Origin of the sequence: Streptomyces sp. NPDC047525, assembly GCF_040643025.1 — a bacterium.
Taxonomy (GTDB): Bacteria; Actinomycetota; Actinomycetes; order Streptomycetales; family Streptomycetaceae; genus Streptomyces; species Streptomyces durmitorensis.
The window spans coordinates 285,954-510,614 of record NZ_JBEYTL010000008.1 but is presented as its reverse complement, the minus strand read 5'-3'; the positions used below and the strand labels follow the sequence as shown (position 1 = coordinate 510,614).

At 70.4% G+C, this 224,661-nt stretch carries 209 protein-coding genes, 2 tRNA genes, 2 pseudogenes and 1 riboswitch (1 of these 214 cut by a window edge); of the genes and pseudogenes, 128 read left to right on the top strand and 85 right to left on the bottom strand.

What is annotated here, in order from left to right:
• Positions 1-354: pseudogene (locus ABZ833_RS25840) on the bottom strand (hypothetical protein); the annotation flags it as partial.
• A gap of 110 nt (positions 355-464) precedes the next feature.
• Here ABZ833_RS25840 and ABZ833_RS25835 point away from each other — a divergent pair.
• The gene (locus tag ABZ833_RS25835; RefSeq protein ID WP_361050610.1) at positions 465-1,514 is read left to right on the top strand and encodes an acetylxylan esterase; all 1,050 of its coding nucleotides are present in this window, start codon (positions 465-467) and stop codon (positions 1,512-1,514) included.
• Positions 1,515-1,518: 4 nt separating this feature from the next.
• On the opposite strand, the gene ABZ833_RS25830 is transcribed toward ABZ833_RS25835, so the two are convergent.
• Positions 1,519-2,631: a LacI family DNA-binding transcriptional regulator gene (locus ABZ833_RS25830; protein WP_361050607.1), complete on the bottom strand. Its 1,113-nt coding sequence runs from the start codon at positions 2,629-2,631 to the stop codon at positions 1,519-1,521.
• A gap of 134 nt (positions 2,632-2,765) precedes the next feature.
• On the opposite strand from ABZ833_RS25830, the gene ABZ833_RS25825 reads away from it, so the two are divergent.
• Positions 2,766-3,542, top strand: a complete 777-nt coding sequence (locus tag ABZ833_RS25825; RefSeq protein ID WP_361050604.1) for an SMI1/KNR4 family protein — start codon at positions 2,766-2,768, stop codon at positions 3,540-3,542.
• Positions 3,543-3,584: 42 nt separating this feature from the next.
• Here ABZ833_RS25825 and ABZ833_RS25820 read toward each other — a convergent pair whose 3' ends face one another.
• The 6 genes from ABZ833_RS25820 to ABZ833_RS25795 form a co-directional block, all read right to left on the bottom strand.
• Positions 3,585-4,265, bottom strand: a complete 681-nt coding sequence (locus tag ABZ833_RS25820; RefSeq protein ID WP_361050601.1) for a phosphotransferase — start codon at positions 4,263-4,265, stop codon at positions 3,585-3,587.
• Positions 4,266-4,320: 55 nt separating this feature from the next.
• A complete protein-coding gene (locus tag ABZ833_RS25815) occupies positions 4,321-5,448 on the bottom strand; it encodes a hypothetical protein (protein WP_361050598.1) in 1,128 nt (375 codons plus the stop codon).
• A 283-nt stretch (positions 5,449-5,731) separates the two neighbouring features.
• Positions 5,732-6,532, bottom strand: a complete 801-nt coding sequence (locus ABZ833_RS25810; protein ID WP_361050595.1) for a succinate dehydrogenase/fumarate reductase iron-sulfur subunit — start codon at positions 6,530-6,532, stop codon at positions 5,732-5,734.
• Positions 6,529-8,466 carry a fumarate reductase/succinate dehydrogenase flavoprotein subunit gene (locus tag ABZ833_RS25805; protein ID WP_361050591.1) on the bottom strand — a complete coding sequence of 646 codons (1,938 nt, stop codon included), beginning with the start codon at positions 8,464-8,466 and terminating at the stop codon, positions 6,529-6,531. Before ABZ833_RS25805 ends, ABZ833_RS25810 begins: the two co-directional genes overlap by 4 nt.
• Complete coding sequence (locus ABZ833_RS25800; protein WP_249587961.1) at positions 8,466-9,299, bottom strand: hypothetical protein; 834 nt, start codon at positions 9,297-9,299, stop codon at positions 8,466-8,468. Before ABZ833_RS25800 ends, ABZ833_RS25805 begins: the two co-directional genes overlap by 1 nt.
• Before the next feature lie 84 nt (positions 9,300-9,383).
• A complete protein-coding gene (locus tag ABZ833_RS25795; protein ID WP_361050588.1) occupies positions 9,384-9,698 on the bottom strand; it encodes a hypothetical protein in 315 nt (104 codons plus the stop codon).
• Between the two features lie 367 nt (positions 9,699-10,065).
• Between ABZ833_RS25795 and ABZ833_RS25790 the strand changes: the two genes are divergently transcribed.
• The 14 genes from ABZ833_RS25790 to ABZ833_RS25725 all read left to right on the top strand — a co-directional run bounded on the left by ABZ833_RS25790 (position 10,066) and on the right by ABZ833_RS25725 (position 28,414).
• On the top strand, positions 10,066-12,435 hold the full coding sequence (locus ABZ833_RS25790) for an ABC transporter family substrate-binding protein (RefSeq protein WP_361050585.1): 2,370 nt from the start codon (positions 10,066-10,068) through the stop codon (positions 12,433-12,435).
• A gap of 311 nt (positions 12,436-12,746) precedes the next feature.
• On the top strand, positions 12,747-14,621 hold the full coding sequence (gene typA, locus ABZ833_RS25785; RefSeq protein ID WP_361050582.1) for a translational GTPase TypA: 1,875 nt from the start codon (positions 12,747-12,749) through the stop codon (positions 14,619-14,621).
• A 658-nt stretch (positions 14,622-15,279) separates the two neighbouring features.
• Positions 15,280-16,905, top strand: coding sequence for an ABC transporter substrate-binding protein (locus tag ABZ833_RS25780; protein WP_249587957.1), 1,626 nt, complete (start codon positions 15,280-15,282; stop codon positions 16,903-16,905).
• An 81-nt stretch (positions 16,906-16,986) separates the two neighbouring features.
• Positions 16,987-17,916, top strand: a complete 930-nt coding sequence (locus ABZ833_RS25775) for an ABC transporter permease (protein WP_249587956.1) — start codon at positions 16,987-16,989, stop codon at positions 17,914-17,916.
• The gene (locus tag ABZ833_RS25770; RefSeq protein ID WP_361050577.1) at positions 17,909-18,871 is read left to right on the top strand and encodes an ABC transporter permease; all 963 of its coding nucleotides are present in this window, start codon (positions 17,909-17,911) and stop codon (positions 18,869-18,871) included. Before ABZ833_RS25775 ends, ABZ833_RS25770 begins: the two co-directional genes overlap by 8 nt.
• Positions 18,872-18,882: 11 nt before the next feature.
• The gene (locus ABZ833_RS25765) at positions 18,883-19,944 is read left to right on the top strand and encodes an ABC transporter ATP-binding protein (protein WP_249587954.1); all 1,062 of its coding nucleotides are present in this window, start codon (positions 18,883-18,885) and stop codon (positions 19,942-19,944) included.
• A complete protein-coding gene (locus ABZ833_RS25760) occupies positions 19,937-21,085 on the top strand; it encodes a dipeptide ABC transporter ATP-binding protein (protein WP_249587953.1) in 1,149 nt (382 codons plus the stop codon). The genes ABZ833_RS25765 and ABZ833_RS25760 overlap by 8 nt, the downstream gene beginning before the upstream one ends.
• 140 nt (positions 21,086-21,225) lie before the next feature.
• The gene (locus tag ABZ833_RS25755; protein ID WP_361050573.1) at positions 21,226-21,783 is read left to right on the top strand and encodes a SigE family RNA polymerase sigma factor; all 558 of its coding nucleotides are present in this window, start codon (positions 21,226-21,228) and stop codon (positions 21,781-21,783) included.
• Complete coding sequence (locus ABZ833_RS25750) at positions 21,776-22,480, top strand: hypothetical protein (RefSeq protein ID WP_361050570.1); 705 nt, start codon at positions 21,776-21,778, stop codon at positions 22,478-22,480. Before ABZ833_RS25755 ends, ABZ833_RS25750 begins: the two co-directional genes overlap by 8 nt.
• 162 nt (positions 22,481-22,642) lie before the next feature.
• Positions 22,643-24,274 (top strand): ABC transporter substrate-binding protein, encoded by a 1,632-nt coding sequence (locus tag ABZ833_RS25745; RefSeq protein ID WP_361050567.1) that lies wholly within the window; start codon positions 22,643-22,645, stop codon positions 24,272-24,274.
• 70 nt (positions 24,275-24,344) lie between these two features.
• Positions 24,345-25,268 (top strand): ABC transporter permease, encoded by a 924-nt coding sequence (locus ABZ833_RS25740; RefSeq protein WP_361050564.1) that lies wholly within the window; start codon positions 24,345-24,347, stop codon positions 25,266-25,268.
• Entirely contained in the window at positions 25,261-26,238 is a 978-nt protein-coding gene (locus tag ABZ833_RS25735) for an ABC transporter permease (protein WP_361050561.1), read from the top strand. The genes ABZ833_RS25740 and ABZ833_RS25735 overlap by 8 nt, the downstream gene beginning before the upstream one ends.
• A gap of 6 nt (positions 26,239-26,244) precedes the next feature.
• Positions 26,245-27,288: an ABC transporter ATP-binding protein gene (locus tag ABZ833_RS25730; RefSeq protein WP_361050558.1), complete on the top strand. Its 1,044-nt coding sequence runs from the start codon at positions 26,245-26,247 to the stop codon at positions 27,286-27,288.
• Between the two features lie 52 nt (positions 27,289-27,340).
• Complete coding sequence (locus ABZ833_RS25725) at positions 27,341-28,414, top strand: dipeptide ABC transporter ATP-binding protein (protein ID WP_361050849.1); 1,074 nt, start codon at positions 27,341-27,343, stop codon at positions 28,412-28,414.
• Positions 28,415-28,569: 155 nt separating this feature from the next.
• On the opposite strand, the gene ABZ833_RS25720 is transcribed toward ABZ833_RS25725, so the two are convergent.
• A complete protein-coding gene (locus ABZ833_RS25720; protein WP_361050555.1) occupies positions 28,570-30,753 on the bottom strand; it encodes a prolyl oligopeptidase family serine peptidase in 2,184 nt (727 codons plus the stop codon).
• Positions 30,754-30,902: 149 nt separating this feature from the next.
• Between ABZ833_RS25720 and ABZ833_RS25715 the strand changes: the two genes are divergently transcribed.
• The 8 genes from ABZ833_RS25715 to ABZ833_RS25680 all read left to right on the top strand — a co-directional run bounded on the left by ABZ833_RS25715 (position 30,903) and on the right by ABZ833_RS25680 (position 38,492).
• Positions 30,903-31,097, top strand: a complete 195-nt coding sequence (locus tag ABZ833_RS25715; protein WP_160507048.1) for a hypothetical protein — start codon at positions 30,903-30,905, stop codon at positions 31,095-31,097.
• A gap of 52 nt (positions 31,098-31,149) precedes the next feature.
• Entirely contained in the window at positions 31,150-32,070 is a 921-nt protein-coding gene (gene mshB, locus ABZ833_RS25710) for an N-acetyl-1-D-myo-inositol-2-amino-2-deoxy-alpha-D-glucopyranoside deacetylase (protein ID WP_361050552.1), read from the top strand.
• Positions 32,071-32,165: 95 nt separating this feature from the next.
• Positions 32,166-32,534: a DUF6113 family protein gene (locus ABZ833_RS25705; RefSeq protein ID WP_361050846.1), complete on the top strand. Its 369-nt coding sequence runs from the start codon at positions 32,166-32,168 to the stop codon at positions 32,532-32,534.
• 142 nt (positions 32,535-32,676) lie between these two features.
• A complete protein-coding gene (locus ABZ833_RS25700) occupies positions 32,677-34,851 on the top strand; it encodes a hypothetical protein (protein ID WP_361050549.1) in 2,175 nt (724 codons plus the stop codon).
• 131 nt (positions 34,852-34,982) lie between these two features.
• Positions 34,983-35,924, top strand: a complete 942-nt coding sequence (locus ABZ833_RS25695; protein ID WP_361050546.1) for an ABC transporter ATP-binding protein — start codon at positions 34,983-34,985, stop codon at positions 35,922-35,924.
• Positions 35,918-36,652, top strand: a complete 735-nt coding sequence (locus tag ABZ833_RS25690) for an ABC transporter permease (RefSeq protein WP_361050543.1) — start codon at positions 35,918-35,920, stop codon at positions 36,650-36,652. The genes ABZ833_RS25695 and ABZ833_RS25690 overlap by 7 nt, the downstream gene beginning before the upstream one ends.
• Positions 36,653-36,684: 32 nt before the next feature.
• Positions 36,685-37,845, top strand: coding sequence for a sensor histidine kinase (locus ABZ833_RS25685; RefSeq protein WP_361050843.1), 1,161 nt, complete (start codon positions 36,685-36,687; stop codon positions 37,843-37,845).
• Between the two features lie 17 nt (positions 37,846-37,862).
• On the top strand, positions 37,863-38,492 hold the full coding sequence (locus ABZ833_RS25680) for a response regulator transcription factor (RefSeq protein WP_361050540.1): 630 nt from the start codon (positions 37,863-37,865) through the stop codon (positions 38,490-38,492).
• An 18-nt stretch (positions 38,493-38,510) separates the two neighbouring features.
• Here ABZ833_RS25680 and ABZ833_RS25675 read toward each other — a convergent pair whose 3' ends face one another.
• Positions 38,511-39,353, bottom strand: coding sequence for a transglutaminase-like domain-containing protein (locus tag ABZ833_RS25675; protein ID WP_361050537.1), 843 nt, complete (start codon positions 39,351-39,353; stop codon positions 38,511-38,513).
• A gap of 69 nt (positions 39,354-39,422) precedes the next feature.
• Complete coding sequence (locus ABZ833_RS25670; protein WP_249587939.1) at positions 39,423-39,899, bottom strand: DUF2000 domain-containing protein; 477 nt, start codon at positions 39,897-39,899, stop codon at positions 39,423-39,425.
• Positions 39,900-39,948: 49 nt separating this feature from the next.
• On the opposite strand from ABZ833_RS25670, the gene ABZ833_RS25665 reads away from it, so the two are divergent.
• A complete protein-coding gene (locus ABZ833_RS25665; protein ID WP_361050534.1) occupies positions 39,949-40,776 on the top strand; it encodes an AraC family transcriptional regulator in 828 nt (275 codons plus the stop codon).
• Between the two features lie 28 nt (positions 40,777-40,804).
• Here the strand turns inward: ABZ833_RS25665 and ABZ833_RS25660 are convergent, their stop codons facing one another.
• Entirely contained in the window at positions 40,805-41,641 is an 837-nt protein-coding gene (locus ABZ833_RS25660; RefSeq protein ID WP_361050531.1) for a transglutaminase-like domain-containing protein, read from the bottom strand.
• 40 nt (positions 41,642-41,681) lie between these two features.
• Positions 41,682-42,701 carry a GNAT family N-acetyltransferase gene (locus ABZ833_RS25655; protein WP_361050528.1) on the bottom strand — a complete coding sequence of 340 codons (1,020 nt, stop codon included), beginning with the start codon at positions 42,699-42,701 and terminating at the stop codon, positions 41,682-41,684.
• Positions 42,702-42,844: 143 nt separating this feature from the next.
• Here ABZ833_RS25655 and fdxA point away from each other — a divergent pair, with 143 nt between their 5' ends.
• Positions 42,845-43,165 (top strand): ferredoxin, encoded by a 321-nt coding sequence (gene fdxA, locus ABZ833_RS25650; protein ID WP_030573070.1) that lies wholly within the window; start codon positions 42,845-42,847, stop codon positions 43,163-43,165.
• Between the two features lie 93 nt (positions 43,166-43,258).
• Positions 43,259-44,362, top strand: a complete 1,104-nt coding sequence (locus ABZ833_RS25645; protein WP_361050525.1) for a bifunctional succinyldiaminopimelate transaminase/glutamate-prephenate aminotransferase — start codon at positions 43,259-43,261, stop codon at positions 44,360-44,362.
• Positions 44,363-44,472: 110 nt separating this feature from the next.
• On the opposite strand, the gene ABZ833_RS25640 is transcribed toward ABZ833_RS25645, so the two are convergent.
• Together ABZ833_RS25640 and ABZ833_RS25635 are read right to left on the bottom strand one after the other, a co-directional pair.
• Positions 44,473-44,943 carry an ATP-binding protein gene (locus ABZ833_RS25640; protein ID WP_361050522.1) on the bottom strand — a complete coding sequence of 157 codons (471 nt, stop codon included), beginning with the start codon at positions 44,941-44,943 and terminating at the stop codon, positions 44,473-44,475.
• A gap of 304 nt (positions 44,944-45,247) precedes the next feature.
• Positions 45,248-46,180: a heavy metal transporter gene (locus ABZ833_RS25635; RefSeq protein WP_361050519.1), complete on the bottom strand. Its 933-nt coding sequence runs from the start codon at positions 46,178-46,180 to the stop codon at positions 45,248-45,250.
• Positions 46,181-46,242: 62 nt separating this feature from the next.
• On the opposite strand from ABZ833_RS25635, the gene dapE reads away from it, so the two are divergent.
• The gene (dapE, locus tag ABZ833_RS25630) at positions 46,243-47,334 is read left to right on the top strand and encodes a succinyl-diaminopimelate desuccinylase (RefSeq protein WP_249587930.1); all 1,092 of its coding nucleotides are present in this window, start codon (positions 46,243-46,245) and stop codon (positions 47,332-47,334) included.
• An 88-nt stretch (positions 47,335-47,422) separates the two neighbouring features.
• Positions 47,423-48,178: a TIGR00730 family Rossman fold protein gene (locus ABZ833_RS25625; protein ID WP_361050516.1), complete on the top strand. Its 756-nt coding sequence runs from the start codon at positions 47,423-47,425 to the stop codon at positions 48,176-48,178.
• A gap of 60 nt (positions 48,179-48,238) precedes the next feature.
• Here the strand turns inward: ABZ833_RS25625 and folP are convergent, their stop codons facing one another.
• Positions 48,239-49,099, bottom strand: a complete 861-nt coding sequence (gene folP / locus ABZ833_RS25620) for a dihydropteroate synthase (protein WP_249587928.1) — start codon at positions 49,097-49,099, stop codon at positions 48,239-48,241.
• A gap of 124 nt (positions 49,100-49,223) precedes the next feature.
• Between folP and ABZ833_RS25615 the strand changes: the two genes are divergently transcribed.
• On the top strand, positions 49,224-49,631 hold the full coding sequence (locus ABZ833_RS25615) for a DivIVA domain-containing protein (RefSeq protein WP_361050513.1): 408 nt from the start codon (positions 49,224-49,226) through the stop codon (positions 49,629-49,631).
• Complete coding sequence (locus ABZ833_RS25610) at positions 49,628-50,218, top strand: DNA-3-methyladenine glycosylase I (protein WP_361050510.1); 591 nt, start codon at positions 49,628-49,630, stop codon at positions 50,216-50,218. The genes ABZ833_RS25615 and ABZ833_RS25610 overlap by 4 nt, the downstream gene beginning before the upstream one ends.
• Positions 50,219-50,248: 30 nt before the next feature.
• Here the strand turns inward: ABZ833_RS25610 and ABZ833_RS25605 are convergent, their stop codons facing one another.
• Positions 50,249-51,049, bottom strand: coding sequence for an enoyl-CoA hydratase-related protein (locus ABZ833_RS25605; RefSeq protein ID WP_361050507.1), 801 nt, complete (start codon positions 51,047-51,049; stop codon positions 50,249-50,251).
• A gap of 320 nt (positions 51,050-51,369) precedes the next feature.
• Between ABZ833_RS25605 and ABZ833_RS25600 the strand changes: the two genes are divergently transcribed.
• Positions 51,370-51,537 carry a DUF3117 domain-containing protein gene (locus tag ABZ833_RS25600; protein ID WP_003966491.1) on the top strand — a complete coding sequence of 56 codons (168 nt, stop codon included), beginning with the start codon at positions 51,370-51,372 and terminating at the stop codon, positions 51,535-51,537.
• Positions 51,538-51,641: 104 nt separating this feature from the next.
• Here ABZ833_RS25600 and ABZ833_RS25595 read toward each other — a convergent pair whose 3' ends face one another.
• Positions 51,642-52,340 carry an O-methyltransferase gene (locus tag ABZ833_RS25595; protein ID WP_283779160.1) on the bottom strand — a complete coding sequence of 233 codons (699 nt, stop codon included), beginning with the start codon at positions 52,338-52,340 and terminating at the stop codon, positions 51,642-51,644.
• A gap of 153 nt (positions 52,341-52,493) precedes the next feature.
• On the opposite strand from ABZ833_RS25595, the gene sigE reads away from it, so the two are divergent.
• The 5 genes from sigE to ABZ833_RS25570 all read left to right on the top strand — a co-directional run bounded on the left by sigE (position 52,494) and on the right by ABZ833_RS25570 (position 58,037).
• Positions 52,494-53,261, top strand: a complete 768-nt coding sequence (gene sigE, locus ABZ833_RS25590) for an RNA polymerase sigma factor SigE (RefSeq protein WP_249587925.1) — start codon at positions 52,494-52,496, stop codon at positions 53,259-53,261.
• Entirely contained in the window at positions 53,258-54,325 is a 1,068-nt protein-coding gene (locus ABZ833_RS25585) for a zf-HC2 domain-containing protein (protein ID WP_361050504.1), read from the top strand. The genes sigE and ABZ833_RS25585 overlap by 4 nt, the downstream gene beginning before the upstream one ends.
• A 126-nt stretch (positions 54,326-54,451) precedes the next feature.
• Positions 54,452-56,614: a trypsin-like peptidase domain-containing protein gene (locus ABZ833_RS25580; RefSeq protein WP_361050501.1), complete on the top strand. Its 2,163-nt coding sequence runs from the start codon at positions 54,452-54,454 to the stop codon at positions 56,612-56,614.
• A gap of 82 nt (positions 56,615-56,696) precedes the next feature.
• Positions 56,697-57,179: a sec-independent translocase gene (locus ABZ833_RS25575; protein ID WP_361050498.1), complete on the top strand. Its 483-nt coding sequence runs from the start codon at positions 56,697-56,699 to the stop codon at positions 57,177-57,179.
• A gap of 186 nt (positions 57,180-57,365) precedes the next feature.
• Positions 57,366-58,037: a hypothetical protein gene (locus ABZ833_RS25570; RefSeq protein ID WP_361050495.1), complete on the top strand. Its 672-nt coding sequence runs from the start codon at positions 57,366-57,368 to the stop codon at positions 58,035-58,037.
• A 78-nt stretch (positions 58,038-58,115) separates the two neighbouring features.
• On the opposite strand, the gene ABZ833_RS25565 is transcribed toward ABZ833_RS25570, so the two are convergent.
• Genes ABZ833_RS25565 through ABZ833_RS25555 form a run of 3 tightly spaced genes read right to left on the bottom strand, consistent with a single transcriptional unit; the run spans position 58,116 to position 61,133 of the window.
• Positions 58,116-59,249: an Mrp/NBP35 family ATP-binding protein gene (locus tag ABZ833_RS25565; protein ID WP_361050492.1), complete on the bottom strand. Its 1,134-nt coding sequence runs from the start codon at positions 59,247-59,249 to the stop codon at positions 58,116-58,118.
• Between the two features lie 44 nt (positions 59,250-59,293).
• Positions 59,294-59,869: a DUF1003 domain-containing protein gene (locus tag ABZ833_RS25560; RefSeq protein ID WP_361050489.1), complete on the bottom strand. Its 576-nt coding sequence runs from the start codon at positions 59,867-59,869 to the stop codon at positions 59,294-59,296.
• Entirely contained in the window at positions 59,856-61,133 is a 1,278-nt protein-coding gene (locus ABZ833_RS25555; RefSeq protein WP_361050486.1) for a CBS domain-containing protein, read from the bottom strand. The genes ABZ833_RS25560 and ABZ833_RS25555 overlap by 14 nt, the downstream gene beginning before the upstream one ends.
• Positions 61,134-61,336: 203 nt before the next feature.
• Here ABZ833_RS25555 and ABZ833_RS25550 point away from each other — a divergent pair, with 203 nt between their 5' ends.
• Positions 61,337-62,101, top strand: a complete 765-nt coding sequence (locus ABZ833_RS25550) for a hypothetical protein (protein WP_361050840.1) — start codon at positions 61,337-61,339, stop codon at positions 62,099-62,101.
• Between the two features lie 17 nt (positions 62,102-62,118).
• Here ABZ833_RS25550 and ABZ833_RS25545 read toward each other — a convergent pair whose 3' ends face one another.
• Entirely contained in the window at positions 62,119-62,631 is a 513-nt protein-coding gene (locus ABZ833_RS25545) for a hypothetical protein (protein WP_361050483.1), read from the bottom strand.
• 24 nt (positions 62,632-62,655) lie between these two features.
• Positions 62,656-63,777, bottom strand: a complete 1,122-nt coding sequence (locus ABZ833_RS25540; protein WP_361050480.1) for a magnesium and cobalt transport protein CorA — start codon at positions 63,775-63,777, stop codon at positions 62,656-62,658.
• 470 nt (positions 63,778-64,247) lie between these two features.
• Here ABZ833_RS25540 and ABZ833_RS25535 point away from each other — a divergent pair, with 470 nt between their 5' ends.
• The gene (locus tag ABZ833_RS25535; protein WP_361050477.1) at positions 64,248-64,832 is read left to right on the top strand and encodes a suppressor of fused domain protein; all 585 of its coding nucleotides are present in this window, start codon (positions 64,248-64,250) and stop codon (positions 64,830-64,832) included.
• 34 nt (positions 64,833-64,866) lie between these two features.
• Here the strand turns inward: ABZ833_RS25535 and ABZ833_RS25530 are convergent, their stop codons facing one another.
• Positions 64,867-66,159, bottom strand: a complete 1,293-nt coding sequence (locus tag ABZ833_RS25530) for an MFS transporter (protein WP_361050474.1) — start codon at positions 66,157-66,159, stop codon at positions 64,867-64,869.
• Positions 66,160-66,319: 160 nt separating this feature from the next.
• Here ABZ833_RS25530 and ABZ833_RS25525 point away from each other — a divergent pair, with 160 nt between their 5' ends.
• The 3 genes from ABZ833_RS25525 (at position 66,320) to ABZ833_RS25515 (ending at position 68,675) form a co-directional block, all read left to right on the top strand.
• Positions 66,320-66,961 (top strand): DUF6758 family protein, encoded by a 642-nt coding sequence (locus ABZ833_RS25525; RefSeq protein WP_249587912.1) that lies wholly within the window; start codon positions 66,320-66,322, stop codon positions 66,959-66,961.
• Positions 66,962-67,112: 151 nt separating this feature from the next.
• A complete protein-coding gene (locus ABZ833_RS25520; protein ID WP_361050471.1) occupies positions 67,113-67,979 on the top strand; it encodes a PHP domain-containing protein in 867 nt (288 codons plus the stop codon).
• A gap of 90 nt (positions 67,980-68,069) precedes the next feature.
• A complete protein-coding gene (locus ABZ833_RS25515; RefSeq protein WP_361050468.1) occupies positions 68,070-68,675 on the top strand; it encodes a MarC family protein in 606 nt (201 codons plus the stop codon).
• A 113-nt stretch (positions 68,676-68,788) separates the two neighbouring features.
• On the opposite strand, the gene ABZ833_RS25510 is transcribed toward ABZ833_RS25515, so the two are convergent.
• Complete coding sequence (locus ABZ833_RS25510; RefSeq protein ID WP_167829028.1) at positions 68,789-68,941, bottom strand: hypothetical protein; 153 nt, start codon at positions 68,939-68,941, stop codon at positions 68,789-68,791.
• A gap of 211 nt (positions 68,942-69,152) precedes the next feature.
• Between ABZ833_RS25510 and ABZ833_RS25505 the strand changes: the two genes are divergently transcribed.
• Positions 69,153-70,064, top strand: a complete 912-nt coding sequence (locus ABZ833_RS25505; RefSeq protein ID WP_361050465.1) for an NYN domain-containing protein — start codon at positions 69,153-69,155, stop codon at positions 70,062-70,064.
• A gap of 24 nt (positions 70,065-70,088) precedes the next feature.
• On the opposite strand, the gene ABZ833_RS25500 is transcribed toward ABZ833_RS25505, so the two are convergent.
• Both ABZ833_RS25500 and ABZ833_RS25495 read right to left on the bottom strand, forming a co-directional pair.
• Positions 70,089-70,955, bottom strand: coding sequence for an alpha/beta hydrolase (locus tag ABZ833_RS25500; RefSeq protein WP_361050462.1), 867 nt, complete (start codon positions 70,953-70,955; stop codon positions 70,089-70,091).
• 832 nt (positions 70,956-71,787) lie between these two features.
• On the bottom strand, positions 71,788-74,001 hold the full coding sequence (locus ABZ833_RS25495) for a DEAD/DEAH box helicase (RefSeq protein WP_361050459.1): 2,214 nt from the start codon (positions 73,999-74,001) through the stop codon (positions 71,788-71,790).
• Between the two features lie 463 nt (positions 74,002-74,464).
• Here ABZ833_RS25495 and ABZ833_RS25490 point away from each other — a divergent pair, with 463 nt between their 5' ends.
• Entirely contained in the window at positions 74,465-75,202 is a 738-nt protein-coding gene (locus tag ABZ833_RS25490; protein WP_361050456.1) for a ferritin-like fold-containing protein, read from the top strand.
• Between the two features lie 240 nt (positions 75,203-75,442).
• Here the strand turns inward: ABZ833_RS25490 and ABZ833_RS25485 are convergent, their stop codons facing one another.
• The 4 genes from ABZ833_RS25485 to ABZ833_RS25470 form a co-directional block, all read right to left on the bottom strand.
• Positions 75,443-75,715 (bottom strand): hypothetical protein, encoded by a 273-nt coding sequence (locus tag ABZ833_RS25485; protein WP_361050453.1) that lies wholly within the window; start codon positions 75,713-75,715, stop codon positions 75,443-75,445.
• 179 nt (positions 75,716-75,894) lie between these two features.
• Positions 75,895-76,122, bottom strand: coding sequence for a DUF3107 domain-containing protein (locus ABZ833_RS25480; protein ID WP_249587904.1), 228 nt, complete (start codon positions 76,120-76,122; stop codon positions 75,895-75,897).
• Between the two features lie 151 nt (positions 76,123-76,273).
• Positions 76,274-76,915, bottom strand: coding sequence for a TetR/AcrR family transcriptional regulator (locus ABZ833_RS25475; RefSeq protein ID WP_249587903.1), 642 nt, complete (start codon positions 76,913-76,915; stop codon positions 76,274-76,276).
• A gap of 144 nt (positions 76,916-77,059) precedes the next feature.
• Positions 77,060-77,275 carry a hypothetical protein gene (locus ABZ833_RS25470; RefSeq protein WP_361050449.1) on the bottom strand — a complete coding sequence of 72 codons (216 nt, stop codon included), beginning with the start codon at positions 77,273-77,275 and terminating at the stop codon, positions 77,060-77,062.
• A gap of 206 nt (positions 77,276-77,481) precedes the next feature.
• Between ABZ833_RS25470 and ABZ833_RS25465 the strand changes: the two genes are divergently transcribed.
• From ABZ833_RS25465 to moeZ, 12 genes are all read left to right on the top strand, one after another.
• Positions 77,482-78,471 carry an alpha/beta hydrolase gene (locus ABZ833_RS25465; protein WP_361050446.1) on the top strand — a complete coding sequence of 330 codons (990 nt, stop codon included), beginning with the start codon at positions 77,482-77,484 and terminating at the stop codon, positions 78,469-78,471.
• 8 nt (positions 78,472-78,479) lie between these two features.
• A complete protein-coding gene (locus ABZ833_RS25460; RefSeq protein WP_361050443.1) occupies positions 78,480-79,868 on the top strand; it encodes a DUF3152 domain-containing protein in 1,389 nt (462 codons plus the stop codon).
• A 91-nt stretch (positions 79,869-79,959) separates the two neighbouring features.
• Entirely contained in the window at positions 79,960-80,052 is a 93-nt protein-coding gene (locus ABZ833_RS25455) for an Ms4533A family Cys-rich leader peptide (protein WP_361050440.1), read from the top strand.
• A gap of 152 nt (positions 80,053-80,204) precedes the next feature.
• On the top strand, positions 80,205-81,932 hold the full coding sequence (locus ABZ833_RS25450; RefSeq protein WP_361050437.1) for an ABC transporter substrate-binding protein: 1,728 nt from the start codon (positions 80,205-80,207) through the stop codon (positions 81,930-81,932).
• Positions 81,933-81,952: 20 nt separating this feature from the next.
• Entirely contained in the window at positions 81,953-82,945 is a 993-nt protein-coding gene (locus ABZ833_RS25445) for an ABC transporter permease (protein ID WP_361050434.1), read from the top strand.
• A 17-nt stretch (positions 82,946-82,962) separates the two neighbouring features.
• Positions 82,963-83,952 carry an ABC transporter permease gene (locus ABZ833_RS25440; RefSeq protein ID WP_361050837.1) on the top strand — a complete coding sequence of 330 codons (990 nt, stop codon included), beginning with the start codon at positions 82,963-82,965 and terminating at the stop codon, positions 83,950-83,952.
• Positions 83,949-85,601 (top strand): ABC transporter ATP-binding protein, encoded by a 1,653-nt coding sequence (locus ABZ833_RS25435; protein WP_361050431.1) that lies wholly within the window; start codon positions 83,949-83,951, stop codon positions 85,599-85,601. The genes ABZ833_RS25440 and ABZ833_RS25435 overlap by 4 nt, the downstream gene beginning before the upstream one ends.
• A gap of 201 nt (positions 85,602-85,802) precedes the next feature.
• The gene (locus tag ABZ833_RS25430; protein WP_361050428.1) at positions 85,803-87,545 is read left to right on the top strand and encodes a DUF3492 domain-containing protein; all 1,743 of its coding nucleotides are present in this window, start codon (positions 85,803-85,805) and stop codon (positions 87,543-87,545) included.
• A complete protein-coding gene (locus ABZ833_RS25425) occupies positions 87,542-88,780 on the top strand; it encodes a hypothetical protein (RefSeq protein ID WP_361050425.1) in 1,239 nt (412 codons plus the stop codon). The genes ABZ833_RS25430 and ABZ833_RS25425 overlap by 4 nt, the downstream gene beginning before the upstream one ends.
• Positions 88,781-88,931: 151 nt before the next feature.
• Complete coding sequence (locus tag ABZ833_RS25420; RefSeq protein ID WP_249587894.1) at positions 88,932-89,885, top strand: NAD-dependent epimerase/dehydratase family protein; 954 nt, start codon at positions 88,932-88,934, stop codon at positions 89,883-89,885.
• Positions 89,873-90,622 (top strand): spherulation-specific family 4 protein, encoded by a 750-nt coding sequence (locus tag ABZ833_RS25415; protein ID WP_361050422.1) that lies wholly within the window; start codon positions 89,873-89,875, stop codon positions 90,620-90,622. Before ABZ833_RS25420 ends, ABZ833_RS25415 begins: the two co-directional genes overlap by 13 nt.
• Positions 90,623-90,685: 63 nt before the next feature.
• The gene (gene moeZ / locus ABZ833_RS25410; protein WP_361050420.1) at positions 90,686-91,864 is read left to right on the top strand and encodes an adenylyltransferase/sulfurtransferase MoeZ; all 1,179 of its coding nucleotides are present in this window, start codon (positions 90,686-90,688) and stop codon (positions 91,862-91,864) included.
• Between the two features lie 82 nt (positions 91,865-91,946).
• Here moeZ and ABZ833_RS25405 read toward each other — a convergent pair whose 3' ends face one another.
• The 3 genes from ABZ833_RS25405 to ABZ833_RS25395 all read right to left on the bottom strand — a co-directional run bounded on the left by ABZ833_RS25405 (position 91,947) and on the right by ABZ833_RS25395 (position 98,084).
• Positions 91,947-93,512, bottom strand: a complete 1,566-nt coding sequence (locus ABZ833_RS25405) for an alpha/beta hydrolase (protein WP_361050417.1) — start codon at positions 93,510-93,512, stop codon at positions 91,947-91,949.
• Positions 93,513-93,600: 88 nt separating this feature from the next.
• Positions 93,601-95,163, bottom strand: a complete 1,563-nt coding sequence (locus ABZ833_RS25400) for an alpha/beta hydrolase (RefSeq protein WP_361050414.1) — start codon at positions 95,161-95,163, stop codon at positions 93,601-93,603.
• Positions 95,164-95,249: 86 nt separating this feature from the next.
• A complete protein-coding gene (locus ABZ833_RS25395; protein ID WP_361050411.1) occupies positions 95,250-98,084 on the bottom strand; it encodes a lysylphosphatidylglycerol synthase transmembrane domain-containing protein in 2,835 nt (944 codons plus the stop codon).
• 161 nt (positions 98,085-98,245) lie between these two features.
• Here ABZ833_RS25395 and ABZ833_RS25390 point away from each other — a divergent pair, with 161 nt between their 5' ends.
• The 6 genes from ABZ833_RS25390 to nudC all read left to right on the top strand — a co-directional run bounded on the left by ABZ833_RS25390 (position 98,246) and on the right by nudC (position 109,550).
• Entirely contained in the window at positions 98,246-98,770 is a 525-nt protein-coding gene (locus ABZ833_RS25390; protein ID WP_361050408.1) for an MGMT family protein, read from the top strand.
• A gap of 218 nt (positions 98,771-98,988) precedes the next feature.
• Positions 98,989-102,570, top strand: a complete 3,582-nt coding sequence (locus ABZ833_RS25385) for a UvrD-helicase domain-containing protein (RefSeq protein ID WP_361050834.1) — start codon at positions 98,989-98,991, stop codon at positions 102,568-102,570.
• A gap of 147 nt (positions 102,571-102,717) precedes the next feature.
• Entirely contained in the window at positions 102,718-103,413 is a 696-nt protein-coding gene (locus tag ABZ833_RS25380; RefSeq protein WP_361050405.1) for a hypothetical protein, read from the top strand.
• A 105-nt stretch (positions 103,414-103,518) separates the two neighbouring features.
• On the top strand, positions 103,519-107,121 hold the full coding sequence (locus tag ABZ833_RS25375) for an ATP-dependent DNA helicase (protein ID WP_361050402.1): 3,603 nt from the start codon (positions 103,519-103,521) through the stop codon (positions 107,119-107,121).
• A gap of 10 nt (positions 107,122-107,131) precedes the next feature.
• Positions 107,132-108,553 carry a dipeptidase gene (locus ABZ833_RS25370; RefSeq protein ID WP_361050399.1) on the top strand — a complete coding sequence of 474 codons (1,422 nt, stop codon included), beginning with the start codon at positions 107,132-107,134 and terminating at the stop codon, positions 108,551-108,553.
• Positions 108,554-108,602: 49 nt separating this feature from the next.
• Positions 108,603-109,550 carry an NAD(+) diphosphatase gene (gene nudC / locus ABZ833_RS25365; RefSeq protein WP_249587884.1) on the top strand — a complete coding sequence of 316 codons (948 nt, stop codon included), beginning with the start codon at positions 108,603-108,605 and terminating at the stop codon, positions 109,548-109,550.
• A gap of 20 nt (positions 109,551-109,570) precedes the next feature.
• On the opposite strand, the gene ABZ833_RS25360 is transcribed toward nudC, so the two are convergent.
• Positions 109,571-109,813, bottom strand: coding sequence for a mycoredoxin (locus tag ABZ833_RS25360; RefSeq protein ID WP_249587883.1), 243 nt, complete (start codon positions 109,811-109,813; stop codon positions 109,571-109,573).
• 151 nt (positions 109,814-109,964) lie between these two features.
• On the opposite strand from ABZ833_RS25360, the gene ABZ833_RS25355 reads away from it, so the two are divergent.
• From ABZ833_RS25355 to ABZ833_RS25335, 5 genes are all read left to right on the top strand, one after another.
• Positions 109,965-112,172 (top strand): ATP-dependent DNA helicase UvrD2, encoded by a 2,208-nt coding sequence (locus ABZ833_RS25355; protein ID WP_361050395.1) that lies wholly within the window; start codon positions 109,965-109,967, stop codon positions 112,170-112,172.
• A gap of 163 nt (positions 112,173-112,335) precedes the next feature.
• Complete coding sequence (locus ABZ833_RS25350) at positions 112,336-112,710, top strand: hypothetical protein (RefSeq protein WP_249587881.1); 375 nt, start codon at positions 112,336-112,338, stop codon at positions 112,708-112,710.
• Between the two features lie 167 nt (positions 112,711-112,877).
• Positions 112,878-113,246, top strand: coding sequence for a WhiB family transcriptional regulator (locus ABZ833_RS25345; protein WP_160507109.1), 369 nt, complete (start codon positions 112,878-112,880; stop codon positions 113,244-113,246).
• A complete protein-coding gene (locus ABZ833_RS25340) occupies positions 113,243-113,566 on the top strand; it encodes a hypothetical protein (RefSeq protein ID WP_361050391.1) in 324 nt (107 codons plus the stop codon). The genes ABZ833_RS25345 and ABZ833_RS25340 overlap by 4 nt, the downstream gene beginning before the upstream one ends.
• A gap of 117 nt (positions 113,567-113,683) precedes the next feature.
• The gene (locus ABZ833_RS25335; RefSeq protein WP_361050388.1) at positions 113,684-113,875 is read left to right on the top strand and encodes a hypothetical protein; all 192 of its coding nucleotides are present in this window, start codon (positions 113,684-113,686) and stop codon (positions 113,873-113,875) included.
• 15 nt (positions 113,876-113,890) lie between these two features.
• On the opposite strand, the gene ABZ833_RS25330 is transcribed toward ABZ833_RS25335, so the two are convergent.
• Together ABZ833_RS25330 and ABZ833_RS25325 are read right to left on the bottom strand one after the other, a co-directional pair.
• The gene (locus ABZ833_RS25330; protein ID WP_361050385.1) at positions 113,891-115,273 is read right to left on the bottom strand and encodes an AarF/ABC1/UbiB kinase family protein; all 1,383 of its coding nucleotides are present in this window, start codon (positions 115,271-115,273) and stop codon (positions 113,891-113,893) included.
• A 41-nt stretch (positions 115,274-115,314) separates the two neighbouring features.
• Positions 115,315-116,463 (bottom strand): ThiF family adenylyltransferase, encoded by a 1,149-nt coding sequence (locus ABZ833_RS25325; RefSeq protein WP_361050382.1) that lies wholly within the window; start codon positions 116,461-116,463, stop codon positions 115,315-115,317.
• A gap of 206 nt (positions 116,464-116,669) precedes the next feature.
• Here ABZ833_RS25325 and ABZ833_RS25320 point away from each other — a divergent pair, with 206 nt between their 5' ends.
• The 4 genes from ABZ833_RS25320 (at position 116,670) to ABZ833_RS25305 (ending at position 120,527) form a co-directional block, all read left to right on the top strand.
• The gene (locus ABZ833_RS25320; RefSeq protein ID WP_249587876.1) at positions 116,670-117,266 is read left to right on the top strand and encodes a M48 family metallopeptidase; all 597 of its coding nucleotides are present in this window, start codon (positions 116,670-116,672) and stop codon (positions 117,264-117,266) included.
• 117 nt (positions 117,267-117,383) lie between these two features.
• Positions 117,384-119,063: a TerD family protein gene (locus ABZ833_RS25315; RefSeq protein WP_361050379.1), complete on the top strand. Its 1,680-nt coding sequence runs from the start codon at positions 117,384-117,386 to the stop codon at positions 119,061-119,063.
• Positions 119,064-119,074: 11 nt separating this feature from the next.
• Positions 119,075-119,755 (top strand): AIM24 family protein, encoded by a 681-nt coding sequence (locus ABZ833_RS25310; RefSeq protein ID WP_249587874.1) that lies wholly within the window; start codon positions 119,075-119,077, stop codon positions 119,753-119,755.
• Positions 119,756-119,771: 16 nt separating this feature from the next.
• Positions 119,772-120,527: an AIM24 family protein gene (locus tag ABZ833_RS25305; RefSeq protein WP_361050376.1), complete on the top strand. Its 756-nt coding sequence runs from the start codon at positions 119,772-119,774 to the stop codon at positions 120,525-120,527.
• A gap of 110 nt (positions 120,528-120,637) precedes the next feature.
• Here the strand turns inward: ABZ833_RS25305 and ABZ833_RS25300 are convergent, their stop codons facing one another.
• Both ABZ833_RS25300 and ABZ833_RS25295 read right to left on the bottom strand, forming a co-directional pair.
• Positions 120,638-121,168: an NUDIX hydrolase gene (locus tag ABZ833_RS25300; protein WP_361050373.1), complete on the bottom strand. Its 531-nt coding sequence runs from the start codon at positions 121,166-121,168 to the stop codon at positions 120,638-120,640.
• Positions 121,165-122,649, bottom strand: a complete 1,485-nt coding sequence (locus ABZ833_RS25295; RefSeq protein WP_361050370.1) for a zinc-dependent metalloprotease — start codon at positions 122,647-122,649, stop codon at positions 121,165-121,167. Before ABZ833_RS25295 ends, ABZ833_RS25300 begins: the two co-directional genes overlap by 4 nt.
• 191 nt (positions 122,650-122,840) lie before the next feature.
• On the opposite strand from ABZ833_RS25295, the gene ABZ833_RS25290 reads away from it, so the two are divergent.
• From ABZ833_RS25290 to ABZ833_RS25275, 4 genes are all read left to right on the top strand, one after another.
• Entirely contained in the window at positions 122,841-123,953 is a 1,113-nt protein-coding gene (locus tag ABZ833_RS25290) for an NAD-dependent epimerase/dehydratase family protein (RefSeq protein ID WP_361050367.1), read from the top strand.
• 117 nt (positions 123,954-124,070) lie between these two features.
• On the top strand, positions 124,071-124,535 hold the full coding sequence (locus ABZ833_RS25285) for a molybdenum cofactor biosynthesis protein MoaE (protein ID WP_249587869.1): 465 nt from the start codon (positions 124,071-124,073) through the stop codon (positions 124,533-124,535).
• 139 nt (positions 124,536-124,674) lie between these two features.
• Entirely contained in the window at positions 124,675-124,845 is a 171-nt protein-coding gene (locus ABZ833_RS25280) for a hypothetical protein (RefSeq protein WP_361050364.1), read from the top strand.
• Positions 124,846-124,913: 68 nt separating this feature from the next.
• Positions 124,914-125,999 (top strand): PDZ domain-containing protein, encoded by a 1,086-nt coding sequence (locus ABZ833_RS25275; protein ID WP_361050361.1) that lies wholly within the window; start codon positions 124,914-124,916, stop codon positions 125,997-125,999.
• Positions 126,000-126,109: 110 nt separating this feature from the next.
• Here the strand turns inward: ABZ833_RS25275 and ABZ833_RS25270 are convergent, their stop codons facing one another.
• Positions 126,110-126,652 (bottom strand): PPA1309 family protein, encoded by a 543-nt coding sequence (locus ABZ833_RS25270; RefSeq protein ID WP_361050358.1) that lies wholly within the window; start codon positions 126,650-126,652, stop codon positions 126,110-126,112.
• 146 nt (positions 126,653-126,798) lie between these two features.
• On the opposite strand from ABZ833_RS25270, the gene ABZ833_RS25265 reads away from it, so the two are divergent.
• From ABZ833_RS25265 to ABZ833_RS25250, 4 genes are all read left to right on the top strand, one after another.
• Positions 126,799-129,720, top strand: coding sequence for a UPF0182 family protein (locus ABZ833_RS25265; protein ID WP_361050831.1), 2,922 nt, complete (start codon positions 126,799-126,801; stop codon positions 129,718-129,720).
• Positions 129,721-129,770: 50 nt separating this feature from the next.
• Positions 129,771-129,844 (top strand) — tRNA-Met (locus tag ABZ833_RS25260).
• A gap of 220 nt (positions 129,845-130,064) precedes the next feature.
• The gene (locus ABZ833_RS25255) at positions 130,065-131,897 is read left to right on the top strand and encodes a tetratricopeptide repeat protein (protein WP_361050355.1); all 1,833 of its coding nucleotides are present in this window, start codon (positions 130,065-130,067) and stop codon (positions 131,895-131,897) included.
• Positions 131,898-131,980: 83 nt separating this feature from the next.
• Positions 131,981-132,054 (top strand) — tRNA-Met (locus ABZ833_RS25250).
• A 73-nt stretch (positions 132,055-132,127) separates the two neighbouring features.
• Here the strand turns inward: ABZ833_RS25250 and ABZ833_RS25245 are convergent.
• The 4 genes from ABZ833_RS25245 to ABZ833_RS25230 all read right to left on the bottom strand — a co-directional run bounded on the left by ABZ833_RS25245 (position 132,128) and on the right by ABZ833_RS25230 (position 135,515).
• Positions 132,128-133,267 (bottom strand): ABC transporter substrate-binding protein, encoded by a 1,140-nt coding sequence (locus ABZ833_RS25245; RefSeq protein WP_361050828.1) that lies wholly within the window; start codon positions 133,265-133,267, stop codon positions 132,128-132,130.
• A 26-nt stretch (positions 133,268-133,293) separates the two neighbouring features.
• Positions 133,294-134,169, bottom strand: coding sequence for an ABC transporter permease (locus tag ABZ833_RS25240; protein WP_361050352.1), 876 nt, complete (start codon positions 134,167-134,169; stop codon positions 133,294-133,296).
• On the bottom strand, positions 134,166-134,951 hold the full coding sequence (locus tag ABZ833_RS25235; protein WP_361050350.1) for an ABC transporter ATP-binding protein: 786 nt from the start codon (positions 134,949-134,951) through the stop codon (positions 134,166-134,168). Before ABZ833_RS25235 ends, ABZ833_RS25240 begins: the two co-directional genes overlap by 4 nt.
• 147 nt (positions 134,952-135,098) lie before the next feature.
• On the bottom strand, positions 135,099-135,515 hold the full coding sequence (locus tag ABZ833_RS25230; RefSeq protein WP_361050347.1) for a Fur family transcriptional regulator: 417 nt from the start codon (positions 135,513-135,515) through the stop codon (positions 135,099-135,101).
• 153 nt (positions 135,516-135,668) lie between these two features.
• Here ABZ833_RS25230 and ABZ833_RS25225 point away from each other — a divergent pair, with 153 nt between their 5' ends.
• Entirely contained in the window at positions 135,669-137,138 is a 1,470-nt protein-coding gene (locus ABZ833_RS25225; protein WP_361050824.1) for a catalase, read from the top strand.
• 88 nt (positions 137,139-137,226) lie between these two features.
• Here the strand turns inward: ABZ833_RS25225 and ABZ833_RS25220 are convergent, their stop codons facing one another.
• Together ABZ833_RS25220 and hisN are read right to left on the bottom strand one after the other, a co-directional pair.
• Positions 137,227-137,628, bottom strand: a complete 402-nt coding sequence (locus tag ABZ833_RS25220) for a CBS domain-containing protein (RefSeq protein WP_361050344.1) — start codon at positions 137,626-137,628, stop codon at positions 137,227-137,229.
• A 146-nt stretch (positions 137,629-137,774) separates the two neighbouring features.
• The gene (gene hisN / locus ABZ833_RS25215; protein WP_361050341.1) at positions 137,775-138,575 is read right to left on the bottom strand and encodes a histidinol-phosphatase; all 801 of its coding nucleotides are present in this window, start codon (positions 138,573-138,575) and stop codon (positions 137,775-137,777) included.
• 162 nt (positions 138,576-138,737) lie between these two features.
• On the opposite strand from hisN, the gene ABZ833_RS25210 reads away from it, so the two are divergent.
• On the top strand, positions 138,738-139,343 hold the full coding sequence (locus ABZ833_RS25210; protein WP_361050338.1) for a TetR/AcrR family transcriptional regulator: 606 nt from the start codon (positions 138,738-138,740) through the stop codon (positions 139,341-139,343).
• Between the two features lie 44 nt (positions 139,344-139,387).
• On the opposite strand, the gene ABZ833_RS25205 is transcribed toward ABZ833_RS25210, so the two are convergent.
• The 4 genes from ABZ833_RS25205 to ABZ833_RS25190 all read right to left on the bottom strand — a co-directional run bounded on the left by ABZ833_RS25205 (position 139,388) and on the right by ABZ833_RS25190 (position 142,931).
• The gene (locus tag ABZ833_RS25205) at positions 139,388-139,711 is read right to left on the bottom strand and encodes a multidrug efflux SMR transporter (RefSeq protein ID WP_344525002.1); all 324 of its coding nucleotides are present in this window, start codon (positions 139,709-139,711) and stop codon (positions 139,388-139,390) included.
• Positions 139,712-139,820: 109 nt separating this feature from the next.
• Positions 139,821-140,834 (bottom strand): ribosome small subunit-dependent GTPase A, encoded by a 1,014-nt coding sequence (rsgA, locus tag ABZ833_RS25200; RefSeq protein ID WP_361050335.1) that lies wholly within the window; start codon positions 140,832-140,834, stop codon positions 139,821-139,823.
• Between the two features lie 16 nt (positions 140,835-140,850).
• The gene (aroA, locus tag ABZ833_RS25195; RefSeq protein ID WP_361050332.1) at positions 140,851-142,167 is read right to left on the bottom strand and encodes a 3-phosphoshikimate 1-carboxyvinyltransferase; all 1,317 of its coding nucleotides are present in this window, start codon (positions 142,165-142,167) and stop codon (positions 140,851-140,853) included.
• A gap of 41 nt (positions 142,168-142,208) precedes the next feature.
• On the bottom strand, positions 142,209-142,931 hold the full coding sequence (locus tag ABZ833_RS25190; protein WP_361050821.1) for a M50 family metallopeptidase: 723 nt from the start codon (positions 142,929-142,931) through the stop codon (positions 142,209-142,211).
• Between the two features lie 61 nt (positions 142,932-142,992).
• Here ABZ833_RS25190 and ABZ833_RS25185 point away from each other — a divergent pair, with 61 nt between their 5' ends.
• The 10 genes from ABZ833_RS25185 (at position 142,993) to ABZ833_RS25140 (ending at position 153,099) form a co-directional block, all read left to right on the top strand.
• Positions 142,993-143,808 carry an SOS response-associated peptidase gene (locus ABZ833_RS25185; protein ID WP_249587854.1) on the top strand — a complete coding sequence of 272 codons (816 nt, stop codon included), beginning with the start codon at positions 142,993-142,995 and terminating at the stop codon, positions 143,806-143,808.
• Position 143,809: 1 nt separating this feature from the next.
• Positions 143,810-144,463, top strand: coding sequence for an alpha/beta family hydrolase (locus ABZ833_RS25180; protein ID WP_361050328.1), 654 nt, complete (start codon positions 143,810-143,812; stop codon positions 144,461-144,463).
• Between the two features lie 221 nt (positions 144,464-144,684).
• Positions 144,685-145,365 (top strand): sigma-70 family RNA polymerase sigma factor, encoded by a 681-nt coding sequence (locus ABZ833_RS25175; protein WP_361050325.1) that lies wholly within the window; start codon positions 144,685-144,687, stop codon positions 145,363-145,365.
• Positions 145,362-145,706 (top strand): mycothiol system anti-sigma-R factor, encoded by a 345-nt coding sequence (rsrA, locus tag ABZ833_RS25170; protein WP_249587851.1) that lies wholly within the window; start codon positions 145,362-145,364, stop codon positions 145,704-145,706. Before ABZ833_RS25175 ends, rsrA begins: the two co-directional genes overlap by 4 nt.
• 183 nt (positions 145,707-145,889) lie before the next feature.
• A complete protein-coding gene (locus tag ABZ833_RS25165; RefSeq protein WP_361050320.1) occupies positions 145,890-147,242 on the top strand; it encodes an HD-GYP domain-containing protein in 1,353 nt (450 codons plus the stop codon).
• Positions 147,243-147,265: 23 nt separating this feature from the next.
• Positions 147,266-148,531, top strand: a complete 1,266-nt coding sequence (locus ABZ833_RS25160) for an HD domain-containing protein (protein ID WP_361050818.1) — start codon at positions 147,266-147,268, stop codon at positions 148,529-148,531.
• 102 nt (positions 148,532-148,633) lie between these two features.
• Positions 148,634-149,614, top strand: a complete 981-nt coding sequence (locus tag ABZ833_RS25155; protein ID WP_160510510.1) for a hypothetical protein — start codon at positions 148,634-148,636, stop codon at positions 149,612-149,614.
• Positions 149,615-149,678: 64 nt separating this feature from the next.
• Complete coding sequence (gene def / locus ABZ833_RS25150; RefSeq protein ID WP_361050316.1) at positions 149,679-150,329, top strand: peptide deformylase; 651 nt, start codon at positions 149,679-149,681, stop codon at positions 150,327-150,329.
• Positions 150,330-150,625: 296 nt separating this feature from the next.
• Positions 150,626-151,747: an epi-isozizaene synthase gene (gene cyc1, locus ABZ833_RS25145; RefSeq protein WP_361050313.1), complete on the top strand. Its 1,122-nt coding sequence runs from the start codon at positions 150,626-150,628 to the stop codon at positions 151,745-151,747.
• Positions 151,744-153,099: a cytochrome P450 gene (locus ABZ833_RS25140; RefSeq protein WP_361050310.1), complete on the top strand. Its 1,356-nt coding sequence runs from the start codon at positions 151,744-151,746 to the stop codon at positions 153,097-153,099. The genes cyc1 and ABZ833_RS25140 overlap by 4 nt, the downstream gene beginning before the upstream one ends.
• On the opposite strand, the gene ABZ833_RS25135 is transcribed toward ABZ833_RS25140, so the two are convergent.
• From ABZ833_RS25135 to ABZ833_RS25100, 8 genes are all read right to left on the bottom strand, one after another.
• Entirely contained in the window at positions 153,053-154,069 is a 1,017-nt protein-coding gene (locus tag ABZ833_RS25135; RefSeq protein ID WP_361050307.1) for a helix-turn-helix domain-containing protein, read from the bottom strand. The two genes, ABZ833_RS25140 and ABZ833_RS25135, sit on opposite strands and share 47 nt — an antisense overlap.
• Positions 154,070-154,312: 243 nt before the next feature.
• Complete coding sequence (locus ABZ833_RS25130; protein WP_361050304.1) at positions 154,313-155,335, bottom strand: ribonucleotide-diphosphate reductase subunit beta; 1,023 nt, start codon at positions 155,333-155,335, stop codon at positions 154,313-154,315.
• A complete protein-coding gene (locus ABZ833_RS25125) occupies positions 155,335-157,761 on the bottom strand; it encodes a ribonucleoside-diphosphate reductase subunit alpha (RefSeq protein WP_361050301.1) in 2,427 nt (808 codons plus the stop codon). Before ABZ833_RS25125 ends, ABZ833_RS25130 begins: the two co-directional genes overlap by 1 nt.
• Positions 157,762-157,917: 156 nt before the next feature.
• Positions 157,918-157,995: riboswitch (cobalamin riboswitch) on the bottom strand.
• 153 nt (positions 157,996-158,148) lie between these two features.
• Positions 158,149-159,798, bottom strand: coding sequence for a monocarboxylate uptake permease MctP (mctP, locus tag ABZ833_RS25120; protein WP_361050298.1), 1,650 nt, complete (start codon positions 159,796-159,798; stop codon positions 158,149-158,151).
• Entirely contained in the window at positions 159,795-160,064 is a 270-nt protein-coding gene (locus ABZ833_RS25115; RefSeq protein WP_361050295.1) for a DUF3311 domain-containing protein, read from the bottom strand. The genes mctP and ABZ833_RS25115 overlap by 4 nt, the downstream gene beginning before the upstream one ends.
• Before the next feature lie 110 nt (positions 160,065-160,174).
• The gene (locus ABZ833_RS25110) at positions 160,175-160,372 is read right to left on the bottom strand and encodes a YbdD/YjiX family protein (RefSeq protein WP_160507150.1); all 198 of its coding nucleotides are present in this window, start codon (positions 160,370-160,372) and stop codon (positions 160,175-160,177) included.
• Positions 160,369-162,522, bottom strand: coding sequence for a carbon starvation CstA family protein (locus ABZ833_RS25105; protein ID WP_361050291.1), 2,154 nt, complete (start codon positions 162,520-162,522; stop codon positions 160,369-160,371). The genes ABZ833_RS25110 and ABZ833_RS25105 overlap by 4 nt, the downstream gene beginning before the upstream one ends.
• 101 nt (positions 162,523-162,623) lie before the next feature.
• Positions 162,624-163,421 (bottom strand): GntR family transcriptional regulator, encoded by a 798-nt coding sequence (locus ABZ833_RS25100; RefSeq protein ID WP_361050288.1) that lies wholly within the window; start codon positions 163,419-163,421, stop codon positions 162,624-162,626.
• Positions 163,422-163,707: 286 nt separating this feature from the next.
• Between ABZ833_RS25100 and ABZ833_RS25095 the strand changes: the two genes are divergently transcribed.
• From ABZ833_RS25095 to ABZ833_RS25080, 4 genes are all read left to right on the top strand, one after another.
• Positions 163,708-164,988, top strand: a complete 1,281-nt coding sequence (locus ABZ833_RS25095) for an extracellular solute-binding protein (protein WP_361050285.1) — start codon at positions 163,708-163,710, stop codon at positions 164,986-164,988.
• A gap of 107 nt (positions 164,989-165,095) precedes the next feature.
• On the top strand, positions 165,096-166,076 hold the full coding sequence (locus ABZ833_RS25090) for a sugar ABC transporter permease (RefSeq protein WP_361050282.1): 981 nt from the start codon (positions 165,096-165,098) through the stop codon (positions 166,074-166,076).
• Between the two features lie 29 nt (positions 166,077-166,105).
• Positions 166,106-166,912 carry a carbohydrate ABC transporter permease gene (locus tag ABZ833_RS25085; RefSeq protein ID WP_361050815.1) on the top strand — a complete coding sequence of 269 codons (807 nt, stop codon included), beginning with the start codon at positions 166,106-166,108 and terminating at the stop codon, positions 166,910-166,912.
• Between the two features lie 8 nt (positions 166,913-166,920).
• Positions 166,921-168,414, top strand: a complete 1,494-nt coding sequence (locus ABZ833_RS25080; RefSeq protein WP_361050279.1) for a glycoside hydrolase family 3 protein — start codon at positions 166,921-166,923, stop codon at positions 168,412-168,414.
• A 136-nt stretch (positions 168,415-168,550) separates the two neighbouring features.
• Here the strand turns inward: ABZ833_RS25080 and nagB are convergent, their stop codons facing one another.
• A complete protein-coding gene (nagB, locus tag ABZ833_RS25075) occupies positions 168,551-169,336 on the bottom strand; it encodes a glucosamine-6-phosphate deaminase (protein WP_249592844.1) in 786 nt (261 codons plus the stop codon).
• 244 nt (positions 169,337-169,580) lie between these two features.
• Here nagB and ABZ833_RS25070 point away from each other — a divergent pair, with 244 nt between their 5' ends.
• Positions 169,581-170,651, top strand: coding sequence for an SIS domain-containing protein (locus ABZ833_RS25070; RefSeq protein ID WP_361050275.1), 1,071 nt, complete (start codon positions 169,581-169,583; stop codon positions 170,649-170,651).
• Between the two features lie 9 nt (positions 170,652-170,660).
• Here ABZ833_RS25070 and ABZ833_RS25065 read toward each other — a convergent pair whose 3' ends face one another.
• Positions 170,661-171,407 (bottom strand): SDR family oxidoreductase, encoded by a 747-nt coding sequence (locus ABZ833_RS25065; RefSeq protein ID WP_361050272.1) that lies wholly within the window; start codon positions 171,405-171,407, stop codon positions 170,661-170,663.
• A gap of 93 nt (positions 171,408-171,500) precedes the next feature.
• On the opposite strand from ABZ833_RS25065, the gene ABZ833_RS25060 reads away from it, so the two are divergent.
• Positions 171,501-172,097: a TetR/AcrR family transcriptional regulator gene (locus tag ABZ833_RS25060; RefSeq protein WP_361050269.1), complete on the top strand. Its 597-nt coding sequence runs from the start codon at positions 171,501-171,503 to the stop codon at positions 172,095-172,097.
• 346 nt (positions 172,098-172,443) lie between these two features.
• Complete coding sequence (locus ABZ833_RS25055) at positions 172,444-173,910, top strand: PAS domain-containing sensor histidine kinase (RefSeq protein WP_249592843.1); 1,467 nt, start codon at positions 172,444-172,446, stop codon at positions 173,908-173,910.
• A 191-nt stretch (positions 173,911-174,101) separates the two neighbouring features.
• Here ABZ833_RS25055 and ABZ833_RS25050 read toward each other — a convergent pair whose 3' ends face one another.
• Together ABZ833_RS25050 and ABZ833_RS25045 are read right to left on the bottom strand one after the other, a co-directional pair.
• Positions 174,102-174,359 (bottom strand): WhiB family transcriptional regulator, encoded by a 258-nt coding sequence (locus ABZ833_RS25050; RefSeq protein ID WP_016639615.1) that lies wholly within the window; start codon positions 174,357-174,359, stop codon positions 174,102-174,104.
• Positions 174,360-174,677: 318 nt separating this feature from the next.
• Positions 174,678-175,646, bottom strand: coding sequence for a diacylglycerol kinase family protein (locus tag ABZ833_RS25045; protein WP_249587831.1), 969 nt, complete (start codon positions 175,644-175,646; stop codon positions 174,678-174,680).
• Between the two features lie 92 nt (positions 175,647-175,738).
• Here ABZ833_RS25045 and ABZ833_RS25040 point away from each other — a divergent pair, with 92 nt between their 5' ends.
• Complete coding sequence (locus ABZ833_RS25040; RefSeq protein WP_361050265.1) at positions 175,739-176,191, top strand: hypothetical protein; 453 nt, start codon at positions 175,739-175,741, stop codon at positions 176,189-176,191.
• Between the two features lie 57 nt (positions 176,192-176,248).
• Here ABZ833_RS25040 and ABZ833_RS25035 read toward each other — a convergent pair whose 3' ends face one another.
• From ABZ833_RS25035 to ABZ833_RS25025, 3 genes are all read right to left on the bottom strand, one after another.
• Complete coding sequence (locus tag ABZ833_RS25035; protein WP_249587829.1) at positions 176,249-177,313, bottom strand: RNA polymerase sigma factor SigF; 1,065 nt, start codon at positions 177,311-177,313, stop codon at positions 176,249-176,251.
• Complete coding sequence (locus ABZ833_RS25030) at positions 177,310-177,723, bottom strand: anti-sigma regulatory factor (protein WP_030780840.1); 414 nt, start codon at positions 177,721-177,723, stop codon at positions 177,310-177,312. The genes ABZ833_RS25035 and ABZ833_RS25030 overlap by 4 nt, the downstream gene beginning before the upstream one ends.
• Positions 177,724-177,970: 247 nt before the next feature.
• The gene (locus tag ABZ833_RS25025) at positions 177,971-178,231 is read right to left on the bottom strand and encodes a UBP-type zinc finger domain-containing protein (RefSeq protein ID WP_160507162.1); all 261 of its coding nucleotides are present in this window, start codon (positions 178,229-178,231) and stop codon (positions 177,971-177,973) included.
• A gap of 46 nt (positions 178,232-178,277) precedes the next feature.
• Here ABZ833_RS25025 and ABZ833_RS25020 point away from each other — a divergent pair, with 46 nt between their 5' ends.
• Positions 178,278-179,876, top strand: coding sequence for a Na+/H+ antiporter (locus ABZ833_RS25020; protein ID WP_361050260.1), 1,599 nt, complete (start codon positions 178,278-178,280; stop codon positions 179,874-179,876).
• Here ABZ833_RS25020 and ABZ833_RS25015 read toward each other — a convergent pair.
• From ABZ833_RS25015 to ABZ833_RS25005, 3 genes are all read right to left on the bottom strand, one after another.
• Positions 179,855-180,793, bottom strand: coding sequence for a pyridoxal-phosphate dependent enzyme (locus ABZ833_RS25015; RefSeq protein WP_361050257.1), 939 nt, complete (start codon positions 180,791-180,793; stop codon positions 179,855-179,857). The genes ABZ833_RS25020 and ABZ833_RS25015 overlap by 22 nt on opposite strands.
• A 46-nt stretch (positions 180,794-180,839) precedes the next feature.
• Entirely contained in the window at positions 180,840-181,430 is a 591-nt protein-coding gene (locus ABZ833_RS25010) for an N-acetylmuramoyl-L-alanine amidase (protein ID WP_361050254.1), read from the bottom strand.
• Between the two features lie 138 nt (positions 181,431-181,568).
• Positions 181,569-181,817, bottom strand: a complete 249-nt coding sequence (locus ABZ833_RS25005) for a hypothetical protein (RefSeq protein ID WP_249587824.1) — start codon at positions 181,815-181,817, stop codon at positions 181,569-181,571.
• A gap of 244 nt (positions 181,818-182,061) precedes the next feature.
• On the opposite strand from ABZ833_RS25005, the gene ABZ833_RS25000 reads away from it, so the two are divergent.
• The 11 genes and pseudogenes from ABZ833_RS25000 to ABZ833_RS24950 all read left to right on the top strand — a co-directional run bounded on the left by ABZ833_RS25000 (position 182,062) and on the right by ABZ833_RS24950 (position 190,898).
• Positions 182,062-183,468: a family 2B encapsulin nanocompartment shell protein gene (locus ABZ833_RS25000; RefSeq protein WP_361050250.1), complete on the top strand. Its 1,407-nt coding sequence runs from the start codon at positions 182,062-182,064 to the stop codon at positions 183,466-183,468.
• Between the two features lie 96 nt (positions 183,469-183,564).
• Positions 183,565-184,683, top strand: coding sequence for a family 2 encapsulin nanocompartment cargo protein polyprenyl transferase (locus ABZ833_RS24995; protein WP_361050247.1), 1,119 nt, complete (start codon positions 183,565-183,567; stop codon positions 184,681-184,683).
• A 278-nt stretch (positions 184,684-184,961) separates the two neighbouring features.
• On the top strand, positions 184,962-185,591 hold the full coding sequence (locus ABZ833_RS24990) for a GNAT family N-acetyltransferase (RefSeq protein ID WP_361050244.1): 630 nt from the start codon (positions 184,962-184,964) through the stop codon (positions 185,589-185,591).
• Between the two features lie 44 nt (positions 185,592-185,635).
• Positions 185,636-186,427, top strand: a complete 792-nt coding sequence (locus tag ABZ833_RS24985; RefSeq protein ID WP_361050241.1) for a GAF and ANTAR domain-containing protein — start codon at positions 185,636-185,638, stop codon at positions 186,425-186,427.
• A 114-nt stretch (positions 186,428-186,541) separates the two neighbouring features.
• Complete coding sequence (locus ABZ833_RS24980) at positions 186,542-187,138, top strand: dihydrofolate reductase family protein (protein ID WP_361050238.1); 597 nt, start codon at positions 186,542-186,544, stop codon at positions 187,136-187,138.
• Between the two features lie 66 nt (positions 187,139-187,204).
• The gene (locus ABZ833_RS24975) at positions 187,205-187,483 is read left to right on the top strand and encodes a hypothetical protein (protein WP_361050235.1); all 279 of its coding nucleotides are present in this window, start codon (positions 187,205-187,207) and stop codon (positions 187,481-187,483) included.
• Between the two features lie 127 nt (positions 187,484-187,610).
• Entirely contained in the window at positions 187,611-188,663 is a 1,053-nt protein-coding gene (locus ABZ833_RS24970) for a DUF1648 domain-containing protein (protein WP_361050232.1), read from the top strand.
• A 4-nt stretch (positions 188,664-188,667) separates the two neighbouring features.
• The gene (locus ABZ833_RS24965) at positions 188,668-189,027 is read left to right on the top strand and encodes a GntR family transcriptional regulator (protein ID WP_361050229.1); all 360 of its coding nucleotides are present in this window, start codon (positions 188,668-188,670) and stop codon (positions 189,025-189,027) included.
• 5 nt (positions 189,028-189,032) lie between these two features.
• Entirely contained in the window at positions 189,033-189,641 is a 609-nt protein-coding gene (locus tag ABZ833_RS24960; RefSeq protein WP_361050811.1) for an amino acid transporter, read from the top strand.
• Between the two features lie 132 nt (positions 189,642-189,773).
• A pseudogene (locus ABZ833_RS24955) lies at positions 189,774-190,229 on the top strand (GNAT family N-acetyltransferase); the annotation flags it as partial.
• Positions 190,230-190,340: 111 nt separating this feature from the next.
• A complete protein-coding gene (locus ABZ833_RS24950) occupies positions 190,341-190,898 on the top strand; it encodes an HAD-IA family hydrolase (RefSeq protein WP_361050808.1) in 558 nt (185 codons plus the stop codon).
• Between the two features lie 45 nt (positions 190,899-190,943).
• On the opposite strand, the gene ABZ833_RS24945 is transcribed toward ABZ833_RS24950, so the two are convergent.
• A complete protein-coding gene (locus ABZ833_RS24945) occupies positions 190,944-191,411 on the bottom strand; it encodes a pyridoxamine 5'-phosphate oxidase family protein (RefSeq protein ID WP_361050226.1) in 468 nt (155 codons plus the stop codon).
• A 130-nt stretch (positions 191,412-191,541) separates the two neighbouring features.
• Here ABZ833_RS24945 and ABZ833_RS24940 point away from each other — a divergent pair, with 130 nt between their 5' ends.
• On the top strand, positions 191,542-192,459 hold the full coding sequence (locus ABZ833_RS24940; RefSeq protein ID WP_361050223.1) for a sigma-70 family RNA polymerase sigma factor: 918 nt from the start codon (positions 191,542-191,544) through the stop codon (positions 192,457-192,459).
• 61 nt (positions 192,460-192,520) lie between these two features.
• On the opposite strand, the gene ABZ833_RS24935 is transcribed toward ABZ833_RS24940, so the two are convergent.
• The gene (locus tag ABZ833_RS24935; RefSeq protein ID WP_361050220.1) at positions 192,521-194,548 is read right to left on the bottom strand and encodes a translation factor GTPase family protein; all 2,028 of its coding nucleotides are present in this window, start codon (positions 194,546-194,548) and stop codon (positions 192,521-192,523) included.
• 174 nt (positions 194,549-194,722) lie between these two features.
• Here ABZ833_RS24935 and ABZ833_RS24930 point away from each other — a divergent pair, with 174 nt between their 5' ends.
• Both ABZ833_RS24930 and ABZ833_RS24925 read left to right on the top strand, forming a co-directional pair.
• Positions 194,723-195,388, top strand: coding sequence for a LysE family translocator (locus ABZ833_RS24930; RefSeq protein ID WP_361050217.1), 666 nt, complete (start codon positions 194,723-194,725; stop codon positions 195,386-195,388).
• Between the two features lie 71 nt (positions 195,389-195,459).
• A complete protein-coding gene (locus ABZ833_RS24925; protein WP_361050214.1) occupies positions 195,460-195,753 on the top strand; it encodes a hypothetical protein in 294 nt (97 codons plus the stop codon).
• 115 nt (positions 195,754-195,868) lie between these two features.
• Here ABZ833_RS24925 and sodN read toward each other — a convergent pair whose 3' ends face one another.
• A complete protein-coding gene (gene sodN / locus ABZ833_RS24920) occupies positions 195,869-196,264 on the bottom strand; it encodes a superoxide dismutase, Ni (protein ID WP_160507177.1) in 396 nt (131 codons plus the stop codon).
• Between the two features lie 144 nt (positions 196,265-196,408).
• On the opposite strand from sodN, the gene sodX reads away from it, so the two are divergent.
• The gene (gene sodX / locus ABZ833_RS24915) at positions 196,409-196,849 is read left to right on the top strand and encodes a nickel-type superoxide dismutase maturation protease (RefSeq protein WP_361050209.1); all 441 of its coding nucleotides are present in this window, start codon (positions 196,409-196,411) and stop codon (positions 196,847-196,849) included.
• On the opposite strand, the gene ABZ833_RS24910 is transcribed toward sodX, so the two are convergent.
• Positions 196,753-197,382, bottom strand: a complete 630-nt coding sequence (locus ABZ833_RS24910) for a CGNR zinc finger domain-containing protein (RefSeq protein ID WP_361050206.1) — start codon at positions 197,380-197,382, stop codon at positions 196,753-196,755. The two genes, sodX and ABZ833_RS24910, sit on opposite strands and share 97 nt — an antisense overlap.
• A gap of 104 nt (positions 197,383-197,486) precedes the next feature.
• On the opposite strand from ABZ833_RS24910, the gene ABZ833_RS24905 reads away from it, so the two are divergent.
• A complete protein-coding gene (locus tag ABZ833_RS24905; RefSeq protein ID WP_361050203.1) occupies positions 197,487-198,248 on the top strand; it encodes a class I SAM-dependent methyltransferase in 762 nt (253 codons plus the stop codon).
• Between the two features lie 107 nt (positions 198,249-198,355).
• On the opposite strand, the gene ABZ833_RS24900 is transcribed toward ABZ833_RS24905, so the two are convergent.
• Genes ABZ833_RS24900 through ABZ833_RS24890 form a run of 3 tightly spaced genes read right to left on the bottom strand, consistent with a single transcriptional unit; the run spans position 198,356 to position 201,056 of the window.
• Positions 198,356-199,120, bottom strand: a complete 765-nt coding sequence (locus tag ABZ833_RS24900; protein ID WP_361050200.1) for an amino acid ABC transporter ATP-binding protein — start codon at positions 199,118-199,120, stop codon at positions 198,356-198,358.
• Entirely contained in the window at positions 199,120-200,058 is a 939-nt protein-coding gene (locus ABZ833_RS24895) for an amino acid ABC transporter permease (protein ID WP_249587809.1), read from the bottom strand. Before ABZ833_RS24895 ends, ABZ833_RS24900 begins: the two co-directional genes overlap by 1 nt.
• Positions 200,059-200,093: 35 nt before the next feature.
• Positions 200,094-201,056 carry an ABC transporter substrate-binding protein gene (locus tag ABZ833_RS24890; protein WP_361050197.1) on the bottom strand — a complete coding sequence of 321 codons (963 nt, stop codon included), beginning with the start codon at positions 201,054-201,056 and terminating at the stop codon, positions 200,094-200,096.
• 540 nt (positions 201,057-201,596) lie between these two features.
• Between ABZ833_RS24890 and ABZ833_RS24885 the strand changes: the two genes are divergently transcribed.
• The 4 genes from ABZ833_RS24885 to ABZ833_RS24870 all read left to right on the top strand — a co-directional run bounded on the left by ABZ833_RS24885 (position 201,597) and on the right by ABZ833_RS24870 (position 204,874).
• The gene (locus ABZ833_RS24885) at positions 201,597-202,811 is read left to right on the top strand and encodes an NADP-dependent malic enzyme (RefSeq protein WP_361050194.1); all 1,215 of its coding nucleotides are present in this window, start codon (positions 201,597-201,599) and stop codon (positions 202,809-202,811) included.
• A gap of 211 nt (positions 202,812-203,022) precedes the next feature.
• On the top strand, positions 203,023-203,985 hold the full coding sequence (locus tag ABZ833_RS24880) for a zinc-binding dehydrogenase (RefSeq protein ID WP_249587806.1): 963 nt from the start codon (positions 203,023-203,025) through the stop codon (positions 203,983-203,985).
• A 116-nt stretch (positions 203,986-204,101) separates the two neighbouring features.
• Complete coding sequence (locus ABZ833_RS24875; RefSeq protein ID WP_190081985.1) at positions 204,102-204,311, top strand: helix-turn-helix domain-containing protein; 210 nt, start codon at positions 204,102-204,104, stop codon at positions 204,309-204,311.
• Positions 204,311-204,874, top strand: coding sequence for a Clp protease N-terminal domain-containing protein (locus ABZ833_RS24870; RefSeq protein WP_361050191.1), 564 nt, complete (start codon positions 204,311-204,313; stop codon positions 204,872-204,874). The genes ABZ833_RS24875 and ABZ833_RS24870 overlap by 1 nt, the downstream gene beginning before the upstream one ends.
• A 42-nt stretch (positions 204,875-204,916) precedes the next feature.
• Here ABZ833_RS24870 and ABZ833_RS24865 read toward each other — a convergent pair whose 3' ends face one another.
• Together ABZ833_RS24865 and ABZ833_RS24860 are read right to left on the bottom strand one after the other, a co-directional pair.
• Positions 204,917-205,999, bottom strand: coding sequence for a helix-turn-helix transcriptional regulator (locus tag ABZ833_RS24865; protein WP_361050188.1), 1,083 nt, complete (start codon positions 205,997-205,999; stop codon positions 204,917-204,919).
• A 1-nt stretch (position 206,000) separates the two neighbouring features.
• Entirely contained in the window at positions 206,001-206,939 is a 939-nt protein-coding gene (locus tag ABZ833_RS24860; RefSeq protein WP_361050185.1) for a DUF4097 family beta strand repeat-containing protein, read from the bottom strand.
• Positions 206,940-207,110: 171 nt separating this feature from the next.
• Between ABZ833_RS24860 and ABZ833_RS24855 the strand changes: the two genes are divergently transcribed.
• Positions 207,111-207,950 carry a hypothetical protein gene (locus ABZ833_RS24855; RefSeq protein WP_361050182.1) on the top strand — a complete coding sequence of 280 codons (840 nt, stop codon included), beginning with the start codon at positions 207,111-207,113 and terminating at the stop codon, positions 207,948-207,950.
• A 40-nt stretch (positions 207,951-207,990) separates the two neighbouring features.
• On the opposite strand, the gene ABZ833_RS24850 is transcribed toward ABZ833_RS24855, so the two are convergent.
• Positions 207,991-208,626 (bottom strand): helix-turn-helix domain-containing protein, encoded by a 636-nt coding sequence (locus ABZ833_RS24850; RefSeq protein WP_361050179.1) that lies wholly within the window; start codon positions 208,624-208,626, stop codon positions 207,991-207,993.
• A 129-nt stretch (positions 208,627-208,755) separates the two neighbouring features.
• On the opposite strand from ABZ833_RS24850, the gene ABZ833_RS24845 reads away from it, so the two are divergent.
• Positions 208,756-209,658: a TIGR03620 family F420-dependent LLM class oxidoreductase gene (locus ABZ833_RS24845; RefSeq protein WP_361050176.1), complete on the top strand. Its 903-nt coding sequence runs from the start codon at positions 208,756-208,758 to the stop codon at positions 209,656-209,658.
• A 6-nt stretch (positions 209,659-209,664) separates the two neighbouring features.
• On the opposite strand, the gene ABZ833_RS24840 is transcribed toward ABZ833_RS24845, so the two are convergent.
• Positions 209,665-209,847, bottom strand: coding sequence for a DUF6104 family protein (locus tag ABZ833_RS24840; protein WP_361050173.1), 183 nt, complete (start codon positions 209,845-209,847; stop codon positions 209,665-209,667).
• A gap of 206 nt (positions 209,848-210,053) precedes the next feature.
• On the opposite strand from ABZ833_RS24840, the gene ABZ833_RS24835 reads away from it, so the two are divergent.
• Genes ABZ833_RS24835 through ABZ833_RS24825 form a run of 3 tightly spaced genes read left to right on the top strand, consistent with a single transcriptional unit; the run spans position 210,054 to position 212,128 of the window.
• Complete coding sequence (locus tag ABZ833_RS24835; RefSeq protein WP_361050170.1) at positions 210,054-210,485, top strand: hypothetical protein; 432 nt, start codon at positions 210,054-210,056, stop codon at positions 210,483-210,485.
• Positions 210,482-211,234 carry a hypothetical protein gene (locus tag ABZ833_RS24830; protein WP_361050167.1) on the top strand — a complete coding sequence of 251 codons (753 nt, stop codon included), beginning with the start codon at positions 210,482-210,484 and terminating at the stop codon, positions 211,232-211,234. Before ABZ833_RS24835 ends, ABZ833_RS24830 begins: the two co-directional genes overlap by 4 nt.
• Before the next feature lie 15 nt (positions 211,235-211,249).
• Positions 211,250-212,128, top strand: a complete 879-nt coding sequence (locus ABZ833_RS24825; RefSeq protein WP_361050164.1) for a transporter substrate-binding domain-containing protein — start codon at positions 211,250-211,252, stop codon at positions 212,126-212,128.
• A gap of 81 nt (positions 212,129-212,209) precedes the next feature.
• Here ABZ833_RS24825 and ABZ833_RS24820 read toward each other — a convergent pair whose 3' ends face one another.
• The 4 genes from ABZ833_RS24820 to ABZ833_RS24805 form a co-directional block, all read right to left on the bottom strand.
• On the bottom strand, positions 212,210-216,004 hold the full coding sequence (locus ABZ833_RS24820) for a multifunctional oxoglutarate decarboxylase/oxoglutarate dehydrogenase thiamine pyrophosphate-binding subunit/dihydrolipoyllysine-residue succinyltransferase subunit (RefSeq protein ID WP_361050161.1): 3,795 nt from the start codon (positions 216,002-216,004) through the stop codon (positions 212,210-212,212).
• A gap of 259 nt (positions 216,005-216,263) precedes the next feature.
• Positions 216,264-217,349 (bottom strand): HAMP domain-containing sensor histidine kinase, encoded by a 1,086-nt coding sequence (locus ABZ833_RS24815; protein ID WP_351163773.1) that lies wholly within the window; start codon positions 217,347-217,349, stop codon positions 216,264-216,266.
• Positions 217,350-217,362: 13 nt separating this feature from the next.
• Complete coding sequence (locus tag ABZ833_RS24810; protein ID WP_249587795.1) at positions 217,363-218,103, bottom strand: response regulator transcription factor; 741 nt, start codon at positions 218,101-218,103, stop codon at positions 217,363-217,365.
• Positions 218,104-218,168: 65 nt separating this feature from the next.
• Positions 218,169-218,873, bottom strand: coding sequence for a spermidine synthase (locus ABZ833_RS24805; protein ID WP_361050157.1), 705 nt, complete (start codon positions 218,871-218,873; stop codon positions 218,169-218,171).
• 169 nt (positions 218,874-219,042) lie between these two features.
• Here ABZ833_RS24805 and ABZ833_RS24800 point away from each other — a divergent pair, with 169 nt between their 5' ends.
• Positions 219,043-219,870, top strand: a complete 828-nt coding sequence (locus ABZ833_RS24800) for a rhomboid-like protein (protein ID WP_361050154.1) — start codon at positions 219,043-219,045, stop codon at positions 219,868-219,870.
• 142 nt (positions 219,871-220,012) lie between these two features.
• Positions 220,013-222,427: an endopeptidase La gene (gene lon / locus ABZ833_RS24795; RefSeq protein WP_361050151.1), complete on the top strand. Its 2,415-nt coding sequence runs from the start codon at positions 220,013-220,015 to the stop codon at positions 222,425-222,427.
• A 71-nt stretch (positions 222,428-222,498) separates the two neighbouring features.
• On the opposite strand, the gene ABZ833_RS24790 is transcribed toward lon, so the two are convergent.
• Entirely contained in the window at positions 222,499-223,341 is an 843-nt protein-coding gene (locus tag ABZ833_RS24790; RefSeq protein WP_361050148.1) for a lysozyme, read from the bottom strand.
• Positions 223,342-223,620: 279 nt separating this feature from the next.
• Between ABZ833_RS24790 and ABZ833_RS24785 the strand changes: the two genes are divergently transcribed.
• Positions 223,621-224,127: a MarR family transcriptional regulator gene (locus tag ABZ833_RS24785; RefSeq protein ID WP_361050145.1), complete on the top strand. Its 507-nt coding sequence runs from the start codon at positions 223,621-223,623 to the stop codon at positions 224,125-224,127.
• Between the two features lie 86 nt (positions 224,128-224,213).
• Here the strand turns inward: ABZ833_RS24785 and ABZ833_RS24780 are convergent, their stop codons facing one another.
• A protein-coding gene (locus ABZ833_RS24780; protein ID WP_361050142.1) for a protein phosphatase 2C domain-containing protein crosses the window boundary here: on the bottom strand, positions 224,214-224,661 show its 3' portion. It continues 398 nt past the right edge of the window; 448 of the gene's 846 nt are visible here — the last part of the coding sequence; its start codon lies beyond the right edge, outside the window; it ends in the stop codon at positions 224,214-224,216.

The following is a 224,661-nucleotide window of genomic DNA, read 5'->3' as shown; positions in this document are numbered from 1 at the left end:
CCGCCCCGCGCCCGCCAGGCGCAGCTCCAGGGTTCGCCCCCGCCCGTCCGTAGACGAACGCCAGGCGCGACCGGTGGCGGCGCAGCTGCAGGCTCGCCCCGCCGCCCCGCGCCCGCCAGGCGCAGCTCCAGGGTTCGCCCCCGCCCGTCCGTAGACGAACGCCAGGCGCGACCGGTGGCGGCGCAGCTGCAGGCTCGGCCCGCCGCCCCGCCGCCCCGCCGCCCCGCCGCCCCGCCGCCCCGCCGCCCCGCCGCCCCGCCGCCCCGCCGCCCCGCCGCCCCGCGCCCGCAGGCGCAGCTCCAGGTTCGCCTCACCCTCGAGCCGGAGGCAGGCGCAGCTCCAGGGTTCGCCCACCCCCGAGCCGAAGGCAGGCGCAGCCCCAGGGTTCGCCCCACCCCGAGCCGGAGGCTCGCCCCGCCCCCGCCAAGCGCAGCCCCGCACGCGCCCCCCGTTAGGGTCCCCGCATGCCAGCCTTCCCGCACAGCTTCGCTTTCGACCCCGCCTACGGGTACACCCCCGAAGACCTGCTCGCCGTCCCCGCGCCCCCCGCCCCCGCCGACTTCGACGAGTTCTGGCAGGACCGTTACGCGGCCGCCCGGCAGGTAGTCACGGACCCCGTGGTCGGCCCCCTGGAAGAAGAGCGGGACGGGGTGCGGATCCACGGCGTGACGTACACGTCAGTAGGCGGCGCACGCCTCGGCGGCTGGCTGGCCCTGCCCACCGAGCCGCACATCCGCAGTTCCCCCGCCCCCACCCCCGCGGAGCACGGCTTCGTCATAGCCCACGGCTACGGCGGCCGCAACGCCCCAGGCCCCGACATCCCCCTCCCCCTGCCCCGCTCAGCAGCGATCCTCCCCTGCGTACGAGGCATGGTCACCCACAGCACGAGCCCCGTCAGCCCTGCAACCCCCACCATCCCCGCGGACGCCGACGCCCACGTCCTGCACGGCATCGCATCCCGCGACACCTACGTCATCGGCGACTGCGCAGCCGACCTCTGGTGCGCCGCATCCGCCCTCCTCGAACTGGTCCCGGAGCTGGCCGCGCCACAGCCCCGCCTCGGCTACCTGGGCGAAAGCTTCGGCGGCGGCCTCGGCGCCCTCGCCCTCCCCTGGGACGACCGCTTCGCCGCGGCCCAGCTGACCGTCCCCACCTTCGGCAACCACCCGCTGCGCCTCACGCTCCCCTGCGCGGGCAGCGGCGAGTCGGTCCGCACCCACCACCGGAAGCACCCCGAAGTAGCCGAGGTCCTGGGCTACTTCGATGCCGCGACAGCTGCGACCCGCCTCCGCATCCCGACCCTGGTCGCCCCCGCACTCTTCGACCCGTCGGTGCCGCCCCCCGGCCAGTTCGCCGTGCACAACGCACTGCCGCCGACCGCCCGCGCACTGCACGTACTGCAGGCGGGCCACTTCGAGTACGAGGACAAGGCGGCCGAGGTCACACGCCTGGGCGACGCCAAATCCCGTTTCTTCGCGGCGCAGTTGGAGAGAGGGGTAGCGGCAGAGAGGTAGAGGGCTACCGCTCCCCGCACCCACAGCTGGCCCGCCGAGCCACCGTCACCGGCAGCATCAACGACACCGGCTCACGATCACGCTCTGCGCCCAGCCGCCGCACCAGCAACTCGACGGCCTCCTCGCCCAGTTGACGCATCGGCTGCCGCACGGTGGTCAGCGCGGGACGCACCAGGCGGCTCAGCGGAATTCCGTCGAACCCGGTGACCACCACGTCATCCGGCACCCGCACCCCGCGCCGCTCAAGGGCGTGCAGCGCGCCCACGGCCATCTGGTCGTTGGCGAAGATCATGGCCTCCGGCACCGCGCCGCTGCCCGGGCTGACGTCCCCGCGCTCCTCGGCCGCCTGGTCCAGCAGCGTGTCCGTGGCACGCTCGCCCTCGGCCTGCGTCATCATCTCCGTGCGCAGGTCGGGCTCTTCGCGTACGGGGAGACCGGCCGCTCGGCACGCTTCCTGATAGCCGCGGAACCGCGCCTCCGCGTCCGGCGACGACTTCGCGCCGCCGATGAAGACGAGCCGCCGCAGCCCGTGGTCCTCGATGAGGTGCCGGGTCAGCTCGCGCTGGCCGTCGGCGTTGGCGACCTCGATGTGGTCGAGGTGGTCGAGCTCGTCGTTCTCGCGGGGTCCGGCGAGCATCACGACGGGCAGTCGTCGCGAGATGATGTCGAGATCCTCGGTCGGCACGGTCCTCGCGAGGACGGCGAACCCGTCGACCCGCCCGGCGACCTTCGCCACCTGGCTCTCCGGACCGCCCTTGAGGGAGGCGGCGATCAGGAGCGCGTACCCGTGCCGCCGTGCGGCCCGTTCCATGCCCCGGATGATCTGGTCGGAGTAGAGCATGAAGGCGTGGTCGTCGTCGGCGTCGGCCGCTGCTGCCTCGATCTCCGTGTCCGGGTCCGAGTAGTCGGGGAAGCAGAGCCCGAGGACGCCCGTCGATCGGCTGGCGAGCCCGCGCGCGTTTCCACTCGGAACGTACCCGAGCTCACGCGCCGCGGCGAGGACCCGCTCCCGGGTCGTCTCACGGACGGAGTCCGGGTTGCGGTAGACCCGCGACACCGTCGCGATGGAGACGCCCGACTGCTCGGCGACGTCGTACACCGTGGGGGTTGTGCTCACCCGACCGCCTGCTCGTTTCTCGTTCTGGAACCGGTCTGAACCGGATTGAAAGCGCATTCACAGTAGGCGCGTACGGTGACCGTGGGCAAGGCCGGGTCCGCTTCGGGTGTCGGCCGTGACGGGGAGGAGCGCAGGTGGACGGGGTCTGGGCGGGAGTACGGGAGCGCGTGCTCGCCCTTCGAGAAGCGCCGGGGTGGCTGTCGGTGTTCGGAGCGGATTTCGGGACGTACGGTCACGGTTTCGAGCTGAGCCCGGTACTGACCGAGGAGCAGGTACGAGCGGCGGAACGGCGGCTCGGCTTCGGTTTCCCGGAGGAGTACCGGAGTTTCCTCCTCGAGGTCGGCGCGGGCGGGGCAGGCCCGGACTACGGCCTGTTCCCGATCAAGTCCGTCGAGCCCATGGCGTCAGCCGAGCCGGCCGCAGCTGCCGAGCCGGCCGCATCTGTCGAGCCGGGCGAGCCCGCCGAGCCGCCGTTCCGCCCTGAACGCACCCAGGAGCTGGACGCGCACGAGTCCGCGGAACCGCAACGAGCCGCCTACGCCGACACCGCGGAGGCCGAGGCGATGTTCCTTCGCGACTACCGCGCCTGGGACGCACGACACGACGAACTGCTCGATGCCCTCACCGAGGGAACCCTCTGCGTGGGCGAGCAGGGCTGCGCGTACTATACGCTGCTCGTCGTCACGGGCTCCGAGCGCGGCACCATGTGGGAGGACGTGCGGGCGGTGGGCGAGGGAGTGCTCCCGATTCGGCGTGCGGGCGAGCAGCCAGGCGACCGCGAAGGCGGGTCACGCGTCACGTTCGCCCAGTGGTACCTGAACTGGCTGACCCACGCGGAACGCAAGGCAGCGACCCCACCACCCCCGACCAGCCAGCCAGCCAGCCAGTCAGTCAACCAACCAACCGACTAACCACCCCGCCCTTCCACTAGTTCAACCAGCCCAACCGCTCAACTAGCCCAACTCCAAGACCAGTTCCTCCGCCGCCTCCAGCCACCGCACCTCCTCCGCACCCAGCGTCGGATTCGCGGCCCGTCGTGCGCGGGCCTCCGCGAGGTGGTCGGCGGCGGTGGCCCCGACGTCGACCGTCGCGTCCGTCAGGAGCGTGGCCAGAGCGACGCGTGACCCCGCAGCCTCTGGTCTGCCGCTCACCGCGACCTCCGCGAGGATCAGCGCCGACATCGCCCAGTCGAGACCGGGCGGGCCCTCCTCCGTGGTGGCCCAGTCGATTACCACAGGGCCCTCCGGTGTGAGGATCACGTTCTCCGGGTGGAGGTCCAGGTGCAGGACGCGGTCCGTGGGCGAGGTGGACGAGCGCGCCGGAAGAGCGTGCAGCGTGTGCAGCAGCCGGGCGAGGATCACTGCGGCGTCCTCCGGGGTGACAGCGCCCCGCATCGCGGCCTCCGCCATGGTCGGCCCCGTCAGCCGCCCCATGACCAGGTCGGTACGTGGGGCCCCGGGCTCGGCCGGGCGGATCCGCGGTACGGGATACCCCTGCTCCGACAGATACCTCATGACGTCGGCCTCATCCGTCGCGTCGGTCCCGTCCCGGTACCGACGCAGCACCCATGTGTCGTCCAGCGCGAAGACATCCGCAGTGCGTCCGGAGCCGAGCAGCTGATCAGTCATCCCCATGCCGGGAGCGTAAGCCGCCGCCCTCTCACGTGCAGAGGCAATGGGTACGCCTGCCTCATCCCGCGAACTCCACCTCCGGATACCTCCCCGAGGGGCCGTCCAGCAGGCGGTCGTCCTGTCCCCGCAGCCAGCGGTCGAAGAACGATGTCGCGTAGGCCCGCTCCGCTGCCACCGCGCGGTCCGGGGCGACCGTGCCTATGTGCTCCTTGATGACCTTCCCGTCCACCCCGGCCTGCGGGAGCAGCGCGGCCAGGTCCGTGTACGTCTGGTGCACCGAGCCGCGCAGGGTCAGATTCCGCTTCCAGCCGGTCGTGTGGGACCAGAACTCGCGCCACGACGGCTCCGTCGTGCGGTCGTTGCCCTCCCTGCCCATCAGGAGGAACGGGCGGGTCAGGCCGTGCTGGGCCACGGGCGTCAGGTTCGTGCCCTTCGGCTCGGGGTTGTTCTCCAGGGTGCCGTCCATGTTCATGCCTGCCTTGACCCGGCTGTCCTCGTACATCGTCTCGGCGGCCGCGATCCCGCCCGCCGACTGGCCGAACATGCCCACCCGCTTCCGGTCCACGACCTTGGACAGTCCGTTCGGCAGCGAGCCGAGGCGGTCCAGGACGAACTTCGAGTCGGCCACCCGGACGTCCAGGACCTTCTTCAGCAGCGCCGGCACCTCGTCCTTCTGCCCCGCCTCCTCGAAGGCCTTGAGGAGCGGTGCGTCGTCCTTCACCGAGCCGTCGGGGAACTGCACGCCTGGCGCCTCATAGGTGTGGTCGATCGTCACCACCACATAGCCGTGGCTCGCCAGCTCCTCCACCACCGAAGTCCCCCAGGTGCGCGGGTCGTTGGCACCCGATGCGTACAGCAGGACCGGCCGTCGGCCGTCGCTCGTGTCGGCCGGGGCTCCCTCCCGCGCGTGCGTCCGCATGGCGGCGAAGTCGATCGCGTCCTTGGGGATGCCGTGGGGCGCCATCGCGTTCCAACGCGCTGCCGCGCCCGGCGCCATGTACGGAGCGAGGCGGTGTCCCGCGCCGCCCGGCCTTCCCGCCGCCGGATACCAGACGCTGATCATCAGCTCTCGGTACGGCACGGACTTCACCCACGGGTCGTGGCGTGACGTGTCGACGATGCGCGTCGACACCGTGCCGATCCGGTGCGGTCCCGTGGGCCCGGGGAGCTTCGCCTCGACGCCCATGGGACGCGCCTGCGCGGGAGCCGGGGCACTCAGAAGCGTCGCCGCCAGACCGGCCGCGGCAAGGCCCAGCACCGAGCGCCGAGTTAAGGCCGAGCGGGGAGCCGGGCGAGCCACGGCCGGGGCAGAGGAACGAGCAGGGGAGGAGGAAGGCGAAGGAGCAGCGGAAGAGAAAGTGTTCATGCCTCAATGCTGATCTCGTCCCGAGCCCGTGACCATGGGGGAAATCTCGAGTCTTCGGCGTGGGGGATTACCCCCACGCCCCGCCTCAGCCGATACTCCAGGGCTACTGCTCCCCCCGCCGCCGAATCTTGTTCCCGAGCCAGACCAGCGGATCGTACTTCCGGTCAACCGCCCGTTCCTTCAAGGGAATCAGCGCGTTGTCCGTGATCTTGATGCCCTCCGGGCACACCTCCGTGCAGCACTTCGTGATGTTGCAGTAGCCGAGCCCGTGCTCGTCCTGGGCGGTCTGCTTGCGGTCGAGGCCGCTCTCCGCCGCCGCGTCCAGCGGGTGCATGTCCAGTTCCGCCACCCGCATCAGGAAGCGCGGGCCCGCGAACGCCGCCTTGTTCTCCTCGTGGTCGCGCACGACATGGCACGTGTCCTGGCACAGGAAGCACTCGATGCACTTGCGGAACTCCTGGGAGCGGTCGACGTCCGCCTGCTGCATGCGGTACTCGCCGGGGCCGAGGTCCGCCGGAGGCACGAAGGCCGGTACTTCCCGCGCCTTCGTGTAGTTGAAGCCGACGTCCGTCACCAGGTCCCGCACCACGGGAAAGGCCCGCAGCGGCGTCACCGTGATGACGTCCTCGCGGCTGAACACCGACATCCGCGTCATGCACATAAGCCGTGGCCGGCCGTTGATCTCCGCCGAGCACGAACCGCACTTGCCCGCCTTGCAGTTCCAGCGCACCGCGAGGTCGGGTGTCTGGGTCGCCTGCAGGCGGTGGATGATGTCGAGGACGACCTCGCCTTCGTTGACCTCGACCTTGAAGTCCTCCAGGTCGCCGCCCTCGACGTCCCCGCGCCAGACCCGGAACCGCGCGTCGTACGACGTACTCGAAGAACTCGGTGTAGCGGTACTCACTCGTAAAGCTCCTCTTCGGCCAGGTACTTGACCAGCTCTTCCTTCTCGAAGAGAGCAAGCAGGTCGGGACGGATGGGCTCGGTGGTGACCCGCACCAGATCGATCTGGCCGCGCACGGGATCCGTGGCCGCAAGACCGCCCGAAGGGTCCGTGAGCTGGCAGAGCAGATTCGCGCGGCGCCATTCGCGGTTCATGCCCGGATGGTCCTCACGGGTGTGCCCGCCCCGGCTCTCCGTGCGCTCCAGGGCAGCCCGCGCCACGCACTCGCTGACAAGGAGCATGTTGCGCAGATCGAGCGCGAGGTGCCAGCCGGGGTTGAACTGGCGGTGGCCCTCGACTCCGGCCCGCCGCGCCCGCACCCGCAGTTCCGCCAGCTTCTCCAGGGCCTGTTCCATCTCGCCCTCGCGGCGGATGATGCCGACCAGGTCGTTCATCGTCTGCTGGAGTTCCTGGTGGAGGGTGTACGGGTTCTCCGGCGTAGCCCCGTCCTCGGGGCCCTCCGCGCTGAACGGCCGCAGCGCCTCGGCCGCAGCCGTGTCCACCTGGTCCTCGTCGACCAGGGGGCGCGCGTCGGCCGCGGGGAACCCGGCCGCGTACCGCGCCGCGTGCAGTCCCGCGCGCCGCCCGAAGACCAGCAGGTCGGAGAGGGAGTTGCCGCCGAGCCGGTTGGAGCCGTGCATGCCGCCGGCCACCTCCCCGGCCGCGTACAGACCCGGCACGCGCTGTGCCGCCGCCGTGTCCGATTCGACCGCGATGCCGCCCATCACGTAGTGGCAGGTCGGTCCGACCTCCATGGCCTCGGCCGTGATGTCGACGTCGGCGAGTTCCTTGAACTGGTGGTACATGGACGGGAGTCGGCGTTTGATGACCTCGGCCGGCATGCGCGTCGACACGTCGAGGAAGACCCCGCCGTGCGGCGATCCGCGGCCCGCCTTCACCTCGGAGTTGATGGCGCGCGCCACTTCGTCGCGCGGCAGCAGCTCAGGAGGGCGGCGGTTGTGGTCCGGGTCCTCGTACCAGCGGTCGCCCTCGTCCTCCGACTGCGCGTACTTCTCCTTGAAGACGTCCGGTACGTAGTCGAACATGAAACGCTTGCCTTCGGAGTTGCGCAGTACTCCGCCGTCGCCCCGCACCGACTCGGTGACCAGGATGCCCTTCACCGAGGGCGGCCAGACCATCCCCGTCGGGTGGAACTGCACGAACTCCATGTTGAGCAGAGGCGCCCCGGCGAGCAGCGCGAGCGCGTGGCCGTCACCGGTGTACTCCCACGAATTCGACGTCACCTTGAAGGACTTGCCGATGCCGCCGGTCGCCAGGACCACACTGGGGGCTTCGAGGACGAAGAAGCGGCCGGACTCGCGGTCGTAGCAGAACGTTCCGCTGACCCGCTCGCCCTCCTTCATCACGCGGGTGACCGTGCACTCCTGGAAGACCTTCAGGCGTGCTTCGTAGTCACCGAATTCGCGCTCGTCCTCCTGCTGGAGGGAGACGATCTTCTGCTGGAGCGTACGGATCAGTTCGAGGCCGGTCCGGTCGCCCACGTGTGCCAGGCGCGGATACTCGTGACCCCCGAAGTTGCGCTGGGAGATGCGGCCGTCCGCGGTGCGGTCGAAAAGCGCCCCCCAGGTCTCCAACTCCCAGACCCGGTCGGGCGCTTCGCGCGCGTGCAGCTCGGCCATCCGCCACTGGTTGAGGAACTTGCCGCCGCGCAGGGTGTCGCGGAAGTGGACCTGCCAGTTGTCGCCGGAGTTCACGTTGCCCATGGAGGCCGCGATGCCGCCCTCGGCCATCACCGTATGGGCCTTGCCGAACAGGGACTTGCAGATCACGGCCGTACGCGCGCCCTGCTCCCGTGCCTCGATCGCGGCCCGCAGGCCCGCTCCTCCCGCTCCCACCACGACAACGTCCCACTGCTGCCGCTCCACTTGAGACATCAGAACAACCTCGGATCGTCGAAGGCGCCGGACGCGATCAGATACACGTAGAAGTCGGCGAGCGCCACACTCACCAGGGAGGCCCAGGCGAGCAGCATGTGCCGTGCGTTCAGTTTTCCGACCCACTGCCACATGCGGTACCGCACGGGATGCTTGGAGAAGTGCTTGAGCTTGCCGCCGACGATGTGCCGGCAGGAGTGGCAGGAGAGTGTGTACGCCCAGATCAGCGTGATGTTGACCAGGAAGACGAGGGTGCCGAGGCCCATGTGGCCCCACTCGTAGTGCTCATCGCGGAACGAGAGCACGGTGTCGTACGTGAGGATGCCCGCCACCGGAACCGCCGCGTAGAAGAAGTAGCGGTGGATGTTCTGCAGGATGAGCGGGAAGCGGGTCTCTCCGGAGTACTTCTTGTGCGGCTCGGCGACCGCGCAGGCGGGCGGCGAGGCCCAGAAGCCGCGGTAGTAGGCCTTGCGGTAGTAGTAGCAGGTCAGGCGGAAGCCGAGCGGGAAGATCAGGATCAGCAGGGCGGGGGAGAGGCCCCACCAGCTGCCGAAGATCTCCCAGTTGGGGCCCGACCGCATCGGCTCGCAGTTCTCGGCGAGGCACGGCGAGTAGAACGGTGAGACGTAGGGCGCCGCGTAGTAGTCCGCGTTCGCGAAGGCCCGCCACGTCGAGTAGACGATGAAGGCGAAGAGGCCCGCGGCGGTCGCGGCGGGCGCGAGCCACCAGCGGTCGGTCCGCAGATGGGCAGCGCTGATCGCGGCGCGCGTCGCCGCTCTTACGCCGCCGGGATCCTGACCGCTGTTCAGATGGGGTTCCGTGCCAGTGGCCAACGAGGCTCCACTCCTTTGTCCTCAGGTGGGCGTGTCCCTCAGATGGGCGGCGAGGCGCAGTCGCTCAGGGGCGCGCAGGCCGGCTCAGGGAGCGTGCCGGTCGCTGGCGCCGAGGCCCTCGTCGTCCGAGTCCGTCCACAGCGAGCTGTCGTACGGCGTATCGGGGATGGTGACCAGGTCGGGGCGCTTCTGTGGGGCGCCGCCGGGGCCCGGGGCCGTGGCACGAAGGAGCGCGACGCTCTCGCGCAGGTGGTCGGTGTCCGTGCGGACGCGGCGGACGTCGAGCCCGGTAAGACCACCCCGGGAACCCTCGCCGACCTGCTGCTCCAGCTTGCCGACGGTGCGGACCAGATCGTCGACGCAGCGCTGAACAGCCGTCAGATCATCCTGCAGAGCCATGACTTGCCCTCACTTCAGGGGTGCGGCGGCAACGTTCATGCGCCTGCGAGTGTCGCGCGTCACATCCCGGCTTGTGAAGGGATCTGCCGGGATTCCCGGCTCGTGGGCGCTGAAATGCGCCGGGGTGCACGCGGCCGTCCCGACCGTGCGGCGGGGCGTGCGCCGATGCCGTCGTCACGCTCGGTCACGCCTGGTTGGGCCGCACGAGTGGGATCTGGCGCCCCCACGCCGTGTCGCTCCCGTGTGGCGTCTCCCGTCCCCTTCAGTGGATCGATAGATGTGATCAGCTCCATATACCGCCAAACGTGATCAAACCCGGCCCCGGTCCTGGTAGCGGGCGGCCGGGCGAGCCCCGGAGGTACCCGCCATGTCCCCAGACCGCGCCAGACTGAGATCTGCCGTGTTCCTCGCCACGGGCGTGCTAGCTCTGCCCGCCCTCGCCGCCTGCAGCTCTCAGGACGAGGCAGGCTCCCCGACCGCAGGACAGGACGTCGCGCCCGCGGCCCGGGATCTCGTCGCCGACGGCGGGACCATGAACTGGGCCGTCGACGCGATGCCGGAGACCCTCAACTCCTTCCAGTCGGACGCCGATGCGGGCACGACCCGGATCGCGGGCGCGGTGCTGCCGTCGATGTTCCGCCTCGACGCGCAGGGCAGGGCGCAGCAGAACACCGACTTCCTGGAGTCCGCGAAGGTCGTCGAGAGCGAGCCCAAGCAGGTCGTGCTCTACAAGCTCAACCAGCAGGCGGTGTGGAGCGACGGCCGGGAGATCGGCGCCGATGACTTCGCGGCGCAGCAGCGTGCCCTGTCCGGCAAGGACAGCGCGTACTGGACGGCACGCAACGCGGGCTACGACCGCATCGAGAAGGTCGAGCGCGGCGCGAACAACCTGGAGGTGCGCGTCACCTTCAACAAGCCGTACGCGGACTGGCGTTCGCTCTTCTCGCCGCTGTACCCGAAGGAGGTCATGGGCACTCCTGACACCTTCAACGACGGTGCGCGGCGCAAGCTCAAGGTGAGCGCGGGTCCCTTCGCGGTGCAGGACGTCGACAACAAGGCGGACGAGGTCACGCTGACCCGCAACCCGCGCTGGTGGGGCAGGCCCGCCAAGCTCTCCAAGGTCGTCCTGCGCGAGGTCCCGCGCGAGGAGCGCGCCGCCGCGCTCGCGGAGGGCAAGGTCGACCTCGCCGAGATCGACGCCCCGGAGGCGCGACGCATCACGAACGCCGGCCGTGACCAGGGCGCCCAGGGTCCGCTCAGTCACGGGCCCGAGGCGCAGCTGACCCCGGCCAAGGCGCTGCGCTCCTGGGCGATCGCCAACGGCTCCGACGAGGAGGCGGCCGACACCGAGCAGCAGGCCCGCGAGAAGACGCACAAGGCGATCAAGAAGTACGCCACCGAACAGACGGGCCTGCGGGGCTACACCGTCCGCAAGTCCCTCGAACCGGCCTACACCCAGCTCGCCCTCAACGGCACCGAGGGCCCGCTCGCCGACGACCGGGTGCGGCGCGCGGTGGCCCGCGCCCTCGACCGCGACGAGCTCGCCAAGGCGGTCCTGACACCGCTCGGCCTGCCCGCGGAGCCGGTCGGCAGCCACCTGGCCCTCGCCGGGCAGCAGGCGTACGCGGACAACAGCGGGGCCCTGGGCGACCAGGACACCACCGAGGCGCGGGCGCTGCTCGCCGACGCGGGGTGGACGCCGGGCGGTCCGCTGAAGGAGCCGAAGGGCAAGACGGCCGGGAGCGAGGCGGACGCCAAGAAGGCGAAGGCGGACTCCGGCTCGGAATCCAGCTCGGACTCCGGCTCGGATTCAGAATCGGACTCGGGCGACGGCGCGTACACCGTCGGCGAGGACGACCAGAAGCCGGGCGACAGCGGCACCTCGGTGCTCGCGCCCGCTCCCGCGGCGGCCTACCAGGAGGCGGCGCTGACCCGCCAGGCGGCGTCCCTCACGGCTCACCGCGAGGCGGACAAGGAGAAGAAGAAGGACCCCGGCGGGCACGCCAAGCAGCACGCCGAGAAGCACTCGGAGAAGCGGGCCGAGAAGCACTCCGAGAAGCGCGCGGAGAAGCACTCCGAGAAGCAGGCAGCCAAGGGCGGTGCACCCGGTGCGTACGCCCCCAAGGGCACCGCCGCACCCGCCGCGGCGACCCCGGCGGCGGGCGGCCCCATGGCGAAGGACGGCAAGCCGCTCACCCTCCGCTTCGTCCTGCCGTCCGGCGAGGGCTCGGAGTCGCTGCGGACGGTGGCCGACCGGATCTCGCGGATGCTGGAGAAGATCGGCATCCGCACGGAGACGGCGAAGGTCTCCGACGACAGCTACTTCAAGGACCACATCGCATCCGGGCAGTACGACCTGGCGCTCTACTCCTGGCCCGCGTCGGCCTTCCCGGCCACGGACGCGCGTCCGATCTTCGCCAAGCCGGTGCCGGCCGCGGACGGCTCCCTGAACGTCGAACAGAACTACACGCGGGTCGGCACGGATCACATCGATCAGTTGTTCGACCAGGCGATGGGTGAGCTCGACGAGGACGAGAGCCGTGCCCTGGTCAGGAAGGCCGACGCCCGCATCTGGGCCGAGGCCGGATCCATTCCCCTCTACCAGCGCCCCCAGCTGATGGCGGCCCGCACGAACCTCGCGAACGCGGGCGCCTTCGGCTTCCAGTCCCCGAACTTCGAGGACATGGGCTTCCTGAAGCCGGGCGCGAAGCCCTCGGGCAAGCCGGCGGCGAAGTAGCTCGTCTCACGGCCGAAGCAGCCCCGTCGCACGGCTCCGTCGCAGGTCACGCTCAGATTCCGCTCAACTCCCTTGCCCGCCGGCACCACCGGCGGGCAAGGTCATTTCCACCCATTGACCTGCACGTTCTGCCCAGCAGCACCAATAAACCCCTGAAACCCCTGGTCAGACCCCCATGAGGCCCCCGCGGAGGTCACCTCCGCGTAAGGCACGTAGACTGGGGTGAGGCCGTGGCGTGTTCTGCCCGGCAGGGCACGCGTGCCGGACCGTACGCGCGGCCATCCACTCTTCCCGGGAGAAGCGCAGCTCGTATGCCCACGCGCCATGACATTCGTAATGTTGCCATCGTCGCCCACGTCGACCACGGCAAGACCACCCTGGTCGACGCCATGCTCAAGCAGGCCGGCTCCTTCGCCGCGCACGCAGCCGAGTCCCTCGACGACCGCATGATGGACTCGAACGACCTGGAGCGTGAGAAGGGCATCACGATCCTGGCCAAGAACACGGCCGTCAAGTACCACCCCAAGGATGGCGGAGACGTCATCACCATCAACATCATCGACACCCCCGGCCACGCCGACTTCGGTGGCGAGGTCGAGCGCGGCCTGTCGATGGTGGACGCGGTCGTCCTCCTCGTGGACGCCTCTGAGGGCCCGCTGCCCCAGACGCGCTTCGTGCTCCGCAAGGCCCTCGCGGCCAAGATGCCGGTCATCCTGTGCATCAACAAGACGGACCGCCCGGACTCCCGGATCGCCGAGGTCGTCGACGAGACGTACGACCTCTTCCTGGACCTGGACGCGGACGAGGACCAGATCGAGTTCCCGATCGTCTACGCCTGTGCCCGTGACGGCGTCGCCTCGCTGACCAAGCCGGAGGACGGCACCGTCCCGGCTGACAGCGAGAACCTCGAGCCGTTCTTCTCCACGATCCTGGACACCGTCCCGGCTCCGGAGTACGACGAGGAGGCCCCGCTCCAGGCGCACGTCACGAACCTGGACGCCGACAACTTCCTCGGCCGTATCGCCCTCTGCCGTGTCGAGCAGGGCGAGCTGAAGAAGGGCCAGACCGTCACGTGGATCAAGCGTGACGGCACGATGTCGAACGTCCGCATCACCGAGCTGATGATGACGGAGGCGCTCACGCGCAAGCCCGCCGAGAAGGCGGGCCCGGGTGACATCTGCGCCATCGCCGGTATCCCGGAGATCATGATCGGTGAGACCCTCGCCGACCCCGAGAACCCGATCGCGCTCCCGCTGATCACGGTCGACGAGCCCGCGATCTCCATGACCATCGGCACCAACACCTCGCCGCTCGTCGGCAAGGGCGGCAAGGGCCACAAGGTCACCGCCCGCCAGGTGAAGGACCGTCTGGACAAGGAGCTCATCGGCAACGTCTCGCTCCGTGTCCTGGACACCGAGCGTCCCGACGCCTGGGAGGTCCAGGGCCGTGGTGAGCTCGCGCTCGCCATCCTGGTCGAGCAGATGCGCCGCGAGGGCTTCGAGCTGACCGTCGGCAAGCCCGAGGTCGTCACCAAGCAGATCGACGGCAAGACGTACGAGCCGATCGAGCGCATGACGATCGACTCGCCCGAGGAGCACCTCGGCGCCATCACGCAGCTGATGGCGACCCGCAAGGGCCGCATGGAGACGATGACCAACCACGGCTCCGGCTGGATCCGCATGGAGTGGATCGTTCCGTCGCGTGGCCTCATCGGCTTCCGTACGGAGTTCCTGACCCAGACCCGCGGCACCGGCATCGCGCACTCGATCTTCGAGGGTCACGAGCCGTGGTTCGGCGACCTGCGCACCCGTCACAACGGCTCGCTCGTCGCGGACCGTTCGGGTTCGGTCACGCCGTTCGCGATGGTCAACCTCCAGGAGCGCGGTGTCATCTTCACCGAGGCCGGCACCGAGGTGTACGAGGGCATGATCGTCGGCGAGAACTCGCGCGCCGACGACATGGACGTGAACATCACCAAGGAGAAGAAGCTCACCAACATGCGTGCGGCTTCCGCGGACACGACCGAGAACGTCGTGCCCGCCCGCAAGCTGTCGCTCGAGCAGTCCCTGGAGTTCTGCCGCGACGACGAGTGCATCGAGGTGACCCCGGAGACCGTGCGCATCCGCAAGGTCGTCCTGGACGCCAAGCAGCGTGGCCGCTCCGCCTCGCGCGCCAAGCACGGCTAAGGCCGGAGCAAAGCCGGGACAAAGCTTTGTGCGGGGCCCTGGGCCCCGCACGACCCGGCGCAACTGCCGCTGACGCTCGGCGAATTCGGCATCCGAGGCCGGTTTCCGCCCCTCCCCAGGGAGAGGCGGGGGCCGGCCTCTCGCGTTGTCTGGCCGGGATACCCCTTTGCGAGGCCCTCAGCGGCACTACGCTGGCCCACGCCCCGGGGGTGCGGGTTCTTCCGCCGTCGCGACTCTCCGCGCATCTACGCGCGTCCACAGAACCGCCCCCGAAAGTGCCGCGAAGCCGCCGCGACTCGTCTCCGGCACGGTCCGCCGCAACCGGTTTTCCTGGGCCATCTGTCCGGAATGCGGACGCCGTTGACCGTTAGATGTGTAACACGTCCGTTTCGCAACCATCTATCTCGGATCGGTTTGTCCGGATTTTGGAAGTTGTACGCACCAGGTGTGATTGAACCGAGACCAAAAGAGTGTGGTCGGGCGGTACCTCATGGCTAATAGTTGACCGCGTATAGCTCGGGTCAATGGGTCACGCGCTGTGGGGAGCGCCGACTCACGAGCACACTGGGGTACTCGATCTACGCGCCGTCAGGGGTGTCGGCGCGGTTTCTCGTACCCCCTCTTGTAGTGAACAAGTGGACTCATGAGGAGGAACCCCATGCGTGGTGCCAAGAGCGCCAAGTGGGTCGCGATAGCGGGTGTCGTGGCGCTGACGGCAACGGCCTGCGGCGGCGGCAGCGACAGCGGCGGCAACAGCGGCAAGGTCGACCCCAAGGGGATCGTCAGTTACGCCAACGGTGAGCCGCAGAACGCCTTGCAGCCTGCCAACACCATGGAGGCGTACGGCAGCGTCGTCATCAACTCCCTCTTCACGGGGCTTGTCAACTACGACAAGCAGGGGAACATCACGTACGAGAACGCCGAGTCGGTCACCCCCGACAAGAGCAACAAGGTGTGGACCGTCAAGCTCAAGCCGGGCTGGAAGTTCCACAACGGCGAGGCCGTCACGGCCAAGTCGTACGTGGATGCCTGGAACTGGTCCGCCGACCCGGCCAACGGTCAGCAGAACAGCGCCTGGTACCGCGACATCGTCGGCTACGACAAGGTCCACCCCGAGAAGGGGAAGGGCACCGGCAAGACCATGTCCGGCCTGAAGGTCGTCGACGACAACACCTTCACGATCACGCTGAACACGGGTATCCCGTACTACGCGTACAAGCTCGTCTACTCGCCCTTCTACCCGCTGCCCTCGGGCGCGCTGAAGGACCCGAAGAAGTTCGGCGAGGCTCCGGTCGGCAACGGTCCCTACAAGTTCAAGAGCTGGGACCACAAGAAGTCGATCCAGGTCACGGCCTGGCCGCAGTACAAGGGCGCCAACAAGCCCAAGAACGGCGGCGTCAACTTCAAGGCGTACACGACGCCGCAGGCCGCCTACAACGACCTGCGCTCCGACAACGTCGACACGATGCCGATCATCCCCGACAGCGAGCTCGCCAACTTCAAGCAGGACTTCGGCGACCGCGCCATCGAGCAGGACTTCTCGGCGATCAACACGGTCAACCCGGCGTTCTACAGCAAGACGTTCAAGGACATGGACGTCAAGGTCATCCAGGGCCTCTCGATGGCCATTGACCGCGACACCATCGCCAAGCAGACGTTCGCCGGCACCCGTGAGTCCGCCTCGGGCTGGGTCGCCAAGGGCGTCAAGGGCTACAAGGCCGGCGCCTGTGGTGAGTTCTGCAAGTTCAACCCGAAGAAGGCCAAGCAGTTCGTCAAGGACGGCGGCGGCGTTCCCGGCAACAAGATCACCATCCAGTACAACGCCGACCAGCCCCACGAGGGCTGGGTCACGGCGGTGTGCAACAGCATCACCAAGTCGACCGGCGTGAAGTGCACCGGCGACCCGAAGACCGACTTCCAGGCCGACACCGAGGTGCGGGACAAGAAGCAGGTCAAGGCGATGTACCGGTCGGGCTGGGTGCTCGACTACCCGTTCAACGGCAACTTCCTCGCCGACCTCTACGGCACGGGCGTCGACGGCAACAAGGGCGGTTTCTCGGACAAGAAGTTCGACGAGCTGACCAAGAAGGCCGACGCGGCGAAGACGATCGACGAGTCCGCCGCGCTGTACCAGAAGGCCGAGAAGGAGCTCGTCAACACCTTCCCGGGCATCCCGCTCTGGTACAACAAGACGCTCTCCGCTTACTCGAAGAACGTGAAGGGCGTCGAGTTCGACCAGGCTGGCGACCCCGTCCTCACCGACATCGAGGTCTTCGAGAAGTAGGCGTCGGAGGCCAGTTTCCGAAGCGACGCCCGGCGATCCCGGGCGTCGCTTCGGGCGGCTCCGGATTGGACGGAGGCACCAATGGGGCGTTATGTCGCGCGGCGACTGCTCCAGATGATCCCGGTTTTCATCGGGACAACCCTGTTGATCTTCATCATGGTCAACGTGCTCCCCGGCGACCCCGTGCGGGCGCTGTGGGGAGACAAGCCGCCGGACCCGGCGCAGGTGGCGCAGATTCGCCACGACCGAGGTCTGGATCTGCCGCTCTGGCAGCAGTACCTGCACTACATGGGCGGCCTTCTGCAAGGGGACTTCGGCAAGACCATCGCCGGTAACCGGCCGGTCCTCGACGAGATCTCCCAGGCGTTCCCGGTCTCGATGCGACTGGCCTCCATGGCCTGGACGTTCGAGCTCATCGTCGGCATCACGCTCGGCGTTCTCGCCGGTGTGCGGCGCGGCCGGTTCGTCGACAACACCGTGACGCTGTTCACGCTCCTCGTGATCTCCGTTCCGATCTTCGTCATCGGACTGCTGTGCCAGCTGTTCTTCGGCAACGAGCTGGGGTGGATCACACCCACGGTCCAGGACTCCGAGAGCATGAGCCAGCTGCTGGTACCCGCGATCGTGCTCGGCATGGTCGGCCTCGCGTACGTGGCGAGACTGACGCGTACGTCGATCGCCGAGAACCGGTCGGCCGACTACATGCGGACCGCTGTCGCCAAGGGACTGCCGCGCCAGCGCATCGTCACCCGGCATCTGCTGCGCAACTCGCTGATCCCCGTGGTGACTTACCTCGGCACGGACATCGGCACCCTGATGGGTGGCGCGGTCATCACCGAGGGCATCTTCAACGTGACGGGCGTCGGCAACCTCCTCTTCCAGGCTCTCGCCCGCCGTGAGGGCGCGGTCATCGTCGGTGTCGTCACCGTCCTGGTGATCGTGTACCTCATAGCCAGCCTGATCGTCGACCTGCTTTACGCGGTCCTGGACCCGAGGATCCGTTATGCCTGACCTCACCAAGACCTCCACCACGGACGAGAAGGCCGCGGCGCAGGACGAAGTCGTGGCAGGTGCCGCGGTGTCCGCGACGCCGGCGCCCGGGAAGCCCCGCAGCCTCGGGGCGGATGCCTGGCGAGACCTTCGCCGTAATCCGCTCTTCATGATCTCCGCGGTGCTCATCGTGGTCCTGGCCATGGTCGCGCTCGTGCCCGGCCTGTTCACCAGCACGGACCCGACCAGCGGCGACCTGGCCAACGACTTCCTGAAGCCGCCGGAGCTCGGCCACTTCTTCCAGGCCGACTGGTTCGGGTTCGACCGCCAGGGCCGCAGCATCTACGCCCGCGTCGTCTACGGCACGCGGAACTCGATCCTCGTCGGCGTCGGCGTGACCGTCCTCGTCACGCTGTTCGGCGGACTGTGCGGCATGCTCGCCGGTTACTTCGGCGGCTTCTGGGACAGCCTGCTCTCCCGGCTCACGGACGTGTTCTTCGGCATCCCGTTCCTGCTGGGCGCCATGGTCGTCCTGAACGCGTTCACCAACCGCACGGTGTGGGTCGTCATGGGCGCCCTTGCCTTCCTGGGCTGGACGCAGATCGCCCGTGTGATGCGCGGTGCGGTCATCACCACCAAGCACGCCGACTACGTGGTGGCGGCGCGTGCGCTCGGCGCCGGGACGAAGCGGATCCTCTTCCGCCACATCCTGCCGAACGCGCTGGCTCCCGTGATCGTCGTGGCGACCATCTCGCTCGGTACGTACATCGTCGCCGAGTCGACGCTGTCGTATCTGGGCCTCGGCCTCGCCGACGACGCGATCTCCTGGGGTGGCGACATCTCCAAGGCGACGCAGGACATCCGGAACAACCCGCACACGCTGTTCTTCCCGGCAGGAATGCTGAGTATCACGGTGCTGGCGTTCATCATGATGGGTGACGCCGTACGCGAAGCCCTCGACCCGAAGCTGCGCTGAGGGAGGCGTAAATGACCAGCATCGACATCAAGGAAGACTCGGTTCCCGCCCCCCGCTCGGGCGAGGAAAAGGGCGGCAGGCTCCTGGACGTCAAGGACCTGCACGTCGAGTTCCACACCGGCGAGGGCGAGGTCAAGGCCGTCAACGGCGTCAACTACAGCGTGGACGCGGGCGAGACGCTCGCCGTCCTCGGTGAGTCGGGCTCCGGCAAGTCCGTGACGGCCCAGGCCATCATGGGCATCCTCGACATGCCGCCCGGCAGGATCCCGCAGGGCGAGATCCTCTTCCGCGGCCAGGACATGCTCAAGATGTCCAACGAGGAGCGCAGGAAGATCCGCGGCCGCAAGATCGCGATGATCTTCCAGGACGCGCTGTCCTCGCTCAACCCCGTGCTCTCGGTGGGCTATCAGCTCGGCGAGATGTTCCGGGTGCACGAGGGCATGAGCCGCAAGCAGGCCAAGGCCAAGGCCATCGAGCTCATGGAGCGGGTGAAGATCCCGGCCGCCAAGGAGCGGGTGAACGACTACCCGCACCAGTTCTCCGGCGGTATGCGCCAGCGCATCATGATCGCGATGGCGCTCGCCCTCGAGCCGGACCTGATCATCGCGGACGAGCCCACCACGGCTCTCGACGTGACGGTCCAGGCGCAGGTCATGGACCTGCTGGCCGATCTTCAGCGCGAGTACAACATGGGTCTGATCCTGATCACCCACGACCTGGGTGTGGTCGCGGACGTCGCCGACAAGATCGCGGTGATGTACGCGGGCCGGATCGTCGAGACGGCCCCGGTCCACGAGCTCTACAAGCGCCCCGCGCACCCGTACACGCGCGGTCTGCTCGAGTCGATTCCCCGTCTCGACCAGAAGGGCCAGGAGCTCTACGCGATCAAGGGCCTGCCGCCCAACCTGCTCCACATTCCGTCCGGTTGTGCCTTCAACCCGCGCTGCCCCAAGGCGCAGGACATCTGCCGTACGGACATTCCGGCCCTGGTGCCGGTGGCCGAGCAGGACGGCTCGGAGATGCCGGGCCGCGGCAGCGCGTGCCACTTCTGGAAGGAGACGATCCATGGCTGAGCTCAAGAAGACCGACGAGCCTCAGGACGCCACCCCGAACGTCTCCGAGGTGGAAACGGTCGACGCGGCCACCGCCGAGGAGGCCGTCGCGGCCATCGAGGCTCCGGTGGAGCGCGGCGAGCCGATCCTCCAGGTCCGCAACCTGGTGAAGCACTTCCCGCTCACGCAGGGAATCCTCATCAAGAAGCAGATCGGCGCGGTCAAGGCCGTCGACGGGATCTCCTTCGACCTCTACCAGGGCGAGACGCTCGGCATCGTGGGCGAGTCCGGCTGTGGCAAGTCCACGGTCGCCAAGCTCCTGATGACGCTGGAGCGGGCCACGGCCGGCGAGGTCTTCTACAAGGGCCAGGACATCACCAAGCTGTCCGGGCGCGCGCTGAAGGCGGTCCGCCGCAACATCCAGATGGTGTTCCAGGACCCGTACACCTCGCTCAACCCCCGTATGACGGTGGGCGACATCATCGGGGAGCCCTTCGAGATCCACCCCGAGGTGGCTCCCAAGGGCTCGCGCCGCCAGAAGGTCCAGGACCTCCTGGACGTGGTGGGCCTGAACCCGGAGTACATCAACCGCTACCCGCACCAGTTCTCGGGCGGCCAGCGCCAGCGCATCGGCATCGCGCGCGGTCTGGCCCTGAACCCCGAGATCATCATCTGCGACGAGCCGGTCTCGGCACTGGACGTCTCCGTCCAGGCCCAGGTCATCAACCTGATGGAGAAGCTGCAGGACGAGTTCAACCTCTCGTACCTCTTCATCGCGCACGACCTGTCGATCGTCCGGCACATCTCGGACCGTGTGGGCGTGATGTACCTCGGCAAGATGGCGGAGATCGGCTCGGACGAGCAGATCTACGAGCACCCGACGCACCCGTACACGCAGGCGCTGCTCTCCGCGGTGCCGGTGCCGGACCCCGAGGCGCGCGAGGGCCGCGAGCGGATCATCCTCACCGGCGACGTCCCGTCCCCGGCGAACCCGCCTTCGGGCTGCCGCTTCCGCACCCGTTGCTGGAAGGCGGAGGCGAAGTGCGCGGAGGAGACCCCGCTGCTCGCGATCCCGCAGCGGTTCGCGGGCCAGGACACCCCGGCGGCGCATGAGTCGGCGTGTCACTTCGCGGAGGAGAAGGACGTCGTGCACGCGGCGTAGTCTCGTCCTCGGCTTTTGGCCGTACGCGATGGGGGCGCCCGGAACCACTCGGTTCCGGGCGCCCCCATTTTCGTGCGTAACGTCTGGGCGCCGCCGAGCGTGTCCAAGTCAGAAGCGGAACCTGTGGACGGACGGGGACGATGACGACACGGCGGGAAGATGCGGACCACTCCACGGACCACTTCGCGGACCATTCCGCGGAGTTCGACGCGTTCTACGCCGCCACAGCCAAGAGATTGGTCGCCACGGTCTATGCGATGACCGGTGATCTGGCGGAGGCGGAGGACGCGGTGCAGGAGGCGTATGTGCGGGCGTGGCAGCGGTGGGAGCGGCTGACGCGGGAAGGCGATCCCTTGCCGTGGGTCCGCACGGTGGCGTCCCGGCTGGCCATCAGCGCGTGGCGGCGGACCAGGAGCCGGCTGCGGGCGCAGTTCCGGCACGGAGCCGCGGCCGACGTGCCCGAGCTGTCGGCGGACCGGGTCGCGCTGGTGGAGGCGCTGCGTGAACTGCCGGCTCAGCAGCGCCAAGTGGTGGTGCTGCACCACCTGCTCGACCTTCCCGTGGAGCAGGTCGCCCGGGAGACGGGCGCGTCCAACGGGGCGGTCCGCACCCGGCTGAGCCGGGCCCGCAAGGCGCTGGGGAAGCGCCTGACCGACACGACTGCATTCACCGCGGAAGGGGCGGCCCACCATGGCTGAGGTCGAAGAGCTGCTGGACGACGTCGTTGTACGGATGCCGAGCGGGGCCGAGCTGCGGGCGCGCGGCGAGAGGCGGACCGCGCGGAGGCGGGTCGCCGGGGGAGTGGCTGTCGCTGCGGTGGTGACGGGGGCGCTGACGTGGGGCGTGGCCTCCGGGGGGATCGGCGGTGACGGCAGGGAGGTGCGGCCCGCGGCCACGCCGACGGCGAACCCCTTCAAGGTGGGCGGTGTCGTGCGGCTCCTGTCGCCCGAGCTGATGCCGCAGGCCGCGAAGTGGCAGTGGAAGAGCATGGAGGAGGAGGTGATGGTGGACCTGCCCCTGCCGAAGGTGGGCCGGGACAACAGCTGTCCGGGCTCGGAGGCCGGGCGGAAGGCACCGAGCCAGGTCCAGTACGGCACGGAGTACTACGGCGACAAGGGCGCCACCGCCAGGCAGCGGGTCACGGAGTACGACAGCGAATCCGTCGCGGCGGACGAGGTGGCCCTCCTGCGCGCCGCACTGACCGAATGCGGTCTGCGGGAGCACGCGACCGGGCCGGACCCGTACTGGTCAGGCACCACGGAGTCCTCCTCACGGCTCCGCGTCAGCGTCGAGCGGTGGCGCGGCTGGGTGTCCGTGGTGGAGATCGAGGTGGCGGGGCGGCTCGGCGCGGATGACGGGGCGGCGCGGATGACGGGGCGGCCCGTGTCCGGGTGAGCGGGGCTCCCGCCTGCTCACCCGTCGGTCTCTCCCCGCAGCGGCATCCGAGGGTTTCCCCGGTCCTACTAGCCCCGGAAAGACCCCATAAAGATGCGGAGAGCCATCCACTGCGGTGTATTTGGGCCTAAGTCAGACTTAGGCCTGAAAGGGAGGCTCTCCATGCGTGGAGCCACGCACGCCAAGTGGGCCGCATGCGCGGTGACCGTCGCACTCGCGGCGACCGCCTGCGGTGGAGGCGGGGACAGCGGCGGTGGCGGCGACGGCTCCGGGATCGTGGGCTCCTCGTGGGGGGATCCGCAGAACCCGCTGGAGCCCGCCAACACCAATGAGGTGCAGGGCGGCAAGGTGCTCGACATGATCTTCCGCGGTCTCATGCGGTACGACCCGAAGACCGGCGAGGCCAAGAACATGGTCGCCGAGAAGATCGACACCAAGGACTCGCAGAACTTCACCGTCAAGATCAAGGACGGCTGGAAGTTCAGCAACGGCGAGAAGATCACCGCGAAGTCCTTCGTCGACGCCTGGAATTACGGCGCCCACCTCAAGAACAACCAGAAGAACGCCTACTTCTTCGGCTATATCGAGGGCTACGACAAGGTCCACCCGGAGAAGGGTGACGCCAGTGCCGACACGCTCTCCGGACTGAAGGTCGTCGACGACACCACCTTCACCGTCAAGCTCACGCAGAAGTTCTCCACCTGGCCCAAGACCCTCGGCTATCCGGCCTTCGCGCCACTGCCCAAGGCGTTCTACGACGACCACGACGCATGGCTCGCCAAGCCCGTCGGAAACGGTCCGTACACCGTGGACTCGTACGCCAAGGGATCCAAGATGTCCCTGCGGAAATGGGACGGGTACAGCGGTGAGGACAAGGCGCGGAACGGCGGTGTGGACCTGAAGGTCTACACCGACAACAACACCGCCTACACGGACCTGATGGCGGGCAACCTCGACCTCGTCGACGACGTTCCCGCATCGCAGCTCAAGAACGCCAAGAACGACCTGGGTGACCGCTACATCAACACCCCTGCGGGCATCATCCAGACGCTCGCCTTCCCGTTCTACGACAGCAAGTGGTCGAAGGCCGGAATGGAGAAGGTCCGTCAGGGGCTCTCCATGGCGATCAACCGTGAGCAGATCACCGAGACCATCTTCCAGAAGACCCGTACCCCCGCCACCGACTGGACATCGCCGGTGCTCGGCGAGGCCGGCGGCTACAAGTCCGGGCTCTGCGGCGACCCCTGCACGTACGACGCGGACCAGGCGAAGAAGCTGATCGCGGACGGCGGCGGCATCCCCGGCGGCACGCTGAAGATCACGTACAACGCGGACACCGGCTCGCACAAGGAATGGGTCGACGCCGTCTGCAACTCCATCAACAAGGCCCTGGGCAACGACAAGTCCTGTGTCGGAAGTCCGGTCGGCACGTTCGCCGACTTCCGCAGCAAGGCCTCCCAGCAGAAGCTGGACGGCGCCTGGCGCGCGGGCTGGCAGATGGACTACCCGCTGATCCAGAACTTCCTCCAGCCGCTGTACTACACGGACGCCCCGTCCAACGACGGAAAGTGGTCCGACAAGAAATTCGACGAACTCATCGACAAGGCCAACGCCGAGACCGACACCGGAAAGGCCGTCTCCACCTTCCAGGACGCCGAAAAGGTGCTCGCCGAGCAGATGGCGGTCATTCCGCTCTGGTACCAGAACGGCAGCGCCGGTTACTCGGACAAGGTCTCCGACGTGGCGCTGAACCAGTTCAGCGTCCCGGTCTACAACGAGATCAAGGTCAGCTGAGGCCAGGGAGCGGTCATCCGGCGCGGTGATGCGCGCCGGATGACCGCTCCCGTTACTTCCGGAGCCCTTCATGGGACGTTATGTGATCCGGCGTCTGCTGCAGATGATCCCCGTCTTCTTCGGCGCCACGCTGCTGATCTTCCTGATGGTGAACGTGATGGGCGACCCCATCGCGGGCCTGTGCGGGGACCGAAAGTGCGACCCCGCGACGGCCGAGCAGCTGAAGAAGGAATTCGGCCTGGACAAGCCCGTGTGGCAGCAATACGCGACCTACATGGGCAATGTCTTCACCGGCGACTTCGGTACCGCCTTCAACGGGCAGAAGGTCACCGAGCTGATGGCGACGGCCTTCCCGCTCACGATCCGCCTGACGCTCGTCGCGATCGTCTTCGAGATCGTCATCGGGATCTCGCTGGGCGTGGTCACGGGCCTGCGGCGCGGGCGCCCCATCGACACCGTCGTCCTGCTCCTGACGCTCGTCGTCATCGCGATCCCCACCTTCGTCACCGGCCTGCTGCTCCAGCTGCTGCTCGGCGTCGAATGGGGCGTGATGAAACCCTCCGTCTCCTCGGAGGCGCCCCTGAACGAACTCATCGTCCCGGGGCTCGTCCTCGCCTCGGTCTCCCTGGCGTACGTCACCCGGCTCACCCGGACCTCCATCGCCGAGAACCGCCGCGCCGACTACGTCCGCACGGCCATCGCGAAGGGGCTGCCCAGACGCCGCGTCATCACCCGGCACCTGCTGCGCAATTCACTCATCCCGGTGGTCACCTTCATCGGCACGGACATCGGCGCGCTGATGGGCGGCGCGATCGTCACCGAGCGGATCTTCAACATCCACGGCGTCGGCTTCCAGCTCTATCAGGGGATTCTCCGCCAGAGCACACAGACCGTCGTCGGCTTCGTGACCGTCCTCGTCCTGGTCTTCCTGGTGGCCAACCTGGTCGTCGACCTCCTGTACGCCGTACTCGACCCGAGGATCCGCTATGCCTGAACCCCGAGAGCCAGACGGAGCCATCGCCCCGACCGGTGCGGGCGGCGCGATGGACCTCGCGGCGAGCGAGGGGACGACGCTGGAGAAGACGCCCGGCGGCCCGGGAGGAACCGGCCCGTCGGCCCCGGCCCGCAGCCTGTGGTCCGACGCCTGGCGCGAGCTGCGACGGAACCCGATCTTCATCATCTCGGGCCTCATCATCGCCTTCCTCGTCGTCATCTCGATCTGGCCGTCCCTGATCGCCTCCGGCAACCCGCTCGACTGCGACCTCGCCAACGCCCAGAAGAGCTCCACCTCAGGCCACCCCTTCGGCTTCGACGGCCAGGGCTGCGACGTCTACACGCGGACCGTGTACGGGGCCCGCGCCTCGGTCACCGTCGGCGTCTGCGCCACGCTCGGTGTCGCGATCCTGGGCAGCGTCCTCGGCGGGCTCGCGGGGTTCTTCGGCGGGTTCTGGGACGCGATCCTCTCCCGGATCACCGACGTCTTCTTCTCCATCCCCGTCGTGCTCGGCGGCCTGGTGCTCCTGTCGGTCGTCACCAGCAACACCGTCTGGCCGGTGATCGGCTTCATGGTCCTGCTCGGCTGGCCGCAGCTCTCGCGCATCGCCCGCGGATCCGTCATCACCGCCAAGCAGAACGACTACGTCCAGGCGGCGCGGGCGCTCGGCGCGTCCAACTCGCGGATGCTCCTGCGGCACATCGCGCCGAACGCGGTCGCACCGGTGATCGTCGTCGCCACCATCGCGCTCGGCACGTACATCGCCCTGGAGGCGACCCTCTCGTACCTCGGCGTGGGGCTGAAGCCGCCGACCGTGAGCTGGGGCATCGACATCTCGGCCGCCTCCCAGTACATCCGCAACGCCCCGCACATGCTGCTCTGGCCCGCCGGAGCGCTCGCCATCACCGTGCTCGCGTTCATCATGCTCGGCGACGCGGTGCGCGACGCCCTCGACCCCAAGCTGAGGTAGGCGCCCATGGCAACCGTGGCATCCGAAGCCGATGCGTCCACCGCGGGGACGTCCAAGCTGCTCGAAGTGCGCGACCTGCACGTGGAGTTCAGGACCAGGGACGGCGTCGCCAAGGCCGTCAACGGCGTCGACTACACCGTCAGCGAGGGCGAGACGCTCGCCGTGCTCGGCGAGTCCGGGTCCGGCAAGTCCGTGACCGCGCAGGCCATCATGGGCATCCTCGACATGCCCCCCGGAAAGATCACCGGCGGCGAGATCCTCTTCAAGGGCCAGGACTTGTTGAAGCTCAAGGCCGAGGAGCGGCGCAAGACGCGCGGCGCGGGCATGGCGATGATCTTCCAGGACGCCCTGTCGTCGCTGAACCCGGTGGTCAGCGTCGGCCAGCAGCTCGGCGAGATGTACGTCGTCCACCAGGGAATGTCCCGCAAGGACGCCAAGGCCAAGGCCGTCGAGCTGATGGACCGGGTGCGCATCCCGGCCGCGAAGGAACGGGTCGGGCAGTACCCGCACCAGTTCAGCGGCGGCATGCGCCAGCGCATCATGATCGCCATGGCGATGGCGCTCGAACCCTCGCTGATCATCGCCGACGAACCGACCACGGCCCTGGACGTGACTGTCCAGGCCCAGGTGATGGACCTGCTCGCCGAGCTCCAGCGCGAGCTGAACATGGGCCTGATCCTCATCACCCACGACCTGGGCGTCGTGGCGGACGTCGCCGACAACATCGCCGTCATGTACGCGGGCCGCATCGTCGAGAAGGCCCCCGTCCACGAGATCTACAAGGCCCCCGCGCACCCGTACACGCGCGGTCTGCTCGAGTCGATTCCCCGTCTCGACCAGAAGGGCCAGGAGCTCTACGCGATCAAGGGCCTGCCGCCCAACCTCATGAACATCCCGCCGGGCTGCGCCTTCAACCCGCGCTGCCCGATGGCACAGGACGTCTGCAGGACCGATGTGCCGCCGCTCGCCGAGGTGACGTACGAAGGCCTGGCCGCCGACCGCAAGAGCGCCTGCCACTTCTGGAAGGAGACGCTCCATGCCTCGTGGTGAGCACATCAGCAAGAAGCAGCTGGAGGACGAGGGCGAGACCGCACGGCAGCTGATGCACAAGGCGCAGGCGGAGCACGAGTTCGCCGTGCTCGGCTCGCCGTCGGGCCGTGAGCCGATCCTCCAGGTGCGGGGCCTGGTCAAGCACTACCCCCTCACGCAGGGCATCGTCATCCGCAAGCAGATCGGCGCGGTCAAGGCCGTCGACGGCGTCGACTTCGACCTCGGCCACGGCGAGACGCTCGGCATCGTGGGGGAGTCCGGCTGCGGCAAGTCGACGGTCGCGAAGATGCTGGTGAACCTGGAGCGGCCCACGGCGGGCGAGATCCGCTACAAGGGCGAGGACATCAGCAAGCTGTCCGGGCGCGCGCTGAAGGCCGTGCGCCGCAACATCCAGATGGTCTTCCAGGACCCGTACACGTCGCTGAACCCGCGCATGACGGTCGGCGACATCATCGGGGAGCCGTACGAGATCCATCCGGAGGTCGCGCCGAAGGGCTCGCGCCGGCAGAAGGTGCAGGAGCTGCTCGACGTGGTCGGCCTCAACCCCGAGTACATCAACCGCTATCCGCACCAGTTCTCCGGCGGCCAGCGCCAACGGATCGGGATCGCGAGGGGGTTGGCGCTGCGGCCCGAGATCATCGTGGCGGACGAGCCGGTCTCGGCGCTCGACGTCTCGGTGCAGGCCCAGGTGGTGAACCTCCTGGACCAGCTCCAGAACGACTTCGACCTGAGTTACGTGTTCATCGCGCACGACCTGTCGATCGTGCGGCACATCTCGGACCGGGTGGGGGTGATGTACCTGGGCCGGATCGTGGAGATCGGCTCCGACGAGGAGATCTACGAGCATCCGACGCATCCGTACACGCAGGCGCTGCTCTCGGCCGTGCCGGTGCCTGATCCCGAGGCGCGGGAGCACCGGGAGCGGATCATCCTGAGCGGGGACGTGCCGTCGCCGGCGAATCCGCCGTCGGGGTGCCGGTTTCGCACGCGGTGCTGGAAGGCGCAGGAGCGGTGTGCGCTGGAGGTGCCGCTGCTTGCCGTCCCGGCGGAGTTCCGCTCGGCCGAGGGGCCTCAGGCACATGACTCGGCGTGCCACTTCGCGGAGGAGAAGCAGGTGGTTCCGTAGGGGGCGGTCCCTGCGGCGTCGGGGATGAAACAAGAGGGCAACCCCGCCGACCCAGCACCGCCACACGCACCCGGCAGGCTTACGGACGTACGGCCGTGCGGGTGCCGTAGACCGGCCGGGGTTTTGCCATGTCGCCCCGGCCGGTCGCCGTACGGCTAGGGCCGGGTGAGGCCCAACGAACGCTTCAGGAAGTCCACCTGAAGCAGCAGCAGATTCTCCGCCACCTGTTCCTGCGGGGTCATGTGCGTCACCCCGGACAGCGGGAGCACCTCGTGCGGGCGCCCTGCGGCAAGCAGCGCCGAGGAGAGGCGCAGGGCGTGCGCCACCACCACGTTGTCGTCCGCGAGGCCGTGCACGATCATCAGCGGCCGTGACGGGTTCTCCGGGGCCACGAGACCCTCCTCGGTGACGAGGGAGCTCAGGGCGTACGGCGCCGGATCCGCACCCGGGTCGCCCAGGTACCGCTCCGTGTAGTGCGTGTCGTACAGCCGCCAGTCCGTCACCGGCGCCCCCGCCACCCCCGCGTGGAAGACATCGGGGCGGCGCAGGACCGCGAGCCCCGCGAGGTAACCGCCGTAGGACCAGCCGCGGATGGCGACCCGGTCCAGGTCCAGGGGGTGCGAGGCGGCGAGGCCCTGCAACGCGTCCACCTGGTCGTCCAGGGTGAGGGTGAAGTCGCGGCGGATCTCCTTCTCCCAGGCGGGGGAGCGGCCCGGAGTGCCCCGGCCGTCCGCGACGATCACCGCGAAGCCCTGGTCGGCGAACCACTGGGACGTGAGGTACGGATTGTGGGCCGCGAGGACCCGCTGGCCGTGCGGGCCGCCGTACGGATCGAGGAGCACGGGCAGGGGGCCCGAACCCTCCACGTAGTCCGTGGGGAGCAGGACGGCGCACGGGATCTTGCGTGCGCCCCCCTCGGTGAGAGTCACGCGCGGCGTGAGCCCCGGACGCTGCGCGTATGAGGCGACGGTCGCCACCTGCTTGCCGTCGCGCATTACCTGGACGCGGGAGCCCGGCTGGTCAAGGGTGGCCGACACGAGGACCGTGAGGCCGCCCGAGCGGACCGCCGAGTGCACCCCGGGTTCGACGGAGACGCGCTCCACGCCCAGTTCGTTGACGCGGTAGACGTGGATCTCGCCCGTCTCCGGGTCGGCCGCCGCCGCTCCCGCCGACGCCGAGACCAGGACGTCGTCGTCCGCCACGTCGAGCACCGCGCGCACGTGCAACTGCGGTCCCGTCAGCGGACGTTCACCCACCGCGAGGACCCGCGCCCCGCCCTCGTCCACGATCCGCACCAGCCTCCCGCTGGGGGACCAGGACGGGGCGCCGGGGAAGAGCTCGAGCCACTGCGGATCCTCTTCCGCGTGCACCATGCGGGTCGATCCGTCGTCCGGGTCCACCGCCAGGTAGAGCTGGCTGAGCTGGTCCCGGGACTGGACAAGGAGCAGCGGCGCCCCGGCCGACGACCAGTGCACCCGCGCCAGGTAGGGGTAGCGGGCGCGGTCCCACATCACCTCGGTGCGCGCGCCGTCCAGGGTCACGACGAAGAGGCGTACGTCCGCGTTGGCCGTGCCCGCCGCCGGGTACGCGACCCGCGAGGGCTCCGTCTCCGGGTGCGCGGGATCGGCGATCCACCAGCGCCGCACCGGGGCGTCGTCGGCGCGCGCGACCAGGAGCCGGTCCGATGCGGGCGACCACCAAAAGCCCCGCGAACGCTGCATCTCCTCGGCCGCGATGAACTCCGCGAGGCCGTACGTCACGGTCTCCTTCTCGACGGAGTCCGGCTCCGGTGCCACAAGCGCCCGGTCGCCCTCGCCGTCGGCGCCCGTCACCCGCAGGGCGCCCCCGGCGACGTACGCGATGTGGCGGCCGTCCGGCGAGGGGCGCGGGTCGATCACCGGGGCGGGAGCGGGCAGTTCACGTGCCGTGCCCGCGCGCAGCTCCGCGGCGAAGAGCCGTCCGGAGAGGGTGAAGGCGGCCAGCTCCACCGCCGCGTCCGTCGCGTAGCCCACGATGCCCGCGCCGCCCTCGCGGCTGCGCTCACGGCGGGCGCGCTCCTCGGCGGAGAGCCGCTCGGCCGCGCCCTTCAGGAGGGCCTGGGGATCGGCCGCGACACGCTCGACGGCGCCGTCCTCCAGGTCCAGGACCCAGAGTTGGTTCGCCCGGTCCGTGCCGGACGACGAGCGCAGGAAGGCGACGCGGGACCCGTCGGGCGCCACCGTGAACGCGCGGGGCGCACCGAGAGTGAAACGTTGCGTGCGGGCGTGCAGACGGGGGAAGGAGAGCCGCTGCGCCTGACTCTCGGCGGGCCCGGCGGATGCGGGCGTCTCGGTGGTCATTCCCCGAGCCTAGGGGGCATGCGCCCCCTTGTGCTGCCGTGCTCCGAGTCATGCGGACCCACGGATAGTTATGATCCGTAGCGCTTAGTGGGTATGTACCTGCTGGCGTCCGCACTGGTGCAGGGTCTGGGACTTGGAGGTGAGCCGCCGTGGCACTCTCGATTTCGGCGGTGGTGCTACTGGCGATCATTGTCTTCTTGCTGGTCAAGAAGTCAGGGTTGAAGACGGGCCACATGATCGTCTGCGTGCTGCTCGGCTTCTATCTCGCGAGCTCCTCCATCGCACCGACGATCAATGAGCTGACGACGAACGTGGCGGGGATGATCGGCGACATCAAGTTCTGATCCGTGCGCAGCACGTTCTGATCAGTGCGCGGGGTGCTCGTAGGGTGGTCCCATGACGGAACTGCCCGCCCGGCGTCTGCTGCTCGTGCACGCGCACCCCGACGACGAGTCGATCAACAATGGCGCGACGATGGCCAAGTACGTGGCCGACGGCGCCCATGTCACGTTGGTGACCTGCACGCTGGGCGAGGAGGGCGAGGTCATCCCGCCCGAGCTCGCCCATCTCGCGGCCGACCGCGAGGACGCGCTCGGCCCCCAGCGCATCGGCGAGCTGGCCGCCGCCATGAAGGAGCTGGGCGTCACCGACCACCGGTTCCTCGGCGGCACGGGCCGCTACCGCGACTCCGGGATGATGGGCATCGAGCAGAACCACCGGGCGGGCGCCTTCTGGTCCGCCGATCTCGATGCCGCCGCCGCGGACCTCGTCGAGGTGATCCGCGAGGTGCGGCCCCAGGTGCTCGTGACGTACGACCCGGACGGCGGGTACGGCCACCCCGATCACATCCAGGCCCACCGGGTCGCGATGCGTGCCGCGGACCTCGCGGCCGAGGGAGCCTTCCGCGCGGATCTCGGCGAACCGCACACCATCGGCAAGATCTACTGGAACCGTGCGCCGCGCTCCGTCGTCGAAGAGCGGTTCCGGTGGATGGAGGGTGCCCTGCGGCACTCGCCGTTCACGACCCCCGGCGTGGTCGCGGACGTCCCCGGTGTGACGGAGGACGAACGCGTCACGGCGGAGATCGACGGGACCGCCTTCGCGCGGACGAAGGCGGCGGCGATGCGCGCGCACGCCACGCAGATCGAGGTGCAGGGTCCGCTCTTCGTCCTGTCGAACGGGCTCGCGCAGCCGATCTTTGATGTGGAGTACTACGAGTTGGTGCGAGGAGAAGCCGGTGCGGTGGACGGCGAACGTGAGACGGATCTGTTCGCGGGGCTCGCGGGCGCTGGGCTCGAAGGGGTGACGGCGCTGTGAGTACTCGTTCGCGTGCGGCGTCGGGGGCACCGTCCGGTTCCGGCTCCGGTGCGTCGGCCGCCGCCCCGCCCGGCGGCAGCGCGCTCGCCCAGCCGCTGAACTTCGCTCGTATCGCCTCTTATGGCGTCCTCTTCGTTCTTGGCGCGGTCGTCGGCACGGCCGGTGCGCTCGTCCAAGGGGGCTGGTTCCCGGGCGGGTTGCTGCTCGCGCTCCTCGGGGCCGCGGGGCTCTTCCACGGAGGGGTGCGTGCCATCGGCGGCAGGGCGGGGGCGGTGGCGCCGGCGGCGGGATGGCTCGTCGCCGTCATGCTGCTCACGGCCAGCCGGCCCGAGGGGGACTTCCTCTTCGGCGCCGGAATCGGTTCGTACGCCTTCTTGCTGGGCGGAATGGCGGTCGCTGTGATGTGTGCCACCCTCGGGCAGCGGCCGCAACCAGGCGGGCCCGCTGCCCGACTTGGCAAGTGACGTACCACTTCAGCCCGTGCCCTGCCCGGGTTTGACGGCGGTCACAGGATGAGTGCCGGCGGCGGCCAGTATGGTGGTGCGCGCCGCCGAGCCGCCCGAGTGAGGTCGAGACGGGCGGCGGAGCCAACCGGGAGAACCTGCCTTGAGTCGTGAAACTGACAGTTCGTCCTCCGGGCCCCAGGGGCGCGGTGGAGCCGCTTACCCCTCGGGGACGCCGCCGTACGGCTCCCCCGCGCAGGGCGCCGCGTCGGACGGCGCCCCGGACGGCGCGCAGCGGCAGGCCGCCGAGGAGCGGCCCGACGAGCCCAAGACCGAGACCACGCTGACCACGCGCATCCGGATCAACATCCCCGGGTCGCGGCCGATCCCGCCGGTCGTCATGCGCACGCCCATGGCGGAGAGCGACGTGAACGCGCCGCGTCCGCAGGACACGGGCCGCGCGGCGAACCGGTCCGACGCCGGGGACGGCGCCGGGCGTCCGGGGTCCGCGAACGGCGCCGGGGGTCCCGGTTCCGCCGGGATGTCCGCTTCGGGCTCCGCGCCCGACGGGCCTTCCTCCGCCGGACCCGGGTCCCCTTCTGCTTCCGCTCCGGCGGAGGAGAAGACGAGCGACTGGTTCGCGCCGCGCAAGAGCAGTCCGGGCGCCGGCGGGAACGGCGCGTCCGTATCCGGCGGTTCGGGATCCGGCGGTCCGGGAGCGGGCGGTCCCGGAGCAGGCGGCTCCGGTACGGGCTCCTTCGACGTGTCCGGTGCCGTGGCGGCGGGCCCGCTCGGCACGGGCGCGCCGCAGGGCGGCGACCCCCAGCGCGGAGACCTGCCGTACTTCTCCGGAGGCGCCGCGGGTGACGGCGGCCGCGGGCCCTCGGGCCCGACCGGCGGACCGGTGACCGGCGACGGCCCGCTGGCGCCGAACCCCGCCCGTCCGTCCGACCCGGCGAACCAGGCCAACCCGGCGGGCCGCGCCAACCCGTTGACTCCGCCGAACGTGGGCGGCCCCGGCAACCCGGCAAACCCGGGCAATCGCCCCAACCCGGCCAACCCCGCCGCCCGTTCGGGCGCGGGCGCGCCCGTCATGGGCGACGACACCGCCATCCTCACGCCGCAGAAGGCGGGCCCCCTCCAGGGTCCCCCCGGCGGCCCGGTCCACGGCGGCCCCGGCTCCATCCCCGGCGGTCCCAGCGCGCCGTCCCCCGGGACCAACGTCTCGGGCGACACCCTGACCAGCGGCATCCCCGTCGTACCGCCCGCCCAGAACTCGCCGTTCGCCACGGGCCCGCAGCACACGGACGGACCTGTGCCGCACACCCCGCCCAAGCTGCCCGAGCCGGTGCAGCCGAACGTGCCCGTCGCCTCGGCCCCGCCCAAGAAGAAGGGGCGCAACAAGCTCGTCCTCGTGGGCGTCGCCGTGGTCGTCGTGGCCTGCGGGGCCTATGGCGCCGGTCTCTTGATGAACCACGCCGACGTGCCGAAGGGCACCACCGTGCTCGGCGTCGACATCGGCGGCGGCACGCGCGACGAAGCCGTCAAGAAGCTCGACGCGGCCATCGGCAAGCGCGTCATCAAGCCCCTGAAGCTGTCGGTCGACGGCGAAACGGTCACGCTCAAGCCGGAGCAGGCGGGCCTGACCCTGGACAGCCAGGCCACCGTCCGCGAGGCGGCGGGCAGCGACTACAACCCCGTATCGGTGATCGGATCGCTCTTCGGCGGCGAGCGCGTCGCCGAGCCGGTCATGCCCGTGGACGAGGAGAAGCTGGCGGCCGCCCTGGAGCGCGCCGCGGGCGGCTCGGGCTCGGCCAAGGAGGGCGGGGTCAAGTTCGTGCCCGGAAAGGCCGTCCCCGTGTACGGCAAGGCGGGCAACGGCATCGACGTCGCCGCCTCGACGAAGGCCGTCTCCGAGGGGTACAAGAAGCAGGTCGAGACCGGCAGCGCCGGCACGGTCGACGTGCCCGTCACGACCCGCAAGCCGACCGTCGCGAACGCCGAGGTCGACAAGTTCATGACGCGCTTCGCGAAGCCCGCCATGTCGGCCAACGTCACGATCAAGGCGGGCACCGCCTCGATCCCGTTCGGCCCGGCGAAGTCGCTGCCGAAGATCCTTGAGACGAAGGTGGCCGAGAACGGCAGCCTGCAGCCGCACTACAACCTCGCGGAGCTCAAGAAGCTGTACGGCAACGTCTTCGACGGCGTCCTGATCCAGCGCGGCAACGGCGACAAGACGCCGGTCCAGCCGACCGACGTGGCGGCCGCGATGAACAAGGCGCTGATCGGCAAGACGCCGGCGGAGCGGGTCGGCGTGATCGAGACCGACGCCAGCTGATCTCGGTACGTCCCCGGAGGCCGGACGGCTCACAGGAGTGACCGTCCGGCCTCCGGCATGACATCTGTCATCCCGGACTCGGCACACACGACACTGCCGCCGTCGACCGCCCTTTGGCGACGATGGATCACATGACGACGACCGCAGCACCGCCCGTCACCGCGGTGAGCTTCGACCAGGTGACCAAGAGCTTCGGGGACGTCCGCGCCGTGGACTCCCTCACGCTCGATCTCCACCCCGGCGAGACCGTCGCCCTCCTCGGACCGAACGGCGCGGGCAAGTCGTCCACGCTCGACCTGCTCCTCGGCCTGCGGCACGCCGACAGCGGCACCGTGCGGGTCTTCGGCACGAGCCCGCGCGAGGCGATCACCGCGGGCCGGGTCGGCGCGATGCTGCAGAGCGGCGGCCTGATGGGGGAGGTCACCGTCCGCGAGCTGGTGCGGCTCGCCTGCGATCTGCACCCCAGGCCGTACCGCGCGGACGACGTGCTGGCCGCCGCGGGCCTCACCCAGCTCGCGGGCCGCAAGGTCGACAAGCTCTCCGGCGGGCAGGAACAGCGCGTCCGCTTCGCACTCGCGACCGCCGGTGCGAACGACCTGATCGTCCTGGACGAGCCGACCACCGGCATGGACGTCACCGTGCGCCAGGCCTTCTGGGCCACCATGCGCGAGCAGGCCGACCAGGGCCGCACGGTCCTGTTCGCCACGCACTACCTGGAAGAGGCCGACGCGATCGCCGACCGGGTCCTCGTCCTGCACCGCGGCCGTCTCCTCGCGGACGGCACGGCCGCCGAGATCAAGGCGAAGGCGGGGGCGCGCAGGGTCGCCTTCGACCTCACCGAGCTGGACGCCGGACTCGCCGAGAAGCTCCGCGCGCTGCCGTTCCTCACCGCCGTGGACGTGTCGGGCCACACCGTACGGCTCCAGTCGACGGACGCCGACGCCACCGTGCACGCCTTGTACGGGCTCGGTCTTTACCCCCGCAATCTTGAGGTCGCGGGCCTCGGCCTTGAGCAGGCCTTCGTGGCGATCACCGAGGCCGAGGAGGCCAAGAAGGAGGCAGGGACATGCTGATCAAGCTGGAAATCATCCGCTCCCTGCGGAACAAGAAGTTCCTGTTCTTCTCGGTGATCTATCCGTCGATGCTCTTCCTGATCATCGCGGGCGGCCAGAACAGCACGGACATGGTCGGCGACACGGGCCTCGCGCTCCCCGCCTTCTTCATGGTGTCGATGGCGTCGTTCGGCGCCCTGACCGCCGTCCTCATGGGCAACAGCGAGCGCATCGCCAAGGAGCGCGAGAGCGGCTGGGTGCGCCAGCTGCGCCTGACGAGCCTGCCGGGGCGCGGCTATGTGATCGCCAAGACGGCCAGCGCCGCCGTGGTCAGCCTGCCGTCGATCGTCGTGGTGTTCGTGGTCGCGGCGGCCGTCAAGGACGTACGCCTTGAAGCCTGGCAGTGGCTGGCCCTGACCGCCGCGATCTGGGCGGGCAGCCTCTGTTTCGCCGCGCTCGGTGTGGCCATCGGCTATCTCGCGACCGGCGACGCCGTCCGCCCGATCACGATGATCGTGTACTTCGGGCTCTCCGTGCTCGGCGGCCTGTGGATGCCCACGGCCACCTTCCCCCAGTGGCTGAGCGACATCGCGACCTGGCTGCCGACCCATGCGTACGCTGCCCTCGGACAGGCCATCGAACTGGGCGACGCCCCGCACGCGAAGGACATCGCGCTCCTCGTCGGGTACTTCGTCCTCTTCGCGGGCGGCGCGGCATGGCTGTACCGGAAGGACACATCGAAGGCGTGAACGACACCGACTGCCCCGAGCCCGGCCACCCGCTGAAGAGCTTCGGCCGTCCGGTGGCGGACCGCCGCCAGCTGCTGACGAAGTCGCTGTGGATCGGCATCTGGCTGGTCTTCCTGGCCGGCCCGGTGCAGGACCTGCTGCGGGCGGGTCACGGCAGCGCGGCCACGGTGCTCGGCTGGCTCGGCCTCGCGGCCTTCGTGTTCTGCTACTTGACCCTGGTCTTCCGCTACACCTCCAAGGCGTTCGACTGGCGCGTGGTGCACGTGTCCTTCGGGGCGCTGCTCGCGCTGGCCGTCGCCCTCTCGTTCGCCTTCGGCACGCCCTGGCTCGGGCTCTTCGTCTACGTCGCCGTGTCCGCCGGGGCCGTGCTGCCGCTGCGGCACGCGGCGTGGGCCATCCCGGCCGTCACCGGCGTGATGATCCTGATCGGCCTGCGCACCGACAGCGTGGCGGACCTGCTCGGCAGCCTCGCCGTGCTGACCGTCCTGGTCGGCTTCGCGATGACCGGCGTGCGCGAGCTGGTCCGTACGACGATCCAGCTGCGCCAGGCACGGGCGACCGTGGCCCAACTGGCCGCCAACGAGGAGCGGCTGCGGCTCGCCCGCGATCTGCACGACCTCCTCGGCCACTCGCTCTCCCTGATCACGCTGAAGAGCGAGCTCGCCGGGCGGATGCTCCCGGCCGACCCCGACAAGGCAGCGCAGCAGGTGGCGGACATCGAGCAGGTCAGCCGCCAGGCCCTGGTGGACGTGCGCGAGGCGGTCTCCGGCTACCGCAGGCGCACCCTCGCCGGCGAGCTCGCGGGCGCCCGCACGGCGCTGACCGCCGCCGGTGTCGAGGCCGACGTACCGCTTCAGGCGCCCGCCGTGCTGCCCGCGGAGGAGGGGGAGACGGCGCTGGCCTGGGCGCTGCGCGAGGCGGTGACGAACGTCGTGCGGCACAGCGGCGCGCGCCGCTGCACGGTGGTGTTCACCTCGCGGCACACCCTGGACGGCCCGGTCGTCGAGCTGTCGGTGGAGGACGACGGCAGGGGCGGTCCGGCCGCCTCCCAGGGCAACGGCCTGACGGGCCTGACCGAGCGCGTTGAGGCGGTCGGCGGCGTCCTGGACGTGGGGCCGGGCGACCGCAGGGGCTTCAGGCTCACGGCCAGGGTGCCCCTTGACCGGGGCGAGGCACCGGCGTCCGGCGCCTGAGCCCTAGGATCTTCGGCATGAGTACGAACAGTGCGGGCGGCCCCGTCAGGGTGCTCCTCGCCGAGGACCAGTCGATGGTCCGTGAGGCGCTCGCGGCGCTGCTCGGCCTTGAGCCGGACATCGAGGTGGTCGCCCAGGTGGCCCGCGGCGACGAGGTCCTGGCGGCGGCGCGCGAGCACGCGGTGGACGTGGCGCTGCTCGACATCGAGATGCCGGGCAGCACGGGCATCGAGGCGGCGGCCGAACTCCACGCCGCGCTGCCGGAGTTGAAGATCGTGGTGCTCACCACCTTCGGCCGCCCCGGCTATCTGCGCAGCGCCATGGAGGCCGGCGCCGACGCCTTCCTGGTCAAGGACGCGCCCGCGGCCCAGCTCGCCGAAGCGGTCCGCAAGGTCCTCGCGGGGGAGCGGGTCATCGACCCCACGCTCGCGGCCGCCGCACTCGCGGGCGGCGCGAACCCGCTGACCGACCGCGAGCGCGAGGTCCTGCGCGCCGCGGCCGACGGCGCCACCAACGCCGAACTGGCCACGGCCCTGCACCTCTCGGCGGGCACGGTCCGCAACTACCTCTCGACGGCGATCCAGAAGCTGGCCGTGCGCAACCGCGCCGAGGCGGTGAAGGTCGCCCGGGACAAGGGCTGGCTCTGAACTGCCCTGCTCAGGGCATCAGTTCAGCATCGCCCGCGCCCCGTGCGCCTCCTGGCGCAGCCGCAGTGCCGCCGCCTCGTCGGAGGCGGCCAGGGCGTCGGCGTACGTCTCGATCTCCAGGGCGCCGGTCAGGAAGTCGCCGCGCTGGACCAGGAGTTGGGCCCGGTCGTAGTGCAGCCGGTCCGCGTGCGAGGGCAGCAGCAGGGAGAGTTCGACGGCCCAGAGCGCGACGTCCGAGCGCTCGGGGCGTGCCGCGGCCCACGCGCGGATGTTGTTGAGGACGCGCAGCACGATGTCGAGGGGCCCCGCGGGGCTCAGCATCGACGGCGCGAGCGGTGCGCCCGTGGCCCCGGCCACCATCAACTCCGCGTCCGTGCGGGACAGTACGTCGCCTCCCGCGAAGGGATTGGCGAGCACCTGCTCGTCGCGGGTGCCGAAGCCGACCACGAAGTGACCGGGCAGGGCCACCCCGTGGACGGGTGCGCCCGCGCGGCGTGCCACCTCGATCCACACCACCGAGAGCAGGATGGGCAGGCCTCTGCGCCGCCGCAGGACTTCGTGCAGGAGCACCGACTGGAGGCGCTGGTAGTCGCCGGGCCTGCCCTTGAACCCGTAGCGCTGGCCGAGCAGTTCGGCCAGCGCAAGCGCCCAGGACCGGGGGCCGACGGCCTGGTCGGGCAGCCGCTCGGTCAGCTGGTCGGCCAGGCGGTCGAGGATGCGCCGCGCCGCGCGCATGCCCGTTTCGTCGAGATCCGGGTCCGCCTCCGCGCCGATCAGCAGGCACAGCTGCGCGAGATCGGGCCGCGCGGACCGTGCCTGATCGGCGAAGAGGCGCCGCCGCTCGGGGGATTGGGGGTGCATAGGTGCTTCGTGCCCTGCCGGGCCGATCGATAGCGCTCCGATCTCGCTCCGTGCTGCCGCCCCCGGCGGTCAGGGATGCATCCGGGCCCCTTTGAGGATCTTGTCGACGGCGTTGCGCGGACCGTGGACGGCGATCCCCACCAGGTCGAGCTGGTCGGCCGGCACGGCCCGCACCGCCGCCCGGTTGTCCCGGTCGTTGCCGGTGGCGAACAGGTCCGACGTGAACACCGCCCGCGGCAGCGAACGGGACAGCACGCGGCCGTGCGCGGCGGTCAGCGTCTCCTTCGACCCCTCGAAGACCAGGACGGGCTGGCGGAACATCGGCAGGTAGGGGGTGCCGTCGGCGTCCTCGTACGGCTCGCCGATCACCTCCGGAGCCGCCGTGCCGAGCCCGCTGACCAGGAACGCCGTCACGTTGAGGCGCTGCCAGGGCTCCAGGTCGTCACGGAGCAGGACGGCGATCTTCGTGTCGAAGCGGACGGGCGCCTCGCCCGTGACCCCGGCGGATTCCGTCGCGGCGATGTCTGTCTCAGCGGTGGTTCTCATGCATCGAGACTGCCGAGTGGTCCGCCGCCGCGTCTTGTACGTTTCTTGCATGGTGGCCCGGCAGGAGATCTCCGCATGGCGCCCGCCGGTCGCGGGTGTCGTGGAGGTCTTCCACGCCCACTTCACCGAGCACGCGTATCCGATGCACGTCCACGACGCGTGGACCCTGCTGATCGTGGACGACGGAGCCGTCCGGTACGACCTGGACCGCCACGAGCACGGCACCCCGGGCGACACCGTCTCGCTGCTCCCGCCGCAGGTCCCGCACAACGGCTCGCCCGCCACCCCCGACGGCTTCCGCAAGCGCGTGCTCTACCTGGACATGACGCAGCTGGACGCGAGCTTCATCGGCCCTGCGGTGGACGGCCCCGACCTGGTGGACCCCGTCCTGCGCAGGCGCGTGGGCCAGCTGCACGCGGCCCTCGGGCACCGGGGCGACGAGCTGGAGGCCGAGAGCCGCCTGGCGCTGATCGGCGAGCGGCTGCGCGGACACCTGCGCCCCCGGATCGCCTCCGGCACCTCCGGCACCCCCGGCACCTCCGGCTACACCGCCCGCGGCGTCGCCCAGGACCTCCGTGACCTCCTCGACGAACGGCTCCTGGACGGCGGCGTGACCCTGGACGAGGCCGCGCGCCTGGTCCACGCCCACCCCAGCCATCTCGTACGCGCCTTCAGCGGGGCCTTCGGCATCGCACCGCACCAGTACGTGATGTCCCGCCGCGTCGACCACGCCCGCCGGCTCCTCCTGACGGGCCTGCGGCCGGGCGAGGTGGCGGCCGCCGCCGGTTTCTACGACCAGTCGCACCTCACCCGGCACTTCAAGCGGGTGGTGGGCATCGCTCCGGGGCGTTACGCCCGCACGGGAGCCGCCGAGTGAGCCGTCCCGGAAGCCGCCAGGTGAGCCGTCAGTTGAGCATGGCGCGCGCGGCCCGAGCCTGGTCCCGCACCCGGTCCGCGGTGGTCGGCTCCACCGCCGTCACCACGTCGGCGTAGGTCTCCAGCTCCGCCGCTCCCGCGAGGAAGTCGCCGCGCTGGACCAGGAGTTGGGCCCGTTCGTAGCGCAGGCGTGCCGGGTGCGAGGGCAGCAGCAGGGAGAGTTCGACGGCCCAGAGCGCGACGTCCGAGCGCTCGGGGCGTGCCGCGGCCCACGCGCGGATGTTGTTGAGGATCCGCAGCACGATGTTCAGCGGATCGGCGGGCGTCAGCATCGAGGGGGACACCGTGCCGCCCGAGGACCCGGCCACGAGCAGCTCCGCGTCCTCGCCCGTGAGCAGCCGCCCGCCGGCGAACGGGTCGGTCAGGACCTGCTCGTCACGGGCGCCGAAGCCGACGATGAAGTGGCCGGGCAGCGCGACGCCGTAGACGGGTGCGCCCGCCCGGCGTGCCACCTCGATCCACACCACCGAGAGCAGGATCGGAAGGCCCCGGCGGCGCTGCAGCACCTCGTGGAGGAGGGAGGACTCCAGGCGCTGGTACTCGGCGGGCGTCCCCATGAACCCGCACCGCCCGCCCAGGAGTTCGGCGAGCGCGGCGGCCCACTCCCGCGCCCCGCCGGGGCGGTAGGGCAGCAGTCCTGCGAGCCGGTCGAGCTCGATCTGGGCGGCGTCGATGCCGTCGTCGTCGAGTTCGGGGTCTGCCTCCGCGCTCACCAGGAGGCACAGCAGGGACAGGTCGGGCCGCTCGGACCTGGCCTCCTCAGCGAACCGCCGCCGGGACGCGGCGGTCCTTGACTCCTCGTGCATGCGTGCCTCGTGCCTTACTTACCGAGCCGGCCGGTAGAAGCTACCGAGCCGACGGGTATCGATAGTGGTGGTACGTGTGGTGCGCGGCGAAGCCAAGACCGCCGTACAGCTTCCTCGCACCCTCGTTGTCGTCCTCGACCTGCAGCCAGGCCGCCGAAGCGCCTTCGGAGAGCGCCTGCCGGGACAGTGCGGCCATCACCGCGGTGGCAAGTCCCTGCCTGCGGTGTGCCGGATCCACCTCGACCGCCATGAATCCCGCCCAGCGCCCGTCCACGACGCAGCGCCCGATCGCCGCGGGCCCCGCGTCGAAAGAGGCCCCGGGCACGGAAGCGAACCACACCGAGGGGCCGCCCGCCAGCACCTTGCCCACATGGGGTCCCGGCACCCCGAATCGCTTGTACCGCCGCAGCCACGCCGCGTCGAAAGAGCGTGAAAGGTGCACGCTTTCCACGGTCGCGTCGGGCAGGTCGGGATCGCCGAGCGGCGCCAGGGCACCGACGTGGAGTTCCGCGCTCACCTCGCGCTCCCAGCCCCGCTCCTCGAGCTCCGCGCAGAGCAGCTCCTGGGTGCCGTCGGCCCCGGTCGCGGTCTGTATGTAGGCGGGCAGTTCCCGCTGCTCGTACCAGTGACGTACGTACGCGAGTGCCTCGTCCAGCGGCCGTCCCGGATCGCCCACCGGCAGCACCGAGTTGGCCCGCCGGGTGAATCCGGCCGCCGCCCTCAGCTCCCACTCGCCGAGCGCCTCGCTCTCCACGGGCTGCCAGGCGCGTGCGGAGACCCGGGCCAGCTCCGGGTAGGACGCCGCGGGGCCGCGCCTGCGGGCCGGGGCGGAGGGGACCACCTTGCCCGCCACCAAGGAGTTCTCCACGATGCGGACACGCTCACCGTCGCGACGTGTGATCAGTACCACACCGTCGTTCCACGATGTGAGAACACCCACCGTGTCAGTGAACTTACCGCCCGTCCTCGACCCATCGTTGAGGCGCCGGACCGATACCCGTTTGCCCACGTCAGCAGGGCTAATTCGGACCTCGAGCCGTCCGCCCGCAGTGAATTCCACAGCTCTGTACGCCCCTCCTGTTCGGATCATGCCCGGGAACGGAGATACTAGAGGTGGGCATCGACGACGCCGCGCTCCCGCGCGCCAGGCGAGCGGAGCCTGAAGACGGCCCGCCAACGCCCGTATCGAGGAGGAACGACAGCGTGACCTACGTCATCGCGCAGCCTTGTGTCGACGTCAAGGACAAGGCGTGCATCGAGGAGTGCCCGGTCGACTGCATTTACGAGGGCTCCCGGTCCTTGTACATCCACCCGGACGAATGCGTCGACTGTGGAGCCTGCGAACCGGTCTGCCCGGTCGAGGCGATCTTCTACGAGGACGACACTCCTGAAGAGTGGAAGGACTACTACAAGGCGAACGTCGAGTTCTTCGACGAGCTCGGATCGCCCGGTGGTGCCAGCAAGCTCGGCCTGATCGAGCGCGACCACGCCTTCATCGCCGCATTGCCGCCGCAGAACCAGTAACGGCAGCTTGAAGCGCCGCCCCGGTCCCGTACGGCTCACATCGCTGTACGGGACCGAGGCGTTTGTCCACCCACGCAGTACGGGAGTCAGTTCGTGTCCGTAGTCGCAGGTCTCTCTGGCCGCCTTCCCACCTTCCCCTGGGACAAGCTCGAGCCGTACAAGGCCACGGCGGCCGCCCACCCCGGCGGCATCGTCGACCTGTCGGTGGGCACCCCGGTCGACCCGGTGCCCGAGCTGATCCAGAAAGCGCTGATCGCGGCGGCGGACTCGCCGGGCTATCCGACGGTCTGGGGCACGCCGGAGCTGCGCGACGCGATCACCGGCTGGTGCGAGCGCCGCCTGGGCGCCCGCGACGTCACGCACCGGAACGTGCTGCCGATCGTGGGCTCCAAGGAGCTGGTGGCCTGGCTCCCGACGCAGCTGGGCCTGGGTCCGGGCGACGTCGTCGCCTACCCGCGCCTCGCGTACCCGACGTACGAGGTGGGCGCCCGCCTGGCCCGCGCGCAGTACGTCGCGTACGACGACCCTACGGACCTGGATCCGGCGGGCCTCAAGCTGCTCTGGCTCAACTCGCCCTCGAACCCCACCGGTCGCGTCCTGTCCAAGGAAGAGCTGACCCGCACCGTCGCCTGGGCGCGCGAGCACGGGGTGCTCCTCGTCAGCGACGAGTGCTATCTGGAGCTCGGCTGGGAGGCGGAGCCGGTCTCGGTCCTGCACCCGGACGTGTGCGGCGGTTCGTACGAGGGGATCGTCGCCGTCCACTCGCTCTCCAAGCGGTCGAACCTCGCGGGCTACCGCGCGGCCTTCGTCGCCGGTGACGCGGCCGTCCTGGGCGACCTGCTCCAGATCCGCAAGCACGGCGGCATGATGACGTCCGCGCCGACGCAGGCGGCGGTCGTCGCCGCGCTCGGGGACGACCAGCACGTGCGCGAACAGCGCGAGCGGTATCTCGCCCGCCGCACCGCCCTGCGCGACGCCCTGCTCAAGCACGGCTTCCGCATCGAGCACAGCGAGGCGAGCCTCTACCTCTGGGCGACCCGGGACGAGTCCTGCTGGGACACCGTCGGGCACCTCGCGGGGCTCGGCATCCTCGTGGCGCCCGGCGACTTCTACGGCCCGGCGGGCGACCGCTTCGTCCGCGTGGCGCTGACCGCGACGGACGAGCGCGTGGCCGCGGCGGTCGAGCGGCTCGCCTGAGCCACTGAAGCCGCTGACCGCAGCCCCGGCGAGCCAGATGCACCGTGCGGCCGCACGTGACGAGGGCCCGGAGCCAGTGGCTCCGGGCCCTCGTCACAGGTGCGCGACGGTCAGCCGAGCGGGCTCTTGACCGGCAGCTGGTCGGTGGGCAGGCCGCCCTTGGTGACCGCGTCGGTGGGCAGGCCGCCCTTCGTGACCGCGTCGGTCGGCAGGCCGTCCTTGGTGGCGGTGCCCGCGGCGTCGCCGACCACGTCACCGGCGTTGCCCGCGAGGTCACCCGCGGCCTTCTGCGCCACGGGGGTCGTGGTCTTGGCGCCCGAGCCGACGACCTTGCCCGCGGTCGGGACGCCCTTCTTCACGGCCTTGCTGCCGGTCTCACCCGCGAGACCGGTGGCGTTCTGAGCGGCGCCGTCGACGGTGTTGCCCAGACCGGCACCGTCCAGGGCGGTCACACCGCCGAGGTCGGGGGTGGCGGGGAGCTCGGCGGCGTTTGCGGAGCCGGCCGCACCGACCACGGGAGCCGCCCCCGCTGCGATGAGCAGCGCGGCGCGGGCGATCCGGCGGGTCAGGGGGAGGGACATGATGCTCCTTCAGACGGGAGAGAACGTTGGGGTGTCCGGTCCGGATGGGGCCCGGCGCTTGGACGCAGTGACTACCGCTCGAAGCCCTCGAAGGTTGCGGTGGGCCAACGTAAAGAGTTGGCAATGCATCGCATAATCGGCTGTGGATAAAAACGGGCAAAGGGATCGGTTCGCGCGGGCCCGCTGAATCGTCAATGCCCAGTGTTCACAAGGGGTTTGGCGTGTGCGGGGGTGAGTGCGCGAAAGTCTGGACGGCGCGTCGCCCGTGAGTGATCAATGTGGCCCGATCGGGTGACCCGCCGTACTACTGCCCAACGACAATTCGAACCGAGGTCGCGCCGGATCCGGTGCCGGAGCCCTGCCCGTCTGTGCTTGTCGCGCCCGCCTTGCCCGGCTTGCGCCATTCGTTCCCGGAGTCCGTGGCGCTCCACTCCCGGCCGCCGTACGCGACGCGCTCGATGCCGAGCGTGGACGCCTGGGCCACCGCCCAGTGCGCGAGCTCCCAGCCCCGCTGCTCGGCGCCGCCCTCGGCGCCTCCCGTGGTGGCGCTCACCGGCACGGTGACCGCGCCGCCGCGGGCGCCCTGCGGTGCCACGTCGCGGCCGAAGTCCCGGACCAGGGCGGCCCGTACCTTCGCCGGGTCACCCGGCTCACCGTCCGTGCGGCCCTCGCAGGTGAGGGTGGCGGGGGCGCGGCCGGTCAGTGCGGCGGCGAGCAGCGCGGCGTCCGGCTCGTGCTTCGCGTACGCCTGGGGATAGCCGCTGCGCTGCACGCGCTGCGCGGCGACCGTCAGGGGGAGCCGTGAATAGCCCGGGACGTCGTTCAGATGGGCGTAGAAACGCGCCGCCGAGTACGCCGGGTCCATGATCTGTTTCTCGTTGCCCCAGCCCTGTGAGGGCCGCTGCTGGAAGAGGCCGAGCGAGTCCCGGTCGCCATGGCTGATGTTGCGCAGACCCGACTCCTGCAGGGCCGTCGCCAGAGCGATCGTGATCGCGCGCTCCGGCATGCCGCGGGAGGTGCCCACGGCGGCGACCGTCGCCGCGTTCTCGGCCTGCTCGGCGCCGAATTCGTACGACGCCCCGTCGCCGTTGCCCGAGACGACCCGGCAGCGTGGGTCGGCCTTGCCCCCGAAGACGTACTGCACGACCACATAGCCCACGAGGGCGAGGAGGACCGCGACGGCGGCCCCGATACGGAGGAGGCGGCCGCGCCGGACGAGGGTGGGGGGCTCAGGCACGCGACCAAGGTACTGGAGGCCACTGACAGGGCGGCCCGCCGAGGGGCGTTAGGGTCGAAGCCATGGCCCAGACCTCACACGACACGTCGCTCGACCTCACGCTCGACGCTGCCGCGCTCACCGCCCAGCTGGTCGATTTCCCGTCGCCGAGCGGCGAGGAGAAAGCACTCGCGGACGCCATCGAGACGGCCCTGCGACGCCTGCCGCACCTCACGGTGGACCGGCACGGCAACAACGTGGTGGCGCGCACGAACCTGGGCCGGGCCGAGCGCGTGATCCTCGCCGGGCACATCGACACGGTCCCGATCGCGGACAACGTGCCCTCCCGCCTCGACGAGGACGGCGTCCTGTGGGGCTGCGGCACCTGCGACATGAAGTCCGGCGTCGCGATCCAGCTGCGCATCGCGCAGACCGTGACCGAGCCGAACCGCGACCTCACCTTCGTCTTCTACGACAACGAAGAGGTCGCCGCGCACCTGAACGGCCTGGGCCATGTCGCCGAGGCCCACCCCGACTGGCTCGCGGGTGACTTCGCGATCCTCCTCGAGCCGACGGACAACCAGGTCGAGGGCGGCTGCCAGGGCACGCTGCGGGTTCACCTGAAGACGAAGGGCACGCGCGCGCACTCCGCGCGCGCGTGGATGGGCTCGAACGCCATCCACAAGGCCGCGCCGATCCTGGCGAAGCTCGCCGCGTACGAGCCGCGCACGCCGGTCGTCGACGGCCTTCAGTTCCACGAGGGCCTCAACGCCGTACGCGTCGAGGGAGGCGTCGCCACGAACGTCATCCCCGACGAGTGCACCGTCGTCGTCAACTTCCGCTACGCACCCGACCGCTCCGAGGACGAGGCGCTCGCCTTCGTGCGCGACTACTTCGCCGACTGCGAGATCGACGAGTTCATCGTCGACGACCACACGGGCGGGGCGCGCCCCGGCCTGAACCATCCGGCCGCCGCGGCCTTCATGGCGGCGGTCGGCGGCGAGGCGAAGCCGAAGTTCGGCTGGACCGACGTGGCCCGCTTCAGCGCGCTCGGAGTGCCCGCCGTGAACTACAGCCCCGGCGACCCGCTGCTCGCCCACAAGATCGACGAGCGCGTGAAGGTGTCGCTGATCCCGGAGGCCGAGAAGCGGCTGAGCGACTGGCTGACATCCTGAGTTCCCTCGGGAATGCCTCGTCCGTAACGCCCGTAGACCTACGCTGAAGTGGCACGTCGAGCAAGACCGTCAGCGGAAGGGGACGTTCATGGGTAGTCCAGAAGGACAGGGCCCGCCGGAGGAGCAGCACTTGGGGCCTGTGGTGCGGCGGCGTGAGCAGATCACCCCCGGCACCACCGACCAGCGGCTCCTCGACACCGATGCCGAGGGCGAGTCGGAGTGGGTGCACACCGACCCCTGGCGGGTCATGCGCATCCAGTCGGAGTTCGTGGAAGGCTTCGGCGCGCTCGCCGAACTCCCCAGCGCGATCAGCGTCTTCGGATCGGCCCGCACGCCGGTCGGCTCGCCCGAGTACGAAGCGGGCATCCGCATCGGCAAGGCGCTGGTCGACGCGGGCTTCGCCGTGATCACCGGGGGCGGCCCCGGTGCCATGGAGGCGGCCAACAAGGGAGCGCGCGAGGCCAAGGGCGTCTCCGTCGGCCTCGGCATCGAGCTGCCCTTCGAGCAGGGCCTCAACGAACACGTCGACATCGGCGTGAACTTCCGCTACTTCTTCGTGCGGAAGACCATGTTCGTGAAGTACGCCCAGGGCTTCGTGGTCCTGCCCGGCGGCCTCGGCACCCTGGACGAGCTCTTCGAGGCCCTGACCCTCGTCCAGACCCGCAAGGTGACCCGCTTCCCGATCGTCCTCTTCGGCTCGGCGTACTGGGGCGGACTCGTCGACTGGCTGCGCGACACCGTGGTGGCAGGCGGCAAGGCGTCGGAGCACGACCTGCACCTCTTCCACATCACGGACGACGTGGACGAGGCGGTCACGCTGGTGACCAAGGAAGTCGGCCGCTAGGCCCTGCCACGCCCCTCCGGGCGGGCCGCGTCGCTGCCCGCCCGGCGGTCGCCGCCGCTCCTACGCCAGACCCCGTCGGGCGACAGCCGGATCCCGGTGCCCGGCGATGGTCGCGACCATGTCGAGCACCTGCCGCGTCTCCGCGACCTCGTGCACCCGGTACACCTGCGCCCCCAGCCACGCCGACACCGCGGTGGTGGCGAGGGTCCCCACCACGCGCTCCTTGACCGGCTTGTCGAGCGTCTCCCCGACGAAGTCCTTGTTGGACAGGGACACCAGGACGGGCCACCCGGTCTCCACCATCTCCCCGAGCCGCCGCGTCGCCTCCAGGGAATGCCGCGTGTTCTTCCCGAAGTCGTGCCCGGGATCGATCATCACGGACTCGCGCGGCACCCCGAGCGCGACCGCGCGCTCGGCGAGGCCGAGCGTGACCGAGAGGATGTCGGCCATGACGTCCTCGTACGTCACCCGATGGGGGCGGGTACGCGGCTCGGCGCCACCCGCGTGCGTGCACACCAGGCCCACGCCATGGCGGGCGGCCACCTCCGCGAGCCGGGGATCGACCCCGCCCCACGCGTCGTTCAGGAGGTCGGCTCCCGCCTCGCAGACGGCGTCGCCGACGTCGTGCCGCCATGTGTCGACGCTGATGACGACATCGGGGAAACGCTTGCGCACCTCGGCGACGAAGCCGACCGTCCGCCGCGCCTCCTCGTCCGCGGTGACTTCCTCACCGGGACCGGCCTTGACCCCGCCGATGTCGATGATGGCGGCGCCCTCCGACACCGCCTGCTCCACGCGGGCGAGCGCGGGTTCGTCGCGGAACGTGGCGCCCTGGTCGTAGAAGGAGTCAGGGGTCCGGTTCACGATCGCCATGATCACCGGCTCGTGCGCGTCGAATTCACGCCTGCCAAGCCTGAGCATCCCCTGTGAACCTCCGTCGTCGGTGCCGTGGTCCGGCCGCCTGCGACCTTAACTGTCACAGGCGCATGGCACGATCAGACCCTGACAGTTTGAGCACGGCAGTCGAGCGTGGGGGCCTGAAGAGATGGTCTTGTTCTTGTTCCTGGTCATCGCCCTCGTCGTGGTGGTCGGCGCGGTGACGCTGGCCGTCGTGGGCGGCGGGGAGCGGGCCGCCCTGCCCGACGTGGCGGCCGAGCGGTTCACCGACCCGCTGCCCCCCGACCGCGCCCTGCGCCGCGCGGACGTGGAGGCGCTGCGCTTCCCGCTGACCCTGCGGGGCTATCGCATGGCGGACGTGGACGACGCCCTCGGCCGTCTCGCCGCCGAACTGGCCGAGCGCGACGCCCACATCGCGGAGCTCGAGGCGGCGCTCGCCGGCGCCCAGGCCACCGCGGTCGGCGGCCCCGGCCTCCTCAAGAAGCACGCCCCGGCGACGATGACCCAGGACCAGGACACTCCGAAGGACGCGGCCGAAGAGGAGAACGGCCGGTGAGCGGCGACGCGGTGGCGGGCCCGGACGGCAGACTGCGCTGCCCCTGGGGCCTCTCGACCGAGGACTACGTGACGTACCACGACGAGGAGTGGGGCCGCCCGGTCCACGGGGACGACGCGCTGTACGAACGGCTCTGCCTGGAGGCCTTCCAGTCGGGCCTCTCCTGGATCACGATCCTGCGCCGCCGCGAGGGCTTCCGCGCCGCCTTCGCCGGTTTCAGGATCGACGAGGTCGCGCGGTTCACCGACGCCGACCGGGAGCGGCTGCTCGCCGACCCCGGCATCATCCGCAACCGCGCCAAGGTCGACGCGACCCTCGCCAACGCGCGCGTGCTCGCCGAATGGGCCGACGGCGATCTCGACGAGCTCATCTGGTCGCACGCGCCGGACCCCGCCTCCCGCAAGGCCCCGAGCGTGCTGGCCGACGTACCGGCGATCACCCCTGAGTCCACGGCCCTGTCCAAGGACCTGAAGAAGCGCGGCATCCGATTCGTCGGCCCCACCACGGCGTACGCCCTGATGCAGGCCTGCGGCCTGGTGAACGACCACCTGGAGGACTGCGTGATCCGGGTCCCCCAGGGCCGCTAGAGACCTCTGTGCGTCGGCCGTGCGCCGGGCCTAACGGCCGAGGTACTTGGGCTTCGCCTTGTCCAGGAACGCTTGGACGGCGATCGCGTGGTCCTCGGACGCGCCCGCCTTCGCCTGGAGTTCGTCCTCCTTCTCCAGGGACTCCTCCAGGGTGTGGCCCGCCGCGTAGGCGAGGGACTCCTTGAGGGCCCCGTAGGCGAGGGTCGGGCCCTCGGCCAGGGTGCGGGCCAGCTTCAGGGCCTCGGCGGCCAACTCGGCCTCGGGTACGACCTTGTTGGCGATGCCCAGGTCATACGCCTCCTGGGCGCCGATGTTGCGCGGGAACAGCAGCAGATCGGCGGCGCGGCCGGGCCCGATCACGCGCTGAAGCGTCCAGGAGACGCCCGAGTCGGCGGTCAGCGCGACCCCGGCGAAGGACGTGTTGAAACGCGCGGTGTCCGCGACGATCCGGTAGTCCGCGGCGAGCGCGAAGCCGAGCCCCGCACCGGCCGCGACGCCGTTGACGCCCGCGACGACCGGCTTGGCCATCCCCGTCAGCGCGCGCAGGACGGGGTTGTAGTGCTCCCGCACCGTGCTCATCGTCTGTCCGGTGCCCGCCGCGCGGTCCGCCATGAGCGAACCCACGTGTTCTTTCAGGTCCTGCCCCACACAGAAGGCGCGCCCGGTCGCGGTGAGCAGCACGGCGCGGACCGCGGGGTCCGACTCGGCCGACTGCACCGCCTCCCGCAGAGCGACCTTGGCCTCGATGTTCATCGCGTTCATCGCCTCGGGGCGGTTGAGCGTGATGGTCGCGAGCCCGTCGCTCACCTCGTAGAGCACGGTGTCGGCCATGGTGAATCCCCTCCAGTGGTCCTGCGCCGGTCATCTTTGTCCGAGCCCAGCATGACGGAGATCATCGGGCACCGACATGAGGGGAGATATGTGACCTGCGTCAAAGAATTCCTGGCTCCGGAGGCGTAAGGGGCGGCGCAGTATCGCAGCCACATCGCCGAATTGAGTGGTTTTGCGGGCGCGCGTTGCGCAAGCGATGCAGACCGATGTTGGTCATCGGGTCCTGCCATGCGGGATAATGGCCTGGAAGCAATATGTTCGATGCCGGTGACACCTGGGTTGTCGGCTGCGATGAGCTGGTTTCAGGAAGGGGAACGAGCATGGCGGCCATGAAGCCGCGGACGGGCGACGGCCCGCTCGAGGTGACCAAGGAGGGGCGGGGCATCGTCATGCGCGTTCCGCTCGAAGGCGGCGGACGACTTGTCGTCGAACTGACTCCGGACGAGGCCGATGCACTCGGCGACGCCCTGAAGAAGGTCGTCGGCTGACGCGGAAGCGCCCACACTTTTTCACTGCCCCGGCATCGTAACGACGTGCCGGGGCAGTGCTATGTCCGGGGTTCCGGGGGCTGAGCCGAAGGTGTCGGGACCGCTCAGCGTTTGACGGCGCAGAGCAGGCCGTCGCCCACCGGGAGCAGCGCCGGCATCAGGTCCTGGCTCTCGCGCACGGTGCGCAGGAGCTCGCGGATGCGCAGTACTTCGGCGGGCTGCGGACCGGAGTCCACCGTCCGGCCGTCGGAGAAGGCGCCCTCGAAGCAGACGAGCCCGCCGGGGCGCAGCAGGCGCAACGATTCAGCGAGGTAGTCCAGGTACTCCGTGCGGTCGCCGTCACAGAACACGAGGTCGTAACCGCCGTCGGCGAGCCGCGGCAGTACGTCGAGTGCGCGGCCGGGGATGAACCGCGCGCGGTTGCCGGCGAATCCGGCGGCGCGGAAGGCCTCCCGCGCGAACTGCTGGCGGTCGGGCTCGGGGTCGACGGTGGTCAGGACGCCGTCGGGCCGCATGCCGTGCAGCAGATGGAGCCCGGACACGCCCGTGCCCGTCCCGATCTCGGCGACGGCCTTCGCGTCCGCCGTGGCGGCCAGCATGCGCAGCGCGGCGCCGGTACCGGGAGACACCGAGGGCAGCCCTGCCTCCTGGGCCCGGTCACGGGCCCAGCGCGCTGCCTCGTCCTCGGCGACAAAGGCGTCGGCGAACGCCCAGCTCGTCTGCCGGTTGCCGGTAATGGCCCTCTCCTGTCCCCGTGGATGCCTGGCCGTGACTGTATCCGTAAGGGGTGGGAACCCGCAGATGGGACCGGGCGTTTAGTAGGGGTAGGCGGACGTCGGGGGTAACGAATGGATCAAGAATGGCTGCGGGCCCTGCGACCAGGCAGGACAGCTGGCAGGAAGCCCGTACCAAATTCCAGTAAAAACGCTTATCCGGAGCTAACGGGCGAGGTGGTTATGGTAGGGGCTCCACTGGACACCACCAGAGCCGACAGGGGAGGTGCGGCTGCGTCCGCGGATCGGGGAGGAGCGCTGAGGCGCTTTCTCGGGTTGGCGGGTGAGCCGAAATCCGTGACCGACACCGCTGACCGATTCCACACCGCCAGCTCCGCTCAGACCGCGACCTTTGCCGCTGATGCGGAATCGCAGGCGTGGACTCCCCCCACCTGGGAGGAGATCGTCAGCACGCACAGCGGACGGGTCTATCGCCTGGCGTACCGCCTGACCGGCAATCAGCACGACGCCGAGGACCTCACGCAAGAGGTCTTCGTCCGTGTCTTCCGGTCCCTGTCGACCTACACCCCCGGCACGTTCGAGGGCTGGTTGCACCGCATCACCACGAACCTCTTCCTGGACATGGTGCGCCGCAAGCAGCGCATCCGCTTCGACGCCCTCGGCGACGACGCGGCCGAGCGCCTCCCCAGCCGTGAGCCCTCCCCGCAGCAGGTCTTCAACGACACGCACTTCGACGCGGACGTGCAGCAGGCGCTCGACACCCTCGCTCCCGAGTTCCGTGCCGCAGTGGTCCTGTGCGACATCGAAGGCCTCTCGTACGAGGAGATCGCCGCGACCCTGGGCGTCAAGCTGGGCACGGTCCGCAGCCGTATCCACCGTGGCCGCTCGCAGCTGCGCAAGGCCCTTCAGCACCGGTCGCCCGAAGCCCGCGCCGAGCGCCGCTCGCTCGCAGGAGCCGTGGCGCTGGGAGGAGGGGGCGCGACCGCGTGAGTGGATCACGGTCGAATCCTGCCGAGCGGCATCTGGCCGAGCAGCATCTGGGGGACCGACTCGCCGCCCTGGTGGACGGTGAGTTGGGCCATGACGCGCGTGAGCGAGTCCTCGCTCATCTCGCGACCTGTCCGAAGTGCAAGACCGAGGCCGACTCGCAGCGGCGGCTCAAGAGTGTTTTCGCGGAGGTGGCACCGCCACCCCCGTCCGAGAGTTTTCTGGCGCGCCTTCAAGGCCTTCCCGGCGGAGGCAGCGAGCCTCCATCCGGCCCCAGGTCCCCTGGAAGCGGAGGCTTCGCCACCGCGGACACGGACTCAGGGCTGCCCCCCACCGGAGTCTTCGGCGTAAGGCCGGAGACCTTCGGCTATGCGCCCTCGGGCAGCCATGCCGCCGTACTGCCCGGCTCGGGACGCGGTTTCCGCATCCATGACGTCAACCGGCACGACGTCGGCCGTCACGAGGCCGAGCGGTCGCTGTGGCGCGGGCGGCGGTTCGCCTTCGCCGCCGCCGGTGCGGTGTCGCTGGCCGCGATAGCGCTGGGCGGCGTCACGACGGGCATGCCCGCCGACCCGGGTGAGCCGCGCGCGGGCTCGGGCAGCAGTAGCAACAGCTCGGGCAACGGCAGCAGCACGGGCAGCAACAGCAATGCGTCGCCGCTGCGTTCGCCGGGCGCGGGTGCCACCACGGCTCCCGACTCCGTCCGCCGCCGTGGCAGCAATCCGCTGTCCGTGCAGGGTCAGCGTCCTGGGGTCCTCGCGGCGCCGGTCGCGCCGACCCAGGCGACCGGGCCGCTGCTGCCCGGGGTGCCGGTGCGGGGTCCCCGCATCCAGCAGCCCGAGCCCGTGTCCGCCAGGCACGAGGTGACGGCGCCGATGCTGACCGGCGCGGCGATCATGTCCCCTCTGATACGGCCGGTCTCTCCCGTGACACCGGGCGGTGCGTCTGCTGCCGCTGCCGTGCCGAATCTGGGCGGCGTCGCTTCGGGTGGCGGGGCGGAGCCGACGCACACCGCGGCGGCCTCGCCCATAGAGGGCACACTGCAGGGCACTTCGCAGATCCGCTGACGTGCTCTGCGCTTCGGCGCGGGAACCTGGTTGAATCCTCGGTGGGCCGTGCCTGCCCGAGACTTGTGGCGGGCGCGGAGTTGAGCACGTGATCGGCGTCCGCCGTAGGCCAGGTGTGGGGAGAGCATGGACGAGGGCAAGCCCACAAAGGCGAAGTGGTGGAGCCGCCCCAGGTCGGCGTCCGCGCCCGACGGAACGGGAGCGGAGCGGGGCGGCCCCGACGGAGAGATAGGCGCCACCGGGGACGAGGCGACAGACGCCGCCGGGCGAGCGGAGGACGCGTCCGGCGACTTCACCCTGGCCGCGGCGACTCCGCAGGGTTCAGACCCCGCGCAGGCGCCTGCCCCCGCGCAGGGCTCCGACTTGCCGTCCGGCTCTGCGCAGGTCCCTGCCTCCGTGCCGGGCTCCGACCCCGCGCAGGCTCCTGCCTCCGCGCCGCGTTCCGAGTCCCCCCAGACTGTCCCCACGCAGGTCTCCGACTTGCCGTCCGGCTCCGTGCCGGGCTCCGCCTCCGTGCCGGGCTCCGAGCCGGCGTCCGCGCCCGGTTCAGTGCCAGGCTCTGGTTCCGCATCCGGCTTCGAGCCCGCGCCGGCGCCTGGCTCCGCACCCGCTTCCGCGCCGGGCTATCCGTCCGGTTCCGAGCCTGTGCCGGACCCTGGTTCCGCGTCCCCGTCTGCCTCCGCGCACGGCGTCGCCTCGGCGGCTTCGGCCGACTCCGCCCCGGGCGTTCCCGCCCAGGCAAGCACCCCCGCCGACCGCCCCCGCCCGCTGCACGACCCCGATCCGTACAGCACCCCGCCCTACGGCGAGCCAGGCCCCTGGGCCCCCGCCCCGCCCGTACAGCACCCGGCGGCGACCCCCGCGCACGGCACGCAGCTCCCGGCGGCGGCCCACAGCGGAACCCCGCCCCACGGAACCCCCGGCCCGGCTCCGGCTCCTGCCCACGGCGCCACCCCGCCGCACGGCACCCCGCACCCCGCGCCCCCACAGGGCGTCGCCCCGCAGCCCCACCCGGCCCCACAGCCCCAGGCCCACCACCAGCCTCAGCAGCCCCACCCGCAGTCTCAGCAACCCCACCCCCACCCCCAAGCCGCAGCCCCTCCCCGCCAGCCTTACGACCCCTGGAACGCCCCCCTCCAGCAGAGCGGTGCCGTTCCCGTCGATGAGGCGAAGCAGAAGAAGCGGGCGCGGCGGATCATCCTGGTCGGGATCGCCGTCATCACCCTCGTGGCCGGCGGCATCGGCGGAGCCCTCGGGGCCTATCTCGAGCGGAACGCCGGCGTCTCGGACATCGAGCTGTCGCAGTCGGACGCCCAGGACAAGGTGCGGGCCAAGGACAGCGTCGCCGGGATCGCGGCGAGCTCGCTGCCCGGCGTCGTGACCCTGCACGTCAGCGGCGACGACGCACAGGGCACCGGCACCGGCTTCGTGCTCGACGGCAAGGGCCACATCCTCACCAACAACCACGTGGTCGAGCCCGCGGGGACCGGCGGCGAGATATCGGTGACCTTCAGCGGCGGAGAGACGGCCAAGGCGGAGGTCATAGGACGCGACTCCGGGTACGACCTCGCCGTGGTCAAGGTCTCCGGGGTGCGCGGGCTCAAGCCGCTGCCCCTCGGCAACTCCGAGAACGTCCAGGTGGGCGACCCCGTGGTGGCCATCGGCGCCCCGTTCGACCTGGAGAACACCGTCACCTCCGGCATCATCAGCGCCAAGGAACGCCCCATCACCGCCGGCGGCGAGAAGGGCGACGGCAGCGACATCAGCTACGTCGACGCACTCCAGACCGACGCACCCATCAACCCCGGCAACTCCGGCGGCCCGCTGATGGACGCCGACGCCCGCGTCATCGGCATCAACAGCGCCATCCGCTCCGCCGACGACAGCTCGGCGCCCGGCGGCGGCCAGGCGGGTTCCATCGGCCTCGGCTTCGCCATCCCCATCAACCAGGGCAAGCGGGTCGCCGAAGAGCTGATCAACACCGGCAAGGCCACGCACCCTGTGATTGGCGTCACGCTCGACATGGAGTACACGGGCGACGGAGCCCGCGTCGGCGACAAGGGCAAGGACGGCGGCCCCGCCGTGAACGAAGGCGGACCGGGCGATCGCGCCGGAATCAAGCCGGGCGACGTCATCACCGAAGTGGACGGCCAGCGCATCCACTCCGGGGACGAGCTCATCGTCAAGATCCGCGCCCATCGCCCGAAGGACAGCCTCGAATTGACGGTCCAGCGCGCGGGAAAGGACCGGAAAGTGACGCTCGTGCTCGGTGCGTCGGGCGGAAGCTGATCCACGTCTGTCGCCCAGCGGCTACCGGACGGACAGGAACGCCGGGTACCGTGGACCCGGTCCGGATGGCAAGGAGCTCAAGGTGTTCTCAGACATTGGCCCGCTCGAGGTAGTGGCGCTGATCATCCTCGCCGTGCTCGTTTTCGGCCCGGACAAGCTGCCCAAGCTCATTCAGGACGCGACGCGGACCATCCGTAAGATCCGAGAATTCTCGGACAGCGCCAAGGCGGACATTCGCAGTGAACTGGGCCCGGAATTCAAGGACTTCGAGTTCGAGGACCTGAATCCGAAGACCTTCATCCGCAAGCAGCTCGACAACGACGAGCTCGGCCTGAAGGAAATCCGGAACGGCTTCGACCTCAAGAAGGAGATGGCCGAGGTCACGGACGCCGTGCACGGGCGGGAGAGTGAATCCTCCGACGGCGCGACCGGCACGGACAGCGCGTCCGAAGCGGCCGGCGGCCGTATCGACATGGCCAAGAAGGACGGCCGTATCGACATGGACAAGAAGCCCGAGAAGGCCGCTCCCGCCGACCATCCGCCGTTCGACGCGGACGCCACCTGACCTCCTGAGAGGCACCCGCGGTACGCCCCTGAGCGCGCCCCCGGTCACTCCCTTTGAGACACCCGACCGCCTACCGGTGTCCCAGCTTCCGGAACGGGTGTGGCTATCCTGCCTTGTTGTCCGGCTGAGGACGCCCGAGGGGGGCGGGCCCTGCGGACCGATGAGAACGAGGAGGCGGCCGGGTACATGGAGACGACAAGTCGCGTAGGCGCACAGGCGCCGGCCGCGGACGGCACCGCACAAGCGATGCCCTCCGCCCGGCGCACGGTCGACAGCTATCTGCTGGCGCCCTTCCCCTGGTACGGCCTCGACGAGGCCTTCACCGGGGAGCGCTGGCTGATGCAGGTCGGCACCGCCGCGGACGGCGCGGTGGAGCACGGCTCCATCGGGCACGGCGATGAGCCGTCGGTCCGGAGCGACGGACCCTTCGGGAACAGCGACAAGGAGCGCTTCGCGGTCGTGGTCACCGTCGCGGCCAACCCGGTGCGGCGCAGCCCGGACGGCACGGGCCTCCTGGAGGCGACGTCGGTGTCGTCGGCGGCCTGGCTCGCCGGAGTGGGGCTGCTGACCTTCACCTGGCCGAACCAGATGGACCACAGCCTGCGTGACGACTGGCTCGACCAGCAGACCGAGACGGCCTGGGTCCTCGCGGACGACCTCCAGGGCGAGGACTGGTCGACGCTGTCGCTGCCGGTGGACGGGGTGCCGACCTCGTTCCACTACCGCGAGTCCGAGTTCGGCTGGGTGCTCGCCGGTTCCACCAAGGAGGGCGTGCCCCTGGGCGCCTACGGGCGCGGCATGAGCGCGTACGGCCTGGGCTTCTCGGTGGTCAAGGACATCCACGAGTACGCGAACTAGACCTCGCGCACCCGCCATACGCCGATGGGGGCGCCGCTCGTCATGAGCGGCGCCCCCATCGGCGTATGGCGGGAAGGCTCAGAACTTGTTGCGCGGGGTGATTCCCAGGGTCATGCCCGCGAGGCCGCGCTGGCGGCCGCCCAGCTTGCCCGCGATGGTGCGCAGCGCGGAGCCCGCGGGGGAGTCCGGGTCCGAGAGGACCACCGGCTTGCCCTCGTCGCCGCCCTCGCGCAGGCGGACGTCGATCGGGATGGAGCCGAGGACCGGGACGTTGGCGCCCGTGGTCTTCGTGAGGCCCTCGGCGACGCGCTGGCCGCCCCCCGTGCCGAAGACGTCGACCATCTCGCCGCAGTGCGGGCAGGGAAGCCCTGCCATGTTCTCGACGACGCCGACGATCTTCTGGTGGGTCTGCACCGCGATGGAGCCCGCGCGCTCGGCGACCTCGGCCGCCGCCTGCTGGGGCGTCGTCACGACGAGGATCTCGGCGTTCGGGACCAGCTGGGCCACGGAGATCGCGATGTCGCCGGTGCCCGGGGGCAGGTCGAGGAGCAGGACGTCCAGGTCGCCCCAGAAGACGTCCGCGAGGAACTGCTGGAGGGCGCGGTGGAGCATCGGTCCGCGCCACACGACCGGGGCGTTGCCCGGCGTGAACATACCGATCGAGATGACCTTCACGCCGTGCGCCGACGGCGGCATGATCATGTCCTCGACCTGGGTGGGCTTGCCGTCCGCGCCGAGCATGCGGGGCACGGAGTGGCCGTAGATGTCCGCGTCCACGACGCCGACCTTCAGGCCGTCCGCCGCCATCGCGGCCGCGAGGTTCACCGTCACCGACGACTTGCCGACGCCGCCCTTGCCGGACGCGACGGCGTAGACACGGGTCAGCGAGCCGGGCTTGGCGAAGGGGACCTCGCGCTCGGCGGTTCCACCGCGCAGCGCGCTCGCCAGCTCCTTGCGCTGCTCGTCGCTCATCACGTCGAGGGTGACGTCGACGCGCGTGACGCCCTCGACGGCGGCGACCGCGTCGGTCACGTTCTTCGTGATGGTCTCGCGCATCGGGCACCCGGAAACCGTGAGGTACACGGTGACCGCTACCACCCCATCAGGGGAGATATCTACCGATTTGACCATCCCCAACTCGGTGATCGGTCGGTGGATCTCGGGGTCGTTCACCGTCGCCAGTGCTTCACGCACCGCGTCTTCCGTAGCCATACGTCCGATAGTACGGCGCGGTAACCCCGCCCCGGAAAGAGCCGTCAACGGTCGCCTACATCACGCCCGCCGCTCTCCTCCGCGGGGAATACGACGCGCCGGCCCCTGCGCTGCTCCTCCAGCTCCTTGACCAGGTCCTGGAGTTCGGAACGGATCCAGTCGCGGGTGGCCACCTCGCCGAGGCCCATGCGCAGCGAGGCGATCTCACGGCTCAGATATTCGGTGTCCGCGATGGAGCGCTCGTTCTGTTTGCGGTCCTGTTCGAGGTTGACCCGGTCCCGGTCGTCCTGCCGGTTCTGCGCGAGCAGGATCAGGGGAGCCGCGTAGGACGCCTGGAGGGACAGCGCGAGGGTCAGGAACAGGAACGGGAACGGGTCGAAGCGCAGCACTTCGGGGGCCCATACGTTCCAGCCGACCCACACGATGATGGTGATCGTCATCCAGACGATGAACCGCCCCGTGCCCAGGAACCGCGCGATCCGCTCGGAGAGCCGCCCGAACGCCTCGGGGTCGTACTCCGGCAGGAGCTTGCGCCGCGGCGGCCGCGGCTGGTCGAGCCGGAAGCGGGGCGCGGTCCGCGGCTCGACGCGGCTGTCCCGCTCCCGGTCAGCCGGCGGCATGGCGCACCCCCTCTTCCTGGTGGAACTCGGTCTCGCGCCAGTCGTCCGGCAGCATGTGGTCGAGCACGTCGTCGACCGTGACCGCGCCCAGGAGCGAGCCGCCCTCGTCGACGACGGGGGCCGCCACCATGTCGTACGTGGCGAAGAACCCGGCGACCTGCGGCAGCGCGGTCTGCGGCAGGAGCGTCTGCAGGTCGTCGTCGAGGATCGAACTGACCAGCGTGTACGGCGGATCGCGCAGGAGCCGCTGGAAGTGCACGGTGCCCAGGTACTTGCCCGTCGGCGTCTCGTCGGGCGGACGGCACACGTAGACCTGCGCGGCGAGCGCGGGGGAGAGGTCCTGCTGGCGCACCCGCGCCAGGGCGTCGGCGACCGTCGCGTCGGGCCTCAGCACGATCGGCTCGGTGGTCATCAGGCCGCCGGCGGTGCGCTCCTCGTACGCCATCAGGCGCCGCACGTCGGCGGCGTCGTCCGGCTGCATCAGCGTGAGCAGCCGCTCCTTGTCGTCCTCGGGCAGCTCGGCGAGCAGGTCGGCGGCGTCGTCCGGGTCCATCGCCTCCAGGACGTCGGCGGCGCGCTCCTCCTTGAGCTTGCCGAGGATCTCGATCTGGTCGTCCTCGGGGAGCTCTTCGAGGACGTCGGCGAGCCGGTCGTCGTCGAGGGCGGCGGCCACCTCGGCCCGCCGCTTCGGGGACAGGTGGTGCAGGACGTTGGCGAGGTCGGCGGGGCGCAGCTGCTCGAAGGTGGCGAGCAGGCTCTCCGCGCCCTGGCCGTGCTCCTCCAGGGAGAACCCGTCGACGGCCGACCACTCGACGGTGAGCGTCTCGCCCTTGCGCCGGAAGGTGCCTGCCTTCCCCTTGCGTACGAAGACCCGGTCGATCTCCCAGTCGCGGCGGGCCGGGAGCTGCTGCACCGCCACGTCGAGGACGGTCACCTCCTCGTCCGTCTCGACGAGCCTGACCCGCCGGTCGAGCATCTCGCCGAGCACGAGCCGCTCGGTGGGCCGCTGCTCGAAACGCCGCACGTTCAGTACGCCGGTCGTGATGACCTGGCCCGTCTCGATGCCCGTCACACGGGTCATGGGCAGGAAGATGCGGCGCCGCGTGGACAGCTCGACGACGAGGCCCAGGAGCCGGGGCGGCCTGCGCTGCACCCGGAGCATCGCCACCAGGTCGCGCACCCGGCCGACCTGGTCGCCGTTCGGGTCGAAGACGGCGGTACCGGCCAGATGCGAGACGAAGACCCGGGAGGCGGTTGCCGCCATCGCACGCGCCTCCCTCGCTCGTAGTTTTTTGTGCCGTTCTGTCGGGCAATGCGGGCTTCAGGCTAGCCCGTCCCGGTCGGATACGCCCCGGCGGAGCGTACGGCCACACTGGCGCCGATCCAACTGGTCAGCACGGGTACGCTGCCGTACTGCCGTAGCCGTAGCCGTCGTCCCCACGAGAGGCAGCGCCCCCTGTGTCCGAGATTTCCCTGGTCCGCCGTACCCGCAGGACAGCACTGGTGAGCGCGGTGTGCGCGGGTCTCGTCATCGGGGTCACCGGTCTCACCGGGTGCAGCAGCGAGGAGGATCCGGACGCGGGCACGAACGGCATGGGGAAGCTCTCCGCCGCGAAGATCCAGAGCAAGTCCCGCGCGGCGGCCGACTCGGCGACCGCGGTGCGGCTCTCGGGCACGCTGGTCAGCAAGGGCCACACGTACAAGCTCGACATGCGGCTGAAGGACGAGGGCGGCACAGGCTCTGTCACCTCGAAGGGTGAGACCTTCCAGCTGCTGCGCGTCGGCAAGCAGCTCTTCCTGAAGGCCGACTCCGCCTTCTGGACCCACAAGGACGCCAAGGGCGGCCAGAAGCCCGGCAAGGCGGACGGCGCGGCCGCGGCCAAGCTCGACGGCAAGTACGTCAAGGTCCCCCAGGAAGACGCGTCCTACCAGCAGCTGAGCGGCTTCACGGACAAGGACGTCCTCCTGGCGGGCATGCTCACCCTGCACGGCGAGCTGGCCACCGGCGACCGCGGCACCACGTCCGGCAACCCCAGCATCGAGATCACCGGCGACAAGGGCGCGGGCGGCACCCTGGACGTCTCCCTCAAGGGCAAGCCCTACCCGCTCAGCCTGGAGCGCGCGGGCGACGCGGGCACGCTCCGGCTCAGCGACTGGGGCAGGGACTTCCCGCTCAGCGAGCCGGACAAGGACGAGATGGTGGACTACGGCGAGCAGCTGCCCGAGTCGTAGGAACGCCTGCGGACGCGCTAGCCGCGCCGCTTCTTCCGCTTGAACAGCAGCCGCGGCAGCGCATCGGGCACCGGCTGCCGGGTGGTCGCCCCGGTCGGCAGGGGCGGGGCCGCGAGGGAGCCGTCGGGCAGGTCGGTGATCGTCTCCTGCGGGGTGAGCCGGACGACCCGGCACTCGTCCGCCCAGCGCTGCGGCATCCGCTCGCCGTCGGGCGCGTTCAGGCGCTTGCCCTTGAGCTCGGCGACGGCCGCCTCCCACGCCTCGGAGCGCGGCGCGAGCTCGGTCACGAGCGCCGTCCAGGCGATGAGCCTGCCGCCCTTGTCCTTGCTGCGTACGGTCACTTCGGCGGTGCCGCCGTCGACGAGTCCCGGCAGCGGCTGCTCGCCGGGGCCGTCGCCGATGAGGTGCGCCGCGCCCTCGTGCCATACGTGCCACAGGGCGCGGGCCGGTTCTTCGCCGCGCACCCAGATGAGGCCCGACTTCTTGGTGGCCTCCTCGACGAGGGCCTGGGAGAGCAGCGTTTCTGTCATGCGCGCAGCCTACCGAGTGGGGTGCTACAGCCAGCCGTTGCGCTTCAGGGTGCGGTGGATGGTCCAGCAGGCACCGGCGATGAGGCCGAGCACCATCGGGTAGCCGAACCGCCAGTGCAGCTCGGGCATGTGGTCGAAGTTCATGCCGTAGACACCGCAGACCGCCGTCGGCACGGCGATGATCGCCGCCCAGGAGGTGATCTTGCGCATGTCCTCGTTCTGCGCGACCGCGGCCTGCGCGAGGTTGGCCTGGAGGATCGAGTTGAGGAGTTCGTCGAAGCCGACGACCTGCTCCTGGACGCGGGCCAGGTGGTCGGCGACGTCACGGAAGTACTTCTGGATGTCCGGGTCGACCAGACGCATCGGCCGCTCGCTCAGGAGCAGCATGGGCCGAAGCAGCGGCGACACGGCCCGCTTGAACTCCAGGACCTCACGCTTCAGCTGATAGATCCGCCCGGCGTCGACACCGCGCGCGGAGCCCTTGCCCTTGCTCGGGGCGGAGAAGACCTCGGTCTCCACCTCGTCGATGTCGTCCTGCATGGCGTCGGCGACCGCGAGATAGCCGTCGACGACGTGGTCCGCGATGGTGTGCAGGACGGCGGACGGGCCCTTGGCGAGCAGCTCGGGCTCCTCCTGGAGCCTGCGCCGCAGCGCGCGCAGCGAGCCGTGGCCGCCGTGCCGCACGGTGATGAAGAAGTCCCGGCCGGTGAAGCACATCACCTCGCCGGTCTCCACGATCTCGCTGGTCGCGGTGAGTTCGGCGTGCTCGACGTAGTGGATGGTCTTGAAGACGGTGAAGAGCGTGTCGTCGTAGCGCTCCAGCTTGGGTCGCTGGTGTGCGTGCACCGCGTCCTCGACGGCGAGGGGGTGCAGCCCGAACTCGGCGGCGATACCGGAGAATTCGGCCTCGGTCGGCTCGTGCAGGCCGATCCAGGCGAAGCCGCCGTCGCGGCGCACCTGGAGCATCGCCTCGTGCGGCGTGAGCGTGTCGTCGCAGGCCGCGCGGCGGCCGTCACGGTAGACGGCGCAGTCGACGACGGCGGATGCGGCGGTGGGGTCGCGCGTGGTGTCGTACGAGCTGTAGGCGCTGCCGTCCTTGCGGAGCGAGGGACGGACGGCGGCGCGGAGGTCACGGATCATCGACATGGGCAGGCTCCTTTGACGGAGGCCGCCGGCGGCGGGTGGAACTACCCGGAATGGGGACGTCCTGCTGAGGATGTTTGGCACGTCCACAAAGCGGGGAGCACCGCACCATCGCGGTGGCAGCTTCGCTACTGACTCAGATCAAAGAACTCAGAGAGATCAGGTGGAAACGAAGTGCTCTTCCGTCGCACGCGAGCACGGGGAGTACAGGCGCGCAGTGGCAGCTACAGAGCTGCGTGAGGTGTCAGACGGAAGAACGGGTGGTACTGCACGGTCGACTTCGATCCATGGCAGCCCCACCTCCTCCGGCCGGTCCCCCGTAGGGGAGTCCCAAGCGCGTAGCGCGCGAAGTCATCTGCCCGGGCTTGAAAGCGCGCTCTGCGTGCTGCCCGGAACCAGCGGCCAACACTATCAGCCGACTGAAGTGTCAAGCCCCGCCTTTACCCGCCACTGACGAGTTCTATGCTCGCGTCATGGCTGATGTTCTTGCTCTGGTCGAAGCCCGTCTCCGCACTGGCCTCGGTGAACCCGACGCCCGCGCCGCGGTGACCTTCCTCGGCACCGACCGCGTGGAAGTGCTGCGCTTCACGGACGGGGACGTGGTCAGGTACGCCACGCTCGGTATGGCGGTCCAGCCGATGGCCGACCCCACCGCCCCGCTGGCCGACCCCGTCAAGGGCCCGCGCGCGGAGCTGATCCTCTCGGTGCGGGGCGGCGTCGCCGATACGGACAAGGTGCTGCGGCCCTTGGCCGTCCTTGCCGCGTCGCCCCAGGTCGAGGGCCTGATCGTGGCTCCCGGCGCCTCGCTCGACGTGGGTGAACCGCTGTGGCCCGGCGCGCAGTTCACGTCGGTCCTTGTCGCGGAGCCGGGCGGTCTGGTGGAGGACCTGGAGCTCGACGAGCCGATGGAGCCCGTACGGTTCCTTCCGCTGCTGCCCATGACGCCGAACGAGGGCGCGTGGAAGCGGGTGCACGGCGCGCAGGCCCTCCAGGAGCGCTGGCTGAGCAGCGGAACGGACCTGCGCGATCCGCTGCGCAAGTCCGTGTCCCTGGACTGAATCCCCTTACGACTGAATCCCCGTACGGAAGAACTCAGTTGGCGAAGACGGTGACGCCGTCCTCCGTCGCGTGCTTCGGTTCGAGCTCCTCGGCTATTGGGGTATCCCCTGCTCGAGCGGAGTCGAGAGCTTGGGGAAGGGTGAGGGCGTCCTTGCGGACCCAGACCACGACCGCGCCGAGCGCCGCCGTGACGGCCGCGACCACGAACGGGACGTGGATGTTGCTCCACTCCTCGATCTTCGGCGCGAAGAACGGCGCCGCGGCGGCCGCGAACCACCGGACGAAGTTGTAACCGGCGCTGGCCACCGGCCGCGGCGCGTCGGAGACGCCGAGCGCCAGCTCGGTGTAGACGGTGTTGTTCACGCCGATGAAGGCGCCGGACAGGATCGTGCAGACGATGGCCGTGGTGTGGTTGCCGTACCCGAGCACGAGCACGTCCACCGCGAGCAGCACCAGCGAACCGCCGAGCACCTTCAGCGAGCCGAACCGCGCCTGCAGCCGCGGGGCCACGAGCACCGAGAAGACCGCGAGCAGCAGACCCCAGGCGAAGAAGATCGCACCCGACTTGTACGGGGTCATGTTCAGCACGAACGGCGTGAAGGCCAGGACCGTGAAGAACGTGTAGTTGTAGAAGAACGCGGAGGCGGCGGCGGACGCGAGGCCGCCGTGGCCAAGGGCCTTGATCGGGGCGAGCAGTGACGTCTTCTGCGCGGGCTTCGGCTGCTCCTTCAGGAACGCCGTGATGCAGAGGAACCCGACCGCCATCAGGGCCGCGGTGCCGAAGAACGGGTAGCGCCAGCTCGCGTTGCCGAGCACCGCGCCGAGCAGCGGCCCGCACGCCATGCCGAGGCCGAGCGCCGACTCGTAGAGCAGGATCGCCGCGGCGCTGCCGCCGGCCGCCGCTCCGACGATGACGGCGAGCGCGGTCGACACGAAGAGCGCGTTGCCAAGGCCCCAGCCCGCGCGGAACCCGACGAGCTCGCCGACCGATCCCGAGGTACCGGCGAGCCCCGCGAAGACCACGACGAGCGCGAGCCCGAGGAGCAGGGTCTTCTTGCCGCCGATCCGGCTGGAGACGAATCCGGTCACCAGCATCGCGACGGCGGTGATCAGGAAGTACGAGGTGAAGAGCAGGGAGACCTGGCTGGCGGAGGCGTCCAGGCCTTTGGCGATGGAGGGGAGGATCGGGTCGACGAGCCCGATGCCCATGAAGGCGACGACGGACGCGCCCGCGGTGGCCCAGACGGCCTTCGGCTGACGCAGAAGACTGGTCGCCCCCTCGTCGAACGGATCCCCTTCCGCGGGGCCTCCTGTGCTGCTGTTCATGCCTGCTCCTCAGCTGCTTCCGTCGAGATCGTTGACGTATACACATATTAGTTAGCCAACCTAAAAGATGCAAGCTACATCTAGTTTTGCCTGGTGACAGCGCCACCGGACGGGTGATCGTCCTTGACGGAGCGACGACCGGGGAGGACCGTTGGGCGCTATGAGGGGCGAACCCAGTTGCCCGAAGTGTGGTGGCCGGGTCAGGGCTCCCGGTCTCTTTGCCGACTCCTGGCAGTGCGATGTGCACGGGACGGTGCATCCGCTGCAACCTGTGATCCCGCCCAGCGTCGAGGCCCTCCAGGTCGTGGTGCACCGCGCGCAGGTGCCGGTCTGGATGCCGTGGCCGCTGCCGGTCGGCTGGCTCTTCACGGGCGTGGCCTGCGCGGGGGACGACCGCAGCGGCGGCCGTGCGACCGCCGTGGCCTGCTCGGGGCCCGCGCCGCTCGGCGGCATGGGCGAGCTGGTGCTCGTCGCCGAGGAGCTCGGCGTCGGTCTCGGCGCGCGGTACGCGGGCATCGACGGCCCGGACCCCGGCCCGTACCTGAACGTCGAGAAGCCGCCGCAGGCCAAGCTGCTCGCGGCCGGGCGGCCGACCCCGATGTGGCATGTGGCGGGCACGCCGGACGACCGTGCGGTCTTCGCCGGCGAGGCGCGCGGCCTGTGGCTGTGGGCGATCGCTTGGCCGGAGCAGTCGGGCCTCTTGATGTACGACGAGCTGGTGCTCACCGATCTGCGGGACGCGGGTGCCGAGGTGGACCTGCTGCCGTGCGGGGCGCTTTCGCCGCGGATCCTGATGCCGTGAGGGCGGATCCCGCTGCCGTCGTGAGGTGAGGGGAGTCTCCTTCGCGACGGCCGGGGGAGCGTGCGCCTCCCGTTATCCTTGAGCTTCCCCCTCGTGACGGTCCCTCGTGGACCTGTCCGTATCCGTCCCGTCAGAGCCTGGAGTACGCGTCGTGCGCATCGACCTGCACACCCACTCCACCGCTTCCGACGGCACGGACACCCCGGCGCAGCTGGTGCGCAATGCTGCCGCCGCCGGTCTTGACGTCGTCGCGCTCACGGACCACGACACCACCCGCGGGTACGCGGAGGCCGTCGCGGCACTGCCCGCAGGCCTCACCCTCGTGACCGGCGCCGAACTCTCCTGCCGCCTCGACGGCGTGGGCCTGCACATGCTGGCCTACCTCTTCGACCCCGACGAGCCGGAGCTCGCCCGCGAGCGCGAGCTCGTGCGCGACGACCGGGTGCCCCGCGCGCAGACGATGGTCGGCAAACTTCAGGAGCTCGGCGTCCCGGTCACCTGGGAGCAGGTCGCGCGCATCGCGGGCGACGGCTCGGTGGGCCGCCCGCACATCGCCGAGGCCCTGGTCGAACTGGGCGTCGTGCCCACCGTCTCGGACGCCTTCACGCCGGACTGGCTCGCCGACGGCGGCCGTGCGTACGCCGAGAAGCACGAACTGGACCCCTTCGACGCGATCCGCCTGGTCAAGGCCGCGGGCGGCGTCACCGTCTTCGCGCACCCTGCGGCCGTCAAGCGCGGGCAGGTCGTGCCGGAGGCCGCCATCGCGGAGCTGGCCGCGGCCGGTCTCGACGGCGTCGAGGCCGACCACATGGACCACGACCCGGCCACCCGCACCCGGCTGCACGGCCTCGCGGCGGACCTCGGCCTCCTGGCCACGGGGTCGAGCGACTACCACGGCAGCCGCAAGACCTGCGTGCTCGGGGAGTTCACCACCGACCCCGAGATCTACGGCGAGATCACGCGCCGGGCGACCGGGGCGTTCCCGGTGCCGGGCGCGGGCGGAAGCCCCGCCGCGTAGCGCGGCTGCACCCCGCACCTCTTCACCTCTTCACCTTTTCCGCCGCCGTCCGCGCGGCACTTTCGTACGACTCACTGCAAGGCCATCACTGTGTTCGACGTCGCCGTCTTCGGATCCCTCTTTCTCACCCTTTTTGTGATCATGGACCCTCCCGGGATCACGCCGATCTTCCTCGGACTCACCTCCGGCCGCCCCGCCAAGGTGCAGAAGAAGATGGCCTTCCAGGCTGTGTGCGTCGCCTTCGGCGTGATCGCGGTCTTCGGGCTCCTGGGCCATCAGATCCTCGACTACCTGCATGTCTCCGTCCCCGCGCTGATGATCGCGGGCGGGCTGCTGCTCCTGCTGATCGCGCTCGACCTGCTCACCGGCAAGACGGACGAGCCGAAGCAGACCAAGGACGTCAACGTCGCCCTCGTGCCGCTCGGCATGCCGCTGCTCGCGGGGCCCGGCGCGATCGTCTCCGTCATCCTGGCCGTCCAGGACGCCGACAGCCTCGGCACGCAGATCTCCGTGTGGGCGGCGATCGTGGCGATGCACGTCGTGCTGTGGCTCGTGATGCGCTACTCGCTGCTGATCATCCGGGTCATCAAGGACGGCGGCGTGGTCCTGGTGACGCGGCTCGCGGGCATGATGCTCTCCGCGATCGCGGTGCAGCAGATCATCAATGGCGTGACGCAGGTGATCAACGGCGGCTAGGCGCCGGCGACGGACGGGGCCCTTGGCATGCCCGGGAGCCAGGGCCCCCGGGCATGCCAAGGGCCCCGTACCAAAGGTGTACGGGGCCCTTCACCTGTGCATCAACCTGTGCGTTACGAGGCCGGGGATTCGGCCGGTCGGATATAGATGCGCTGGCCGATCGCTGCGGCCTGCTGCACGATCCGATTGACGGAGGCGGCGTCTACGACGGTCCGGTCCACGGCGGCGCCGTCGACGTCGTCGAGTCGCATGATTTCGAAGCGCATATGGCTTCTCCCTTCGTCTGGTCATCCTCCTGAAGGAGAACTACTGGAGTTGTGGTCCCCCGGGACAGCTGTGTCCGGTGTTCCACACGGGTACAACGAGTTGCCCCCAGCAAACATTCCCTACGCTAAGGAAATTTTTCGACAGACTAATTACTCACGAGTAGCGAGACCGGTTGTGTTCGCTGCGTGACCACCGGGACAATGGACCCCAATGAACGACGAGATCGACATCAGCGCCCAGATCAGCGTCCAGCTGGAGCGCGCCAACGGACTCCTCGAGCGCGTGCTCGCCGAGGTGGCGAAGACACCGTCCACGCACGCGATCTTCGTCGATGCCGGATATGTGTACGCGGCGGCCGGACGCCTCGCGGTCGGCACGGAAGACCGGCGCGCCTTCGACCTGGACGCGGAGGGTCTGATCGAGGCCTTCATCGACAAGGCGCGCACGATCTTCGCGGACAGCCGTCTGCTGCGCGTCTACTGGTACGACGGTGCGCGGCGCCGCATCCACACCGTGGAGCAGCAGTCGATCGCGGAGCTTCCCGACGTCAAGGTCCGCCTGGGCAACCTCAACGCGAACAACCAACAGAAGGGCGTGGACTCCCTCATCCGGACGGATCTGGAGTCACTGGCCCGGCACCGCGCCATCAGTGACGCGGCCCTGATCGGGGGCGACGAGGACCTGGTCTCGGCGGTGGAGGCGGCGCAGGGGTACGGCGCGCGGGTGCACCTGTGGGGCATCGAGGCGTCCGAGGGCGGCCGCAATCAGGCGGAGCCGCTGCTGTGGGAGGTCGACAGCCAGCGCACGTTCGACCTGGATTTCTTCAAGCCGTACGTGTCCCGGCGTGCCGCCACGGCGACGTACGAGGCGGCGGGCACGCCCCGGCCATCGCGTGAGGACGTCCGCTTCGTGGGCGCGCAGATCGCCGCGAAATGGCTGGCCGAGCGGGGGCGCGCGGCGCTGGTCGACCTGCTGCCGGGGCATCCCTATCTGCCGGGGTCGGTGGACCAGGAGCTCCTGGTGGAGGCCGAGAAGCTGCTGGCGTACTCGCTGCGGGGGCAGTCGGATCTGCGGCGGGCGTTGCGGGACGGGTTCTGGGAGAACTTGCAGACGCGGTATTAGCCGCTGCGGGGCTGGCTGTTGGGGTCAGCCCCTACGCGTTGTTGTTGTTCCCTGGTCCCAGAAAGCGATGAGGGCGGCGGCTGTCTCCGTCGGCCGGTCGGTGTTGGGGGAGTGCTCGGCGCCGGAGACGACCGTGCGGTGGGCGTGCAGCCGGTCCGCCATGTCGTCGAGCCAGGTGATGGGCCAGGTGTCGTCGCGCTCGCCGGAGATGACGTGCTTGCGCAGCGGGACGGCGTCGAGCTCCGCGACGCGGTCGGGCTCGACGCAGAGCTGCTTGCCGGTGGCGATGAGCTGGGCGGGGCTGTGCCGCAGCCAGCGCGTGCGCAGGGCCTCACCGTCGAGGTCGGTGTCCTCGGGCGGGTCAAGGGCCTGCATGGCCGCCCATACGTCAGCCATGGAGAGGGTGGCGAGCGCGTCGGTCAGCATCTTGGCGCGGTCCTGCTGCGAGGGCGAGACGGCGGCGGGGCCGGAGGACATGAGGGTGAGCGAGGCGAAGGTGTCGGCGGGGGCGCTGAGGGTGGCTGCGCGGGCGATGAGGCCGCCCAGGGAGTGGCCGAGAAGGTGCGGGGTGCCGCCGACGGCTGCGGTCTGGGCGAGGACGTCCTGGGCCAACTCGGCCTGGGAGTAAGGGGATTCGTCGTTCGCCGGGCCCTGGGTCTCGTACTGCCCTCGGCCGTCGACGGAGACCGCTCGATACCCGGCATCTGCGATGGGCCTGAGCAGGGCGATGAAGTCCTCCTTGCTCCCGGTGAATCCGGGGAGCAGGAGGACGGTGCCCTTGGCCTGGCCGGCCGGGGGGCGGGCGTCGAGCGCGGCGAAGTCGCCGCGGGCGGTCCTGAGGCGGCGGGCGTCGACGCCGGGGGGCGGGGTGAAGGTCGGGGGCCTGCTCATGCGTCTGAGGCTAGCGGCCTTCGCGGGGCGGTGCCGGGGCTGGGTCTTCCCGGCTCAGGCCGGCGGTGCCTGCGGGCGGCTTCCCGCGCTTCGCGCGGATCCTTCCCGCCCACCCACCCGTTTGCCCCGCGGTGGGGAGGTGGCTGGGTGGGGGCTGGTCGCCGGGGTGTCCTGCGGGAACGGGTCCGGCGCTTCGCGCCGGATCTTCCCCACCCACCCGCCCGTTGCTCCGCGGTGGGAGGGGGTGGGTGGGGGCTGGCCACCGGTGTCGCGCGATCAGCCGTCCCGACGCTTCGCGCCGGACCGCCCCCGCCCACCGGCCCGTTGCCCCACGCGGATTTCCCGCGCCCACCGGCCCGATGCCCTGCGCGGATCTCCCCCGCCCACCGGCCCGTTGTCCCGCGCGGATTTCCCGCGCCCACCGGCCCGTTGTCCTGCGCGGATTTCCCGCGCCCACCCGCCCGTTGTCCCGCGCGGATCCTCCCCACCGGCCCGTTGCCCCGCGCGGATCTCCCGCGCCCACCCGCCCGTTGCCCTGCGCGGATCCTCCCCGCCCGCCGTTGCCCCGCGTGGGTTCTCCCCCGCCCGCTCATCCGGTCACCCTGTGGCTGCGGGGCAAACGGGTGGGTGGGCGGGAAAGATTCGGCGCGGAGCGCCGGGTTGGGGCTGTTGGGGGTGCCCCGTTGCTGCGGGGCGGGCGGGAGAGGTTGGGGCTGCGGGAGGTGGCCTCAACTGGGCGGTGGTGCAAGGGAGTTGCCCGGGTGGTGGTACGCCGAAGGCCCGGCGTCCCTGTGAGGGGAGCCGGGCCTTCGGTTCAGACCTCTCCGGAGCTTCAGCTCTCCGGCGCTTCGGCCGGCGCAGCCACCTTGCGGGCCCTGCGGCGCGGCTTGGTGACGGCGGCCTCCTCGGCGGCAACCGGAGCCTCCGCGGCCTTGCGCGTACGGCGGCGCGGCTTCGTCTCCTCCGTCGGCTGAGCGGGAATCTCGGCCTCGACGGTCTCGACCACGGTCTCCGCTGCCTTGCGCGTGCGGCGTGCCCGCGGCTTGGTGGCGGGCGCCTCGGCCTCGGCCGCTTCCGCGGCCTCGACGACCGGCTCGGCTGCCTTGCGGGTGCGGCGGCGGGGCTTGGTGGCCGGAGCCTCGGCCTCCGTCGTCTCCACGGCCTCGACCGTGTCGACCACGGCTTCCGCTGCCTTGCGCGTGCGCCGTGCCCGCGGCTTGGTGGCGGGCGCCTCGGCCTCGGCCGCTTCCGCGGCCTCGACGACCGGCTCGGCTGCCTTGCGGGTGCGGCGGCGCGGCTTGGCCGCGGGCGCCTCCGCCTCGACTGCCTCGACCGTGTCGACCACGGCTTCCGCTGCCTTGCGCGTACGGCGTGCCCGCGGCTTCGTGGCCGGAGCCTCCGCCTCGGGTGCTTCCGCGACCGCGACCTCGGCCTCGACCACCGGCTCCGCAGCCTTGCGGGTGCGGCGGCGCGGCTTCGTGGCCGGAGCCTCGGCCTCCGTCGTCTCCACGGCCTCGACCGTGTCGACCACGGCCTCCGCGGCCTCCGAGCCGTTCCGCGTCCGGCGACGGCGGCGCGGCGTACGCGGCTCCGTCAGCTCGGCCTCGGGGGCGGACACGGCGGCAGGGGCAGCGGCAGCCGCAGGCGCGGCCTCGGCCACTGCCACGGCCGGAGCAGGAGTCTCCAGCGGCGTACCCGAACGCGTGCGGCGACGCCGACGCGGCGTACGCGCCTCACGCGGCTCGCGCTCCGCCTCGGCAGCCGGACCGCGGTTACGGTCACGACCGCTGTCACGACCGCCATCACGGCCGCCGTCACGACCGCGGTCCCGCCCGCGCGAGCCACCCTTGCCGCCCGTCTCGCCGAGGTCTTCGATCTCCTCGGCGCGAAGCCCGGCACGGGTCCGCTCGGCGCGCGGCAGGACACCCTTCGTGCCCGCCGGGATGTTCAGCTCCTCGTACAGGTGAGGAGAGCTGGAGTACGTCTCGACCGGGTCGCTGAAGTCGAGGTTCAGCGCCTTGTTGATCAGCTGCCAGCGCGGGATGTCGTCCCAGTCGACCAGCGTGATCGCGATGCCCTTGGCACCCGCGCGGCCGGTGCGGCCGATGCGGTGCAGGTAGGTCTTCTCGTCCTCGGGGGACTGGTAGTTGATGACGTGCGTGACGCCACCGACGTCGATGCCGCGCGCGGCGACGTCCGTGCAGACGAGCACGTCCACCTTGCCGTTGCGGAACGCGCGCAGCGCCTGCTCGCGGGCGCCCTGGCCGAGGTCGCCGTGCACGGCGCCCGAGGCGAAGCCGCGCTTCTCGAGCTGCTCGGCGATGTCGGCGGCGGTCCGCTTCGTACGGCAGAAGATCATCGCGAGTCCGCGGCCGTCGGCCTGCAGGATGCGCGAGACCATCTCGGGCTTGTCCATGTTGTGCGCGCGGTACACGTGCTGCTTCGTGTTCGCGACGGTCTGGCCCTCGTCGTCCGGCGCGGTGGCGCGGATGTGCGTGGGCTGCGACATGTAGCGACGGGCCAGGCCGATGACCGCGCCCGGCATGGTCGCCGAGAACAGCATCGTCTGACGCTTCGGCGGCAGCATGTTGATGATCCGCTCGACGTCGGGCAGGAAGCCCAGGTCGAGCATCTCGTCGGCCTCGTCGAGGACCAGGCACTTGATGTGCTTGAGGTTGAGCTTCTTCTGGCCCGCGAGGTCGAGCAGACGACCCGGCGTGCCGACGACGATGTCGATGCCCTTCTTGAGGGCCTCGACCTGCGGCTCGTAGGCACGGCCGCCGTATATGGCGAGGACGCGTACGTTCCGCGCCTTGCCGGCGGTCAGGAGGTCGTTCGTGACCTGCTGGCAGAGCTCACGGGTGGGGACGACGATGAGCGCCTGCGGGGCGTCGGTCAGCTGCTCGGGCTTGGCCCGGCCCGCCTCGACGTCCGCGGGGACGGTGACGTGCTCCAGGAGCGGGAGTCCGAAGCCGAGCGTCTTGCCGGTGCCGGTCTTGGCCTGGCCGATGACGTCGGAGCCGGAGAGCGCTACGGGCAGCGTCATCTCTTGGATGGGGAAAGGGCTGATGATGCCGACGGCCTCAAGGGCCTCGGCCGTCTCGGGGAGAATTCCGAGATCGCGGAAAGTCGTAGTCAGGGCATTGCCTCTTCTGTGAGACGCGGCGCGAGGCGAACGCTGGGGGTCGTGACCGTGCCACTACCGCCGGCTGCTTGGGGGGCGGGGCCGGGGGCGCGGGACCACTGCCTGCGCTCGAGCGCTCGTACCGCTGAGGTTCCCTCCTCATGCCGTCCGCACTGCGCGGGCCGCCTGGAGGGCTGTCGGGTCGGAGCCGATCGGGCCTCCGACCGGGCATCCTCATTCGTACGGCCCGACGAATATTCGGCGGGCGCATTACCACTGTACCCCGGAATCTCGCAGCCGTGTCTGGCGAATTGGTCACGTAGTCGTCGTCACAGTCACTGACCAGGCCCTTACACCTTGCTGCGAGCGGGCTATTGTGCGGTTTATGGAGACGCCTGACACCGCCGCTGACACGCCTGCCGAACCCACTGGAATCGCCGCCCAGGACTGGAAGACCGCCGCCGCCGAGCCGCACTACCGCGCCGCGGTCGTGGACCTGCTCGGAGCACTCGCCTACGGAGAGCTCGCGGCGTTCGAGCGGCTCGCGGAGGACGCGAAGCTGGCGCCGACGCTCGGCGACAAGGCGGAGCTGGCGAAGATGGCGTCGGCCGAATTCCACCACTTCGAGCAGTTGCGGGACCGGCTCTCCGCGATCGGCGCGGACGCGACCGAGGCGATGGAGCCCTTCGTGGCCGCGCTCGACGGCTTCCACCGGCAGACGGCGCCGTCGGACTGGCTCGAGGGCCTGGTCAAGGCGTACGTGGGTGACTCGATCGCCAGTGACTTCTACCGCGAGGTCGCGGCTCGGCTCGACGGCGACACCCGCCGTCTCGTCCTCGGGGTGCTCGACGACACGGGGCACGCGAGCTTCGCCGTGGAGAAGGTGCGGGCCGCGATTGACGCGGATCCGCGTGTGGGCGGGCGGCTCGCGCTGTGGGCCCGTCGCCTGATGGGCGAGGCGCTCTCGCAGTCGCAGCGGGTGGTCGCCGACCGGGATGCGCTGTCGACCATGCTGGTCGGGGGCGTTGCCGATGGGTTCGACCTTGCCGAGGTCGGGCGGATGTTCTCTCGGATCACTGAGGCGCACACGAAGCGGATGGCTGCGTTGGGCTTGGCCGCCTAGGCGTTTGCGGGGTTGCCGTTTCCCCTGCGGGTGGGCTGTGGCTTGTCGCGCCGTTCCCCGCGCCCCTACGGGCGCTGACCCCGCCGTTTTCCCCTGCGGGTGGGCTGTGGCTTGTCGCGCAGTTCCCCGCGCCCCTTCGGGCGCTGACCCCGCCGTCTTCCCCTGCGGGTGCGTCGTGGCTCGTCGCGCCGTTCCCCGCGCCCCTATGGGCGCTCTGACCCCGCCAGTTTCCCCGCGCTCCTACGCCGTCGCTGAGCGACGGCGTAGGCGGGAGCGGCTGGGGCGGATCAGGAGTGAGAGCAGGGCTGCCGCCACGGCCACCGCGCCGGCGATCGTGGCGGGTGCGTGGCCCGCGCCCAGGGCCATGTGCGTGACGAAGGATCCGATCACCGCGCCCGCCGCCCCGGTCGACAGGACCAGGCTGCGCGCCGGGAGCCGGTGGGACAGTCGGTGGGCCGCGCCCCATGCCAGGGCGAAACCGAGCAGTGCGGAGCCGAGTGCTTCCAGAATCACAGGGTGTTCCCTCCCTCGCGGCCAGGTGCAAAACGGTCGTAGCCGGTCTTACCCCTGAGGGCCGGAATGCAATCCTCCAGACCCTCGGCGCGCGGGGGCGCGTCAACACACGAGAACGGCCCGGTGGTTGTGACCACCGGGCCGTTCTCGTCGTTCGTCCTGCGTGCAGCGCCCGTGAACTACAGGGCGCTGAAGCCCACCTTGCGTGCGGTCGGCTCGCCGAGCTCGACGTACGCAAGGCGGTCGGCCGGAACCAGGACCTTGCGGCCGTGGTCGTCCACGAGGCTCAGCAGCGGCGACTTGCCGGTCAGCGCCTCGGACACCGCGCGCTCGACTTCCTCGGCACTCTGGGTGCTCTCGAGCACGATCTCGCGGGGCGCGTACTGCACGCCGATCTTGACCTCCACGGCTTTGTCCCTCCGACGGTCAGTGATGTGCGCGGGCGTCCGCGCCGTACTCAGCACACATTAGCCCGGTGAAGCGACGCCCATGCTTCCGCCGCTGCACGCCAGTAGCGAACAGAGATCGGGAACAGAACGCGAGAAGGCGAAACCGGGGTCAGTGGCCTTCCAGGCCGTGCAGCGGGAAGCCCGCGATACCGCGCCAGGCCAGCGAGGTGAGCAGCTCCACCGCCTTGTCGCGCGGGACCGTGCTGCCGCTGGCGAGCCAGTACCGGGCGACCACCTGTGAGTAGCCGCCGAGGCCCACCGCGAGCAGCATCGCCTCGTCACGGGGCAGGCCCGTGTCCTCGGCGATGACCTCGCAGATCGCCTCCGCGCACTGGAGCGTGACCCGGTCCACGCGCTCGCGGACCGCGGCCTCGTTCGTGAGGTCGGACTCGAAGACGAGGCGGAAGGCACCGCCTTCGTCCTCCACGTACGCGAAGTAGGCGTCCATCGTGGCCGCGACGCGCAGTTTGTTGTCCGACGTGGAGGCAAGTGCCGTGCGGACGGACTGCAGCAGTGATTCGCAGTGCTGGTCGAGCAGGGCGAGGTAGAGGTCGAGCTTGCCGGGGAAGTGCTGGTAGAGCACCGGCTTGCTGACTCCGGCCCGCTCGGCGATGTCGTCCATCGCCGCCGCGTGGTAACCCTGCGCGACGAAGACCTCCTGAGCCGCGCCCAGCAACTGATTGCGTCGGGCACGACGCGGCAGGCGTGTGCCCCGAGGGCGCGCTGCCTCTGTCTGCTCGATGGCTGTCACGCCGCCTCCCATGATCGTGAATGTGCGGTGTGCGCCGCGCGGCCATCGTACTTTTCGGTAACCGTGATGTGCGCGGTACGAGCGGAGAATTTCACGGACTGGATAGCCGTGAAAGCCGTGCGTAGCAGGGCAAACACGGGCAGCTCAGCGATAGTCGTCCTCGTCGATGCTGACGACGCGGGCCTGCTCGGCCAGATCGGCTTCGTTGGCCGCGTCCGTGTCGGCGTCCAGCAAGGAGTCGTCCTGGTGAGGTGTGAGGTCGGTCTGCTGCTCCGCGCTGTCGGCCTCAGGTGCCTCAGCGCTGATATCGGCGTTCTCTTCGGCCTCGAAGGTCTCGGGGTCGGACGGGTCGACGGTCATCGTGGCTCTCTTCCCTAGCGGACTAGTGGTGCGAGTGCCCTGTTCGCCCTCTTCCATGAGCCTCTTCTGCGAGCCTCTTCTACGAGCCTCTTCTACGAGCCTAGGAGACTGTCGAACCGGGCGCTACGCGATCTCCGGGCCACATCGTCCGGATCTGTGACGGCGAACACACGAACCACCGTGTGATCGTCTCGTAACATTGCCGCATGTCTTCGACCGAGCTGCCGAACGTGATCGCCGCCTCCGTCGCACCCAAGCCGGGTGCCGTCGGGGTCGCGGCGGGCGAGCGGCTCGACTCGGTCCCCCTCCCCGGACTCACGCTCTCGGTGCGCTCCAGGCCGTCGGTCCGCGAGGGCCTTCCGCCCGCGCTGTACGTCCACGGGCTCGGCGGCTCCTCGCAGAACTGGTCGGCCCTGATGCCGCTCCTTGAGGGCGTCGTCGACTGCGCGGCGCTCGACCTGCCGGGGTTCGGCGACTCGCCGCCGCCGGACGACGGCAACTACTCGGTCACCGGGCACGCACGCGCGGTCATCCGCTATCTGGACGCGCGCGACGACGGGCCGGTGCACCTGATCGCCAACTCGCTGGGCGGCGCGGTCACCACCCGTGTTGCCGCCGTCCGCCCCGACCTGGTCCGCACCCTCACGCTGATCTCGCCCGCGCTCCCCGAGCTGCGGGTGCAGCGCACGGCACTGCCGACCGGGCTCCTCGCGGTGCCCGGCGTCGCGCGGCTCTTCACCAGGCTCACCAAGGACTGGACGCCCGAGCAGCGGGTCAGCGGCGTCATGGCGCTCTGCTACGGCGACCCGGGCCAGGTCACGCCCGAGGGGTACAGCGCGGCCGTGCGGGAGATGGAGCGCAGGCTCGCCCTTCCGTACATGTGGGACGCGATGGCACGCTCGGCGCGCGGCATCGTGAACGCGTACACGCTGGGCGGGCAGCACGGCCTGTGGCGGCAGGCGGAGCGGGTGCTCGCGCCGACGCTGCTGATCTACGGCGGCCGGGATCTGCTCGTCTCGTACCGCATGGCCCGCAAGGCCGCCGCGGCCTTCCGTGACTCACGGCTGCTGACACTGCCGGACGCCGGGCATGTGGCGATGATGGAGTATCCGGATACGGTGGCCACTGCGATCCGCGAACTCCTCGCGGACACGGGCGAGTTGCATGCATCCGGTCATTCGGGCGCGGGGAGCTGAGGCGGCGAGTGGGACGTCATAGCCGCCGGGGTTCGGCCGACCTCGCAGACAACACGGGCAACACGAATACCGACGACATACCGTCACCGCAGGGCGCGCGCCCGCCGGGTCCCGGCACGGGACGCCGCAGGCGCGCCCCGGGGGACGGCGGCACGCCCGCGCACGGAGTCCCGCAGGCCACCCCGCCGCACGGCATGCCCCAGGCCACCCCTTCCCACGGCACGCCGCACGTCCGCGGCGGGCACCCCGAGCAGCGTGAGCCGGGCGGGGGCTGGGGATCAGGGCCGCGGATGGGCGCCGCCTACGGAGCGCCGGGCACGCGCACCGGGCCGCCCCGTGTGCCGGGACCACGACGTGAGTACGTGGACGCGTTCGGCGAGGAGTTCGCCGACGAGGACCTCTTCGCGGGCGGCGGCGCGACCGAAGCCCTGCCCACGAGGGCCGGCGAACCGCCCCGCGACCCGTACGCCTCCGTCACCGACTGGGACCGCGCGGTCGACGAGGACGAGGAAGCGCACGGAGACCTCTGGTCCGATGGGGCGCATGGCTCCGGTGGGGCCGACGGAGCCGACGACGAGGCCAGGGACGGCAAGGGAGGCGGGAAGGGCCGTACCTTCACCGGGATAGCCGCCGCCGCTGTCACCACCGTCCTCGCGGTCGTCGTGGCCGGTCAGGTGACCGACGGGCCGAAGGATTCCGCTCCCAAGACGCAGGCCGCGAAGGGCCAGGGCGCCCGCGACGCGGGCCAGGACGCGTCCCGCTCGGACGACAGGCCCACGCCTCCGGAGTCCGCCCCGGCGACGTACGAGACGAAGATGGCCAAGAAGTACCCGCTGGACGCCAAGCTCACGGCGTCCGGTGACTTCGACGCCATGGCCGGGTTCGACAAGGCACCCGGCAAGGGGCAGAAGTTCCGCTACCGCGTCGACGTCGAGAAGGGGATGGGCCTCGACGGCGAGCTGTTCGCGTCGGCCGTCCAGAAGACCCTGAACGACGACCGGAGCTGGGCGCACGGCGGTGGCCGCACCTTCGAGCGAATATCTTCGGGGAAGCCCGATTTCGTCATCACGCTCGCGAGCCCGGGGACGACCGGGAAATGGTGCGCGAAATCAGGGCTCGACACCCTGGAGGAGAACGTCTCCTGCGACTCCGCGGCGACGGACCGCGTCATGATCAATGCCTACCGGTGGGCGCAGGGTGCCAAGACCTACGGCGACCGCATCCATCCGTACCGGCAGATGCTGATCAACCACGAGGTCGGTCACCGGCTCGGCTTCAACCACACGGACTGCACGAAGGACGGCGACCTCGCGCCCGTCATGCAGCAGCAGACGAAGTTCCTCGACCACGACGGAATCAAGTGCAAGGCCAACCCCTGGGCGTTTCCCAAGAGTTGAGACGGAAGTGACCGGCATGCGGTCGGTTCTCGATGGGCGGCGTCGGTCGGCAGCTTTGACATCCGCGACAAGTTCGTTCATATTTCTCCGCATGTCGCCTCGTCACGCCTCCTCGCGCGCAGCCCTTGAGCTTGCGCTCTTCGGCGTGAGCGCGCTCTGCGTGTCCGACATCCACTGTTGCTGACGCCCGCCCCTGGCGCGTGCGTCGCTTTCTCTCCGGACCTTGTGCAACTTGTGTGCCCTTTGCACCCTTTGCGGTCCTGACTGACCTTCATCGGCGACCCCGGGGCGAGCTCTGCTCCTTTCCCCTGCTGGTTCTCCGAGAGGTCCTTTCCCATGCGTCAATCGTCCGTCATAGCCCGCCGCGTGGCAGCGGCATCCGTCAGCCTCGTCCTGGCAGCGGGCGCCGCCGCCTGCGCGGGCCCCGAGGACAACGACGCCGGGAGCGGCGGCGCCGACGGCAAGCCCGCCAAGGGCGGCACGCTCACCGTCCTCAACAGCGACCCGCAGGTCGACTTCGACCCCGCGAGGCTCTACACCTCCGGCGGCGGCAACGTCCCCTCGCTCGTCTTCCGCACCCTGACCACTCGCAACCGCGAGGACGGCGCCAAGGGCTCGGAGGTCGTGCCCGACCTCGCCACGGACCTCGGCAAGTCCAGCAAGAACGCCACGGTGTGGACGTACACCCTGAAGAAGGGGCTCAAGTACGAGGACGGTTCGCCGATCACCTCCGCCGACGTCAAGTACGGCATCGAGCGCTCCTTCGCCGGTGAACTCTCCGGTGGCGCTCCCTACTTGAGGGACTGGCTGATCGGCGGCGACAAGTACGCCGGGCCCTACAAGGACAAGAGCGGCAAGGGTCTGGAGTCGATCGAGACGCCCGACGAGCGGACCATCGTCTTCCATCTGAACAAGCCGGAGGGTGAATTCCCCTATCTGGCGACGCAGACGCAGTTCACGCCCGTCCCCAAGAGCAAGGACAAGGGCACGAAGTACGAGGAGCACCCGGTCTCCTCGGGCCCCTACAAGGTCGTCAAGAACGAGAACGACGGGGAGCGCCTGACCCTGGAGCGCAACCCGCACTGGTCGGCGAAGACCGACCCCGAGCGCAAGGCCTACCCGGACAAGATCGACGTGCGCTCCGGCCTCAACTCGTCCGTCATCAACCAGCGGCTCTCGGCGGGCCAGGGCGCGGACGCCGCAGCCGTGACCACCGACACGAACCTCGGCCCCGCCGAACTCGCCAAGGTCACCGGCGACAAGGCCCTGGCCTCGCGCGTCGGCACCGGGCACTTCGGATACACGAACTACCTCGCCTTCAACCCGAAGGTGAAGCCCTTCGACGACCCGAAGGTGCGCCAGGCCATCTCGTACGCCGTCGACCGCTCGTCCGTGGTCAACGCCGCGGGCGGCTCCTCGCTCGCCGAGCCCGCGACGACGTATCTGCCGAACCAGAAGTCCTTCGGATACACGAAGTACGACCACTTCCCGGCGGGCAAGGCCGGCAACCCGAAGAAGGCCAAGGAGCTCCTGAAGGAAGCCGGTCACAAGGACGGGCTCACCATCACGCTCACCCACTCCAACGCCAAGGACTTCGAGACGAGCCCGGAGATCGCCACCGCGATCCAGGACGCCCTGAAGAAGGCCGGGATCACGGTCAAGCTGGAGGGCCTTGAGGACAACGACTACTCGGACAAGGTGCACAGCGCCAAGGACGAGCCGGGCCTCTTCCTCGCCCACTGGGGTGCCGACTGGCCCTCGGGCGGCCCCTTCCTCGCCCCGATCTTCGACGGGCGGCAGATCGTGAAGGACGGCGCCAACTTCAACACCGGCTTCCTGGACGACAAGTCCGTCAACGACGAGATCGACGAGATCAACAAGCTCACCGACCTCGACGCGGCCGCCAAGCGCTGGGGCACCCTCGACAAGAAGATCGGCGAGCAGGCCCTGACCGTGCCGCTCTTCCACCCGGTCTACAAGCGCCTGTACGGCAAGGACGTCAAGAACATCGTGATCAGCGACTGGACGGGCGTCCTCGACGTCTCCCAGGTCGCGGTCAAGTAGGGCGAACGGTTCAACTCACCATGAGCGAGGCCCTGTTGGCCTCGGAGGCGGGGACGGGCGCGCAGGCGCCCGCCCCGACTTCCGGTGCCCGTCAGTTCTGGCGGCGGCTGCGTGCGCAGCGTGCCGCCCTCGTCGCGGCGTCCGTCGTCGCGCTTCTCGTCCTGGTCGCGCTCGCCGCGCCGCTGCTCACCGCCATCGAGGGCCAGGACCCCAGTACGTACCACCCCGACCTCATCGACTCAGGGCGCGGGGGCGTGCCCATCGGCTCGTTCGGCGGGATCAGCGCCGAGCACTGGCTCGGCGTCGAACCGCAGACCGGGCGCGACCTGTTCGCCCGCCTTGTCCACGGCGCGCGCGTCTCCCTCGGCGTCGCGCTCGCCGCGACCCTCGTGCAGGTGCTGCTCGGCGTCGGCGTCGGCCTCGCGGCCGGGCTCGGCAACCGCCTGGTCGACCAGGTGCTCAGCCGCGCCACCGACGTCATCGTCGCCATGCCGCTGATGGTGCTCTCGCTCGCCCTGATGGCGATCGTGCCCAGCGGCTTCCCGCGTCCCGTCCTGGTCGCCCTGGTCATCGGGCTCGTCGCCTGGGGCAGCACGGCCAAGATCGTGCGCGCGCAGACCATCACCCTGAAGGAGCTCGACTACGTGGCCGCTGCCCGGCTCAGCGGCTGGAGCACCTGGCGCATCGCGCGCCGCGAACTCCTGCCGGGGCTCGCCGCCCCCGTCATCACCTACGCAGCGCTGCTCGTCCCGATGAACATCACCGTGGAGGCCGCGCTCTCCTTCCTCGGCGTCGGCGTCAAACCGCCGACCGCTTCCTGGGGGCAGATGCTGACCTCGGCCGACATCTGGTACCAGGCGGCGCCGCAGTACCTACTGCTTCCGGCAGGGGCGCTGTTCGTGACCGTGCTCGCGCTGACCGTCCTCGGGGACGGCGTGCGGACCGCGCTCGACCCACGGGCCGCGTCGCGGCTGCGGATCGGGACCGGACGGAAGCGGGAGGGCAAGGCATGACAGGCCTTCCGCACAGCATGACCGGCTTCCTCCTGAGGCGCTCGGTGGGCGCTCTCGTCACGCTGCTCGCCATCTCCGTGATCATCTACGCGGTCTTCTACGTCGCTCCCGGCGACGTCGCGCAGATCACCTGCGGCCCGCGCTGCTCACCGGGGCAAGTGGCGCAGGTCTCCGAACAGTTGCGGCTCGACGACCCGGTGTACGTCCGCTACTGGGACTTCCTCCAGGGCATTGTCACCGGCCAGGACTACTCGACCGGTACCGGCGTGGAGCACTGCGACGCCCCCTGCCTCGGGCTCTCCTACCAGAGCGACCAGCAGGTCACCCAGCTGATCCTGACGAAGCTGCCGGTCACCGGGTCGCTCGCGCTGGGCGCCATGGTGATGTGGCTGATCCTCGGGGTCGGCACGGGAGTCCTCTCCGCCTGGCGGCGCGGGCGCGTCACCGAGCGCGTCCTGACCGCCGTCACGCTCGCGGGCACGGCCACGCCCGTGTTCGTCATCGGCCTGCTGCTGATGATCGTGGTCTGCGGGCAGCTGAACTGGCTGCCCTTCCCGCAGTACGTCCCGTTCACCGACGACCCCCAGCAGTGGGCGTGGAACCTGCTGCTTCCCTGGCTCTCCCTCGCCCTGATCGAGGCCGCCAAGTACGCGCGCCTGACCCGCGCCTCGATGCTGGAGACCCTCGCCGACGACCATGTGCGGACCTTCCGTGCGTACGGCGTCGGGGAGCGCTCGATCATCGGCAAGCACGCCCTGCGGGGCGCGGTCGCCCCGGTCATCGCGCTGAGCGCCAACGACTTCGGGTCGATGTTCGGCGGCGCCGTGCTCAGCGAGACGCTCTTCGGGCTTCCCGGCATGGGGCGCGAACTCGTGCACGCGGTCAAGGTCGTCGATCTGCCGGTCGTGGTCGGCATGGTCCTGGTGACCGGCTTCTTCGTGGTGCTCGCCAACGCCGTCGCGGACGTCCTGTACGCGGTGGCCGACCGAAGGGTGGTCCTGTCATGAGTCCGGCCCAAAGCCTCGTCCAAGTGACTGACCTGGTGGTCGACTTCGGGGACGTCCGTGCCGTCGACGGGCTCTCCTTCACGCTGGAGAAGGGCGCCGCTCTCGGCCTGGTCGGCGAGTCGGGGTCCGGCAAGAGCACGGTGGCCTCCGCACTGCTCGGGCTCCACCGGGGCACCGGCGCGGGCGTCGGCGGCACGGTGCGGGTCGGCGGCATCGACGTACAGGAAGCGTCCGGTGAGGAGCTGCGGCGGCTGCGGGGCGGGAAGGCGGCGATGGTCTTCCAGGACCCGCTGTCCTCCCTCGACCCGTACTACGCGGTGGGCGACCAGATCGCCGAGGTGTACCGCGTGCACACCGGAGCCTCGCGCCGGGCGGCACGCGCGCGTGCCGTCGAGGTGCTCGACCGGGTGGGCATTCCGGATGCTGTTCGCAGGGCGCGTTCCCGGCCGCACGAGTTCAGCGGCGGCATGCGGCAGCGGGCGCTCATCGCCATGGCGCTCGCCTGCGAGCCCGAGCTCCTGATCGCCGACGAGCCGACGACCGCCCTGGACGTCACCGTGCAGGCGCAGATCCTCGACCTGCTGCACACGCTGCGGGCCGAGACCGGGACGGGACTGCTCCTGGTCACCCACGACGTGGGCGTCGCCGCGGAGAGCGTCGACGACGTCCTGGTCATGCGGCACGGGCGGGCCGTCGAGCGGGGGCCCGTGCGCGAGGTCCTCGGGGCGCCCGAGGAGGCGTACACGCGGGAGCTGCTCGGGGCGGTGCCCCGCGTGGACGCGCCGCGCGAGGCGGCCTCGCGCGCGCCGGGTGACGTGGTCCTCGAAGCGGTCGGTCTGCGGCGGGAGTTCGGGCGCGGCAAGCGCGCGTTCGCCGCCGTGGACGGGGTGTCGCTCACCGTCCGCAGGGGAGAGACGCTCGGGGTCGTGGGGGAGAGCGGCAGCGGCAAGACCACCCTCGGGCGGATGCTGGTGGGGCTGCTCGAACCCTCGGCGGGGGAGATCCGCCACGGCGGGGGCGAGGAGAAGCCGGGCGGCGCGGAGAGGCCGGGCGGCGTGGAGAAGTCGGGCGGTGGCACGCTGGCCGGTGTGCAGATGGTGTTCCAGGACCCCGTCTCCTCGCTCAATCCGCGCCGCGGCGTCGGGGAGTCCATCGCCGATCCGCTGCGCGCGCGGGGTGAGCGGGACGATTCCGTGGTGCGCGCTCGCGTGCGCGACCTCATGGAGCGCGTCGGGCTCGATCCGGCGTACTACGGGCGCTATCCGCACGAGTTCAGCGGCGGCCAGCGCCAGCGCGTCGGGATCGCGCGGGCCCTCGCCGCCGAGCCGCGGATCATCGTGTGCGACGAGCCGGTGTCGGCGCTCGACGTGACCACGCAGGCGCAAGTGACGGCTCTGCTTGCCGAACTGCAGCAGGAGTACGGCCTCGCGCTCGTCTTCATCGCGCACGATCTCGCGGTGGTACGCCAGGTCAGCGACCGGGTCGCGGTGATGCGGCAGGGGCGGATCGTCGAGCAGGGTTCCGTCGACGAGGTCTACGGCTCGCCTCAACAGGCGTACACCAAACAGCTGTTGGCCGCCGTGCCCGCGCTCGATCCGGAGGCCGCGGCGCAGCGTCGCACGGCCCGCAGGGAGCTGGCCGCAGCTTAACGCTCAGTAGCGAAAGAGCGCTCTCTCGGTGTCATAGCGCGACGGAACGCTACCGGCACGGGAAAGTTACGGCCGTTCACCCCTTTTGGTGGCGTGATGGACAACCGTCCATCACGCCACCGTCATGTCCGCATACGTTCGTCCCGCTGCGAGCCGCTGGTCCAACGGCGGCTCTCCATATGGGAGATCGGGGGTGTACGCGTGCGCATCGGACTGCTTACGGAGGGTGGCTATCCGTATGTGAGCGGTGACGCCAGGCTCTGGTGCGACCGGCTCGTGCGCGGGCTCGGGCAGCACGAATTCGACATCTACGCCCTCAGCCGCAGCGAGCGGCAGGAGGCGCAGGGCTGGATCGAGCTGCCGCCCCAGGTGAACCGCGTGCGCACGGCGCCCCTGTGGACGGTCGACGACGACGGCATCGCCTTCGGCGCCGGGTACGGACGGCGGGCGCGGCGGCGCTTCGCGGAGTGCTTCGGCGAACTGGCCGCGGTGGTCTGTGACTCCGGGGCGGGTGCCGCCGCGGGGGCCTCCGATGCTGGTGACGCGTTGGCGGACCGTTTCGGCAGTGCGCTCTACGGCCTCGCCGAACTGGCAAGGGACCAAGGCGGCCTCGTCGGCGCACTGCGCTCCGAAGCTGCCGTGCGCGCCCTGGAGGGCGCGTGCCGCGCGCCGGGCGCACTCCGCGCCGCACGCACCGCGCGCGTGCCCGACCTCCTCGCCGTGGCGGGCCTCCTGGAGCGCGCCCTGCGGCCGCTCTCCCTCGACTGGTACGGGGACGACGGCCTCGGCGCGGTGGACCTGTGCCACGCCACGTCCGGCGGCCCGGCAGCGATCCCCGGCCTCCTCGCCAAGCACTTCTCCGGGGTGCCGCTCCTGGTCACCGAGTACGGCATACAGCTGAGGGCGCACTACCTCGCGACCGGCGACGAAGCGCTGAGCGCACCCGCGCGGGCGCTGCTCACCTCCTTCCACGGCAGGCTCGCCGCCGAGGTGTACCGCCAGGCCACGATCGTCACCCCCGGCAACACGCACGCCCGCCGCTGGCAGGAGCGGTGCGGCGCCGAGCGGGCGAAGCTGCGCACGGTCTATCCGGGCATGGAGGCCTCGCGCTTCGCGGAGGTCGGCGACCGGGAGGACCCGGGCGACCCCGACACCCTCCTCTGGGTCGGACGCATCGAGCCCGCGAAGGACCTGATCTCCCTGCTCCACGCCTTCGCGGAGGTCCGCAAGGAGGAGCCGAAGGCGCGGCTGCGCATCGTCGGGGCGCCCGCGGAAGGCCAGGAAGCGGCCGCCTACCTCGCGCACTGCAAGGCGCTCGCCGCGCAGCTCTTCCCCGACGAGGCCCAGGGCGCGCACGCCGTCGGGGACAACCCCGTGTCCTTCGAGGAGATCGGTGCGCCCGAGGTGCCCGACCTCGAGGACGCGTATGCCGCGGGGAGCGTTGTCGTCCTTTCGAGCGTCGTCGAGGGCTTCCCGATCAGCCTGGTCGAGGCGATGTTCTGCGGGCGCGCGACGGTCTCCACGGACGTCGGCGCGGTCGTCGAGGTCATCGGAGGCACCGGTCTCGTGGTGCCGCCGCGCAATCCGCGTGCGCTCGCCGAGGCGTGCGTGGCGCTGCTGCGCGACGCCGGGCGGCGCGAGCGGCTCGGGGCTGCGGCGCGTGCGCGGGCGCTCGAACTGTTCACCGTGGAGCAGAACATCGAGGCGTTCCGCGGCATCTACCTGGAGATCGTCTCGCACTGTCCGGTGCGCAGGGAGGCGGTCGACGACGCGGGCGAGCCGGTGCCGTTCGGCAACCCGGCGGAGGCGTACGTGCCGGGACGGTGGGCGGTCGCCGCGGGCGGCGGTGACGCGGGCTCGGGCCCGGGAGGCGCGCCCAGCTGGGCGCAAGAGGCGGACGGGCCGGAGCGGTTGCCGGAGCGGTTGAAGGGGGCGGGCGTATGAGCGAGCAGCAGAAGACGGACGCGCCACGGGCTCCGGGGAGCCCCGGCGGGTGGGATGTGCGCTCGGAGGAACTGGTGGCCGACGCGGCACTGGTGCGGGAGCCCGCGGCCTGGCGGGGGACGGGGACGGCAATGGGCGGTGGCGCCGGAGCCGGAATGGGGGCCAAGCCCGCGCGGCGCGGAGCCGTCGACCCCGTGAAGGCGCTGATGCACCGGCACCGAGAGCTGTGCGAGCGTGCCGTCGACCCGCTGGAGATCGCCGCGGGTCTTGAGGCGCACGGAGTGACCGACCGCACCGCGGCGCGGTTCAGGCACCGGGACGTGTTCGCGCTCGCCGAGGAGATGTACGCGCGCGTGCCGCGTGACGAGGAGGAGCGTGCCGTCCCCGATGTGCCTCCCTCTCAAGGGGCGCCCGAAGTGCCCGCCGGGTGGGCGCTGTTCGCCCTGCTGCCGGGTGTGGCCTGCGCGATCGCCGCCGTGGGGTGGGAGCTGAGCGAGGGGCGTGCGCGGCTCGCGGTGGGGCTCGGCGGAGCGCTCGCCGTGGCCGTCGCTCTGCGCGTGGCTCTTCGGTACGGCCCGCTGCGGACCGCGCACCATGTCGTACCGGCCACGCGCGCGTGGGTCTGCCTTCTCGTCGCGTACGCCCTCTTCGGCGACGGGCTGCTGCGGGCCGCCGTATCGGGCGGGCCCGATGGACCCTGGGCGCCGTCGACCGCTGCCGCACTGGGGCTCTCGCTCGCTGTCGCGCCCGCGCTGTGGTGCGCGCGGCTGTTCTCCGTGGGGGCACGGCGACGTCTTTCGCTCAGCCGGGGGCTCACCGAATTCACCGCCTCTGTCCGGCCGTTGCTCCTGTGCGTGGTCGCGCTGTACCTGTGCGCCCTGGGAGCACTGCTCATGGGGGCCGGCGCCGCCTATGGGGTGCCGGCGTCCGCCGGGGCCTGGGCGCTCGGCGCGCTGCTGCTGCTCGCCCGGCTGCTCTCCTCGTACGGATTCATGCGGGCGCCCCTGCTGATGCTGGGGGCCGCGGGAGCGGCGGAGGCGGTTGCGCTCGCCTCGGTGTTCGCCGGGCGGCTGCCCGGGTGTGCGTGGCTGGCGGCCCCGGTCGAGGGGGCGGTCCGGGCCTGGGGGTCCGGAGTCGTGCCCGTCGTCGCGTGCGGCGCCGCCGCGGGCGTGCTGCTGCTCCATTCCTCGCGGGTGCTCAGCCGGGCGTCCGCGCATGCCGACGGGGCGCCTTGAGCGTGCGCGCCGCGGTCGGCGGCCACTCGAAATCTTTCTCTCCCGCGGGGCCGACACCGCGGGCCTTACCCCGTGAATTACGGCAACCCCCTGAAGGAGAACGCCAGATGAGCACCCCCAGCATCCGAGAATCCAAGCCGGGAGCCGCCCGATGAGGGTGCTGTTGATCGGAGCCAACGGATACCTCGGCCGGTTCGTCGCCGACCGGCTGCTCGCCGACCCGGCGGTGCAGCTCACCGCGCTCGGCCGCGGTGACGACTCGGACGTACGGTTCGACCTCGCGAGCGGCAGCCCCGGCGCGCTCACCCGCTTCCTGGACGCCGTGCACCCGGGAGTCGTCATCAACTGCGCGGGGGCCACCCGTGGCGGTGCCCGCGAGCTGACCCGGCACAACACCGTCGCCGTCGCCACGATCTGCGAGGCCCTGCGCCGCAGCGGATGCGGGGCGCGCCTGGTGCAGCTGGGCTGCGCCGCCGAGTACGGGCCGAGCCAGCCGGGGTCCTCCACCGCGGAGGACGCCGTGCCCAGGCCCGGCGGGCCGTACGGAGTCAGCAAGCTCGCGGCCACCGAGCTGGTCCTCGGGTCCGGTCTCGACGCCGTCGTCCTGCGGGTGTTCTCGCCCGCGGGCCCCGGCACCCCGGCCGGATCGCCGCTCGGGCGGCTCGCCGAGGCCATGCGGCGGGCCATGCAGGCCGGTGACGGCGAGCTCAAGCTCGGGGGCCTCGGCGTGCAGCGGGACTTCATCGACGTACGCGATGTGGCGCGCGCCGTGCACGCGGCCTCGCTCTCCGCGGCCCAGGGGATCGTGAACATCGGCGCGGGCCGGGCCGTGCGGCTGCGTGACGCGGCGGCCGTCCTTGCGCGCGTCGCGGGGTACGGCGGAGCGCTGCACGAGCTCGACCAAGTGGGCCTGAGGCAATCCATCGGGCACCCCCGCACCGAATCCGACCACGGGAGCCCGGCCGCCTACCCCTACCCCGACGGGTGCGGCAGCTGGCAGCAGGCCGACGTGCGCACCGCGCGCGACCGGCTCGGCTGGCGCCCCCGGATCAACCTCGAAGAATCACTCGCCGACATCTGGATGGAGGCGGCATGCCGCATCTGACCAGCACAGCCACAGGCACCGCACACACCGACGTACGTCTCGGCTTCGGCATCCCGGGCTTCGCGCACCCTCTCGTCGCCCCCGCCGAGTGGTCCCAACTCACTCGCCCCGGTGCCCCTTTGCACTGGGTCGTGCTGAACGTGAGCAGGGGACCGGGCGACCGCCCCGACCCGCACTGCCTGGAGGCGGCGGGGCGGCTGCGGAACGCGGGCGTACGTGTTCTCGGTCACCTCGACGTGATGTACGGAGCACGCGGCTTCGGGGAGCTCGTCTCCGACGCCCACCGCTACCTCGACTGGTACCAGGTCGACGGCTTCTCCCTTGACCGCTGCCCCACCGAGCGCGCCGCTCTCCCGGAGGTGCGCAGGACGGTCACGACCCTGCGCGCGCTCTGTGACGACGCGCACATCGTCCTGGGCCACGGCACCCATCCGTATCCCGGATACGCCGAATCCGCCGACCAGTTGGTGACCTTCTCCGGCCCCTGGAGCGACTACCGCTGGTCACAGGTGGCCGAGTGGACCGCCGACTATCCGCCCGAGCGCTTCTGCCACTTCGTGCACGGCATGCCGCGCGGCCATCTCGACGAGGCGCTGCGCATCGCACGCTGGCAGGGCGCTTCGACGATCTACTTCACCGACCGCGTGGACGGTGGGGGAGCGGACGACCCCTGGGAGTCGATGCCCGGGTACTGGGACGAAATCGTCTCGCGCATCGGAACGGGCGTCTCGGAATGAAGAGGGGCGTGGCAGTGTTACGGAGAGAACACCCGTTCCGAAACACCGACCAACGGAGTCCCCGTGTCGCTGCCACCCCTGGTCGAGCCAGCATCTGAGCTCACCGTCGACGAGGTTCGCAGGTACTCCCGCCACCTGATCATCCCCGACGTCGGGATGGACGGGCAGAAGCGGCTGAAGAACGCCAAGGTGCTGTGTGTCGGCGCCGGCGGCCTCGGGTCACCGGCGCTGATGTATCTCGCCGCGGCGGGCGTCGGCACGCTCGGCATCGTGGAGTTCGACGAGGTCGACGAGTCGAACCTGCAGCGCCAGATCATCCACAGCCAGGCCGACATCGGCCGCTCCAAGGCGGCGTCGGCGAAGGACTCGGTCCTCGGCATCAACCCGTACGTGAACGTGATCCTCCACGAAGAGCGGCTCGAGGCCGAGAACGTGATGGACATCTTCAGCCAGTACGACCTGATCGTCGACGGCACGGACAACTTCGCCACGCGATACCTGGTCAACGACGCCTGCGTGCTGCTCAACAAGCCGTACGTATGGGGTTCGATCTACCGCTTCGACGGCCAGGCGTCCGTCTTCTGGAGCGAGCACGGCCCGTGCTACCGCTGCCTCTACCCGGAGCCCCCGCCCCCCGGCATGGTCCCCTCCTGCGCCGAGGGCGGCGTGCTCGGCGTGCTCTGCGCGTCGATCGGCTCCATCCAGGTCACCGAGGCGATCAAGGTCCTGGCCGGCGTGGGCGACCCGCTGGTCGGGCGCCTGATGATCTACGACGCCCTGGAGATGCAGTACCGCCAGGTCAAGGTCCGCAAGGACCCGGACTGCGCGGTCTGCGGCCCGAACGCCACCGTCACCGAGCTCATCGACTACGAGGCCTTCTGCGGCGTCGTGTCGGACGAGGCCCAGGAGGCGGCGCTCGGCTCGACGATCACTCCCAAGCAGCTCAAGGAGTGGATCGACGCGGACGAGAAGATCGAGATCATCGACGTGCGCGAGCAGAACGAGTGGGAGATCGTCTCGATCCCCGGCGCCAAGCTGATCCCGAAGAACGAGTTCCTCATGGGCACCGCCCTGGAGAGCCTTCCGCAGGACAAGAAGATCGTCTTGCACTGCAAGACGGGTGTCCGGTCCGCGGAAGTCCTCGCCGTGCTGAAGTCCGCGGGCTTCTCCGACGCGGTGCATGTGGGCGGCGGCGTGATCGGCTGGGTCAACCAGATCGAGCCCGACAAGCCGGTCTACTAGGCGTAGCGCCTGAACGGAGATGGGGCCCGCACCTTGCTGAAGGTGCGGGCCCCACTTCTTTGAAGGCTTGGGGATCCGGGGCTCAGGTCTCGCAGACCGTGCCGTCCTTCGGTGCCTTGCCGTCCAGGAGGTAGGCGTTCACCGTGTCGTCCACGCAGCCGCTGCCGCTGCCGTACGCCCCGTGGCCCTCGCCCTTCCAGGTCAGCTCGACGCCGACACCCTTGCCCAGCTCGTCCGCCATCTTGCGGGCGCCTTCGTAAGGCGTGGCCGGGTCTCCGGTGTTGCCGACGACCAGGACCGGGGCGGCGCCCGGAGCGCTCACGTCGGGGGAGTCGTGCAGACCGGCCACCGGCCAGTCGTGGCACCAGCCCGCCGTGTCCCAGCCCATGAACTCGCCGAAGACCGGCGATATCTCGCGGAACTCACCGAGCTGTTGCTTCGCCTCCGCGGGCGTCGTCCGCGCCTTGGCGTCGCGGCAGGAGATCGAGCGCTGCGAGTGGCTCTGCGTGCTGTAACGGCCCGACGGATCCCGTTCGTTGTAGGCGTCGGCCAGCTGGAGCAGCGCCGATCCGTCGCCCTTCTCCGCCTGCTCCAGGCCCCGGGTCAGGGCGGGCCAGCTCTGCTTGCTGTAGAGGGTGACCGTGATGCCGGTGAGCGCCAGGGACTGGGTGAGCTTCCGGTCGCCCGATCCGGGCAGCGGCTTCGCGTCGAGACGCTTCAGGAGGCGCACTATCTTCTGCGAGCCCGCCTCCGGGTCCTGGCCCGAGGACTTCAGGTAGTTCTCCAGGGCGCGCTGGAAGCCCCGTGCCTGGTTCTTGGCGTGGCCCACCGAGTCCGCGCTCGGGTCGACGACGGCGTCCAGGGTGAGGCGTCCCACCTTCTTGGGGAACAAGTGGGCGTACGTGCCGCCCAGTTCGGTGCCGTACGAGATGCCCATGTAGTGCAGCTTCTCGTCGCCGAGCACCTGGCGCATCACGTCCATGTCCTGGGCGGCCTCGACCGTCGAGACATGGCCGAGGAGCTTGCCCGAGTCGCGCGCGCAGCCCGCGCCGAAGTCGGCCGCGTCCTTGAAGTACGCCGCTTCCTCGGCCGGGGTGTCCGGAGTGAGGTCGACGGACTCCGCGGCCTGTGTCTCCTTGTCGCTGCGACAGCGCACGCCCTCGCTGCCCGCGACCCCGCGCGGGTCGAAGCTCACCAGGTCGTACCGCTCGCGCAGCGTGTCGTACATGTCGGCGAACGACGGCAGCATGGAGACGCCGGAGCCGCCGGGTCCGCCGAAGTTGAACAGGAGCGAGCCGATGCGCTCGCCCTTGCCGGTGGAGCGGGCGCGGATCAGGGCGACGTCGATCGTCTCGCCGTCCGGCTTCGCGTAGTCCAAGGGGACCTTGAGGGTCGAGCACTGCCACTCGGATCCGGGCGCCGGGTCGCTGCCGGTCGCCTTGCAGCCGCCCCAGTCGAGCTTCTGGGTGGTGAGCGAGGCGGGCAGCGTCGAGGAGGGGTCGGGCTTCGGCGACTGCTCGGGGCCGGTCGGCGCGGGCCGCGCGTCGTCCCTTTCCCCGTCCTCGCCGGAACCGCCGCAGCCGGCGGCGAGCCCCGCGACCAGGACCCCTGCTGCGGCAAGGGCCGCTGACCGTACGAAACGCGGCATGGAGCGCTTCCCCCCTCGGAAGACAGTCAAGCCATAGTAGGCACGGCCGCTGACAAGGGTCTCGGGGGCCCGCCTGGCCCCGGTGTCCTCACGAGCAGACCGTGCCCTCCTTGGGCACCGTGCCGTCGAGCAGATATCCGTTCACCGCGCCGCGCACGCACTTGTTCTTGCTGTCGTACGCCCCGTGCCCCTGGCCCTTGTACGTCAGCTCGACCCCGACGCCCTTGCCCAGTGCCTGCGCCATCTTCTTGGCGCCCTCGTACGGCGTGGCCGGGTCGCCCGTGTTGCCGATGACGACGATGGGCGCCGCGTCCGGCGCGCTGACGTCCGGGTGCTCGGCGGCGCCGTCCACCGCCCAGTCGGTGCAGCCGACCATGCCCCACGCCAGATAGTCGCCGAACAGCGGCGACGCCTCACGGAACCCGGGGAGCTTCTTCTCGACGTACTCCGGGGTGTAGCGCGCCTTGTCGTCAGCGCAGTTGATGGAGATGTTGGCGGCCTGGATGTTGCTGTACGTACCGTCTTCGTTGCGGCCGTTCATGGAGTCCGAGAGCGTCATCAGGATCCTGCCGTCGCCGTCGTACGCCTGGTCGAGGCCCTCGGTGAGGTACGGCCAGAAGTCCTTGGAGTACAGCGACTGCGCGATGCCGTTCGTGGCGGCGGTCTGCGTCAGCTTGCGCGGCGGCAGCGCGGGCAGCGGCTTGGAGTCCAGCTCCTCGAGCAGCCCCGCGATCTTGTCCTTGACGTCCTGTTCGGTGTCGCCGACGGGGCAGTCGTCGACCTTCGACGTGCAGTCCTTGGCGTAGTTGTCGAGCGCGAGCTGGAAGCCCTCGGCCTGGCCGAGCGAGCCCTGCTCCGCCGTCTCGGTGGGGTCGACGACCGCGTCGAAGACGGCCCGGCCCACCTTCTCGGGGAACAAGTGCGCGTAGACGCCGCCGAGTTCGGTGCCGTACGAGATGCCGAAGTAGTGCAGCTTGTCGTCGCCGAGCACCTGGCGCATCAGGTCCATGTCGCGGGCCGCGTCGGTGGTGCGCACGTGGGGGAGCACCTCGCCGGAGTTCTCCTCGCAGGCTCCGTTGAAGCTCTTCACGTTGTCGACGAGCTTCTTGCGCTCGGCGTCGTCGTCGGGCGTGGAGTCCTCCTGGAAGTACGCGTCGAGCTGTTCGTCGTCCTCGCACTCGATGCCCGCGCTGCGGCCGACGCCCCGGGGGTCGAAGCTCACCAGGTCGTAGCGGGTGCGCAGCTTGGCGTAGTCCTCTCCGAAGGCGGGCAGCGTGGTGACGCCCGAGCCGCCGGGGCCGCCGAAGTTGAAGACGAGCGAGCCGATCCGCCGGTCCTTCTCGCCGCTCGCCGCGGCGCGGATCAGGGCGATGTCGAGGGTGTCCCCCTTGGGCTTGTCCCAGTCGAGCGGGGCCTTCATGGTGGCGCACTGCCACTCGGCGCCGCCGGGCAGCGGGGACGGGGCCTCACCGCCGCCCTCGGATGCGGCGGGCGCGGGACAGTCCTTCCAGCTCAGCTCCTGGGCCGACAGGTCGGTGTCCTTGGAGGCCTCGGAGTCCTTGGAGCCGTCACCGCCGCAGGCCGCGAGGGTCGCAGACAGCAGGACGACGGTGGCGGCGGCACGCGCCTTGAGGTTGGGCATGCTCCCCATCCTGCGGGGGGCGCAGACGGGGCGCACGGCTGCTTCGGCCTTCCGTGGACCGGCGTCCTTCTCCTAGGAGAAGGCCCTTCCTCCTCCTAGAGAAGGCCCTTCCTCGTCAGGTGGTTGAAGAACAGCCACCCCGGAAGCACCGGCAGCCACAGCGTGAGCAGCCGGTACAGAAGCACCGCGGGCGCCGCCACGTCCTTGGGCACGCCCACCGCGATCAGACCGAAGGTGAGCGTCGCCTCGACCGCCCCGACACCGCCGGGCGTGGGCGCCGCCGAGCCGAGGGCGTTGCCGGCGAGGAAGACCACGGCCACGCTGGCCAGGGTCAGCGGCTTCATCTCCGTGGTGCTGAAGGCCCGTACGGAGGCGTCGAGACAGAGCACGAACAACAGCGTCAGGAGCAGCATGCCGCCGATGCCGGTGAGCAGCTTCTGCGGGCGCTGCAGTACGTCGAGCATGCGCGGCACGACGCCCGCGAACAGCGAGCGCACGCGCGTGACCACGAACTTCCGCAGGAACGGGATCGCGGTGACCACAAGCACGAGCACGGCGACCGAGAGCAGACCGGCGATGACGGTGCGGGAGGGCGACAGGGACGGCGTCTTCTCCGTGCCCGTCACATAACCGAAGATCATCAGCAGCATGATGTGCGAGCCGAGCCCGAACAGCTGCGAGGCGCCGACGCTCGCCACCGCGAGGCCGGAGCGCACCCCGGAGCGCTGCAGGAAGCGCGTGTTGAGCGCGACACCGCCCACCGCGGCGGGCGCCACGATCTTCACGAACGAACCGGCGACCTGCGCCTGCACCGCCCGCAGGAACGGCACACGCTCCGGCACGAAGCCGAGCAGGCTCATCGCCGCCGCGAAGTAGCTCAGCGCCGAGCACGCCACGGCCACCAGGACCCAGCCCCACTCGGCCTCGCCGATGATCGTGTTGAAGTCGACGTGGGTGAGCTGCGAGAGCAGGAAGTACGCGCCGATGGCACCGGCGATGAAGCTGATCAGCGTGCGCGGCCTGATCCGCTCCAGCTGGGCGGGCTCGACAGGCGCCTGCGGACGGATGAGCAGCACCTGGTGGCGGATCTGGGTGAGCAGGTCCTCCTCGCGGGCCTGGTCGAGCGCCACGTCTATGGCCTGCTTCTCGGCCTGCTTCTCCGCGCGCACGGTCTTGCGGTCGGGGCCCTTGGTGCCGTCGACCGTCTCCGCCGCTTCCGCCGCCGCGGTCGCGTCCGCCTCTGCCGCGCGGGCCAGCTTGTCCTTGCGGGAGGCCTCGAGGACCGCCTCGCGCTCGCGCTGCGACCGCTCCCTGGCGAGCTTGCGCAGGGTGCCGCGGGTGGAGCGGGTCAGGGCGATGGGCTGGAGCAGCGGCAGACAGTCGGCCACCGAGTCGGGGCCGAGGACGTCGACCGCGGTCGCGACCGCGCGCTCGGCGCCCACGCGCAGGCCGAAGGCGGTCAGGAGCTGCGCGATGTCCATCCGCAGGACCAGATCGCCCGCGGCGATCTCGCCGCCCCGCAGATCGGTCAGGATCACCGTGCCGGAACGATCCACCAAAATCGCGTCGCCGGCGAGCCTGCGGTGCGCGATCCGCCGCGACTGGAGCGCCTGCACCTGCCGCCAGGTGTCGCACAGCAGCTCATCGGTGATGACGTCGTCCGGCAGGGAGTCCAGGGTGCGGCCGCCCGTGTGCTCGTAGACGAGGATCACCGCGTCGGGGCCGAGCTCGGAGGTGGCGATCAGCTTGGGGGCGTTGGCCCCGGCCGCGATCGCCGCGTACGCGAGGAGTGCCTCCTGCTCCAGGGCCTGGCGCAGCGACTGCAGGCTGCGGCGCTGGGTGATGCCGCGCAGCGTGAGCCTGCGCCACACGCGGTAGAAGAAGCCCTGCGCCTGTTGCTCGCGGTCGATGACCGTGACGTCCAGGGGCGGGCCGTCCTCAAGCGTGACGAAGTAGCGCCGGCCCCGGTCGTGCTCGCTGTCGGGGGACTCCTCGCGGGCCGCGCTCACGGGGTGGAAGCCGACGTGCCGCAGACCGGCGAGGAGCGTCTGGCCGGTGGGCCGGACGTTCGGTGAGCCGACCGCGTAGAGCGTTCCGTAGGCCACGCTCCAGCCGAGCAGGACCGTGAGGATGATCGAGAACGGCGTCGTGTAGCCGGTGACGAGCATGGTGAAAGCGTCGAGCAGCAGCACCACCCACAGCACCACGCGCCAGCGTGGTCTTCGGGACATCCCGACGGCGGTCATGTACGCGATGACGGGCGCGAGATAGCCGTGCACCGGATCGGTGAGCGCGTGCAGATCGCCTGGCGAGGGCCGGGTCAGCGCCTCCTGGATGGAGTCCGGTGCGGCCTTGGCGACCCAGAGGTCGGTGGCGAGCGTCACGCCGTGCGCGAGGACGGCCGCGAGGACGCCGTCGGCGATGCGCAGCCCGTCCCGCTTGACCAGGCGTTCGATGGCGAACGCGACGGGGACGAGCAGGACACCGATGCTCGCGGTGAGGCCCGCGAACTTGATCAGGAGGTCGGGCGCCTGGTCGGTGCCCTTGTCGATGTCCTGGGCGAGACCCGACGTCGTGCCGTGCGCGAACGCGGCGATGGCGAGGACGATGACGATTCCGAGGACGCCGACGAGCAGTCGCATCAGGTCCGAGGGACGGTGCACGCGCGCGGCGAGCAGCGGTTCGTCACCGGCGACGCGGTCGGTGTGGGCTCCCTCGTCGTCGGCGCAGTCGTCCCGGACGAGGGAGGCGCCGGCGTCCTGCCCGGCTCCGGGCCGACCGTCCTCGTCCTTGCCGGACTTCTCGAACTTCTCGTGCTTGTTCAGGGAGTGCCCACCGGTGTCCGGGTGCGCCTCGGCCGCAGGGGTGCCCGCCGACTCATCGGGGTGCACATCCTGCTGCTCCGTCGCCTCTTCTTGATCTCGTATCACCAGTCACCGCCCGCACGATGGTGGCATGCCGTACCGACAGAGGGGGGCATCAGGGTGCAATGCGGGGGCGCAAAGTGTTCACCGAGCTCCAGTTTGTCTCGTACCGCACACTCTGTCGCGGGCCCGTCACTGTGTCGGTGGGGTACGGCAGGATGGTGCGGATGAGCGAGGAGAGCGGAGCCGCCACACCACCGGAGCAAGGTCTCTCGGCGTACCCGGAGTACGCCGAGCGGGTCTTCGAGGTCGCGGAGCTGATCCCTCCGGGTCGGGTGATGACGTACGGGGACGTCGCGGAGTGGCTGGAGGAGGGCGGCCCCCGGCAGGTCGGCCGCGTGATGGCCCTCTACGGGGACGCGGTTCCGTGGTGGCGCGTGGTGCGCGCGGACGGCCGGCTGCTGCCGGGCCACGAGCTGCGGGCGCTCGGCCACTACCGCGCGGAGGGCACGCCGCTGCGCGAGGCGGGCCGCGCGTCCGAGGGCCATGTGCCGCGCCTGGACATGCGTCGGGCGCGCTGGGACGGCGCTCATCCGGGTGAGGGCGAAGGCGGCGATCCGCGCGGAGGCGGCGGCGCGGGTTCGCGCGACGGCGACGGCACGGCTTCGCGTCGAGGCGGCGGCGCGGTGCGTGGCGGCGCGGTGGGAAGCGGCGGTGCCGCTCGTCCGCAGGCTCCGGGGGCTCACACCTGACAGCTTCGGCCATCCCGCGGCGTCGCGGGGGACCGGTGGCCCGTACGGGGGAAGCCACACGTCCCGCACGCCCGCTGGCGTAGCGTCGACAGCACGCATTTCTCTCACCCCGCAGCCATCGCGCAGCCGTTTTTCACCACGTACACCCACCAGGACCGGCGACCCACGTGAGCTCCACTTCTTCCGCCCGGCACACCCGGCACCCGTCGCACCGCCAGGTGCGACAGGGGGCCCAGGGCGCCTATCGACTGGTGCGTACACCGCCGGTCCGCGTGGACCCCCCTCGTCTTGACGCACGGCAGCGCGCGGTGGTTGACCACCCCGGAGGACCGCTGCTCGTCCTGGCGGGACCCGGCACGGGCAAGACGACGACCCTCGTGGAGTCCGTCGCCGCGCGGATCGCGAAGGGCACGGAGCCGGAGCGGGTCCTTGTCCTCACCTTCAGCCGCAAGGCCGCGGTGGAACTGCGCGACCGCATGGCGCTGCGCATAGGAGCGGCCAACGCCCCGCAGGCGACGACCTTCCACTCCTTCTGTTACGCCCTCATCCGCGCCTACCAGGACGCGGACCTGTTCGTCGAGCCGCTCCGGCTCCTCTCGGGTCCCGAGCAGGACGTGGCGGTACGGGAGCTCCTCGCGGGCCAGATCGACCTGGCGGGCGAGGGGCGCTCCCACGTCCGCTGGCCGGACGAGCTGCGCGCCTGCCTGACGACGCGGGGCTTCGCCGACGAAGTGCGCGCGGTCCTCGCCCGCAGCCGTGAGCTGGGCCTCGGCCCCGACGCCCTGGAGGCCTTCGCCCGCCGCGCGGGGCGCCCGGACTGGGGCGCGGCGGCGGCGTTCCTCGCGGAGTATCTGGACGTACTCGACATGCAGGGAGTGCTCGACTACGCGGAACTGGTGCACCGCGCGGTGCTGCTCGCGCGGCGTCCCGAGGTCGCGCGGGCGCTCGGCGCGCAGTACGACGCGGTGTTCGTGGACGAGTACCAGGACACGGATCCCGCGCAGGTGAGGCTGTTGCACGCGCTGGCCGGGGGCGGACGCTCCCTCGTCGCGTTCGGCGACCCGGACCAGTCGATCTACACCTTCCGGGGCGCCGACGTGAACGGCATCCTGGAGTTCCCCGACGACTTCCCGCGCACGGACGGCACAGCGGCGCCGGTGGAGGTCCTGACGACCTCCCGCAGATCGGGATCCGGCCTCCTGGCGGCCACGCGCCTGCTGACCCGGCGCATGCCGCTGACCAGGCTGCCCGCGGAGAAGGTGCGGGCCCACCGGGACCTGACGGCGGTCAGGGACGGCGGCCGCGTCGAGGCGTTCACGTACCCGACGTCCGGCGCCGAGCTCGACAACATCGCGGACATCCTGCGCCGCGCGCACCTGGAGGACGGTGTCCCCTGGGGTGAGATGGCGGTCCTGGTCCGCGCGGGGGCCCACACGATCCCGGCGGTCCGCCGCAGCCTCACCGCGGCGGGCGTCCCCCTGGACGTCGACGGCGACGACATCGCCCTGCGCCACGAGCCTGCGGTCACGCCGTTGCTCACTGCGCTGCGGGCGGTGGCCATGGGGGTGGTGTCCGAGCCTGCGCCTGCCGGGGCAGGGGGTGAGGCTGATGCTTGGCCTGCGGCTGGGGTCGGCCCTGGGGCGGAGTCGGCGGTTGAGGCCGCGACTGAGTCTGAGCGTGCGGGTGCGGCTGGGGGTGCGGCTGGGGCAGAAGCCGACCTCGGTCCGGATTCGGAGACCGAGGCCGGGGCTTTGGCCGATCCCGATCCCGAGTACGGGCGTCGGCTCGCCGCTGATGCCGATGCCGATGCCGATGGCGATCCCGGGTCCGAATCTGCGGCCAAACAGGCTGAGCCCGAGCCCGAGCCCGAGGCTGGGGCCCTGGCCGACCCCGAGTCCGCCCCCGCCCCCGAAGCCACCGCCCCCACCTGGCTCGACACCGAGACCGCCCTGACCCTCCTCACCTCACCCCTCGCCGGCATGGACGCCGCCGACCTCCGTCGCCTCGGCCGGGCCTTGCGTGCGGAGGAGCGTGCCGCGGGGAATCATCTTCCGCCGCCCTCCGACGAGCTCCTTGCCCGCGCGCTCGCCGAGCCGGAGCGGCTCGTCGCGCACGACCCCGCGTACGCGCGTGGTGCCCAGCGGCTCGGTGCGCTGCTCCGCAAGGCCCGTGAGCGGCTCGCGGGCGGCGGCACCGCCGAGGAGGCGCTCTGGGAGCTGTGGGACGGCACACCGTGGCCGCGCCGCCTTGAGCGGACCGCACGCCGCGGCGGCGCCGCCGGGCGCAACGCGGACCGGGATCTCGACGCCGTCTGCGCCCTGTTCGCGTACGCCTCCCGCGCCGAGGAGCGCACCGGCGGGCGCGGCGCCCTCAACTTCCTTGAGGAGACCGAGGCGCAGGACATCGCCGCGGACACCCTCACGCGCAGGGCGGTACGCCCCGAAGCCGTACGCCTGATGACGGCGCACCGTTCCAAGGGCCTCGAGTGGCGGCTCGTGGTGGTCGCGGGCGTCCAGGAGGGCCTCTGGCCCGACCTGCGCCGCCGCGGCTCCCTCCTGGAGGCCGACCGCATCGGAAGCGACGGCCTCGCCGAGCCCCTCACTCCCGGAGCGCTCCTCTCCGAAGAGCGCCGGTTGTTCTACGTGGCCGCCACGCGCGCGCGTGAACGCCTCGTCGTCACCGCAGTCAAGGCGCCCGCGGACGACGGCGACCAGCCCTCCCGCTTCCTCACCGAACTCGGCGTCGAGCCCAAGGACATAACGGGCCGCCCGCGCCGCCCCCTGTCCGTCGCCGCGCTCGTCGCCGAGCTGCGCTCCACCACCGTCGACCCCCGCGTCTCGGAGCCCCTGCGCGAGGCAGCGGCCCACCGCCTCGCCCGGCTCGCCGCGCTGAGCGACGCCGACGGGCGCCCCCTTGTGCCGTCGGCGCACCCGTACCGCTGGTGGGGCATGTACGAGCCGACGGCGAGCGAAGTCCCCCTGCGGGACCGGGACAAGCCCGTGGTCCTCTCCGGAAGCGCCCTGGACCAGCTGGCCAACACCTGTTCCCTGCAGTGGTTCCTGGGCCGCGAGGTGAAGGCGGACGCCCCCGCGACCGCCGCCCAGGGCTTCGGCAACGTGGTGCACGTCCTGGCCGACGAGGTCGCGTCCGGCACGACACCCGCCGACCTCGCCGTCCTCATGGAGCGCCTCGACTCCGTCTGGGACACGCTGGCCTTCGACGCGCCCTGGAAGTCGGAGCAGGAGAAGGGGCACGCGCGCGTGGCGCTCGAACGCTTCCTCCAGTGGCATGTGACGGACCGCGCGGCCCGCACCCCCGTCAGCAGCGAGCACGACTTCGACGTGACCCTCGAAGCGGGACCCTACGAAGTCCGCGTACGCGGCTCCATGGACCGCGTCGAGCAGGACGCGCAAGGCCGTGCCTACGTAGTCGACTTCAAGACCGGCAAACAGGCACCCACCGCCGCCGAGGTGGCCCGCCACCCGCAGCTCGCCGTCTATCAACTCGCCCTCCGCGAGGGCGCGGTCGACGACGCCTTCGAAGGCGTGCGTCCGGAGGCGGGCGGCGCGGAACTGGTGCAGCTGCGCCAGGGCGCCGCCAAGAAGGACGGCGGCGAGACCCTGCCCAAGGTGCAGGCCCAGGAGCCGCTCGAAGGGGAGTGGGTGGGCGACCTGCTCGCCACCGCGGCAGGCAAGGTCCTCGACGAACGCTTCTCGCCCACCACGGGCCAGCACTGCACGCACTGCGCCTTCCGAGCCTCGTGCAGCGCGCGGCCGGAGGGCCGGCAGGTCGTGGAGTGAGGTGGTGGCAACAGCACCGCCAGTGGCCAACGTCACGTCTCGGCAGCCGCTTTCATAGCAGCCTCACAGGCCATCTAAAGTCTCGGTAAAGCTGATTTGTGCACCAGTGGACCCTCCGATCGTGCACCTTCCCGAGGAGATACAGACATGGCAGCCAACCGGAAGCTCCTGGCCGCGGCAGTCGCGTGTGCCACCGTGTTCGTCGGCGTCACGGGCTGCTCCAGCGAGGAGAAGGACCCCTTCGAGGGGATGAGCGCCGACAAGATCGCCAAGAAGGCGGCCGACGCGTCCAAGGGCGCGGGCTCCTTCAAGGTGACCGGTGAGGGCAAGCAGGACGGCAAGCCGCTCCACGTCGACTTCTCGGTCGCCAAGTCCGGTGACTGCAAGGGCAAGATGGACGGCGGCGCGGACGGCACCGCCGAGCTCCTCGTGTCCGGCGACACGCAGTACATGAAGGGCGACGAGGCGTTCTGGAAGGACGCCATGAGCGGCAGCGGCCAGGCCTCGCGCCTCAAGGGCAAGTGGGTGAAGTCGCCCAACGCCGGCGGCGAGGGCGTCTGCGACGCGGACGCCATGTTCCAGTCCAAGGAGCTCAAGAAGCTCAAGCGTGAGGACGACTCCGAGGTCGACGGCAAGAAGGCGGCCGTGCTCACGAAGAACAAGTCGGGCAAGAAGACCACCTTCTACGTCGCCGCCGAGGGCAAGCCGTACTTCCTGAAGGTCGTCTCGACCGGCAAGGACGACCCGGGCACGATGAACTTCAGCGACTACGGCACGCCCGTGTCCGTCAAGGCCCCGGCGCCGAGCGAGGTCATGGACATGGAAGAGCTCATGAAGCCCTGACGTCCGAAAGCCCTGACGCCAGGAAGCCCTGACGCCATGAGTGACGGCGGCCACTGACAGCCGGAGATGCCCCGATTGTCAGTGGCCGCCGCTAGCCTCTCTGACGTGCCACCTCGTATCACCGACCCCGAGCAGCTCAAAGAGCTCCTCGGCATCCCGTTCACCCCGGAGCAGACGGCCTGCATCACCGCGCCGCCCGCCCCGCAGGTGATCGTGGCCGGAGCCGGGTCGGGCAAGACGACGGTGATGGCGGCCCGCGTGGTCTGGCTGGTCGGCACGGGGCAGGTCGCCCCCGAGCAGGTCCTCGGCCTCACGTTCACGAACAAGGCGGCGGGCGAACTCGCCGAGCGCGTGCGCCAGGCGCTCATCAAGGCCGGGGTCACCGACCCCGAGGCGCTCGACCCGGACAACCCTCCGGGCGAGCCGGTCATCTCCACGTACCACGCCTTCGCGGGCCGCCTCCTGACCGACCACGGTCTGCGCATAGGGCTCGAACCCACCGCCCGTCTCCTCGCCGACGCGACCCGCTTCCAGCTCGCCGCGCGCGTGCTGCGCGAGGCACCGGGCCCGTATCCCGCGCTGACCCGTTCCTTCCCCGACCTCGTCAGCGACCTCCTCGCGCTCGACAGCGAGCTCGCGGAGCATCTCGTACGGCCGGACAAGCTCCGCGCGTACGACACCGAGCTGCTGCGCACCCTGGAGGGCGCCAAGCTCTCCAACGCCGACCTGCGCAAGGTGCCGGAGACGGCGGAGGCACGGCTCGAACTGGCCGAGCTGGTGGGCCGCTACAGGGAGGCGAAGCGCGCCCGCGACCTCCTCGACTTCGGCGACCAGATCGCCCTGTCCGCGACGCTGGCCCGCACCCGCACGGAGGTCGGCGAGATCCTGCGCGAGGAGTTCCGGGTCGTCCTGCTCGACGAGTATCAGGACACCTCGGTGGCCCAGCGCATCCTCCTGGCAGGCCTCTTCGGAGGCGGCACGGGCCACCCGGTGACGGCGGTCGGCGACCCCTGCCAGGCGATCTACGGCTGGCGCGGCGCCTCCGTGGCGAACCTGGACGATTTCCCCGAGCACTTCGCACACGCCGACGGCCGCCCCGCGGCCCGCCACGCGCTCAGCGAGAACCGCCGCAGCGGCGGCCGCCTCCTGGACCTGGCGAACGGCCTCGCGGAGCCGCTGCGCGCGATGCACGCGGGCGTGGAGGCCCTGCGGCCCGCGCCAGGCGCCGAACGGGACGGCATGGTGCGCTGCGCCCTGCTGCGCACGCACGCCGAGGAGATCGACTGGCTCGCCGACTCCATCGCGCACCTCGTGCGCACCGGGAAGGCCCCTGGTGAGATCGCGGTCCTGTGTCGCACAGCCACCGACTTCGCGCAGATCCAGGGGGCACTGGTCGCCCGCGACGTCCCCGTGGAGGTCGTCGGCCTCTCCGGGCTGCTGCACCTCCCGGAGGTCGCCGACCTGGTCGCCGTCTGCGAGGTGCTCCAGGACCCGGGCGCGAACGCCTCCCTGGTGCGTCTGCTGACCGGCCCGCGCTGGCGCATCGGCCCGCGCGACCTCGCCCTCCTTGGCCGCCGCGCACGCCTCCTCGTACGCCATGGGCACGCGGCCCCCGACGACCCGGACCGGCGGCTCGCCGAAGCGGTCGAGGGGGTCGATCCCGCCGAGGTGACATCGCTCGCGGACGCGCTCGACACGTTCCTGGAGACGCCCCTGGACGACGACACGGAGGACGACGGTCTGCCCTTCTCGCCGGAGGCGAGGGTGCGGTTCGCACGTCTCGCCGCCGAACTGCGCGATCTGCGCCGCTCCCTGGCCGACCCGCTGATGGACGTGCTGCACCGGGTGCTCGCCGTCACGGGTCTCGAAGTCGAACTCTCCGCGTCACCGCACGCCCTCGCGGCCCGCCGCCGCGAGACCCTCTCGAACTTCCTGGACGTCGCCGCGTCCTTCGCCGCGAACGACAGCGGGGCGAGCCTGCTGGCCTTCCTCGCCTTCCTGCGGACGGCCGCGCAGTACGAGAAGGGCCTGGACAACGCCCTGCCCGGCGGCGAGAACACGGTCAAGGTGCTCACCGCCCACAAGTCCAAGGGCCTGGAGTGGGACGTCGTGGCTGTCCCCGGCCTGGTCACCGGGACGTTCCCCAGCACCCAGGGCCGCGAGAAGTGGACCGCCCAGGGCAAGGTCATCCCGCACGAGTTGCGCGGGGACGCGGCGACCCTGCCCGACATAGAGGCGTGGGACTCCCGGTCCATGAAGGCGTTCCACGAAGACATGAAGGAGCACCAGCGCACCGAGGAGCTCCGCCTCGGCTACGTGACCTTCACCCGCCCCCGCTCGCTGCTCCTGGGCTCAGGCCACTGGTGGGGCCCTTCGCAGAAGAAGCCGCGCGGCCCCTCGGACTTTCTTCAGGCGCTGTACGACCACTGCGCGGTGGGTCACGGGGAGATCGAGGCCTGGGCGGACGAACCGGAGGAGGGCGAGGAGAACCCCGCCCTGGTGGAGGGCGCCGCCGAGCACGCGTGGCCGCTCCCGCTGGACGATGCGTCCCTGGCCCGGCGCCGGGCCGCCGCGCAGACGGTCCTCACGCATCTGGACCGGCTGACGGGCGATCTGACGGGGGAGGGGGCGCCGGACGACGCCCGCTCGCACGAAGAGCCCCACCCGTCGGCGTACGACGACGTGCCCCCGTCCGAGGACCCGGACTGGCCGCCGCCTCCGGAGGACGAAGAGCCGCCCTACGAAGAGCCGCCCTACGAAGAAGCCGGGCTGCCCGAGGCCGATGACCCCGATGACCCCGACGACTGGGACTCCTGGACGGCGGCCCGCCCGGCGATCCCGCACCAGGCCGCCGCCCCGCCCTCCGGACCCGACGCCCGCCCGCACCCCGCCGACCCCGCTGCCGAGCCTGTCCCGAAGCCCGCCCCGGAGCCGGTGGTCGTCCCGGAGGAGCCCCGCCTCACCCCGGAGGAGACCCGCACCCTCGCCTCCTGGGACCGCGACCTGGACGCCCTCACCGGCGAACTCCTGCGCGCCCGCGAGGCGATCAGGGACATCCCCGTCCCCGCCTCCCTCACCGCGTCCGAAGTGCTGCGCCTGGCCGCCGACCCGGAGGGCTTCGCGCAGGAGCTCGCGCGCCCCATGCCGCGCCCGCCGCAGCCCGCGGCCCGCCGCGGCACCCGCTTCCACGCCTGGGTGGAGACCCGCTTCGAGGAGCTGCGCCTCCCGCTGCTCGCCCCCGACGACCTGCCGGGCGGCGGCCCGGGCGAGGCCGAGATCGCCGACGAACGCGATCTGGAAGCGCTCAAGGAAGCCTTCGAGCGCACCGAGTACGCCCACCGCACCCCCCACCGCGTCGAGGTGCCCTTCCAGCTGACGCTCGCGGGCCGCGTGGTCCGCGGCCGGATCGACGCGGTGTACAAGGAGGTCGACGGCGACGACGTGACGTACGAGATCGTCGACTGGAAGACCAGCCGCAACCGCACCGCAGACCCTCTCCAGCTCGCCGTGTACCGCCTGGCCTGGGCCGAGCTGCACGACGTGCCCCCGGAGTCCGTGAAGGCGGCGTTCCTGTACGTGCGCAGCGGCGAGACCTCCCGCCCCGCGCACCTGCCGGGCCGGGCCGAGCTCGAGCGGATCCTGCTGGAGGAACCGGGCGGGCAGCCTGGTGACGAACCACCGGACGATCCGGCTCCCGGGGGCGGCTAGGCTCGTGACCATGAGCCAGTCCGTTGACAGTGACGTCAGTGGCGTCAGCGCCGTTCGTACGTACATCCAGACCCACCGTGCCGCCTTCCTCGACGATCTCGCCGAGTGGCTGCGCATCCCGTCCGTGTCGGCACAGCCCGACCACGCGGAGGACGTGCGGCGCAGCGCGGACTGGCTCGCGGCCCAGCTCAAGGAGACCGGGTTCCCGACCGTCGAGGTCTGGCCGACGCCAGGAGCGCCCGCCGTCTTCGCCGAGTGGCCCTCGGGCGACCCCCAGGCCCCCACGGTGCTCGTCTACGGCCACCACGACGTGCAGCCCGCCGCCCGCGAGGACGGCTGGCACACCGACCCCTTCGAGCCCGTCGTCCAGGGAAACCGCCTCTACGCGCGCGGGGCGGCCGACGACAAGGGCCAGGTGTTCTTCCACACACTCGGCGTCCGCGCCCACCTCGCCGCCACCGGCCGCACCGCCCCCGCCGTGAACCTCAAGCTCCTGATCGAGGGCGAGGAGGAGTCGGGCTCGCCGCACTTCCGCGCGCTGATCGAGGAGCGCAAGGAGCGCATCGCCGCCGACGCCGTGATCGTCTCGGACACCGGCATGTGGGCGGAGGACACCCCCACGGTCTGCACCGGCATGCGCGGCCTCGCCGACTGCGAGATCGAGCTGCGCGGCCCCGACCAGGACATCCACTCGGGATCCTTCGGCGGCGCGGTACCGAACCCGGCGACCGCGGCCGCCCGGCTCGTCGCCGCGCTCCACGACGAGCACGCGCGCGTGGCCGTCCCCGGGTTCTACGAAGGCATCGTCGAACTCACCGACCGCGAGCGCGAACTCTTCGCCGAGCTGCCCTTCGACGAGGAGCGCTGGCTGCGCACGGCCAAGTCGCACGCGACCCACGGAGAAGCGGGCCACACCACCCTGGAGCGCATCTGGGCCCGCCCCACCGCCGAGGTCAACGGCATCGGCGGCGGCTACCAAGGAGCGGGCGGCAAGACCATCGTCCCGTCGTCCGCCCTCCTGAAGCTGTCCTTCCGGCTCGTCGCGGGCCAGGACCCGGACCGCATCGAAGAAGCCGTACGCACCTGGGTCGCCGACCAGCTGCCGGACGGAATCAGCCACACGATCACCTTCGGCGCCGCCACGCGTCCCTGCCTGACGCCGCTCGACCACCCCGCCCTCCAGTCCGTCGTACGGGCGATGGGCCAGGCCTTCGAGCAGCCGATCCGCTTCACCCGAGAGGGCGGTTCGGGACCGGCCGCCGATCTTCAGGACGTACTGGCCGCCCCCGTGCTCTTCCTGGGCATCTCCGTGCCGTCCGACGGCTGGCACGCGCCGAACGAGAAGGTCGAACTCGATCTGCTCCTCAAGGGAGTCGAGACGACGGCCTACCTGTGGGGCGATCTCGCCGAGCACTGGCGCGATGCACACTGAAAACCGCCCTGCTGAACCACCCATTCCATCGGGGGAGTTGGAAGCACCTGTGACCACCTGGACCGACCGCACCGCTGACCGTCCCGTCTCGCTCACCGCACCGAGCGGCATCGATCGCGCAGCCCACCACCGCCTCGACGAGGCCTGGCTCGCCGCCGCCTGGAGCCACCCCACGACACGGGTCTTCGTGGTCTCCGGCGGCCAGGTCCTGATCGACGAGACGCCGGACGGCAGCACCGAACTGGTGATGACCCCGTCCTTTGAGGCGCCCCTCACCGAGGCCCACCGCTACTTCCTGGGCACGGACGACGACGGCGTCAGCTACTTCGCGCTCCAGAAGGACTCCCTGCCGGGCCGCATGGACCAGCAGGCGCGCCCCGCGGGCCTGCGCGAGGCGGGGCTTCTCCTGTCGCCCCGTGACGCGGGCCTGATGGTGCACGCCGTCGCGCTGGAGAACTGGCAGCGCCTGCACCGCTTCTGCTCGCGCTGCGGCGAGCGCACCGTCATCGCGGCGGCAGGCCACATCCGCCGCTGCCAGGCGTGCGGCGCCGAGCACTACCCGCGTACGGACCCGGCCGTGATCATGCTGGTGACGGACGACCAGGACCGCGCGCTCCTGGGCCGTCAGGTGCACTGGCCCGAGGGCCGCTTCTCGACGCTCGCGGGCTTCGTGGAGCCGGGCGAGTCCATCGAGACGTCGGTGCGGCGCGAGGTCTGGGAGGAGGCCGGTGTCATGGTCGGCGACGTCGAGTACGTCGCGAGCCAGCCCTGGCCGTTCCCCTCCAGCCTGATGCTGGGCTTCATGGCCGACGCCACGTCGTCGGAGATCAACGTGGACGGCGAGGAGATCTCCGAGGCCCGCTGGTTCTCCCGGGAAGACCTGCGGGCCGCATTCGAGTCCGGGGAGGTCCTGCCTCCCTACGGGATCTCGATTGCGGCCCGGCTGATCGAGCTCTGGTACGGAAAGCCCCTGCCGAAGCCGGGCACCGTCGGCTAGGGCCCACCGGGCCCTGCCGCTCAGGCGGCCAGCTTCTGCTTCACCTGGGCCAGCGACGGGTTCGTGAGCGTCGAGCCGTCCGGGAAGAGAACGGTGGGAACCGTCTGGTTTCCGCCGTTCGCCTTCTCGACGAAGGTCGCGGAATCCGGGTCGTGCTCAATGTTGATCTCGTTGTACGTGATGCCCTCGCGGTCCATCTGGCCCTTGAGCCGGCGGCAGTAGCCGCACCACGTGGTGCTGTACATCGTCACAGTGCCCGGCATGTGTCTCGCGCTCCTTTGTTGCTCGGCATGCGTCATCGCAAAGACTCGAACGTACGCGACCCGGCCACCATTCCCGCATTAGTACGACCGCGTGGGTCTCCCTGTGGACAACCGGGCTCACGCGCCTCCGGCGACCTGGCAGCATGGCGGGGTGACAGCAGCAACGCACTCCACCCTCTTCCCGCAGGTCCCGGACTCTGCCGACGCGGTGCTCGCCGGGCTCGACCCCGAGCAGCGCGAGGTGGCCACCGCCCTGCACGGGCCGGTGTGTGTCCTGGCGGGCGCCGGGACGGGCAAGACACGGGCGATCACGCACCGGATCGCCTATGGCGTGCGCGCCGGGATCCTCCAGCCCGCCAGCGTGCTCGCCGTCACGTTCACCAACCGCGCGGCGGGCGAGATGCGCGGCCGCCTGCGCCAGCTCGGCGCCTCCGGGGTCCAGGCGCGCACGTTCCACTCCGCGGCCCTGCGCCAGCTCCAGTTCTTCTGGCCCAAGGCGGTCGGCGGTTCGCTGCCCCGGATCGTCGACCGGAAGATCAAGATCGTCGCGGACGCGGCGGCCGCATCCCGCATCCGCCTGGACCGCAACGAACTGCGCGACGTGACGAGCGAGATCGAGTGGTCCAAGGTCACCCAGACCGTCCCCTCGGACTATGCGGCGGCCGCCGCGAAGTCGGGCCGCCTCATCCCCCGTGACGCGGCGGAGATCGCCCAGATCTACGGCGCGTACGAAGACCTGAAGCGCGAGCGCTCCGTCATCGACTTCGAGGACGTCCTGCTCCTGGCCGTCGGCATCCTCCAGGACCGCCACGACATCGCCGACCAGGTCCGCGCCCAGTACCAACACTTCGTGGTCGACGAGTATCAGGACGTCAGCCCGCTCCAGCAGCGCCTTCTGGAGCTGTGGCTCGGCGACCGCGACAGCCTCTGCGTCGTCGGCGACGCCAGCCAGACGATCTACTCCTTCACCGGCGCGACCCCCGACCACCTGCTGAACTTCCGCACCCGCCACCCCGGAGCGACGGTCGTCAAGCTCGTCAGGGACTACCGCTCCACGCCCCAGGTCGTCCACCTCGCCAACGGCCTGCTCTCCCAGGCCCGGGGCCGCGCCGCGGACCACCGCCTCGAACTGATCTCCCAGCGCGACGCCGGATCCGAACCGGTCTACACGGAGTACGCGGACGAGCCCGCCGAGGCCGAAGGCGCCGCCCGCCGCATCCGGGCCCTCATCGCCGACGGCGTCCCGGCGAGCGAGATCGCGGTCCTCTTCCGCACGAACTCCCAGTCCGAGATCTACGAACAGGCACTCGCCGACGCCGGCGTGCCCTATCAGCTGCGCGGCGCCGAGCGGTTCTTCGAGCGCACCGAGGTCCGCGAGGCGGGCGCGGCCCTGCGCGGCGCGGCCCGCTTCGGGGGCAACGACTCCCTCCTTGACGACGTCATCGACCTGCCTTCGCAGGTGCGGGCCGTCCTGTCCACGAAGGGCTGGACGACACAGCCCCCCGCGGGCTCAGGAGCGGCCCGCGACCGCTGGGAGTCCCTGGCGGCCCTCGTGCGCCTCGCCGAGGACTTCGCCAGGGCCAAGTCCGACGCGACGCTCTCCGACCTCGTGGGGGAGCTCGACGAGCGCGCGAGCGCCCAGCACGCGCCGACCGTCGAGGGCGTCACCCTCGCCTCGCTGCACGCGGCCAAGGGCCTGGAGTGGGACGCCGTCTTCCTGGTCGGCCTCGCCGAGGGCATGATGCCGATCACGTACGCCAAGACGGACGAGCAGGTCGAAGAGGAGCGCCGCCTCCTGTACGTGGGCGTGACCCGGGCCCGCCTCCACCTCTCCCTCTCCTGGGCGCTGTCCCGCTCACCGGGCGGTCGCGCGGGCCGCCGCCCCAGCCGGTTCCTCGACGGGCTGCGCCCCGGCTCGGGGGCGGGCGCGGGAGCGCGCGCCGCGGGCGGCGGGCCCGGCGGGGTCGAGCGCGGCAGCGGCGGCGCGGAGAGCGGCGGCGCGAAGAGCCGCCGGCGGACGAGCAGGTCCCCGGCCCGCTGCCGGGTCTGCGGGCGGACCCTGACCGACGCGGGCGAGATGAAGCTCATGCGGTGCGAGGACTGCCCGTCCGACATGGACGAGGGTCTGTACGAACGCCTGCGGGAGTGGCGTTCGGGCCAGGCGGAGCTCCTCGGACAGCCCGCCTACTGCGTGTTCACGGACAAGACCTTGATCGCCATCGCGGAGGCCGCACCCGACGAGGAGGGCGAACTGGCCCGGATCCCCGGAGTCGGCGTGCGCAAGCTCAACCGCTTCGGATCTGATGTCCTCGCCATTTGTGCAGGTGGGGACCCTGTAAGGGGCGCCGATGGCAACTGATTCAAACTCGTCGAAAAAATAGTTTGCGCAGGCGCAAGGAAGACCCATAGGTTCTTAAGCACGGGAACGGCGGCTTCTCCGAAGCCCTCGCCCCGTGCTGTACTTAATAGCCCGCAGGATCGGTTCCGGCCGATCCCATAGACGCCGAGAGGAGGCGATTCCAGTGATCAGCATCAACGAGAGCTTCATCAGCACCGCGAAAATGACCGATCGCTCGGTCGTCGCTTCCTGCCTGCTCGGCTTCTCGAACCTGGGCACCGGTCTGTCCGGTGGCATCGCTGCCGCCGCCATCCGTCCGGAGTCCTCTGTCCTGCCTCTGTCCCTCCCGCGTCTCAACGTTCTTCCGATGCGTGAGGTCAATGAAGGCAGCGAGCGAGCGACCAAGGCACCGGAAGCAGTAGTGACGGCACAGGCGCAGGCCTATGCCTTTGCCGCAGCCGGTGCCGGATCGAAGAAGAAGACGCAGCACCAGACGACGCAGCAGCACCACACGATGTGGGCCTTCCGTGGGCTCGAACCCTGGAGTGATCCAGTCTGATCCTCGATCAGACCGGCGCCTTCAGGGCCGCGGAACCCCACCCGGGATCCGCGGCCCTTCTGTTTTCCCAAAAACGGGATGACGGAGCGAAGGGGCCGAGCAAGACCCGGTACCAGCCGCCAACCGGCCGACCCAGGCCGGCACGACCAGACGAGGAAAACACCACCGTGCAACTCGAAGCGCACGCCCCGTCCGTACCGCCTTCAGAGACTCTCCCCCCGCCCGCTCCCACGGAGGACCCGACCTTGACTCCCCTCACCGCGCTCACCGCGCTCGACGACGCCATCGAGAACCTCGGCGTACCCGTCCCCTGCCGTGCCTACGACCCGGAGGTCTTCTTCGCCGAGTCGCCGGCGGACGTCGAGTACGCCAAGTCCCTCTGCCGTACCTGCCCGCTGATGGAGGCCTGCCTGGCCGGCGCCAAGGAGCGGCGTGAGCCGTGGGGCGTCTGGGGCGGCGAGCTCTTCGTCCAGGGTGTGGTCGTTGCCCGCAAGCGGCCGCGTGGCCGTCCGCGCAAGAACCCGGTAGCGGCATGACCATCACCGGAACGATCGATCGCCCCCTGACGCACGACCCCAAGAAGCAGGCCCCCATGAAGGCAGCCACCGCTGAGCCCGCAGGCTCCGCAACCCCGGACTTCACCACCACCGGCGCGAACGGATCGCGTCAGAACAGGACCCGCGAGATGCAACTCATCCCAGAAGCCATGGCTCGTGCGCATATGCACGAACGCATGCGTGAGGCCGAGGCCGGGCGCCCGGCCGCCCGTCTGATGGCGGCTCGCCGGATGCAGCGCCGCGCCGAGCGCGCGTCGCTGCGCGCCAGGCGCGCGCTCGCCATCGCCGTCATGCAGTGACGAGGCGACACGCCGACTGAGCACCACCACGATGCCCGCGGGGGCCGGTCCGAAGGGACCGGCCCCCGCGGTGCGTTGTGCCGGGCGAACCTCCGGAGGCGGCGATAGGGTCGCCGGGTGGACCAGCAGACTTCTGAGCCCGCGGGCGCCGAGAATCTCGTGTGTTCCGGCTGCGGCACGGTCGCCGAAGGCACGCCGCCCACCTGGATTTGCTCCGTGGAGAACGGCGAGCGCCGCTACTTCTGTGACACCTGCGCCCGCGAGAATCTCCGGGCCATCGAGGGACGGCTCGACTCCGCCTGGTGGTGAGGGCGAGCCGCGGCGTCAGGCCCCGGCCGCGGGATCGTCCGCCTCCAGCTCCTCGGACTCCAGCTCCTCAAGCCCCTCCTCCATGAAGCCCGGCAGCCACTCCTCGAGCTCCTCCCGCATCCGCACCGTCGCCCCCAGCTGACAGAGCACCCCGATCGTGCTCAACGTCACACGGTGTATCAGCAGATACGACGGCGGGAGGTTCAGCCGCTTGCCCAACTGATAGGCGGGGGAGCGGGGATCGGCCACCCGAGCCGCCTGGCCGCGCATCCAGCCCCGGGTGAAGGTGAACTCCTCCACCAGCATGGGTTCGATGATCGGCAGCAGATAGTCGAGGACCGCGTCCGGTTCGAGCTCGACGGACTCCTGGACGAAGTCCTCCTCGCGCAACATCTCGTAGACCGCGTCGGCCTCGCCGTCGAGCGTCATCCGCAGGGAGCGCCCGATGGTCGGGGGCAGCCCGCCGGGCAACCGGTCCACCGTGCCGAAGTCGAGGACCCCGAGCCGCCAGCCGTCCTTCTCGTCGGGCAGCAGACGGAAGTTGCCCGGATGCGGGTCGGCGTGCAGCAGCCCGGTGCGTGCCGGACCCGAGAAGAGGAAACGGGCGAGGAGCTGTCCCGCCCGGTCCCGCTGCTCCTGCGTGCCGTCCGCGATCACGTCCGACAGCGGCACCCCGTCGATCCACTCGGTCACCAGGACCTGCTCGCACTGGTGCACCACATCGGGCACCACGACATCCGGGTCGTCCGCGAACTCCTCGGCGTGCGCGTGCTGCGCCTGGGCCTCCAGGCTGTAGTCGAGCTCCTCGGAGACCCGGTCGCGCAGCTCCGCGATGAGCGGCTTGATGTCCATCCCCGGGATCAGCGGTCCCAGGAGCCGGGCGAACCGGCTGAGTTGGTTCAAGTCGGAGAGCAGTGCCTCGCCCGCCCCCGGATACTGCACCTTGACGGCGACCTCGCGCCCGTCCTGCCACACCGCCCGGTGGACCTGCCCGATCGACGCGGCGGCGGCCGGCTTGTCCTCGAACTCCAGGAACAGCTCGCGCCAGTCCTCCCCGAGCCGCTCCGCGAGCACGGCGTGCACGGTGCGCGTCGGCATCGGCGGCGCCGCTTCCTGCAGCTTTGTCAGCGCGGCGCGATAGGGACCCGCGACCTCCTCGGGCAGAGCCGACTCGAAGACCGACAGCGCCTGGCCGAACTTCATGGCTCCGCCCTTGAGCTCGCCGAGCACCTTGAACAGCTGCTCCGCCGTGCGCTGTTGCAGCTCACGGCCGACGATCTCCGCCGACTTGCCCCCGATCCGCTTGCCGAGCCCCCAGGTCGCCCGCCCGGCGAAGCCGAGTGGCAGCGCGGCCAGCTTGGCGGTACGGGTTACCGCCTTCCGGGGAAGATCAGACATGCGCCCCTCCAAATCCCAGACAGCCGCGCCTTGTCAGGCGGTTACCCGGCCATTGTGTCGTGCGGCTCCTCGTCCCCGGCGGGGTGTTCCCTGTTATCCATCACACCCGCCCCGCATGGGCACGTGAGATGCGGTGGCACCGGCCGCGCATGCCAGTCGAATCCCGGCACGGACGCCTCCCAGCGGACCCCCGCGCTCGCCGGTGCCGCCCCGTCCAGGAAAGCCAGGGCATGCGCGGCGGCAAGGCCGGCGACCGTGGTCGACAGAGCCAGATCGCATGCCGTCACATGGCGCGCGCGTCCCGAACGCCACTGCGCCAGCATGCGCGGCCAGGTGGGATCCCGGTCCGCGCGGTCAAGCGCCAGACAGCCCGCGCAGGCTGTCACCCCCGGGAGGACGAGCGGCCCCACCACGCCGGTTCCTTCGATCACGCCCGCATAGAGATGAGGTGTCCCCGAAGAGACGAGCGGCTCGGCGGCGACCGGGTCGGGGACGTGGGCGTCAAGCCCGTCCCGCGGGGCGATGATCACGAGGGAGAGGCCCGGCTCCGCTTCCCCCTGTGCCCCCGCTTCCCTCCGGCCCCGACGAGGCGGCCGGTCCGGAGCCGATTGCCGCACGACCCGCCGCGCCGCCGCGTCCCTGCGGTCGCCGACCGCATCGGCGGGCAGACCGCCCGGCGCCACGTCCCAGGGCTCGACGACTCCGCCCTCCATCACATCGACCTGCCCCACGCCCGCCCCGGACAGGACCGAGGCCACCACCGCCCCCACCCGGCCCGCTCCCCGCACCTGGACCCGCATCGCGCGGCGCGCCGCCAGTCTCCTCATCCCGTCGCCCGGCCCGGGAGTCACGACGGACAGGGAGGCCAGATCCGGGCGCAGCCGGTCCATGGCCTTGGCCCGCTTGCGCAGGGCGTCGGCCGCCGCGCCGCCGCCTGTCGCGTCGTCCAGGAGCCCGGCCCTGGACAGCCGTCGCACCAGCCGGTCCACGTGACCGTCGGGCAGGCCCATCCGCTTGCCCTCGTCACGCAGGAGCGGCAGCCCGCGTGTCCCGTCCAGGAGCTGGAGAAAGCTGCCCGTCGCCGTGTCCACCGGCCCGAGCACCAGGGCGTGCGCGGGCGCCACGCCGAACTGGATCGTGTTCAGATCGCGCCAGCCGCGCCGCAGCGCCGGTTTCAAGATCGGATGCATGGTCGTCCCCCGTGGTCATCCGGCACTGTCGGTCCCCGCCCGCATCGCCGGTCGACAGCCAGAATGCCCGCCCCGGCCGACAGCCGCCGAGCGTTGTCCACAGGCAGGGGGTATTCGTCGTACTAATCGATCGCACGGGGAGCGATACCCCGCCGAACCGTCCCGGAGGCGGGACTTCCCCCACACCCAGCGGGTAACGTCGGGGCGTGCCCGCCGACCCACTGCACCGCGCCGGAAACCCACAGCGCAGCACGACCAGCCCGCCGTCACCCGGCTCGGGGGCGAGCGCGGTCGAGGTCAGACGGAGCGCCCGCCGGCGCAGAACGGTCTCCGCGTACCGAGAGGGCGATCGCACCGTCGTGCTCATCCCCGCCCGCATGTCCGAGGCCGAGGAACAGCGCTGGGTCAACGTCATGCTCGACAAGCTCGCGGCCCAGGAGAGCAAGCGGGTCCTTGGCGACGCGGAACTCTCCGAACGCGCCGAGCGTCTCTCCGAGCAGTACTTCGACGGCCGGGCCAGGCCCACGTCCGTTCGCTGGGTCACGAACCAGAACACCCGGTGGGGCTCGTGCACCCCGTCGGAGGGCAGCATCCGCCTTTCGCACCGGCTGCAGGGCATGCCCGAGTACGTCGTCGACTACGTCCTCGTCCACGAGCTCGCGCACCTCCTCGTCCCCGGGCACGGGCCCAATTTCTGGCAGCTCCTCGAGGCGTACCCCCGGACGGAGAGGGCTCGTGGGTACCTCGAAGGTGTGGTCGCGGCCGACCGGCTGCCCCATCTGCCCGCGGCCCGCGACGAGTGAACTTCCGCCGCGTCGGGAGGTTGTGTACCGGGTCTGTACCGGCTTGGTTCGTTGTCGGACTTTCCGGTTAGCCTGACGCGACGCATTTACATTCGGGATGGGGGACGGTCGTTACGTATGGCCAGGGAATTCCAACGCGGCCACAAGGCCAAGATCAGTGACCTCACCGCGGGCACCGATCTGTACGTAGGCGTGCAGATCTCCGCCCCCGGACTGAGCTTCGACATCAGCTGCTTCGGCCTGGACGCGGACGAGCGCCTCTCGGACGACAGTTACTTCATCTTCTTCAACCAGCCGAAGTCGCCCGAGGAGTCCATCCAGCTCCTGGGCGCGCAGGCCGGCGACACGGAGTCCTTCCGGGTCACGCTCGACCGGATCCCGCCCCAGATCAAGAAGCTGTCGTTCACCGCGACGATCGACGGCGCCGGGCAGATGTCGCAGGTCGCACCCGGCTACATCCGGATCGTCGCGGGCGGCGAGGAAGTGGCCCGCTACTCCTTCAACGGCGCGGAGTTCTCCACGGAACGTGCCGTGATGCTGGGCGACTTCTATCTGAAGGACGTCTGGCGGTTCGCCGCGATCGGTCAGGGCTTCGACGGCGGTCTCGACGCGCTCCTGAAGAACTTCGGCGGCGAGGTCGCCGAGGAGGAGCCCGCGCCGCAGGCACCGCAGGCCACCGGCGCCCCGTCCTTCGCCCCGCCCGGACAGGCTGCCGCGCCGCCCGCGTTCGGCGCCCCCGCGGCACCCGCGCAGACCCCGGCACCGGCCCCCGCGCCCGCTCCGGCCCCCGCGCCCGCCCCTGCTCCGGCCCAGCATTTCGCGCCGCCGCAGGGTGCCACTCCGCCGCCCGCCCCGGCTCCCGCGGATCCGTCGGTGCACGCGGCGCAGACCATCGTGGCGCCGATGAACCAGCCGCAGGGCGGCACGATGCCGCCCCCGCCGGCCCCCGCGCCGTACGGACAGCCGGGACAGCCCGGCCAGCAGCCGCCGCCGCAGCAGCCGCAGTTCGGCCAGGTCCCCGGCCAGTCGGCGCCCCCGCCGCCCGGCTACGGCCAGCAGCCCCCCGGCCAGTTCCCCGGTCAGCCCGCCGCCCCGTCCCCGTACGGAGCCGGCGTCCCCCAGGGTGCCCCGCAGGGCGGCGGTGTGGCCGCGGCCCTCGCCGCGTACCGCGAGGCCCCCACCGGGCAGCGCTGGACGCAGCAGAACGAGAAGATGGTCCGCGTCGACCTCGGCGTCAGTGAGCAGGCCGTGCTCGCCCGGCAGGGCAGCATGGTGCTCTACCAGGGCAAGGTCGAGTTCAGCTACAAGGGCGCGGGCTTCGCGGGCCGCGTCGTGGGCAACGCGACCGGCCAGGAGATGCAGCTGATGCGCTGCTCCGGCCGTGGCCAGGTCTTCCTCGCCGAGGAAGCCACGCATCTGCACCCGATCGAGCTCCAGGGTGACGCGATCTGTGTCTCCGCGGAGAACGTCCTCGCGTTCGACGAGACGCTCCAGCACGAGGTGCGCAGGATCGAGGGGCACGGCATCCCCGGTGGCGCGCTGTTCGTGATGCAGTTCCAGGGCAGCGGCACGGTCATCGTCAAGACGCACGGTGTGCCCGTCGTCCTGCCCGTCACGCCGACGACGTTCGCCGACTGCCAGTCCGTCGTCGCCTGGTCGGCGGCGGCCCAGGCGATCGTCTCCAGCCAGGTGCGGGTGCGCAGCAACGCGTACGCGGGCTCCACGGGGGAGAGCGTGAACCTCCAGTTCCGGGGCGCTCCCGGCAACTTCATCATCGTCCAGCCGTACGAGGTCTGAGGGAGCCCGTCATGAATCAGCAACTCGCGGGCTTTGCCCCGGCGCCAGTCGCCGCCCGTATGGAGAACCATGGCAACCACATGCTCAAGGTGGCCATGCAGAGCGGAAACGACCTCCTCGCGCGCGTGGGGTCGATGGTCGCCTACGAAGGGTTCGTCACGTACGAGCCCAATCCCCCCGCGGTCCGCCAGATCGCCAAGGAGTGGATGACCGGCGAGGGCGCACCTCTGATGAAGTGCTCCGGAGACGGCCTGCTCTATCTCGCCGACTACGGAGCCGATGTCGTCGTCATCAACCTGGCGGGCGACTCGCTCTCGGTGAACGGCACGAACCTCCTCGCCTTCGACACGTCCCTCCAGTGGGGCGTCGAGCGGGTCAAGGGGATGGCCAAGTTCGCCGGGCAGGGCCTGTGGAACATCAAGATCTCCGGCCAGGGCTGGGTGGCGCTGACCTCCCGCGGCACCCCGATCGTCGTCGACTGCGGCCGCGGCGAGGACGAGACGTACGTCGACCCCGACGCCCTGATCGCCTGGTCCCCGAACCTCAAGGTCAAGGGCAAGCGCAGCTTCAAGGCCGGTTCGCTCATCGGGCGCGGCAGCGGTGAGGCCTACCAGATGGGCTTCTCCGGGGAGGGCATCGTCGTCGTGCAGCCCAGCGAGGACAGCACCGACCGTCTCCGAGCTCGGGGCTGAGGGGGAGCAACACACCATGCAGAGCCCACTTTTCGCGCACACCGAGCAGCAGACTCAGGAGCGCTACACCGTCCAGAACCCGCAGCTGCTGCGGGTCGCCCTCGAGGGCCACGACGACATCCTGGCCCGCAAGGGAGCCATGGTCGCCTACCAGGGTCTGATGGAGTTCGACGCGGAGTACCAGAGCCAGGGCAACCAGCGGGCCCGCGCGCACACCGGCGAAGGCCTCGACCTGATGCGCTGCCACGGCCAGGGCACGGTCTATCTCGCCAACCTCGCCCAGTACATCCACGTAGTGGATGTGGACCGGGACGGTCTGACCGTGGACAGCAGCTATGTCCTCGCGCTCGACTCGTCGCTGACCCATCAGGTCATCGCCGTCGACAGCCAGTACGGCATCTCCGGGTCCGGCAAGTACCAGCTCAACATCACGGGTCGCGGCAAGGTCGCCCTGATGACGTCGGGCCAGCCGCTGATGCTTCAGGTCACGCCCGACCAGTACGTGAACGCCGACGCCGACGCGATCGTCGCCTGGTCCAACGGCCTGCGGGTGCAGATGCAGGCCCAGACGCACTCGTCGGGCGTGTGGCGGCGCCGCGGCAACACCGGTGAGGGCTGGGAGCTCAGTTTCATGGGCCAGGGCTACGCCCTCGTCCAGCCGAGCGAGTTGCTGCCGCCGCAGAACGCGGTCGTCGGGCAGGGCGCCAGGGCTCAGTACGGCATGGGCCAGCAGGGCGCTCGGGGGCAGAACCAGGGCAACGTCTGGAGCTGAGCCCTCTCCGGGCGGGATGGAACCCAAAAGGGGCGCGGGAAATCTGCGGGCCGGTCGTGGCCGGTCGCGCAGTTCCCCGCGCCCCTTTTGGGGCGCCCCTGGGGCGCCTCTTAAAGCCGCGCCCTTGTCGCTTCCAGTAGGCGGACCACCGACTCGTCGGCCACCCCCGCGACCTCGTCGTACGCGAACCAGCGCAGGTCCAGTGACTCGTCGCTGATCGCCTCGACGGCGTCCTGCGGGGTCAGTGCCGCGTACTGCACGTCGAGGTGCTGCGTGCAGGGCCCCGGGATCGGGTGCCGGTCCAGGCGGACGGGGCCGCCCGGGAGGAGCGTCAGGCCCGGCACGCCGGACTCCTCGGTGGCCTCACGCAGCGCGGCCGCGGCCAGTGTCGGGTCACCGGGCTCGCAGTGGCCGCCCATCTGAAGCCACATCCGCAGCTTCTTGTGCAGGGTCAGGAGCACGCGCTCGCGCGCGGGGTCGATGACCAGCGCGCTGGCCGTCACATGGCCGACCGTGCAGGCCTTCCACATGCCGTCATCGGGGTGGGCGGCGAGATGGTCCAGGTAGTACTGGCGCAGCTCTTCCTGGGTCTCGTCCTCGTAGCCCTTCAGTACGAGGACCGCGTCGTCGTGAAGGCTCACTTGTCGCTGTCGCCCTTGTCGCTGTCGCCCTTGTCGTCGCCCTTGGTGTCGCCGTCGCTTTCGGTGTCCTTCTTGAGGTCCGGCTTGGCGGAACCGCCCGCCGCCTCGCCGAGCATCTTGTCCAGCTCGGAGAAGTCCACCGGCTCGTGGTGCACGAAGCCGTCCGGGTCGTCCAGGTCCGATGCCGTCGGCAGCATGTCCGGGTGCGCCCACAGGCCGTCACGTCCGTCCACACCCCGCGCGTCCGTGAGCGAGGCCCACAGGCGCGAGGCGTCCCGCAGCCTGCGCGGGCGCAGCTCGAGGCCGATGAGCGTGGCGAAGGTCTGCTCGGCGGGACCGCCCGTCGCGCGGCGGCGGCGCAGCGTCTCGCGGAGGGCGTCGGCGGACGACAGGCGGGGCTTGGCCGCCGCGTGCACGACCGCGTCCACCCAGCCCTCGACGAGCGCGAGAGCCGTCTCCAGGCGGGCCAGGGCGGCCTTCTGCGCGGGAGTGTCCTCCGGCTGGAACATGCCCTGCTGGAGCGCCTCCTGCAGCTGCTCGGGATTCTGCGGGTCGAGCTGGCCGACCACGTCCTCCAGCTTGGCCGTGTCGACCTTGATGCCGCGGGCGTACCCCTCGACCGCGCCGAACAGATGCGAGCGCAGCCACGGCACGTGGGCGAAGAGCCGCTGGTGGGCGGCCTCGCGCAGCGCGAGGTAGAGCCGGACCTCCTCCTGCGGGACGCCCAGGTCCTTGCCGAAGGCCTCGACGTTCACCGGGAGCAGGGCGGCCTTGCCGGCCGGGCCGAGCGGCAGGCCGATGTCCGTGGAGCCGACGACCTCGCCCGCGAGCACGCCCACGGCCTGGCCGATCTGCTGGCCGAACATGGCGCCGCCCATGGAGCGCATCATCCCGATCAGCGGGCCTGCCATGGCCTGCATCTCCTCGGGCAGCACGTCACCCATGGCGAGGCCGACGCGCTCGGCGACCGGGTCGACCAGCTCCTTCCACACCGGAAGGGTCGCCTCGACCCACTCGGCGCGGCTCCAGGCCACGGCCACGCCCGAGCCGGAGGGCAGGGACGTCGCGTCGTCGAGCCACAGGTCGGCCAGGCGGATGGCCTCCTCGACCGCGCCGCGCTCCGTGGGACCGACGCTCGCGTCCTTGGTGCCGTCGGGCGTGCCCTGGGAGACGGTCTGGCGGGCGATGTCCTTGGCCATGTCCCAGTTCACCGGGCCGCCCTCGTACGAGAGCATCTGGCCGAGCTGCTGGAACGCGGCGCCCAGGTCGTTCGGGTTCATCGAGCCGAACATCGCGGCGAACGGATTGTCACCGCCCTGGCCGCCGGGACCGCCCGCGCCGGGCAGGCCGCCGAAGCCGAACGGGTTCCCAGGGCCACCACCTGCACCCTGTCCCCCTCCGGGGCTGTCCTTCTTCTTGCCCTCGTCGCCGTTCTCCGGCTCCTCCGGCGGAAGGCCGAATCCGAATGGGGTGTCACTCACGGGATTCCTCGGCTCGTCAGGCCGCCGGTACTGTTCCGGCGGCGGCTGCCCTACAACACCACCCAGCGTAGACACCGTGACGGGATAGGGCCTCAGTGCTCCGCCGACTCATGGCCTGCGGCAGGATGGATGCCACCTGGTACGTACGCGTCATTCGCGTATCTACTGAAGACAACCGCTGGAGACGCCCGGTGAGTTCCCCAGATCCACAGGTTCGCGCAGCGCGAAACCTTTCTACCCCGGCCCCCGTACGCGGGCCCGTGGTCGCCGTCACCGGCGCCGCGTCCGGCGTGGGCGCGCTGCTGACCGAGCGCCTGGCCGCGTCCGAGGAGATCAAGCAGGTCGTTGCCATCGACGAGCGGCGGGGCGAGTGCGCCCAGGCCCAGTGGCACATCCTGGACGTCAGGGATCCGGCCATCGCCGAGAAGCTGCGGGGCGCGGACGTCGTGGTCCACCTCGCGCTCGATCTCGACCTGGAGACCGACGCCGCTGCCCGTACGGCGTACAACGTGCGCGGGACGCAGACCGTCCTTACGGCCGCCGCGGCGGCCGGTGTCCACCGCGTCGTGCTCTGCACGTCGGCGATGGTCTACGGAGCGCTGTCCGACAACGAACTGCCCCTCTCCGAAGACTCCGAACTGCGCGCCACCGCGGAGGCGACCGGCGTCGGTGACCTCCTGGAGGTCGAGCGGCTCGCCCGGCGCGCGCCCCGTGCGCACCCGGGCCTGAACGTCACCGTGGTGCGGCCCGCGGTCCTGGTGGGCGGCACGGACACCGCGCTCACGCGGTACTTCGAGTCGCCCAGGCTGCTCGTGGTGGCGGGCTCGCGCCCGGCCTGGCAGTTCTGCCACGTCGAGGACCTGTGCAGCGCCCTGGAGTACGCCGTCCTGGAGAAGGTCGACGGGGAGCTGGCCGTCGGCTGCGACGGATGGCTGGAGCAGGAAGAGGTCGAGGAGCTCAGCGAGATCCGCCGCATGGAGCTGCCCTCCACGGTGGCCCTCGGTGCGGCGGCCCGGCTGCACCGGATCGGTCTCACTCCGTCCCCGGCCGGTGACCTCGCGTACACGATGTACCCATGGGTGGTCAGCGTCAGCAGGCTGCACGATGCGGGATGGCGGCCGCAGTGGACCAACGAGGAGGTCCTCGCGGAGCTGCTCGAGGAGGTCGCCGGGCGCCGGACCGTGGCGGGACGCAGGCTCGGGCGCAAGGACGCGACGGCCGCGGGTGCCGCCGGTGCGACGGTCGCGCTCCTCGGCGCGGCGGCGGTGGTGCGGCGCGCCCGGAAGGCGCGCCGCCGGATCTGAGTTCCCCGGGATCCGCCGAGCACCTGGTGCACCTGTAGAGAACTCCAACGCGGCACGCGCGCGTGCCGGGCGAAAGCGCTATTCCGTGATGTCCGTGCCGTGCGGCACCATGGCCGCATGGCACGCACCACGAACGAGCACCCCGGCGAGCAGGCCGCACAGGACCCCATCCGGCTTCTGGCGATCCGTGACGCACCGCTGTCCCTGGACGAGGTCTTCCGGGCCGTCGGCGACGACGCCGCGGGCGGCACGGCGCTCTTCGTGGGGACCGTGCGCAATCACGACGGCGGTGCGGACGTCGACGAGCTCGGCTATTCGACCCACCCGACGGCCGAGGCCGAGATGCGCCGGGTGGCCGAGAAGGTCGTCGGCGAATATCCGGTGCGTGCCCTGGCCGCCGTCCACCGCGTCGGTGACCTGGCGGTGGGCGACCTCGCGGTCGTCGTGGCCGTCTCCTGCCCGCACCGCGCGGAGGCCTTCGCCGCCTGCCGCAAGCTGATCGACGACCTCAAGCACGAGGTGCCGATCTGGAAGCACCAGCGGTTCGCCGACGGGAAGGAAGAGTGGGTCGGCGCCTGCTGATCTCCTGCCTCCTCCGCCAAGCCAGTTGGCCCAAGAGTCTCCGGTTGCGTAACCCGACCCCTGGCGTGAGCGTTGACGCAGCGGATGGTTAATCTGCTGATCAGTCAGTTGCGGTCGCTCAAGGGGTCGGGAGGTCGACATGGCATCACTTGCCTGGTTGCTGATTCCGCTTGCGGCAGCTGTCGGTGCGGGACTGTGGGGCGGCTGGGCTGCGCGCAACCGCAGGTCGGGCAAGACCGGTGACAACACCGAGCTCAACGGCTACGCGGCCTTCCGCGAGGCGATGGAGAAGTCCCACTCCGGCACGTGAGGCCCGCCGGGCCCCGTACGGACTGGCCCCAGCGGTGCACTGACAGGCAGGTCCCGTACTGTCGTTCCATGCCACGCCGCACCGCGACGATGCTCGCCTCCACCCTCATGCTGATCGCGCTGCTCTGCGCCGGAGTGCTCATCAAAGTGCCGTACTCGGAGATGTCCCCGGGTCCCACGGTGAACACTCTCGGCGACCACGGCGGCGAGCCCGTGCTGCAGATCTCCGGCCGCAAGACCTACCCGACGACCGGTCACCTCAACATGACGACGGTCCGGGTCACGAGCGCCGACTACAACATGAACATCGCCGAGGCCGTGTACGGCTGGCTGGCCCACGACAACATCGTGGTGCCGCACGACACCCTCTACCCGGACGGCAAGACCGAGCAGCAGTCGACCCAGGAGAACGCCGAGGAGTTCAGCCAGTCCCAGGAGAGCGCCAAGGTCGCGGCCCTGAGGGAACTGGACATCCCGGTGAAGTCCCAGGTCGTCGTCTCCACCGTCTTCAAGGACAGCCCCGCGGAGGGCACGCTCCACGCGGGCGACGTCATCAAGAAGGTCGACGGCACGCCCGTGAAGGAGATGACGGACGTCGCCAAGCTGGTCACCAAGCACAAGCCGGGCCAGGACGTCGTCTTCAGCGTCGTCCCCGTCAAGGAGGCGGCCGCCGCCGAAAAGGCGGGCAAGGAGCCGACCCGGACGGAAGACGTCAAGATCACCACGGAGAAGGCCAAGGACGGCCGGGCGATCGTCGGCATCCAGGCGGGCACCGATCACACGTTCCCGTTCACCATCGACATCAAGCTCGCCGACGTCGGCGGCCCCAGCGCCGGACTGATGTTCGCGCTCGGCATCGTCGACAAGCTGACCCAGGACGACCTCACCGGCGGCAAGTTCGTGGCCGGCACCGGCACGATCGACGACAAGGGCAAGGTCGGCCCGATCGGCGGCATCGGGATGAAGACGGTCGGCGCGCGGGCCAAGGGCGCCGAGTACTTCCTGACGCCGAAGGACAACTGCGCCACGGCCGCCAAGGACGTTCCGGACGGCCTCACGCTGGTCAAGGTGAACACCATCGACGACGCGGTCGACGCCCTCGCAGACATCCGCAAGGGCGACACCGCGGACCTGCCGCAGTGCACCGCGAAGTAGCGGCGGCGGCCCCGGAGCAGAAGGAAGGGCGCGGGCGGGGACGAACCCCACCCGCGCCCCGTGAAGAAGCCGAAGCCGCGGTGACTGCTCGGCGGACGAAGCCGCGGTGACTACTCGGCGAACGTGGCCGCCAGCGCCTCCGCGAGACCCGGAACCAGGTCGGACCCCGTGAGGACCTCGGTCGGCGAGTCCTTCTCGCGCAGCCGCAGAGCCGACTCACGCGCCCCGTCACGGAGCACCGCGACCGTCATGCGGACCTCCTGGCGGTCGGGGTGCTCGGCCACCCACTTCGCGAGCTGCGCCTCGCCGAGCCCTTCCGGGACGGACGTCTCGGCGGACGGCGGCAGCATCAGGCGCTCCACCGTGAGGGCGCAGCCCGCCACGGCGTCCGGCCAGGCGATGGTGCCGAGGAACTCGTCCAGCGGCTTGCCCGCCGGGATCTCCTCCTGCTCGATGGGGGTGAGGGCGGTCTCCTCGGGGGAGTTGTCGAGGCCGAGCTGGGTGGCGAGGCCGGGTTCTTGGGTGCGCAGTCGCGCCGTGTCGACGAGCGCGAAGAGGCGCGCGGGCTGGTCCCAGCCGAGGCCGGACGCGTACTCATCGATCTCGAGCACGGCACGGGTGAGGGGGCTCGCTGCCATGGGAGTGTTGGACATGGTCACAATCCTGCCTCGTTAGTCCCGAGAAACGGGAACCGAGTAAAGCGTAGGTAAGTTGCATAGGTGTGGGTCCACGATCACAGGACCCTGACGGATCAACAGAATCAACATCGAACTTCGAGGTGCGCACCTTGGCTTTCCAGATGCCGGACCGCGGCGGAGGCCCGACGGGGCCACGGATCAGAGTGGGCCGACCGTCCCGTCGCGTCCGGACCCTGCTCATGACACTGGGCATCCTGGCCGTTCTGGCCATGGTGTTCGTCATGTTCGCGGGGTTCTGGACGGACTGGCTCTGGTACCGCTCGGTCAACTATTCGTCCGTCTTCACGACGACACTGTGGACCAAGATCGGCCTGTTCTTCGTCTTCGGCCTCCTCATGGCGGCCGCGGTCGGACTCAACATCTGGCTGGCGCACCGGCTGCGCCCGCCGCTGAGCGCCATGTCGATGGAGCAGCAGAGCCTCGACCGGTACCGCATGAGCATCGCGCCGTACAAGAAGTGGCTGCTGCTCGGCATCGCCACGCTCGTCGGCCTGATCGCGGGAGCGTCGGCAGCCGGCCAGTGGCGCACATGGCTGCTGTGGGTGAACGGCGTCTCCTTCGGTCAGAAGGACCCGCAGTTCCACCTGGACGTGTCGTTCTTCGCGTTCGACCTTCCCTGGTACCGCTTCCTGCTGGGCTTCGGCTTCGCGGCCACGGTGCTCTCCCTGATCGCCGCGGCCCTCACCCACTACCTGTACGGCGGGCTGCGGATCACCAGCCCCGGCGCGCGGGCCACGGCGGCCTCGACGGGGCACCTGTCGGTGCTGCTCGGCGTCTTCGTGACGCTCAAGGCCGTGGCGTACTGGCTCGACCGGTACGGCCTCGCGGTGAAGTCCAGCGACTTCAAGGCGACGGGTGACTGGACGGGCCTTCGCTACGTGGACGCGAACGCGTACCTGCCGGCGAAGACCATCCTGTTCTGCATCGCCGTCATCTGCGCGCTGCTCTTCTTCGGCACCCTGTGGCGTCGCACCTGGCAGCTGCCGGTCATCGGCTTCGGCCTGATGGTCCTCTCCGCCATCCTCATCGGCGGTCTGTACCCGGCGATCGTGCAGAAGTTCCAGGTCTCGCCGAACGAGCAGGCCAAGGAAGCGCCGTACATCCAGAAGAACATCAAGGCGACGCGCGACGCGTACGGCATCAGCGGCGTGGAGCCCGAGGACTACAAGGGCGCGGGCAAGGCCGACGAGGACCCCAAGCAGAAGCGCGACGACGCGGACTCGGCCGCCAACTACCGGCTGAACGACCCGAACATCGTCTCGCCGACGTTCCAGCAGCTCGAGCAGGAGCGCGAGTACTACCGCTTCCCGACGACCCTGGACGTGGACCGCTACAACGGCCAGGACACCATCGTCGGCCTGCGTGAGCTCAGCCTCGACAAGCTCGACAAGCGCAACTGGATCAACGACCACTTCGCCTACACCCACGGCTACGGCATGGTCACGGCCAAGGGCACGGAGACGAAGAAGGGCTCCAAGGGCGCCCCGGACTTCACGGAGTCCGGCCTGCCCACCACGGGCAACCTCGGCCCGTACGAGCAGCGGATCTACTACGGCGAGAAGACCACCCAGTACTCGATCGTGGGCGGGCCCCAGAAGGAGCTCGACTACGAAGAGGACGGCGGCGGTCAGAAGACCTACAGCTACAAGGGCGACAGCGGGGTCAACCTCTCGAACCCGATCAACCGCGCCGCGTACGCCGTGTCCTTCGGCGAACCGCAGATGCTGTACTCGGGCGCGATCGGCGAGGGCTCGCGGATCCTCTACAACCGCACGCCCAAGGAGCGCGTCGAGTCGGTGGCTCCCTGGCTGACCATCGACGGCGACACGTATCCGACGGTGGTCGACGGCAAGATCCAGTGGGTCGTCGACGCCTACACGACGAGCAACGGCTATCCGTACGCCTCGCGGACCACGCTCGGCGACACGACGGCGGACTCGCTCTCCGAGTCCGACGACGCCCGCGCGGTGGTGGCCCAGCAGAACCGGGTCAACTACATCCGCAACTCGGTGAAGGCGACCGTCGACGCGTACACGGGTGAGGTCAAGCTCTACACCTGGGACGAGAAGGACCCGGTCCTCAAGACCTGGAAGAAGGCGTTCCCGGACACCGTCAAGGACAAGGGCGAGATCCCCAAGGCCCTGATGGACCACCTGCGCTACCCGCAGGACATGTTCAAGGTGCAGCGCGAGCTCCTGACGCTCTACCACGTCACGGACCCCGGCCAGTTCTACAACGCGAGTGACGCCTGGCAGGTGCCCAACGACCCGACGAAGAAGGACAACAGCGCGGTTCCGCCGTACTACCTGTCCATGAAGACGCCGGGTCAGACACAGCAGCAGTTCTCGCTGACGACGACGTTCACGCCCAGTGGACGGCCCAACCTACGGGCCTTCATGACGGTCGACGCCGACGCCAGAAGCAAGAACTTCGGCACGATGAAGCTGCTGAGAGTCACGGGCGACGTGGACGGCCCGGAACAGGTCCAGAACAAGCTGAACTCGATGACGGAGGTCGGCAACTTCGTCCGGGACATGAAGGGCGCCGACTCCGACGTCCTCTACGGAAACCTGCTGACCGTGCCACTGGACGACGGGTTCCTCTACGTCGAGCCCGTGTACGTACAGGGACGTAAATCGGCGTATCCGCTCCTGAAGAAGGTGGCGGTGTCGTACGGCACGGAGACCGCGTTCGCGGACTCCCTGAGCGACGGCCTCAACCAGGTCTTCGGTGCCGAGGGGACCACCAAGCCACCGGCCGACGACGGTGACACGGACGAGCCGACCGAGCCGCCCAAGACGAACGACCCGACGGTGCAGGCTGCCCTCGACGACGCCCAGACGGCGTTCGAGGACGGGCAGACGGCCCTGCAGGACGGCGACTGGAAGGCCTACGGCGAAGCCCAGGAGAAGCTGGAGGACGCCCTCCAGCGGGCCGAGGACGCCCAGGCCGCGGCGGACAAGAAGGCCGACAAGAACGCGGACAAGAACGGCGACAAGGACGGCGACAAGAAGGGCGGCTGACCAGCTGCGAAACACCCCCTCCGCGCCGTGGTACGGTTTGGACACAACGGCGCGGGGTGGAGCAGCTCGGTAGCTCGCTGGGCTCATAACCCAGAGGTCGCAGGTTCAAATCCTGTCCCCGCTACTAGAAGATGAAGGCCCGGATCCTTATCGGATCCGGGCCTTCGTCGTGTGTGGGTGGGGTCCGTGGCGGCGTGCGCTGGCCTGTGCGAACCGTGCTCCGCCCGGGGGGGGTTGGGAAATCTGTGTTTGACTTGTCTCCCTGTGGGCATGTCGACAAAACGCTGAAGTGACCTCACTGGCTGCGGTATACCAGGTGTACCCAGGTTGCAGGTGGTGCGACGATGGACGTTATGGGGGACAAGGCAACTCTGTTGGAGACAGGGCGGTTTGTGCAGCCGGCCGACCGGGAGGATCCCGGGGCGGCCGCCGAGGAGATGCGCCATCGGCTGGCCGCCGAGGCCGGAGACGTCGACGCGATGAGCGTCCTCGGGAGTCTTCTGCTGCGCCGTGGTGATCTTGACGGGGCCGAGTCTCTGCTGCGCGCTGCGACCGCCGAGGGCGACCGCGCCGCCGCCAACAACCTCGGAGTCCTCCTCCACCAGCGCGGGTACGCCGACGAGGCGGCCGGATGGTGGCGGGTCGCCGCCGTCGCGGGTTCCGCCGCTGCCGCGCACGCGCTCGGGCGCCACCACCGCGAGCGCGGCGACGAGCCCGCCGCGGAGTACTGGCTGCGGCAGTCCGCCGAGCAGGGCCATGCCCTGGGCGCGTACGCCCTCGCCGATCTTCTGGAGCACCGCGGTGACGTCGGCGCCGAGCGCTGGATGCGGGCATCGGCCGAGCGCGGCCACCGCGAGGCCGCGTACCGCATCGCCCGCGCCCTGGACCGGCGGGCCACCGCCGAGCGCGGCGACACCAAGGCCGCAGCCAGGGCCAAGGCCGACGCGAAGGCCAAAGGGGCACGTTCCGCCGAGGCCGAGGCCGAGCAGTGGTACCGCCAGGCCGCCGCGCGCGGGCACCGGCGGGCCGCGCTGCACCTCGGCGCGATCCTGGAGCAGCGCGGCGAGCTGAAGGAGGCGGGGCGCTGGTACCTGAACTCCGCGAAGGACGGGGAGGCGCGTGCCGCCTGCGCCCTCGGCTTCCTGCTGCGTGACGCGGGCGACGAGGAGAGCGCCGCCGTCTGGTGGCTGAAAGCCGCCCAGGACGGCGACGGGAACGCCGCGAACGCCCTGGGCGCGCTGCACGCCGAGCGGGGCGAGACCCAGACCGCCGAGCGGTGGTACCGCGCGGCCATGGACGCGGGCGACGTGAACGGCGCGTACAACCTCGGTCTGCTCTGCGCCGAGCAGGGGCGGACCGCGCAGGCCGACCAGTGGTACAGGCGTGCCGCGTACGCAGGCCACCGCGAGGCCGCCAACGCGCTCGCCGTGCTGCTGCTCCAGGGCGGCGACGCGGCGGGCGCCGAGCCGTGGTTCTCCAAGGCCGCCGAGGCGGGCAGCGTGGACGCGGCCTTCAACCTCGGGATTCTGTACGCGTCCCGTGACGACGAGGGCTCCGCCCTGCCCTGGTACGAGCGTGCGGCCGCGGCCGGGCACACCGAGGCCGCGCTCCAGGTCGGCACCGCGCGGCTGCGGGACGGCGACGAGCAGGACGCCGAGCGGCATCTGCGGTGCGCGGCGGGCGGCGGCAGCGCGGAGGCCGCCTACCGCCTCGGCACCGTCCTCGACGCCCGCAGGCCGCCTGCCGGGCCGCCTGCGCTCGGCGAGCCCGCTGCCGAGAAGACCGAGTGCGAGGAGTGGTACGAGCGGGCGGCCGAGCAGGGGCACCGGCGCGCGCAGGTGCGGGTCGGGATGCTGGCCGCGGGGCGCGGGGACGTCGTGGAGGCGGCGCGGTGGTACCGCCTCGCGGCGGATGCCGGGAGCCGGAACGGCGCGTTCAACCTGGGGCTTCTCCTGGCGCGTGAGGGGAGTGAGCCCGAGGCCGCGCTGTGGTGGACCCGGGCCGCTGACGCGGGGCACGGGCGGGCCGCGCTGCGGCTTGCGCTGCTTTACGCTCGGCGCGGGCAGCTGGTCGAGGGGCAGCGGTGGGCTTCGCGTGCCGTGGAGCTTGGGCCCGCCGAGGTTTCCGAGCGGGCGGCTCGGTTGCGCGAAGCGCTTCAGCAGGAGCTGACTGCTTAGCCCTGCGGAACGCCTGCCCACAGCCGGGCGCCGAACGGATTTGCGCTGGTCGGGGGCTCTGACGTACGGTTACAACACAACGGCGCGGGGTGGAGCAGCTCGGTAGCTCGCTGGGCTCATAACCCAGAGGTCGCAGGTTCAAATCCTGTCCCCGCTACTAAAGGCCAGAGGCCGGGAAGCATCAGCTTCCCGGCCTCTGGTGTGTCCGCCTCCGGTGCGCCCGGGGGCGGCTACCGCTTGTGGCCCACCGCCTCCTCGTACAAGGTGCGGTCCACCGCCTTCTCCTCCGGGACCTTGTCCCCCTCGGCGACGCCCGCCGTCTCGTACGCCGCCTGGAGCCTGTCCGTCGTCCCGGCCCGGATCTCCCAGTCCATGCGCAGCGACGGAGTCGACCTCAGGACCGCCTCGTCGGTCTTCAGGAGCTTCGCGAGCTCGGTCACGAAGGCCTGGTCGGCCTTGTAGTCACCGGCGAAGTACGTGTTCACGGTCCGGATGTACGCGCGCAGCAGCGCGACGCCCGCGTCAGGGTCCTCGGTCAGGAGATTGGGGCCGAACAGCAGACCGCCGAGCGGTTCGCCCTGGGGCTGGCCGCCGAGGAACGCGTACTGCTTGTCGCCGTCGACTTTGCGCCACACCGGGTCGAGGAGCCAGGCGGAGTCGGTGCCGCCGTTCTGGAGGGCGGTCAGGACGTCCGCCGAACCCAGCTGCTGGAACTGGATCTTGTCGAGGCCGCCGCCGTGCTTCTTCAGGGTCCTGCCCATGGGGTACGAGATGACCGAGCCCTTGCCGATCATGGTGCCGAGCTTTCGGCCCGCCATCGGGACGTGGTCCGCGCTCTCGCCCTTCTTCAGCTTCACCCACAGACCGCTCTTGGACCCGGGGCCGGGCGAGAAGTTCCCGGCCGCCCACTTGATGGTGAAGCCGCTGGTGATGCCGTTCATGACGGCGGCCTCGGGGGCGGCCCACTGGGCGTCGATGTCCCCCTTGGCCAGGAGCGGGAGTGCCTCGGGGGTCGGGAGCACCTTGAGGTGGACGTCCAGGCCCTCCTTCTTGAACTCGCCCTTCTCCACGGCCATTTGGAGGGGCGCGACGTACTCGGCGCTCAGCGTGCCGGTCGCGATGGTGAGGCTGCGCTCCTTGGCGAGTGGGCGCGGGGCCGGGGCGCCCTTGTCGCAGCGGGCGGGTGCGCGGTCCTTGGAGAGGTCGGCCGGATCCGTCCAGCTCTCCTTGCCGCAGCCTGCGACCGCCTTGATGGTTCGGGGCTCGGCGGACGCCGCCGAGTCCGTGGTGTCGTCCTCCTTCGCGCAGCCCGCCGAGGCGAGCAGCGAGCCCGCGAGGAGCAGCGCGAGGGCGGGGATGCGGGTGTGCATGGAGCCTCCGTACGCGTACGAATGGTTCATGACTGGCTTCTGCCGCGGTCGCGCGGGGCCCAGGGAGTGAGCAACCGGCCGACGATCCGCACCAGTTCGGAGAAGACGACGCCGAGCACGGCGACGCAGACGATGCCGACGAACATCACGTCGTTCTGGAACAGCGCCCGGGAGTCGAAGATCAGGTGGCCGAGGCCGTTCGCCGCCGCGATCTGCTCCGACGCGACGATCACCAGGACCGCGACGCCCGCCGCGATCCGCGCGCCGACGAGCACGGCGGGCAGCGATGCGGGCAGCAGGACGTGGCGGAACATCTGCCACGGCGATGCGCCGAAGACCTGACCCGCGTCGCGGTGTCCGGAGGGCACGGCGAGTACCGCCGCCATCGTCGAGATCCAGACGAAGAAGAAGACGGTGGCCGCGACGAGCGCGATCTGCGGGCCTTCGCCGAGGCCGAACATGTTGAGGAAGACGGGCAGCAGGGCCAGCTTCGGTACGACGTACAGCGCGTCCAGGAGCGGTTCGAGCGCCGCGCGCACGAGGGAGAGCGAGCCCATGAGGAGGCCGAGGGCATAGCCGGTGACCGTGCCGATCGCGTAGCCGGCGAGCACGCGCTTGAGGGTGGCCCATACGTCGGGCCACAGGTCGCCGTCCGCCGCGCGCTGCCAGCCGTCCTCGAGGATGGTCTGGGGCGCGGGGTAGACGCGGTCGTCGATCCAGGCCTGGGTGGCGGCCAGTTGCCACAGGAGGACCAGGGCGAGGGGGACGGCGACGGCGAGGCCGATCTCCAGGGTGCGGCGTCTGCGGTGGGTGCGGGCGGGGTGCAGCTCCTGGGGGCCCGGCCTGCGGACGAGCACGCCGGCCTCGGGGCCGGCCGTCTTGCGCGAGGTGGTCGTCGTCATGCCGGGACCGCCTCGTCCCTGCGGACCACCTCGCCGCGCAGCAGGTCCCACAACTCGCCCTTGAGGGCGGTGAATTCGGGGGTCGCGCGTACGTCGCCGGTGCGGGGTCTCGGGAACGGCGGGCGGTGTTCGGCGATGATGCGGCCCGGCCGTGCGGACATGACCAGGACGCGGTCGCCGAGCACGATCGCCTCTTCGAGGCTGTGGGTGATGAAGAGGGTGGTGGTGCGGGTGGTCTGGGTGAGGGCGAGCAGCTCGTCCTGGAGGATCGTGCGGAGCTGGGCGTCCAGGGCCGCGAACGGCTCGTCCATCAGGAGGATCTCGGGCTCCACGGCCAGGGCGCGGGCGATGGCCACGCGCTGGCGCATACCGCCGGAGAGGGTGGCGGGGTAGGCGTCGGCGAAGTCGGCGAGGCCGAGGCGGGTCAGCCAGTCCCTGGCCCGGGCATTTGCCTCTTTTCGCGGTACGCGCTGGATTTCCAGGCCGAAGCGGACGTTGGCCTGGACGGTCTTCCAGTCGTAGATGCCGTAGTCCTGGAAGATCATCGCTGCGGGGCGCGGGTCCGTGGTGCGGATCGTCAGCTGCCCTTTGCTCGGCCGCAGGAGGCCTGCGGCTATGCGGAGCAGGGTTGATTTTCCGCAGCCGGAGGGGCCGACGATGCAGGTGAATTCGCCGGGGGCGATGGTGAGGTCCACTGGACCCAGTGCGTCCACGGCCTTGGTGCCGCGGCCGAACGTTCTTGTCACTGCGTGGGCTTCTAGTTTGGGGTGCGGATCTCCCACGTGTTTCTCCTTGCGGAGGGCAGGCGGATATGGGCGCCGCTGACCATATGACGCACCGTCAGATTCCGGAAGGGGGCTGCCCGCAAACCACGCGAGCCCCCGGTGCCTCATGGGCTCCGGGGGCTTCGTGAACGCAAGTAAGAAGTGCTACGCCTTCGCGCAGTTCGGGCACGTGCCCCGGTACGTGACGTCCGCGCCCTCGATCGTGAAGCCGAAGCGTTCCGAGTCGGGGAGGCTGGCCAGGGGGTTGCCCGTGGGGTGGACGTCGCGGATCGTGCCGCACTGCGCGCACACCAGGTGCTGGTGGGGGCGGTGGGCGTTCGGGTCGTACCGCTTGGCCCTGCGGTCCGTCGACACCTCGAGGACCTCGCCGAGGGTCACCAGCTCGCCCAGGGTGTTGTAGACGGTCGCCCGGGAGATCTCGGGGAGCCTGTCCACGGCGCGGGAGTGCACCTCGTCCGCGGTCAGGTGTACGTGGTCCCCGTCGAGGACCTCGGCCACGACGCGCCGCTGTGCGGTCATGCGCCAACCGCGTCCGCGCAGTCGTTCCAACAGGTCGCTCATGTGAACCAGCCTAGCAGGCGAAGGACCTAAGTCCCGACGAGGTGTGACTTTGGATGTTTACTTGACTTAGACAAAGTCCATCGTAGGATCGGGATCGACGGACGCCAAAAGCGGACGTCAAGGGCAGACGCCGAAGGACAGGACTTGCAGGAAATGACGCAGGAGGCGCACGTGACGCAGGGACCGCTCACCACGGAGGCCGGAGCGCCGGTCGCCGACAATCAGAACAGCGAGACCGCTGGTGTCGGCGGTCCGGTGCTCGTCCAGGACCAGGCGCTGCTCGAGAAGCTCGCGCACTTCAACCGCGAGCGCATCCCGGAGCGCATCGTCCACGCCCGCGGCGCCGGCGCGTACGGCACCTTCACGCTGACCCGCGACGTCTCGCAGTGGACGCGTGCGAAGTTCCTCTCCGAGGTCGGCAAGCAGACGGAGACCTTCCTCCGCTTCTCCACCGTCGCCGGCAACCTCGGCTCGGCCGACGCCGTGCGCGACCCCCGTGGCTTCGCGCTGAAGTTCTACACGGAGGAGGGGAACTACGACCTGGTCGGGAACAACACCCCCGTCTTCTTCATCAAGGACGCCATCAAGTTCCCCGACTTCATCCACACGCAGAAGCGCGACCCGTACACGGGCTCGCAGGAAGCCGACAACGTCTGGGACTTCTGGGGCCTGAGCCCCGAGTCCACCCACCAGGTCACCTGGCTCTTCGGCGACCGCGGCATCCCGGCGACGCTGCGCCACATGAACGGCTACGGCTCGCACACCTACCAGTGGAACAACGAGGCCGGCGAGGACTTCTGGGTCAAGTACCACTTCAAGACCGACCAGGGGATCAAGAACCTGACGGCGGCCGACGCGGCTGTGCTCGCCGGTGAGGACGCCGACTCCCACCAGCGCGACCTGCGCGAGGCCATCGAGCGCGGCGAGTTCCCGTCCTGGACCGTGCAGGTGCAGATCATGCCGGCGGCCGAGGCGGCGAACTACCGCTTCAACCCGTTCGACCTCACCAAGGTGTGGCCGCACGAGGACTACCCGCCGATCGAGATCGGCAAGCTGGAGCTCAACCGCAACCCGGAGAACATCTTCGCCGAGGTCGAGCAGTCCATCTTCAGCCCCGCCCACTTCGTGCCGGGCATCGGTCCCTCGCCGGACAAGATGCTCCAGGGCCGCCTCTTCGCGTACGGCGATGCCCACCGCTACCGCGTCGGCATCAACGCCGACCACCTGCCGGTGAACCGCCCGCACGCCACCGAGGCGCGCACCAACTCGCGTGACGGCTTCCTGTACGACGGCCGCCACAAGGGCGCGAAGAACTACGAGCCGAACTCCTTCGGCGGCCCGTTCCAGACGGACCGGCCGCTGTGGGTGTCCACCCCGGTCACCGGCGGCACGGGCAACCACGAGGCTCCCTCGCACGCCGAGGACAACGACTTCGTGCAGGCGGGCAACCTCTACCGCAAGATGTCCGAGGACGAGAAGGGCCGTCTGATCGAGAACCTCGCGGGCAACATCGCGGGTGTCTCGCGCGACGACATCGCCGAGCGCGCGATCAACAACTTCCGTCAGGCGGACGGTGACTTCGGCAAGCGGCTCGAGGCCGCGGTCCAGGCCCTTCGCGGCTGAGATCGTTTGTCGTAGGAGAAAAGCGGGCCGGATCCCCTCGGGGGTCCGGCCCGCCCTCTGTTTCCGGGGCGTGCCGGGGAGCGTGCGCTCAGACCGTCAAGGTCGCCGCGCGGCGCCTGCTCGGGGCCCAGCAGCGGATGATGTCGCGGACCGAGACGATCCCGACGGGTTCGTTGCCCTCCATCACGATCAGGTGCCGGAAGCCGCCGTGCGACATGGCGTCGGCCGCTTCCTCCAGGGTCCAGGACGGGTCGGCGAAGACGACGTCGGTCGTGGTGTGTGTGCCCGCGGTCTCGGCGTCAGGGCTCTGGCCCTGGCCCACCGAGATGAGGACGTCGCGCTCGGTCAGAATTCCCAGGCCGCAGGTGTCGGGGTCGAGGACGACGGCCGCGCCGACGCGGCGCGTCGACATCAGGCGGGCCGCCTGGCGCAGTGTGTGGGCGGGGCCGATGGTGAGGACCATCGTGCTCATGGCGTCGCGGACGAGCATGGGCTTGAGCCACCTCCTGAGTGGACCGCAAGAGAAGCGATTCACAAGTTCACAAGTGGGGGGACTCTCAGAGTCGCAGCCATGCGGGTCATCAACAAGGGGGCGCGTGCTGCTGGTTCAGGGCGTGCGCCAGCGAGGCGTGCGCCTCAGTAGCGCTGGTTGAGGTAGCCGAGCAGCTCGTCGTGGAGCAGGCCGTTCGACGCCGCCGCGTTGCCGCTGTGCGGGCCCGGAGTGCCGTCGAGGCCGGTGAAGGTGCCGCCCGCCTCGGTCACGATGATCGCGGTCGCCGCCATGTCCCAGAGCGAGAGCTCGGGCTCCGCGCAGATGTCGATCGAGCCCTCGGCGACCATCATGTACGGCCAGAAGTCGCCGTACCCACGGGTGCGCCAGACCGCGCGCGTGAGGTCCATGAACCCGTCGAGGCGCCCCTGCTCCTCCCAGCCCGAGAGCGAGGAGTACGCGAAGGACGCGTCCTGGAGCCGCGAGACCTTGGAGGCCTTGAGCCGGCTCGCGGAGGTGAGGCTGCGCCCGGTGAAGGCGCCCGCACCCTTCGCCGCCCACCAGCGCCGCCCGAGGGCCGGGGCCGACACGACGCCCACCACCGGCTGGAAGCCGCCCTCGCCCGCCTCCATCAGCGCGATCAGCGTGGCCCAGACCGGTACCCCGCGTACGTAGTTCTTGGTGCCGTCGATCGGGTCGATCACCCAGCGGCGTGGGCCCGTGCCCTCGACGCCGAACTCCTCGCCGAGGATCGCGTCGCGCGGCCGTCCCCGCTTCAGGTTCGACCGGATCAGCTCCTCGGCCGTTTTGTCCGCCTCGCTCACCGGCGTCATGTCCGGCTTGGTCTCGACCTTGAGGTCGAGGGCCTTGAACCGGTCCATCGTCGCGGCGTCGGCGGCGTCCGCGAGGACGTGGGCAAGACGCAGATCATCGTGGTAGTCGGGCATGAGTGAACAGTATCGATCTCGTTGTGCCTGAGCCACAGCGCCGTATGTCCGGGCCATTCCGGGACATGACGCATACCGTGCGAGGTCGCGCCGGGACTATTGACACCGCTCCCGAGCGCGTCAACTCTGGCCGCAGAGCCGCTTCGGCCCCGGGAGGCGACGATGCCTGCAGCACGGGAATCCTTACTGGACGCGGCCAAGACGGCGCTCGCCCGCCGACCGTGGCCAGGCGTACGCATGGTCGATGTCGCGGCCACCGCCGGAGTGTCCCGGCAGACCCTCTACAACGAGTTCGGCAGCAAGGACGGCCTCGCGCGCGCCCTGCTCCGGCGCGAGACCGACGCGTATCTGCACGGCGTGGAGCGCGCGTTGGCCGTGGAGGGCGGTCCGGTGGACCGGCTCGCCGCCGTGAGCGCGTGGACGATCGCCGCCGCACGCGGGAACGAACTCGCGCGGGCCATGCTCACCGGCTGCTGGAGCGAACGCCTGCCCGCGCCGAGCAGGACCGGGGCCTCCGCGTCGCCCGTACCGGCGCAGCGGCGGGCGGACGCGGGCGTCCCCTCGCCCGCCGAACTGCTCGCTCTCGTCCGGGACAAGGCGGTGAACGCGCTGAACGGCAGGGCGCGGCCGAAGGACACCGAGGAGCTGGCCATGGCCTGCGAGAGCGCGGTGCGGATGGCGCTGTCGTACGTCGTCGCGCCCTCGCCGGCGGGTGAGGATCCCGTGGAACTGGTGCGCGGGGTCCTCGGGCGCTGGATCAACGCCTGAGCGGGTCGGCCCAGTGGGCGGAGCCGCTCGGCGGAGAGAACCGCTCAGTGGGCGGAGCCCGAGAGCTGCAGGCCGATGACGCCGGCGATCACCAGCGAGATGGAGACGATCTTGAGCGTGGAGACCACGTCACCGAGGAAGATCATTCCGTAGATCGCGGTGCCCGCGGCGCCGATGCCCGTCCAGACCGCGTACGCGGGACCCACATCGAGCTTGCGCAGCGCGAGGGTGAGCAGACCGAAGCTGCCGAGGGCGAAGGCGGCGAAGGTGATCGTCGGCCAGAGCCGGGTGAAGCCGTGAGAGAGCTTGAGGCAGACCGCGAACCCGGTCTCCAGGAACCCCGCGACGATGACCAGCAGCCACGCCATGAATCTGCCTCCCGCAACCGTACGTTCGGTGACCGCCTCGCCCGGCCTGGATCAGGCCTGGTGCGATTATGCCCTTGCCGCCCCGCCCAGGGCGCGAAGAACGGCGAGGTCAGTCGTCCTCGCGTCGCTCGCGGGTCTCGAGGAGCCTGCGCAGCGAGTAGAGACGCGCGGGATCCGCGTGTCCCTCCGCCACCCACGCGTCCAGTGCGCAGTCCGTCTCGTCGTGACTGCACGCGCGCGGACAGCCCTCCGTCCCCGGCACCAGGTCGGGGAAGGCGAGGATGACGCGGGAGGGGTCGACGTGGTGCAGGCCGAAGGAGCGCACGCCGGGCGTGTCGATCACCCAGCCGCCGGTCGAGCCCGCCAGGGGGAGCGCGAGTGCCGACACGGTGGTGTGCCGCCCGCGGCCCGTGACGGCGTTGACGTGCCCGGTGCTGCGCCGCTGCTCCTCCGGGACCAGGGCGTTGACCAGCGTCGTCTTGCCCACCCCGGAGTGCCCGACGAACGCGGTGACCTTGCCGTCGAGCACCTCGTGCACCCGGGAGAGCTCCGCGTCGTCGGTGAACTCCTCGCGGCTGGTCACCACGTAGGGCATGTCGAGCGTGGAGTACGTCTCCAGGAGCTTGTCCGCGGACGCCAGGTCGGACTTGGTCAGGACGAGGAGCGGCGTGAGACCGCCGTCGTACGCCGCCACGATGCAGCGGTCGATCAGGCGCGTGCGCGGCTCCGGATCGGCGAGGGCGGTGACGATGGCGAGCTGGTCGGCGTTGGCGACGACCACCCGCTCGTAGGGGTCGTCGTCGTCGGCCGTGCGCCGCAGGACCGACGTGCGCGGCGAGATGCGCACGATGCGCGCGAGGGTGTCCTTCTTGCCGGAGAGATCGCCGACGAGCGAGACCCGGTCGCCCACCACGGCGGCCTTGCGGCCCAGTTCGCGGGCCTTCATGGCCAGTACGATGCGGTCGTCGACCAGGACGGTGAGGCGGCCCCGGTCGACGGTGAGGACCATGCCGTCGGACGCGTCCTCGTGCTTGGGCCTGATGTGGGTGCGCGGGCGGTTGCCCTTGCGGTTGGGGCGGACGCGGATGTCGTCCTCGTCGGGGTTCTTTCCGTAACGGCGCATGTCCTGGATCCGCCCGTCAGTTCCCGAGCATTCCGGTCCAGAGGTCGGGGAAGTCGGGCAGCGTCTTCGCCGTCGTCGCGACATTCTCGATCTGCACGCCCTCCACCGCCAGGCCGATGATCGCGCCCGCGGTGGCCATGCGGTGGTCGTCGTACGTGTGGAAGATTCCGCCGTGCAGGCGGCGCGGACGGATGTGCAGGCCGTCGGCGGTCTCGGTGACGTCGCCGCCGAGTTCGTTGATCTCCTTGGTGAGGGCCGCCAGGCGGTCCGTCTCGTGGAGGCGCAGGTGGGCGACGCCGCGCAGGGTCGAGGGGGAGTCGGCAAGCGCCGCGACGGCCGCGATGCCGGGGGTGAGCTCGCCGACCTCGCTCAGGTCCACGTCGAGGCCGTGGATCGAGCCGGACCCGGTGAACACGAGCCCCTGCGGGGTCAGTTCGCAGGAACCGCCCATCTCGGTGAAGATCTCCCGCAGCTTGTCGCCGGGCTGCGTGGTGTGCGCGGGCCAGTCGGGGATGGTCACACGGCCGCCGGTGACCAGCGCGGCGGCCAGGAACGGCTGGGCGTTGGAGAGGTCGGGCTCGACGGTCAGGTCGCGGCCCAGGAGGGCGCCGGGGGTGACCCGCCACACGTTCGGCTCGCCGCCCGACTCCGGGGTGTCCACCTGGGCGCCGACCGCGCGGAGCATGTCGACGGTCATCCGGATGTGCGGCATGGAGGGCAGGGCGGAGCCGGTGTGGCGCACCTCGACACCCTGGTTGAAGCGCGGGCCCGAGAGCAGCAGGGCGCTGACGAACTGCGAGGACGAGGAGGCGTCGATCTCGACCGGGCCGCCGTCCAGGGCGCCGCTGCCGTGCACGGTCAGCGGCAGCGCACCGCGGCTGTCGTCGTCGATACGGGCGCCGAGCACGCGCAGGGCGTCGATCACGCCGTTCAGCGGCCGCTCGTACGAACGGGGGTCGCCGTCGAAGCGGATCGAGCCGTCGGCAAGGGCGGCGACCGGGGGCAGGAACCGCATGACCGTGCCGGCGTTGCCGACGTCGACCGTGGCGGGGCCCTGCAGCCCGGAGGGGATGATCCGCCAGGCCTCGCCGGAGCCGTCCGGGCCCACACCCTCCTCGATGCCGACGCCGAGCGTGCGCAGGGCACCCGCCATCAGCAGCGTGTCGCGGGAGCGCAGCGGCCGGCGCAGCCAGCCGGGCTCGGCGGCGAGTGCGGCGAGGACGAGGCCGCGATTGGTGACCGATTTGGACCCGGGCACATGGACCGTCGCGGCGACGGCTCCGCTCGCGTGCGGGGCTGGCCAGAGGGTGCTGTGCGCTGGGTTAACGGTCATGCCCCCACTTTAGTGGCAGGGAGCTGGGGGAAGTCCGCTGCTCAGAGCCCGAGCAGCCAGCGTCCGCCGCCTATCAACGAGCACAGTGAGACGGCGTGGAAGAGGAAGAGCCACATACCCGCGGGCACGTGCGTCAGCCGGGACAGCTGGTCCGCGTCCGAGTCGCCCGCACCGCCGCGCCTGCGCTTGGACTGCAGCTCGAAGGCGGGACGTACGCCTCCCAGGAGCAGGAACCACACCACGGCGTACGCGAACGCCGCCTGCACCTGCGAGCTGGTCAGCCAGGAGACGAGCAGGAAGGTGCCGCCGGTGATGATCACGGTGAGGGCGCCGTACGCGTTCCGGATCATGACGAGCATCACGATGAGCAGCGCCGTCGCGATCCACAGGAACGCCGTGATGTGGTCGGCGGCGAGCAGTGCGGCGCCGGCGAGGCCCAGGAGTGGCGGCGCGGTGTAGCCGGAGGCCGCGGTGAGGATCATGCCGAGGCCTGTGGGCTTGCCGCGCGAGACGGTGAGGCCGCTGGTGTCGGAGTGCAGCCGGATGCCGTCGAGGCGGCGCCCTGTGAGCAGCGCGACCAGGCCGTGGCCGCCCTCGTGCGCGATGGTGATCGCGTTGCGGGCTATCCGCCAGACGCCGTGCGGGACGACGACGGCGAGCGCGACGACACCGGTGGCGATCACCAGCCACTCGTCGGGGGCGGCCTGGGTGCCGAAGACGCGGTCCCAGAGGTCGGTCAGGCTGGCGTTCGCCATGCTTTCCATTGCTCGTGCCATTGTCGGGACCGGCTCCTCTGGGTGTACGGGGTCTGGCAGTCTGGCACGTATGTGCGGACGGTATGCATCGAGTCGTAGGCCCGAGGATCTCGCAGGAGTCTTTGAGATCGAGAAGTGGGAGCCGGAGGAGGCGCTGGCCCCCGATTTCAACGTGGCCCCCACCAAGGAGGTCTACGCGGTCCTCGACCGTCCTGTGAAAGACGCGGAAGACCCGCGCCCGGTTCGCCAGCTGCGCACACTCAAGTGGGGCCTCGTCCCGTCCTGGTCCAAGACGCCCGAGGGCGGCGCCCGGATGATCAACGCCCGCGCGGAGACGGTGCACGAGAAGCCCTCCTACCGCCGGGCCTTCACCTCGCGCCGCTGTGTCATCCCGGCCGACGGCTACTACGAGTGGGTCACGGGCTCCGGCGAGCGGGACCTCGAGGTCGAGGGCAAGAAGAAGCGGCCGCGCAAGCAGCCGTACTTCGTGACGCCCGCCGACGGATCGGTCTTCGCGATGGCGGGCCTCTACGAGTTCTGGCGCGACAAGACGCTCCCCGACGAGCACCCCCTCGCCTGGTGGGTGACCTGCACGGTGATCACCACGGAGGCGGAGACCTCGCCCCTGGCCGTCGCGCCCGACGAAGGGCCGCGCACGCTGGCCGACATCCACCCGCGGATGCCCCTGATGCTGACGCCGGACCGCTGGGACGCCTGGCTCGACCCCGCGCGCACGGACGTCGAGGACCTGCGGACGCTCCTCGAACCGCCGCCGCACGGCCTGATGCGGGCCTACCCGGTGTCGACGGCGGTCAGCAACGTGCGCAACAACGGGCCGGAGCTGCTCAAGGAGCTGGAGGGCCCCGAAGAAGGCACACTCTTCTGACGTGACCAAGAGTGAGCCCAAGAGTGAGATCGTTCCGACCGACGCGGGTGAGGCACGCATCACCTGGCACCCCGCGCCGAAGACCAAGGCCCGCCTGGTCCTGGCGCTCAGCCACGGCGCCGGCGGCGGCATCGAGGCCCGTGACCTGCAAGCCGTCGCCGCCGCGCTGCCCGCACACGGCGTGACCGTCGCCCTGGTGGAGCAGCCCTGGCGGGTGGCGGGCAAGAAGCTGGCGCCCGCACCCAAGACGCTGGACGTGGGCTGGCGGGGCCTGTGGCCCGCGCTCGCGAAACCGGGGCTCCCGGTGATCGCGGGCGGCCGCAGCGCGGGAGCACGCGTCGCCTGCCGTACCGCCACGGAGCTGGGCGCGGCAGCCGTACTCGCCCTCAGTTTCCCCCTGCACCCGCCGGGCAAGCCGGAGAAGTCGCGCGCGGAGGAACTGCTCGGCGCCGGGGTGCCGACGCTGGTGGTGCAGGGCGGCAACGACCCCTTCGGGAAGCCCGCCGAGTTCCCCGAGGGGACGTACGAATTGGTGGAGGTGCCCTACGGCGATCACAGCTTCGGGACGCCGAAACGCGCGGGAATCAGCGAGGCCGATGCCATGACGCTCATCACGGATGGCGTCATCCGGTGGACGGGAATGTTGCGCGGATGACCTCTGTTGTGCCGAACAGACGCTAAACGCTGTTAGTACGAGAGGAAGTCCGCCGCATGGGTTCGACCATCTGCCCGGCCCGCTCCAGCGCCTCTGACCTGGAATGGACGGTGTTGAGCGCGCCCAAGACCGCTCCTATTCGGGCGGCGGCGGGACCGGATCGTCGTCTATCCTCCGATTCGAGTGGGGCTGCATTCGGTCTCACCACGTCTTTGGAGGAGGTGGGTCCGGTCACTGGGACCGACGCAGGGGCCGAGAACGGCCAGGCGGAGCGACCCGACGGAAGCGCCGAGACGCAGGCGGAGCGCACGGCCCGCTTCGAGCGGGACGCCTTGGGCTTCCTCGACCAGATGTACTCGGCGGCGCTGCGCATGACGCGCAACCCGGCGGACGCCGAGGACCTGGTGCAGGAGACCTACGCCAAGGCGTACGCGTCGTTCCACCAGTTCCGTGAGGGCACGAACCTCAAGGCGTGGCTGTACCGCATCCTCACCAACACGTTCATCAACTCGTACCGCAAGAAGCAGCGCGAGCCCCAGCGCAGCGCCGCCGAGGAGATCGAGGACTGGCAGCTCGCGCGCGCCGAGTCGCACATGTCCACCGGTCTGCGCTCGGCCGAGTCGCAGGCGCTCGACCACCTGCCGGACTCGGACGTGAAGTCCGCGCTGCAGGCGATCCCCGAGGAATTCCGCATCGCCGTCTATCTCGCAGATGTAGAGGGCTTTGCGTACAAGGAGATCGCGGACATTATGGGGACACCCATCGGTACGGTGATGTCCCGGTTGCACCGCGGCCGTCGCCAACTGCGCGGCATGCTCGAGGACTACGCCCGTGACCGCGGCCTCGTCCCCGCCGGCGCCGCGTCAGAGTCGTCGAACGAAGCGAAAGGCTCAGGCTCATGAGCTGCGGAGAGCCGCACGAGACGGATTGCAGTGAAGTCCTGGACCATCTCTATGAGTTCCTGGACCACGAGATGCCGGACAGCGACTGCACCAAGTTCGAGACGCACTTCGAGGAGTGCTCTCCGTGCCTGGAGAAGTACGGCCTCGAGCAGGCGGTCAAGAAGCTGGTCAAGCGCTGCTGCGGCCAGGACGACGTGCCCGTCGACCTGCGCGCCAAGGTCATGGGACGCATCGATCTCATCCGCTCGGGCGAGGCCGTGCCCGACCACGACGTGACGGTGGAGACGGTGACTGCCGAGGGCGGTGTGCAGGCCAAGGGCCTGCGGGCCAAGGAGGCCTGAGCTTCCGGAAGTTGAGTGTGGGCAGGTCGTGACGGGACTCCGTCACGACCTGCTTTTTTCTGTTCTCCATCACTCGTACGTGCCAATTTCTGCGAGGGGGTCTCGGAGAGAGGGGCAGCCGTTCTAGTCTCCGGACCTTGGAACGTGGTCCCTGGGGACGGTCACGGGGGAGGAGACAGTGCCATGCGGTCCATCGCTCCATGGGCGCGCGCCTACATCCTGTGCGCCGCCCTCGCCGGCGCCGCCTGCGCCGCGCCCGCGCTGACCTCGTCGCGCACGCCGTGGGGCGCGCTCGCGCTGCTCGCCGCGCTCTACGCCGGGTGCGAGCAGGTCACGCGGTGCCGGGTCATCGGGCGCCGTGCCGCGCCCGGTCTTGGCGGCCTCGGCACCTTCTTCCCCGTGCTGCTCGCCGCCGTCTTCCTGCTGCCGCCCGCCGCCGCGGCGCTCGTCGCGGTGCCGGGGGCGCTGCTCGCCCGCGTCGAGCGGCAGCCGCGGTGGGTGCGCAGGGTGTGGCGCGCGGCCCAGATCGCCCTGGCCGCCTGGGCCGCGGCGTGGGTGCACGGAGCGCTCGGCGGGCGCGACGCGGTGGCCGCGCCCGACTTTCCGTACGCCCTGTTGCCCGCCGGAGCGGCCGTCCTCGCCTTCTCCCTCGTCCTGACCGTCCTGGACGGCGGCATCCTGGCCACCGCGGAACGGGTGCCGGTGCGGACCGCCTGGCGTGGGCTCTTCCTGCGGTCGTTCGCGCCGGTCGCGGTGCACGGCCTCGCCGGTCTGATGATGGCGGTGCTGTGGCGCAGTCCGTACGGGCCGCTCGCCGCGCTCCTCGTGCTGCTCCCGATGGGGGTCTCCTGCTGGGTCTTCGCGCAGTACCACCGCGAGCGCGCCGCCCACCAGGCCACGATCAGGGCGCTCGTGCAGGCCGTCGACATCAAGGACCGGTACACCCGCGGGCACAGCGAGCGCGTGGGGCGGGCCTCCGTGATGATCGCGCGGGAGCTGGGGATGGCGGACGAGAGGGTGGAGAGCCTGCGGTTCGCAGGGATCCTGCACGACGTCGGCAAACTCGGCGTACCGACCCGGCTGCTGCGCAAGGACGGGCCGCTGACCCCCGAGGAGCGGCGGGTCATCGAGCTGCATCCCGAGTACGGGCACGAAATGGTGCGCGGGATCGGCTTCCTCGGGGAGGCGCGGGCGGCGATCCTGCACCACCACGAGCGGATCGACGGGAGCGGGTATCCCTACGGGCTCGTGGGGCGGCAGATTCCGGAGTTCGCGCGGGTGGTGGCCGTCGCGGACGCGTTCGACGCCATGACGTCCACGCGGTCCTATCGGCGGGGGAGGCCTGTTGCCGCTGCCGTGGCTGAGCTTTCCCGCTGCGCGGGGGCACAGTTCGACCCTGCGATGGTTGCGGCTCTGCAGCGGGCGCTGGAGCGGCATGGGTGGCACCCGGCTGTCACCGCGGACACCGCGGATGTGCCGGTCCCGCGGCAAGGGGCCACCGGTGTTCCTGCGGCCCCCCAGGCTGGAGCGCGGTGAGCGCCGCACGCCTGCCCACAACCGTGAGCGTGCTTGTCTATGGCGCCGCAGGCATCCTCACCCTCCTAGCCCTCGGCTGGACCCTCTGGCACGGCGTGCATGAAGGAGGGGTCGCGCTGGCCTTTGGGGGGCTTGTCGCCGTGGGGGAGCTGGCCCGGTGGGGGGCCGGGGGGAGCGACCGGGAGCCCGCGCCGCTCGGGGCCGCGGGCGCCCTCGCGTACGCGCTGCTCGGCGAGGTCGGGGGGCGGACCACGCACCACGGCGTCCTCCAGGTGATCGCCGTCGTCGTCGCGGCCGCGCTCGTCGGGGCCGTGCCGCACGTGGCGCTCGGCAAGGGGCCCGCCCTCGACCACGTGGCGCGGCGCGTGCTGACCGTCGGTTTCGCCGCCGCGTGCTTCCAGCCGCTCTACAACGCGGGGAAGCTGGAGGAGTGGGTGGGCCAGGGGCCCGCCTTCGCCGTCGTCATCGCCGCGCTGCTCGTCCTGACCGCCCTGTGCGACGCCGTGCTCGCCGCGGCCATGGCCCACGCCCGTACCCTCCCCCATAGCCTTAAGGGCATGGGAGGTACCCCCTTGCCCTTCGGTCCCATCCTGAGAGACGAGCTGCGGGCCATGCTCGGCATCGGGTCCGCCGTGTGCGCTACAGGGGCCGTCATGGCGCTCGCGGTGGCCGTGGCGGGGCTCTGGGCGCTGCCGGTGTTCAGCCTGCCGCTGCTCCTGACCCAGCTGTCGTTCGGGCGGTACGCCGCGGTGCGGACCACCTACCGGCAGACCATCACCTCGCTCGCCCGGTCCACCGAGATCGCCGGGTACACCCCGCAGGGCCACGCCCGCCGCGTCGCCGGGCTCAGCCGGGCCGTCGGGCGTGAGCTGGGGCTCTCGGAGCCAGACCTCGCCGTCCTGGAGTACGCGGCCCTCATGCACGACATCGGGCAGCTCTCCCTCGTCGACCCCGTGCCCGCGGGCGCCACCGCCTTCCTGCCGGACGCGGAACAGCGCCGGATCGCCCTGCTCGGGGGTGCCGTCGTGCGTCAGACGGGGGTGAAGGGCGACGTCGCCGTGGTCGTGGAGCGGCAGGCGGACCCGTACCGTGAGCAGCCGCTCACCGCCCGCATCGTGCGGGCCGCCAACGCGTACGACGAGATGGCCAGGGGAGAAGGTCCCACAGGCCCTCTCAACGCCCTGGAGCGGCTGCGTCTGGGCACCGGCCGCGACTACCAGCCCGAAGTGGTGGAAGCCCTGGCCCGCGTGCTTGCGCGGGGCGGTCATAGCTTGCCGTCGGCTGGGTAACCCATGGGTAATGAGCGGCCGTCCGACCGTACGTGGTTGGATGCAAAGAGGGCCCTCAGGGCACATCGGAACGCAGGACTCAAGTACCGGCAGGCGGGAATCGTGAGGATCTTCGGCAAGGGACGGCACCGGCCCTCCGCCTCATGGCGGCAGGCCACCGACCGCGCCTTCACGCTGATCGGCGACGGGCGGTACGAGGACGCGGGCGCTCTGCTGACCCGCGCGGCGGATCTCGAGCCGTGGCTCTCGGAGTCCTGGTTCAACCTCGCGCTGCTCCACAAGTTCCGGCACGACTGGGAGCAGGCGCGGGCCGCGGGTCTGCGGGCCGTCGCGCTGCTCGACCGGTCGCAGGGCGCCCCCGACTGGTGGAACGTGGGCATCGCCGCCACCGCCCTGCAGGACTGGCCGCTCGCCCGGCGCGCCTGGCAGGCGTACGGCCTGAAGGTGCCCGGCGGTGTGGCCGCCTCCGGGGAGCCCACCGGCATGGACCTGGGCAGCGCCGCCGTGCGGCTCTCGCCGGAGGGTGAGGCCGAGGTGGTGTGGGGGCGCAGGCTCGACCCCGCCCGTATCGAGGTGCTCTCCATTCCGCTGCCCTCCTCCGGGCGCCGCTGGGGCGAGGTCGTGCTGCACGACGGCGTTCCGCACGGCGAGCGGACGACGGGGGCGGGGGACTCGTATCCCGTCTTCGACGAGATCGAGCTGTGGGCGCCCTCGCCCGTCCCCACCTGGGTGGTTCTCCTGGAGGCCGCCACCGAGGACGACAGGGACGCCCTGGAGAAGCTCGCCGCCGACGCCGGCTTCGCCGCCGAGGACTGGTCGTCGTCCGTACGGCTGCTCTGCCGCATGTGCTCCGAGAGCCGCATGCCGAGCGACGAGGGCGACGGCGAGCACCTGGACCCGCACGACCACAGCGAACCGGGCCACCCCGGACCGCTCGGCCACCGCAGCCCCGGCGCCCTGTGGGTGCCTGAGCGCGAGTGCGGCATCGCGGCGCCCGCGGCACTGGTGCGCGGGCTGCTCGACGGCTGGGTCGCGGACAGCCCGGACTCCCGTGACTGGCGGGATCTGGAAGAGGTCTGCTGACTCCTGGCCGTAGGCTGTACCGGCACCATCTCTTGTGGGTTCCCAGGAAGGCGTACGTCGGACAATGGCGCAGGACACTGAGCAGCAGGCCTCGGGCGGGGTCCTCCCCGTAGACGACGAGGGCTTCGTCATCGACACGGAGGACTGCGAGGAGCGGGAGACGGCCCACCGCGAGCGCGGCACGTCCCGGCCCATCACGGTCGTCGGCAACCCTGTGCTGCACAAGGAGTGCAAGGACGTCACCGCCTTCGACGACGAGCTCGCGCAGCTCGTCGCCGACATGTTCGCCAGCCAGCGGACCGCCGAGGGCGTGGGCCTTGCCGCCAACCAGATCGGCGTCGACCTGAAGGTCTTCGTCTACGACTGCATGGACGACGAGGGCCGCCGCCACGTCGGCGCGGTCTGCAACCCCGTGCTGCGCGAGGTCCCCGCCGACCGCCGCCAGCTGGACGAGTCGAACGAGGGCTGCCTCTCCGTGCCCACGGCCTACGCCGAGCTGGCCCGCCCGGACTACGCCGAGGTGACCGGGCAGGACGAGAAGGGCAACCCCATCAAGGTGCGGGGCACCGGTTACTTCTCGCGCTGCCTCCAGCACGAGACGGACCACCTGTACGGCTACCTCTACATCGACCGCCTGTCCAAGCGTGAGCGCAAGGACGCGCTGCGGCAGATGGAAGAGGGCACACCGCGCTACCCCGTCGTGCCGAACGACTGAGTCGACTCCAGGCACGCGCGCACCGCGAGCCACCTGCGGCCCCTGGCCGGGAACTCCTTCCCGGCCAGGGGCCGTTCGCATGAACCGGTCAGCTGTGCGAGCAAAACAGGCTTCTGATGATCCAGATTCGGTCACGTAAGTGGATTTTCTCGGCACTGGGGGGTAGTGAATGGCGCAAATCTGTTCCCTGAACGGTCAGTTGTGGTGCTGAATGGAAAGCGCGGGGATACGCAACGGCGCGCGCCTGGTACGGCGGGAGGGGCGCGCGTCCCCAGGCGGCTGAGAGGGGCTAGTCCGTGCCTGCATATTCATATGGCACTTCACCGACACAGCCACAGACACCGGGGGTATCCGTGCCGCCGGCGCTGGCGCTCCCGGTGATCGAGGCAGATTTTCCACGACGACTGCATCCGTATTGGCCGGAGCTTCAGGAGAAGTCCAGGACATGGCTGCGCGAAATGCGGCTGATGCCCGCGGACAAGGTCGAGCGGTACGCCGACAGTCTGTGCTACACCGACCTGGTCGCCGGCTACTACATTGGCGCCCCCGATGAGTTGCTCAGCGCGATAGCCGACCTCAGCAGTTGGTTCTTCGCCTGGGACGACCGGCACGACCGCGACTCGGTCCACGGCAGGGCGGCGCAGTGGCGCCGGCTGTGCCGCGGACTCCACGAGACGCTCCGGGCGCCCCGGCAGCAACTGCGCCACCGCGACCCTCTGGTCGCGGGGTTCGCGGACTGTGTCCTGCGGCTGTACTCGCACCTCGGGGCCAGCTGGAACGCCCGGTTCGCCAGGCACTTCCACAGCGTGATCGAGGCGTACGACCTGGAGTTCAGGAACCGCAGGACCGGGACGGTCCCGACGGTCGAGGCCTACATTGAGTTGCGAAGGCTGACCTTCGCCCACTGGGCGTGGATCGACCTGCTCGAACCCACGGCGCGCCACGAACTGCCGCGGGACGTGCGGAAGCATCCGGCATATCGGCGGGCCGCGCTCGCCACGCAGGATTTCTCCGCCTGGTACAACGACCTGTGCTCACTCCCCAAGGAACTCGCGGGAGATGAATTGCACAATCTCGGGATCAGCCTGATCCAGCACGAGGGATTGTCTCTCGAAGAAGCCGTGGCGGAAGTCCACCGGCGGGTCACCGGTTGCATATCGGATTTCCTCGTGGCGGAGAAAGAAGTACTGTGCCTCGCCGGGAAATTGGACGACGGAAGTGCGCGCGGACGGGAACTCTCGGACGCAGTGGAATCCTGCGTCTTCAACATGCGGAACTGGTTCTCATCGGTGTACTGGTTCCACCACGAATCCGGCCGCTATCGGGTGGACAGCTGGGACGACAGGTCCATTCCCCCGTATGTGAGCGACGCCGGAATGAGCGACTTGGCCGAAACTGAATTGGTTGGTGAGGAATGAGCGTCGAATCCGCGATACCCGCGACACCCGCGACAACCCCACCTCTCGTCGGCGGCGGCGCCCCGCTCATCGGGCACGCCTGGAACCTGGTGCGCGACCCGCTCGGCTTCCTCGCCGCGCTGCGCGACCACGGTGATCTCGTACGGATCAGGCTGGGACCCAAGACGGCGTACGCGGTCTGCGACCCGGAGCTGGTCGGACGGCTCCTGCGGAGCCCCGACTACATCGTCGGAGGGCCCCTCTGGGACACCCTGGAAGTACTGCTCGGCAAGGGTGTGGCGACCAGTAACGGCAAGCTGCACCGGCGGCAGCGGCGCATGATGCAGCCCGCGTTCCGGCCCGAGCGCATCGCCGACTACGCCAAGGTGATGGAGGAGGAGGCCCGCGCCACGGCAGCGCGCTGGCAGCCGGGCGACACGGTCGACGTCGGCGCGGAGATGTTCCGCGCGGCCGTGCGCATCGTGTCCCGCTCGCTCCTGGAGGTCGACGCGATCGGCGAGAAGGCGGACCGCATCGCCGAGGCGCTGCACACCGTCTTCGAGGGGCTCTACCGCAGGATGGTCCTCTCGGTCGGGCCGCTGTACCGCGTGCCGACCCAGGGCAACCGCCGCTTCCAGAACGCGCTCGCCGATCTGCACGCGGTGGTCGACGAGATAGTCGAGGCGGGCAGGGCGGCGGATGCCAGCCAGAACGACCTGCTGGCCGAAATGCTGCGGGCGTGCGACGAGTCGGGCCGGCCGCTCAGCGACCAGGAGATCCACGACCATGTGATCTCGCTTGTCGTGGCGGGCGCCGAGAATATCGCGTCGACCCTGGCGTGGACGTTCCATCTGCTGGCCGAACACCCCGAGCAGGAAAGGCGATTGGTTGAAGAGGTAAATTCCGTCGCGCCGGGCCGGGAGATCACATTCGCCGACCTCAAGGACCTGCCGCACACCCGGAATGTGGTCACCGAGGCCATGCGTATACAGCCGGCGGCCTGGATATTCACGCGCCGGTCGGTGGGAGAAACCAACCTGGGTGGCTACCGCATTCCGGCCAACGCCGACATCGTCTACAGCGTGTACGCGATGCAGCGCGATCCGCGTTCCTTCGAGCAGCACCTGCGGTTCGACCCGGACCGCTGGAATCCGGAACGCGCTTCGGACGTACCGGAGTTCGCGATGATGCCGTTCGGCACCGGTAACCGCAAGTGCCCGGGCGACCACTTCAGCCTGGCCGAACTCGCCATCATCCTGGCGACGGTGGCCCCGAAGTGGCACCTGGCGCCGGTGCCGGAGACCGACGCCGACACGAAGATCGGCATCACGCTGCAGCCGAAGAAGCTCGTCCTTCGGGTCGAGAAGCGCTGACGGCGGGGCCGCGGAACGTGCGGCGGTAGGCGTTCGGCGTGGTGCCGAGCGCCCGCAGGAACTGGTGACGCATCGCCGCGGCGTTGCCGAAACCGGCACGCCCGGCGATGGCGTCCACCGTCTCGTCCGACCCTTCGAGCAACTCCTGCGCCAGAAGCACCCGTTGGCGCAGGAGCCAGCGGTAGGGCGTGGTGCCGGTCTCCTGCTGGAAGCGGCGCGCGAAGGTGCGCGGCGACATGTGCGCGCGCTCGGCGAGCTTCTCGACGGTGATGTCCGCGTCCAGATGGCGCTCCATCCAGGCGAGCACCCCGCCCACGGTGTCGCAGGACGTGCGCGGCAGCGGGCGCGCCACGAACTGGGCCTGGCCGCCGTCGCGGTGGGGCGGTACGACCATGCGCCGGGCGATGGCGTTGGCGACCTCGGTGCCGTGTGCCTGGCGCACGATGTGCAGACAGGCGTCGATGCCGGCGGCGGTGCCCGCCGAAGTGATCACCGGGCTCTCGTCCACGTACAGGACGTCGGGCTCGACGCGGGCGCGCGGATAGCGCACCGCGAGCTCCGTGGCGTGCTGCCAGTGCACGGCGCAGCGGCGGCCGTCGAGCAGCCCCGCGGCGCCGAGCACGAAGACCCCGGAGCAGACGGAGAGGACGCGGGCCCCGCGGTCCACCGCGCGGCGCAGGGCGGCGAGCAGATCCTCGGGGTAGTCGCGGTCCACGAACGACTGGCCCGCGGGCACGGCGATGAGATCGGCCTCTTCGAGCCGGTCGATGCCGTACGGAGTGGTGATCGAGAACCCCGCGTGATTGCTCAGGGGTCCGCTCTCACCGGCGACCACCGCGAAGTCGTACACGGGGAGGCCCTCGTCGCTCCGGTCGAGGCCGAACACCTCGCAGACGACGCCGAGTTCGAAGGGATTCACGCCGTCGAGCAGCACGGCGGCCACGTTCTTCAGAGTGTCTTCCTGCAGCATGTCCGCCAGTGTGCCGCAGGACTGGCAGTAAGTCGATGGTGTGTGGCAGTCCTGCCACTGACGCCACCGTCCGGCACGCAGGACAGTGAGGACATGAACGCATTCCTGGATTACGCGACCGTCCTGACCGTCCTCCTTCTGCTGGCCGCACCCTCGCTCGTCGGGTACGTCCACGACCGCCGGATCGACCGCGAGCTGCGCGAGGCCCCCCGTTCCCCGCGCAGCTCACAGCGGTCCGACGTCCTAGAACTCGTCGTCGAAGGAGACCGAACCCTCGACCGCGACCTGGTAGGCCGAAGGACGCCGCTCGAAGAAGTTGGTCAGCTCCTGGACACCCTGGAGCTCCATGAACGAGAACGGGTTTGACGAGCCGTAGACCGGCGCGAAGCCCAGGCGCTGGAGCCGCTGGTCGGCGACGCACTGCAGGTACTCGCGCATGGAGTCGGTGTTCATGCCGGGCAGGCCCTCACCGCACAGGTCGCGCGCGAACTGCAGCTCGGCCTCGACGGCCTCCTTGAGCATGTCCGTGACCTGCGTCTGCAGCGCGTCGTCGAAGAGCTCGGGCTCCTCCTTGCGGACGGTGTCGACGACGTCGAAGGCGAAGCTCATGTGCATCGTCTCGTCGCGGAAGACCCAGTTCGTGCCGGTCGCGAGGCCGTGCAGCAGACCGCGCGAGCGGAACCAGTAGACGTAGGCGAAGGCACCGTAGAAGAAGAGCCCCTCGATGCACGCGGCGAAGCAGATCAGGTTCAGCAGGAAGCGGCGCCGGTCCGCCTTGCTCTCCAGGCGGTCCATCTTCTCGACCGAGTCCATCCACCGGAAGCAGAACTCCGCCTTCTCGCGGATGGAGGGGATCTCCTCGACCGCGTCGAAGGCCGCCGCGCGGTCCTGAGGGTCGGGCAGATAGGTGTCGAGCAGCGTCAGATAGAACTGGACGTGCACGGCCTCCTCGAAGAGCTGGCGGCTCAAGTAGAGCCGTGCCTCGGGGGAGTTGATGTGCTTGTAGAGCGTGAGCACGAGGTTGTTGGAGACGATCGAGTCGCCGGTCGCGAAGAACGCGACCAGACGGCCGATCATGTGCTGCTCGCCGGGCGAGAGCTTGGCGAGGTCGGCGACGTCCGAGTGGAGGTCGACCTCCTCGACGGTCCAGGTGTTCTTGATCGCGTCCCGGTAGCGCTCGTAGAAGTCCGGGTAGCGCATGGGGCGCAGGGTCAGCTCGAAGCCCGGGTCGAGGAGGTTCTTCTCGGCGTTGGTGGTGGAGCTCATTACTGGCAGGCCTCGCAGGACTCGGGGTTTTCCAGGGAGCAGGCGACGGCGTCTTCGGCCGAGACCTGCGCGGGGACGGGGGCGGGGGTGGGCTCGGCGGCCTCGGTGCGGCCGGCCGCCGCGCGGGCGATCCGGGTCGCGGGGCGCGAACGCAGGTAGTACGTGGTCTTCAGACCCTGCTGCCAGGCGTACGCGTACATCGAGGAGAGCTTGCCGATGGTCGGCGTCTCCAGGAACAGGTTCAGGGACTGCGCCTGGTCCAGGAACGGCGTGCGCGCGGCGGCCATGTCGATCAGGCCGCGCTGCGGGATCTCCCACGCGGTGCGGTAGAGCTCGCGCACCTCGGCGGGGATCCAGCTGAAGCCCTGCACCGAGCCGTTGGCCTCGCGCAGCGCCTCACGGGTCTGCGCGTCCCAGACGCCGAGCCGCTTGAGCTCCTGCACCAAGTAGGCGTTGACCTGGAGGAATTCACCGCTCAGCGTCTCGCGCTTGAAGAGGTTGGAGACCTGCGGCTCGATGCACTCGTACACGCCCGCGATGGACGCGATCGTGGCGGTCGGCGCGATCGCGAGAAGGAGCGAGTTGCGCATACCAGTCACGGCGATACGTTCCCGCAGCGCGGCCCAGCGCTCCGGCCAGGTCAGCTCGACGCCGTAGTGATCGGGGTGCAGGACGCCGCGCGCGGTGCGGGTCTTCTCCCAGGCGGGCAGCGGGCCGTTGCGCTCGGCGAGGGTCGCGGACGCCTCGTACGCGGCGAGCATGATCCGCTCGGCGATGCGCGTCGAGAGGGCGCGCGCCGCGGGCGAGTCGAAGGGCAGCTTCAGCTGGAAGAAGACGTCCTGCAGACCCATGGCGCCCAGGCCCACCGGACGCCACCGGGCGTTCGACCTGCCGGCCTGCTCGGTCGGGTAGAAGTTGATGTCGACGACGCGGTCGAGGAACGTGACGGCGGTGCGGACGGTCTCGTCGAGCCGCTCCCAGTCGATGTCACCGGCGGCCGTGTCCACGAAGGCGCCGAGGTTCACCGAGCCGAGGTTGCAGACGGCCGTCTCCCCGTCGTCCGTCACCTCCAGGATCTCCGTGCAGAGATTGGAGGAGTGGACCGTGTGGCCGGGCTCCGCCGTCTGGTTGGCGGTGCGGTTGGCGGCGTCCTTGAACGTCATCCAGCCGTTGCCGGTCTGCGCCAGGGTGCGCATCATGCGGCCGTAGAGGTCGCGGGCGGGGATGGTCTTGCGGGCGAGCCCCGCTGCCTCGGCCTTGCGGTAGGCGGCGTCGAACTCGTCGCCCCACAGGTCGACCAGCTCGGGCACGTCGGCCGGCGAGAACAGCGACCAGTCCTGGCTCGCGGCGACCCGGCGCATGAACTCGTCCGGGATCCAGTGCGCGAGGTTGAGGTTGTGCGTGCGCCGCTGGTCCTCACCCGTGTTGTCGCGCAGCTCCAGGAACTCCTCGATGTCGGAGTGCCAGGTCTCCAGGTAGACCGCGGCGGCGCCCTTGCGGCGGCCGCCCTGGTTCACGGCGGCGACGGAGGCGTCCAGGGTCTTCAGGAACGGGACGATGCCGTTGGAGTGGCCGTTCGTGCCGCGGATCAGCGAACCGCGGGCGCGGATGCGGGAGTACGAGAGGCCGATGCCGCCCGCGTGCTTGGAGAGGCGCGCGACCTGGTGGTAGCGGTCGTAGATGGAGTCCAGCTCGTCCAGCGGGGAGTCGAGGAGGTAGCAGGAGGACATCTGCGGGTGGCGGGTGCCGGAGTTGAAGAGCGTCGGCGAGGACGGCAGGTAGTCCAGGCGGCTCATCAGGCGGTACAGGGCGGCGACTTCGTCCACCGAGCGGGTGCTGGCTGTCGTTGAATCAGATGCAGTCTCGGCCAGGCCGCTCGCGACGCGCAGCATGAAGTGCTGCGGGGTCTCGATGACGTGCCGGGTGATCGGGTGGCGCAGGAGATAGCGGCTGTGCAGGGTGCGCAGGCCGAAGTAGCCGAAGCGGAAGTCGGCGCCGTCCTGAAGGGCCGCCTCCACGAGAGTGTCGAGGTGCTCCGCGTGGTCGACGACGAACGCGGCGGTGCGGTCCGCGATCAGGCCCTCGCGGTGCCCCACGGCGATCGAGTCGGAGAAGGAGCGCACGCCCTGCGACGCGGCCTCGTCACGGATGCTGAGGCTGAGCAGCCTCGCCGCCAGCTGCGAGTACGTCGGGTCCTCGGAGATGAGCCCGGCGGCGGCCTCGGTCGCAAGCGTACGCAGCTCCGCGAGGTCCGCCCTGGCCGAACGCCCGCGCAGCGCGGCGGCGGCGACGCGGCCGGGGTCGGCGTCGGGGAGGTCGGCGGTGAGTTCGGTCAGGGTACGCAGCAGCGCGGTTCCTGGGCCGTCGGCGGTCTGCTGACCGTCGGTGGTCTGCGCTGACGCAGGTTCGGCTGGCGCGATGGTCACGTGGAGCACTCCCTCGCTCGGCTCAGAGCCTTGGGGAGGGGAGGGTGACGCACGGGCGCGCCCAGGGCAGGGCTGTGCTCCGCGTCCACCAGCCCATTCCACGAGGCCCGGACGTCGTTGGCACCCGGACCGGTCGGAACGGGCGCACTGTCGACAGGTCTTCGGACTCGTGAGCACGACAAATGCGTACTCATACACCGTTGCGGGACAGTTCCGGACTTGCACCGGATTCCCCTGCGGCGACAGCGAGCACGAGCATACATCTTGTGCTGGCTCTGAGAAGCAGCCCCACATCTTGTGTCGGCACTGCGTACCACACACACAAGTGCGGGCCGCCGGATTCCTCCGGCGGCCCGCCTGGCGTGCTGATCGGTGTGAGGGAAGGGCTCAGTGCCCGGCAGGCGCCCCGGCCGTGGCCGGCGGCAGCTCCTGAACGACACCCGGGTCGCCCGCGTCCGCGGTGTAGTCCCCGGGAGAGGTCTCGTCGATGCCGTCAGGGGCCTTCATGGCGCGCAGGACGAAGGTCATGACCACGGTGACCACCACGTTCAGGACGAACGCCGTGAGGCCGATGTAGCCGATCTCGCCGATGCCGGGAATCTCGTCGGACGAGCCGCCGAAGTGCTTCTGCGTCGGCGACGCGACGCCGTACGCGGCGACCGTGCCGTAGACCATGCCGACCGCCCAGCCCGCGAGCAGCGCCCAGCGGTGGAACCACCGCGTGAACAGGCCGCCGACCAGCGCGGGCATGGTCTGCAGGATCCAGATGCCGCCCAGGAGCTGGAAGTTGATCGCGACCGTCTTGTCCATGGTGAGGACGAAGGCGAGCGCGCCGACCTTCACGAGCAGCGAGACCAGCTTGGAGACCTTGGTCTCCTGCTGCGGTGTCGCGTCCGGCTTGATGAAGTCCTTGTAGATGTTCCTGGTGAAGAGATTCGCGGCCGCGATGGACATGATGGCGGCCGGCACGAGCGCGCCGATGCCGATCGCCGCGAACGCGACGCCGGTGAACCAGTCGGGGAACATCGTCTCGAACAGCTGCGGGATCGCCAGCTGCCCGTTCTCGACCTTCACCCCGGCCGCGATCGCCATGAAGCCGAGCAGCGCGAGCAGGCCCAGCATCAGCGAGTAGAGCGGCAGGATCGTGGTGTTGCGGCGGATCACGTTGCGGCTCTTGGAGGAGAGCGTCGCCGTGATCGAGTGCGGGTACATGAACAGCGCGAGCGCGGAGCCGAGCGCGAGCGTGGCGTAGGTCCACTGCCCGGCATGGCCCGGCGCGAGGCCCGCGACCGGCTTGCCCGCGGCCTCGTTCGCCGACGAGAACTTGTCGTTCGCCGCCTGGAAGATCTCGTCGAAGCCGCCGAGCTTGATCGGGATGTAGATGATCGCGACGGCGATGACGAGGTAGATCAGGCCGTCCTTCACGAACGCGATCAGCGCGGGGGCGCGCAGACCCGACGAGTACGTGTACGCGGCGAGCACCGCGAACGCGATCAGGAGCGGCAGGTCCTTGATGAACCAGTTGGTGTCGGGGCCGCCGCCGACGCCCATGACGTCGAGCACGGCCTGGATGCCGACCAGCTGGAGCGCGATGTACGGCATCGTGGCGAGGATGCCGGTGACCGCGACGGCCAGCGAGAGCCCCTTGGAGCCGAAGCGGCCGCGCACGAAGTCCGAGGTGGTCACGTAACCGTGCTTGTGCGACACCGACCACAGGCGCGGCAGGAAGGTGAAGATCAGCGGGTAGACGAGGATCGTGTACGGCACCGCGAAGAAGCCGGCCGCGCCCGCCGCGTAGATCGCCGCCGGGACGGCCACGAACGTGTAAGCGGTGTAGAGGTCGCCGCCGAGCAGGAACCACGTGACCCAGGTGCCGAACGAGCGGCCTCCCAGGCCCCATTCGTCCAGGCTCTCGGTCTCGGCCTTGCGCCAGCGTGCGGCCAGGAAGCCCATCGCCGTGACGGCGGCGAAGAAGAAGATGAAGACGGCGAGGGCGATGCCGTTGACGCCGCCCGTGTCCGCTGCGAGCTCGTTCATCGGGTCGCACCCCCCTGGGCCTGCTCGGCCTTGCGGGCGCGCTGGTCACGCTGCCACAGTTTGTACGCGATCATGGTGAGAGCGGTGGATATGAGCACCCACAGCATCTGGTACCAGTAGAAGAACGGGATGCCGATGAAGGTCGGTTCGACCTTCGCGTAGGAGCTCACCCAGAGCATCGCCACGAACGGCGCGACGAGACAGAGGGCAATGACCACGCGGACCGGCGTGACCACCGGTCTGCTCACTTCAGGCGCATCTGACACTTCGCGGCTCCGCTCCCTCGCTTATCCCACCTTTAACGTGCGGGAAATCTAAGCGAGAGTATTGATCTATGGAACCCCCGTCCGGATACCGGACGCAGTGATGTGCCTGCTCAGCAGCAGCGGAACCCCTGTCTGGGGTCTGACTCCTGTTGGTCCGTCCGCATTCGCTCGAACTCCCTCCGGGAAGGGACGGATGCCCCGGGATGCGTCTTCCGCGTGTGCGCGACATAACGGTCGTACGCGGACTCGTCGGTCAACTCCCGTGCGTACCACCGCACCCAGCGCAGTCCGCGAAGCACCCATGTCATGACGGGGCCTTCGCATCGCTGGTGACCTTCGTTTCGGCCGCGGCCAGTTCCGCCTTCTCCTCCTGGGTCGGGATGAGCCCGGCCGGCGCGGTCAGCTTCGACTCGACGTACTCCGCCTCGCTCAGCCTGGACGACTGCGGGTTGCGGACGTGCTTCACGCAGATCCGGGCCGCGTCCGCGATCACGATGACGATGAGCAGGGCGAGCGCCGCCGAAAGGACGCCGTCCACCGTGGAGTTGGTGACGACGGTGTGCATGTCGTCCATGGACTTGGCGGGCGGCAGGATCTTCCCGTCGTCGATCGCGTCCTGGTAGATCGAGCGCTGCTTGAAGAAGCCGACGCGCGGATCGCTGGAGAACACCTTCTGCCAGCTCGCGGTGAGTGTGACCGTGGCGTCCCAGGCCAGCGGGATCCCGGTGATCCAGGCCCACTTGAGGCGTCCGGACTTCACCAGGAGCGTCGTGCAGACGGCGAGCGCGACCGCGGCCAGGAGCTGGTTGGAGATGCCGAAGATCGGGAAGAGCTGGTTGATCCCGCCGAGCGGCTCGTGCACGCCCACCCACAGGAAGTAGCCCCACAGGCCGGTGACGACCGCGCTCGTGATGATGAGTCCGGGCTTCCAACTGACCCTCTTGAAGGGCTTGTAGACGTTCCCGAGCATGTCCTGCAGCATGAAGCGGCCCACGCGCGTGCCCGCGTCGAGCGCGGTCAGGATGAACAGCGCCTCAAACATGATCGCGAAGTGGTACCAGAACGCCTTCATGGAGCCGCCGGTGACCTTTGAGAAGATCTCGGAGACACCGACCGCGAGCGTGGGCGCGCCACCGGTGCGCGAGAGCAGCGAGGACTCCTCGACGTTCTTGGCGGCCTGCGCCAGGTCCTCGGGGGAGATGGAGTACCCGAAGCCGGCGACGGCCTGGGACGCGGCCTGGACGTTGTCCCCGATGACGCCCGCGGGCGCGTTCATCGCGAAGTAGAGCCCCGGGTCGATGATGCTCGCCGCGACCAGCGCCATGACCGCGACCGCCGACTCCATCAGCATGGAGCCGTAGCCGATCATCCGGATCTGCGTCTCCTTCTGGACCATCTTCGGCGTCGTGCCCGAAGAGATCAGCGCGTGGAAGCCGGACAGGGCCCCGCAGGCGATGGTGATGAAGACGAACGGGAAGAGCGATCCCGCGAAGACGGGCCCGTCGCCGCGCGAGGCGAAGTCGGTCACCGGGTCCATCTTCAGCGTCGGCAGCGTGACGACGACGCCGATGGCGAGCAGCAGGATCGTGCCGATCTTCATGAACGTGGAGAGGTAGTCGCGCGGCGCGAGCAGCATCCACACCGGCAGGATCGAGGCGATGAATCCGTACGCCACCAGCCAGATGACCAGCGTCGACGGCGCGAGCGTGAACGTGTCCGCGAGGGACGACTCGGCGACCCAGCGCCCGGCGACGAGCGCGATCAGGAGCAGGGTGATCCCGATGAGGGAGACCTCGCTGACCCGGCCTGGCCGCAGGATCCGCAGGTAGAAGCCCATGAACAGCGCGATCGGAATGGTCATCGCGATGGAGAAGGTGCCCCACGGCGAGTCCGCGAGCGCGTTGACGATGACGAGCGCGAGCACCCCGAGCAGGATGATCATGATGGCGAAGGCGGCGAGCAGCGCCGCGGCCCCGCCGAAGGGGCCGATCTCCTCGCGCGCCATCTGGCCGAGCGACTTGCCGTCACGCCGCGTGGAGAAGAAGAGGACGACCATGTCCTGCACGGCGCCCGCGAAGATCACGCCGACGATGATCCAGATCGTGCCCGGCAAGTACCCCATCTGCGCGGCCAGTACGGGCCCCACGAGCGGTCCCGCGCCCGCGATGGCCGCGAAGTGGTGGCCGAGCAGGACGCGGCGGTCGGTCGGGTGGAAGTCGATGCCGTTGTCCAGGCGCTCCGCGGGAGTGGCCCGGTTCTTGTCGACCTTCAGGACGCGATGGACGATGAACTTCGAGTAGAAGCGATAGGCGATCGCGTACGAGCCGACGGCCGCGGCCACCATCCAGGCGGCCGACACCTCCTCGTCGCGCGAGAGCGCGAGCACGGTCCAGCCCGCGGCGCCCACCAGCGCGACGAGGGTCCAGATGACGATGGATCGGGGATTCGCTGAGCGCACCGGGTCGTCCTCCCGTTCATCATGCGATGACGGGAGGAACGTAGAGCAGCACGGTGATCTGCGCCAGACCCCCGAAGGGGATCAGTGTCCGCGGTGGCAAGTCACTCCGTGGGGCGCTTGAGGCGGGCAACGAACTTGTAGCGGTCGCCGCGGTAGACCGAACGGACCCATTCCACCGGCTGGCCGCCGCCGTCCAGGGAGTGCCGGGACAGGAGCAGCATCGGCAGGCCGACGTCCGTGCCGAGCAGGCCCGCCTCGCGCGGCGTGGCGAGCGAGGTCTCGATCGTCTCCTCGGCCTCCGCGAGATGGACGTCGTACACCTCGGCGAGTGCCGTGTAGAGCGAGGTGTACTTGACCAGCGAGCGGCGCAGGGCGGGGAAGCGCTTGGCCGAGAGGTGCGTGGTCTCGATGGCCATCGCCTCGCCGTTGGCCAGGCGAAGCCGCTCGATCCTGAGCACCCGGCCGCCCGCGGAGATGTCGAGCAGTCCGGCGAGGGTGTCGTCGGCGGTGATGTACCCGATGTCCAGGAGCTGCGAGGTGGGTTCGAGGCCCTGGGCCCTCATGTCCTCGGTGTACGAGGTGAGTTGGAGCGCCTGGGAGACCTTGGGCTTGGCCACGAAGGTGCCCTTGCCCTGGATCCGCTCCAGGCGGCCCTCGACGACCAGCTCCTGAAGGGCCTGGCGCACCGTCGTGCGCGAGGTGTCGAACTCGGCGGCCAGGGTGCGCTCCGGGGGGACCGGGGTGCCGGGCGGCAGCGTCTCCGTCATGTCGAGCAAGTGGCGCTTCAGGCGGTAGTACTTGGGCACGCGCGCGGTGCGGCCGACTCCCGTGGCCGCCCCGGTGTCCGTGGCCGAGGACGCGCCCGCGTCGGTTCCCGTACTGCCCGCGTCTGTGCCCATGCTCTGCCTTCCCGGCTCCTGTGCTGCTGCCGTCACCGGCTCCTCCGTCTGTCGCGGCTCACATCGTGGCACGTACCGGGCTGGGCGGACTGTGCCCGCTCAGGTGTCGGTCCGATAACGGACCTGACAGCCCTTCTTATACACCCTTGACACCCCTAAAGGTCTAGGCCAAGCTCCCCGTACTGGTCTACACCATTAAAGACCAGGTTCCAGTCCCACGGGCAGATCTCGGTCCTATTGGTCGCTGCGGGTGGGGGGTTGACTGGCATCCCTTGAGGAGGGTGACGTGAAGCGCAAGCTCATAGCGGCCATCGGTGTCGCGGGCATGTTGGTCTCGATCGCGGCCTGTGGCAGCGACGACAGCGACGACAAGAAGGCCGGGGCGGACGGCTTCAAGGGGGAGACCCTGACGCTCTGGGCGATGGACGGCTCCACGCCCGAGGGCTGGACCAAGGACGTCAAGGCCGCCTTCGAGAAGAAGACCGGCGCCAAGCTGAATCTCGAGATCCAGCAGTGGAACGGCATCCAGCAGAAGCTGACCACGGCCCTCTCCGAGGAGAACCCGCCGGACGTCTTCGAGATCGGCAACACCCAGACCGCCGCGTACGCCAAGACCGGCGGCCTCGCCGACCTCAGCGACCTCAAGGAAGGGCTCGGCGCCGACTGGACCGAGTCGATCAACAAGTCCTCGGTCGTGGACGGCAAGCAGTACGCAGCTCCGTGGTTCGTCCTGAACCGCGTGGTGATCTACAACAAGAAGGTCTGGGCCGACGCCGGCATCAAGGAGACGCCCAAGACCCGCGCCGAGTTCCTCAAGGACCTCAAGGCGATCGAGTCCAAGACGGACGCCGAGCCGATCTACCTGCCGGGCCAGAACTGGTACCACTTCGTCGGCCTGACCATCGGTGAGGGCGCCGAACTGGTCAAGAAGGACGGCGACAAGTACGTCTCCAACCTGACCGACCCCAAGGTCGCCAAGGCCATGAAGACGTACAAGGAGTTCGCGGACCTCTCCAAGGCCCCCAAGAACAAGGACGAGGCCACCCCGCAGCAGGCCGAGGTCTTCGCCAAGGGCAAGACCGGCGCCTTCATCGGCATGAGCTGGGAGGCCGCGACCGCGATCGAGGCCAGCAAGGACAAGAAGTTCAAGGACAACATCGGCTACTTCACCATCCCCGGTGCCACGGCCGACAAGCCCGAGGGCGTCTTCCTCGGCGGCTCGAACCTCGCCGTCGCCGCGACCAGCAAGAAGCAGGAGCTCGCCAAGGAGTTCCTGAAGATCGCGCTGAACGACAAGTTCGAGGGTGCGCTCGCCAAGGAAGGCGGCGTCATCCCGAACAAGCAGTCCCTGGAGGCCCAGCTCAAGGGCAACCCGGCCGCCGAGGCCATGGCCCCCGCCACCGCCGGCGGCGGCACCACGCCGCTGATCCCGGAGTGGGCCGCGGTGGAGAACCCGCCGAACCCGATCAAGAACTACATGACCGCCGTGCTGAACGGTAAGTCGAACGCCGACGCCGCCAAGCAGGTCGAGGGCGAGTTCAACAAGCGCCTGTCGCAGAAGCAGTAAGGACGCGCTCCTGCCGGGGACTTCGGGCCCGGGGTGTCACCCGCCCCCGGGCCCGCTGCCCCGGCACAGCGCTGCGTTCCGCGATGCCCACGAAAGAGATGGCGAGCATGACCGTGCAGACCGAACGGCCGCCCTCCGGCCCGACGGACGTCGTGAAAACGGACGGACGGCCGGCTGATCCCGGCAAGCCCCGCGAGCGGGCCCGGTCGCTCGCGCCCTACCTGCTACTGCTTCCCGCGCTCGCGGCCACGCTCGTGTTCCTCGGCTGGCCGCTGGTCAACAACGGGGTCCTGTCGTTCCAGAACCTCAACATGAGGCAGTTCATCCTGCACCTCACGGAGTGGAACGGGATCGACAACTTCAAGGAGGTCCTCTCCGGCGAGGACTTCTGGCGGGTCACAGGACGCTCGATCGCGTTCACCGCGGTCAACGTCGTACTGATCATGGTGATCGGCACGCTGGTGGGCCTGCTGCTCGCGCGGCTCGGCAAGCGGATGCGGACGCTGCTCCTGGTCGGACTCGTGCTCGCCTGGGCGATGCCGATCATCGCGTCGACGACCGTCTACCAGTGGCTGTTCGCGACGCGCTTCGGTGTCGTCAACTGGGTCCTCGACAAGGCCGGCTGGCACTCGATGGCCGAGTACGACTGGATGGGCAGCCAGTACTCCACCTTCTTCGTGGTCATCGTCCTGATCGTCTGGCAGTCGATCCCCTTCGTGGCGATCAACCTCTACGCCGCGACGACGACGATCCCCAAGGAGCTCTACGAAGCCGCTTCCCTGGACGGCGCCGGCGCGTGGAAGCGGTTCACGAACGTCACGCTCCCGTACATGAAGCCCTTCCTCTACGCGACGACGTTCCTCGAGATCATCTGGGTCTTCAAGGCGTTCGCGCAGGTCTTCGCGCTCAACGAGGGCGGACCCGACCGGCTCACCGAGATCCTGCCCGTCTACGCCTACATCGAGGGCATGGGCAACCAGCACTTCGGCATGGGTGCGGCGATCGCGCTGCTCACCATCGTCATCCTGCTGGCCCTGACCGCCTTCTACCTGCGGATCGTGCTCAAGCAAGAGGAGGACGAGCTGTGACGCGCACTGCTTCGTCGAGGTTCCGACGGATCTGGCCCAACGCGGTGGCCGTCGTGCTCTTCATCGGCTTCGTCTTCCCGGTCTACTGGATGTTCGCCACGGCCTTCAAGCCGACCGGCGACATCATCAGCGAGGACCCGGTGTGGTTCCCGACCGACGCGACGTTCGAGCACTTCAAGACGGCCGTGCAGGCCGACCACTTCTGGACGATGGTCGGCAACTCCCTCACCGTCACGGTGCTCGCCGTGGTCTTCTCGCTGATCATCGGCCTCGCGTCGGCGTTCGCGCTCGCCCGGATGCGGTTCAAGGGCCGCAAGGGCTTCATCATCGGCTTCATGCTGGCCCAGATGGCGCCCTGGGAAGTCATGGTCATCGCGATCTACATGATCGTGCGCGACGCCGACATGCTGAACAGCCTGGTCCCGCTCACCCTCTTCTACATGGTGATGATCCTGCCCTTCACGCTCCTGACGCTGCGCGGCTTCGTCGCCGCGGTGCCGCGTGAGCTGGAGGAGTCGGCGATGGTGGACGGCTGTTCCCGGATGCAGGCGTTCCGCCGCGTGATCCTGCCGCTGCTCGCCCCGGGTCTGATGTCAACCTCGCTCTTCGGATTCATCACCGCCTGGAACGAATTCCCGCTCGTCCTTGTCCTCAACAAGGAGGCGGAAGCCAAGACCCTGCCGGTGTGGCTGTCCGGATTCCAGACCGCCTTCGGCGACGACTGGGGTGCCACCATGGCCGCCGCCTCGCTCTTCGCCATCCCGATCCTGGTCCTCTTCGTCTTCCTGCAGCGCAGGGCCGTCAGCGGTCTGACCGACGGCGCCGTGAAGGGATAACACGCCACATGACGACACTCACCCGCCCCACCGACACCCTGACCCGCGACGCCCTGACCGTCCTGCAGCCCGGCTTCGTCGGGACCAGCGCACCGGACTGGCTGCTCCGCAGGATCGGTGAAGGCCTCGCGTCCGTCGGCCTGTTCGGCCGCAACATCGCCTCGCCCGAACAACTGGCCGCACTGACGGCCCAGTTGCGCGCCGAGCGCGACGACGTCCTGGTCGCCATCGACGAGGAGGGCGGTGACGTGACCCGCCTGGAGGTCCGCTCCGGCTCCTCCTTCCCCGGCAACCACGCGCTCGGCGCGGTCGACGACACGGCACTGACCCGTGACGTGGCCGCCGAGCTCGGCCGCCGGCTCGCCGCGTGCGGCGTCAACCTCAACTGGGCGCCGTCCGCCGACGTCAACTCCAACCCGGACAATCCCGTCATCGGCGTACGTTCCTTCGGCGCGGATCCGCTCCTGGTGGCCCGGCACACCGCCGCGTACGTCGAGGGGCTGCAGTCCGCGGGCGTCGCCGCCTGCACCAAGCACTTCCCGGGGCACGGCGACACCGCGGTCGACTCGCACCACGACGTGCCCCGCATCGGCGTCGACCCCGAGACCCTGCGCGCCCGCGACCTCGCGCCGTTCCGGGCCGCGATCGCCGCGGGCACGCGTGCCGTGATGAGCGCGCACATCCTCGTGCCGTCCCTGGACGCGGAGTACCCGGCGACGCTCTCGCGCCGCATCCTGACGGGCATCCTGCGCGAGGAGCTGAACTTCGACGGCCTCATCGTCACGGACGGCATGGAGATGCAGGCCATCTCCGCCACGTACGGGATCGAGCGCGGCAGCGTCCTCGCCATCGCCGCGGGCGCCGACGCGATCTGCGTGGGCGGCGGCCTCGCGGACGACGAGACGGTCCTGCGCCTGCGGGACGCGCTGGTCGCCGCCGTCCGCACGGGCGAGCTCTCCGAGGAGCGCCTCGCCGACGCGGCCACGCGTGTGCGGGCGCTGGCCCACTGGACCTCGGTGCCGGGCGCGGCCGACCGTTCGGGGGGCGCGCCCGGCACCGAGATCGGTCTGGTCGCGGCCCGCCGCGCCCTGACGGTCACCCGGGGCGAGTCCTACACCGCCCCGCTCACCGAAGCTCCGTTCGTCGCCGCCTTCACCCCGATGGCCAACATCGCGGTGGGCGACGAGACCCCGTGGGGCGTGGCCGCGGAGCTGGAACGCCTGCTCCCCGGCACACAGACGGGCAGCTTCACCGGCGCGGACGCGGGTGCGCTCGCGCTGGCCGAGGCGGGGGAGCGGCGGATCGTGGCCGTCGTCCGCGACGCCCACCGCCACGCGTGGATGGCGGAGTCCCTGAACACCCTGCTGAGCGCCCGCCCCGACACGATCGTGGTCGAGATGGGCGTCCCCCAGTCACCCCCGACGGGCTCCCTGCACATCGCCACACACGGCGCGGCAAGGGTCTGCGGCCTGGCGGCGGCAGAGGTGATCACGGGCGCCTAGGAGCGCCCCATAAGGGGCGCGGGGAACTGCCCGCCAAGCCCCCACGCACCCGCAGGTGTGGCCGCAAACAAAAAGGTGCCGGGGCGCCCCCAGCAGGGGGCGCCCCGGCACCTTCGCGCAAGGCCCAGGGGTCCGGTTAAAGCCCCTGCCAAGCAGGCTTGGCCGCGTACGTCGCCCGGAAGTACTCCCCAAGCTTCAGCTTGGAGGCAGCGGCCTCGTCCACGACGACCGTCGCATGCCGGTGCAACTGCAGGGCCGAAGCCGGAACAACCGCGGCGACAGGTCCCTCCACCGTCGCGGCCACCGCGTCCGCCTTGCCCTCACCCGTGGCGAGCAGCACCAGATGCCGGGCCTCGAGGATCGTCCCGATGCCCTGCGTGATCACGTGGTGCGGCACCTGCTCGATGTCCCCGTCGAAGAACCGCGCGTTGTCCACCCGCGTCTGCTCCGTCAGCGTCTTGATCCGCGTGCGCGAGGCGAGCGAGGAGCACGGTTCGTTGAACCCGATGTGCCCGTCCGTGCCGATCCCGAGCAGCTGGAGGTCCACGCCACCGGCCGCCGCGAGCTCCTGGTCGTACGCCTCGCAGGCCGCCTGCACGTCCTGCGCGCTGCCGTCGGGCCCCATGAAGGACTTCTCGCTGAGCCCCAGCGGCTCGACGACCTCGCGCAGCACCACGGAGCGGTACGACTCGGGGTGCCCGGCGGGCAGCCCCACGTACTCGTCGAGCTGGCAGATCCGCGCCCGCGAGGCATCCACGGCACCGGAGCCGACCTTGGCGGCAAGGGCTTCGTAGATGGGCAGCGGGGTGGATCCGGTGGCGACACCGAGCAGGGCGTCAGGCTTACGGCGCACCAAGGCGGCCATGGCCTCCGCGATGAGCTCGCCGCCTGCCTTGGCGTCCGGGACGATGACAACTTCCACGCTGGGCCTGCCGATCTGGAGAGGGGACTCACGGGTCTGGAGAGGACCCACGGGGGACAATGTGGTATAGACCAATCTAGCAGAGCTGGCCCGCCCAGGCCCCAGGTTCCCGGGCTTCGGTTCACTTCGGTTCGCTTCGGTTCCGGCTTCGGTTCCGGCTTCGGTTCCCGCGTTCCATGCTCGGCTCTCCGGCCCGCCCCCGCCCGTCGAGCAAGCCACGCCCCGAGCGGGGAAAGTGGGAGGCATGACCGCCATGCCAACGGCCCCGCAGAGCGAGCAGCCCGGCCGGATCATGTCCCGGGAGATGTCCGAGCAGCCCGAGGTCCTGCGCCGCCTCCTGCGCACCGGCGCCCCGGAGATCCAGGAGACCGCCCGGCTGGTCGCCGCCAAGAAGCCCCGCTTCGTCCTCCTCACCGCACGCGGCACCTCCGACCACGCCGCTCTCTACGCCAAGTACCTCCTCGAAGTCCGTCTGGGTGTTCCCTGCGGCCTGACCTCCATGTCCACCATCACCGCCTACGGAGCCAAGCCCGACCTGAGGGACGTCCTCGCCGTCACCGTCAGCCAGTCCGGGGGCTCGCCCGACCTGGTGGCCTCGACCCGAGCGGCCCGCGAGGCCGGCGCGATCACCCTCGCGGTGACCAATAACCCCGACTCGGCCCTGGCCGCCGTCTCCGAGCACCACATCGACATCCAGGCCGGCCCGGAGAAGGCGCTCCCCGCCACGAAGACCTACACGGCATCCCTCCTGGCCCTCTATCTCTTCGTCGAGGGACTGCGCGGCGGCGACGGCGCCGCCGCCACCGCACTGCCCGGACTCGCCGCTCAACTCCTGGACCGCCAGCCCGAGATCACGTCCCTCGCCGCCCGCTACCGCTTCGCCGACCGCATGGTCATCACCTCGCGCGGCTACGGCTATCCGACCGCGAAGGAAGCGGCCCTGAAGCTGATGGAGACGAGCTACATCCCCGCCCTCGCCTACTCCGGGGCCGACCTGCTGCACGGCCCGCTCGCCATGGTCGACAACATCTCGCCCGTCATCGCGGTCGTCACCGACGGCAGAGGGGGGCAGGCCCTGCAACCGGTCCTCGACCGCCTGCGCGGACGCGGCGCCGATCTCGTGGTCGTCGGCCCGAAGGCCCAGGTCGAGCAGGCGTCGGCCGGTTTCGTCCTGCCGACCGATGGCGTACCGGAAGAGCTCCAGCCGATCCTGGAGATCATCCCGCTCCAGCTGCTCGCCCACGAGGTCACCATCGCCCGCGGCCAGGACCCGGACGCCCCGCGCGCCCTGGCGAAGGTCACGGAGACCCGCTGACGCGGGGCGTCACACCCCGAGCACCGAGCCGCCCGTCGCGTCGATGTACTGGCCGGTGATCCACCGCGCGTCGTCGGAGGCGACGAAGCTGACGATGTCCGCCACGTCCGCGGGCTGGCCTATGCGGTCGAAGGTCGAGTACCCGGCCATCTCGGAGCGCTGCGCCTCGGGAATCCCCTCCATCATCTCCGTCTCGATGATCCCCGGCGCCACCGCGTTGACCGTGATTCCGCGCGGGCCCAGGTCCTGCGCCAGGGTGTGCGTCAGGACATTCAGCGCGCCCTTCGTCATCGAGTACCCGATCGTGATCGGGAAGGCGATGCGGGTGACGCCCGAGGAGATGTTGATGATCCGGCCGCCGTCGCGCAGCCGGTCGAGACCCTTCTGGATGACGAAGAACGGCGCCTTCACATTGACTGCGAACACCCGGTCGTAATCCGCCTCCTGGACCTCTCCCACCTGGCTGTAGAGCCCGATCCCCGCGTTGTTCACCAGGATGTCCAGGCCGTCGGCGTGCCGGTCGAACTCGGTCCACAGGGCGTCGGCGTCACCGGGGACGCCCAGCTCCGTGCCGAAGGCGAAGGCGGAGCCCCCCGCGGCCTCGATCGCCGTGACCGTCTCCTTCGCCGCCGTCTCATTGCTGCCGTAATGCACGGCGACCCGTGCGCCGTCCCGCCCGAGCCGCTCGGCGATGCCCCGCCCGATGCCGCGGCTTCCGCCCGTGACCAGTGCCGTCTTCCCCGCAAGCGCGCCCATGAGAGCCGCCCCCTATTTCTCTAGTGGTCGTTACAGAAAGAACCGTAGCCGACCCCGGGCCGTTTTTCTAGCGCCCGCTATACAATTCACTCCATGGCGACGAAACAGCGCGGGCGCCCCCGCTCCTTCGACCGGGAGACCGCACTGGAGCAGGCCCTGAGCACCTTCTGGGAGCACGGGTACGAGGCGACATCGGTCACGGACCTCACCCGGGCCATGGGCATCGGCGCCCCCAGCATGTACGCGGCCTTCGGTGACAAGCAGTCACTGTTCGAGGAGGTCGTGGTGCTGTACGGGCGGACGCACGGCTCCATCAGCGAGCGCGCCTTCGCGCAGGAGCCGACCGTCCGCGGCGGAGTCGCACGGATGCTGCGCGAGGCCGCGGACAAGTACACGGAAGACGGGCACCCCCGCGGCTGCCTCGTCATCTACGCCGCGACGAACTGCGCGACGCCGGAGGTCGAAGCCGCCCTGCGCGACCGGCGCAACGCCAACATCAGCTCCATCGAGAGCCGCATCAGGGCCGCCACCGCCACGGGCGAGCTCCCCCCGCACACGGACGCCCCCGCCCTGGCCCGCTACACCGGAGCCGTGCTCCAGGGCATGTCCCAGCAGTCCCGCGACGGCGCGAGCCGGCAGGAGCTGGAAGCGGTCGCCGAGCTGGCCATGCGGGTCTGGCCCGAGGTATAAGTCCGCAGGGACGGCGGAAGTCCGCCGGGCGACAAGTGAGAGAAAGAGACAACAACAAACATCTGCCGACGCGTAGACACAGGAGAATGGTCTAGTCCACAATGCGTTGGTAAAGCATCCGTCCTTCCCGCACAGGAGGACGGACCGAGGAGCCGGCACTCTCTGCCCTGACCGTGTCGGATCCTCCGATCGACCGTCCGGTACCGCACATTCCGGTGGTCGGTGTTCCTGAAGGGCTGCGGTGCCGTGGGTGGGTTGAGGGTCCCGCCCTGGCGCCGCGGCTCGTCGGGAATCGCCCCGAGCGGACCCGCCGGACCTGCCAGGTACGCTCGCACACGTGCCCTCCATGAACGACCTCGTCCGCCAGCACACCGCTCTCGGTGACTCTGATCTCGAGTGGCTGCATCTGCTGGTCTCGGAGTGGCAGCTGCTCTCCGACCTCTCCTTCGCCGACCTCGTGCTGTGGGTCCCCACGCGCGACGGAACCCGCTATGTCTCCGTGGCGCAGATGCGGCCCAACACCGGCCCCACCTCCTACCAGGACGACATGGTCGGCCACCTCGTCCCGCGCGGACGCCGCCCACTGCTCGACGCCGCCCTGGACGAGGGCCGCATCGTGCGCGAGGGCGACCCCGAGTGGCGCGAAGAGGTGCCGGTGCGGGTCGAGTCCATTCCCGTACGCAGGGAAGGGCGCGTCCTGGGCGTCATCGCCCGCAACACGAACCTCCTCACGGTGCGTACCCCCTCACGCCTGGAGCTGACCTACCTCCAGTCGGCGTCTGACCTGGCGCAGATGATCGCCGCCGGGTCCTTCCCCTTCCCCGGCCAGCAGGTCGACATGGACGCGTCCCCGCGCGTGGGCGACGGTCTGCTCCGCCTCGACGCCGACGGCATCGTCCAGTACGCGTCGCCGAACGCCCTCTCCGCGTACCACCGCCTCGGCCTCGCCGCCGATCTGGTCGGTCACCACCTGGGCACGGCGACCGCCGAACTCGCCCCGTCCCGCGGCCCGGTGGACGAGGCGCTCGCCAAGGTCGCCAGCGGCTGGGCGCCCCGCGAGTTCGAGATCGAGGGCGGCGACGGCGTGATCCAGCTCCGCGCGATCCCGCTCAAGCCCAAGGGCCCGCGCATCGGTTCGCTCGTACTGCTGCGCGACGTCACCGAACTGCGCCGTCGCGAGCGGGAGTTGATCACCAAGGACGCGACCATCCGGGAGATCCACCACCGGGTGAAGAACAACCTCCAGACGGTCGCCGCACTCCTGCGCCTCCAGGCGCGCCGCATCGACTCCGCCACCGGCCGCGAGGCGCTCGAAGAGGCCGTGCGCCGCGTGGGGTCCATCGCCATCGTGCACGAGACGCTGTCCCAGAACCTCGACGAGCGCGTGGAGTTCGACGAGATCGCCGACCGCGTCCTCGCGATGGTGGCGGAGATCTCGCCCGGCAAGGTCACCGGCCGGCGCACCGGACGCTTCGGCATCCTGGACGCCGAGGTCGCGACCCCGCTGTCGATGGTCCTCACGGAGGTTCTGCAGAACGCCCTGGAGCACGGCTTCCAGGAAGGCGACACCGGAACGGTCGAGGTCTCGGCCGTTCGCGGCGGCACCAGCAAGGACGCCCGTCTGCTCATCACCGTCCAGGACGACGGCGTCGGCCTGCCCGACGGTTTCGACCCGCACCGCTCCGGCAACCTCGGCCTGCAGATCGTCCGCACCCTGGTCGAGGGCGAGATGGGCGGCACGTTCGACATGGTGCGGGCCCCGGAGCGCGGTACGCAGGTCGTCCTCGACATCCCGGTGCGCGGCGACAAGTAGCGCCGGGGGCAAGGAAGATCGCCTGCCCGAAGCCGCACATGCAAAGCAGTGAGCCCCGGACCGAAGTGGTCCGGGGCTCACTGCTCACGTTGCGTTGCGCATCGGGGGTACTGCGCGGCTGCGGCTCGGGGGCGGGAGATGCGTACTCGCTGTACGCGCCGCCGGGCTCAGGCTCGTAGGGGGCGTGAGCGTCAGGCGCTTGCCTGGCGTGCACGGTTGCGAGCGGCGCGACGCTTCATTGCGCGGCGCTCGTCCTCGCTGAGGCCACCCCAGACGCCGGAGTCCTGGCCGGACTCAAGCGCCCACTGCAGGCACTGCTCCATGACGGGGCAGCGGCGGCAGACGGCCTTGGCTTCCTCGATCTGCAGCAGCGCAGGACCGGTGTTGCCGATGGGGAAGAAGAGCTCGGGGTCTTCCTCGCGGCAAACGGCGTTGTGACGCCAGTCCATGGCTGCTACCTCTCCTTGGTATTACATGCAGGTTGCTTGTGAATGTGAACGCTTTCACGAATCCCTCGACAACGGAAGGGACTTTCGTCACATGCGCGACGATGTCCTATGAGTTGAGGAGGGGGTTCTGGCTCTCTGTGGGGCCGATGTTGCGGGCCGTCCCGATCGCCATGTAGAGATTCGCAAACCTCGGCGGCGGATACAACCCCTTCCGGCAAGTTTTTTTTGATTCCTCAGTGTCGACTGGGTCACAGCCGTACTTCTAAGGGGTGGACCCTGGCCTAAACGTTCGAGTGAAAGGACTTTGGGCCCTTCTACTCACACAATCACACGCAGTGCACGGCGTACGCCTGTGAACGTCACGCTCGTGCGCAGCCCCAGGTGGTCACCGTCCATCTGAAGGGGGAGCGGCACCTTCGAATGCAAGGTGAAGTCGGTGAGGTCATGGAGCGTAACCGCGTGCTTGCCGTGTGGTCCGCGATCGGGCGTCGACGTCAGGAGCTGCGTCCCGTACCGGGCCACCGCGGTGGTGGAGAGCTTCTTCAGACCGAGCACGTCCAGGCCCGTGTCGAAGGAGGCCTGCGGGGACGCGTACATCGGGCGATTGCCCAGGTAGGTGTAGGGAGAGGTGTTGCAGACTATGGAGAGCACGAGGTCGGTCACCGGGTCCTCGCCGGCCCGTTCCAGCGTGATCATTCCGTGCCTGCGGTGCGGCTCGTCGAGGAACTGACGGAACACCTGGCGCAAATACAGCGCATGGGTGGACCGCTTCCCGCGCTCCCTCTGTTGTTCGACCCGGCCCACCACTCCGGCGTCGAAGCCGAATCCGGCGGCGAAAGTGAACCAGTGCCCGGGGACGGCTTCATCCTCCGTGCCGGGGGTGCCCGACAGGTGGCCCAGGCTCACTGTCCGTTCGCTTCCCTCACGCAACGCGTCGAGCAGGGCGCCGGTCGCCTCCACCGCGTCGTTGGGCAGACCGAGCGCGCGCGCGAAGACATTGGTGGACCCGCCGGGGACGACGGCGAGGCGGGGCAGACGGTCCGGGGCGGGGCCGTCGTGCAGCAGTCCGTTGACGACCTCGTTGACCGTGCCGTCCCCGCCGAGGGCGACGACCAGCTCGATGTCCTTGCTCTGAGCGGCCTGTCTGCCGAGGTCCCGGGCATGGCCGCGGTACTCGGTGGTGACCGCCTCGAGTTTCATCTCGCTCGCCAGCGCGTGGATCAGTACGTCACGCGTGCGCGCGCTGGTGGTGGTTGCCGCTGGGTTGACCACAAGGAGTGCACGCATGCGAAGCAGAGTACCTAGCGGTCTTTACCTGGCCTAGACCGAGGGTGCGGACCGGGGCCCGGAGCGCGGACACGCACAGCTACGCTGCAAGGGTGAGTACTGAGCGGAACCCCACCCCCGAAGCCCCGGAACCAGGCCCGCGTCCCGGACGTCTGACGGCCGCCGCGGCCCTCGCCGCACTGGAGGGCGTCGCACTCATCGCCGCCGGTGTCTACATGCTCGTGATGGGCCTCGCGGGTGACCCGGACAACCCGGAACAGGCCACGACGGGCGGCATCACGCTGATCGTCCTCGCGCTCCTGCCCCTGCTCGCGGCCCGCGGTCTCCTGCTCCGCCGCAGCTGGAGCCGGGGGCCCGCCATCATCACGCAGATCATGGCGCTTCCGGTGGCCTGGCAGCTGCTGCAGGCCGACAGCATGGCCATCCCGGCAGGCATCGCGCTCGCCGCCGTCGCGGTGGCCGCGCTCGTCCTGCTGGTCAACCCCGCCACGACCGAGGCGCTCGGCATCAAGGGCCCGGGGAACGTACAGGACGACGTGAAGTAGCCGTCCCGCACGAGACGTCCCGAAGGAGCAGGCCAGGAGGGGCGGCCTGCTCCTTCGTCACTCCTCGACGAGGAGCTTCTCGCGCAGCTGCGCGAGTGTGCGGGCGAGAAGCCGGGAGACGTGCATCTGGGAGATGCCGACTTCCTGTGCGATCTGCGACTGCGTCATGTTGCCGAAGAACCGCAGCAGCAGGATGCGCTTCTCGCGCGGTGGAAGGTCTTCCAGGAGCGGTTTGAGGGACTCCCTGTACTCGACGCCCTCCAGGGCCTCGTCCTCCGCGCCCAGGGTGTCCGCGACCGCCGGGGACTCGTCGTCCGTGTCCGGGACGTCCAGGGACAGCGTGGAGTACGCGTTGGCGGACTCCAGGCCCTCCAGGACCTCCTCCTCCGAGATGCCCAGCTTCTCGGCGAGCTCGTGCACGGTGGGGGAGCGGCCGTGCAGCTGGGACAGCTCGGCGGTCGCCGTGGTCAGGGCGAGCCGCAGCTCCTGAAGGCGCCGCGGGACCCGGACCGCCCAGCCCTTGTCGCGGAAGTGGCGCTTGATCTCGCCGACGACCGTGGGCGTCGCGTACGTGGAGAACTCCACGCCGCGCTCCGGGTCGAAGCGGTCGACGGACTTGATCAGGCCGATGGTGGCGACCTGCGTCAGGTCGTCAAGGGGCTCGCCGCGGTTGCGGAAACGGCGGGCCAGGTGCTCGACGAGCGGCAGGTGCATGCGGACCAGCCGGTTGCGCAGCTCCGCGTACTCGGGGCTGCCGTCCTTCAGCTCGCGCAGCTCGATGAACATCGCGCGTGCACCGCTGCGGTCCTGCGGATTATGCCGGGTGTGCTGCTGCTCACCGTGTTCGCTCATGTATCCCGCCCGTTGCGCGCCGCCCCGGGCGGAGGGCTTTGCGCGCTCCTCCTGGGCGGTCGGCTCTGCCTGCTCCGACGCATCGGCCACAGTCGACGGACCCGGCTGCTCCGGATCCTGAGGGTGCGGCCTGGCCTGCTGCTCGGGGATGCCCGTGAACGCCGGCTCCGACGGAGCCTCGCGCCCCCTCGTCGGTGTTCCTCCCCGACGACCGGACAGACCACGTGTGCCGCGCTCTTCGTCCCGCACCGGCCCCTCCCCGTCCCTCACGCCGGCCCGGGTCCCGCGCCGCGCTTCTTGTAGAGGCTGATCGAGACGGTGTTGTCCTCGGCCACGGTGGAGTCGACCTGACCCGCGAGGGCGGACAGCACAGTCCAGGCGAAGGTGTCCCGCTCCGGGGCCCGGCCATCGGTGGTCGGTGCTGAGACGGTCACCTCAAGGGAGTCGTCGACGAGCCGGAAGACGCAGCTGAGCACCGAACCGGGCACGGCCTGTTGAAGCAGGATCGCGCAGGCCTCGTCGACCGCGATGCGGAGGTCCTCGATCTCGTCGAGAGTGAAGTCCAAACGCGCCGCGAGACCGGCCGTGGCCGTACGCAGCACCGACAGGTAGGCACCCGCAGCCGGAAGGCGGACCTCGACGAAGTCCTGATTCCCGGGCTCGCCTGCGATCTGGGACACCCTCACCTCCAAGGTGGTACAAGCACTTTCGGGGCTCCAGGTCCGCCGTCCAGCGGCGGTCCGGACTGCGTCACACGGGTAACGCACCACGTAGTTCTGCGGTGACGCTACCGCGCTCCCCAGTTCCGTGTCCCGGGGACCCCGCTCCGTTGCTGTCACTCATAGTAAGCCTAAGGGTACGGAGAGTGGCTAGGGGTCTCGCGGTCCCAATTGGAGAGTACGGGCGTCGGGTTGACGTACCCAGGCCTCAGACGATCGAACCGTCCACGAAGCACCAACGCCAGCTCTCACCCGGTTCGAAGGTCCTCATCACCGCGTGTCCGGTGTCCTTGAAGTGTGCCGTCGCGTGCTGGAAGGGCGAGGAGTCGCAGCAGCCCACATGCCCGCAGTCCAGACAGAGGCGCAGTTGCACCGGGTGACTGCCGACGGCCAGGCACTCGGGGCAGGTCTCGCTCAGCGGCGCGGGCTCGGGGTGAGGCAGCGCTGCGACGTGCGGGCACTCATTCATGATTGCCAGGTTACGACGGGAACGGGTATCTCGGAGGGCCGGACCGATGGACGTATTGCCCCTGGTGGCGCTGATCGCGGCGAGTGCCGCGGTGGCCGGAGCCGCGCGCTGGACGCCGGTGCCCGCACCGCTGCTGCTCGTCGCGGCCGGGCTCGTCGCCGCCTACGTGCCGGGAGTCCCGGACTACCACCTGGACCCGCACATCGTGCTGCCGCTGATCCTGCCGCCCCTGCTGCACACCGCGGCCCTGGAGAGCTCGTACCTGGATCTGCGCGCCAACATCAGACCCGTGGCGCTGCTCTCGGTCGGGTACACGCTGTTCGCGACCCTCGCCGTCGGCTGGCTCGCGTATCTGCTGATCCCCGACCTGCCGCTGACCGCCGCGCTGGTCCTCGGCGCGGTGATCGCGCCGCCGGACGCGGTGGCTGCCACGGCCATCGCGCGGAAGGTGGGCCTGCCGTCGCGGATCACCACGATCCTGCAGGGCGAGTCGCTGGTGAACGACGCGACCGCGATCACCGCCTACAAGGTCGCCCTGGCGGCGGCGGTCGGCGAGGGCGCCAGCTGGGCGGGCGGGATCAGGGAGTTCCTGATGGCCGCGGTCGGCGGGGTCGGTGTCGGGCTGATCCTCATGGTGCCGATCCACTGGCTGCGCCGGCACATGAAGGAGGCGATGCTCCAGAACACCCTCTCCTTGCTGATCCCCTTCGTCGCGTACGCCGCCGCCGAGCAGGTCGGGGCCTCCGGAGTGCTCGCCGTGGTCGTCGTCGCCCTGTTCCTGGGGCACCGCTCCTGGGAGGTCGACTTCGAGACGCGGCTGCAGGAGGCCGCCGTGTGGAAGGTGGTCGCGTTCATCCTGGAGTCGGCGGTCTTCGCGCTGATCGGCCTGCAGCTGCCGCTCGTGGTCGAAGGGCTCGGCGAGTACAGCGGCGTACAGGTGGCCTGGTACGCGCTGGGGGTCTTCTTCTTCGTCGTGCTCGCGCGCTTCGTGTGGTCGTATCCGGCGACCTATCTGCCGAGGCTCCTGTCGACGCGCATCAAGGAGCGGGAGAGCGACATGGACTGGCGGCGGCCGCTGATCGTCAGCTGGGCCGGGATGCGCGGCGTGGTGTCCCTGGCGATCGCCTTCTCGATCCCGCTCGTCATGGACGACGGGGAGCCGTTTCCCGCGCGCAACCTCGTGCTGTTCCTGACCTTCACCACGGTGATCGGCACGCTGGTCGTGCAGGGGCTCTCGCTGCCGTGGCTGATCCGGGTCCTGAAGCTGCCGGGGCGGGACACGCAGGCTCAGACACTCGCGGAGGCGCAGGCGCAGAACGCCGCCTCGCAGGCCGCGGAGCAGCGGGTGGACGAACTCATGGAGGACGAGCGCAACTGCCTCCCACAGCCCCTCCAGGACCGTCTGCGGACCGTCCTCGAGCGACGGCGCAACTCCGTGTGGGAACGGCTCGGTCAACCCAACCCGGTGACGGGGGAGTCGGCGGACGACACCTACCGCCGGCTCACCCGTGAGGCGATCGCCGCCGAGCGGGAGGTGTTCGTGAAGATGCGGGACGAGCGGCGCATCGACGACGAGATGATGCGGACGCTGCTGCGGAAGCTGGACCTGGAGGAGGCCGCGGCCTACCGGGAGGTCGAGGACTGAGCCGCGGGCGGCGCGGGCTCCGTGGCCGTGATCACCGCGGTGACCTGGGTGCCGGGGGCAAACGCGCCCTCTTCGGAGAGGGCTGTCAGCGCGTACAGGAGCTTGGCCACGTAGACGCGCTCCACGGGGAGACCGTGCCGGTCCTCGAAGTCGTTTGCGAACGCGGTGAGTTCGGGAGGCGTACGGGCGTAGCCGCCGAAGTGGAAGCGTTCGTCCAGGTGCCAGTTGGCGGTGGGTGCGCCGAAGGCCCGCTCTTGCAGCGCCCGTATCTCGGGGCCGAGGAAGCCGCCCTTGAGCACCGGTATGCCGAGGGCGCGCTGGTCCGGGGCGAGGCCCGCGGCCATTCCGGCCAGGGTGCCGCCGGTGCCGCAGGCCACGGCCGCCGTGTGGGCGTGGCCGCGCAGCTCCTCGCCCAGGGCCGTGCAGCCTTGTACGGCGAGGGAGTTGCTGCCCCCTTCGGGGATGACGTAGGGGTGGCCGGCGCCGGTCGCGCGCAGGAGGGCGGCCAGGACCTCCGGGTCGGTCTTCCTGCGGTACGTCGACCGGTCGACGAAGTGCAGGCGCATTCCGTCGGCGGCGCATTGCGTCAGTGACGGGTTCAGGGGGCGCTCGGCGAGTTCGTCGCCGCGGACCACGCCGATCGTTTCCATGCCGAGGAAGCGGCCCGCCGCGGCGGTCGCCCTGAGGTGGTTGGAGTAGGCGCCGCCGAAGGTCAGCAGGACCTCGTGTCCCGCTGCGACGGCGGCGGCCAGGTTCGGGGAGAGCTTGCGGTATTTGTTGCCGGGCAGATCCGGGTGGATCAGGTCGTCCCGCTTGAGTGCGAGGGTGAGGCCGTGCCGCGTGAACCGGTCGTCCCGGAGCTCCTGGAGCGGGGACGGGAGTCTGGGGCGCGGGCTGGTCGGCGGGGTGGTGCTCACCCCGCCATTCTGCCCGGCACCGTGCCGGCGGGCACGGTCACGGCTGCTACTTGAGGCGTTCCCCGATGCGTTCCCGCATCGCGTCCATGGTGAAGCCCCGGGGGTCCACCTTGCCCGGCTGCCACTCCAGGTGGCCGATCACCGAGCGTTCGGTCCAGCCGTGGTGGCGGCAGATGGCCGCCGAGACCCTCTCGATCGCCTCCAGCTGCTCGGCGGGCCAGGGATCCTCGCCGTCGCCGAGGTTCTCGCACTCGAAGCCGTAGAAGTGGCGGTTTCCGTCGGTGTTCGCCTCGTTGTCCGGCGGCAGCCTCTTCTCGGCGATGACCGCGCGCAGGACGTCGTCGTCGCCCAGGCCCGCGTGGTTGGCGCGGCCGTACCCGACGAGGTGGACGCGGCCGTCCTTGGTGATGACGCCGTGACAGAGCGGACCGGGCAGCGAGGGGTGTCCGTCGCGGCAGAGCTCCACCGTCCGCTGGCTGCCCGATGTGACCGTGTGGTGGATCATCACGCCGTGCACGGGGCCCCACGGCCCCTTGTGGTTGCGGTTGTGGTGTTCCCAGTCACCGACTTCGACGACTGTCGCACCTTCGTCTCTGAGGATGTCGAGGAACCTGCCCGCAGACATGGGTGGGGCCATGGCCGACTCCTTTGCGGAGCACGACGGCCGCCGACCGCGGACCGTCTTGTAAGCCCGCTTTTACCCGGAACCACGGTGCCCGGACCAGCCGTTCGGAACTATTCCGTTGCTGTTCGGGCACCGTGCGAGCCGATTAGGTCAGCCGCGGTGGTCGCCGCTGTGCAGGAACGCGTCGCCGTTCGTCGCGATGTGTGCCTCCAGCGCCTGCAGGGCCTGCTGGGTGGCCTGGGGGGTGCCCGTGCCGTGCTGCTGCGCGTAATACGCCGCGCCCAGCTTCTTCAGGAGATCGCCGCCCGTGCGCTGTGCCTGGACCTCGTCGATCTTCTGCTTGCCCTGGTTGAGTCCGCGCTGCGCCTGTTCCTTGGCGCGATCCAGGAAGCCTGCCATTGCCGTCTCCTACGGATTGGTGCGGATTGGTACATATCGCTTCAGAGCGTATCCGTCGTTGTGTCCTGTTCAACGGCTGCACGGATCTTGGAGTTCCCCTCCGGCGGGGCCCCGGTTCCTGGTACGCGGGTGAGTGCCCCGTCTCGCGTGATCCATTCCCGCTCGTTTGTGTAATGGCGCCGACACGCACCGTGCTGGAAGGGTTGACGGCGCAGATCAGCGCTTGATCGGGAGGGCATTGCCAATGTCGGTAGGCGAAGAGATCCGTACGGACGAGTCCAAGCCGCAGCAGAGCTTGGGTACGTCGGCCGCACGGAACCTGGCCACCACCACCAAGTCCGCGCCGCAGATGCAGGAGATCAGCTCCCGCTGGCTCCTGCGGACGCTGCCGTGGGTGCAGGTGCAGGGCGGTACGTATCGAGTGAACCGGAGGTTGAGTTACTCGGTCGGCGACGGTCGGGTGACGTTCGTGAAGACCGGGGACCGGGTGCAGGTGATCCCCGCGGAGCTCGGCGAGCTGCCGGTCCTGCGGGATTACGACGACATCGAGGTCCTGGGGGAGCTGGCCCAGCGCTGCCAGCAGCGGGAGATCGCGGCGGGCGAGGTCATCACCTCCTTCGGCAGCCACGCCGACGAGGTGTTCCTGCTCGCGCACGGCAGGGTCGAGAAGGTCGGCACCGGTCCTTACGGAGACGACACGGTCCTCGGGTCGCTCGCCGACGGCGCCTATTTCGGCGAGCAGGCCCTGCTCGACCCGGAGGCCATCTGGGAGCACACGACGCGCGCGGTGACCGCGTGCACCGTGCTCACGCTGCCCCGCCAGGACCTGGAGCAGGTCGCGGAGCGCGCTGACTCGCTGCGCGAGCATCTGCAGAGGCTGCGGTCCATCCCGGCCCAGCGGACGAACAAGTTCGGCGAGGCGCCCATCGACCTCTCCGCCGGACACATCGGCGAAGCCGTGCTGCCGGGCACCTATGTGGACTACGAGTCGGCACCGCGCGAGTACGAACTGAGCGTCGCCCAGACCGTTCTGCGCATCCACACGCGCGTGGCCGACCTCTACAACCAGCCGATGAACCAGACCGAGCAGCAGTTGCGGCTGACGGTCGAGGCGCTCAAGGAGCGCCAGGAGCACGAGCTGATCAACAACCGCGAGTTCGGGCTGCTCAACAACTGCGAGTACGAACAGCGGCTGCAGCCGCACGACGGCGTGCCGAGCCCGGACGACATGGACGAACTGCTCAGCCGCAGGCGCGGATCGAAGCTCTTCCTGGCCCACCCGCGTGCGATCTCCGCGTTCGGCCGCGAGCTCAACAAGCGCGGGCTCGTCCCGGAGACCATCGACATGGGGGGCAACCGCATCCCCACCTGGCGTGGCGTGCCGATCTTCCCGTGCAACAAGATCCCGGTCACCGAGGCCCGCACCACCTCGATCATCTGCATGCGTACGGGCGAGGAGGAGCAGGGCGTCGTGGGCCTGCACCAGACCGGCATCCCGGACGAGATCGAGCCGAGCCTGTCCGTGCGCTTCATGGGCATCAGCGAGCAGGCGATCATCTCGTACCTGGTGTCGACGTACTACTCGGCGGCGGTGCTCGTGCCAGACGCGCTGGGCGTCATGGAGAACGTCGAGATCGGCCGCTGGCGGTGAGGCCGTGTCTGTGGACGCAGCTGCGGGTACACCCCTTCCGTACGCGCCCACAGGCCCAGGAAACGCCACCGTCCGCATCCTCCCCGGGGTGAGTCCATGACGGACACGACGACGGACATGACGGAGACGGCACAGGGCCCCGCCGAACAGGGGCCGGTCGAAGAGGACGAGGGGCAGGAGGCGTACGAGACGTCCGAAGCGGCGGAGATCCTGACGTCGGCGCGGCTGTGCGTCGACCCGGAGCTGCGCAGGGCGATCGACTCGCTGCCCGGAGCGATGCGCCGCATCGCGCTCTACCACTTCGGCTGGGAACACGCGGACGGCACACCGGCGGCCGGGCACGCGGGCAAGGCGATCAGGCCCGCGCTCGTGCTCGCCGCGGTGCGGGCGCTCGGCGGTGACCAGGCCATGGCCGTCCGGGCCGCCGCGGCAGTGGAGTTGACCCACAACTTCACCCTGCTGCACGACGACGTCATCGACCGCGACACCACCCGCAGGCACCGGCCCACCGCATGGACCGTGTTCGGCGAACCCGACGCGATCCTGGCCGGTGACGCGCTCCAGGCGCTGGCGCAGCGGCTGCTCGCCGAGGACCCGCACCCCGGGGCCTCGGCGGCGGCCGCCCGGCTCGCCTCCTGCGTGGTGGAGCTCTGTGAGGGGCAGCACGCGGACTGCGCCCTCGAACGGCGCAGCCCGGACGAGGTCACGCTCGACGAGTGCCTCGCCATGGCCGAGGCCAAGACGGGGGCGCTGCTCGGCTGCGCCTGTGCGATCGGGGCGCTGTACGCGGGAGCGGGGCACAGCGCGGTGGAGGCGCTCGACGGGTTCGGCCGTGAGGCGGGGCTCGCCTTCCAGCTCATCGACGACCTGATCGGCACCTGGGGCGACCCGGGGCACACGGGCAAGCCGGCCCGTGCCGACCTCGCGGCCCGCAAGAAGTCCCTGCCGGTGGTCGCGGCGCTGGCCTCCGGCACCCCGGCCGCCGCCGAACTGGCCGAGCTGTACGGACGCCCGTCGCCGGGCCCCGGCAAGGACGGCGACCTGGAGCGCATGGCGCACGCGGTCGAGGCCGCGGGCGGCAGGGACTGGGCGCTCATGCACGCGGCCGACCGGATGTCCCGCGCGATCAACCAGCTCGCCCGTGCGGTGCCGGCCCCGGAGTCGGCGGGCGGCCTCCTGGCGCTCGCGGAGTTCGTGACGCGGCGTACGCGCTGAACGCGCGCAGGCGTACATCCCCGTACGGAGGCGTACGGAGGCGTGCGGGGATGTACGTACCGAGCACCGGAGAACCGAGCGCAGGCAAGGAGGACGTGCCGACAAGACCGGCTGAACAGGGCGGTCGGACGAGACCGACGAGCCCCGCACTCCGCCGAGACACGGCCGGGTGCGGGGCTCACCTGTCTGCCGGGACCGGATCACCTAGGCTGCATCCGAGGCAACCGGTGGATCGGTACACGTAGTTGAGCGTGATCGAGGGGCAAAGGGGCGGGGCTGTGGGCGTAGTGATCCGGAGGGCCGGGGAGAGCGACAGAGCGGACGTGGTCCGGTTGCTCGACGAGGCGTTCCGGGACGATCCGGTGAGCAGCTGGGTCTTCCCCGGTGATGAGCACCGCCGGCGCAGGCACGGCGCCCTGATGGAAGCTTTCCTCGACCTCTCGCTGAGCCAGGGCTTCGTCGACATCACGGAGGACGGCGCGGCCGTCGCGCTGTGGTGGTCCGTCCCCGCGGGCGAGCAGGAGGGCGGCGAGGAGGGGCCCGCGCAGCTCCAGGCGGCCGTCGACCCGGACAACGCGCGCATCGAGGAGATCGGGCGGCTGACGGGCGAGGCGCACCCGACCGACCGGGCCCACCAGTATCTGCACATGATCGGCGTGAGCCCCGAGCGGCAGGGCGAGGGGCTCGGCTCGGCGCTGATCGGCGCCGTGCTCGACCGGTGCGACCGCGAGGGGCTGCACGCCTATCTGGAGGCGAGCAGCAGCCGCAGCCGTGCGCTGTACACACGGCTCGGATTCGAGGACACCGGAAAAGCCGTCGAACTGCCGGACGGGCCGCGGCTCTGGCCGATGTGGCGGGAACCGCGGTCTTCCGCCATGGACTGTGGCGACCCGGGCCGATTCGCTTAAAGTCGTTTCTGCACCGCCGTGTTGTCTGCACCACCGTGTTGTCCATGGACACAACGAAGGGGGCGAGCCGCATGTCCCACGAACTGACCCGTCCGGTGTCCGGTGATACGCCCCGCGAACGACTTCTGGCGGAGGCGTTCGTGGAGGTGGCTGACTCCTTGACCGACGATTTCGACGTCGTCGCATTCCTGCAGAGCCTGGCCCTGCGCTGCGTGGAACTGATCGGCGTTTCGGCGGCGGGCATCCTGTTGGCTGAGCCCCAGGGCGGGTTGCGGCTCGCCGCCGCGTCCGGCGAGCACACCTGGGTGCTCGATCTGTTCGCCCTGCAGCAGGAAGAGGGGCCGTGCCTGGACTGCTTCCGCTCCGGCACGGCGCACACGAACATCGCCCTCGGCGGCATGGAGGCGATCACCGCCTGGCCGCAGTTCACGACGCGCGCCCTGGAGACCGGGTACGAGATGGCGCAGGTGCTGCCCCTGCGTAGGGGCGACCAGGTCCTCGGCACGCTGAATCTGCTCCAGGCGAAGCCGATGGTCCTCGGTCCGGACGAGATCGCGCTCGCGCAGGCCCTCGCGGATGTCGCGATGATCGCGATCCTTCAGCGGCGCTCGCTTGAGCAGAGCGAGGTCGAGCGCGGCCAGTTGCAGGATGCCCTCACCAGCCGGATCGCCATCGAGCAGGCGAAGGGTGTGCTCGCCGAGCGGTGGAAGTGCACGGTCGACGAGGCGTTCGTGGAGCTGCGGCGGCATGCGCGGGCGAACCGGCTGCGGCTCGCCGAGTGCGCGCGGCGGGTGGTGGAGGGGGAGCTCGACACGGAGGGAATTCGCCGCGTGTGACGCGGTGGTTCCGCCTTCTGCTCCTCCCTCCCTCCCTCCCTCCCTCCTCCCTCCCTCCCTCCTCCGAGAACGACATGCGGAAGCAATCCGAAGCAATCCAGGTCTGGAGACGCCTTGCGAAAGCTCATCTACTTCGTCGCCGTGTCGATCGACGGCTTCATCGGTGACCGGAGTGGCGACGGGGAATCCTTCATGCCCTTCGTGGACGAGGAGTTCCTGGAGTTCCTCAAGACGGAATATCCGGAGACCATTCCCGTCGAGGGCCGCCGTCTCCTCGGCCTCGAAGGCCTGGAGAACAAGCACTTCGACACGGTCGTCCAGGGCAGGGGCAGTTATCGCCTCGCCCTGGACACCGACATCACGAGCCCGTACGGGCACCTGCGCGAGTACGTGGCGTCCCGCACCCTCGACAAGTCGCCCGACCCGAACGTCGAGATCATCTCCGGCGACGTGGTCGGCAAGATCCGCGAACTCAAGCAGGAGGAAAGCGAGTTCGACATCTGGCTGTGCGGTGGTTCGAAGATCGCGGGGGAGCTACGGGACGAGGTCGACGAGCTGGTCATCAAGACGTACCCCGTGCTTCTGGGGGCCGGTATGCCGATGTTCGACGGGGGTGCGGGCGCGGAGAGCGTGGTCAGTGAGTTCGAGCTTGACGCGTCCCGGGTCTTCGGGAACGGCGTAGTCGTGCGTACGTATCGCAGGAAGCGCTGACGACTGGGCGGCGGCCGGGCGGCGGCTGGGCTTTCCGGTCCGCGCCGCCCGCCATATCCTGGACGTATGGGCAGCGATGGGAGCCGGTCCGGCCCCCGCCCGCGGAGCGAGCCGGTGTGCGCGAGCTGCGGACGGCCTGTCGGTACGGCCATCAAGCGGCGCAAGGTGCTCGGGGTGTACGTCCCTGTGTGGGGCCCCGGCCCGTGCCACAACCCGCAGTGCGACGCGTGCGTCGACGAACGCGAAGAGCGCGAGGAGCGCGAGGAGCCCGGCGAACCTGAACCGGTCCCAGGCCAGGTCCAAGTCGAGGTCGAGCCCGCGCCCGCGCGCTCCGACGACGACTGAGGCACGGGGATCGGAACAGGGTTCGGTACGGGGATCGGCACAAGGGTCGAGCTGGTGCGCTTCCGTACGTCTCCATTGTTCTACTAGGATGCGAACAATGAAGGTTTTCATGGCTCGCATGGTTCGCATGGCTCGCACATCCGGTGGCGCCCGCATCGCGCTGCTCGCCGCGCTCCCCTTCATGCTCGGCCTGGCGGCCGACCTGGCGGTGTACGCGACCGTCCGTGATCAACTGCCCGACCGGCTGGCCCGGCACTTCGGCGCCGACGGCGATGCGGACGGCTACGTCGGGCACGGCGGGTTCCTCGCGATGCTCGTCGCGGTGTTCGTCGTGCTCGGCGCGGTCAGCGTCTTCGTCGTGCTCCGGAGTGAATTCGCCACGTACCGGCGCGGGCTCAGGGGGCTCCTCGCGGTGGTGTACGCGACGGCCGCGTTCCTGGCCTGGCCGATGGGCGCGAGCCTCGTGGCCAGCCGCGGCACCGCCGACGGCGCGGCCGCGGTGTTCCCCCTGTGGCACCTCGCCGTCGCGGTCGGTGTCGCCGCGCTCGCGGCGGGCGCGGGGGCGGGGCTCGCGCGGTGCGTGCCGCTGCCCGACGCGCGCTCGCCCCTCGGCGCGGACGCTCAAGGGGGCGCGGACCGCATCGACTTGGGGCGCAACGAGATCGCCGGCTGGGTGCGGCGGACGGGCTCCTGGATGCTGAGCGGGATGGGCGTCGCGCTGGCGGCCGCGGGCATCGTCATCCTGGGGCTGACGGACGAAGGCTGGCTGACGCCGCTGTCGCTGTTCGTCCCCGGGCTCCTGATCGCCGCCTTCGCGCGGGCCTGCGTCACCGTGGACCGGCGCGGGCTCACGGTGTCGCCGGGGCTTGTGCCGTGGCCGCGCATCCGGCTGCCCCTTGACCGCATCGAGAGCGCGGACACCCGCAGGATCAACGCCCTCGCGGACTACGGGGGTTGGGGCTACCGCATCGTCCCCGGGCGGTCCGGCATCATCATGCGGTCGGGCGAGGCGCTGGTCGTCCGGCGGGCGAACGGCAAGGACTTCGCCGTCACCGTCGAGGACTCCGCGACGGCCGCCGCGCTCCTCAACACGCTGGTGGACCGGGGGGACAGGGCGGGCCAGGCGGGCCAGGCGGATGACGCAGGCCGCGGCACCGCACCCCAGGACGGGCGGCGCTGACAGCATGCTGTTCCGGATCGATGCGACCTCGTCGGTGCCCCTCGCCGACCAGATCGCCGCATGCGCGCGCCGCGCGGTCGCCGACGGCTCGGTGCGGCCGGGCGAGCGGCTGCCCGCCGCACGGATGCTCGCCGACTCCCTCGGGGTCAACGTCCATACGGTGCTGCGTGGTTACCAGCGGCTGCGCGAGGAGGGCCTGATCGAGCTCAGACGGGGCCGCGGTGCGACCGTCGTGGACGGCGCCGTGGCGCAGGCGCGGGCCCAGCTGGGGGAGCGGGTCAGGGCGTTCGTCGCCGACGCGCTGGAGCTCGGGCTCTCGGAGGACGAGGTGCGGTCCCTGGTCGACACGGAACTGAGGGCGTGAACGCGATGCGTACGGAGACCCCGTGGGGGCCGTGGGAACCCGCCACGCCCGCCGAAGTCAGCGCCCTGTTCGCGCAGTTGAGCGTCCCTTGGTGGATCGCCGGCGGTTACGCGGTGGAGCTGGCCGTCGGTCACGCTTTCCGGGAGCACGTGGACATCGACGTATCTCTGCTGCGCCGCGATCAGCTCACCGTGCAGGAGGCGCTGCCGTCGTGGGAGTGGTGGGCCGCCGATCCGCCGGGGACGCTGCGGCCGTGGCTGCCGGGGGAGGTGCTTCCATCCGGCGTGCACGACATCTGGTGCAGGCCCGGCGAGGGGGAGCCATGGCGCATTCAGTTCATGCTGGAGGAGTCCGAAGGCTCTGTCTGGGTGTCGGGCCGCGACCGGCGGGTGCGGCGGCCCGTCGAGGAGATCGGCCTCGTCGGCCCGGACGGCATCCCCCGCCTGGCGCCGGAGATCCAGCTCCTCTACAAGGCGAAGTCGCCCCGCCCGAAGGACGAGCGGGACTTCGACGCGCTCCTGCCTGTGCTATCCGCGGCCCAACGGGCCTGGCTGGACCGGGCTGTTGAGCTCGCGTACGGCCCGCACCCCTGGGCCGCCCGGCTGCGGGGCTGACGGGGGCGGGGGCGGTATGGTCCGACGGTTCCGGTACGTGAGTCGCCTGGGGAGGCTCGGGCGGCCCCGGTGTCTCGAGCGTCGGGGCACCTCGGCATCACCCGCAGCTGCGGCCATCTGCATCATGGGCCCATGGACATGACCGAGCTTGATGGATCGCGCGCGCAGAAGAGCGAAGGGCCCGGCGAAGCGCCCCGCGTCCGCCACGCCCGCCCCGCCGACCTCCCCCGCATCGTGGAGCTCATCGCCGAGCACGCCGCGTACGAGAAGGGCACGCCGCCCGCCCCCGGCCTGGAACAGCGCCTGGACGCCCTCCTCTTCGGGGTGCCGGACCCGCGCCTGCGCTGCCTGGTGGCCGAGCTGCCCGGCGGCGATGTCGTCGGCTACGCGACGTGCGCGCCGGAGATCTCCACGTGGGACGGCTCCGAGTACCTCCACATGGACTGCCTCTTCCTGCGTGACGGGCACCGGGGGCTCGGCATCGGCGAGCTCCTGACGGACGCGGTGGCGGCCCAGGCCCGTGCGCTCGGTCTCACCGAGGTCCAGTGGCAGACCCCCGCCTGGAACGAGGGCGCGATCCGCTTCTACGGCCGGATCGGCGCCGACGCCAAGGAGAAGCTGCGCTTCGCCTGGCAGGTGCCGCCGCCGGTGTTCGACGCCGTGCTCTGCGACCTGGACGGCGTGATCCGCTTCTACGACATGTCGGGGGTCGAGGAGATGGAGCGTGCCGCCGGTCTGCCCCACGGCAGCACCGCCGAGATCGCCTTCGCTCCCGAGACCGACCTGCCGCTGATGCTGGGGCGCACCGGCAAGGCGGAGTGGGTGGAGGCGATCGCGCGCGGCCTGTCGGACCGGGTGCCGTACGAGCGGGGGCACGCCCTGGGCACCGCGCTCGCCGAAGCCGGGTTCTCCGCCGACGCCACCGTGGTGGACCTGCTCAGGCGGGCCCGCGCGCACCTGCACGTGGCGCTGGTGACGAACGCGACCCCCTGGCTCGACGACGACCTGGCCGAGCTCGGCATCGCCGACCTCGCGCACACCGTGGTCAGCAGCGCCGGCGTCGGCATCGTCAAGCCCGACCGCCGGATCTACGAGATCGCCGTGGAGCGGGCAGGGGTCCCGGCCGAGCGCTGCCTGTTCGTGGACGACCGCAAGGAGAACGTGGACGCGGCGGTCGCGCTCGGCATGGTGGGGCTCCACTACACGGGACCCGACGACCTGCGGGAGGCGCTGGCACCGGTGCTCGGCCACAGCTGAGCCCCGGGCCACGCCCCCGCCAGGCTCACCGCGCCCCCGCCCGGCTCACCGCACCGTCCACCGCCCGCCCAGCATCAGCTCCCTGCCCTCCAGCTCGTCGGCCTCGCGCCAGGCCTGGAGGCGCTGCGGGGTGATGCGGAAGTAGGTGTAGGCGGTCTTGAGCCTGCTCGGGTCGAAGCCCGTCTTCGTGGCGAAGGCCTCACGGAGCTCGGCGGTCAGCTCGGCCCCGTCGAGGGCGCGTACGGCCCCTTCGACGAGGACGAGGTCGCGGGTCGGCCCGATGCCGACCCGCGCCTTGCCGGTCGCCCGGAGATTGCGGCCGGTGACGCTGGCTTCCGGAGTGGCCACCAGCAGGCTCTCGCCGTCCCAGAGGAAGGACAGCGGGATGAGATACGGGGTCCCGCTCTCCGCGTCCGCCGTCGCCACCCACGCGTCGATGTCGTGGTCGAGGCGGTGCAGGGCGTCCTGCTTGCGCTGCTCGGGCGCGCGGGGTGCTGTCGTCTCCGTGCTCATGCGCCCTGTCCCGACGGCCGGCGCGAGATGCGGGCGGCCGGTATGGCGTACGCGTTCATTACTGTTCTCCTCCAAGTGCCCGGGAACGGTGGTCACTTCTATGACGGATCACGACGGGGGAATGTGACAGATGGACCATAACGAAGCAGCGGCGGACCAGGGCGAAGCGCTGGCGGCCCGCTTCGAGGAGCACCGGCCGCATCTGAAGGCGGTCGCCTATCGCATGCTCGGTTCGCTCAGCGAGTCCGAGGACGCGGTCCAGGAGTCCTGGATCCGGCTCAGCCGCGCCGACTCCGGTCAGGTGACGAACCTGGGCGGGTGGCTGACGACCGTCGTCGGCCGGATCTGCCTCGACATGCTGCGTACGCGGCAGTCGCGGCGCGAGGACTCCCTGTCGCTCTCGATGGACACACATGTGCCCGACCCGGTGGTGAGCTGGGGGGATGTGGTCGACCCCGAGCAGGAGGTGCTGCTCGCCGACTCGGTCGGCCTCGCGCTGCTCGTCGTCCTTGAGACGCTCGCGCCCGCCGAGCGCCTCGCCTTCGTGCTGCACGACATGTTCGCCGTGCCCTTCGACGAGGTCGCCCCCATCGTGGAGCGCACCCCGGCCGCGACCCGGCAGCTCGCGAGCCGGGCCCGTCGCCGGGTGCAGGGTTCGGCGCCCAGGCCCGACAACGACCCCGTGCGGCAGCGTGAGGTCGTCGGCGCCTTCCTCGCCGCCGCGCGGGGCGGCGACTTCGACGCGCTGCTCGAACTGCTCGACCCGGACGTGGTGTTGCGGGCGGATACGGGTGAACTCGCCTCGGGGCTCTCGAAGTTGGTGCGGGGTGCGACCGTGGTGGCCGGGCAGGCCGCGATGTTCTCGAAGGCGGCGCCGACCACCGAGCTGGCCTTCGTCAACGGCCGCGTCGGTGTGGTCGGGGTGCCGCAGGGCGAGGTCGTCTCGGTCATGGAGTTCACGATCACGAACGGCAGGATCGTGGAGCTCAACCTCCTCGTCGACCCCGCCCGCGTACGGGGACTCGGCCTCCCCCGGTTCCGGGCCTGACCTGGTCCGGGTGCCTGACCCGGTCCCGACACCGGACACGGACTCAGCGCCGGACACGGACTCAGCGCCGGACACCGGCCACCTCCCGCAGATACTCCTTGCGGCAGAGCGGATTGCGGTCGGTGCGCGGCCGGTCCGGGGCCTCGCCCCGGACCGGCTGGTACCGCTCGAAGGCGGACTCCAGCTCGCCCTCGCCGCGCGTCAGCGAGGGCAGCAGCTGCTCCAGCTCGTGCACGCGGGCGGCGGGGATCTCCCCCTCGACCACGTACGCGGCTCCGCGCGCCGTCTGGGTGTGCGGGACCGCGCGCAGCCGGGAGAGCGCGGGCAGGAGCTGCCCGAACACGTCGCTCGGGACACTGAGCCGGAAGTGGTGCAGCGGCTCGTGCACCGCGGTGCCGGCCCGCCGCAGCGCGCTCAGCAGGACCAGCGGTGTCAGCTGCCGGAAGTCCCCGGCCGTGCTCGACATGCTCTTGTCGAAGGTGCCGTGTGCGTGGCTCTGGCGGGGCCAGTAGCCGGAGTGCGTCATGGTGACGACGCAGTCGTCGACCTGCCACCCGTGGACCCCCTGGAGCAGCGCCTCGCGGACGGTCTCCTCGACGGCGCGGAAGAACGCGTACGGCATCGAACCGAGCTCGATCTCCAGGCGGAACTCCACGCCGGAATCCGGCGGACCGGGATCGACGCGCAGTCCGACGGTGGCCAGGAAGGGGTTGGAATCCGTGCCGATCAGCTCGTACGCGGACCCGCTTCCGGTCACGCGCTCCACGCAGATGGTCGTGGTCTCGCGGAACGCGACGTCGATGCCGTACTCGTCGCGGAGGGTCGCCTCGATGACTTCCTTCTGGACCTCGCCGTACAGCGACACGTACACCTCCTGGCGGAGATCGTCCTGCCGCAGGTTGATCAGCGGGTCCTGCTCGGCGAGCTGGGCGAGCGCGAGATGCAGGGCGCCCCTGTCGCCGGGGCGGGCGGGGACGACGACGGTTTCCAGGGTGGGCGGCGAGAAGTGGTGCTCCCCGGCTCCGCGCGTCCTGTCGTCGGCACGCGGTACGCCGACGACATCGCCGATCCGGATGTCGCCGAGCCCCCGCAACTTCCCGATCTGACCCGCGGAGACGCCCTCACGCGGGTCCGCGGACCCGCGGTCGAAGACGCTGACCGCGGTGACCTTGCCCTCGCGCCCGCCGCCGAACGGCAGCCGGTCGCGTGTGCGCACCGTCCCCGCGAACATCCGCACGTACGCGACCTTCTCCCCGGCGTCACCGCGCTCGACCTTGAAGACGGTGCCGGACACGGGCTCGCCGGCGTGCGGGCCGCCGTCCTCGGAAGGCAGCAACTCCCGGATTCCTGCGATGAGTTCACCGACGCCCGCGCCGGTGGCGGCCGAGCCGAAGAACACCGGGTGCACCAGCGCCTGCCCGGTCTGCGCGGCGAGCTCGGCGCGCAGCCGCCGGTAGGAGAGCCCCGCCTCGTCGTCGACGTACGCGGAGAGCAGGGCGTCGTCGTGCGCGGCGAGCACGTCGACGAGGCGGCCGGTGAAGGCGGTGTCGCCCGCGCCGAAGGGAACGTACGAGGCGTCGCGGGCGCCGAGACCGCGGACCGTCCCCATGGGCACGATGTCGGGGACGAGCCGCTCCGCGATGCTGCGCAGCAGATCCTTTTCGCGCGCTCCGCGCCGGTCGATCTTGTTCACGAAGACGAGCGTGGGGATGCGCAGCCGCCGCAGCGTCCGCATGAGCACACGGGTCTGCGCCTGGACGCCTTCGACGGCGGAGACGACGAGCACGGCACCGTCGAGCACGCTCAGGACCCGCTCCACCTCGGCGATGAAGTCCGGGTGGCCGGGGGTGTCGATGAGATTGACGGTGACGTCGTCGACGGCGAAGGAGACGACGGCGGATTTGATCGTGATGCCGCGCTGCCGCTCAAGGGCCAGCGAATCGGTCTGGGTGCTGCCCGCATCGACGCGACCGATCTCGTCGATGACACCGGCGGCGTGCAGCAGCCGCTCGGTCAGGCTGGTCTTCCCGGCGTCAACATGCGCCAGGATCCCCAAGTTCAGGGTGGTGGACGTGCTCGACGTATGCACGGAGTGTCATGTCCTCTGGGTTGATGGCGATTCCCTTCTGGCTGGACATGAACAAACGGCGCATTGCGTCTCCTTGACGGGTCGGGGCGTACGGCAAGTGCAGCAGGGGCGGTGCGGGGCGGCAACCGATTTATGGGGCGGCGCGACGGCACGGCCGGCGGCTAGCCTCCCGTCATGCTCACCGCCGCACTCGCGTTCGCGGGCGTCGCCGCGATCATCAACATCACGCCGGGTCTCGACACGCTCCTGGTCCTGCGCACCTCCGTGGCCCACGGCAGGGACGGCGGTTTCGCCGCCGCGCTCGGCATCCTCACGGGCTGCCTTGCCTGGGGCGTGGCAACGGCGGTCGGCCTGACGGCCCTGCTCACGGCATCCCGTCTCGCGTACGACGTCCTGCGCATCGCGGGCGCCGTCTACCTGGCGTGGCTGGGCTGCACGGCGCTGTGGCGGGCGCGCGGGGGAGTGCGGAGCCAGGCGCGGGAAGGGGCGGCAGAGACGGGGGAGCAGGCGGGGGAGGCCGTGCCTCCCACGGCCCGGGACCGCTGGGCCGCCTTCCGCGCGGGGCTTGCCACGAACCTCCTGAACCCCAAGGCCGGGCTCTTCTACATGAGCCTGATCCCGCAGTTCATCCCGGCGGGCGCCCCCGTGTTCAGCACGACACTGCTGCTCACGGCGATCGACCTGGTCGAACTCGCGCTCTGGTACTGGATCGTCACCCACGCGGCATCCGCGCTGGGCGACCGCATCCGCCGCCCGTCGTTCCGACGCCGCCTGGAACAGCTCAGCGGGGTGGCGTTCCTCGGCTTCGCCGTGAATCTCGCGCTGCACGACCGGGCCTGAGGCCTTCTCGTGCGGGCAGCGGATGCGGATCCGGGTGGGGAGCGGGACCCTTGGAAGGAGGAGTGAGTGCCATGAGGGTCATGTTGAGAGCGCGTCTGGACACACAGATCTCGAACGAGGCGATCAAGAACGGCACGCTGCCGAAGCTGATGCAGGCGGTGGCGGAGCAGATCAAGCCGGAGGCCGCGTACTTCGGGCCCAGTGACGGCGGGCGGGCCGCCACCTTCGTCTTCGACATGCAGGACAGCTCGCAGATGCCGTCCATCGCCGAGCCGTTCTTCCTGGAGCTCGGTGCGGAGATCGAGATCTACCCGGTGATGAACGCGGAGGATCTGCAGAAGGGCCTGTCCTCGCTTCGCGGCTGACCGCTCCAGGTCTGATCGCTGCGGGAACACCGCGGTGGGAACGCCGAAAGCACCCGGCTCCGCGCGGATGCCGGGTGCTTTCGTGTGACCAGGTGGCCTGGTGACCCTTGTGGGGTCAGGCCTTCTTGGTCTCCCAGAAGATCTTGTCGATCTGGGCGATGTAGTCCAGCGCCTTCTGGCCCGTGGCCGGGTCCGACGAGCCCTTGGCGGCCGAGAGGGCCTTGAGGGTGTCGTTGACCAGCTGGTGCAGCTCCGGGTACTTCTCGAAGTGCGGGGGCTTGAAGTAGTCGCTCCAGAGCACCGACACGTGGTGCTTCGCGAGCTCCGCGCGCTGCTCCTTGATGCCGATGGCGCGCGTCTGGAACTGCGCGTCGTCGTTGGCGGCCATCTTCTCCTGGACGGCCTTGACCGACTCCGCCTCGATGCGGGCCTGGGCCGGGTCGTACACGCCGCAGGGGAGGTCGCAGTGGGCGCTGACCTTTACCTTGGGGGCAAACAGGCGGGAAAGCATGCAGCGGTCCTTCCTCGTGATCGTCTTCTCAGGTGGGACATTACTCCGTGAGAGACGGCTTTTCGCGAGTGCCCCCTTGGGCTTAGGACAAAAGTCCAGGGTGAGACTGGGACTCGTGGAGGATAGGACCGGGGAGGTGCGGTGATGCCGGAGCTGTCGCAGGAGAGCGAACGGAGAAGGGCCATCCTGCCGTTGGGTGCGGCCGAGGTGACGGGCCCTTCGATGGTGCCCACGCTCTACCACGGGGACCGCCTGGTGGTGCAGTGGGGCGCACGGGTCCGAGCGGGTGACGTGGTGGTGCTCCGCCATCCGTTCCAGCAGGACCTGTTGGTCGTCAAGCGCGCCGCCGAGCGGCGCGAAGGCGGCTGGTGGGTGCGCGGGGACAACGTGTACGCGGGAGGGGACAGCACGGACTACGGCACGGTGCCCGAGGAACTCGTCCTGGGGAAGGTGTGGTTCCGCTACCGCCCGCCCCAGTTCAGGTCCGGTCAGCGCTCGCCGTTCGCGCTGGTGCGCTGGGCGGTTTCGGCGGCGCGCCCCGTGCTCGCCGACCGGTCCGTCTCCAGGCGCTTGCGGGCGCGGTAGGCGGCGACATTGGCGCGGGTCGCGCAGCGGTCCGAGCAGTAGCGTCGGGAACGGTTTGTCGACGTGTCGAGATAGGCGTTGCGGCAGGGCGCTGCCTCGCACAGGCCGAGGCGGTCCACGCCGTGCTCGGTGAGGTGGAAGGCGAGGCCCATCGCGGCGATCGCCGCGTAGCCGGACGTGGCGTTCGACGGGTGGTCCGCCAGGTGCATGTGCCACAGCGGGTTGCCCTCGTCGTCGCGGTCGTCGTGGCCCGAGATCTGCGGGCTGACCGGGAACTCCATGAGCAGTGAGTTCAACAGGTCGACCGCGAGGGTCTCGTCGCCGCCGTCGGCCGCCTCGAAGACCGCCCTGAGCCTGGCCCGCACGGAGCGGAAGCGGGTGACGTCGGAGTCCGTGGCACGACGTGCCGCCTGCGAGCTGCCTCCGAACAGCTCGCGGATCGCCTCGACCGACGTCAGCGTGTCCTTGTTGCGACCCGGCTCCTCGCTGTTGACCAGACGTACGGCGTAGTCCGAGTAATAGGCCAGTTCCACTTGTAGTCCTTACCGGGGCGGGCTATCTTCATCACGTGCGTGAGTAACGGTTGCGCGTGCTTCGAGGGTATTACGAGAGCGTATTACGTACAGGAGGACTTCCGATGACGGAAACGGCGTCCGGAACAGACTGGCGCGCCTGGCAGGACAGCTGGGACCGGCAGCAGGAGTGGTACCTGCCCGACCGCGAGGAGCGGTTCCGGGTCATGCTCGACATGGTCGAAGCCGTCGTCGGCACCGAGCCGCGCGTGCTCGACCTCGCGTGCGGTACGGGGAGTATTACGGACCGGCTGCTCAAGAGGTTCCCGAACGCGGTCAGCACGGGCGTCGACCTCGACCCCGCGCTCCTGGCCATCGCCGAGGGCACCTTCGCAGGGGACGACCGGGTCACCTTCGTGACCGCGGACCTCAAGGACCCCCGGTGGACGGCGCAGCTGCCGTACGACGCGTACGACGCCGTCCTCACGGCCACCGCCCTGCACTGGCTGCACAGCGAACCTCTCACCACCCTCTACGGCCAGCTCGCGGGCCTGGTCCGGGACGGCGGCGTCTTCATGAACGCCGACCACATGCCCGACCCCGCGACGCCCCGCCTGAACGACGCCGACCGGGCCCAGCGGCACGCCCGCATGGAGCAGGCCAAGGCCGCGGGCGCCGTGGACTGGAGGGACTGGTGGCAGCTCGCCGCCAAGGACCCGGTCCTCGCCGAGCCCACCGCCAAGCGCTTCGAGATCTACGGCGAGCACGCGGACGGCGACACCCCCTCGCCCGAGTGGCACGCGCGGACGCTGCGCGAGGCGGGCTTCGGCGAGGCGCGGACGGTGTGGTCCTCGCCCTCCGACGCGATGGTGCTCGGCCTCAAGTAGCGGGTACGCGAAGGGCGGTACGGATCCGGGATCCGTACCGCCCTTGGTGCGTATGCGCCTTGCAGCGCCTGCGCCCTACAGAATCTTCGCCCTACAGAACCTGCGCCTTACAGAACCTTCGAGAGGAACGACTGCGTCCGCTCGTGCTGCGGGTTCGTCAGGACGTCGCGCGGGTGGCCGGACTCGACCACCACGCCCTCGTCCATGAAGACGAGGCTGTCGCCGACCTCGCGCGCGAAGCCCATCTCGTGCGTGACGACGATCATCGTCATGCCGGACTCGGCGAGATCGCGCATGACGTCAAGGACGTCACCGACCAGCTCCGGGTCGAGCGCCGACGTCGGCTCGTCGAAGAGCATCAGCTTCGGCTCCATCGCGAGCGCGCGGGCGATGGCCACACGCTGCTGCTGGCCGCCCGAGAGCTGGGAGGGGTAGCTCTTGGCCTTGTCGGCAAGGCCGACCCGCTCCAGGAGCTGTCCGGCGCGTGCCCTGGCCGCCGACTTCGTCTCGCCCTTGACCTGGACCGGCGCCTCCATGACGTTCTCGAGGGCGGTCATGTGGGGGAAGAGGTTGAAGCGCTGGAAGACCATGCCGATGTCCCGGCGCTTGAGGGCGACTTCGCTGTCCTTGAGCTCGTACAGCTTGTCTCCCTTCTGCCGGTAGCCGACCAGTTCGCCGTCGACGTAGAGCCGCCCGGCGTTGATCTTCTCCAGGTGGTTGATGCAGCGCAGGAACGTCGACTTGCCGGAGCCGGACGGGCCGATGAGGCAGAACACCTCGCCGGACTTGACCTCCAGGTCGATGCCCTTGAGGACCTCGACGTTGCCGAAGGACTTGTGGACGCCTTCGGACTTCACCATGGCGGTCGTCATCAGTGACCAACTCCCGAGCGGTTGCCAAGGGACAACATATTGGCCTTGATCTTCTGGAACGGGGTGTCCGGGAGCGAGCGCGACGAACCGCGCGCGTAGTAACGCTCCAGGTAGAACTGGCCGACGGAGAGGATCGAGGTCATGATCAGGTACCAGGCCGCGGCGAGCAGCAGGGCCTCGACGGTGGCGCCGGATGAGGTGCCGATGTCCTGGGCGTACCGCAGCAGTTCGAAGTACTGGACCGCGGCCACCAGGGACGTCGTCTTGAGCATGTTGATGACTTCGTTGCCCGTCGGCGGCACGATCACGCGCATCGCCTGCGGCAGCACGACGCGGCGCAGCGTCTTGCCGTGGCTCATGCCCAGCGCCTGGGACGCCTCGGTCTGGCCCTCGTCGACCGAGAGCAGACCGGCGCGGCAGATCTCGGCCATGTACGCGGCCTCGTTGAGGCCCAGGCCGAGCAGCGCCGTCAGGAACGGCGTCATGAAGTCCGACCACTCGTCCTTGTAGACGGGGCCGAGGTTCACGTACTCGAAGACGAAGCCGAGGTTGAACCAGATGAAGAGCTGGACCAGGACCGGCGTACCCCGGAAGAACCAGATGTAGAACCAGGCGATCGACGAGGTCACCGGGTTCTTCGACAGGCGCATCACCGAGAGGAGGATGCCGCCGACCACGCCGATGAGCATCGACAGGAAGGTCAGGAGCAGGGTCTCGCGGACGCCCTTGAGGATGCGGTCGTCGAAGAAGTTGTCGGGGATCGCGTCCCAGTTGATGTCGCCCTGAGCGAAGGCGTAGACGATCGCGGCGAACGCGCCGATGGCGAGGAGCGCGGCGACGTACCGGCCGTAGTGCCGGACCGGGATGGCCTTGATGGCCTCAGGCCGGGAGGACGGGGGTGTGTCCTCCGGGCCCTTCTTGGAGATGTCGGTAGTCACGAAAGTGGCCTTTCAGCGGCGAGACGGTTGCGCGGTCACTTGCCGCCGTTGATCTTGGCTTCCTTGACCGCGCCGTCCTCGACGCCCCACTTCGAGATGATCTTGTCGTAGTCGCCGTTCTTGATGATCGCGTCGAGCGCCGCCTTGATCGCGTCGCGCAGCTCGGGGTTCTTCTTGGAGATCGCGATGCCGTACGGAGCGGCCTCGACCTGCTCGCCGACCAGCTCGAAGTCCTTGCCGCCGCCCGAGGTCTTCACCGCGTACGCGGCGACCGGGAAGTCGGACGAGCCCGCGTCCGCGCCGCCGGAGCGCAGTCGGGTCTGGGCCTGCTGGTCGTTGTCGAAGGACTCGATGGCGATCTTCTTGCCGCCCTTGCACTTCTTCGACTCGGCCTTGGCGAGGTCGTGCGAGACGGTGCCGCGCTGGACGACGATCTTCTTGCCGCAGAGGTCGGACCAGGTCTTGATGCCCTGATCGTCGCCCTTCTTGGTGTAGATCGAGACGCCGGCCGTGAAGTAGTCGACGAAGTCGACGCCGTCGCCGATCTTCTTGCCGGTCTCCTCGTCGACGCCCTCCTGGCGGTTCTTGGTGTCGGTCATGGCCGACATCGCGAGGTCGTAGCGCTTGGAGCGCAGACCGCCGAGCAGGGTGTCGAAGGTGCCGTTGTCGAACTGGAACTCCACGCCGAGCTGCTTGCCGAGCGCGTCGCCGAGGTCGGGGTCGATGCCGACGGTCTTGCCGGACTTGTCCTTGAACTCGACGGGCGGGTACGCGATGTCCGAACCGACCTTGATGACTCCGGCGTCACGGATGTCCTTGGGGAGCTTGTCGGCGAGCGGTGCGTTGCTCACCTTCTCGCCGCCCTCGTCCTTGCTCTTGGTCTGGTCGCCGCAGCCGGACAGCAGCAGCGCGCCGGCGACCGCGATCGCGCCGACCGTGGCCATCCGGGACTTCGCGGACTTACCGGCGGTGGTACGACAGATGAAGCGTGCGGTCATGAGGGTCCTCCGGCGGATGAGGGAGTTGCCGAGCGGTCGTGCACACACCTTCGGGTGTCGCGACCTCGTGTGATGACGGCATCTTGCCATTCGGACCGTCCGATTCTGGGTGCCAGAGATGTCAAAATCGGATAACGGGTGATCGCGGTACCCAGACAGGCCGGGACAACCGGGCCGTACCGGCCTGGAACGAAGTACCGCCATTTGAGATCTTCGGTGGATCTCGGGTGAATCTCGCGATGTGGACCGGCGGCGTGCGCTCTTCGGAAAATCCGGGCATGGGCCCGTCGTCCGTTCTTGTTGGACCACTACAAGGACCAGGGGCACCTCAGGTAACCAATCCCACTCGCCCGTGCCCCGCGCCGTCAGGTAGAAAGGTGCGTTACACCCCTCATCCGGGGCCCAGAGCGCGTGTGCGGCGCGCTCGCGTGTCTGTACCTCCCTCCGTCGACAGGCGGAGAACAGACGCGGTGCCCGCCCACTTCTCAACCAGGAGTGGACACCCTCAACTGATGATTTAAGACTTAAGGGGTAAGACAAGTGGCAGCGGAGATCGTCAATCCTCGCAGCGACAGCAGTACGGGTCACGAAGGCGCCGAAGAGCCCTTCGATCCGGCGTTCGCGCTGCACCGTGGCGGCAAGATGGCCGTGCAGGCCACTGTGCCGGTGCGGGACAAGGACGACCTGTCCCTGGCGTACACGCCTGGCGTCGCGAAAGTGTGCACCGCGATCGCCGAGCAGCCGGAGCTGGTGAACGACTACACATGGAAGTCGAACGTCGTGGCCGTGGTCACCGACGGCACGGCCGTGCTCGGTCTCGGTGACATCGGTCCCGAGGCCTCCCTCCCCGTGATGGAGGGCAAGGCCATTCTGTTCAAGCAGTTCGGTGGCGTGGACGCGGTTCCGATCGCGCTCGCGACGACGGACGCGGACGAGATCGTCGAGACCGTCGTGCGCATGGCGCCGTCCTTCGGCGGCGTGAACCTCGAAGACATCTCGGCGCCGCGCTGCTTCGAGATCGAGCGCAAGCTCCAGGAGCGGCTCGACATTCCGGTCTTCCACGACGACCAGCACGGCACGGCGGTCGTGACGCTCGCCGCGCTGCGGAACGCGGCGCGGCTGACCGGGCGCACGCTCGGTGAGCTGCGTGCCGTGATCTCCGGCGCGGGTGCGGCCGGTGTCGCCATCGCCAAGTTCCTGCTCGAGGCGGGCCTGGGCGATGTGGCGGTCGCGGACCGCAAGGGCGTCGTGAGCCGGGACCGGGACGACCTCACCCCGGTCAAGCGTGAACTCGCGGAGATCACCAACAAGGCCGGGCTCAGCGGCTCGCTGGAGAGCGCCCTCGCGGGTGCGGACGTGTTCATCGGCGTCTCGGGCGGCACCGTCCCCGAGCCCGCGGTCGCCTCCATGGCGCCGAACTCGTTCGTGTTCGCCATGGCCAACCCGAACCCCGAGGTGCACCCGGACATCGCCCACAAGTACGCGGCTGTTGTCGCGACGGGGCGTTCGGACTACCCGAACCAGATCAACAACGTGCTCGCGTTCCCCGGCATCTTCGCGGGCGCGCTGCAGGTGCGGGCCTCGCGGATCACCGAGACGATGAAGATCGCCGCCGCGGAGGCGCTGGCCGGCGTGGTGGGCGAAGAGCTGTCCGCCGACTACGTGATCCCCTCGCCGTTCGACGAGAGGGTCGCCCCGGCGGTCACCGCGGCGGTTGCCGCTGCCGCTCGGGCCGAGGGCGTGGCTCGCCGCTGATTTTTCCTGGCCCCTGGGCCTTGGGCCCCGTCACGTTGTGGCGGGGCCCATGCGTTTCCCGCCCGTCCACCCGTTCCAGCTTCTTGAACGGGTGGACGTCTCTCGTTTCGGGACCTCGCCGTCGGCGGCTGACCGTGTGTGGTCCGGTGCGGGGTGTGTCACAGGGGCTTCCGGTTACGTGCGGGTAGGGCGCGCGCCTATCGTCTGCCTCATGTTCGCCGCCTACGCCGCCCGCATCGACCGTGACCAGCCGCTCAGTGGCCTTGAGTTGGGGGAGCGCCCCGCCCCCGAGGCCCGTACCGGCTGGTCGACCGTGAACGTCCGGGCCGCCTCCCTCAACCATCACGACCTGTGGTCCCTGCGCGGGGTCGGCCTCCCCGAGGGGAGGCTGCCGATGATCCTCGGCTGTGACGCCGCGGGCATCGACGAGCACGGCAACGAGGTCGTCCTGCACTCCGTCATCGGCCAGACCGGGCACGGGGTCGGCCCCGACGAGGGCCGCTCGATCCTCACCGAGAAATACCAGGGGACGTTCGCCGAGCAGGTCTCCGTGCCCACGTGGAATCTGCTGCCGAAGCCGAAGGAGCTGTCGTTCGCCGAGGCGGCCTGTCTGCCGACCGCGTGGCTCACCGCGTACCGCATGCTCTTCACCAACGCCGGTGTGCGTCCCGGGGATTCGGTCCTCGTCCAGGGCGCCGGTGGCGGCGTCGCCACGGCCGCGATCGTCCTCGGCAAGGCGGCGGGCCTGAGGGTATTCGCCACGAGCCGCGACGAGGCCAAGCGGAAGCGGGCCCTGGAGCTGGGCGCGGTGGAGGCGGTGGAGTCGGGCGCGCGCCTTCCGCAGCGGGTGGACGCCGTCATCGAGACGGTGGGGGCGGCGACGTGGTCGCACTCCATCAAGTCGCTCAAGCCGGGCGGCACTTTGGTGATCTCGGGCGCGACCAGTGGTGACAGGCCCTCGCACGCGGAGCTGACGCGGGTCTTCTTCCTGGAGCTGAAGATCGTCGGTTCGACGATGGGGTCCAAGGACGAACTGGAGGACCTGCTCTCCTTCTGCGCCGCCACGGGCGTGCGCCCCGTCATCGACGAGGTGCTGCCGCTGGACCGTGCGCGTGAGGGCTTCGAGCGCATGGAGTCCGGCGAGCAGTTCGGGAAGATCGTGCTGGAGGTCTGAGGCGTGAGGCCTCAGGTCTGAGGCCTGAGGCCTGAGGCCGAAGCTGCCTCGATGCATCACTTCACCCGTGTCAACTGTGGTTGACACGGTCTTCCTGTCAACGTAAGTTGACATGCATGACCGAAGCTACGGATCTCGCCGAGCGTGCGGGTGACCGTGACCCACGAGTCGGACTGCGGGCCGTCTCCGCGCTGCGGAGGCTGGTGGAGCAGTTGGAGGCCGTGCAGGTGCGCAGTGCGCGCCTGCAGGGCTGGTCGTGGCAGGGGATCGCCGCGGAGCTCGGAGTGAGCAGGCAGGCCGTGCACAAGAAGTACGGGAGGCAGTGATGTTCGAGCGGTTCACGAAGGACGCCCGCGCCGTCGTCAAGGGCGCGGTCGAGCATGCCGAGGGTGAGGGTGCGGACTCCGTCGACGACGGGCACATGCTGCTCGCGCTGCTCGACCGCGAGGCGAGCCGGGCGTCCTTCGCCCTGGCCTCGCTCGGGGCCACGCGCCGCCGGGAGTCGATCGAGACCGCGCTGGCCGAGGCGCGGCGCCGCGGGGGGCTCTCGCAGGCCGACACGCAGGCGCTGGCCGAGCTCGGCATCGACGTGTCCGAGATCGTCTCCCGGGTCGAGGAGGCCCATGGCGTGGGCGCATTGGCGGGCGGACGCAAGGCCCGGCGGCCCGGCCTCGGCTGGACCGGGCACCGCCCCTTCACCCGTGAGGCCAAGGACACCCTGGAGAAGTCCCTGCGCATCGCCACCGCCCGCCGGGACCGGCACATCGGCGACGAGCACATCCTGTTCGCCCTGACGGTCCGCCCCGGCCCGGTCGGCGAGGTGCTCGCGGACCATGGCGTGACCCATGAGTCGGTGGAGAGGGTGCTGTACGGCGAGGGCGCCGCTTGAGCGGATGGATCCGAGGGGCGGCCGGGGGTCCGGCCGCCCCGGTCACGGCTTCGGCGTACGCAGTGTCGCGGCGATGTGCGCTGCCGCCGACGACAGGTGGCGTCGGGCGTCGCGGAGCTGGTCCTCCGTCACGCCGTGGTCCCGGGCCGTGTCGCGGATGTCGTCGCGGAAGCGGTCCAGGAGGCGGTCCAGGTCACGTGCCGGATGGCCCGTGGTGTCCTCTTGGGCCCAGTCCGGGACGTACTCCGTGGGGACCTCGTCCTCGCGGGCGTCCGTGAACGTGGGCTCCTCGGCGGTGGACCGCGTGCCCTTGCGGCCGAAGTCCTTGCCCGCGCTGCCTGCGTTCTTGCCGAACTCGCCGAACTCCTTGGCCAGTTCCGTCAGGCCCTCGCGCACCCCCGTCGGCCAGTCGCCCCGCGTGAAGTGGTCCTGCACCTGGTCCTGGACGCGCCGTGCGATGCGCTGCACCTCCTCCTGCGCCTGGGCGCGGGCGGTCGCCTGTGCGTCCTGCGCCTGGCGGCGGGCGCGCTGGGCGTCCTCGCGGGCCCTGCGGGTCTCGTCCTTCGCCCGCCGTGCCTGCTCCTTCCACTCCTGCTTGGCGCGCTTGAACTCCTCCTTGGCCTGGCGCCAGCCCTCCTTGTCGCCCCAGGAGCCGTCGAAGAAGTCCGAGGGGTCGGGGAAGGCCTTGCCGGAGCCGGAGCCGGAGCCGTTCTTGTCCTCGGGCTTGCCGCCGGACGCGCGCGCCTCCTTGGCCGCCTCCCGCATCTCACGGCGGAGCTCACCGGCCGCGCCCCGCACGCCGTCCCGGATCTCGGCGGCGAGCTCGGCGACGGAGTCACGGATCTCCAGCTCCAGATCGGCCAGCTCACCGCTGCGGTCGGCCAGTTCGGCGCGGCCCGCGTCCGTGATGGCGTACACCTTGCGGCCGCCCTCCGTGGTGTGCGTGACCAGGCCCTCGGCCTCCAGCTTCGCCAGGCGGGGGTAGACCGTCCCGGCCGAAGGTGCGTACAGCCCTTGGAAGCGCTCCTCCAGGAGGCGGATCACCTCATAGCCGTGGCGCGGGGCCTCGTCGAGGAGCTTCAGCAGATACAGGCGCAGTCGGCCGTGGGCGAACACGGGGGCCATCTCAGAGCACCTTCTTGTCGGTCGGGGCGGCGTCGTCGGTCGGGGGAGTGTCCGTCGGGTCCGCGGCTTCTGTCGGGTCCGTCGCGTCCGACGGGGACGCGGCCGGTGGGACCTCGTCGTACGGATCTTCCTCCGTCGGCGGCCTGCGCAGCAGCGCGATGGAGCCCGAGACCGTCGTCGCCCTGAGCTTTCCGCTGCCCGAGCCCAGTCGGCCGGTGATCTTCTTCGCGCCCCACTGGCCGCTGACCCGCAGGTCCTCGAACGCGTTGGACACCGACCCGCTCGCGGTGTTCGCCTCCACGTCCGCGTCCGTCGGGTGGGGCAGCCGGATCGCTATCTCACCGGAGACGCTCGTCAGGCCGATGTCCGCCGGTGCGCCCGTCGGGTCGATGTCCACGATCATCGAGCCGCTCACCGAATCTGCCCGAACGGAGGAGCCCGCGCCCTCGAAGACGGTCAGGTCACCGGAGACCGAGTTGAACCGCAGGTCGCCCGTGATGCCCTGGGCCTCCACGCTGCCCGAGACCGTGTCGGCGCGGACCTGGCCCGAGAGGCCGACGAGGGTGGTGTCGCCGGTGACGCCCTTGACCTCCGTGCGCCCCTCGATCCCCGAGACCACCGCGCCGGCCCCGACGACGCCGACCTCGACGCGGGTGCCCGCCGGGACGGCCAGCGAGACCACGGCACTGCGGCGCCAGCCCTTGCGGTCGAGCCACTTGAGGAAGCCCTTCCAGGGCAGGTCGTCATAGGCGACGGACAGTGTGCCGTCCGACTGCGTGACGGTCAGCGGCGGCCCCTCGATCTCGGAGACCTCGAGCCGGGCGGAAACTTCGTCGGTGCCCACGACGTTCACTGTTCCGTTGACGACGCGCACATGGAGTGTCCTCACGGGGGCGTCGAACGTGAGCTTCTGGGGCTCGGCGACGGACCACTCTGACATCGGGCTGACCTCCTCGGGCGTGCTGGACAACGGTGGACGGGAGGGCCCGGAAGCCCGGCTCGCAACGCGCCATATCGCGTCTCTGAGATACACGATATATCGCGGTAACGGAAAGTCAAGACACCCTCGCTTCTCTGCGCCGAATATGGTGATTTGACCTAGCGTGGGGCCATGTCGTCCGAAGCTTTCGAGCACGCCGCCGCCGGTGCACTGCTGCTCTGCCGGGCCGAACCCGACGTGGTCGAGCCCGCCGCCCGCCTGTTGCGCGAACGGATGCTGCTCGCCGACGCGGGCCACGAGTGGAGCGTGCTCGTGCCCGAGGGCAAGCCCTGGGTGCACGGTGACGAACCGGTGGACCGGGTCCTGACGGGGTGGGCCACCGCGCTCGCCGTCGGGTCGACCTGGCCGGTGCTCGCGCTGTGGTGGGACTCCGACCGGTCGGGCTGCACCCTCGCGGCGGGCTTCCGGCGCACCGTCGAATACGTATGGCTGGCGAACGGGACGCCCGTCGGCGAGGACGAGGCGCTGCGCACCTTCGCCGCGCGCCTCGGGCTCGACCCCGTCCTGGACATGCAGTCCCTGGAGGCCCTGGGGCGCCCGGACACGGAGGCCGACGCCCGTGCACGGCTCCTGGGTCTGCTCGCCGTCCTCGCGCGGGCGGGAGTGGCGCTGCCGACCGGCCTCGGTCCCGGTGAGCCCGCGGACCGGCTGCGCGCGGTGGCGCGGGTCGTGCCGGGTGTGCGGGAGGTCGAGTGGTCGGGGTGGCGGGACGCGGTGCGGGCGGAGCTCGACGTCGTCGAGCGGGGGCGCTTCGGGCCGTGGCTGCGGGGGCCGCGGGCTCGCGCGCTGGCCGTGGCGCAGATGGCCGCCGGGCTGCCGCTCGCCGCGTGGGCCGTGCGGCGGCGCAGCGGGGGATGGGCCGTGGCGGGCGTGCTCCTGATGGTGCACGGCTCTTTGGGGTTCGCGTACGACAGGGTGCGGGCGGCTGACGCCGGGTCCGGGCGGGGCTGAGCGGGTCGACCCGGGCAGACCCCGAGCCCCGGGGCCCTGCTCAGCCCTGCCCGGGCCCCTCGCTCACCCGGGACGGGCCTTGTCCGCGTGTGTGGATCGCGTCCAGCGCGAGAGTCAGCAGGCGGCCGGGCCGACCGGGGTCCGGTGCGTCGTGCGGGGTCGACAGGGCGATTCCCACCACCAGTTGGACCATGTCACCGGGCAGCAGGTCCTCGCGGGCCGTGCCCTCCGTCTGTGCCCGGGTCAGCAGGCTCGCCGCCGTGTCGTGGATGCGCTGGTGGCAGTCGAAGCCCAGGGCGTCCGGGGTCTCCAGCTCCTCGATCATCAAGGCGCCGCCCAGGCCCTGGTTCACGCGCGCGTGCGCCAGGAACGCGCGGAGCCAGTCGTCCAGCGCGTCGTCCGCGGAGTCGGCCGCGAGGAGCTCCTGCGCGGTGCCGCACAGCGCGTCGATACGGTCCTTGAGCACCGCCGTCAGGAGGGCGGCGCGGTTCGGGAAGTGCCGGTAGAGCGTGCCGGGGCCCACGTCCGCGCGGCGGGCGATCTCGTTGAGGGACGCTTCCGGCCCCGCCTCGGCGTACGTCTCGCGCGCCACCGCCACGATCCGCTCACGGTTGCGCAGCGCGTCCGCGCGGGGCTGCCGAGTGGCGCCCGGTGCCGCCTTACTGCCGTCGGTCATGGCCCCATCCTCTCCTCTGTCTCCGGCCGCCCTGATGCTCGGTGGGGGTGGATAAGCGGAGAGCTTCTCCGTATTGTAGCCGCCGGTATCCGGAGAGGCTCTCCGGAACGATGGGGTGGGGAGAGCGACATGACCGGTTCGCTGGGGCGCGTGGGCATCTGGACCCTCGACTTCGAGGGGCAGCCCGCCGGGCGGGTACGGGAAGCAGCCGCGGAGATCGAGGAGCTGGGGTACGGGGCGCTCTGGTACGGGGAGGCGTTCGGGCGCGACGCGGTGGGCCAGGCCTGGCTGCTGCTCGGGGCGACGCGGCGCATCGTCGTCGCGTCCGGCATCGCCAACATCGCCTTCCGGGAGCCGCTCGTCATGGCCACCGCCGAGCGCACGCTGGGGGAGGCGTTCCCCGGGCGGTATCTGCTGGGGCTCGGCGGTCACCGGGTCGACGAGAGCGTCTCCGAGGTGGACGGCTTCCCCGTTCCCACGCGCGGCAAGGCGCTGACGACCATGCGCCGCTACCTCGACGCCATGGACGCGTCCCCCGCACACGGCCCCGTCCCCGACCCCGCCCCGCGCCGGGTGCTGGCCGCCCTCGGCCCGAAGATGCTGGGGCTCGCGGCGGAGCGCACCTGGGGCGCCCACCCGTATTTCGTGACCGTCGGGCACACCGCGCTCGCGCGCAAGATCATGGGGCCGGACGCGTTCCTGGGGGTCGAGCAGGCCGTCGTACTGGACACCGACCTGGGGCGGGCCCGCGAGGTTGCCGCCGCGCATGTCGCCGGGTATGTCGCCAGGGCGCCCCACCAGGCCGCGAACGTACGGCGGATGGGATTCGGGGACGAGGACACCGTGGGCGGGCCGAGCCGCCGCCTGGTGGACGCGCTCGTCGCCTACGGAGACGTCGACGCCCTCCACGCGCGCGTGGAGGAACACTTCGCTGCGGGCGCCGACCACGTCTGCGTACAGGTGCTGACGAGCGAGCCGGGAGCGCTGCCGCTGCCCCAGTGGCGCGAGCTGGCCCCGGCGCTCGTCAGATGACGTGCCCTACTCGTCCTCGTCCTCGTCGTCCAGACGGGCCAGCCAGGTGGCGAGACGCTCCACCGGGACCTCGAAGTCCGGGTTGAGGTCCACGAAGACCCGGAACTGCTCGGCGAGCCACTCGAAGGTGACCTCCTCCTCGCCGCGCCGCTTCTCCAGCTCCTCGATGCCACGGTCGGTGAAGTACATGGGGCTCGTCTCCTGCGTGCGTACATGGTCGTGATGGTTCACCAAGCGTACGGAATGGCGGATCGGCCTCAGGACAACAGTTTCACAGGGCATGGTGTGCACCAGCCCCAGCGCGGGTAACTCCCTTTTTCCGGAGGGGTGTTCGCACACCGCGTGTCCATGCGCAGGGCCCGGTCGCCGCGCATGACGCGGGAAGGAGAACCGACTTGTCCGAACTGCTGACGTCCGCCGATGCCATCGCCGCGTTCCTCAGCTCGGCCGCGCTGTCCATGGGGGCAGCCGTCGCGACCACCGCCCGTGACGAGGTGGCCCAGAGCGTCGTGGCGCGGGGCCGGACGTTCCTCGACGTCGTGCTGCGCAGGCCGCGCGGGGACGACGAGGACACCGCCACCGCCGCCGCGGGTGCGATAGCCGGTCTGCCCGAAGAGGCGCGGGGCGCCCTGGAGACCGCGGTGGGGCAGTGGCTCGCCGGAGGTGAGCTCGGCGCAGACGCGCTGCGCGGGCACATCGAGCGGGCCGCGGCCGGGGCACGGCAGGGCGGCGGCGCACACGCGTACGGCAAGCACGCGGTCGCCGTGGAGACGGTGCAGGGCGACTTCACCATCAACTTCGACGGCGACCCGCAGAGCGGCAGATGAGCCCCCGCACGGCCCGGACCCAGCGGCCCAGCCGGTCCGAGACCCGAGCGGAGGGGAACAAGGCGGTCGCGGTCGGCCGCGTGCTCGGCGACTTCGTCATCAGCCTCGTCCTCGGCGACGGCCTGAAGAACGCCATGGGCGACGCGTCGACCTGGCGGGTGTGGAACTGGCCGCCCTTCGTCATCGTCCTCGGCCTGGGCACGACGGCCCTGGTCATCGCGCCCGAGGGGCCACAGAGCCAGTACGCGGGCGTCTATGTGCTGCTGGGGCTCGCCCTCCTGCTCGCGGGCGCCCGCATCGTCGGGATCGTCGCCCCGTCCGCGACGAAGGCCCTCGTCTCGGCGCTCTCCGTCCTCCTCGCCGTCGGCGCCCTGCTCTGGGTGGACCGGCTGACGGAGCACGGCGAGGTGGACGTGACCGGCCGGGCCGAGATCAGCCGGGGGCCGGTGGAGGACGGGGACCTGCTGTCCGTGGTGGTGTCCGACGCTCCCTCGCGTACGCATCTGCGTCTCGCCCTGATGGTCCGCGACGCCGTGCCCGACGCCCAGTCCTGCACTCCGGAGACCCACCTCACCGTCGCGCTGCGGGGCGCCGGCGAGAACAGCTCGCACACCGACGTGCGCGCGGGACAGGCCGTCGACCTGCCGCTCGGCGGGGCCCATGGAGCGCTGCGGGTCGACGTGACCGTCCACACGGACCCGGGCTGCCGGATGGCCGTGTCCGTAGACGACGCCGTGCTGCACGGCTGAGGGGAGGTGATCCGGATGAGCGTGAGACCGCGCAGGACCACGGCCCTGCTGGCGTTCCTCCTCGCCTGCACGATGGTCGGCGCGAGTTCCTGCGGCGAGGAGTCGGAGCCGACCTTCCTCGGCAAGTCCCAGATCAGCGTGGAGATGCACGGGGACCTGCCCGGCGTCTCGTACGAGGACAACTACCGCCGCTCGGGCTTCGACCATCTGCTGCTCGGACAGCTGAAGGACGACCTGAAGATCAAGACGTCCAAGCCGGCGAACGTGTCCTCCGCGGACCGCGTCCCCGACCTGGTCAACGGCGACACCGACATGGTCATCGCCGCCTTCTCCATCACACCGCCCCGCATGGAGCAGATCGACTTCGTCGGCCCCTACGCCACCACCCGTCAGGGATTCCTCGTCGGCAAGGAGGGCAAGGACGCCACGAAACGGGAGGACTTCAAGGGCAGGACGGTCTGCACCTGGGAGGGCACGACGTCCGTGGAGGCGCTCAAGGAGCTCAAGCGCGTGGGCGCCGACCTGATCACGCTCACCGACGCCTCCGACTGCGTCGACCAGCTCCTCGCCGGGGAGGCGTACGCGGTCTCCACCGACCAGATGATCCTGTACGGCTTCGCCCGGCAGCACGCCGCCGAGGGCCTGCGCGTGGTCCCCGGCCTGACGATCGGGGCGCCGCAGCACTACGGAATCGGCCTGGCCAAGGGGAACCGCGCGGACTGCGTCAGGCTGCGGGAGTTCGTGAAGGACTACGTCGACAGCAGCGCCTGGATCAAGGACTTCGAGGCGTCGGTCCCGAACCTCGCCGACGAGGAACCCAACTGGATCAGCCACTACAAACCGAGCGCGGGCTCCATCGACGCCCGCTCCTGCCGCGACAAGCCGAGCACCTGACGTACGACGAACCGGGCCCGCCCCGCGGTTCACACCGCGGGGCGGGCCCGGTCACGTACGGCTGACGTCAGCGAACGGCGCTCACGCCTCGAAGACCTCGGTGAGGAGCTGCTCCTGCTCCTGCTCGTGGCGCTTCTTCGAACCGACCGCCGGGGACGAGCCGTGCGGCCGCGAGATGCGGCGCAGGCGCTCGCCGTGCGGGATGTCCGCGCCGACCGCCAGGTCCAGGTGGTCGATGAGGTTGAGGGCGATGAAGGGCCACGCGCCCTGGTTCGCCGGCTCCTCCTGCGCCCACAGGTACTTCTCGGCGTTCGGGTACTTCGCGATCTCGGCCTGGAGCTCGGCACCCGGCAGCGGGTACAGACGCTCGATGCGGATGATCGCGGTGTCCGTGACCTCGCGCTTCTTCCGCTCGGCCTCGAGGTCGTAGTACAGCTTGCCGGAGCAGAAGACGACCTTGCGGACCGCCGACGCCTCGACCGAGTCGTCGCCGATGACCGGGCGGAAGCCACCCGTCGTGAACTCCTCCGTCTTCGAGGCCGCCGCCTTGAGGCGCAGCATCGACTTCGGCGTGAAGACCACCAGCGGCTTGTGGTGCGGGTTGTGCACCTGCCACCGCAGGAGGTGGAAGTAGTTCGACGGAAGGGTCGGCATCGCGACCGTCATGTTGTTCTGCGCGCACAGCTGGAGGAAGCGCTCGATGCGGGCGGACGAGTGGTCCGGTCCCTGGCCCTCGTAGCCGTGCGGCAGGAGCAGCGTGACGCCGGAGTGCTGGTTCCACTTCTGCTCGGCGGCCGAGATGTACTCGTCCACCACCGTCTGCGCGCCGTTGACGAAGTCACCGAACTGCGCTTCCCACATGACGAGGGACTCGGGGCGGGCCAGCGAGTAGCCGTACTCGAAGCCCATCACCGCGTACTCGGAGAGCAGCGAGTCGTAGACGTTGTAGCGCGCCTGGTCGTCGGCGAGGTACAGGAGCGGCGTGAAGTCCTCGCCCGTCTCACGGTCGATGAGGACCGCGTGACGCTGACCGAACGTGCCACGGCGCGAGTCCTGGCCCGACAGACGGACCGGCGTGCCTTCGAGGAGCAGCGAACCGATGGCGAGGGTCTCGCCCATGCCCCAGTCGATCGTGCCTTCCTCGACCATCGACATGCGGCGCTGCAGCTGCGGCAGCAGACGCGGGTGGACGGTGACCCGGTCGGGGATGTTGACCTGGGACTCGGCGATCCGCTTGACGACCTCCTGGGAGATCGACGTGTCGACGTTCACCGGGAACTCGGCCTCGGGGGCCGGGACCTCGGCCTCGGCGGGCTGCGAGATGGCCTCGCGGACCTCCGTGAAGACCTTCTCCAGCTGCCCCTGGAAGTCCTGAAGCGCCTGCTCGGCCTCTTCCAGGGTGATGTCGCCGCGACCGATGAGGGACTCGGTGTAGAGCTTGCGCACCGAGCGCTTCTTGTCGATCAGGTCGTACATCAGCGGCTGCGTGAACGCCGGGTTGTCCGACTCGTTGTGCCCGCGGCGGCGGTAGCAGATGAGGTCGATGACCACATCCTTGTTGAACGCCTGGCGGAACTCGAAGGCGAGGCGCGCGATGCGCACGACGGCCTCGGGGTCGTCGCCGTTCACGTGGAAGATCGGCGCCTCGATCATGCGCGCCACGTCCGTGGCGTACATGGAGGAGCGCGACGACTCCGGGGCGGCGGTGAAGCCGACCTGGTTGTTGATGACGATGTGGACCGTGCCGCCGGTGCGGTAGCCCCGCAGCTGCGACATGTTCAGCGTCTCGGCGACCACACCCTGGCCCGCGAAGGCCGCGTCACCGTGCAGGGCGACCGGCAGGACCGTGAAGTCCGTGCCGCCCTTGTTGATGATGTCCTGCTTGGCGCGGACGATGCCCTCGATGATCGGGTCGACCGTCTCCAGGTGGGACGGGTTCGCCGCGAGCGAGACCTTGATCTGCTCGCCGTCGAGGCCGGTGAAGGTGCCTTCGGCGCCCAGGTGGTACTTCACGTCGCCGGAGCCGTGCATGGACTTGGGGTCCATGTTGCCCTCGAACTCGCGGAAGATCTGGGCGTACGACTTGCCCACGATGTTCGCGAGGACGTTCAGGCGGCCGCGGTGGGCCATGCCGATGACGACCTCGTCCAGGCGGGACTCCGCGGCGCTGTCGATGACGGCGTCGAGCAGCGGGATGACGGACTCGCCGCCCTCCAGGGAGAAGCGCTTCTGGCCGACGTACTTCGTCTGCAGGAACGTCTCGAAGGCCTCGGCGGCGTTCAGCCGGCGCAGGATGCGCAGCTGCTCCTCGCGCTCGGGCTTCGTGGCGTGGGTCCGCTCGATGCGGTCCTGCAGCCACTTGCGCTGCTTCGGGTCCTGGATGTGCATGAACTCGATGCCGGTGGTGCGGCAGTACGAGTCGCGCAGGACGCCGAGGACGTCGCGCAGCTTCATCATCGACTTGCCGGCGAAGCCGCCGACCGCGAACTCGCGCTCCAGGTCCCACAGGGTGAGGCCGTGCTCGGTGATGTCCAGGTCGGGGTGCTTGCGCTGCTTGTACTCCAGCGGGTCCGTGTCGGCCATGACGTGGCCGCGGACGCGGTAGGAGTGGATCAGCTCGAAGACGCGGGCGGCCTTCGTGACGTCGTCGTCGTGCGAGGCGTCGATGTCCTTGAGCCAGCGGACCGGCTCGTAAGGAATGCGCAGGGCCTTGAAGATCTCGTCGTAGAACTCGCCCTCGCCGAGCAGCAGGTTCGCGACGATGCGCAGGAACTCGCCGGAGGCGGCGCCCTGGATCACCCGGTGGTCGTAGGTCGACGTGAGCGTCATGACCTTCGAGATGCCGAGCTTGTTCAGGGTGTCCTGGGACGTGCCCTGGAACTCCGCGGGGTAGTCCATCGAGCCGACGCCCATGATGACCGACTGTCCGGGCATCAGGCGGGGGACCGAGTGGACGGTGCCGAGGCCGCCGGGGTTGGTCAGCGAGACCGTGACGCCGGTGAAGTCGTCCATGCCGAGCTTGCCGTCGCGTGCACGGCGGACGATGTCCTCGTAGGCCTGCCAGAACTCGAAGAAGTTCAGGGTCTCGGCCTTCTTGATGCCCGCGACGACCAGCTGGCGGTCGCCGTTGGGCTTCACCAGGTCGATGGCGAGGCCGAAGTTGATGTGCTCCGGCTTGACCAGCGTCGGCTTGCCGTCCTTCTGCACGAAGGAGTGGTTCATCGACGGCATGGCCTTGATGGCCTGCACCATCGCGTACCCGATGAGGTGCGTGAAGGAGATCTTCCCGCCGCGGGCGCGCTTGAGGTGGTTGTTGATGACGATGCGGTTGTCGAAGAGCAGCTTCACCGGCACGGCGCGGACCGACGTGGCCGTCGGGACCTCCACCGAGGCGTTCATGTTCTTCGCGACCGCGGCGGCGGGGCCGCGCAGCGTCACGTACTCGGGTCCTGCCGGGGCCGTTTCAGCAGGGGCCGCGGGCTCCGCCTTGGCGGCGGGCTTCGCGGCTGCGGGCTTCGCGGCGGGGGCCGGGGCCGCGGCGGCCGCGGGCTTCGCCGCAGGAGCGGCGGGCGCGGCGGGCGCGGCCGGGGCGGCGGCGGGTGCGGCAGGAGCTGCGGGGGACGTGGTGGCCGCAGCCCCCGCGGCTGCGTCACCCGCCGGCTTGGCCGGGGCAGCGGCAGGTGACGCGCCCGCTCCCGGCTTGTAGTCGGCGAAGAAGTCCCACCAGGCTCGGTCGACCGAATTCGGGTCCTGGAGGTACTGCTGATAGATCTCGTCGACGAGCCACTCATTGGGACCGAAGGCAGCAGCAGGGCTCTTGCCTTGCCCGTCTTGGTCGGTCGAGATGCTCGAGCTACTGGGGGACTGTGACGACACGGCGGTAACCGCCCTCTTCCGCTTCACAAGGTGATGGACAGCGGAAATAAAGGCTACGCCTCCATCGCCGTCAGGTGCAGACCGGCCCCGTCATCCGTCGCGTAAGTCACACTGGATCGATGGTTTCGGGGCTGTAAATGGCGGGAAACAAGCGAGGTTCCGCAACGCCAGATGGCCGCGCGGGCCGTGCCCAGCGCGGCGGCGTCACCCGGGCGCGCTTCCGATGCGCCCGCGAATCGCTTCCGTTTCGAACCCTACGTCAACTTCGCACTTCGGGCAGGCCCGGAAGGGTGACCTGGATGCGGCAGCCGCGAGGGGATTCGGCCACACCGATGTGCCCGCCGTGCATGTCGACAGCCCAGCGCGCGATGGCGAGGCCGAGACCGGTGCCGCCGTCGCTGCCGGGCCCATGAGGGGTGGCGTTGGCGTGGCTGCCGCGGTTGAAGCGCTCGAAGACCCGGTGCCACTCCGACTCCGGGATGCCGGGGCCCTCGTCCAGGACCTCCAGGTCGAGGGACTCGGGGTAGAGGCCGCGCCGGGCGCGCACGGTGACGCGGCCGTGCGGCGGGCTGTGCTTGACCGCGTTGTCGATGAGGTTGGCCACGACCTGGTGCAGCCGCTCCGCGTCCGCGTGCGCGGTCAGCTCGGGCGGCGTGACGTCCAGGTGCAGATGCACGTCCGTGCGGGTGTGGCTGCCGGAGCCCGACGCGATGCCCGCGCGCGCGGAGGCCACCATGTTGGCCTCCTTCAGGACGCCCGACAGGTAGGGCCACACCTCGAAGCGGCGGGCCCGTAGCGGTACGACGCCGTTGTCCAGGCGGGAGAGGTCGAGCAGGGTCTCCACGAGACGCCCGAGCCGCTCCGTCTGCTTCAGGGCCGTGCGCATGGTCTCCGGGTCGGCGGCGGAGACTCCGTCGACGACGTTCTCCAGGACCGCGCGAAGCGCCGCGATGGGGGTGCGCAGCTCGTGCGAGACGTTGGCGACCAGCTCCTTGCGCTGCTGGTCCTGGGCCTCCAGGTCGTCCGCCATGCGATTGATCGTGGTGGCCACGTCGCCCAGCTCGTCACGGCGGTCGGCGCCGCGCACCCGGCGCGTGTAGTCGCCGTGCGAGACGGCGCGCGCCACGGAGTTCATCTCGTCCAGGGGCGCGGTGAGGCTGTGCGCCACGAACTGCGTGATCAGCAGCGTGGCGATCACCGAGAAGACGGTGATGAAGCGCAGCTCCGTCTCCGTCTTCATCGCCACCATCAGGAGGCCTGTGGTGATGAAGACCGAGACGACCACCAGGGTGCCGAGCTTGGTCTTGATGGAGAACGGCCGCAGCCCGCCGAAGGGACCGGTCATCGGACGGCTCACCTCACGGGGTCGGGGTCTCCAGGGCGTACCCGACGCCGTGCACCGTACGGATGCGCTCGGCGCCGATCTTCCGGCGCAGTGCCTTGATGTGGCTGTCGACGGTCCGGGTGCCCGACGCGTCGGCCCAGTCCCACACCTCGGCGAGCAGCTGCTCGCGCGAGAGCACCGCACGCGGGGTGTTGGCCAGGCAGACGAGCAGGTCGAACTCCGTCGGCGTCAGATGTACGTCCTCGCTGCGGACCCTGACCCGCCGCTGGGCGTGGTCGATCTCCAGCTCGCCGAGCCGCAGGATCCCGCTGCGCGGCGTGGTCGCGGCGAGCGCGGCCCGCTCGACCCTGCGCAGCAGGACGTGCACGCGGGCCGCGAGCTCCCGCATGGAGAACGGCTTGGTCATGTAGTCGTCGGCGCCGACACCGAGCCCGACCAACATGTCCGTCTCGTCGTCGCGCGCCGTCAGCATGAGGACGGGAACCGGCCGCTGGGCCTGCACCCGGCGGCACACTTCGAGCCCGTCGAAGCCCGGCAGCATGATGTCCAGGATCAGCAGGTCGGGCTGCCAGGCCTGCGCGGTGTCGACCGCCGAAGGACCGTCTCCCGCCGTTTGCACTACGAAACCCTCGGCGCGTAGCCGGGCGGCGATGGCGTCGACGATCGTCGGGTCGTCCTCGACCACCAGAACCCGGCGCTGGGCGCCCGGCATCGCCGCCGTCGCACCGTTCTGGGAGGTGTGTGTCTGCTCCATCGCCCGCCCCTGACACTGATCGCTTGTGTTCGACCAGCAGGGTACGGGTCGCGAAGGCACCTCGGCTACGCAGCGCTTACGCCGAGATGAACCACGTCGGGTACGCCTCGGGCAACGGGCACCTCTTCCGTCCGTACCGACTGGAACCCGGCATTCCGTAGAGCGTCGTCGAAAGCGGACGAGGGTTGGGCCGACCACACGGCGAGCACTCCGCCGGGGTTGAGGCGAGCCTGACAGGCCGCCAGACCGGCCGGAGAATAGAGGGAGTTGTTGTCCTCGGTCACCGTCCAGTCCGGACCGTTGTCGATGTCCAGGCAGAGCGCGTCGTACGTTCTCGGGGCGCCGTGAGAGGAGTCGGTGCCGCGCAGGTGTGCCACGAGATCTGTGTGCAGGATCTCCGTGCGCGGATCGGCGAGCGCGGCCCCGGAGAGGCCGGTCAGCGGGGCGTCCGCTCCCGAGCAGTGCCAGTCGATGATGGCCCGCTCGCGCTCCACGACGGCGATGGGGCCCCAGCGCGGGTCCGCCGCCGCGTGGGCGAGGGAGAAGCCGACGCCCAGGCCGCCGATGAGGAGGCTGGGCCTCGGGCGGCCGTCCAGCGCGTCGTACGCCGCGTCGACGAGCAGCCGCTCCGAGCGGCCGTCCGAAGTGTCCATGAGGAAACAGCCATTGGCGATGATCTGCAGAAGCGCACCATGGCGCCGCAGTACGACTTCGCCGTACGGCCCCTCACGCCGGTCGATGACGACGGGGGTGGTCGTGTGGGTGTGCATGGCCGCCAGCGTATGGGGGCGGAACCGGGGCAGACTCGGGAAGCGCGGATCGGTGCGGACGCGTATTCGGCCCGCGAGGTTGATGTGATTCGTGTCTCACGTGGCGCCGGTCATAGACAGCGCCCGAAATAACGGCAAAGGGTGGACGGAACGGAAGGAGCGCCTCACCGTGAACCGGAGTGCGTCGGCTGCCCCCACGGCACCCGAGGAGATCGCCCCGCCCGGCCTCGACGGCATCCCGCGGCAACGGGAGCACGGGCCCGAGGCGGTCGCCCCCGAAGCTCCGGAAGTCCATGAGGCGCGTACGGCATCCCCGGCCGGGGGAGCCGCGTCCGGCCTGAACCGTCTGAGCCGCCTGAACCGCCTGAACCGTCTGAGCGGTCTGCGCCCCTGGCGTCTGCTGCCGACCCCCACCGGTACGCCTTTCACGTTCGGTTATGCCGCGCTCCTCACCCTGACGTCGCTCCTGGCGCAGTACGCGGACCCGTCCCTGATCTCGGCCCTGCACCGCCACTCCAGCACGGACGTGGCGCACCTGACGCAGGAGCCGTTCCTCGTCCTGGTGGCCAGCGCGCTGTGGATCGCGGGCGGCATCGCGTCGCCGTACGCGATCGGCTTCCTGTTGGTCCTGACCGCCCTGGAACGCCGCATCGGCGCGCTGCGCACGGCGGGCGTCTTCCTGCTCGGCCATGTCGTGGCCACCCTCGCGACCGAGGTCCCGGTCGGCCTCTCGGTCCTCGCGGGCCATCTGCCCGACAGCTCTCTGCACCGCCTCGACTACGGCATCAGCTTCGGCGTCGCGGCGAGCGTCGGCGCGCTCGCCGGTCTGTTCAGGCCGTGGCTGCGGTGGCTGGTGCTCGCCGGGTTCGGCGGCATGCTCATCGACGACCTGATCGCGTTCACGGACCCGATGACGAACTGGGGCCATCTGCTCGCGCTGTCGATCGGCGTCGCGACCTGGCCGCTGGTGCGGATCTGGCGCAGGCCCGCCGCCTGACGGGCCTGCGTTCCCTCCCCGTTTCCGCCCCGCATCCCCATGTGTCGAAGTGATCGCTCACAGCGAACATCCCCCGGGGAACATTCATGGACTCACGAGCATTGAGTCCACATAGCTCAACTTGAATGCCGAAGGGGAGATCATGACTACTGAGTCCAAGGCGTCCACACCGCTCACCCTGCCCGTGCTGCCGCTCGACGACGAGGTTGTCCTGCCCGGCATGGTGGTTCCGTTCGACCTGTCCGACACCGACGTACGGGCCGCGGTGGAGGCCGCCCAGGCGGCCGCACGCTCCAATGGGAGCAGCAAGCCGCAGGTCCTTCTTGTTCCGCGCATCGACGGGACGTACGCCGCGACCGGCGTCCTCGGCACCGTCGAGCAGGTCGGGCGCCTCTCCGACGGCGACCCCGGCGCCCTCATCCGCGGCCGTGGCCGCGTGCGGATCGGCGCCGGCACGACCGGGCCCGGTGCCGCGCTCTGGGTGGAGGGGCTCAAGGTCGACGAGACCGTGCCCGACCCGCTGCCGGGAGCCGTCGTCGAGCTGGTCAAGGAGTACAAGGCGCTCGCCACGAGCTGGCTGAAGAAGCGCGGGGCCTGGCAGGTCGTCGACCGTGTCCAGGCGATCGAGGACGTCTCCGCCCTCGCCGACAACTCCGGCTACTCACCTTTCCTCTCCACCCAGCAGAAGATCGAGCTCCTGGAGACCGAGGACCCGGCCGCCCGCCTGAAGCTCGCCACCGAGCAGCTGAGCGAGCACCTCGCCGAGCAGGACGTCGCCGAGTCGATCGCCAAGGACGTGCAGGAAGGCGTCGACAAGCAGCAGCGCGAGTTCCTGCTGCGCCGCCAGCTCGACGCCGTGCGCAAGGAACTGCGCGAGATCAACGGCGAGCAGGACGGTGAGGAGTCCGACGACTACCGCACCCGCGTCGAGGCCGCCGACCTCCCCGGACACGTCCGCGAGGCAGCCCTCAAGGAAGTCGACAAGCTGGAGCGGTCGAGCGACCAGTCGCCCGAGGGCTCCTGGATCAGGACCTGGCTCGACACCGTCCTCGAACTCCCCTGGAACGAACGGACCGAGGACGAGTACGACATCAAGGGCGCCCAGAACATCCTCGACGCCGAGCACGCGGGTCTTCAGGACGTGAAGGAGCGCATCACCGAGTACCTCGCGGTGCGCAAGCGGCGTGCCGACCGCGGCCTCGGGGTCGTCGGCGGCCGTCGTGGCGGCGCGGTGCTCGCCCTCGTCGGTCCGCCCGGCGTCGGCAAGACCTCGCTGGGCGAGTCCGTCGCGCACGCCATGGGGCGCAAGTTCGTGCGGGTCGCGCTCGGCGGCGTACGCGACGAGGCGGAGATCCGCGGACACCGTCGTACGTACGTGGGGGCGCTGCCCGGACGGATCGTGCGGGCCATCAAGGAGGCCGGGTCCATGAACCCGGTCGTGCTCCTCGACGAGATCGACAAGGTGGGATCCGACTTCCGGGGCGACCCGGCCGCCGCCCTCCTCGAAGTCCTCGACCCGGCGCAGAACCACACGTTCCGTGACCACTACCTGGAGGTCGAGCTCGACCTGAGCGACGTCGTGTTCCTCGCGACGGCGAACGTCATCGAGGCCATCCCCGAGGCGCTGCTCGACCGCATGGAGCTGGTCAGGCTCGACGGGTACACCGAGGACGAGAAGGTCGTCATCGCCCGCGACCACCTGCTCCCGCGCCAGCTGGAGCGGGCGGGCCTGCAGACCGACGAGGTGACCCTGGACGAGAGCGCGCTGCGCAAGCTCGCGGGGGAGTACACCCGGGAAGCGGGCGTACGGAACCTGGAGCGGTCCGTCGCGCGGCTGCTCCGCAAGGTCGCGGCGCAGCACGAACTGGGCGAGCAGGAGCTGCCGTTCACCGTCGGCGAGGACAATCTGCGCGCGCTCATCGGGCGCCCGCACCACGTGCCCGAGTCGGCGCAGGACCCGGCCGAGCGGCGCACGGCGGTGCCGGGTGTGGCGACCGGGCTCGCGGTCACCGGCGCGGGAGGCGACGTCCTGTTCGTCGAGGCGTCGCTCGCCGATCCGGAGACCGGCGCCGCGGGACTGACCCTCACCGGTCAGCTCGGCGACGTGATGAAGGAGTCCGCGCAGATCGCGCTCTCCTTCCTGCGCTCGCGCGGCGCCGAACTGGAGCTGCCCGTCGCCGACCTGAAGGAACGCGGCGTGCACATCCACTTCCCGGCGGGTGCGGTGCCCAAGGACGGGCCGAGCGCGGGCGTCACCATGACGACCGCACTCGCGTCGCTGCTCAGCGGCCGTCTCGTCCGTACGGATGTGGCCATGACCGGTGAGGTCTCGCTGACCGGGCGCGTCCTGCCGATCGGCGGCGTCAAGCAGAAGCTGCTGGCCGCGCACCGCGCCGGGATCACCACGGTGATCATCCCGAAGCGGAACGAGGCCGATCTGGACGACGTCCCGGCGGAGATCCTGGAGAAGCTGGACGTGCACCCGGTGACGGACGTCCGCCAGGTGCTCGAACTGGCGCTGACCGAGGCCGAGGTGAGGATTCCGGCCGCCGCGTGACGGAGGTGGCCGGTGAGTGAGGGCCCGGGACCCCGCAAGGGGTTCCGGGCCCTCGCGCGCGGGGCGCGCGCTCAGCCGTTGGCGAGCGCCTGGACCCTGTCCAGGGCGCCGTTGAACTTGTTGTGGTCCCCGACCGTCGGGCCCGTCGAGGTGTACTGCCACATCGTCTGCACGCCCCAGCCGGCCGGCAGTTCGCCCGGCGAGGTGTTGTAGCGGGCGATCCAGAGCGGGTTGTTCACGGCGAAGCCGCCGTAGTTGCCCGTGCACTGCTTCCACCAGCTGGTGGCCGTGTAGATGACGGCGTGGCGCCCGGTGCGAGCCTTGTACTGGTTCAGGAAGTCACGGATCCAGGTGACCATCGCGGACTGCGACTTGCCGAAGCAGGCCGCCCCGTACGGATTCCACTCGATGTCGAGCGCGCCCGGCAGCGTCTTGCCGTCGCGCGACCAGCCGCCGCCGTTGTCCACGAAGTAGTTGGCCTGGGTGGCGCCGCTCGTCGTGTCGGGCGTCGCGAAGTGGTAGGCGCCGCGGATCATGCCCACGTTGTACGAGCCGTTGTACTGCTGGGCGAAGTAGGGGTTCTTGTAGTACGTCCCCTCGGTGGCCTTCACGTAGGACCACTTCACGCCGCTGTTCCAGAGCGTGGCCCAGGCGACGTTGCCCTGGTGACTGCTGACGTCGACGCCTTCGGTCTGTACGGCGTCACCGGAGGGCGGCAGACTGCCCTGCCCGTCGTGCTTGACGACGCCCTGGCCCATGCGGGCCGAACCGCGGGCCGGGGTGTCGTCGCCGCCGGCGGCCTGTGCGGCGCCCGGCAGGGTGAGGAGGAGGGAGAGGGCGGAGAGGACTGAGAGCAGGATTCCGGCCGCTGACCAGCGAGAGCGGCGGGGCGTTCCGGGTCTGTGCACGGGCATGTGCGTGCCTCCGAAGGCCTCGAATGAGCTCGATGGAGCTCGTGGGGGGACCTGTCGACACGTTCGTGGTGTGAACATGTCACTCATGACGCTACGCACGTAGACCCGTGACTGGGAAGGGGGTCCGGTGTCTGCCGTTGGTCTACTCCAGCGGCGGTGTCCACGGCGTGGCCTCGCGTGACGTTACGAAATACTGGTCCAGCTGCGGCGATGGGCCGACGCGGATGTCTGCCGCCGTGCGGGGCGGAAAACTGATCCGATCCGGAAAGAAAGCGTGCCATGGGTGCTGAAGTGCACGAGGGCGAGAACAACGGCGGAGTCGGCGTGAACAGGGGGGTCGACGTGAGCAGGGGGGTCGACCGCGAGTTCCTCTCCCTGGAGCGGGAGTTGAGCCTGCTCCTGCGCCGGGCGCGTGCCTCGTCCGGGGAGATGGCGCGCCAGGTCCACCCCGACCTGGAGCCCGCCGCGTACGGACTCCTGGTCTGCCTCGACGACTCGGGCCCGCAGCGGGCCACGGATCTCGCCGCGTACATCGGCGTCGGCAAGGCGACGATGAGCCGTCAGCTGCGCGCCCTCGAGGAGCTCGGGCTCGTCGCCCGCGAGCCCGACCCCGCCGACGGGCGGGCCTGGCTCGTCCACCTGACGGAGGAGGGCGGGACGCGGTTCCGTACGGTGCGGGCGGCCCGGCGGGAGCGGTACGTGCGGCAGCTGGCCGGGTGGGACCGGGTGGAGGTGGCGGAACTCGCCCGCTTGCTGCGGCAGCTGAACGCTTCCGCTGAGGCTTGAGGGGGCGTGTCTTTGAACCGCCGCTTCGCGGCGGATTCTTCCCGCCCGCCCACCCGTCACCCAGCGATCAGCCCGTTCCCCAACTCCTAGAACTCCGCGTACACCACCGCCGCGTCGTCGTGCCGTTTGCCTCGGGGGAACTCCCTGCCCTCCGGGTCGGCCCGCTCCAGCTCCCGCACCCGGTCCACCAGACGCTGCGGACCGTCCTTCCGCAGCAGCGCGAAGCACTCCGCCCAGTCGCCCGCGCGGAACGTCTCCACCCAGCGGCCGACCCCGTCCGTCAGGGCCGCCACCGCCGTCACCTCGGCGCGCGGCCAGGTGCCGGTGACCGCCCGCGTGGCCGCCGACGGATCCGCGGCCGCCGTGAAGAAGCCGTCCTCCGCGTTCCGCAGGGCCTCGACCGCGGCGCCGTACGCGCGGCCCGCGACCTCGCGTTCGGCGGAGCCGCGCGGCAGCGCGCGGACCTCGTCGCGCAGCGCGCGGATCCGCGGCGGCAGTTCCGCGAGGCGCTCGTCGAGCACCGGGGTGACCTGG

Excerpts from the sequence above, each read along its gene's own strand:
- ABZ833_RS25835 (WP_361050610.1), top strand. The coding sequence starts at position 465 with ATGCCAGCCTTCCCGCACAGCTTCGCTTTCGACCCCGCCTACGGGTAC.
- ABZ833_RS25820 (WP_361050601.1), bottom strand. The coding sequence starts at position 4,265 with ATGGGGATGACTGATCAGCTGCTCGGCTCCGGACGCACTGCGGATGTC.
- ABZ833_RS25815 (WP_361050598.1), bottom strand. The coding sequence starts at position 5,448 with ATGGGCGTCGAGGCGAAGCTCCCCGGGCCCACGGGACCGCACCGGATC.
- ABZ833_RS25805 (WP_361050591.1), bottom strand. The coding sequence starts at position 8,466 with ATGTCTCAAGTGGAGCGGCAGCAGTGGGACGTTGTCGTGGTGGGAGCG.
- ABZ833_RS25795 (WP_361050588.1), bottom strand. The coding sequence starts at position 9,698 with ATGGCTCTGCAGGATGATCTGACGGCTGTTCAGCGCTGCGTCGACGAT.
- ABZ833_RS25790 (WP_361050585.1), top strand. The coding sequence starts at position 10,066 with ATGTCCCCAGACCGCGCCAGACTGAGATCTGCCGTGTTCCTCGCCACG.
- typA (WP_361050582.1), top strand. The coding sequence starts at position 12,747 with ATGCCCACGCGCCATGACATTCGTAATGTTGCCATCGTCGCCCACGTC.
- ABZ833_RS25780 (WP_249587957.1), top strand. The coding sequence starts at position 15,280 with ATGCGTGGTGCCAAGAGCGCCAAGTGGGTCGCGATAGCGGGTGTCGTG.
- ABZ833_RS25775 (WP_249587956.1), top strand. The coding sequence starts at position 16,987 with ATGGGGCGTTATGTCGCGCGGCGACTGCTCCAGATGATCCCGGTTTTC.
- ABZ833_RS25770 (WP_361050577.1), top strand. The coding sequence starts at position 17,909 with ATGCCTGACCTCACCAAGACCTCCACCACGGACGAGAAGGCCGCGGCG.
- ABZ833_RS25765 (WP_249587954.1), top strand. The coding sequence starts at position 18,883 with ATGACCAGCATCGACATCAAGGAAGACTCGGTTCCCGCCCCCCGCTCG.
- ABZ833_RS25760 (WP_249587953.1), top strand. The coding sequence starts at position 19,937 with ATGGCTGAGCTCAAGAAGACCGACGAGCCTCAGGACGCCACCCCGAAC.
- ABZ833_RS25755 (WP_361050573.1), top strand. The coding sequence starts at position 21,226 with ATGACGACACGGCGGGAAGATGCGGACCACTCCACGGACCACTTCGCG.
- ABZ833_RS25750 (WP_361050570.1), top strand. The coding sequence starts at position 21,776 with ATGGCTGAGGTCGAAGAGCTGCTGGACGACGTCGTTGTACGGATGCCG.
- ABZ833_RS25745 (WP_361050567.1), top strand. The coding sequence starts at position 22,643 with ATGCGTGGAGCCACGCACGCCAAGTGGGCCGCATGCGCGGTGACCGTC.
- ABZ833_RS25740 (WP_361050564.1), top strand. The coding sequence starts at position 24,345 with ATGGGACGTTATGTGATCCGGCGTCTGCTGCAGATGATCCCCGTCTTC.
- ABZ833_RS25735 (WP_361050561.1), top strand. The coding sequence starts at position 25,261 with ATGCCTGAACCCCGAGAGCCAGACGGAGCCATCGCCCCGACCGGTGCG.
- ABZ833_RS25730 (WP_361050558.1), top strand. The coding sequence starts at position 26,245 with ATGGCAACCGTGGCATCCGAAGCCGATGCGTCCACCGCGGGGACGTCC.
- ABZ833_RS25725 (WP_361050849.1), top strand. The coding sequence starts at position 27,341 with ATGCACAAGGCGCAGGCGGAGCACGAGTTCGCCGTGCTCGGCTCGCCG.
- ABZ833_RS25720 (WP_361050555.1), bottom strand. The coding sequence starts at position 30,753 with ATGACCACCGAGACGCCCGCATCCGCCGGGCCCGCCGAGAGTCAGGCG.
- mshB (WP_361050552.1), top strand. The coding sequence starts at position 31,150 with ATGACGGAACTGCCCGCCCGGCGTCTGCTGCTCGTGCACGCGCACCCC.
- ABZ833_RS25695 (WP_361050546.1), top strand. The coding sequence starts at position 34,983 with ATGACGACGACCGCAGCACCGCCCGTCACCGCGGTGAGCTTCGACCAG.
- ABZ833_RS25690 (WP_361050543.1), top strand. The coding sequence starts at position 35,918 with ATGCTGATCAAGCTGGAAATCATCCGCTCCCTGCGGAACAAGAAGTTC.
- ABZ833_RS25680 (WP_361050540.1), top strand. The coding sequence starts at position 37,863 with ATGAGTACGAACAGTGCGGGCGGCCCCGTCAGGGTGCTCCTCGCCGAG.
- ABZ833_RS25675 (WP_361050537.1), bottom strand. The coding sequence starts at position 39,353 with ATGCACCCCCAATCCCCCGAGCGGCGGCGCCTCTTCGCCGATCAGGCA.
- ABZ833_RS25670 (WP_249587939.1), bottom strand. The coding sequence starts at position 39,899 with ATGAGAACCACCGCTGAGACAGACATCGCCGCGACGGAATCCGCCGGG.
- ABZ833_RS25665 (WP_361050534.1), top strand. The coding sequence starts at position 39,949 with ATGGTGGCCCGGCAGGAGATCTCCGCATGGCGCCCGCCGGTCGCGGGT.
- ABZ833_RS25660 (WP_361050531.1), bottom strand. The coding sequence starts at position 41,641 with ATGCACGAGGAGTCAAGGACCGCCGCGTCCCGGCGGCGGTTCGCTGAG.
- ABZ833_RS25640 (WP_361050522.1), bottom strand. The coding sequence starts at position 44,943 with ATGTCCCTCCCCCTGACCCGCCGGATCGCCCGCGCCGCGCTGCTCATC.
- dapE (WP_249587930.1), top strand. The coding sequence starts at position 46,243 with ATGGCCCAGACCTCACACGACACGTCGCTCGACCTCACGCTCGACGCT.
- ABZ833_RS25625 (WP_361050516.1), top strand. The coding sequence starts at position 47,423 with ATGGGTAGTCCAGAAGGACAGGGCCCGCCGGAGGAGCAGCACTTGGGG.
- folP (WP_249587928.1), bottom strand. The coding sequence starts at position 49,099 with ATGCTCAGGCTTGGCAGGCGTGAATTCGACGCGCACGAGCCGGTGATC.
- ABZ833_RS25615 (WP_361050513.1), top strand. The coding sequence starts at position 49,224 with ATGGTCTTGTTCTTGTTCCTGGTCATCGCCCTCGTCGTGGTGGTCGGC.
- ABZ833_RS25605 (WP_361050507.1), bottom strand. The coding sequence starts at position 51,049 with ATGGCCGACACCGTGCTCTACGAGGTGAGCGACGGGCTCGCGACCATC.
- ABZ833_RS25600 (WP_003966491.1), top strand. The coding sequence starts at position 51,370 with ATGGCGGCCATGAAGCCGCGGACGGGCGACGGCCCGCTCGAGGTGACC.
- sigE (WP_249587925.1), top strand. The coding sequence starts at position 52,494 with ATGGTAGGGGCTCCACTGGACACCACCAGAGCCGACAGGGGAGGTGCG.
- ABZ833_RS25580 (WP_361050501.1), top strand. The coding sequence starts at position 54,452 with ATGGACGAGGGCAAGCCCACAAAGGCGAAGTGGTGGAGCCGCCCCAGG.
- ABZ833_RS25570 (WP_361050495.1), top strand. The coding sequence starts at position 57,366 with ATGGAGACGACAAGTCGCGTAGGCGCACAGGCGCCGGCCGCGGACGGC.
- ABZ833_RS25565 (WP_361050492.1), bottom strand. The coding sequence starts at position 59,249 with ATGGCTACGGAAGACGCGGTGCGTGAAGCACTGGCGACGGTGAACGAC.
- ABZ833_RS25560 (WP_361050489.1), bottom strand. The coding sequence starts at position 59,869 with ATGCCGCCGGCTGACCGGGAGCGGGACAGCCGCGTCGAGCCGCGGACC.
- ABZ833_RS25555 (WP_361050486.1), bottom strand. The coding sequence starts at position 61,133 with ATGGCGGCAACCGCCTCCCGGGTCTTCGTCTCGCATCTGGCCGGTACC.
- ABZ833_RS25545 (WP_361050483.1), bottom strand. The coding sequence starts at position 62,631 with ATGACAGAAACGCTGCTCTCCCAGGCCCTCGTCGAGGAGGCCACCAAG.
- ABZ833_RS25540 (WP_361050480.1), bottom strand. The coding sequence starts at position 63,777 with ATGTCGATGATCCGTGACCTCCGCGCCGCCGTCCGTCCCTCGCTCCGC.
- ABZ833_RS25535 (WP_361050477.1), top strand. The coding sequence starts at position 64,248 with ATGGCTGATGTTCTTGCTCTGGTCGAAGCCCGTCTCCGCACTGGCCTC.
- ABZ833_RS25530 (WP_361050474.1), bottom strand. The coding sequence starts at position 66,159 with ATGAACAGCAGCACAGGAGGCCCCGCGGAAGGGGATCCGTTCGACGAG.
- ABZ833_RS25525 (WP_249587912.1), top strand. The coding sequence starts at position 66,320 with ATGAGGGGCGAACCCAGTTGCCCGAAGTGTGGTGGCCGGGTCAGGGCT.
- ABZ833_RS25510 (WP_167829028.1), bottom strand. The coding sequence starts at position 68,941 with ATGCGCTTCGAAATCATGCGACTCGACGACGTCGACGGCGCCGCCGTG.
- ABZ833_RS25505 (WP_361050465.1), top strand. The coding sequence starts at position 69,153 with ATGAACGACGAGATCGACATCAGCGCCCAGATCAGCGTCCAGCTGGAG.
- ABZ833_RS25500 (WP_361050462.1), bottom strand. The coding sequence starts at position 70,955 with ATGAGCAGGCCCCCGACCTTCACCCCGCCCCCCGGCGTCGACGCCCGC.
- ABZ833_RS25495 (WP_361050459.1), bottom strand. The coding sequence starts at position 74,001 with ATGACGCTGCCCGTAGCGCTCTCCGGCTCCGACGTCATCGGCCAGGCC.
- ABZ833_RS25490 (WP_361050456.1), top strand. The coding sequence starts at position 74,465 with ATGGAGACGCCTGACACCGCCGCTGACACGCCTGCCGAACCCACTGGA.
- ABZ833_RS25470 (WP_361050449.1), bottom strand. The coding sequence starts at position 77,275 with ATGACCGTCGACCCGTCCGACCCCGAGACCTTCGAGGCCGAAGAGAAC.
- ABZ833_RS25465 (WP_361050446.1), top strand. The coding sequence starts at position 77,482 with ATGTCTTCGACCGAGCTGCCGAACGTGATCGCCGCCTCCGTCGCACCC.
- ABZ833_RS25455 (WP_361050440.1), top strand. The coding sequence starts at position 79,960 with ATGTCGCCTCGTCACGCCTCCTCGCGCGCAGCCCTTGAGCTTGCGCTC.
- ABZ833_RS25450 (WP_361050437.1), top strand. The coding sequence starts at position 80,205 with ATGCGTCAATCGTCCGTCATAGCCCGCCGCGTGGCAGCGGCATCCGTC.
- ABZ833_RS25445 (WP_361050434.1), top strand. The coding sequence starts at position 81,953 with ATGAGCGAGGCCCTGTTGGCCTCGGAGGCGGGGACGGGCGCGCAGGCG.
- ABZ833_RS25440 (WP_361050837.1), top strand. The coding sequence starts at position 82,963 with ATGACCGGCTTCCTCCTGAGGCGCTCGGTGGGCGCTCTCGTCACGCTG.
- ABZ833_RS25435 (WP_361050431.1), top strand. The coding sequence starts at position 83,949 with ATGAGTCCGGCCCAAAGCCTCGTCCAAGTGACTGACCTGGTGGTCGAC.
- ABZ833_RS25425 (WP_361050425.1), top strand. The coding sequence starts at position 87,542 with ATGAGCGAGCAGCAGAAGACGGACGCGCCACGGGCTCCGGGGAGCCCC.
- ABZ833_RS25420 (WP_249587894.1), top strand. The coding sequence starts at position 88,932 with ATGAGGGTGCTGTTGATCGGAGCCAACGGATACCTCGGCCGGTTCGTC.
- ABZ833_RS25415 (WP_361050422.1), top strand. The coding sequence starts at position 89,873 with ATGCCGCATCTGACCAGCACAGCCACAGGCACCGCACACACCGACGTA.
- ABZ833_RS25405 (WP_361050417.1), bottom strand. The coding sequence starts at position 93,512 with ATGCCGCGTTTCGTACGGTCAGCGGCCCTTGCCGCAGCAGGGGTCCTG.
- ABZ833_RS25400 (WP_361050414.1), bottom strand. The coding sequence starts at position 95,163 with ATGGGGAGCATGCCCAACCTCAAGGCGCGTGCCGCCGCCACCGTCGTC.
- ABZ833_RS25390 (WP_361050408.1), top strand. The coding sequence starts at position 98,246 with ATGAGCGAGGAGAGCGGAGCCGCCACACCACCGGAGCAAGGTCTCTCG.
- ABZ833_RS25380 (WP_361050405.1), top strand. The coding sequence starts at position 102,718 with ATGGCAGCCAACCGGAAGCTCCTGGCCGCGGCAGTCGCGTGTGCCACC.
- ABZ833_RS25370 (WP_361050399.1), top strand. The coding sequence starts at position 107,132 with ATGAGCCAGTCCGTTGACAGTGACGTCAGTGGCGTCAGCGCCGTTCGT.
- ABZ833_RS25360 (WP_249587883.1), bottom strand. The coding sequence starts at position 109,813 with ATGCCGGGCACTGTGACGATGTACAGCACCACGTGGTGCGGCTACTGC.
- ABZ833_RS25340 (WP_361050391.1), top strand. The coding sequence starts at position 113,243 with ATGACCATCACCGGAACGATCGATCGCCCCCTGACGCACGACCCCAAG.
- ABZ833_RS25330 (WP_361050385.1), bottom strand. The coding sequence starts at position 115,273 with ATGTCTGATCTTCCCCGGAAGGCGGTAACCCGTACCGCCAAGCTGGCC.
- ABZ833_RS25325 (WP_361050382.1), bottom strand. The coding sequence starts at position 116,463 with ATGCATCCGATCTTGAAACCGGCGCTGCGGCGCGGCTGGCGCGATCTG.
- ABZ833_RS25315 (WP_361050379.1), top strand. The coding sequence starts at position 117,384 with ATGGCCAGGGAATTCCAACGCGGCCACAAGGCCAAGATCAGTGACCTC.
- ABZ833_RS25310 (WP_249587874.1), top strand. The coding sequence starts at position 119,075 with ATGAATCAGCAACTCGCGGGCTTTGCCCCGGCGCCAGTCGCCGCCCGT.
- ABZ833_RS25305 (WP_361050376.1), top strand. The coding sequence starts at position 119,772 with ATGCAGAGCCCACTTTTCGCGCACACCGAGCAGCAGACTCAGGAGCGC.
- ABZ833_RS25285 (WP_249587869.1), top strand. The coding sequence starts at position 124,071 with ATGGCACGCACCACGAACGAGCACCCCGGCGAGCAGGCCGCACAGGAC.
- ABZ833_RS25280 (WP_361050364.1), top strand. The coding sequence starts at position 124,675 with ATGGCATCACTTGCCTGGTTGCTGATTCCGCTTGCGGCAGCTGTCGGT.
- ABZ833_RS25275 (WP_361050361.1), top strand. The coding sequence starts at position 124,914 with ATGCCACGCCGCACCGCGACGATGCTCGCCTCCACCCTCATGCTGATC.
- ABZ833_RS25270 (WP_361050358.1), bottom strand. The coding sequence starts at position 126,652 with ATGTCCAACACTCCCATGGCAGCGAGCCCCCTCACCCGTGCCGTGCTC.
- ABZ833_RS25265 (WP_361050831.1), top strand. The coding sequence starts at position 126,799 with ATGCCGGACCGCGGCGGAGGCCCGACGGGGCCACGGATCAGAGTGGGC.
- ABZ833_RS25255 (WP_361050355.1), top strand. The coding sequence starts at position 130,065 with ATGGACGTTATGGGGGACAAGGCAACTCTGTTGGAGACAGGGCGGTTT.
- ABZ833_RS25245 (WP_361050828.1), bottom strand. The coding sequence starts at position 133,267 with ATGCACACCCGCATCCCCGCCCTCGCGCTGCTCCTCGCGGGCTCGCTG.
- ABZ833_RS25240 (WP_361050352.1), bottom strand. The coding sequence starts at position 134,169 with ATGACGACGACCACCTCGCGCAAGACGGCCGGCCCCGAGGCCGGCGTG.
- ABZ833_RS25230 (WP_361050347.1), bottom strand. The coding sequence starts at position 135,515 with ATGAGCGACCTGTTGGAACGACTGCGCGGACGCGGTTGGCGCATGACC.
- ABZ833_RS25225 (WP_361050824.1), top strand. The coding sequence starts at position 135,669 with ATGACGCAGGAGGCGCACGTGACGCAGGGACCGCTCACCACGGAGGCC.
- ABZ833_RS25220 (WP_361050344.1), bottom strand. The coding sequence starts at position 137,628 with ATGCTCGTCCGCGACGCCATGAGCACGATGGTCCTCACCATCGGCCCC.
- hisN (WP_361050341.1), bottom strand. The coding sequence starts at position 138,575 with ATGCCCGACTACCACGATGATCTGCGTCTTGCCCACGTCCTCGCGGAC.
- ABZ833_RS25210 (WP_361050338.1), top strand. The coding sequence starts at position 138,738 with ATGCCTGCAGCACGGGAATCCTTACTGGACGCGGCCAAGACGGCGCTC.
- ABZ833_RS25205 (WP_344525002.1), bottom strand. The coding sequence starts at position 139,711 with ATGGCGTGGCTGCTGGTCATCGTCGCGGGGTTCCTGGAGACCGGGTTC.
- rsgA (WP_361050335.1), bottom strand. The coding sequence starts at position 140,834 with ATGCGCCGTTACGGAAAGAACCCCGACGAGGACGACATCCGCGTCCGC.
- aroA (WP_361050332.1), bottom strand. The coding sequence starts at position 142,167 with ATGACCGTTAACCCAGCGCACAGCACCCTCTGGCCAGCCCCGCACGCG.
- ABZ833_RS25190 (WP_361050821.1), bottom strand. The coding sequence starts at position 142,931 with ATGGAAAGCATGGCGAACGCCAGCCTGACCGACCTCTGGGACCGCGTC.
- ABZ833_RS25185 (WP_249587854.1), top strand. The coding sequence starts at position 142,993 with ATGTGCGGACGGTATGCATCGAGTCGTAGGCCCGAGGATCTCGCAGGA.
- rsrA (WP_249587851.1), top strand. The coding sequence starts at position 145,362 with ATGAGCTGCGGAGAGCCGCACGAGACGGATTGCAGTGAAGTCCTGGAC.
- ABZ833_RS25165 (WP_361050320.1), top strand. The coding sequence starts at position 145,890 with ATGCGGTCCATCGCTCCATGGGCGCGCGCCTACATCCTGTGCGCCGCC.
- def (WP_361050316.1), top strand. The coding sequence starts at position 149,679 with ATGGCGCAGGACACTGAGCAGCAGGCCTCGGGCGGGGTCCTCCCCGTA.
- ABZ833_RS25140 (WP_361050310.1), top strand. The coding sequence starts at position 151,744 with ATGAGCGTCGAATCCGCGATACCCGCGACACCCGCGACAACCCCACCT.
- ABZ833_RS25135 (WP_361050307.1), bottom strand. The coding sequence starts at position 154,069 with ATGCTGCAGGAAGACACTCTGAAGAACGTGGCCGCCGTGCTGCTCGAC.
- ABZ833_RS25130 (WP_361050304.1), bottom strand. The coding sequence starts at position 155,335 with ATGAGCTCCACCACCAACGCCGAGAAGAACCTCCTCGACCCGGGCTTC.
- mctP (WP_361050298.1), bottom strand. The coding sequence starts at position 159,798 with ATGAACGAGCTCGCAGCGGACACGGGCGGCGTCAACGGCATCGCCCTC.
- ABZ833_RS25110 (WP_160507150.1), bottom strand. The coding sequence starts at position 160,372 with ATGACATGGGTGCTTCGCGGACTGCGCTGGGTGCGGTGGTACGCACGG.
- ABZ833_RS25100 (WP_361050288.1), bottom strand. The coding sequence starts at position 163,421 with ATGGGCACAGACGCGGGCAGTACGGGAACCGACGCGGGCGCGTCCTCG.
- ABZ833_RS25090 (WP_361050282.1), top strand. The coding sequence starts at position 165,096 with ATGACCGTGCAGACCGAACGGCCGCCCTCCGGCCCGACGGACGTCGTG.
- ABZ833_RS25080 (WP_361050279.1), top strand. The coding sequence starts at position 166,921 with ATGACGACACTCACCCGCCCCACCGACACCCTGACCCGCGACGCCCTG.
- ABZ833_RS25070 (WP_361050275.1), top strand. The coding sequence starts at position 169,581 with ATGACCGCCATGCCAACGGCCCCGCAGAGCGAGCAGCCCGGCCGGATC.
- ABZ833_RS25065 (WP_361050272.1), bottom strand. The coding sequence starts at position 171,407 with ATGGGCGCGCTTGCGGGGAAGACGGCACTGGTCACGGGCGGAAGCCGC.
- ABZ833_RS25060 (WP_361050269.1), top strand. The coding sequence starts at position 171,501 with ATGGCGACGAAACAGCGCGGGCGCCCCCGCTCCTTCGACCGGGAGACC.
- ABZ833_RS25055 (WP_249592843.1), top strand. The coding sequence starts at position 172,444 with ATGAACGACCTCGTCCGCCAGCACACCGCTCTCGGTGACTCTGATCTC.
- ABZ833_RS25050 (WP_016639615.1), bottom strand. The coding sequence starts at position 174,359 with ATGGACTGGCGTCACAACGCCGTTTGCCGCGAGGAAGACCCCGAGCTC.
- ABZ833_RS25045 (WP_249587831.1), bottom strand. The coding sequence starts at position 175,646 with ATGCGTGCACTCCTTGTGGTCAACCCAGCGGCAACCACCACCAGCGCG.
- ABZ833_RS25025 (WP_160507162.1), bottom strand. The coding sequence starts at position 178,231 with ATGAATGAGTGCCCGCACGTCGCAGCGCTGCCTCACCCCGAGCCCGCG.
- ABZ833_RS25020 (WP_361050260.1), top strand. The coding sequence starts at position 178,278 with ATGGACGTATTGCCCCTGGTGGCGCTGATCGCGGCGAGTGCCGCGGTG.
- ABZ833_RS25010 (WP_361050254.1), bottom strand. The coding sequence starts at position 181,430 with ATGGCCCCACCCATGTCTGCGGGCAGGTTCCTCGACATCCTCAGAGAC.
- ABZ833_RS25005 (WP_249587824.1), bottom strand. The coding sequence starts at position 181,817 with ATGGCAGGCTTCCTGGATCGCGCCAAGGAACAGGCGCAGCGCGGACTC.
- ABZ833_RS25000 (WP_361050250.1), top strand. The coding sequence starts at position 182,062 with ATGTCGGTAGGCGAAGAGATCCGTACGGACGAGTCCAAGCCGCAGCAG.
- ABZ833_RS24995 (WP_361050247.1), top strand. The coding sequence starts at position 183,565 with ATGACGGACACGACGACGGACATGACGGAGACGGCACAGGGCCCCGCC.
- ABZ833_RS24985 (WP_361050241.1), top strand. The coding sequence starts at position 185,636 with ATGGACACAACGAAGGGGGCGAGCCGCATGTCCCACGAACTGACCCGT.
- ABZ833_RS24975 (WP_361050235.1), top strand. The coding sequence starts at position 187,205 with ATGGGCAGCGATGGGAGCCGGTCCGGCCCCCGCCCGCGGAGCGAGCCG.
- ABZ833_RS24970 (WP_361050232.1), top strand. The coding sequence starts at position 187,611 with ATGGCTCGCACATCCGGTGGCGCCCGCATCGCGCTGCTCGCCGCGCTC.
- ABZ833_RS24965 (WP_361050229.1), top strand. The coding sequence starts at position 188,668 with ATGCTGTTCCGGATCGATGCGACCTCGTCGGTGCCCCTCGCCGACCAG.
- ABZ833_RS24960 (WP_361050811.1), top strand. The coding sequence starts at position 189,033 with ATGCGTACGGAGACCCCGTGGGGGCCGTGGGAACCCGCCACGCCCGCC.
- ABZ833_RS24950 (WP_361050808.1), top strand. The coding sequence starts at position 190,341 with ATGTCGGGGGTCGAGGAGATGGAGCGTGCCGCCGGTCTGCCCCACGGC.
- ABZ833_RS24945 (WP_361050226.1), bottom strand. The coding sequence starts at position 191,411 with ATGAGCACGGAGACGACAGCACCCCGCGCGCCCGAGCAGCGCAAGCAG.
- ABZ833_RS24940 (WP_361050223.1), top strand. The coding sequence starts at position 191,542 with ATGGACCATAACGAAGCAGCGGCGGACCAGGGCGAAGCGCTGGCGGCC.
- ABZ833_RS24930 (WP_361050217.1), top strand. The coding sequence starts at position 194,723 with ATGCTCACCGCCGCACTCGCGTTCGCGGGCGTCGCCGCGATCATCAAC.
- ABZ833_RS24925 (WP_361050214.1), top strand. The coding sequence starts at position 195,460 with ATGAGGGTCATGTTGAGAGCGCGTCTGGACACACAGATCTCGAACGAG.
- sodN (WP_160507177.1), bottom strand. The coding sequence starts at position 196,264 with ATGCTTTCCCGCCTGTTTGCCCCCAAGGTAAAGGTCAGCGCCCACTGC.
- sodX (WP_361050209.1), top strand. The coding sequence starts at position 196,409 with ATGCCGGAGCTGTCGCAGGAGAGCGAACGGAGAAGGGCCATCCTGCCG.
- ABZ833_RS24905 (WP_361050203.1), top strand. The coding sequence starts at position 197,487 with ATGACGGAAACGGCGTCCGGAACAGACTGGCGCGCCTGGCAGGACAGC.
- ABZ833_RS24900 (WP_361050200.1), bottom strand. The coding sequence starts at position 199,120 with ATGACGACCGCCATGGTGAAGTCCGAAGGCGTCCACAAGTCCTTCGGC.
- ABZ833_RS24890 (WP_361050197.1), bottom strand. The coding sequence starts at position 201,056 with ATGACCGCACGCTTCATCTGTCGTACCACCGCCGGTAAGTCCGCGAAG.
- ABZ833_RS24880 (WP_249587806.1), top strand. The coding sequence starts at position 203,023 with ATGTTCGCCGCCTACGCCGCCCGCATCGACCGTGACCAGCCGCTCAGT.
- ABZ833_RS24875 (WP_190081985.1), top strand. The coding sequence starts at position 204,102 with ATGACCGAAGCTACGGATCTCGCCGAGCGTGCGGGTGACCGTGACCCA.
- ABZ833_RS24870 (WP_361050191.1), top strand. The coding sequence starts at position 204,311 with ATGTTCGAGCGGTTCACGAAGGACGCCCGCGCCGTCGTCAAGGGCGCG.
- ABZ833_RS24865 (WP_361050188.1), bottom strand. The coding sequence starts at position 205,999 with ATGGCCCCCGTGTTCGCCCACGGCCGACTGCGCCTGTATCTGCTGAAG.
- ABZ833_RS24860 (WP_361050185.1), bottom strand. The coding sequence starts at position 206,939 with ATGTCAGAGTGGTCCGTCGCCGAGCCCCAGAAGCTCACGTTCGACGCC.
- ABZ833_RS24855 (WP_361050182.1), top strand. The coding sequence starts at position 207,111 with ATGTCGTCCGAAGCTTTCGAGCACGCCGCCGCCGGTGCACTGCTGCTC.
- ABZ833_RS24850 (WP_361050179.1), bottom strand. The coding sequence starts at position 208,626 with ATGACCGACGGCAGTAAGGCGGCACCGGGCGCCACTCGGCAGCCCCGC.
- ABZ833_RS24845 (WP_361050176.1), top strand. The coding sequence starts at position 208,756 with ATGACCGGTTCGCTGGGGCGCGTGGGCATCTGGACCCTCGACTTCGAG.
- ABZ833_RS24840 (WP_361050173.1), bottom strand. The coding sequence starts at position 209,847 with ATGTACTTCACCGACCGTGGCATCGAGGAGCTGGAGAAGCGGCGCGGC.
- ABZ833_RS24830 (WP_361050167.1), top strand. The coding sequence starts at position 210,482 with ATGAGCCCCCGCACGGCCCGGACCCAGCGGCCCAGCCGGTCCGAGACC.
- ABZ833_RS24825 (WP_361050164.1), top strand. The coding sequence starts at position 211,250 with ATGAGCGTGAGACCGCGCAGGACCACGGCCCTGCTGGCGTTCCTCCTC.
- ABZ833_RS24815 (WP_351163773.1), bottom strand. The coding sequence starts at position 217,349 with ATGACCGGTCCCTTCGGCGGGCTGCGGCCGTTCTCCATCAAGACCAAG.
- ABZ833_RS24810 (WP_249587795.1), bottom strand. The coding sequence starts at position 218,103 with ATGGAGCAGACACACACCTCCCAGAACGGTGCGACGGCGGCGATGCCG.
- ABZ833_RS24805 (WP_361050157.1), bottom strand. The coding sequence starts at position 218,873 with ATGCACACCCACACGACCACCCCCGTCGTCATCGACCGGCGTGAGGGG.
- lon (WP_361050151.1), top strand. The coding sequence starts at position 220,013 with ATGACTACTGAGTCCAAGGCGTCCACACCGCTCACCCTGCCCGTGCTG.
- ABZ833_RS24790 (WP_361050148.1), bottom strand. The coding sequence starts at position 223,341 with ATGCCCGTGCACAGACCCGGAACGCCCCGCCGCTCTCGCTGGTCAGCG.
- ABZ833_RS24785 (WP_361050145.1), top strand. The coding sequence starts at position 223,621 with ATGGGTGCTGAAGTGCACGAGGGCGAGAACAACGGCGGAGTCGGCGTG.